The sequence below is a fragment of the Streptomyces akebiae genome (genome assembly GCF_019599145.1).
Taxonomy (GTDB): domain Bacteria; phylum Actinomycetota; class Actinomycetes; order Streptomycetales; family Streptomycetaceae; genus Streptomyces; species Streptomyces akebiae.
The window spans coordinates 3,901,417-4,132,102 of the sequence record NZ_CP080647.1 but is presented as its reverse complement, the minus strand read 5'-3'; the positions used below and the strand labels follow the sequence as shown (position 1 = coordinate 4,132,102).

At 70.3% G+C, this 230,686-nt stretch carries 193 protein-coding genes, 4 tRNA genes, 1 pseudogene and 1 riboswitch (2 of these 199 running past the window's edge); of the genes and pseudogenes, 136 read left to right on the top strand and 62 right to left on the bottom strand.

Annotated features, from left to right (window positions below; translation table 11 throughout):
• A protein-coding gene (locus K1J60_RS17655) for a hypothetical protein (protein WP_220647038.1) crosses the window boundary here: on the top strand, positions 1–317 show its 3' end. 418 nt of this gene lie to the left of the window's left edge; only the last 317 of its 735 coding nucleotides appear in the window; its start codon lies off the left edge, out of view; its stop codon occupies positions 315–317.
• 206 nt (positions 318–523) lie between these two features.
• On the opposite strand, the gene K1J60_RS17650 is transcribed toward K1J60_RS17655, so the two are convergent.
• The 3 genes from K1J60_RS17650 to K1J60_RS17640 form a co-directional block, all read right to left on the bottom strand.
• Positions 524–1,501, bottom strand: coding sequence for a M28 family metallopeptidase (locus K1J60_RS17650; RefSeq protein ID WP_220647037.1), 978 nt, complete (start codon positions 1,499–1,501; stop codon positions 524–526).
• A 120-nt stretch (positions 1,502–1,621) separates the two neighbouring features.
• Positions 1,622–2,581, bottom strand: a complete 960-nt coding sequence (gene rarD, locus K1J60_RS17645) for an EamA family transporter RarD (protein WP_220647036.1) — start codon at positions 2,579–2,581, stop codon at positions 1,622–1,624.
• 195 nt (positions 2,582–2,776) lie between these two features.
• Entirely contained in the window at positions 2,777–3,631 is an 855-nt protein-coding gene (locus K1J60_RS17640; RefSeq protein ID WP_220647035.1) for an SDR family oxidoreductase, read from the bottom strand.
• A gap of 91 nt (positions 3,632–3,722) precedes the next feature.
• Here K1J60_RS17640 and K1J60_RS17635 point away from each other — a divergent pair, with 91 nt between their 5' ends.
• Complete coding sequence (locus K1J60_RS17635; RefSeq protein ID WP_220647034.1) at positions 3,723–4,118, top strand: winged helix-turn-helix transcriptional regulator; 396 nt, start codon at positions 3,723–3,725, stop codon at positions 4,116–4,118.
• Positions 4,119–4,185: 67 nt separating this feature from the next.
• Here the strand turns inward: K1J60_RS17635 and K1J60_RS17630 are convergent, their stop codons facing one another.
• The 5 genes from K1J60_RS17630 to K1J60_RS17610 all read right to left on the bottom strand — a co-directional run bounded on the left by K1J60_RS17630 (position 4,186) and on the right by K1J60_RS17610 (position 11,323).
• A complete protein-coding gene (locus K1J60_RS17630; protein WP_220647033.1) occupies positions 4,186–5,274 on the bottom strand; it encodes a 2-oxoacid:ferredoxin oxidoreductase subunit beta in 1,089 nt (362 codons plus the stop codon).
• Positions 5,267–7,204, bottom strand: coding sequence for a 2-oxoacid:acceptor oxidoreductase subunit alpha (locus K1J60_RS17625; protein ID WP_220647032.1), 1,938 nt, complete (start codon positions 7,202–7,204; stop codon positions 5,267–5,269). The genes K1J60_RS17630 and K1J60_RS17625 overlap by 8 nt, the downstream gene beginning before the upstream one ends.
• 244 nt (positions 7,205–7,448) lie before the next feature.
• Positions 7,449–8,108 (bottom strand): response regulator transcription factor, encoded by a 660-nt coding sequence (locus K1J60_RS17620; RefSeq protein ID WP_317619754.1) that lies wholly within the window; start codon positions 8,106–8,108, stop codon positions 7,449–7,451.
• 367 nt (positions 8,109–8,475) lie between these two features.
• The gene (locus K1J60_RS17615; protein ID WP_220647030.1) at positions 8,476–9,807 is read right to left on the bottom strand and encodes a sensor histidine kinase; all 1,332 of its coding nucleotides are present in this window, start codon (positions 9,805–9,807) and stop codon (positions 8,476–8,478) included.
• 289 nt (positions 9,808–10,096) lie between these two features.
• Positions 10,097–11,323 carry a sensor histidine kinase gene (locus K1J60_RS17610; protein WP_220647029.1) on the bottom strand — a complete coding sequence of 409 codons (1,227 nt, stop codon included), beginning with the start codon at positions 11,321–11,323 and terminating at the stop codon, positions 10,097–10,099.
• Between the two features lie 265 nt (positions 11,324–11,588).
• Between K1J60_RS17610 and K1J60_RS17605 the strand changes: the two genes are divergently transcribed.
• The 12 genes from K1J60_RS17605 to K1J60_RS17550 all read left to right on the top strand — a co-directional run bounded on the left by K1J60_RS17605 (position 11,589) and on the right by K1J60_RS17550 (position 23,497).
• A complete protein-coding gene (locus K1J60_RS17605) occupies positions 11,589–12,008 on the top strand; it encodes an NADH-quinone oxidoreductase subunit A (protein ID WP_220647028.1) in 420 nt (139 codons plus the stop codon).
• Positions 11,999–12,637: an NADH-quinone oxidoreductase subunit B gene (locus K1J60_RS17600; protein ID WP_220647027.1), complete on the top strand. Its 639-nt coding sequence runs from the start codon at positions 11,999–12,001 to the stop codon at positions 12,635–12,637. The genes K1J60_RS17605 and K1J60_RS17600 overlap by 10 nt, the downstream gene beginning before the upstream one ends.
• Positions 12,634–14,178 (top strand): NADH-quinone oxidoreductase subunit C, encoded by a 1,545-nt coding sequence (locus K1J60_RS17595; RefSeq protein WP_220647026.1) that lies wholly within the window; start codon positions 12,634–12,636, stop codon positions 14,176–14,178. Before K1J60_RS17600 ends, K1J60_RS17595 begins: the two co-directional genes overlap by 4 nt.
• Positions 14,175–15,143, top strand: coding sequence for a complex I subunit 1/NuoH family protein (locus K1J60_RS17590; protein WP_220647025.1), 969 nt, complete (start codon positions 14,175–14,177; stop codon positions 15,141–15,143). The genes K1J60_RS17595 and K1J60_RS17590 overlap by 4 nt, the downstream gene beginning before the upstream one ends.
• A gap of 2 nt (positions 15,144–15,145) precedes the next feature.
• Complete coding sequence (locus K1J60_RS17585; RefSeq protein WP_220647024.1) at positions 15,146–15,706, top strand: NuoI/complex I 23 kDa subunit family protein; 561 nt, start codon at positions 15,146–15,148, stop codon at positions 15,704–15,706.
• Positions 15,703–16,470, top strand: coding sequence for an NADH-quinone oxidoreductase subunit J family protein (locus tag K1J60_RS17580; RefSeq protein ID WP_259407768.1), 768 nt, complete (start codon positions 15,703–15,705; stop codon positions 16,468–16,470). The genes K1J60_RS17585 and K1J60_RS17580 overlap by 4 nt, the downstream gene beginning before the upstream one ends.
• Positions 16,470–16,886 carry an NADH-quinone oxidoreductase subunit NuoK gene (gene nuoK, locus K1J60_RS17575; RefSeq protein ID WP_220647023.1) on the top strand — a complete coding sequence of 139 codons (417 nt, stop codon included), beginning with the start codon at positions 16,470–16,472 and terminating at the stop codon, positions 16,884–16,886. The genes K1J60_RS17580 and nuoK overlap by 1 nt, the downstream gene beginning before the upstream one ends.
• On the top strand, positions 16,883–18,889 hold the full coding sequence (locus tag K1J60_RS17570; RefSeq protein WP_220647022.1) for an NADH-quinone oxidoreductase subunit 5 family protein: 2,007 nt from the start codon (positions 16,883–16,885) through the stop codon (positions 18,887–18,889). The genes nuoK and K1J60_RS17570 overlap by 4 nt, the downstream gene beginning before the upstream one ends.
• 6 nt (positions 18,890–18,895) lie before the next feature.
• Positions 18,896–20,479 (top strand): complex I subunit 4 family protein, encoded by a 1,584-nt coding sequence (locus K1J60_RS17565; protein WP_220647021.1) that lies wholly within the window; start codon positions 18,896–18,898, stop codon positions 20,477–20,479.
• Positions 20,480–20,484: 5 nt separating this feature from the next.
• Positions 20,485–22,068 carry an NADH-quinone oxidoreductase subunit N gene (locus K1J60_RS17560; protein WP_220651518.1) on the top strand — a complete coding sequence of 528 codons (1,584 nt, stop codon included), beginning with the start codon at positions 20,485–20,487 and terminating at the stop codon, positions 22,066–22,068.
• Positions 22,069–22,238: 170 nt separating this feature from the next.
• A complete protein-coding gene (htpX, locus tag K1J60_RS17555) occupies positions 22,239–23,102 on the top strand; it encodes a zinc metalloprotease HtpX (protein WP_220647020.1) in 864 nt (287 codons plus the stop codon).
• Entirely contained in the window at positions 23,099–23,497 is a 399-nt protein-coding gene (locus K1J60_RS17550) for a YccF domain-containing protein (RefSeq protein WP_220647019.1), read from the top strand. The genes htpX and K1J60_RS17550 overlap by 4 nt, the downstream gene beginning before the upstream one ends.
• Before the next feature lie 73 nt (positions 23,498–23,570).
• Here the strand turns inward: K1J60_RS17550 and K1J60_RS17545 are convergent, their stop codons facing one another.
• Positions 23,571–24,839: an APC family permease gene (locus K1J60_RS17545; protein ID WP_220647018.1), complete on the bottom strand. Its 1,269-nt coding sequence runs from the start codon at positions 24,837–24,839 to the stop codon at positions 23,571–23,573.
• Positions 24,840–24,993: 154 nt separating this feature from the next.
• On the opposite strand from K1J60_RS17545, the gene K1J60_RS17540 reads away from it, so the two are divergent.
• A complete protein-coding gene (locus K1J60_RS17540) occupies positions 24,994–25,260 on the top strand; it encodes a GlsB/YeaQ/YmgE family stress response membrane protein (protein WP_220647017.1) in 267 nt (88 codons plus the stop codon).
• Positions 25,261–25,347: 87 nt separating this feature from the next.
• Here K1J60_RS17540 and K1J60_RS17535 read toward each other — a convergent pair whose 3' ends face one another.
• Entirely contained in the window at positions 25,348–25,836 is a 489-nt protein-coding gene (locus tag K1J60_RS17535; protein ID WP_033528293.1) for a YajQ family cyclic di-GMP-binding protein, read from the bottom strand.
• A gap of 166 nt (positions 25,837–26,002) precedes the next feature.
• Here K1J60_RS17535 and K1J60_RS17530 point away from each other — a divergent pair.
• Positions 26,003–26,084 (top strand) — tRNA-Tyr (locus K1J60_RS17530).
• 100 nt (positions 26,085–26,184) lie between these two features.
• Entirely contained in the window at positions 26,185–26,391 is a 207-nt protein-coding gene (locus tag K1J60_RS17525) for a hypothetical protein (protein WP_086803756.1), read from the top strand.
• Between the two features lie 52 nt (positions 26,392–26,443).
• On the opposite strand, the gene K1J60_RS17520 is transcribed toward K1J60_RS17525, so the two are convergent.
• Positions 26,444–27,100, bottom strand: coding sequence for an SDR family oxidoreductase (locus tag K1J60_RS17520; RefSeq protein ID WP_220647016.1), 657 nt, complete (start codon positions 27,098–27,100; stop codon positions 26,444–26,446).
• Between the two features lie 133 nt (positions 27,101–27,233).
• On the opposite strand from K1J60_RS17520, the gene K1J60_RS17515 reads away from it, so the two are divergent.
• Positions 27,234–28,310 (top strand): hypothetical protein, encoded by a 1,077-nt coding sequence (locus K1J60_RS17515; RefSeq protein ID WP_259407767.1) that lies wholly within the window; start codon positions 27,234–27,236, stop codon positions 28,308–28,310.
• Between the two features lie 129 nt (positions 28,311–28,439).
• Here K1J60_RS17515 and K1J60_RS17510 read toward each other — a convergent pair whose 3' ends face one another.
• Positions 28,440–29,708, bottom strand: a complete 1,269-nt coding sequence (locus K1J60_RS17510) for an amidohydrolase family protein (protein ID WP_220647015.1) — start codon at positions 29,706–29,708, stop codon at positions 28,440–28,442.
• A gap of 306 nt (positions 29,709–30,014) precedes the next feature.
• Here K1J60_RS17510 and K1J60_RS17505 point away from each other — a divergent pair.
• From K1J60_RS17505 to K1J60_RS17480, 6 genes are all read left to right on the top strand, one after another.
• Positions 30,015–30,087, top strand: a tRNA-Thr gene (locus K1J60_RS17505).
• Positions 30,088–30,133: 46 nt separating this feature from the next.
• Positions 30,134–30,206 (top strand) — tRNA-Met (locus K1J60_RS17500).
• Between the two features lie 91 nt (positions 30,207–30,297).
• On the top strand, positions 30,298–30,462 hold the full coding sequence (rpmG, locus tag K1J60_RS17495; protein ID WP_003948671.1) for a 50S ribosomal protein L33: 165 nt from the start codon (positions 30,298–30,300) through the stop codon (positions 30,460–30,462).
• 114 nt (positions 30,463–30,576) lie between these two features.
• Entirely contained in the window at positions 30,577–31,029 is a 453-nt protein-coding gene (locus K1J60_RS17490; protein WP_033528309.1) for a MaoC family dehydratase N-terminal domain-containing protein, read from the top strand.
• Between the two features lie 7 nt (positions 31,030–31,036).
• A complete protein-coding gene (locus K1J60_RS17485; protein ID WP_033528310.1) occupies positions 31,037–31,465 on the top strand; it encodes a MaoC family dehydratase in 429 nt (142 codons plus the stop codon).
• 74 nt (positions 31,466–31,539) lie between these two features.
• The gene (locus K1J60_RS17480; RefSeq protein ID WP_220647014.1) at positions 31,540–32,595 is read left to right on the top strand and encodes a UDP-N-acetylmuramate dehydrogenase; all 1,056 of its coding nucleotides are present in this window, start codon (positions 31,540–31,542) and stop codon (positions 32,593–32,595) included.
• A 59-nt stretch (positions 32,596–32,654) separates the two neighbouring features.
• Here the strand turns inward: K1J60_RS17480 and K1J60_RS17475 are convergent, their stop codons facing one another.
• Both K1J60_RS17475 and K1J60_RS17470 read right to left on the bottom strand, forming a co-directional pair.
• Positions 32,655–33,707, bottom strand: a complete 1,053-nt coding sequence (locus tag K1J60_RS17475; protein ID WP_220647013.1) for an adenosine deaminase — start codon at positions 33,705–33,707, stop codon at positions 32,655–32,657.
• Between the two features lie 144 nt (positions 33,708–33,851).
• Positions 33,852–35,078, bottom strand: coding sequence for a pyridoxal phosphate-dependent aminotransferase (locus K1J60_RS17470; RefSeq protein WP_220647012.1), 1,227 nt, complete (start codon positions 35,076–35,078; stop codon positions 33,852–33,854).
• 251 nt (positions 35,079–35,329) lie between these two features.
• Here K1J60_RS17470 and K1J60_RS17465 point away from each other — a divergent pair.
• The 11 genes from K1J60_RS17465 (at position 35,330) to K1J60_RS17415 (ending at position 49,641) form a co-directional block, all read left to right on the top strand.
• Positions 35,330–35,402, top strand: a tRNA-Trp gene (locus tag K1J60_RS17465).
• A 114-nt stretch (positions 35,403–35,516) separates the two neighbouring features.
• Positions 35,517–35,804, top strand: coding sequence for a preprotein translocase subunit SecE (secE, locus tag K1J60_RS17460; protein WP_033528314.1), 288 nt, complete (start codon positions 35,517–35,519; stop codon positions 35,802–35,804).
• Positions 35,805–35,880: 76 nt separating this feature from the next.
• A complete protein-coding gene (gene nusG, locus K1J60_RS17455; protein ID WP_220647011.1) occupies positions 35,881–36,750 on the top strand; it encodes a transcription termination/antitermination protein NusG in 870 nt (289 codons plus the stop codon).
• A 175-nt stretch (positions 36,751–36,925) separates the two neighbouring features.
• Positions 36,926–37,360 carry a 50S ribosomal protein L11 gene (gene rplK, locus K1J60_RS17450; RefSeq protein WP_033528316.1) on the top strand — a complete coding sequence of 145 codons (435 nt, stop codon included), beginning with the start codon at positions 36,926–36,928 and terminating at the stop codon, positions 37,358–37,360.
• Positions 37,361–37,459: 99 nt separating this feature from the next.
• Entirely contained in the window at positions 37,460–38,185 is a 726-nt protein-coding gene (rplA, locus tag K1J60_RS17445) for a 50S ribosomal protein L1 (protein WP_033528317.1), read from the top strand.
• 195 nt (positions 38,186–38,380) lie between these two features.
• Entirely contained in the window at positions 38,381–39,250 is an 870-nt protein-coding gene (locus tag K1J60_RS17440; protein WP_220647010.1) for a LolA-like protein, read from the top strand.
• A gap of 81 nt (positions 39,251–39,331) precedes the next feature.
• The gene (locus tag K1J60_RS17435; protein ID WP_220647009.1) at positions 39,332–40,237 is read left to right on the top strand and encodes a hypothetical protein; all 906 of its coding nucleotides are present in this window, start codon (positions 39,332–39,334) and stop codon (positions 40,235–40,237) included.
• 293 nt (positions 40,238–40,530) lie between these two features.
• On the top strand, positions 40,531–41,061 hold the full coding sequence (rplJ, locus tag K1J60_RS17430) for a 50S ribosomal protein L10 (protein WP_033528319.1): 531 nt from the start codon (positions 40,531–40,533) through the stop codon (positions 41,059–41,061).
• A gap of 115 nt (positions 41,062–41,176) precedes the next feature.
• Positions 41,177–41,560, top strand: coding sequence for a 50S ribosomal protein L7/L12 (rplL, locus tag K1J60_RS17425; RefSeq protein WP_030039747.1), 384 nt, complete (start codon positions 41,177–41,179; stop codon positions 41,558–41,560).
• 602 nt (positions 41,561–42,162) lie between these two features.
• Positions 42,163–45,648, top strand: coding sequence for a DNA-directed RNA polymerase subunit beta (rpoB, locus tag K1J60_RS17420; protein ID WP_220647008.1), 3,486 nt, complete (start codon positions 42,163–42,165; stop codon positions 45,646–45,648).
• A 93-nt stretch (positions 45,649–45,741) separates the two neighbouring features.
• A complete protein-coding gene (locus tag K1J60_RS17415) occupies positions 45,742–49,641 on the top strand; it encodes a DNA-directed RNA polymerase subunit beta' (protein WP_220647007.1) in 3,900 nt (1,299 codons plus the stop codon).
• A gap of 88 nt (positions 49,642–49,729) precedes the next feature.
• Here K1J60_RS17415 and K1J60_RS17410 read toward each other — a convergent pair whose 3' ends face one another.
• The 6 genes from K1J60_RS17410 to K1J60_RS17385 all read right to left on the bottom strand — a co-directional run bounded on the left by K1J60_RS17410 (position 49,730) and on the right by K1J60_RS17385 (position 56,011).
• Complete coding sequence (locus tag K1J60_RS17410) at positions 49,730–50,722, bottom strand: M48 family metalloprotease (RefSeq protein WP_220647006.1); 993 nt, start codon at positions 50,720–50,722, stop codon at positions 49,730–49,732.
• A gap of 38 nt (positions 50,723–50,760) precedes the next feature.
• Entirely contained in the window at positions 50,761–51,267 is a 507-nt protein-coding gene (locus K1J60_RS17405; protein ID WP_398683243.1) for a Pycsar system effector family protein, read from the bottom strand.
• On the bottom strand, positions 51,264–52,235 hold the full coding sequence (locus K1J60_RS17400) for a hypothetical protein (protein WP_220647005.1): 972 nt from the start codon (positions 52,233–52,235) through the stop codon (positions 51,264–51,266). The genes K1J60_RS17405 and K1J60_RS17400 overlap by 4 nt, the downstream gene beginning before the upstream one ends.
• 27 nt (positions 52,236–52,262) lie before the next feature.
• Positions 52,263–54,407 carry a hypothetical protein gene (locus K1J60_RS17395; protein ID WP_220647004.1) on the bottom strand — a complete coding sequence of 715 codons (2,145 nt, stop codon included), beginning with the start codon at positions 54,405–54,407 and terminating at the stop codon, positions 52,263–52,265.
• Positions 54,404–55,150, bottom strand: coding sequence for a hypothetical protein (locus K1J60_RS17390; protein ID WP_220647003.1), 747 nt, complete (start codon positions 55,148–55,150; stop codon positions 54,404–54,406). The genes K1J60_RS17395 and K1J60_RS17390 overlap by 4 nt, the downstream gene beginning before the upstream one ends.
• A 144-nt stretch (positions 55,151–55,294) precedes the next feature.
• The gene (locus tag K1J60_RS17385) at positions 55,295–56,011 is read right to left on the bottom strand and encodes a Crp/Fnr family transcriptional regulator (RefSeq protein WP_220647002.1); all 717 of its coding nucleotides are present in this window, start codon (positions 56,009–56,011) and stop codon (positions 55,295–55,297) included.
• Positions 56,012–56,263: 252 nt separating this feature from the next.
• Between K1J60_RS17385 and K1J60_RS17380 the strand changes: the two genes are divergently transcribed.
• The 9 genes from K1J60_RS17380 (at position 56,264) to K1J60_RS17340 (ending at position 67,286) form a co-directional block, all read left to right on the top strand.
• Positions 56,264–56,794, top strand: a complete 531-nt coding sequence (locus tag K1J60_RS17380; protein ID WP_220651515.1) for a DUF1707 and DUF4190 domain-containing protein — start codon at positions 56,264–56,266, stop codon at positions 56,792–56,794.
• A 309-nt stretch (positions 56,795–57,103) separates the two neighbouring features.
• Entirely contained in the window at positions 57,104–57,475 is a 372-nt protein-coding gene (gene rpsL, locus K1J60_RS17375) for a 30S ribosomal protein S12 (RefSeq protein WP_003948652.1), read from the top strand.
• A gap of 2 nt (positions 57,476–57,477) precedes the next feature.
• Positions 57,478–57,948: a 30S ribosomal protein S7 gene (rpsG, locus tag K1J60_RS17370; RefSeq protein ID WP_005481264.1), complete on the top strand. Its 471-nt coding sequence runs from the start codon at positions 57,478–57,480 to the stop codon at positions 57,946–57,948.
• Positions 57,949–57,987: 39 nt separating this feature from the next.
• Positions 57,988–60,114: an elongation factor G gene (fusA, locus tag K1J60_RS17365; RefSeq protein ID WP_220647001.1), complete on the top strand. Its 2,127-nt coding sequence runs from the start codon at positions 57,988–57,990 to the stop codon at positions 60,112–60,114.
• A 169-nt stretch (positions 60,115–60,283) separates the two neighbouring features.
• Positions 60,284–61,477 carry an elongation factor Tu gene (gene tuf / locus K1J60_RS17360; protein WP_033528329.1) on the top strand — a complete coding sequence of 398 codons (1,194 nt, stop codon included), beginning with the start codon at positions 60,284–60,286 and terminating at the stop codon, positions 61,475–61,477.
• 226 nt (positions 61,478–61,703) lie between these two features.
• On the top strand, positions 61,704–62,261 hold the full coding sequence (locus K1J60_RS17355) for an RNA polymerase sigma factor (protein WP_220651514.1): 558 nt from the start codon (positions 61,704–61,706) through the stop codon (positions 62,259–62,261).
• Positions 62,258–62,878, top strand: a complete 621-nt coding sequence (locus K1J60_RS17350; protein WP_220647000.1) for a hypothetical protein — start codon at positions 62,258–62,260, stop codon at positions 62,876–62,878. The genes K1J60_RS17355 and K1J60_RS17350 overlap by 4 nt, the downstream gene beginning before the upstream one ends.
• A 161-nt stretch (positions 62,879–63,039) precedes the next feature.
• Positions 63,040–66,192 carry a glycosyl hydrolase 115 family protein gene (locus tag K1J60_RS17345; protein ID WP_220646999.1) on the top strand — a complete coding sequence of 1,051 codons (3,153 nt, stop codon included), beginning with the start codon at positions 63,040–63,042 and terminating at the stop codon, positions 66,190–66,192.
• 14 nt (positions 66,193–66,206) lie between these two features.
• A complete protein-coding gene (locus K1J60_RS17340) occupies positions 66,207–67,286 on the top strand; it encodes an endo-1,4-beta-xylanase (protein WP_220646998.1) in 1,080 nt (359 codons plus the stop codon).
• Between the two features lie 12 nt (positions 67,287–67,298).
• Here K1J60_RS17340 and K1J60_RS17335 read toward each other — a convergent pair whose 3' ends face one another.
• Both K1J60_RS17335 and K1J60_RS17330 read right to left on the bottom strand, forming a co-directional pair.
• Entirely contained in the window at positions 67,299–67,898 is a 600-nt protein-coding gene (locus K1J60_RS17335; RefSeq protein WP_220646997.1) for a Uma2 family endonuclease, read from the bottom strand.
• 49 nt (positions 67,899–67,947) lie between these two features.
• A complete protein-coding gene (locus tag K1J60_RS17330) occupies positions 67,948–68,847 on the bottom strand; it encodes a helix-turn-helix domain-containing protein (protein ID WP_220646996.1) in 900 nt (299 codons plus the stop codon).
• A gap of 323 nt (positions 68,848–69,170) precedes the next feature.
• Between K1J60_RS17330 and K1J60_RS17325 the strand changes: the two genes are divergently transcribed.
• A complete protein-coding gene (locus K1J60_RS17325; RefSeq protein ID WP_093789479.1) occupies positions 69,171–69,470 on the top strand; it encodes an NIPSNAP family protein in 300 nt (99 codons plus the stop codon).
• A 9-nt stretch (positions 69,471–69,479) separates the two neighbouring features.
• Here the strand turns inward: K1J60_RS17325 and K1J60_RS17320 are convergent, their stop codons facing one another.
• Both K1J60_RS17320 and K1J60_RS17315 read right to left on the bottom strand, forming a co-directional pair.
• The gene (locus K1J60_RS17320; RefSeq protein ID WP_220646995.1) at positions 69,480–73,022 is read right to left on the bottom strand and encodes an nSTAND1 domain-containing NTPase; all 3,543 of its coding nucleotides are present in this window, start codon (positions 73,020–73,022) and stop codon (positions 69,480–69,482) included.
• Between the two features lie 144 nt (positions 73,023–73,166).
• Entirely contained in the window at positions 73,167–73,604 is a 438-nt protein-coding gene (locus K1J60_RS17315; RefSeq protein ID WP_221524330.1) for an ATP-binding protein, read from the bottom strand.
• A gap of 146 nt (positions 73,605–73,750) precedes the next feature.
• Here K1J60_RS17315 and K1J60_RS17310 point away from each other — a divergent pair, with 146 nt between their 5' ends.
• Both K1J60_RS17310 and K1J60_RS17305 read left to right on the top strand, forming a co-directional pair.
• Complete coding sequence (locus K1J60_RS17310; RefSeq protein ID WP_220646994.1) at positions 73,751–74,614, top strand: helix-turn-helix domain-containing protein; 864 nt, start codon at positions 73,751–73,753, stop codon at positions 74,612–74,614.
• Complete coding sequence (locus K1J60_RS17305; protein ID WP_220646993.1) at positions 74,611–74,820, top strand: DUF397 domain-containing protein; 210 nt, start codon at positions 74,611–74,613, stop codon at positions 74,818–74,820. Before K1J60_RS17310 ends, K1J60_RS17305 begins: the two co-directional genes overlap by 4 nt.
• A 31-nt stretch (positions 74,821–74,851) precedes the next feature.
• Here K1J60_RS17305 and K1J60_RS17300 read toward each other — a convergent pair whose 3' ends face one another.
• From K1J60_RS17300 to K1J60_RS17290, 3 genes are all read right to left on the bottom strand, one after another.
• Positions 74,852–75,031 (bottom strand): DUF2191 domain-containing protein, encoded by a 180-nt coding sequence (locus tag K1J60_RS17300; RefSeq protein WP_220646992.1) that lies wholly within the window; start codon positions 75,029–75,031, stop codon positions 74,852–74,854.
• An 85-nt stretch (positions 75,032–75,116) separates the two neighbouring features.
• The gene (locus tag K1J60_RS17295) at positions 75,117–80,024 is read right to left on the bottom strand and encodes a DEAD/DEAH box helicase (RefSeq protein WP_220646991.1); all 4,908 of its coding nucleotides are present in this window, start codon (positions 80,022–80,024) and stop codon (positions 75,117–75,119) included.
• Between the two features lie 254 nt (positions 80,025–80,278).
• Complete coding sequence (locus K1J60_RS17290; RefSeq protein WP_220646990.1) at positions 80,279–82,273, bottom strand: ATP-binding protein; 1,995 nt, start codon at positions 82,271–82,273, stop codon at positions 80,279–80,281.
• A gap of 145 nt (positions 82,274–82,418) precedes the next feature.
• On the opposite strand from K1J60_RS17290, the gene K1J60_RS17285 reads away from it, so the two are divergent.
• On the top strand, positions 82,419–83,249 hold the full coding sequence (locus K1J60_RS17285; RefSeq protein WP_220646989.1) for a hypothetical protein: 831 nt from the start codon (positions 82,419–82,421) through the stop codon (positions 83,247–83,249).
• A 15-nt stretch (positions 83,250–83,264) separates the two neighbouring features.
• On the opposite strand, the gene K1J60_RS17280 is transcribed toward K1J60_RS17285, so the two are convergent.
• Positions 83,265–86,132 carry a poly(A) polymerase gene (locus K1J60_RS17280; protein WP_220646988.1) on the bottom strand — a complete coding sequence of 956 codons (2,868 nt, stop codon included), beginning with the start codon at positions 86,130–86,132 and terminating at the stop codon, positions 83,265–83,267.
• A 19-nt stretch (positions 86,133–86,151) separates the two neighbouring features.
• Positions 86,152–87,825 (bottom strand): RNA ligase family protein, encoded by a 1,674-nt coding sequence (locus K1J60_RS17275; RefSeq protein WP_220646987.1) that lies wholly within the window; start codon positions 87,823–87,825, stop codon positions 86,152–86,154.
• Between the two features lie 96 nt (positions 87,826–87,921).
• Here K1J60_RS17275 and K1J60_RS17270 point away from each other — a divergent pair, with 96 nt between their 5' ends.
• The 32 genes from K1J60_RS17270 (at position 87,922) to truA (ending at position 105,930) form a co-directional block, all read left to right on the top strand.
• Positions 87,922–88,119, top strand: a complete 198-nt coding sequence (locus K1J60_RS17270; RefSeq protein ID WP_220646986.1) for a hypothetical protein — start codon at positions 87,922–87,924, stop codon at positions 88,117–88,119.
• A gap of 408 nt (positions 88,120–88,527) precedes the next feature.
• Positions 88,528–88,836 (top strand): 30S ribosomal protein S10, encoded by a 309-nt coding sequence (gene rpsJ, locus K1J60_RS17265; RefSeq protein WP_003948644.1) that lies wholly within the window; start codon positions 88,528–88,530, stop codon positions 88,834–88,836.
• A 17-nt stretch (positions 88,837–88,853) separates the two neighbouring features.
• Positions 88,854–89,498 carry a 50S ribosomal protein L3 gene (gene rplC, locus K1J60_RS17260; protein ID WP_005481233.1) on the top strand — a complete coding sequence of 215 codons (645 nt, stop codon included), beginning with the start codon at positions 88,854–88,856 and terminating at the stop codon, positions 89,496–89,498.
• A gap of 7 nt (positions 89,499–89,505) precedes the next feature.
• Positions 89,506–90,162, top strand: coding sequence for a 50S ribosomal protein L4 (rplD, locus tag K1J60_RS17255; RefSeq protein ID WP_033528342.1), 657 nt, complete (start codon positions 89,506–89,508; stop codon positions 90,160–90,162).
• On the top strand, positions 90,162–90,581 hold the full coding sequence (rplW, locus tag K1J60_RS17250) for a 50S ribosomal protein L23 (RefSeq protein ID WP_062023384.1): 420 nt from the start codon (positions 90,162–90,164) through the stop codon (positions 90,579–90,581). The genes rplD and rplW overlap by 1 nt, the downstream gene beginning before the upstream one ends.
• A 38-nt stretch (positions 90,582–90,619) precedes the next feature.
• On the top strand, positions 90,620–91,456 hold the full coding sequence (gene rplB / locus K1J60_RS17245; RefSeq protein WP_055517283.1) for a 50S ribosomal protein L2: 837 nt from the start codon (positions 90,620–90,622) through the stop codon (positions 91,454–91,456).
• Positions 91,457–91,468: 12 nt separating this feature from the next.
• A complete protein-coding gene (gene rpsS / locus K1J60_RS17240; protein ID WP_033528345.1) occupies positions 91,469–91,750 on the top strand; it encodes a 30S ribosomal protein S19 in 282 nt (93 codons plus the stop codon).
• A gap of 41 nt (positions 91,751–91,791) precedes the next feature.
• Complete coding sequence (gene rplV, locus K1J60_RS17235; RefSeq protein ID WP_004571827.1) at positions 91,792–92,139, top strand: 50S ribosomal protein L22; 348 nt, start codon at positions 91,792–91,794, stop codon at positions 92,137–92,139.
• On the top strand, positions 92,139–92,963 hold the full coding sequence (rpsC, locus tag K1J60_RS17230) for a 30S ribosomal protein S3 (RefSeq protein ID WP_086560684.1): 825 nt from the start codon (positions 92,139–92,141) through the stop codon (positions 92,961–92,963). The genes rplV and rpsC overlap by 1 nt, the downstream gene beginning before the upstream one ends.
• A 5-nt stretch (positions 92,964–92,968) precedes the next feature.
• Positions 92,969–93,388 (top strand): 50S ribosomal protein L16, encoded by a 420-nt coding sequence (gene rplP, locus K1J60_RS17225; RefSeq protein ID WP_004927269.1) that lies wholly within the window; start codon positions 92,969–92,971, stop codon positions 93,386–93,388.
• Positions 93,388–93,612, top strand: a complete 225-nt coding sequence (rpmC, locus tag K1J60_RS17220) for a 50S ribosomal protein L29 (RefSeq protein WP_030671810.1) — start codon at positions 93,388–93,390, stop codon at positions 93,610–93,612. Before rplP ends, rpmC begins: the two co-directional genes overlap by 1 nt.
• The gene (rpsQ, locus tag K1J60_RS17215; RefSeq protein ID WP_006130775.1) at positions 93,612–93,899 is read left to right on the top strand and encodes a 30S ribosomal protein S17; all 288 of its coding nucleotides are present in this window, start codon (positions 93,612–93,614) and stop codon (positions 93,897–93,899) included. Before rpmC ends, rpsQ begins: the two co-directional genes overlap by 1 nt.
• Positions 93,900–93,994: 95 nt before the next feature.
• Positions 93,995–94,363: a 50S ribosomal protein L14 gene (gene rplN / locus K1J60_RS17210; protein ID WP_003998823.1), complete on the top strand. Its 369-nt coding sequence runs from the start codon at positions 93,995–93,997 to the stop codon at positions 94,361–94,363.
• 2 nt (positions 94,364–94,365) lie between these two features.
• Positions 94,366–94,689: a 50S ribosomal protein L24 gene (gene rplX / locus K1J60_RS17205; protein ID WP_033528346.1), complete on the top strand. Its 324-nt coding sequence runs from the start codon at positions 94,366–94,368 to the stop codon at positions 94,687–94,689.
• Positions 94,689–95,246: a 50S ribosomal protein L5 gene (gene rplE / locus K1J60_RS17200; protein ID WP_020135807.1), complete on the top strand. Its 558-nt coding sequence runs from the start codon at positions 94,689–94,691 to the stop codon at positions 95,244–95,246. Before rplX ends, rplE begins: the two co-directional genes overlap by 1 nt.
• 5 nt (positions 95,247–95,251) lie before the next feature.
• Positions 95,252–95,437 (top strand): type Z 30S ribosomal protein S14, encoded by a 186-nt coding sequence (locus K1J60_RS17195; RefSeq protein WP_003948630.1) that lies wholly within the window; start codon positions 95,252–95,254, stop codon positions 95,435–95,437.
• Between the two features lie 214 nt (positions 95,438–95,651).
• A complete protein-coding gene (gene rpsH / locus K1J60_RS17190; protein ID WP_007384075.1) occupies positions 95,652–96,050 on the top strand; it encodes a 30S ribosomal protein S8 in 399 nt (132 codons plus the stop codon).
• Positions 96,051–96,074: 24 nt separating this feature from the next.
• Positions 96,075–96,614, top strand: coding sequence for a 50S ribosomal protein L6 (gene rplF, locus K1J60_RS17185; RefSeq protein ID WP_033528347.1), 540 nt, complete (start codon positions 96,075–96,077; stop codon positions 96,612–96,614).
• A gap of 3 nt (positions 96,615–96,617) precedes the next feature.
• Positions 96,618–97,001 carry a 50S ribosomal protein L18 gene (rplR, locus tag K1J60_RS17180; RefSeq protein WP_005481210.1) on the top strand — a complete coding sequence of 128 codons (384 nt, stop codon included), beginning with the start codon at positions 96,618–96,620 and terminating at the stop codon, positions 96,999–97,001.
• Between the two features lie 39 nt (positions 97,002–97,040).
• Complete coding sequence (gene rpsE, locus K1J60_RS17175) at positions 97,041–97,646, top strand: 30S ribosomal protein S5 (protein WP_009190144.1); 606 nt, start codon at positions 97,041–97,043, stop codon at positions 97,644–97,646.
• A gap of 2 nt (positions 97,647–97,648) precedes the next feature.
• Entirely contained in the window at positions 97,649–97,831 is a 183-nt protein-coding gene (gene rpmD, locus K1J60_RS17170; RefSeq protein ID WP_003974250.1) for a 50S ribosomal protein L30, read from the top strand.
• A gap of 2 nt (positions 97,832–97,833) precedes the next feature.
• Positions 97,834–98,289 carry a 50S ribosomal protein L15 gene (gene rplO / locus K1J60_RS17165; protein WP_005481206.1) on the top strand — a complete coding sequence of 152 codons (456 nt, stop codon included), beginning with the start codon at positions 97,834–97,836 and terminating at the stop codon, positions 98,287–98,289.
• 242 nt (positions 98,290–98,531) lie between these two features.
• Positions 98,532–99,845 (top strand): preprotein translocase subunit SecY, encoded by a 1,314-nt coding sequence (secY, locus tag K1J60_RS17160; protein WP_220646985.1) that lies wholly within the window; start codon positions 98,532–98,534, stop codon positions 99,843–99,845.
• Positions 99,845–100,507 (top strand): adenylate kinase, encoded by a 663-nt coding sequence (locus K1J60_RS17155; protein WP_033528349.1) that lies wholly within the window; start codon positions 99,845–99,847, stop codon positions 100,505–100,507. The genes secY and K1J60_RS17155 overlap by 1 nt, the downstream gene beginning before the upstream one ends.
• 129 nt (positions 100,508–100,636) lie before the next feature.
• Positions 100,637–101,473 (top strand): type I methionyl aminopeptidase, encoded by an 837-nt coding sequence (map, locus tag K1J60_RS17150; protein ID WP_033528350.1) that lies wholly within the window; start codon positions 100,637–100,639, stop codon positions 101,471–101,473.
• A 194-nt stretch (positions 101,474–101,667) separates the two neighbouring features.
• On the top strand, positions 101,668–101,889 hold the full coding sequence (infA, locus tag K1J60_RS17145; RefSeq protein ID WP_003948620.1) for a translation initiation factor IF-1: 222 nt from the start codon (positions 101,668–101,670) through the stop codon (positions 101,887–101,889).
• Positions 101,890–101,962: 73 nt separating this feature from the next.
• Positions 101,963–102,076, top strand: a complete 114-nt coding sequence (rpmJ, locus tag K1J60_RS17140) for a 50S ribosomal protein L36 (protein WP_003998809.1) — start codon at positions 101,963–101,965, stop codon at positions 102,074–102,076.
• Between the two features lie 197 nt (positions 102,077–102,273).
• Positions 102,274–102,654, top strand: coding sequence for a 30S ribosomal protein S13 (rpsM, locus tag K1J60_RS17135; RefSeq protein WP_005481202.1), 381 nt, complete (start codon positions 102,274–102,276; stop codon positions 102,652–102,654).
• A gap of 70 nt (positions 102,655–102,724) precedes the next feature.
• Complete coding sequence (gene rpsK, locus K1J60_RS17130; RefSeq protein ID WP_003956432.1) at positions 102,725–103,129, top strand: 30S ribosomal protein S11; 405 nt, start codon at positions 102,725–102,727, stop codon at positions 103,127–103,129.
• 158 nt (positions 103,130–103,287) lie between these two features.
• A complete protein-coding gene (locus K1J60_RS17125) occupies positions 103,288–104,310 on the top strand; it encodes a DNA-directed RNA polymerase subunit alpha (RefSeq protein WP_003966937.1) in 1,023 nt (340 codons plus the stop codon).
• 94 nt (positions 104,311–104,404) lie between these two features.
• Positions 104,405–104,899, top strand: coding sequence for a 50S ribosomal protein L17 (gene rplQ / locus K1J60_RS17120; protein ID WP_033528351.1), 495 nt, complete (start codon positions 104,405–104,407; stop codon positions 104,897–104,899).
• Positions 104,900–105,066: 167 nt separating this feature from the next.
• Positions 105,067–105,930, top strand: coding sequence for a tRNA pseudouridine(38-40) synthase TruA (truA, locus tag K1J60_RS17115; RefSeq protein ID WP_220646984.1), 864 nt, complete (start codon positions 105,067–105,069; stop codon positions 105,928–105,930).
• Positions 105,931–105,952: 22 nt separating this feature from the next.
• On the opposite strand, the gene K1J60_RS17110 is transcribed toward truA, so the two are convergent.
• Positions 105,953–106,837: a hypothetical protein gene (locus K1J60_RS17110; RefSeq protein ID WP_220646983.1), complete on the bottom strand. Its 885-nt coding sequence runs from the start codon at positions 106,835–106,837 to the stop codon at positions 105,953–105,955.
• Positions 106,838–107,286: 449 nt separating this feature from the next.
• Between K1J60_RS17110 and rplM the strand changes: the two genes are divergently transcribed.
• The 3 genes from rplM to glmM all read left to right on the top strand — a co-directional run bounded on the left by rplM (position 107,287) and on the right by glmM (position 109,923).
• Entirely contained in the window at positions 107,287–107,730 is a 444-nt protein-coding gene (rplM, locus tag K1J60_RS17105) for a 50S ribosomal protein L13 (RefSeq protein ID WP_033528354.1), read from the top strand.
• A gap of 41 nt (positions 107,731–107,771) precedes the next feature.
• Positions 107,772–108,299, top strand: a complete 528-nt coding sequence (gene rpsI, locus K1J60_RS17100; RefSeq protein ID WP_033528355.1) for a 30S ribosomal protein S9 — start codon at positions 107,772–107,774, stop codon at positions 108,297–108,299.
• Positions 108,300–108,564: 265 nt separating this feature from the next.
• On the top strand, positions 108,565–109,923 hold the full coding sequence (glmM, locus tag K1J60_RS17095; RefSeq protein WP_220646982.1) for a phosphoglucosamine mutase: 1,359 nt from the start codon (positions 108,565–108,567) through the stop codon (positions 109,921–109,923).
• A 101-nt stretch (positions 109,924–110,024) separates the two neighbouring features.
• Here glmM and K1J60_RS17090 read toward each other — a convergent pair whose 3' ends face one another.
• Positions 110,025–110,954, bottom strand: a complete 930-nt coding sequence (locus K1J60_RS17090) for a DUF389 domain-containing protein (RefSeq protein ID WP_220646981.1) — start codon at positions 110,952–110,954, stop codon at positions 110,025–110,027.
• Between the two features lie 31 nt (positions 110,955–110,985).
• Positions 110,986–111,975 carry a type I pantothenate kinase gene (gene coaA / locus K1J60_RS17085; RefSeq protein WP_220646980.1) on the bottom strand — a complete coding sequence of 330 codons (990 nt, stop codon included), beginning with the start codon at positions 111,973–111,975 and terminating at the stop codon, positions 110,986–110,988.
• Between the two features lie 277 nt (positions 111,976–112,252).
• On the opposite strand from coaA, the gene K1J60_RS17080 reads away from it, so the two are divergent.
• Positions 112,253–112,414 carry a hypothetical protein gene (locus tag K1J60_RS17080; RefSeq protein WP_259407765.1) on the top strand — a complete coding sequence of 54 codons (162 nt, stop codon included), beginning with the start codon at positions 112,253–112,255 and terminating at the stop codon, positions 112,412–112,414.
• A gap of 101 nt (positions 112,415–112,515) precedes the next feature.
• On the opposite strand, the gene K1J60_RS17075 is transcribed toward K1J60_RS17080, so the two are convergent.
• Positions 112,516–113,475 (bottom strand): phage baseplate protein, encoded by a 960-nt coding sequence (locus K1J60_RS17075; protein WP_259407764.1) that lies wholly within the window; start codon positions 113,473–113,475, stop codon positions 112,516–112,518.
• 472 nt (positions 113,476–113,947) lie between these two features.
• On the opposite strand from K1J60_RS17075, the gene K1J60_RS17070 reads away from it, so the two are divergent.
• Both K1J60_RS17070 and K1J60_RS17065 read left to right on the top strand, forming a co-directional pair.
• Positions 113,948–120,412: an RHS repeat-associated core domain-containing protein gene (locus K1J60_RS17070; RefSeq protein ID WP_259407763.1), complete on the top strand. Its 6,465-nt coding sequence runs from the start codon at positions 113,948–113,950 to the stop codon at positions 120,410–120,412.
• Between the two features lie 14 nt (positions 120,413–120,426).
• A complete protein-coding gene (locus K1J60_RS17065; RefSeq protein WP_220646976.1) occupies positions 120,427–120,957 on the top strand; it encodes a hypothetical protein in 531 nt (176 codons plus the stop codon).
• Here K1J60_RS17065 and K1J60_RS17060 read toward each other — a convergent pair.
• The 3 genes from K1J60_RS17060 to glmS all read right to left on the bottom strand — a co-directional run bounded on the left by K1J60_RS17060 (position 120,929) and on the right by glmS (position 125,038).
• The gene (locus K1J60_RS17060) at positions 120,929–122,395 is read right to left on the bottom strand and encodes an NAD(P)H-hydrate dehydratase (RefSeq protein WP_220646975.1); all 1,467 of its coding nucleotides are present in this window, start codon (positions 122,393–122,395) and stop codon (positions 120,929–120,931) included. The genes K1J60_RS17065 and K1J60_RS17060 overlap by 29 nt on opposite strands.
• Positions 122,396–122,591: 196 nt before the next feature.
• Positions 122,592–122,963 (bottom strand): holo-ACP synthase, encoded by a 372-nt coding sequence (locus K1J60_RS17055; RefSeq protein ID WP_033528399.1) that lies wholly within the window; start codon positions 122,961–122,963, stop codon positions 122,592–122,594.
• A 227-nt stretch (positions 122,964–123,190) separates the two neighbouring features.
• Positions 123,191–125,038 (bottom strand): glutamine--fructose-6-phosphate transaminase (isomerizing), encoded by a 1,848-nt coding sequence (glmS, locus tag K1J60_RS17050; RefSeq protein WP_220646974.1) that lies wholly within the window; start codon positions 125,036–125,038, stop codon positions 123,191–123,193.
• Between the two features lie 177 nt (positions 125,039–125,215).
• On the opposite strand from glmS, the gene alr reads away from it, so the two are divergent.
• From alr to tsaE, 3 genes are all read left to right on the top strand, one after another.
• Entirely contained in the window at positions 125,216–126,376 is a 1,161-nt protein-coding gene (gene alr, locus K1J60_RS17045; protein ID WP_220646973.1) for an alanine racemase, read from the top strand.
• Positions 126,377–126,520: 144 nt separating this feature from the next.
• Positions 126,521–127,768: an alpha/beta fold hydrolase gene (locus K1J60_RS17040; protein ID WP_220646972.1), complete on the top strand. Its 1,248-nt coding sequence runs from the start codon at positions 126,521–126,523 to the stop codon at positions 127,766–127,768.
• Positions 127,769–127,811: 43 nt separating this feature from the next.
• Positions 127,812–128,336, top strand: a complete 525-nt coding sequence (gene tsaE / locus K1J60_RS17035; RefSeq protein WP_220646971.1) for a tRNA (adenosine(37)-N6)-threonylcarbamoyltransferase complex ATPase subunit type 1 TsaE — start codon at positions 127,812–127,814, stop codon at positions 128,334–128,336.
• A gap of 461 nt (positions 128,337–128,797) precedes the next feature.
• On the opposite strand, the gene K1J60_RS17030 is transcribed toward tsaE, so the two are convergent.
• Positions 128,798–129,358: a hypothetical protein gene (locus tag K1J60_RS17030; protein ID WP_220646970.1), complete on the bottom strand. Its 561-nt coding sequence runs from the start codon at positions 129,356–129,358 to the stop codon at positions 128,798–128,800.
• 124 nt (positions 129,359–129,482) lie between these two features.
• Between K1J60_RS17030 and tsaB the strand changes: the two genes are divergently transcribed.
• From tsaB to K1J60_RS17010, 4 genes are read left to right on the top strand one after another with little or no spacing between them, the layout of a single operon-like run.
• Positions 129,483–130,148, top strand: a complete 666-nt coding sequence (tsaB, locus tag K1J60_RS17025; protein WP_220646969.1) for a tRNA (adenosine(37)-N6)-threonylcarbamoyltransferase complex dimerization subunit type 1 TsaB — start codon at positions 129,483–129,485, stop codon at positions 130,146–130,148.
• Positions 130,145–130,675, top strand: a complete 531-nt coding sequence (rimI, locus tag K1J60_RS17020) for a ribosomal protein S18-alanine N-acetyltransferase (RefSeq protein ID WP_033528366.1) — start codon at positions 130,145–130,147, stop codon at positions 130,673–130,675. The genes tsaB and rimI overlap by 4 nt, the downstream gene beginning before the upstream one ends.
• A 16-nt stretch (positions 130,676–130,691) precedes the next feature.
• Positions 130,692–131,795 (top strand): tRNA (adenosine(37)-N6)-threonylcarbamoyltransferase complex transferase subunit TsaD, encoded by a 1,104-nt coding sequence (gene tsaD / locus K1J60_RS17015; RefSeq protein WP_398683241.1) that lies wholly within the window; start codon positions 130,692–130,694, stop codon positions 131,793–131,795.
• Positions 131,792–132,052: a hypothetical protein gene (locus K1J60_RS17010; RefSeq protein ID WP_220646967.1), complete on the top strand. Its 261-nt coding sequence runs from the start codon at positions 131,792–131,794 to the stop codon at positions 132,050–132,052. Before tsaD ends, K1J60_RS17010 begins: the two co-directional genes overlap by 4 nt.
• On the opposite strand, the gene K1J60_RS17005 is transcribed toward K1J60_RS17010, so the two are convergent.
• The gene (locus tag K1J60_RS17005; RefSeq protein WP_220646966.1) at positions 132,000–132,743 is read right to left on the bottom strand and encodes a PH domain-containing protein; all 744 of its coding nucleotides are present in this window, start codon (positions 132,741–132,743) and stop codon (positions 132,000–132,002) included. The two genes, K1J60_RS17010 and K1J60_RS17005, sit on opposite strands and share 53 nt — an antisense overlap.
• 118 nt (positions 132,744–132,861) lie before the next feature.
• Here K1J60_RS17005 and K1J60_RS17000 point away from each other — a divergent pair, with 118 nt between their 5' ends.
• Both K1J60_RS17000 and K1J60_RS16995 read left to right on the top strand, forming a co-directional pair.
• A complete protein-coding gene (locus K1J60_RS17000; protein WP_220646965.1) occupies positions 132,862–133,710 on the top strand; it encodes a helix-turn-helix domain-containing protein in 849 nt (282 codons plus the stop codon).
• The gene (locus tag K1J60_RS16995; RefSeq protein WP_220646964.1) at positions 133,707–133,958 is read left to right on the top strand and encodes a DUF397 domain-containing protein; all 252 of its coding nucleotides are present in this window, start codon (positions 133,707–133,709) and stop codon (positions 133,956–133,958) included. The genes K1J60_RS17000 and K1J60_RS16995 overlap by 4 nt, the downstream gene beginning before the upstream one ends.
• 11 nt (positions 133,959–133,969) lie before the next feature.
• Here the strand turns inward: K1J60_RS16995 and K1J60_RS16990 are convergent, their stop codons facing one another.
• The 4 genes from K1J60_RS16990 to K1J60_RS16975 are packed head-to-tail and all read right to left on the bottom strand — an operon-like array spanning position 133,970 to position 139,563.
• The gene (locus K1J60_RS16990; protein WP_220646963.1) at positions 133,970–136,285 is read right to left on the bottom strand and encodes a beta-xylosidase/alpha-l-arabinosidase; all 2,316 of its coding nucleotides are present in this window, start codon (positions 136,283–136,285) and stop codon (positions 133,970–133,972) included.
• A gap of 57 nt (positions 136,286–136,342) precedes the next feature.
• A complete protein-coding gene (locus K1J60_RS16985) occupies positions 136,343–137,248 on the bottom strand; it encodes a carbohydrate ABC transporter permease (RefSeq protein ID WP_220646962.1) in 906 nt (301 codons plus the stop codon).
• Positions 137,249–137,257: 9 nt separating this feature from the next.
• Positions 137,258–138,178 carry a carbohydrate ABC transporter permease gene (locus K1J60_RS16980; protein WP_220646961.1) on the bottom strand — a complete coding sequence of 307 codons (921 nt, stop codon included), beginning with the start codon at positions 138,176–138,178 and terminating at the stop codon, positions 137,258–137,260.
• Positions 138,175–139,563, bottom strand: coding sequence for an ABC transporter substrate-binding protein (locus K1J60_RS16975; RefSeq protein ID WP_220646960.1), 1,389 nt, complete (start codon positions 139,561–139,563; stop codon positions 138,175–138,177). The genes K1J60_RS16980 and K1J60_RS16975 overlap by 4 nt, the downstream gene beginning before the upstream one ends.
• A gap of 121 nt (positions 139,564–139,684) precedes the next feature.
• Between K1J60_RS16975 and K1J60_RS16970 the strand changes: the two genes are divergently transcribed.
• From K1J60_RS16970 to K1J60_RS16950, 5 genes are all read left to right on the top strand, one after another.
• Positions 139,685–140,749: a LacI family DNA-binding transcriptional regulator gene (locus K1J60_RS16970; protein ID WP_220646959.1), complete on the top strand. Its 1,065-nt coding sequence runs from the start codon at positions 139,685–139,687 to the stop codon at positions 140,747–140,749.
• A 286-nt stretch (positions 140,750–141,035) separates the two neighbouring features.
• Positions 141,036–142,415 carry an endo-1,4-beta-xylanase gene (locus tag K1J60_RS16965; RefSeq protein WP_220646958.1) on the top strand — a complete coding sequence of 460 codons (1,380 nt, stop codon included), beginning with the start codon at positions 141,036–141,038 and terminating at the stop codon, positions 142,413–142,415.
• 93 nt (positions 142,416–142,508) lie between these two features.
• Positions 142,509–143,570, top strand: coding sequence for an LCP family protein (locus K1J60_RS16960; protein ID WP_220646957.1), 1,062 nt, complete (start codon positions 142,509–142,511; stop codon positions 143,568–143,570).
• 115 nt (positions 143,571–143,685) lie between these two features.
• Positions 143,686–144,042, top strand: coding sequence for a YciI family protein (locus tag K1J60_RS16955; RefSeq protein ID WP_033528377.1), 357 nt, complete (start codon positions 143,686–143,688; stop codon positions 144,040–144,042).
• 57 nt (positions 144,043–144,099) lie between these two features.
• Entirely contained in the window at positions 144,100–145,440 is a 1,341-nt protein-coding gene (locus K1J60_RS16950) for an RNA polymerase sigma factor (RefSeq protein ID WP_259407761.1), read from the top strand.
• A gap of 642 nt (positions 145,441–146,082) precedes the next feature.
• Here K1J60_RS16950 and K1J60_RS16945 read toward each other — a convergent pair.
• Positions 146,083–147,279, bottom strand: coding sequence for a class I SAM-dependent methyltransferase (locus K1J60_RS16945; protein ID WP_220646956.1), 1,197 nt, complete (start codon positions 147,277–147,279; stop codon positions 146,083–146,085).
• A gap of 131 nt (positions 147,280–147,410) precedes the next feature.
• On the opposite strand from K1J60_RS16945, the gene K1J60_RS16940 reads away from it, so the two are divergent.
• From K1J60_RS16940 to groL, 4 genes are all read left to right on the top strand, one after another.
• Positions 147,411–148,454 carry a polysaccharide deacetylase family protein gene (locus tag K1J60_RS16940; RefSeq protein ID WP_220646955.1) on the top strand — a complete coding sequence of 348 codons (1,044 nt, stop codon included), beginning with the start codon at positions 147,411–147,413 and terminating at the stop codon, positions 148,452–148,454.
• Positions 148,455–148,540: 86 nt separating this feature from the next.
• Complete coding sequence (locus tag K1J60_RS16935) at positions 148,541–149,479, top strand: polysaccharide deacetylase family protein (protein WP_259408280.1); 939 nt, start codon at positions 148,541–148,543, stop codon at positions 149,477–149,479.
• A 264-nt stretch (positions 149,480–149,743) separates the two neighbouring features.
• The gene (gene groES / locus K1J60_RS16930; protein WP_033527131.1) at positions 149,744–150,052 is read left to right on the top strand and encodes a co-chaperone GroES; all 309 of its coding nucleotides are present in this window, start codon (positions 149,744–149,746) and stop codon (positions 150,050–150,052) included.
• Between the two features lie 129 nt (positions 150,053–150,181).
• Positions 150,182–151,810: a chaperonin GroEL gene (gene groL / locus K1J60_RS16925; RefSeq protein ID WP_220646953.1), complete on the top strand. Its 1,629-nt coding sequence runs from the start codon at positions 150,182–150,184 to the stop codon at positions 151,808–151,810.
• On the opposite strand, the gene K1J60_RS45870 is transcribed toward groL, so the two are convergent.
• From K1J60_RS45870 to K1J60_RS16910, 4 genes and pseudogenes are all read right to left on the bottom strand, one after another.
• The gene (locus tag K1J60_RS45870; RefSeq protein ID WP_259407760.1) at positions 151,792–151,926 is read right to left on the bottom strand and encodes a hypothetical protein; all 135 of its coding nucleotides are present in this window, start codon (positions 151,924–151,926) and stop codon (positions 151,792–151,794) included. The two genes, groL and K1J60_RS45870, sit on opposite strands and share 19 nt — an antisense overlap.
• A complete protein-coding gene (locus tag K1J60_RS16920) occupies positions 151,923–152,630 on the bottom strand; it encodes an ester cyclase (RefSeq protein ID WP_220646952.1) in 708 nt (235 codons plus the stop codon). Before K1J60_RS16920 ends, K1J60_RS45870 begins: the two co-directional genes overlap by 4 nt.
• 102 nt (positions 152,631–152,732) lie before the next feature.
• The gene (locus K1J60_RS16915; protein ID WP_220646951.1) at positions 152,733–153,509 is read right to left on the bottom strand and encodes an SDR family NAD(P)-dependent oxidoreductase; all 777 of its coding nucleotides are present in this window, start codon (positions 153,507–153,509) and stop codon (positions 152,733–152,735) included.
• 134 nt (positions 153,510–153,643) lie between these two features.
• A pseudogene (locus tag K1J60_RS16910) lies at positions 153,644–153,898 on the bottom strand (MOSC domain-containing protein); the annotation flags it as partial.
• 468 nt (positions 153,899–154,366) lie between these two features.
• Here K1J60_RS16910 and K1J60_RS16905 point away from each other — a divergent pair.
• Positions 154,367–155,269 (top strand): LysR family transcriptional regulator, encoded by a 903-nt coding sequence (locus K1J60_RS16905; protein ID WP_220646950.1) that lies wholly within the window; start codon positions 154,367–154,369, stop codon positions 155,267–155,269.
• Positions 155,270–155,354: 85 nt separating this feature from the next.
• On the opposite strand, the gene K1J60_RS16900 is transcribed toward K1J60_RS16905, so the two are convergent.
• A complete protein-coding gene (locus K1J60_RS16900; protein WP_220646949.1) occupies positions 155,355–155,684 on the bottom strand; it encodes a WhiB family transcriptional regulator in 330 nt (109 codons plus the stop codon).
• A 392-nt stretch (positions 155,685–156,076) separates the two neighbouring features.
• On the opposite strand from K1J60_RS16900, the gene K1J60_RS16895 reads away from it, so the two are divergent.
• From K1J60_RS16895 to K1J60_RS16880, 4 genes are all read left to right on the top strand, one after another.
• Positions 156,077–156,688: a response regulator transcription factor gene (locus K1J60_RS16895; protein WP_003948568.1), complete on the top strand. Its 612-nt coding sequence runs from the start codon at positions 156,077–156,079 to the stop codon at positions 156,686–156,688.
• Between the two features lie 268 nt (positions 156,689–156,956).
• Positions 156,957–157,532, top strand: coding sequence for a sigma-70 family RNA polymerase sigma factor (locus tag K1J60_RS16890; protein WP_005481141.1), 576 nt, complete (start codon positions 156,957–156,959; stop codon positions 157,530–157,532).
• 190 nt (positions 157,533–157,722) lie between these two features.
• On the top strand, positions 157,723–159,228 hold the full coding sequence (guaB, locus tag K1J60_RS16885; protein WP_033527126.1) for an IMP dehydrogenase: 1,506 nt from the start codon (positions 157,723–157,725) through the stop codon (positions 159,226–159,228).
• A 104-nt stretch (positions 159,229–159,332) separates the two neighbouring features.
• Positions 159,333–160,457, top strand: coding sequence for a GuaB3 family IMP dehydrogenase-related protein (locus K1J60_RS16880; RefSeq protein ID WP_033527125.1), 1,125 nt, complete (start codon positions 159,333–159,335; stop codon positions 160,455–160,457).
• A 558-nt stretch (positions 160,458–161,015) separates the two neighbouring features.
• On the opposite strand, the gene K1J60_RS16875 is transcribed toward K1J60_RS16880, so the two are convergent.
• Positions 161,016–162,224: a nucleotide sugar dehydrogenase gene (locus K1J60_RS16875; RefSeq protein ID WP_220646948.1), complete on the bottom strand. Its 1,209-nt coding sequence runs from the start codon at positions 162,222–162,224 to the stop codon at positions 161,016–161,018.
• 293 nt (positions 162,225–162,517) lie between these two features.
• Here K1J60_RS16875 and K1J60_RS16870 point away from each other — a divergent pair, with 293 nt between their 5' ends.
• The 6 genes from K1J60_RS16870 (at position 162,518) to K1J60_RS16845 (ending at position 175,882) form a co-directional block, all read left to right on the top strand.
• Complete coding sequence (locus K1J60_RS16870; RefSeq protein ID WP_220646947.1) at positions 162,518–164,224, top strand: glycerol-3-phosphate dehydrogenase/oxidase; 1,707 nt, start codon at positions 162,518–162,520, stop codon at positions 164,222–164,224.
• A gap of 314 nt (positions 164,225–164,538) precedes the next feature.
• Entirely contained in the window at positions 164,539–166,722 is a 2,184-nt protein-coding gene (locus K1J60_RS16865) for a serine/threonine-protein kinase (RefSeq protein WP_220646946.1), read from the top strand.
• 419 nt (positions 166,723–167,141) lie between these two features.
• Positions 167,142–169,889 carry a protein kinase gene (locus tag K1J60_RS16860; protein ID WP_220646945.1) on the top strand — a complete coding sequence of 916 codons (2,748 nt, stop codon included), beginning with the start codon at positions 167,142–167,144 and terminating at the stop codon, positions 169,887–169,889.
• A 180-nt stretch (positions 169,890–170,069) separates the two neighbouring features.
• Entirely contained in the window at positions 170,070–171,977 is a 1,908-nt protein-coding gene (locus K1J60_RS16855; protein WP_220651512.1) for a serine/threonine-protein kinase, read from the top strand.
• Between the two features lie 171 nt (positions 171,978–172,148).
• A complete protein-coding gene (locus K1J60_RS16850) occupies positions 172,149–174,005 on the top strand; it encodes a serine/threonine-protein kinase (RefSeq protein ID WP_220646944.1) in 1,857 nt (618 codons plus the stop codon).
• Between the two features lie 92 nt (positions 174,006–174,097).
• Complete coding sequence (locus K1J60_RS16845; protein ID WP_220646943.1) at positions 174,098–175,882, top strand: serine/threonine-protein kinase; 1,785 nt, start codon at positions 174,098–174,100, stop codon at positions 175,880–175,882.
• Positions 175,883–175,894: 12 nt separating this feature from the next.
• Here K1J60_RS16845 and K1J60_RS16840 read toward each other — a convergent pair whose 3' ends face one another.
• Together K1J60_RS16840 and K1J60_RS16835 are read right to left on the bottom strand one after the other, a co-directional pair.
• A complete protein-coding gene (locus K1J60_RS16840; RefSeq protein WP_220646942.1) occupies positions 175,895–178,069 on the bottom strand; it encodes a glycosyltransferase in 2,175 nt (724 codons plus the stop codon).
• 5 nt (positions 178,070–178,074) lie between these two features.
• Positions 178,075–178,980 carry an alpha/beta hydrolase gene (locus tag K1J60_RS16835; protein ID WP_220646941.1) on the bottom strand — a complete coding sequence of 302 codons (906 nt, stop codon included), beginning with the start codon at positions 178,978–178,980 and terminating at the stop codon, positions 178,075–178,077.
• A gap of 347 nt (positions 178,981–179,327) precedes the next feature.
• Here K1J60_RS16835 and K1J60_RS16830 point away from each other — a divergent pair, with 347 nt between their 5' ends.
• The 9 genes from K1J60_RS16830 (at position 179,328) to K1J60_RS16790 (ending at position 200,145) form a co-directional block, all read left to right on the top strand.
• Positions 179,328–180,878 (top strand): FG-GAP repeat domain-containing protein, encoded by a 1,551-nt coding sequence (locus tag K1J60_RS16830; protein WP_259407759.1) that lies wholly within the window; start codon positions 179,328–179,330, stop codon positions 180,876–180,878.
• A gap of 68 nt (positions 180,879–180,946) precedes the next feature.
• Complete coding sequence (locus tag K1J60_RS16825) at positions 180,947–184,570, top strand: LamG-like jellyroll fold domain-containing protein (protein WP_259407758.1); 3,624 nt, start codon at positions 180,947–180,949, stop codon at positions 184,568–184,570.
• A 201-nt stretch (positions 184,571–184,771) separates the two neighbouring features.
• A complete protein-coding gene (locus K1J60_RS16820; protein WP_220646939.1) occupies positions 184,772–191,572 on the top strand; it encodes a polymorphic toxin-type HINT domain-containing protein in 6,801 nt (2,266 codons plus the stop codon).
• On the top strand, positions 191,569–192,015 hold the full coding sequence (locus K1J60_RS16815) for a barstar family protein (RefSeq protein ID WP_220646938.1): 447 nt from the start codon (positions 191,569–191,571) through the stop codon (positions 192,013–192,015). The genes K1J60_RS16820 and K1J60_RS16815 overlap by 4 nt, the downstream gene beginning before the upstream one ends.
• A 108-nt stretch (positions 192,016–192,123) precedes the next feature.
• A complete protein-coding gene (locus K1J60_RS16810) occupies positions 192,124–193,515 on the top strand; it encodes a diacylglycerol/lipid kinase family protein (RefSeq protein ID WP_220646937.1) in 1,392 nt (463 codons plus the stop codon).
• Positions 193,516–193,575: 60 nt separating this feature from the next.
• Positions 193,576–195,432, top strand: coding sequence for a serine/threonine-protein kinase (locus K1J60_RS16805; RefSeq protein ID WP_220646936.1), 1,857 nt, complete (start codon positions 193,576–193,578; stop codon positions 195,430–195,432).
• 172 nt (positions 195,433–195,604) lie between these two features.
• On the top strand, positions 195,605–197,260 hold the full coding sequence (locus K1J60_RS16800) for a succinic semialdehyde dehydrogenase (RefSeq protein WP_220646935.1): 1,656 nt from the start codon (positions 195,605–195,607) through the stop codon (positions 197,258–197,260).
• A gap of 100 nt (positions 197,261–197,360) precedes the next feature.
• The gene (locus tag K1J60_RS16795; protein WP_220646934.1) at positions 197,361–199,151 is read left to right on the top strand and encodes a GMC oxidoreductase; all 1,791 of its coding nucleotides are present in this window, start codon (positions 197,361–197,363) and stop codon (positions 199,149–199,151) included.
• Positions 199,152–199,425: 274 nt separating this feature from the next.
• A complete protein-coding gene (locus tag K1J60_RS16790) occupies positions 199,426–200,145 on the top strand; it encodes a hypothetical protein (RefSeq protein WP_259407757.1) in 720 nt (239 codons plus the stop codon).
• A 454-nt stretch (positions 200,146–200,599) separates the two neighbouring features.
• On the opposite strand, the gene K1J60_RS16785 is transcribed toward K1J60_RS16790, so the two are convergent.
• On the bottom strand, positions 200,600–200,887 hold the full coding sequence (locus K1J60_RS16785) for a chorismate mutase (RefSeq protein WP_215448589.1): 288 nt from the start codon (positions 200,885–200,887) through the stop codon (positions 200,600–200,602).
• A 376-nt stretch (positions 200,888–201,263) separates the two neighbouring features.
• On the opposite strand from K1J60_RS16785, the gene guaA reads away from it, so the two are divergent.
• Positions 201,264–202,844, top strand: a complete 1,581-nt coding sequence (gene guaA, locus K1J60_RS16780; RefSeq protein ID WP_033525361.1) for a glutamine-hydrolyzing GMP synthase — start codon at positions 201,264–201,266, stop codon at positions 202,842–202,844.
• 27 nt (positions 202,845–202,871) lie between these two features.
• Here guaA and K1J60_RS16775 read toward each other — a convergent pair whose 3' ends face one another.
• Positions 202,872–203,354 carry a pyridoxamine 5'-phosphate oxidase family protein gene (locus tag K1J60_RS16775; RefSeq protein ID WP_220646933.1) on the bottom strand — a complete coding sequence of 161 codons (483 nt, stop codon included), beginning with the start codon at positions 203,352–203,354 and terminating at the stop codon, positions 202,872–202,874.
• Positions 203,355–203,564: 210 nt separating this feature from the next.
• Here K1J60_RS16775 and K1J60_RS16770 point away from each other — a divergent pair, with 210 nt between their 5' ends.
• On the top strand, positions 203,565–204,359 hold the full coding sequence (locus K1J60_RS16770) for a class II aldolase/adducin family protein (protein ID WP_220646932.1): 795 nt from the start codon (positions 203,565–203,567) through the stop codon (positions 204,357–204,359).
• A gap of 125 nt (positions 204,360–204,484) precedes the next feature.
• Here K1J60_RS16770 and K1J60_RS16765 read toward each other — a convergent pair whose 3' ends face one another.
• On the bottom strand, positions 204,485–205,375 hold the full coding sequence (locus K1J60_RS16765; RefSeq protein WP_220646931.1) for a DUF4429 domain-containing protein: 891 nt from the start codon (positions 205,373–205,375) through the stop codon (positions 204,485–204,487).
• 382 nt (positions 205,376–205,757) lie between these two features.
• Here K1J60_RS16765 and K1J60_RS16760 point away from each other — a divergent pair, with 382 nt between their 5' ends.
• Complete coding sequence (locus K1J60_RS16760) at positions 205,758–207,011, top strand: hypothetical protein (protein WP_220651509.1); 1,254 nt, start codon at positions 205,758–205,760, stop codon at positions 207,009–207,011.
• Between the two features lie 595 nt (positions 207,012–207,606).
• Positions 207,607–208,152, top strand: a complete 546-nt coding sequence (locus K1J60_RS16755; RefSeq protein ID WP_220646930.1) for a DoxX family protein — start codon at positions 207,607–207,609, stop codon at positions 208,150–208,152.
• Between the two features lie 425 nt (positions 208,153–208,577).
• On the opposite strand, the gene K1J60_RS16750 is transcribed toward K1J60_RS16755, so the two are convergent.
• Entirely contained in the window at positions 208,578–210,134 is a 1,557-nt protein-coding gene (locus K1J60_RS16750; RefSeq protein ID WP_220646929.1) for a PspC domain-containing protein, read from the bottom strand.
• A 167-nt stretch (positions 210,135–210,301) separates the two neighbouring features.
• On the opposite strand from K1J60_RS16750, the gene K1J60_RS16745 reads away from it, so the two are divergent.
• Complete coding sequence (locus K1J60_RS16745) at positions 210,302–211,591, top strand: ATP-binding protein (protein WP_192829571.1); 1,290 nt, start codon at positions 210,302–210,304, stop codon at positions 211,589–211,591.
• Positions 211,588–212,463 (top strand): response regulator transcription factor, encoded by an 876-nt coding sequence (locus tag K1J60_RS16740; RefSeq protein WP_317619714.1) that lies wholly within the window; start codon positions 211,588–211,590, stop codon positions 212,461–212,463. Before K1J60_RS16745 ends, K1J60_RS16740 begins: the two co-directional genes overlap by 4 nt.
• Positions 212,464–212,653: 190 nt before the next feature.
• Here the strand turns inward: K1J60_RS16740 and K1J60_RS16735 are convergent, their stop codons facing one another.
• Entirely contained in the window at positions 212,654–213,733 is a 1,080-nt protein-coding gene (locus K1J60_RS16735) for a C40 family peptidase (RefSeq protein ID WP_220646928.1), read from the bottom strand.
• A gap of 469 nt (positions 213,734–214,202) precedes the next feature.
• On the opposite strand from K1J60_RS16735, the gene K1J60_RS16730 reads away from it, so the two are divergent.
• Positions 214,203–214,556 carry a hypothetical protein gene (locus tag K1J60_RS16730; RefSeq protein WP_220646927.1) on the top strand — a complete coding sequence of 118 codons (354 nt, stop codon included), beginning with the start codon at positions 214,203–214,205 and terminating at the stop codon, positions 214,554–214,556.
• 107 nt (positions 214,557–214,663) lie between these two features.
• On the opposite strand, the gene K1J60_RS16725 is transcribed toward K1J60_RS16730, so the two are convergent.
• Positions 214,664–215,863 carry a C40 family peptidase gene (locus K1J60_RS16725; RefSeq protein ID WP_220646926.1) on the bottom strand — a complete coding sequence of 400 codons (1,200 nt, stop codon included), beginning with the start codon at positions 215,861–215,863 and terminating at the stop codon, positions 214,664–214,666.
• Positions 215,864–215,872: 9 nt separating this feature from the next.
• Positions 215,873–216,030, bottom strand: a riboswitch (cyclic di-AMP (ydaO/yuaA leader).
• Positions 216,031–216,285: 255 nt separating this feature from the next.
• Between K1J60_RS16725 and pcrA the strand changes: the two genes are divergently transcribed.
• Positions 216,286–218,802 (top strand): DNA helicase PcrA, encoded by a 2,517-nt coding sequence (gene pcrA, locus K1J60_RS16720; protein ID WP_220646925.1) that lies wholly within the window; start codon positions 216,286–216,288, stop codon positions 218,800–218,802.
• A gap of 98 nt (positions 218,803–218,900) precedes the next feature.
• On the opposite strand, the gene K1J60_RS16715 is transcribed toward pcrA, so the two are convergent.
• The gene (locus K1J60_RS16715) at positions 218,901–220,478 is read right to left on the bottom strand and encodes a M23 family metallopeptidase (protein WP_259407755.1); all 1,578 of its coding nucleotides are present in this window, start codon (positions 220,476–220,478) and stop codon (positions 218,901–218,903) included.
• Between the two features lie 422 nt (positions 220,479–220,900).
• Positions 220,901–221,761, bottom strand: coding sequence for a lipase family alpha/beta hydrolase (locus K1J60_RS16710; protein WP_220646923.1), 861 nt, complete (start codon positions 221,759–221,761; stop codon positions 220,901–220,903).
• Between the two features lie 653 nt (positions 221,762–222,414).
• Between K1J60_RS16710 and K1J60_RS16705 the strand changes: the two genes are divergently transcribed.
• On the top strand, positions 222,415–222,831 hold the full coding sequence (locus K1J60_RS16705; RefSeq protein ID WP_033525346.1) for a cobalamin B12-binding domain-containing protein: 417 nt from the start codon (positions 222,415–222,417) through the stop codon (positions 222,829–222,831).
• A 179-nt stretch (positions 222,832–223,010) separates the two neighbouring features.
• Here K1J60_RS16705 and K1J60_RS16700 read toward each other — a convergent pair whose 3' ends face one another.
• From K1J60_RS16700 to K1J60_RS16690, 3 genes are read right to left on the bottom strand one after another with little or no spacing between them, the layout of a single operon-like run.
• Positions 223,011–224,690: a DUF5691 domain-containing protein gene (locus K1J60_RS16700; RefSeq protein WP_220646922.1), complete on the bottom strand. Its 1,680-nt coding sequence runs from the start codon at positions 224,688–224,690 to the stop codon at positions 223,011–223,013.
• Complete coding sequence (locus tag K1J60_RS16695; protein WP_220646921.1) at positions 224,687–224,911, bottom strand: hypothetical protein; 225 nt, start codon at positions 224,909–224,911, stop codon at positions 224,687–224,689. The genes K1J60_RS16700 and K1J60_RS16695 overlap by 4 nt, the downstream gene beginning before the upstream one ends.
• Positions 224,905–226,281: an SWIM zinc finger family protein gene (locus tag K1J60_RS16690; RefSeq protein ID WP_220646920.1), complete on the bottom strand. Its 1,377-nt coding sequence runs from the start codon at positions 226,279–226,281 to the stop codon at positions 224,905–224,907. The genes K1J60_RS16695 and K1J60_RS16690 overlap by 7 nt, the downstream gene beginning before the upstream one ends.
• 133 nt (positions 226,282–226,414) lie before the next feature.
• Here K1J60_RS16690 and K1J60_RS16685 point away from each other — a divergent pair, with 133 nt between their 5' ends.
• The 3 genes from K1J60_RS16685 to K1J60_RS16675 all read left to right on the top strand — a co-directional run.
• Positions 226,415–227,629 (top strand): ATP-binding protein, encoded by a 1,215-nt coding sequence (locus K1J60_RS16685; RefSeq protein ID WP_220646919.1) that lies wholly within the window; start codon positions 226,415–226,417, stop codon positions 227,627–227,629.
• Positions 227,630–227,733: 104 nt separating this feature from the next.
• Positions 227,734–230,199 (top strand): DUF5682 family protein, encoded by a 2,466-nt coding sequence (locus K1J60_RS16680; protein ID WP_259408278.1) that lies wholly within the window; start codon positions 227,734–227,736, stop codon positions 230,197–230,199.
• A gap of 151 nt (positions 230,200–230,350) precedes the next feature.
• Positions 230,351–230,686: the 5' portion of a VWA domain-containing protein gene (locus K1J60_RS16675; RefSeq protein ID WP_220646918.1), read on the top strand. Its footprint extends 831 nt past the window's final position; the window shows 336 of its 1,167 coding nt (coding positions 1–336); its start codon is at positions 230,351–230,353; its stop codon lies beyond the right edge, outside the window.

The following is a 230,686-nucleotide window of genomic DNA, read 5'->3' as shown; positions in this document are numbered from 1 at the left end:
GCCTCGACCCCTCCCGCGCCCCCGCGAAGGGCGCCGCCCCCATCCCGACGCACCCCGGAGCCGTACGGGCCGCGCTGAGTGCCGACGTAGGAGCGCTCACCCCGGAGCGTGGCAGCAGCCGGCCGGCCCGGCTCGGCGCACTCCGCTCCGCCGTGGCCGCCGACCTCGCCCGCGGCGCCGGCATGCCCACCTCGGTCGCGTCCCGCCTCAGGTCGACGACCGCGACCCCGGCACACACCCACGTCCTCGCGGCCCGCCACACCGCGGCCGTGACCCGCCCTCCGACCCCCGCCCCCACCCACCGCCGGTCGCTCTGACCCGCACCCGCGCACACCCGCACCCGCCCACACCCGCACCCGCGCACACCCACACCCATGCACCCGAGGCCGACCGCGGCGCTCCCCACCGCCGGCCGACCCCGGAACGACAACCAACCACCCGGAGCGTCACCTACCGGGCGTCACCCCTCACTTACGACCTCACTCCGAGGTCACTCCGAGGTCACTGCGACCTCACCCCGACCTCACTCCGACAACTCCCACACCGCGTACGCCAGCGCGTCCCCGTTCCGGTCGAGTGCCGTGTCGTTGATGTTGGCCGTGGTGTCGCAGGACGAGTGGTAGCAGCGGTCGAAGGCCTGGCCGGAGGTCCCGCCCCACTTGGCGACCTGCGCGGCGGTCTTCGTACGGCTCGCTCCCGTGAAGAGCCCGCCGACGGGCACCCCGGCGCTCTTGAACGGCGCGTGGTCGGAGCGGCCGTCGCCCTCGGTCTCGATCTCGGTCGCGACGCCGATCCCCGCGAAGTAGTCCTTGAAGGTCTGTTCGATGACGGGGTTGTCGTCGTAGACGAAGTACCCGGGGTTCGGCGAGCCGATCATGTCGAAGTTGAGGTAGCCGCTGATGCGGGCCCGGTTCGCGGCGGAGAGGTTGTTGACGTAGTAGCGGGAGCCGACGAGGCCCAGCTCCTCGGCGCCCCACCAGGCGAACCGCAGATGCTTCGTGGGCTGGTAGTTCGTGCGCGCCACGGTCAGCGCGGCCTCCAGCACGGCGGCGGACCCGCTCCCGTTGTCGTTGATGCCCGCGCCCGTGGAGACACTGTCCAGGTGTGAACCGGCCATGACAACCTGGTTCGCGTCGCCGCCGGGCCAGTCCGCGATCAGGTTGTAGCCGGTGCGCCCGCCGGACGTGAAGGACTGCACGGTCGTGGTGAAGCCTGCCGCGTCGAGCTTGCCCTTCACGTAGTTCAGTGACGCGAGGTAGCCGGCCCGGCCGTGCGCTCTGTTGCCGCCGTTGGCGGCGGCGATGGACTGGAACTGGGTCAGGTGGGCCTTGACGTTGGCCACGGGCAGGTCCGGTGCCGCGGCGATCGTCGCGGCGGGAGCGGCGGCCGCCCGGTCGGGTGCGGGGGCCGCCCCCGCTATGGAACCGGTGGTGAACAGCGTGGCCACCGTGACGGCGGCGGCGACGGCGGCACGTCCCGTGACTGGAACAGAGAGCTTCATAGTGGGGGGCTCCGAATTCCATGGGTTCGCCCCGGACGACACTGTTGATGTGTCCATGGCAAAACCGGGTGAATGAGGTGCCTGGATGGTGCGGTCGGGACTGACTCTCCGTCAAGGGTGCTATTTGGCCAGCGGGGTTCGCGCCTCGACGGCCTCCGGGACGACGCTCAGCTCCTCCAGTCGCCTCCGTGCCGTCCGGGCCGTCCGCAGCGCGTCCCACGTCAGCAGGGACAGCGCCAGCCACACCAGCGCGAAGCCCGCCCACCGCTCGGGCGGCATGGCCTCACCGAAGTAGAGGACGCCCAGCAGGAACTGGAACACCGGCGCCAGATACTGCAGCAGCCCCAGCGTGGACAGGGGCACGCGGATCGCGGCCGCCCCGAAGCAGACCAGCGGCAGGGCGGTCACCAGTCCGGTCGCGGCGAGCAGCAGCGCGTGCCCCGTCCCCTCCGGGCCGAAGGTGGCCTGCCCGCGCGATCCCAGCCACAACAGATAGGCCAGTGCGGGCAGGAACTGGATCGCGGTCTCGGCGGCGAGCGACTCCACGCCGCCGAGGTTGACCTTCTTCTTCACCAGCCCGTACGTGGCGAAGGAGAAGGCGAGGCAGAGGGAGATCCACGGCGGCCGTCCGTAGCCGATCGTGAGGACGAGCACCGCCGCGAAGCCCACCCCGACCGCCGTCCACTGGACGGGCCGCAGCCGTTCCTTCAGCAGCAGGACGCCGATGGCGATGGTGACGAGCGGGTTGATGAAGTACCCGAGGGAGGCCTCGACGACCTGGTGGGTGTTGACGGCCCAGATGTAGACGCCCCAGTTGACGGTGATCGTGGCCGCCGCGACCGTGATCAGGCCGAGCTTGCGCGGCTGTCGCAGCAGCTCACCGGCCCAGGACCAGCGTCGCAGCACCAGCAGCACCACGGCGACGACCGCGAGGGACCAGACCATGCGGTGGGCGAGGATCTCCAGCGCGCCGGAGGGCTTCAGCAGGGGCCAGAAGAGCGGGACGAGCCCCCACATCCCGTACGCGGCGAAGCCGTTCAGCAGCCCTATCCGGTGTTCGCCCCTCGACTGCGCCGCCACGGCCCCTCCTCCTCGCCCGGCCGCACCGCCGCGACCCCGAACCCTCGGTCTCCCGAAGGTAACGCCGAGCACCCCCGGCTGTCATGCCCGTATCGGGATACGGTCATGACAGCCGGGGGTGGGTGCCCAGAGGGGGAGTCCGGGGTGCCGACCGGGGCGCACGGCCCCGGGGTGCGGAGGCTCAGCCCCGGCCGGTCACGCCTTCAGCGCCGCCGTGATCGACTCCTCGATCGGCGTGGTCGGGCGGCCGATCAGGCGGGAGAGGTCACCGGAGGAGACGACCAGCTCGCCCTTGGCGGCGGCCGCGTCGACGCCCGCGAGGATCTCGGCGAGGAACCCGGGGAGCCCGGCGCCGGTCAGGATGCCGGTGAGCGCCTCGACGGGGACGGGGTTGTTCGCTATCTCCTTGCCGGTCTGCTTGCTCAGCTCGGCCGCGTACTCGGCGAAGCTCCACGCGGTGTCGCCGCCCAGCTCGTAGGTCTGGTTCTCGTGGCCCTCGCCGGTCAGCACGGCGACGGCGGCGGCCGCGTAGTCGGCGCGGGCCGCGGAGGAGACCCGGCCCTCGCCGGCGGCGTGGGTGACGGCGTTGTACTCCAGCACCGGCGCGAGCTGCTCGGTGTAGTTCTCGTTGTACCAGCCGTTGCGCAGCAGGGTGTAGGGCAGCCCGGAGGCGAGCAGCGCCTTCTCGGTGGCCCGGTGGTCGTCGGCGAGCGCGGCCGTCAGGCTGCCCGGAGCGCTGGTGTACGCGAGGAGCGCCACGCCCGCGGCCTTGGCGGCGTCGATCACGGCCTTGTGCTGGCCCACCCGGTCGCCGCCGAGCTCGCTGCCCGAGATCAGCAGCACCTTGTCACCGGCGGCGAACAGGCCGTCGAAGGTCTCGGGGGCGTTGTAGTCGGCCACGGCGATCTTCACGCCGCGCGCCGCGAATCCGGCTGCCTTCTCCTCGCTGCGGACGACGGCCGTGATCTGCTCGGCCGGTACCTTCTCCAGCAGACCCTCGATGACGAACGTGCCGAGGTGTCCGGTGGCTCCGGTGACGACGATGCTCATGGTGAAACTCCTCCAGGGGGGCGGGTGCGCCACTCACCCTAGGGGGTGCACTAACTCTTCGAAAGTACCCACTTTGAAGTAAGCTACTGGCATGGCCGTAAGCAAGGTGTCGCCGCAGCCCGCGAACAGGTACGAGATGAGCCCCGAGGGGATGTGCCCCTACCGCCTCGTCCTGGAGCACGTCACCAGCCGCTGGGGCGTCCTCGTCCTGATCGAGCTGATGGAGCGGCCGTACCGCTTCAGTGAGCTGCGCCGGGCCATCGGCCGGGTCAGCGAGAAGATGCTCACCCAGACCCTGCAGACCCTGGAGCGCGACGGCCTCGTCCATCGCGACGCCAAGCCCGTCATCCCGCCCCGTGTCGACTACTCCCTCACCGACCTCGGCCGCGAGGCCGCCGAACAGGTTCGCGCCCTGGCGGGCTGGACGAAGGACCGCATGGACGAGGTGGAGCGGGCCCGGCGGGCGTACGACGAGGCCCGGGGCTGAACCCTGCCCCGGGCCTCGTCGCTCAGTCGTCGTCCACGGTGGTCGTCCCTCGGCGGTCGGCCGCGGCTCAGCCGACCACGGTCCAGGTGTCCCCGCCGGCCAGCAGCGCCGAGAGGTCGCCCTTGCCGAACCGGTCGACGGCGGAGTCGAGCTGGTCGGCCATCTGCGTGTCGTAGACGGGCCGTTCGACGGACCGCAGGACACCGATCGGGGTGTGGTGCAGGGTGTCCGGATCGGCCAGCCGCGACAGCGCGAACGCGGTGGTGGGCGACTGAGCGTGCGCGTCGTGGACCAGGATCCGGGCCTCGTTCTCCGGGGTCACGGTGACCACCTTCAGATCACCGGTCGCCTCGTCCCGGACGACGCCCCGGCCGCCGGCCGCCCCGAACCGGATCGGCTCGCCGTGCACCAGCCGGATCACGGCCTCCTCGGCCTGCTGCCGGTCCTTGAGGACCTCGAAGGCGCCGTCGTTGAAGATGTTGCAGTTCTGGTAGATCTCGACGAGCGCCGTGCCCGGATGGGCGGCGGCCTGCCGCAGCACCTCCGTCAGGTGCTTGCGGTCGGAGTCCACGGTCCGCGCCACGAACGACGCCTCCGCCCCGAGCGCCAGCGACACCGGGTTGAAGGGCGCGTCCAGCGAGCCCATCGGCGTCGACTTGGTGATCTTGCCGACCTCCGACGTGGGGGAGTACTGCCCCTTCGTCAGACCGTAGATCCGGTTGTTGAAGAGCAGGATCTTCAGATTCACATTGCGTCGCAGGGCATGGATCAGGTGGTTGCCGCCGATGGAGAGCGCGTCCCCGTCCCCGGTCACCACCCAGACGGACAGATCGCGCCGCGAGGTGGCGAGCCCGGTCGCGATCGCCGGCGCACGCCCGTGGATGGAGTGCATCCCGTAGGTGTCCATGTAGTACGGGAAGCGGGACGAGCAGCCGATGCCCGAGACGAAGACGATGTTCTCCCTGGCCAGACCCAGTTCGGGCATGAAGCCCTGGACGGCCGCGAGGACCGCGTAGTCACCGCAGCCGGGGCACCAGCGCACTTCCTGGTCGGACTTGAAGTCCTTCATGGACTGCCGGGCCGTGGCCTTGGGCACGAGGGAGAGCGCCTCGATCGAGCCGCCCGTACCCGCGGTCTCCGTGGACCTCTCAGCCATCGATGGCCTCCTTGAGAGCCGTGGCGAGCTGCTCCGCCTTGAACGGCATGCCGTTCACCTGGTTGTACGAGTGGGCGTCGACCAGGTACTTCGCCCGGACGAGCGTGGCGAGCTGCCCGAGGTTCATCTCGGGGATCACCACCTTGTCGTAACGCCGCAGCACCGCACCGAGATTCCGCGGGAAGGGGTTGAGGTGCCGCAGATGGGCCTGCGCGATGGACTCCCCGGCCGTACGCAACCGCCGTACCGCCGCCGTGATCGGCCCGTACGTCGATCCCCAGCCCAGCACCAGCGTGCGCGCCTCGTGCGGATCGTCGACCTCGACATCGGGCACGTCGATCCCGTCGATCTTCGCCTGCCGGGTGCGCACCATGAAGTCGTGGTTGGCCGGGTCGTAGGAGATGTTGCCCGTGCCGTCCTGCTTCTCGATGCCGCCGATCCGGTGTTCCAGCCCCGGCGTCCCCGGCACGGCCCAGGGCCGGGCCAGGGTCTGCGGGTCGCGCTTGTACGGCCAGAAGACCTCGGTGCCGTCGTCGAGCGTGTGGTTGGGCCCTTGGGTGAACTGCACGGTCAGATCCGGCAGTTCGTCGAGCTCGGGGATGCGCCAGGGCTCGCTGCCGTTGGCCAGGTAGCCGTCCGACAGCAGGAACACGGGCGTGCGGTACGTCAGCGCGATCCGGGCGGCCTCCAGGGCCGCGTCGAAACAGTCGGCCGGGGTGCGCGGCGCGACCACCGGCACCGGGGCCTCGCCGTTGCGCCCGTACATGGCCTGGAGCAGATCGGCCTGCTCGGTCTTGGTCGGCAGCCCGGTGGACGGCCCGCCGCGCTGGATGTCGACGACGAGCAGCGGCAGCTCGAGCGAGACGGCGAGCCCGATGGTCTCCGACTTGAGCGCCACACCGGGCCCGGAGGTCGTCGTGACCGCGAGAGAACCCCCGAAGGCGGCCCCCAGCGCGGCCCCGATGCCCGCGATCTCGTCCTCGGCCTGGAACGTCCGCACACCGAAGTTCTTGTGCCGGCTCAGCTCGTGCAGGATGTCCGAGGCCGGGGTGATCGGGTACGAGCCCAGGTAGAGCGGCAGATCCGCCTGCCGCGAGGCCGCGATCAGCCCGTACGACAGGGCCAGGTTCCCGGAGATGTTCCGGTACGTCCCCACGGGGAAGGCCTGCGTCGCCGGGGCGATCTCGTAACTGACCGCGAAGTCCTCGGTCGTCTCCCCGAAGTTCCAGCCCGCGCGGAAGGCGGCGAGGTTGGCGGCCGCGATGGCCGGCTTCTTGGCGAACTTGGCCGCCAGGAACTTCTCCGTGCCCTCGGTCGGCCGGTGGTACATCCATGACAGGAGGCCGAGCGCGAACATGTTCTTGCTGCGCTCGGCCTCCTTGCGACTGAGGTCGAATTCCTTGAGCGCCTCGACGGTGAGGGTGGTCAGCGGCACCGGATGGAGGCTGTACCCGTCCAGCGAACCGTCCTCCAGCGGGCTGGTCGCGTATCCGACCTTCTGCATCGCCCGTTTGGTGAACTCGTCCGTGTTGACGATGACCTCCGCGCCGCGCGGCACGTCCCCGATGTTCGCCTTGAGAGCGGCCGGGTTCATCGCGACGAGCACATTGGGCGCGTCACCCGGGGTGAGGATGTCGTGGTCGGCGAAGTGCAGCTGGAAGCTGGAGACGCCCGGCAGGGTGCCGGCGGGGGCGCGGATCTCGGCGGGGAAGTTCGGCAGGGTGGAGAGGTCGTTGCCGAAGGTGGCGGTCTCGGAGGTGAAGCGGTCGCCGGTGAGCTGCATACCGTCACCGGAGTCCCCGGCGAACCGAATGATCACCCGATCGAGTCGACGGACGTCCTTCGGTCCCGCCGGATTGCGCTGTTCCCTCAGTTCTCCCAGAGCGGACTCGTCGGCCTGCTCCGCTGGGCTGCTGACCTGGCTGGTCACTGAACTGGACCTCCCTTGAGGCGGCTGTCCGGGAACGGCCGTCCCGCCGGCCCTCCCACCAAGACAACCCTACGTCGGCGAGGCTGGAGGACGGCTCGACTTGTCCACCCGGAGACCGGATGGCGAGGCGGACGGGGAGACGAACGGCGAGGCGGACGCGGAGACGGATGGGGAGACGGATGGGGAGACGGATGGGGAGTGATGGGGAGGGAATCGGGAGCCTGCCTGACACGGTGTCAGATAATCATGAATTCAGATAGGTGAGCACTGCCAGAACCCGGCGGTGGTCCCCGTCGCTCGGGGACAGCCCGAGCTTCAGGAAGATATTGCTGACGTGCTTCTCGACGGCCCCGTCGCTGACGACCAGCTGCCGGGCGATCGCCGAGTTGGTCCGCCCCTCCGCCATCAGCCCCAGCACCTCACGCTCCCGAGGGGTGAGCCCCGCGAGCACGTCCTGCTTCCGGCTCCGCCCGAGCAACTGCGCGACCACCTCCGGGTCCAGCGCCGTACCGCCCCGCGCCACCCGCACCACGGCGTCGACGAACTCCCGAACCTCGGCCACCCGGTCCTTCAGCAGGTACCCGACGCCACGACTGGACCCCGCGAGCAACTCGGTGGCGTACCGCTCCTCCACGTACTGCGACAGCACGAGCACGCCCAGCTCCGGATGCGCCTTCCGCAGCTGTACGGCGGCCCGCACGCCCTCGTCGGTGTGGGTCGGCGGCATCCGCACATCCGCGACGACCACGTCGGGGAGGTCCCCCTGTGCCGCGAACTCGGTGATCGTCTTGATCAGGGCGTTCCCGTCCCCGACCCCCGCGACGACATCGTGCCCCCGGTCGGTCAGCAGGCGCGTCAGCCCCTCTCGCAACAGCACCGAATCCTCGGCGATGACCACCCGCACCTTGTCCTCCACGCCTGATCCCCCCACTGCACCCCGCACTGCGACAGCCCCCAGCATTCCAGCATCCGGGAGCGTTCCCGCACCGACGGGGAAACAGGGGAGGAACAGGGGCGGGAACACCCCCCGAACCGGCCGAATACCGCCGTCACCGACGCCTGCGCACAGCGGGAAACACACGAGCGCGCCCAGGGGGCGGCAACCCCTGGACGCGCTCACCGAGACTCAACCCCGGGCCCTGCACCCGCGCCCCGAAGGGGCGCGGGGAACCGCGCGAGCAACCACAGCGCACCCGCACCCGCACCCGCCTGTGCAGACAAGGCACCCACAGCGAAGGCGCCCCCCGTTCGGGCCGCCCGCAGGGCCTCGCTCAGGCCGCCCGCCAGGGCAGCTCCGCCGTCACCCGGGTCGGGCCGCCGGTCGGCGAGTCGACGACCAGGATGCCGTCGACCGCGCCGATCCGCTCGGCGAGCCCCGCCAGCCCCGAACCGTTCCCCGCGTCGGCGCCGCCGACGCCGTCGTCCATGACCTGGAGCATCAGCCGGTTCTCGACCCTCCAGACGTCCACGGTCGCCCGCGAGGCCCCGGCGTGCTTGCTGACGTTCTGCAGCAGCTCGGACACGGTGAAGTACGCGATGCCCTCGATCGCCGGCACCGGCCGCGCCGGCAGGTCCACCTCCACCACCACCGGCACCACGCACCGCGAGGCGACAGCCGACAGCGCCGCGTCGAGGCCCCGGTCGGTCAGCACCGCCGGATGGATCCCCCGCGCCAGATCCCGCAGCTCCCGCAGCGCCGTCTTGACCTCCCCGTGGGCCGAGTCGACCATCACCGCCGCCGCCCGCGGGTCCTCCGCCAGCTTCTCCTTCGCCATCCCCAGATCCATCGCCAGCGCCACCAGCCGGGCCTGCGCCCCGTCGTGCAGATCCCGCTCGATCCGCCGCAGATCGGCCGCCGCCGTGTCGACCACGACCCCACGGTCCGACTCCAGCTCCACGACCCGCGCCCCCAGCCGTGACGGCCCCAGCAGCGTGACCACCATGCCCCGGTCGACCATGGTCAGACCCCGCACGATCCACGGCGTGGCCATCGTGAAGAGCAGCCCCACCAGCGCGGTCACGGTCACCTCGAACGGGTTGTCCAGATACACCGAGTGCGTCTCGTCCCCGTACAGCTGCAACCCGTCCTGCCCGGCCCACACGGGGAACACCCAGAACCACAGCGGATACGTCAGCAGCGCCCACCCGTACGTCCAGAAGGTCACCGCCACCACGAACGAGAACACCGACCACGGGAACTGCGCGACCGCGTACAGCAACTGCCGCCACGACGACCCGCTGCGCAGTACGGCGCCCATCCACGCCATCGCCCCGCGCCCCCTCGTCCGCAGCGGCTCCGGCGCGGCCACCTCCACCCCGAGCAGCGCCCGCGCCCGCGCCCGCTCCAGCGCGCCGAACCCCCGGCACCCGGCCAGCCCCGCCGCCAGCACCGGCACCCCGAGAAACGTGATCAGCAGCCCGGCACCGACCGACACCATCGTCACGGCGTACGTGAAGAGCAGGATCCCGATCGGCAGCCCCAGCAGCACGTACCCGAACTCCCGCCAGCTGCGCGCCTCGAACGGTGCCCGCAACCCGGCCGGCACCCGACGCCGCCGCTCCTCGCCCCAACTCCCGTACCCGTCCCCGTACTCCGTGGCCATCACCGTCTCCCGCCTCCGCAGATCCCGCACTCCCGATGTCGTACTCCCACCCTCCTCGCCACCGCCCGCCGGAACCATGGAGCGGGTCGGCGTCTCGGTAGGGGGGTTTTCCCCACCCCGGGCCCCGGGCCCCGGAACCGCGGGCCGGAAAACGAAGCGGGGGCGCAGCCCCTGCGTCGCTTTTCAGGGGCGCGGGGAACTCCACCAGAAGCCCCACCGGACCCGCACCCGCACACGCCGAAGGGGCACCCACGACGAGTAGGCGCCCCTCACACCCCGGCAGTCGGACCTACCGCCCCCGCCAAGGCAACTCCGCGGTCACCGTCGTGGGCCCGCCGACCGGCGACTCGATCACGAACAACCCGTCGACCGCGTCGAGCCGTTCCGCCAGCCCGGCGATCCCGCTCCCCCCGTCGAGTCGCGCACCCCCACGCCCGTCGTCCCACACCTGGATCAGCAGCCGGTCGTCGGACCGCCACACATCCACCGACGCGGCCCTCGCCCCACTGTGCTTGCTGACGTTCTGCAGCAGCTCGGAGACCGTGAAGTACGCGATGCCCTCGATCGCCGCGGCGGGCCGCGTGGCCAGATCCACGGTCACCTTCACCGGCGCCGTACAACGCGAGGCGACCGCCGACAGCGCCGCGTCGAGGCCCCGGTCGGTCAGCACCGCCGGATGGATCCCCCGCGCCAGGTCCCGCAGCTCCTGCAGCGCCAGTTTCACCTCGCCGTGCGCCTCCTCCACCATCGTGGCGGCCGCGTCGGGATCCTCCAGCAACTTCTCCTTCGCGAGCCCGAGCCCCATCGCCAGATTCACCAGCCGGGCCTGCGCCCCGTCGTGCAGATCCCGCTCGATCCGCCGCAGATCGGCCGCGGCCGTATCGACGACGACCCCCCGGTCGGACTCCAACTCGGCGATCCGCCGCTCCAGTTCGTCGGACGGCGACAACAGCGACCGCACCATCACCCGGTCCACGTTCGTCAGCCCCCGCACGATGTACGGCAGCACCGGCCACGCCACGAACAGCCCCGTCAGAGTGATGACGAACGTCGCGACGGCCCACGGCATCCGGATCAGCTCGTACAGCATCGAACGCCAGCCGACCGGATCCTTCACGCTCATCCACGCCTGCGCGATGAAGCCCTCGTCGGCCCGCCGCCCGCTCCCACGGAACGGCAGCGGACTCGGCTCGTCCACCCGCACCCGCAGCAACGCCCGCGCCCGCATCCGCTCCAGCCGCCCCAGCTGCCTGGCGCCCATCAGCGCGGCGGCGAGCAGCGGAAAACCGATCACCGTCAACGTCAGGAACGCGCTGGTGAACAGCACCGTCGTCACGTACACGAACCCGAGCAGCGCGACCGGCAGATTCGCCAGCAGATGCGCGATCTCCCGCCAGGTCTGCCCCCCGAACGCGAACCGCGCGGGCGGCAGCGGATCGGAAGGCGTGCGACTGGAGGGCAGCGGACGACCGTACGGCCGTCCGGAGCCGGTCGGGGAGGAGAGGGGTTCGGTCATGCCCACCAGCCTGCCCGCCCGCTCCAGCCCCGCGCCATGAGGCGGACCGCCCCGGCCGCCCTGGGGAAAACCCCACCCCGTTCCATTCCCGCCCCCTCCCGACCCGATCACGGCGGCACTCGGGCATGCCGACCTGTGACGGGCTGCTTACGCTCTCTTTAGCAGGGCCTAGACTCCCGTGCGTACAGATCGTCGAACAGCGACGTACGTATGGCGTCCGCATCCCGTACGTACGTATCGCCAGGCCAGGGAGCGAGGGACGGACGTGCCGGAACCGACCGTCGCCGTAGCGGCAGAACCGAGCGTCGCCGTAGCGGCGGACTACTTCCAGTCCTACTCGGTGGTCGGACTGCTCGCCGCCGTGGGCGTGCTCTTCGTCGCCGTCGCCTTCGGCGCGGGACGCCTGCTGCGCCCCGAGGTCCCCACCCGGGAGAAGCTCCTGACGTACGAGTGCGGCGTCGACCCCGTCGGCGAGGGCTGGGCCCACACCCAGGTCCGCTACTACGTCTACGCCTTCCTCTACGTCATCTTCGCCATCGACTCGATCTTCCTCTTCCCCTGGGCGACGGTCTTCGCCGACCCCGGCTACGGCGCGACCACCCTCGTCGAGATGTTCGTCTTCCTCGGATTCCTCGCCGTGGGCCTGCTCTACGCATACAGGAAGGGCGTCCTGACATGGACGTGACGCCAGAAACGAACGCGCCGGAGCCGGGCGCCCCGGCCTCGCAGCCCGTCCTCCTCCCGGAGCCCAAACGGCTGGGCGCCCTCGCCCGCCTCGCCCCCGAGCCGATGAAGGTGATCCTGAACTGGGGCCGCCGCTACTCGCTCTGGGTCTTCAACTTCGGCCTCGCCTGCTGCGCGATCGAGTTCATCGCCGCGTCCATGGCCCGCCACGACTTCATCCGTCTCGGCGTCATCCCGTTCGCCCCCGGCCCGCGACAGGCGGACCTCATGGTCGTCTCGGGCACGGTGACGGACAAGATGGCCCCGGCCGTGAAGCGCCTGTACGAGCAGATGCCCGAGCCGAAGTACGTCATCTCCTTCGGCGCCTGCTCGAACTGCGGCGGCCCCTACTGGGACTCCTACTCCGTCACCAAGGGCGTCGACCAGATCATCCCGGTCGACGTCTACGTCCCCGGCTGCCCGCCCCGCCCCGAGGCCCTCCTCCAGGGCATCCTGAAGCTGCAGGAGAAGATCGCCAGGGAATCCCTGGGCGAGCGCTACGGCACCGCCCCCCGCCCGTCGACGGCGGCACTGCAGAGCGCGCTGGTGAAGCCACCGACGACGACCGAGGCGCAAGCGGGGGACAAGTGACCGGCTGGCTGCCCACCTCCGTCGAGGAGCTCTTCGGACCCGAGGCCACGGCCGAGGAGTCCTACGACGTCCTCACCGTGGACGTCCCGCCCGCATCCTGGACCGAGGCGCTGCGCACGGCCCGTTCCACCCTGGGCTGCACGTACTTCGACTGGCTGAGCGCGGTGGACGAGCCGGGCACGGGCTTCCGCGTCGCGGCCCACGTGGTGGCCCTGGCCCCGGTCCGGCGCCTCCTGCTGCGCACCACGGTCCCCCACTCCTCCCCGCTCCTGCCGACCGCCGTCGACATCTACGCCGGCGCGGCCTGGCACGAACGCGAGACGCACGAAATGTTCGGCGTCCGCTTCGAGGGCCACCCCGCCCTGGACCACCTCCTCCTCCCGGAGAACTTCGAGGGCCACCCCCTGCGCAAGGACTTCGTCCTGGCCGCCCGGGTGGCCAAGGCCTGGCCCGGGGCGAAGGAGCCGGGGGAGTCCGCGGCAGGTGCGGCCCACGGTGGCCCCAGGCGCCGCCAGATGCTCCCTCCCGGCGTCCCCGACCCCAACGAGTGGGGCCCCCTCAAGGGCCAGCTCCCCCCGGCCCCGGCCCGCCCCACTCGAGGCGCGACCGCCGACCGCCCGGCCCGCCGCACCCGCTCGGCAACATCAGGCTCAGCGAGCCAGCCTGCCTCCGGGCCGGCTTCGGAAGCCCCGGCCGACTCTCCGCCTACGCCGCCGCGCCGGGTTCGTTCGGCGGCGGAGGGTTCGGCGAGCCAGTCGGCGGCCGGGCCGGCTTCGGATGCCTCGGCCGGGTCTGCGCCCACGCCGCCGCGTCGGGCTCGTTCGGCGGCGGAGGGTTCGGCGAGCCAGTCGGCGGCCGGGCCGGCTTCGGATGCCTCGGCCGGGTCTGCGCCCACGCCGCCGCGTCGGGTTCGTTCGGCGGCGGAGGGTTCGGCGAGCCAGTCGGCGGCCGGCGCGACCTCCGCCGCGCCGGACAGTCCCACGCGCCCTCGCCGCGCCCGCACCGCGTCGGAGGGCTCGACGAGCCAGCGCGCCACCCCCGCCCCCTCGCCCCAGCCACGCCGCACCTCGGGCAGCCCGGACGCCCCCTGGCACCACGCCCGCCCGGCTTTCGACGCTCCCACGGCGGAGCCCGAGGCGAGTGCGGGAGCAGGGCCGGAGACGCAGCCGAAGCCCGAGGCCGGGCGGGAGCCGGCGCCGGAGCCGCAGTCCGGGCAGGGGCCGGAGCCGCAGTCCGGGCAGGGGCCGGAGCCGCAGTCCGCGCCCGCGCAGTCCGGAGGGGAGCCGGAGCCGAAGGCCGAGCCCGAGCCGAAGGCCGAGCCCGAGCCGGAGGCCGGGCCGAAGCCCGAGCGGAAGTCAGGTGCGGAGCCGACGCCCGCGCCGTCCCCCGAGCCGAAGACCGTGCCGGAGGCGGGTGCGGAGCCGAAGGCCGAGCCCGCGCCGCAGCCCGCGCCGCCCAGCGACCCCGACCACGACGGAACGCCCGCCGAGCCCACCCCCGCCGAGCCCGACCCCGAACCCCCCACAGGAGGCACGCAGTGAACGACGCTCTGGACGTCGCCCTGCGACTCCTCATCGTCTTCGTCGTCTTCCTGACCTTCCCCTTGATCATCGGCCAGACCGAACACAAGGTGATGGCCCACATGCAGGGCCGCCTCGGCCCCATGTACGCCGGCGGCTTCCACGGCTGGGCCCAACTCGTCGCGGACGGCGTCAAGTTCGCCCAGAAGGAAGACGTCGTCCCGGCCGGCGCGGACCGCCGGGTCTTCCAACTCGCCCCGGCCGTCGCCCTCCTCCCCTACCTCCTCGTCCTCCTCGCCATCCCGATCGGCCCGGGCGAGGGCGCCGTCGGCGAGGTCATCGACGCGGGCGTCTTCTTCGTCCTCGCCGTGATGGGCGTGGGCGTCCTCGGCTCACTGATGGCCGGCTGGGCCTCCGCCAACAAGTTCTCCCTCCTCGGCGGCCTGCGCACCGCCGCCCAGCTGCTCGCCTACGAACTCCCGATGCTGCTCACGGCGGCCTCCGTGGCGATGGCGGCCGGCACGGTCTCCCTCGTCGGCATCGTCGACGCCTTCGAGTGGTGGTGGCTGCCCTGGCAGATCGTCGGCGCGATCGTCTTCTTCGTCGCCGGCCTCGCCGAACTCCAGCGCCCGCCCTTCGACATGCCCGTCGCCGACTCGGAGATCATCTTCGGCGCCTACACCGAGTACACCGGCCTCCGCTTCGCCCTGTTCCTCCTCGCCGAGTACGCCGGCATCGTCGTCCTGTGCGGTCTGACCACCGTCCTCTTCCTCGGTGGCTGGCACGGCCCGTGGGGCGCCGAGGGCCTCGGCTGGGTCTGGACCCTCCTGAAGACCGCCGTCCTCGCCTTCGTCGTCATCTGGCTCCGCGTGACCTACCCCCGCCTGCGCGAGGACCAGCTCCAGAAGCTCTCCTGGACCCTCCTCGTCCCCCTCTCCCTCGCCCAGATCGCCCTCACCGGCATCGTCAAGGTGGTGATCCGGTAACCATGGCCCCCATCCCCGGTCGTGGCCTCGCCAAGGGCCTGGCCGTCACCCTCCGCACGATGACGCGCAAGACCGTCACCGAGCAGTACCCGGACGTCCAGCCGGAGCTTCCGCCCCGCACCCGTGGTGTCATCGGGCTCTTCGAGGAGAACTGCACGGTCTGCATGCTGTGCGCCCGTGAGTGCCCGGACTGGTGCATCTACATCGACTCCCACAAGGAGACGGTCCCGCCCGCCGCCCCCGGCGGCCGCGAGCGCAGCCGCAACGTCCTGGACCGTTTCGCCATCGACTTCTCCCTCTGCATGTACTGCGGTATCTGCATCGAGGTCTGCCCCTTCGACGCCCTCTTCTGGTCCCCGGAGTTCGAGTACGCGGAGACCGACATCCACGAACTCACCCACGAGCGCGACAAGCTCCGCGAGTGGATGTGGACCGTCCCCTCGCCACCGGCCCTCGACCCGGCCGCCGAGGAACCCAAGGAAGTGGCCGCCGCCCGCAAGACAGCCGAGAAGCTCGCGGCCGCCCAGGCCGAGCCGGCCGACACCGAGGGAGAAGCCACATGACCCTCACCCGGGCACCGCAGAGCCTCCTCGCCCAGGCACCGCAGGGCTTCCTGTCCCCGACGGGGGTCGAGATCGCCTTCGTCCTCGTCGGCCTCGTCACCTTCGGCGCCGCGCTCGTCACCGTCACCACCCGGCAACTCGTGCACGCCGCCCTGTGGCTGGTGGTGGCGCTCGGCGGACTCGCCGTCGAGTACCTCCTGCTCACCGCCGAGTTCATCGCCTGGGTGCAGGTCCTCATCTACGTCGGTTCCGTCGTCGTCCTCCTCCTCTTCGGACTGATGCTCACCAAGGCCCCCATCGGCCGCTCCCCGGACGCCGACTCCGGCAACCGGTGGGCCGCCCTCACGGTGGCCGTCGCGTCGGCCGCCGCCCTCGTCTGGGTCGTCGTCGACGCCTTCCGCACCACCTGGATCGACCTGGACGGCCCGGCCGCCGGCTCCACCGAGGCCACCGGCGAGAGCCTCTTCCAGAACTGGGTCCTCCCCTTCGAGGCCCTCTCGGTCCTCCTGCTGGCCGCCCTGGTCGGCGCGATCGTCCTCTCCCGCAAGGCGAAGGCGGACACGCCCCCCACGGACAAGGCTCCCGAGACCCCGAAGATCCCGAAAGCCCCCACCGAGCCGACCACCTCCACCGAGCCGACCACGCCTACCGAGCCGACAGCCACCACCGAGCCGACAGCCACCACCAAGCCGAAGGCACCCGCCGCCCCCACGACACCCACCGACCCCACAGGCCCCGAGTCAGCCAAGGGAGGCGCCCGCTGATGCACCTCGCCTATCCCGTCGTGCTCTCCGCCCTCCTCTTCTGCACGGGCCTGTACGGCGTCCTCGCCCGCCGCAACGCGATCCTCGTCCTGATGTCCGTCGAACTGATGCTCAACGCGGTCAACCTCAACCTCGTCGCCTTCGACGTCTGGCTCAGCAGGACCGCCGAGGAGACCCTGCACTCCGGGCAGGCCCTGACGCTCTTCACCATCACCATCGCCGCCGCCGAGATCGGCATCGGCCTGGCGATCGTCCTCGCGGTCCACCGCAACCGAGGCACCGCGGACATCGACAAGCTCCGCGACACCGCCGAGCACCCCGACGACCCGGACGGCACCCCCGACCCCGACGGCACCCGGAAGCACGGCCTGCCCGGCCACCCCGAGCGGAGCGAGAAGGCTGAGGCCACCGCGTGACCACGACCACCCTCGCCGTCCTCGTCCCCCTCCTCCCGTTCCTCGGCGCCGCCGCCGGCCTGCTCCTCGGCCGCACCGCCCCCGGCTTCGTCCGCCCCCTCGCCGTACTGCCCACCCTGACGGCCTTCGCCCTGGCCGTCCTGGTCGCCGTACGCCAGGGCGGTGACAAGCCCGTCGACGCGGCCACGCAGCTCACCCCGACCGGCTCGGTCCCGATCGACCTCGCCCTGCACATCGACGGTTTCGCCGCCCTTGCGGCCGTCCTGGTCGGCCTGGTCGCCACCTGTGTGCAGATCTACTCGACCGGCTACCTCCGCGACGACCCGCGCTACCCCTCCTACGCCGCCCTCGTCTCCCTCTTCACCTCCGCGATGCTCCTCGTCGTCTACTCCGGCGACCTGATGGTGCTCCTGGTCGGCTGGGAGATCATGGGCATCTGCTCGTACTTCCTGGTCGGCCACTACTGGGAGACCTCGGAGGCCCGCGCCGCCTCCCTGAAGGCCTTCCTGGTCACCAAGCTCGGCGACGTCCCCTTCCTGATCGGTCTCTTCGCCCTCGCCACGGACGCCGGGTCGTTCCGCATCACGCGGATCCTCGCCACCGTCGCCGACGGCGGCCTCGACCACCCCACCCTCGTCGCCCTCCTGCTCCTCGCCGGAGTCGCCGGCAAGTCGGCCCAGTTCCCCCTCCACACCTGGCTCCCCGACGCGATGGCGGGCCCCACGCCGGTCTCCGCGCTGATCCACGCCGCGACGATGGTCGCCGCCGGTGTCTACTTCGTCGCCCGTCTCCTCCCGGTCTTCGCCGCCTCCTCGGCGGCCCTGGTCGTCCTCGCCGTCATGGCCGCGCTCACCATGGCGGGGTCGGGGCTCGCCGCCCTCGCCCAGGACGACATCAAGCGCGTCCTCGCCTACTCGACGATCGGCCAGCTCGGCTACATGACCGGCGCCCTCGCCGTCGGCGACCGCGGCGCGGCCGTCTTCCACCTCCTCTCGCACGGCGCCTTCAAGGCCCTGTTGTTCCTCGCGGCCGGCGTGATCATCCACGCGTCCGGCACCAACTCCCTGGCCGCCATGTCCCGCATGAGCCATCTGCGCGCCCGCGTCCCCGACGCCTTCTGGACGATGACCGTGGCGCTGCTCGCCCTCGCGGCGATCCCGCCCTTCAGCGGCTTCTTCTCCAAGGAGTCCGTCCTCGGAGCCGCCGAGCACGCCGCCACCGGCCACACCCTCACCGGCCCCGTCGAGCACGTCCCGGCCGCCGCCGGCTGGACCGTCCTGGTCGCCGGCGTCCTCACGGCCCTGCTCACCGCCGCGTACGCCGCCCGCCTGTGGCTGCTCGCCTTCCGCGGCCAGGGCACCGAGGCCCCCGACCACGGCCGGCAGCCGCTCACCATGACGGTCGTCCTGTGGGTGCTCGCCGTCCCCTCCCTCGCCCTCGGCGGCCTCGCCTACGGCAGGCTCCCCGACTGGTTCGACGGCGACGACCTGGCCCCCACCCTCACCACGTCCGTCCTCGGCACCGGCGCCGCCCTGATCGGCGCCCTCGTGACGTACGCGGCCTGGCGGTACACCACGGCCGTGGCCCACCCACCGCTGGGCGCCGTCGCGGCCCACCCCGACGCGGACGCCGCCACCGTCGAGGCGGAGGCCATCGCCAGCCACACCCCCGCCTACGGGGACGTCGCCTCGGCACCCGACCCGGCGGACCCGGGCCGCCTCCTGCTCGGCCCGCTGCACCGCCACGCCGCCGCCGGCTTCCACCTGGACGCCGTCTACTCGGTGCTCTTCGTCCGCCCGGTCCGGGCCGGCGCGAGTCTCGTCCGGTTCCTCGACCGCGAGGTCGTCGACACCTACGTGAGCGGCGCGGGCGCCCTGCCCCGCCTGCTGGGCGCGGCCGTACGCAAGGCCCAGACCGGCAACGTCCAGACCTATGTGAGCGCGCTGCTCGCCGGCACCGTCGTCCTGGTGGTCGCCGCCCTCGTCGTCGCCACGGGAGCGTGAGCAGGCGTGATCGATATCAACGAGTCCGTGATGCAGGTCCTTCTGGCGTTGATCGTCGTCGGGCCGCTCCTCGGCGCCGCCGCCGCTCTGCTGCCGGCTCCGCCCGGACTGAAGGGGAAGTCACCGGAGCAGGCCGTGCTGCGCCACGGGACGACCGTGACCGGCGCGGTCCTCATCGCCGCGATCGTCCTCGCGCTCGGCTTCGACCACGACCAGCCGTCGAAGATGCAGGCGAGCACGGACATCAGCTGGATCCCGGCACTCGACGTGCGCATCCACCTCGGCATCGACGGCATCTCCCTCCCCCTCCTGGTCCTGACCGCGCTGCTGACCTTCCTCTGCGCGCTCTACTCCTACTTCAAGATGCCCACGGGGCCCTCCCCGAAGGCCTTCGTCGCGCTCCTGCTCGTCCTGGAGTCCGGCACCCTGGCGACCTTCGCCGTCCTCGATCTGCTGCTGTTCTTCCTCGCGTTCGAGATGGTGCTCATCCCGATGTACTTCCTCATCGCCCGCTGGGGCGGTGAGCAACGCACCCGGGCCGCCTGGAAGTTCATCCTCTACACCCTGCTCGGTTCCGTGGTCATGCTGCTCGGCCTGCTCCTGATCGGACTCAGGGCGGGCACATTCGACATGGTGGCACTCGCCACTGACAATCACCCCGCACTGACCACATCCGTGCAGGTCATCGCCGTTCTGTCGATCGGGATCGGACTCGCGGTCAAGACCCCGATGTGGCCGCTGCACAGCTGGCTGCCGGACGCCCACACCGCCGCCCCGACCGTCGGCTCGGTCCTGCTGGCCGGCGTCCTGCTGAAGATGGGCACGTACGGGTTCGTACGCATCCTGCTGCCGATCACACCCGACGGGTTCCGCACCTTCGCGCCGTACCTCGCCGCCTTCGCGGTCGTCGGCGTCATCTACGGCTCCCTCGCCTGCCTCGCCCTCGCCCGGCAGGGCGCGAAGGGCGACCTCAAGCGCCTGATCGCGTACTCCTCCGTCGGCCACATGGGCTTCGTGCTCCTCGGCATCGCCACGATGACCCCGACCGGCGTGAACGGCGCGCTCTTCGCCAACATCGCCCACGGCCTCATCACCGGCCTGCTGTTCTTCCTGGTCGGCGCGTTGAAGGACCGCACCGGCACCACCGACCTCGACACCCTCGCGCAGGAGACCGGCGCCGCCCTCTACGGCAGGGCCCCCCGCCTCGGCGGCCTGCTGGCCTTCGCAGCCGTCGCCTCCTTGGGCCTCCCCGGACTCGCCGGGTTCTGGGGCGAGATGCTGGCCCTGTTCGGAGCGTTCGAGCCCGCCGAGGGCCTCAGCCGCCCGGCCTTCCTCACCTTCATGACGATCGCCGCGTTCGGCACGCTCCTCACCGCCGCGTACCTGCTGATCGTGGTCCGCCGCGTCTGCATGGGCGCCGTACCGCAGGAACCACAGCAGGGTCCGCGACTCGCGGACGTACAGACGTACGAGTTCGCGGCCTGGACCCCGCTCGTCGCCCTCACCGTCCTCGCCGGCCTCTGGCCCGCGGCCCTCCTCGGTCTGACCGACCCGGCCGTGCAGCAGCTCCTCGCAGGAGGCACCCGTTGAGCCCCTTGGCCCAGCCGCCGGTCCAGGCCCAGACCCAGAACCTGACCCAGAACCTGACCCAGACCCTGGCCGAGTCGGTCGTCCAGTCCGTCGACTGGCTCGCGATCGCGCCGCCCACCGTCGCGGCGGTCGTCGGCCTCGCGGTGCTCGTCGCCGACCTCTTCACGGACGACCGCAGGAAGGCCCTGCTCGGCTGGGCCTCCGTCGCGGGTCTCGCCGTCTCCCTGCTGGCCCTGGTGCCCCTCCTGGACGCCGACCGCGCCACCTTCTGCCTGACCGGCGACCCGGACGTGTGCAGCTACACCGCCGACCGGTTCACCCTCGTCGTCCAGTTCCTCGTCCTCGGCGGCGCCCTCCTCGCCGCCCTGCTGTCCATGACGGCCCTGAAGGACGACCGGAAGAACCTCCCCGAGGGGGAGTTCTGGTTCCTGCTGCTGTCGTCCGCGGCGGGAGCCGCGCTCCTGCCCGCCTCACGCGACCTCGCGACCCTCGTCGTCGCCCTGGAGGTCGCCTCCCTGCCCGCCTTCGCCCTCGTCGGCATCCGACAGGGCGACCGACGGTCCTCCGAGGCGGCCCTGAAGTTCTTCCTGTCGTCCGTGACCGCGACCGCCGTCAGCCTCCTCGGCATCAGCTTCGTCTACGCCACGACAGGCACCCTCTACCTCACCGAGATCGCCGACCGCGTCCAGGACGTCGACGGCCAGCTGCACACCCTCACCCAGGCCGGCGTCGTCCTCACCCTCATCGGCTTCGCCTTCAAGACGGCCGCCGTCCCCTTCCACTTCTGGGTCCCCGACACCTATGTGGGCGCCCCCCTGCCCGTCGCCGCCTACCTCTCCGTGGTCGGCAAGGCGGTCGGGTTCTCCGGCCTCATCCTCGTCACCGTCGTCGCCCTCCCGTCGTACGCCGACGTCTGGGGCCCCGCCGTAGCCGTGCTGGCCGCCCTCACCATGACCGTCGGCAACCTCGGCGCGCTCGCACAGCGCTCCACGCGCGCGTACAGCGCGGTCCGGCTGCTCGCCTGGTCCTCCATCGGCCAGGCCGGGTACCTCCTCGTACCGATCGCGGCGGCCGCGTACGCCGACGACACCGCCGACGCCGAGAAGGCAGTCGGCTCCACCGTCGCCTACGCCCTGATGTACGCCGCCGTGAACCTCGGTGCCTTCGCCGTGGCGGCTCTCGTCGGCCGTACGAAGTCCCTGAACCGGCTCAGCGACTACCGGGGCCTCTACGCGTCGAGCCCGCTGTCCGCCCTGCTCCTGGCCTTCTTCCTGCTCTGCCTCGCCGGACTGCCGCCGGGGATCATCGGCCTGTTCGCCAAGGTCACCGTCTTCTCGGCGGCCGTGGACGCGGGCCTCGGCTGGCTCGCCGTCGTGATGGCCGTCAACGTGGTGATCGCCCTCTTCTACTACCTCCAATGGACGGCCCTGCTGTTCCGCGCCCCGCAGGGCGACACCGTCGGCGCCCCCGAGCCGCACCGCGTCCCCGCCCCGCTCACCCTGGCCATCGCCCTCACCGGAGTCGTCGGCATCGCCCTGTCCGGCGCACCCCAGCTCGTCCTGCGCTTCGCCGACATCGGCCTCTTCTAGCGCACGCGGGCCCCGCCCTCACCCGCACGGCCCACCGGCCGGGCCGGGCGCACCAGGGAACTCGCGCTCCCCACCTGGCGTTGACCAGTACGGGAGGGTCCACTGAGAAGTGGAGTCAACAGCGACAGCGAGCAAAGGGTTCCCCTGCCGCACGACCTGGAGGGCGTACCGTGCACCGCCGGCACAACGGGCTCAGGACCGCCGTACTCCTCGGGGGACTGTCCGCACTCATCATCGTCATCGGAAGCCTCTTCGGCCGTACGGGCCTGATCATCGCGGTCTTCGTCGCCCTCGGCACGAACGCGTACGCGTACTGGAACAGCGACAAGCTGGCTCTACGCGCGATGCGCGCGCGCCCGGTCAGCGAGTTCGAGGCCCCGGCGCTCTACCGCATGGTCCGCGAGCTCTCCATGCAGGCCCGCCAGCCGATGCCGCGCCTGTACATCTCCCCGACGGACGCCCCCAACGCGTTCGCCACCGGCCGCAACCCGCGCAACGCGGCCGTGTGCTGCACCGACGGCATCCTCCGCCTGCTCGACGAGCGCGAACTGCGCGGTGTCATCGGCCACGAGCTGAGCCATGTCTACAACCGCGACATCCTCATCTCGTCGGTCGCCGGCGCCCTCGCCTCCGTGATCATGTTCCTGGTGAACTTCGCCTGGCTGATCCCCATCGGCCGCTCGGACGACGACGACGGCCCCGGCCTCCTCGGCATGCTGCTGATCATGATCCTGGGGCCGCTCGCCGCGTCCCTCATCCAGCTCGCGATCAGCCGCTCCCGGGAGTACGAGGCGGACGCCTCCGGCGCCCAGCTCACCGGTGATCCACTTGCTCTCGCCAGTGCCCTTCGCAAACTGGAAACGGGTACCAAGCAGCTTCCGCTGCCCCCCGAGCCCCGGATCGAGACCGCGAGCCACATGATGATCGCGAACCCCTTCCGGCCGGGCCGGGGATTCTCCAAGATGTTCTCGACCCACCCGCCGATGGCGGAACGCATCGCCCGACTCGAGAAGATGGCAGGTCCCCCGCAGTGAAGACCGTACTGAACATCATCTGGCTGATCCTCAGCGGCTTCTGGCTCTTCCTCGGCTACTTGTTCGCAGGGTTGCTTCTGTGCATCACGATCATCGGCATCCCGTTCGGCATCGCGTCGTTCCGCATCGGTGTCTACGCCCTGTGGCCCTTCGGGTACAGCGCCGTCGAGCGCCGTGACGCGGGAGCGCCCTCCTGCCTGGGCAACGTCCTGTGGCTGATCCTGGCGGGCTGGTGGCTGGCGCTGACCCACATCGTCACCGGCCTCGTCCTGTGCGTCACGATCATCGGCATCCCCTTCGGCATCGCCAACTTCAAGCTCGTCCCGGTCTCGCTGATGCCCCTGGGCCGCGAGATCGTCCGCTCCGACCAGCCGTTCGCCCAGCAGCGCTGGTAGCGCGGCAGGCGTCCCGTACGAACGCGTCGGCAGCGCGGCGCCGCGCACGCGCACCCCGGTCGAGCCCGCCGGCTCAGCCGCTCCCCACCGGCCCCCGCCGCGCCCACCACCGCCGTACGCCGTACACGGCCGCCCCCACACCCAGTACGGCCGCCCCCACGCCCACCGACGACGAGGGCAGCGAGAACGCCAGAACAGCGCACCCGACGAGCCCGACCACGGGCACCACCCGGGCCACCGGCGCCGGACTCAGCGTCCAGGCGGACGCGTTGGCGACCGCGTAGTACGCGAGGACCCCGAAGGACGAGAACCCGATCGCGCCCCGCACGTCGACCGTGGCGGCCAGGACGGCGACCACCGCACCGACGGCCAGCTCGGCCCGGTGCGGCACCTGGAAGCGGGGGTGCACGGCGGCGAGCGCGGCGGGCAGGTGCCGGTCGCGGGCCATCGCGAGGGTCGTGCGGGAGACACCCAGGATGAGCGCCAGCAGCGACCCGAGCGCGGCCACCGCGGCCCCCACCCGCACCACGGGGACCAGCCCCGGCACCCCGGCCGCCCGTACCGCGTCGGCCAGCGGAGCCGAGGCCCGCCCCAACCCACCGGAGCCCAGCACGGCGAGGGCGGCGACCGCCACGGCCGCGTACACGACCAGCGCGATGCCCAGCGCGAGCGGGATCGCGCGCGGGATGGTGCGCGCCGGGTCCCGTACCTCCTCACCCAGGGTCGCGATCCGCGCGTACCCGGCGAACGCGAAGAACAGCAGTCCGGCCGCCTGCAGCACTCCGCCCACGCCGCCCGACGCGCCGATGTCCAGCCGCCCCGCGTCGGCTTCGCCGGACCCCAGGCACACGACCACGACGGCGGCGAGGACGGCCAGCACGACGGCCACGATCGCCCGCGTCAGCCAGGCCGACTTCTGCACGCCGCCGTAATTCACCGCCGTCAGCGCCACCACGGCCGCCACCGCGACGGCGTGCGCCTGCCCCGGCCACACGTACGCCCCCACGGTCAGCGCCATCGCCGCGCACGAGGCCGTCTTGCCGACGACGAACGACCAGCCGGCCAGATACCCCCAGAACTCCCCGAGCCGCTCACGCCCGTACACATAGGTGCCGCCCGACGCCGGATACACGGCCGCCAGCCGCGCCGACGACATCGCGTTGCAGTACGCGACCACCGCCGCGATCCCGAGTCCGAGCAGCAGCCCCGACCCGGTGGCGCGCGCGGCCGGGCCCAGCGCGGCGAAGATCCCCGCGCCGACCATCGCCCCGAGTCCGACGACCACCGCGTCCCCGACGCCGAGCGTGCGGCGCAGTCCGGCGCCCGATCCGGCTTGTGTCATGTGCCGCACCCTACTGATCAGCGCAACCACCAGGTGTCACGGAGGCGTCCTCGCGGACAACAAGGGCAGGACAGACATCAGGCACGGCCGGGCCGCCCGGCCGCTGTGGGGGGAAACACAGCACAGGTACGGCACGAAAGGGCAGGTGCACCGCATGAGCATCATCGGCTGGATCGTTCTGGGACTGTTGGCCGGCGCCATCGCCAAGTTCCTGCTGCCGGGCCGGGACCCGGGCGGCTTCATCGGCACGACCCTCATCGGCGTCGCGGGCGCCTTCATCGGAGGCTGGATCTCCGCCCGCTGGCTGGACCACCCGATCTCCGAGAACTTCTACGACGGCGCCACCTGGGCGGCCGCGATCGGCGGTTCCCTGGTCCTGTTGGTCGCCTACCGCATCCTGTTCGGCCACTCCCGCCGCTGACGGCGCATCACACGCTCGAAAAGGGTGGGCACCACGGCGACACCGTGATGCCCTCCCTTTCGTCGTGCGGGCTCTACCTACCGCTCGTCACCGGTAGTTGACGAACTGCACCGCGAAGTCGAAGTCCTTGCCCTTGAGCAGGGAGATCACGGCCTGCAGGTCGTCGCGGCTCTTGGAGCTGACGCGGAGCTCGTCGCCCTGGACCTGGGCCTTGACGCCCTTGGGACCCTCGTCACGAATGATCTTCGCCACCTTCTTGGCGTTCTCCTGGGAGATGCCCTCCTCGATCGACGCGAAGATCTTGTACTCCTTGCCGGACAGCTGGGGCTCACCCGCGTCCAGCGACTTCAGGGAGATCCCGCGCTTGATCAGCTTGGACTGGAAGACGTCGAGGATGGCCTTCACCCGGTCCTCGGAGTTCGCCTCCATGAGGATCTTCTCGCCGGACCACGAGATCGAGGCGCCGACGCCCTTGAAGTCGTAGCGCTGTGAGATCTCCTTGGCGGCCTGGTTGAGGGCGTTGTCGACCTCCTGCCGCTCGACCTTCGAGACGATGTCGAAACTGGAGTCGGCCATGTCCTGTGGCTCCTTGTATCGGTGTATCAGGGGGCGACAAGCCTAGCCACCCAGCCCCCACGAGTACTGATCAATCAGGTGGCGAAGCACCCCCGAGCATCAGGTATCGTTTACGACGTCGCCACGGAGCACCGCCGAAAAGCGGTTCGAAGTGCGACGAATCCCAGGCGGTGTGCCCGAGTGGCCAATGGGAGCGGACTGTAAATCCGTCGGCTTAGCCTACCCAGGTTCGAATCCTGGCGCCGCCACGTGGAGAGAAGCCCCTTCCGGACTGTGAGAGCAGTCAGGAAGGGGCTTCTTCGTGTACGGCTCCGGTGGTGGACGACGGCGGCCAGGCACACTGACTGCATGTCATCGCGTCGCAGGAACTGCCCCGAGTGCCGTCGTGAGATCGCCGTCGTGGCGGGGCGGTTCGCGCGGCACGATCCGCCGGGGGCGAGCGGGGAACTGGTGTCGTGTCCCGGGTCACGCAGGCCGGCGCAGATCGGGGCGGCCCAGCCCGCGCTCGACGGTTTCGTGGTCCCCGAGTTCCCCGGTCAGCTGCCCCTGTTCTGACCCGAGGCACCACGGGTCCGGAGACCCGGCCGAGGCGCCTCGGGGCGCCCGTTCAGTTGCCTGCCACCGACTTCACCGCCACCGACACCGGCGTCGAACCGCTGATCAGCTCCAGCGTCAGGCCGGCGGTGGCGGGGGTGTCGAGGAGTTCGACGAGCGTCGCGGCCACGTCGTCGCGGGGGACCGGACCGCGTCCGGTGGACGCCTCCAGACGTACGAGGCCGGTGCCGGCGTCGTCGGTCAGCATGCCGGGCCGCAGGATCGTCCAGTCCAGGGCGTCCAGGCCACGCACATAGGCGTCGGCCTCGCCCTTCGCCCGCAGGTACACGTCGAAGACGTCGTCGCCCTCGTGCTCCGGGTCCGCTCCCATGGACGAGACGACCAGATGACGTCGTACGCCCGTCCGCACCGCGGCGTCCGCGAACAGGACCGCCGCCCCGCGGTCGACCGTGTCCTTGCGGGCCGTTCCACTGCCCGGACCGGCGCCCGCCGCGAACACGGCCGCGTCCGCGCCCTGCAGATGCGCGGCGACCTCCTCCACCGACGCCGACTCCAGATCGCACAGCACCGGTTCGGCACCGGCCGCGCGCAGATCGTCCGTCTGTTCGGCGCGGCGGATGATCCCCGCGACCTCGTCACCACGCGCGGCGAGCAACCGCTCCAGCCGCAGCGCGATCTGACCATGACCTCCAGCGATGACAATGCGCATGTTTCCGACCGTACGCCCGACGGGACGCGTTTGCCGCGCAACCATTCGGCCGTCCCGAGTGTCTCAACCATGTTCGCCGTATCGGCGAGCGCCGGAAATCACGGGGGGACTCATCACCGTCATGTCTCATGCCATGCCCACGACCGTCGTACGTACGTCCATGAAGCGCGCATCCGTCGCGGCGGCACCCGCCGCCCGCCGGGCCTTCACCGGGGTCGGCTGTGCCGCGGCCGTACTCGTCACGGTGGCCGCCTGCGGCACCGTGCAGAACCTGACCGCCGGCCAGAAGGTCGACAACGCCGTCGAACAGCTGGGCGAGCAGAAGTCGTTGGCCTTCGGCATACGGCTCGACGCCGACCCGGACGACCTCGTCGCGCTGATGGGCGAGGACAGCGAGGAAGTGCCGCCGGAGATGGCGGAGTTCTTCACCGGACTGCGCGTAGACGTGTCCGTCAGGTCGAAGAAGCCGCTGGCCGAGTCCGGTGAGAAGGACGTCACCGGAATGGGCATGAAGATCTCGGGCGAGGAGGGCGTGTTCGCCGAGTACCGGCTCGTCGGCGACTACACGTACTACCGCGCCGACATGCAGGCCATGGGCGACGCGATGGGCATGCCCTTCCCCACGGCCGACGAGCTCGACGAACTCCCGGAGAGCGAGCAGCACTTGCGGCCGCTCCTGGAGGGCGACTGGGTCAAGGTCAACACAGCCGACCTGCAGGACGCCGCCGAGGACGCGGGCGCCGGCTCCGGCTCGGGCGGCTCCGACGAACTCGGCGCCAAGACCCAGAAGAAGATCCTCGACGCCGTCCGCGGGGTCGTCGCCCGCGAGGTCGACTTCAAGACGAAGAACGGCGAGGACGGCACCGAGGTCATCACCGCCAAGGCGAACTTCCGCGACCTGCTCACCGGGATCGTCGACAAGCTCCAGCCCATCGAGGGCGATCTCCCGCCTGGCGCCGAACTCCCGACGGGCGAGGACATGAAGGACGCCCCGAACAAGAAGGTGGCGGTCGACTTCACCCTCAAGAACGGCGACCTCACCCGTATCGAGACCGACCTCGCGGTGCTCGCCGACGACGCGAAGGGCGCCAAGGCCCCCCTCGTCCTCACCTTCGGCAAGGCCGGCGACATCAGCGCGCCCAAGGGCGCCTCCGAGATCCCGGTCGAGGAGTTCGGCGGCCCGTTCGGCAGCGGCATGTTCAGCGTCTGACCGGCGGCGTCCGCAGGCACGCGCGCGTGGAGACACCAGAACCTCACGCGCGCGTGCCCGCACGCCCCCGCGCGCCTCTCACTCGGGCCCCGCACCGCCACCCCACCCGGCTCCAGCCCACCCCATGCCTCAGGACGGCTCTCCCCGCCCCTGCCGAGGCAGGTCCGGTGCCGGGCTCGTCGCCGAGCCGCAGTACTCGCGTACCGCGCTGGTGCGCGCCACGACGCGCCCCCGGTGCACGACGATCCGGCTGTACGCCAGGGACAGCACGCCCGCGAGCCGCGCCCCTCGCACGGCGAGCAGTTCGGCGGGGAAACCGGCCTCGACACGGACTTCGGGCAGGCCCAGGGCGGCACGCGCGGCCCCGCTGACGGTGTCGTACGCCTCCTCGGGCCGCAGCCCGTACCGGGAGGCCAGCAGAAACGCCGCCTCCAGGGGGTCCCCGCGGCCGACCGGGTTCGACGTGTCCCGCAGCGCCCCGCTGCCCGCCGCGACGCGCACGCCGGCCGCGCGCAGCAGCCGCACGGGCGCTGTGCCCCGGCGGTCCACGCTGCCGCAGCCGCCCTGGGGGAGGCAGACGACGGTCACCCCGGCCGCCGCGAGCTGGTCGGCGGCGCGGCCGGCGGTCTGGGAGGGAAGGCGGGCGAGACCGCCGCATGGGCCGAGCGTCACGCCGGGCCGCAGGCCGCCCGCCATGGCCGCGAGCCGCGCGAGCCGGGCCGGGTCGTCGCCCTCGGTGTGCAGGTCGACCGGGCAGTCGTGCTCGGAGGCGATCTCCAGGACGGCCTCCACGTACCCGGTGGGATCGGGATCCAGGTCCGGGCAGCCGCCGACCACCGAGGCGCCCATCTTCACCGCGTCCCGCAGGATCGCGAGCCCGTCCGCCCCGGCCACCCCGGTCAGCACCCGGGGCATCGCCACCGTCGTCACCTCGACGAGGCCGCGCAGCGCCCGCCGCGCCTGGAGCACCGCCGCCAGCGCCCCCAGCCCCTGCACGCCGCCCACGTGGACGTGCGAGCGCAACGCCGTGGCGCCGTGCCCGAGTTGCAGCAGCGCGGCCTCGGTGGCCCGCCGCTGGACGTCCAGGTCGTCGTACGGGACGGGCCCCTCGAAGTCGGCCGACAGGGCTGTGTCGCCGTGTGCGTGCGGCTCGACGGGGGCCGGCAGCAGCAGATGGCCGCCGAGGTCCACCCGGGTGGCGGACAGCCCGGACGCGGCGGGCCCGGGGCTCAGGCTGCCCGCCGTGCCGACCGCCTCGATCCGCCCGCCGCCCAGTCGTACGTCCACCACCCGGCCGTCGGTCAGTCGCGCCCCGCACAGCAGCAGGGCACCGGCCTCGTCCGGGCCCCACGGCGGGCCGGAGGAGGAGGGGGACGGCTGCGGGCGGCTGTCGGGCATCGCGCTCCTGGGGCTACAAGATCACGCAGAGTGAGTCGAGCCTAGGCGGGCCGCCCGCCCTCGTCGCGGAGGAGCGCAATAGTCGTACCGGTGCGGTTCACCTGCCGGGAGGCGGCGGGGGGGGAGCTGGGAACCGTGGTGTGCGTGAGACCCGCGCGGCCTGCGGAAACGCGGCGGACGACGGCTCCCGGCGGCTCCACGAAGGTCCGTGGACGACCTGTGGGCGGCCCCGGGACGGCCCATGGATGCGGGCCGGGAAACGGATTTGGGCGAACGGCGGTGGGGCGTGTAATGTCTTCATCGCTCGCCCCAATAGCTCAGTCGGCAGAGCGTCTCCATGGTAAGGAGAAGGTCTACGGTTCGATTCCGTATTGGGGCTCTGGTGTGAAAGGTTCCCGTCGCGAGACGGGATCTGCTCGCATCACAGCGGTGTAGCTCAGTCGGTAGAGCAAGCGGCTCATAATCGCTGTGTCACCGGTTCAAGTCCGGTCACCGCTACTGACAGTAGCCGATTGCGGGGTCGGTCCTTCGATCGGCTACTCTTCTGTGCGTTGAACCCTGTCCCATCCGTTCGTCAAGGAGCACTCACGTGGCTGCCACCGACGTCCGCCCGAAGATCACGCTGGCCTGCGTGGAGTGCAAGGAGCGGAACTACATCACCAAGAAGAACCGGCGTAACAACCCGGACCGACTGGAGATGAAGAAGCACTGCCCGCGTTGCAACGCGCACACCGCGCACCGCGAAACGCGATAAAACAGGCTCGTACACGAGGCCGTCCCCGAGTGATCGGGGGCGGCCTCGTGTCGTTAGATCGACCGGTACCGGTCAGTACCGCCGTATCCGCAGCAACCAGGAGGTGCCGAGCCCATGGCGCTCGACCAGTCCTTCGTGGGGCGTTCCTACCCGCCCACCGACCCCTACGAGGTCGGCCGGGAGAAGATCCGCGAGTTCGCGGAGGCCGTGGGGGACACCAATCCCGTGTACACGGACCCCGAGGCGGCCAAGGCGCTCGGGTACGCCGATGTGATCGCCCCGCCGACGTTCGTGTTCTCCATCACCTTCAAGGCGGCGGGACAGGTCGTCCAGGACCCTCAGCTGGGCCTCGACTACAGCCGGGTGGTGCACGGCGACCAGAAGTTCGCCCACAAGCGCCCGGTGCGCGCCGGTGACCGCCTCACCGTCACCTCCACCATCGAGGCGATCAAGTCCCTCGCGGGCAACGACATCCTGGACATCCGCGGCGAGGTCCACGACGAGTCCGGCGAGCACGTCGTGACCGCCTGGACCAAGCTCGTGGCCCGCGCGGCCGAGGAGGCGTGAGAACCCGATGACCGCGAAGATCTCCTACGACGACGTCGAGGTCGGCACCGAACTGCCCGCCCAGACCTTCGACGTGACCCGCGCCACCCTCGTCCGGTACGCGGGCGCCTCCGGTGACTTCAACCCGATCCACTGGAACGAGAAGTTCGCCAAGGAGGTCGGCCTCCCGGACGTCATCGCGCACGGCATGTTCACCATGGCCGAGGCGATCCGCGTCGTCACCGACTGGACCGGCGACCCGGGCGCGGTCCTCGAGTACGGCGTCCGCTTCACCAAGCCCGTCGTCGTCCCCAACGACGACGAGGGCGCCACCATCGAGGTCAGCGCCAAGGTCGGCGCCAAACTCGACGACCACACCGTCCGCGTGGACCTCACGGCCATGAGCGGCGGCCAGAAGGTCCTCGGCATGTCCAGGGCGGTCGTACGACTGGCCTGACGGGCCCCGCGGCGCGGCCGCACCCCACGGTCCCCCGCCCCTCCCGGGTGCGGGGGTCTCGTACTCTTGAGCCCGTGCAGGAACTCCACGACGCCCCCCTCGCCCCGCTGACCACCTTCCGGCTGGGCGGGCCCGCGCGGCGGCTGATCACCGCGACCACCGACGACGAGGTCGTCGCGGCCGTCCGCGAGGCCGACGACACCGGTACGCCGCTGCTGCTCATCGGGGGCGGCTCCAACCTGGTGATCGGGGACCAGGGCTTCGCCGGAACCGCGCTGGTCATCGCCACGAAGGGCTTCGCGCTCGACGGGACGCGGCTGGAGCTGGCCGCCGGCGAGGTGTGGACCGACGCGGTCGCCCGGACCGTCGAGGCCGGGCTCGCCGGGATCGAGTGCCTGGCCGGCATCCCCGGCTCCGCGGGCGCTACACCGATCCAGAACGTCGGGGCGTACGGCCAGGAGGTCGCCTCCACCATCACCGAGGTCGTCGCCTACGACCGCCGCACCCGCGAGACGGTCACCGTCCCGAACACCGAGTGCGCCTTCTCGTACCGGCACAGCCGCTTCAAGGACGAGCCCGAGCGGTACGTCGTCCTGCGGGTCCGGTTCGAACTGGAGGACGCGGGCGGCCTGTCGGGACCGATCAAGTACGCCGAGACGGCACGCACCCTCGGCGTCGAACCCGGCGACCGGGTGCCCCTCGCCGACGCCCGCGAGACCGTGCTGAAGCTGCGCGCGGGGAAGGGCATGGTGCTCGACCCCGAGGACCACGACACCTGGTCCGCCGGATCGTTCTTCACCAACCCGATCCTCACCGCCGAGCAGTTCGCCGCGTTCCACGCGCGCGTGCGCGAGCGCCTCGGGGACGACGTCACCCCGCCCGCCTACGCCGCCGGCGACGGCCACACCAAGACCTCCGCCGCCTGGCTGATCGACAAGGCGGGCTTCACCAAGGGGTACGGCACCGGCCCCGCCCGGATCTCCACCAAGCACACCCTGGCCCTCACCAACCGGGGCGCCGCCACCACCGAGGACCTGCTCGCCCTGGCCCGCGAGGTCGTCACCGGGGTCCGGGACGCCTTCGGGATCACCCTGGTCAACGAGCCGGTGACGGTCGGCGTCCGCCTCTAGGGCGTGTTTCGGAAGTCCCTTCTGCTCTGCGGGCGACGAAGGGACTTCCGAAACACGCTCTAGGACGCCCCGGCCCCGGCCGGCCGGGCGAGCCAGTCGTCCACCCCGGACAGCAGCTTCGTCCGCTCCAGCTCCGGTGCCGCCGACGCCCGGATCGACTGACGGGCCAGCTCCGCCAACTCCTCGTCCGTGAAGCCGTGGTGGTGGCGGGCGATCTCGTACTGGGCCGCGAGGCGCGAGCCGAAGAGCAGCGGGTCGTCCGCGCCGAGCGCCATCGGCACACCGGCCTCGAACAGAGTGCGCAAGGGGACGTCCTGGTGTTTCTCGTAGACGCCGAGCGCGACGTTCGAGGCCGGGCAGACCTCGCAGGTGATCCCCTTCTCGGCGAGCCGCTTCAGCAGGCGCGGGTGCTCCGCGGCCCGTACCCCATGACCCAGCCGGTTCGCGTGCAGGTCGTCCAGGCAGTCCCGCACCGACGACGGTCCGCTCAGCTCACCGCCGTGCGGCGCCGACAGCAGGCCCCCCTCACGGGCGATCGCGAACGCCCGGTCGAAGTCGCGCGCCATGCCCCGGCGTTCGTCGTTGGAGAGCCCGAATCCGACCACGCCCCGGTCCGCGTACCGCACCGCGAGCCGGGCCAGCGTGCGCGCGTCCAGCGGGTGCTTCATCCGGTTCGCCGCCACCAGCACCCGCATCCCCAGCCCGGTCTCCCGCGACGTCCTGTCGACCGCGTCCAGGATGACCTCCAGCGCCGGGATCAGTCCGCCCAGCCGGGGCGCGTACGACGTCGGGTCCACCTGGATCTCCAGCCAGCCCGAACCGTCCCGCACATCCTCCTCCGCGGCCTCCCGCACCAGCCGCTGGATGTCGTCGGGCTCTCTGACGCACGAGCGCGCCGCGTCGTACAGCCGCTGGAACCGGAACCACCCTCGCTCGTCCGTCGCCCGCAGCTTCGGCGGTTCGCCGCTGGTCAGCGCCTCCGTCAGCGCCTCGGGCAGCCGCACCCCGTACTTGTCGGCCAGTTCCAGCACGGTCGTGGGCCGCATCGACCCGGTGAAGTGCAGATGCAGATGGGCCTTGGGCAGTTCAGAGAGATCACGTACACGCTCCATCGCCCGATCCTGCCGCACGTCCACGTCGTCCCGGAAGCGGAATCCTCGAACGTGGTCTTGCTCGCACACGGACTCGCCCACGACAAAGGGCGGGCCACCCCCGAAAATTCGGAGGTGACCCGCCCCGGCGAGCAGCGCGCGACGTCAGTCCGTCGCCTCCGCCAGCAGCTTCTGGATGCGGGAGACACCCTCGACGAGATCCTCGTCACCCAGGGCGTACGACAGACGCAGATAGCCGGGGGTGCCGAAGGCCTCACCGGGGACGACCGCGACCTCGGCCTCCTCCAGGATCAGCGCGGCCAGCTCGACCGTGTTCTGCGGGCGCCTGCCCCGGATCTCCTTGCCGACGAGGCCCTTCACCGACGGGTAGGCGTAGAACGCGCCCTCGGGCTCCGGGCAGAGGACACCGTCGATCTCGTTGAGCATCCGCACGATCGTCCTGCGGCGGCGGTCGAAGGCCTCCTTCATCTTCTCGACGGCCGACAGGTCGCCGGAGACGGCGGCCAGCGCGGCCACCTGCGCCACGTTGGAGACGTTCGACGTGGCGTGCGACTGGAGGTTGGTCGCGGCCTTGACGACGTCCTTGGGGCCGATGACCCAGCCCACGCGCCAGCCCGTCATCGCGTACGTCTTCGCGACACCGTTGACCACGATGGTCTTGTCGGCCAGCTCGGGCACGACCACCGGCAGCGAGTGGAACTCCGCGTCGCCGTAGACCAGGTGCTCGTAGATCTCGTCGGTCAGGACCCACAGGCCCTTCTCGGCGGCCCAGCGGCCGATCTCCTCGACCTGCGCGCGCGTGTAGACGGCGCCGGTCGGGTTGGAGGGGGAGACGAAGAGGAGCACCTTCGTGTTCTCCGTGCGGGCCGCCTCCAGCTGCTCGACGGAGACCCGGTAGCCGGTGGTCTCGTCGGCGACCACCTCGACCGGGACACCGCCGGCGAGACGGATCGACTCCGGATACGTGGTCCAGTACGGCGCCGGGACGATGACCTCGTCGCCCGGGTCGAGGATCGCGGCGAACGCCTCGTAGATGGCCTGCTTGCCGCCGTTGGTGACGAGGACCTGCGAGGCGTCGACCGCGTAGCCGGAGTCGCGCAGGGTCTTCGCGGCGATCGCGGCCTTCAGCTCCGGCAGACCACCCGCCGGCGTGTAGCGGTGGTACTTCGGGTTCTTGCAGGCCTCGACGGCCGCCTCGACGATGTAGTCCGGGGTCGGGAAGTCGGGCTCACCGGCGCCGAAGCCGATCACCGGGCGCCCGGCGGCCTTGAGTGCCTTGGCCTTGGCGTCCACGGCGAGGGTGGCGGACTCGGAGATCGCGCCGATGCGCGCGGAGACCCGGCGCTCGGTGGGAGGGGTTGCAGGGCTCATGGACCCCATCGTTTCAGACAGGAAACGCGCCGGGCACGCGGGTTTCACAGACTGAACAGGCACGGAACAACCGTCCGTATCTGCGGCCGGAAACAGTCGATCTTCGACGAGCAACGCCCCTGCGGGCGCTTTCTGTTCGACGGCAGGCCTCGGACCACGTATGCTCTCTCCTCGTTGGCCTTCACCGGCCGCGCCCGGCAGGTGCACACCGAGCACTCGGTCGGATGCGGTACGTTGGGGGAGAACCGCAAAGGGTCGTAGCTCAATTGGTAGAGCACTGGTCTCCAAAACCAGCGGTTGGGGGTTCAAGTCCCTCCGGCCCTGCTACACACTCCTCACGCCAGGATGTGTGCGCATGTACGTACAGCAATGTTCCGCCGTGCGGCTCAGACCGGGCGCGGCACGGCCACGACCCGGACCGGAATCAGGTGAGGATGAATGACGGACGCCGTGGGCTCCATCGACACGCCTGATGCCCAGGACGAGGTGCCCGAGGACAAGAAGAAGACCCGCAAGGGCGGCAAGCGTGCCAAGAAGGGCCCGCTGAAGCGTCTCGCGCTCTTCTACCGCCAGATCGTCGCGGAGCTGCGGAAGGTCGTCTGGCCGACCCGCTCCCAGCTGACGACCTACACCACGGTGGTCATCGTCTTCGTCGTCATCATGATCGGTCTTGTCACCGTGATTGACTTCGGCCTCGACAAGGCCGCCAAGTACGTCTTCGGCTGAGCCGAGAGCGAAGGGCGCCGTTACCTGGCGCCCCTTTCGCGTGTTCCACCCCCATGATCCAGGAAGAAGCAGCCACGTGTCTGACCCGAACCTGAAGGACGCCATGGAGCCTCGCGGTGAAGGTGCCGAGTCCGTGGACGACGAACTCGACATCGTCGAGGGAGCAGACTCCGAGGACGGCGTCGACGAGTTCGAGGCTGCCGAGGCCGAGGCGGGGGAGCCGGCCGAGGAAGAAGCCCTGCACGTCGAGGACGACTCCGCCGACGCGGACGCCGACGAGGACGAGGACGAGGCGACCGAGGAGGTCGCCGAGGAGGAGCCCGAGCCGGTCGACCCCGTCGAGGCCCTCCGCGAGGAACTGCGGACCCTGCCCGGCGAGTGGTACGTCATCCACACGTACGCCGGTTACGAGAACCGCGTGAAGACCAACCTCGAACAGCGTGCCGTCTCGCTGAACGTCGAGGACTTCATCTTCCAGGCCGAAGTGCCGCAGGAAGAGGTCGCGCAGATCAAGAACGGCGAGCGCAAGACGATCCGCCAGAACAAGCTTCCCGGATACGTCCTGGTCCGCATGGACCTGACGAACGAGTCCTGGGGCGTCGTCCGCAACACCCCCGGCGTCACCGGCTTCGTGGGCAACGCCTACGACCCGTACCCGCTGACCCTGGACGAGATCGTCAAGATGCTCGCCCCGGAGGCCGAGGAGAAGGCCGCCCGCGAGGCCGCCGAGGCCGAGGGCAAGCCGGCGCCCGCCCGCAAGCTCGAGGTCCAGGTGCTGGACTTCGAGGTCGGCGACTCGGTCACCGTCACCGACGGCCCGTTCGCCACGCTGCAGGCGACCATCAACGAGATCAACGCGGACTCGAAGAAGGTCAAGGGCCTCGTGGAGATCTTCGGCCGCGAGACCCCGGTCGAGCTGTCGTTCGACCAGATCCAGAAGAACTGAGTTCTTCGGGGCGATACCACCCACGCTTCCGACCAGGTCGGACAAGCTCTCCGCAGCTTGTCTGACCTGCTCGGTTTTTGGCCGCGCATCTATACCCGCTATCGTTGTGCGGTATGCCTTCATCTGGCCGCGAACCGGATGAGGGCGCACTCGAATCGAAAGGACCCGGAGAGTAATGCCTCCCAAGAAGAAGAAGGTCACGGGGCTCATCAAGCTCCAGATCCAGGCCGGTGCGGCCAACCCGGCTCCGCCGGTCGGCCCGGCCCTGGGTCAGCACGGCGTCAACATCATGGAGTTCTGCAAGGCCTACAACGCCGCGACCGAGTCGCAGCGCGGGTGGGTCATCCCGGTGGAGATCACGGTCTACGAGGACCGCTCCTTCACCTTCGTCACCAAGACGCCCCCGGCCGCCAAGATGATCCTCAAGGCCGCGGGTATCGAGAAGGGCTCCGGCGAGCCGCACAAGACCAAGGTCGCCAAGATCACCGAGGCGCAGGTCCGCGAGATCGCCACGACGAAGATGCCCGACCTCAACGCCAACGACCTGGACGCCGCCGCGAAGATCATCGCCGGTACCGCGCGTTCCATGGGCGTCACGGTCGAGGGCTGAACCCCACCTTCGTAGAACCATGCGGCTCACGGAGCCGCACGTGGTAGGGCCTGCTCGGCCCGTACACCACGACTCCTTTCAGAACACACAGGAGCAGTTGTGAGCAAGCGCAGCAAGGCTCTCCGCGCTGCGGACGCCAAGGTCGACCGGGACAAGCTCTACGCCCCGCTCGAGGCCGTCCGTCTCGCCAAGGAGACCTCCACGTCCAAGTTCGACGGCACCGTCGAGGTCGCCTTCCGTCTGGGTGTCGACCCGCGCAAGGCCGACCAGATGGTTCGTGGCACCGTGAACCTCCCGCACGGCACCGGTAAGACCGCCCGGGTCCTGGTCTTCGCGACCGGTGACCGTGCCGAGGCCGCCACCGCCGCCGGCGCCGACATCGTCGGCTCCGACGAACTGATCGACGAGGTGGCGAAGGGCCGTCTGGACTTCGACGCCGTCGTCGCCACCCCGGACCTCATGGGCAAGGTCGGCCGCCTCGGCCGCGTGCTCGGTCCCCGTGGTCTCATGCCGAACCCCAAGACCGGCACCGTGACCCCGGACGTCGTGAAGGCCGTCAACGACATCAAGGGCGGCAAGATCGAGTTCCGCGTCGACAAGCACTCGAACCTGCACTTCATCATCGGCAAGACGTCGTTCGACGACACCAAGTTGGTGGAGAACTACGCCGCGGCGCTGGAGGAGATCCTCCGTCTGAAGCCGTCGGCCGCCAAGGGTCGTTACATCAAGAAGGCCGCGATCAGCACCACGATCGGCCCCGGCATTCCGATCGACTCCAACCGCACCCGCAACCTCCTCGTCGAGGAGGACCCGGCCGCCGTCTGAGCCTGACGCTCACCGGCAGTCGCGTCGCGGACGCAGAGCCCGAGGACGAGCCCCGCAACCTTTCGAGGTGCGGGGCTCGTCCCTTTCCGGCATACGGGCCCGGTGCGGGTCTTTCGGCGTACGGGTGGGCATACGCGCGCGAATGTGCTGCCCTGTTGTGCGGAGCACGGTGAATCTCCCTGGGGGTGGGGACGGATGACCAGGACGACCACGTGTCGCCGTACGGCTGTGTCGTTCGCGGTGGTGGCCGCGCTGACGGGGGTGGTGGCCTGCGGCTCGCCGGGCTCGGACGAGGACGGCGGGGGCGATCCGTTCGCGGCGCTGAAGCTCGCGGACGAATCCACCCGCGACGCGGACTCGTCGCGGATCGAGTCCACCGGCGACCTGGGCGAGCTGATGTCCATCGAGGCGGACGGCGAGGTCGACTGGGCCGACGGCCTGGACGGCACCATGACCATCACCTACACGGGCGGCCAGGCGGCCGACCAGATGCGCCGGCTGGGCATCACCTCGACCGAGGCCCGCTACCTGCCGGACGCCTACTACGCGGACATGGGCGATCTGTTCGCCGGACAGTACGGCGGCAAGCGGTGGATCAGGTACGCGTACGAGGACATGGACGAGATGATCGGCGGGGCCTCCGGCGCCTATGTGCAGGAGCACTTCAAGAGCGTCACACCGAACCAGTCCGTCCGGCTCCTGCTGGCCTCCGGCGATGTCGAGAAGGTCGGCGAGGAGGACGTACGCGGGCAGCGGACCACGCACTACGCCGGCACCGTGGACGTCGCCGACCTCCAGGAGCGGAACGCGAACCTCGGCGAGGAGACGCGGGCCCGGCTGGAGGAGCAGCTCAAGGCGTCCGGCATCACCACCGTCGACATCGACCTCTGGATCGACGGCGACGACCTGCTGGTCAAGAAGGTCGAGAAGGCCGACACCGCGAACGGCACGGTGAACTCCACGGTCCACTACAGCGACTACGGCGTCGACGTCTCCACCGAAAAGCCATCGGCCGCCGAGACGGTCGACTACAAGGACCTGATGAGCCACCTGCCGACGAGCTGAATTCGCGGGACACACACGACCGGACGGCGCTAGTGTCCCAGCCGTCCCACAGAGGTGGGGCGTGAGGTGACAGGGGGACACATGAGGTTTGCCGCGGGCGGCTCCGTACGCTCCGTACATCGCCGCAGAGCGGTCGGCATCGCCGTCGTGACCGCGCTGCTCGGCGGTGCCACCGCCTGCGGCACAAAGGCGCAGGCCGAGGCGAAGCCGAGGACACCCGCCGAGGCCGTGGCCCGGGCCGCCGAGCGGACCACGGACGTCGCGTCGCTGCGGTACCGGGTGAGCGGCACGGTGCCGGAGCACGGCAAGATGCGGGTCGAGGCGGCGATGACCGTACGGCCGACCGCGATGCGCATGGAAGTGACCGGGCTGGGCGCGAGCGAGGACAAGCCCGTCAACGTGCGGTTCGCCGACGGGGTGCTCTACGCCGAGGGGGACCCGGCCGCCATCGGCGCCCCCGCGGACAAGGAGTGGTTCAGCGTCGGGCCGGCCGTGTGGGGACGTGGCGGCGCGGAGAACAACACGTACCGCGTCCTGCCCAGCGCGTTGGAGGCGAGCCCGCTCGCGCAGTCCACTCTCCTGACCGGTGCGAAGAAGGTCCGCGAGGTCGGTACGGAGACGGTCGACGGCAGCGGGACCACGCACTACCGGGGAACGGTCACCACGAAGAGCCTGCGGGACGCCCAGACGGCCGCCCGTGACAAGGCGACCCGTGAGCTGCGGACGACCAGCCTCGACCAGTTCATGATGCTGGGCATCGAGGAGACGCTCACCATGGACCTGTGGGTCGACGACGACGGCCGGGCCAAGCGGTACCGGCTCCGGGGCGAGACCCACATCCTGAAGGAGGGCCGCATGGTCGACACGGGCCCGCTCGACCTGACCGTCACCCTCCTGGACGTCGACCGGCCGGTGACCGTCGAGACCCCGCCGGCCGAGGACACCGTCGACATCGCCGAGCGCGTGGACGGCGCGGGAGAGGGCTGAGTGGTGGCCTCAGGGAGCGGATTTGCTTGACACGTCGTGTGTCATCTAACCTTCCGGAGAAGCCAAAGACCGCTGGTCGTTGCCGTGTGCTCATGAGAGGGCGCGGTGGCCGAAGGATCCGCTGAACTGCGGACGACCCGCGCAGGTGACTGTGGAAGTTGCTCCTGGTCCGGTTCCGTGAGTGTACGGAATTCGTCCGGTCGAGCTACGCCCCGTGCGCCTGCGCCGGGGCGTTTCGTTGTGTTCAGCCCCTTCTGAGCGGTCCTCATCACCCGGAAGGAGGCCGACGCTCTATGGCAAGGCCCGACAAGGCTGCCGCGGTGGCCGAGCTCACGGAGCAGTTCCGTAGCTCGAACGCCGCCGTGCTGACCGAGTACCGGGGTCTCACTGTGGCGCAGCTCAAGAACCTGCGCCGTTCGCTCGGTGAAGACGCCCAGTACGCCGTGGTGAAGAACACGCTGACCAAGATCGCGGCCAACGAGGCCGGGATCTCGACGCTCGACGACCTGTTCAACGGTCCGACGGCGGTTGCCTTCATCACCGGTGACCCGGTGACGTCGGCGAAGGGTCTTCGTGACTTCGCCAAGGACAACCCGAACCTCGTCATCAAGGGCGGTGTCCTTGACGGCAAGGCGCTGTCCGCCGACGAGATCAAGAAGCTTGCGGACCTCGAGTCCCGCGAGGTTCTGCTCTCCAAGCTGGCGGGTGCCTTCAAGGGCAAGCAGTCCCAGACTGCTCAGCTCTTCCAGGCGCTTCCCTCGAAGCTCGTCCGCACCGTGGACGCTCTTCGCGCCAAGCAGGACGAGCAGGGCGGTGCCGAGTAACTCGGCTCGCGCATTGATCCGCGCCGCCTGACGCGCGGGTCGTAGCGGGCCGTAAGTACGCCCGCCGTTTCGATACAACCGGCACCTGCCGACATTAGTGGAAGGATCGCCCATCATGGCGAAGCTCAGCCAGGAAGACCTGCTCGCGCAGTTCGAGGAGATGACCCTCATCGAGCTCTCCGAGTTCGTGAAGGCGTTCGAGGAGAAGTTCGACGTCACCGCCGCCGCGGCCGTCGCCGTCGCGGGCCCGGCCCAGGGTGGCCCGGCCGCCCCGGTCGAGGAGGAGAAGGACGAGTTCGACGTCATCCTCACCGGTGCCGGCGACAAGAAGATCCAGGTCATCAAGGTCGTGCGTGAGCTGACCTCCCTGGGTCTGAAGGAGGCCAAGGACCTCGTGGACGGCGCCCCGAAGCCCGTTCTCGAGAAGGTCGCCAAGGACGCCGCCGAGAAGGCCGCCGAGTCCCTCAAGGGCGCCGGCGCCTCCGTCGAGGTCAAGTAAGGCCCACGGGTCCCCACGGACCCGCTCGCGCGCCGCTCCGGCAACCGGGGCTGTAACGCGGACGTACTGAAGGGCGATCACCCATGTGGGTGGTCGCCCTTCGGCGTTCGGGGACGTCGAGTGACGGCTGCCTTGCACTGTCGGTGGCGGCGAGTATGGTGATCTTCGTCGTGCCTCCGAGCACCCCTGGTGACCGGCCGCGAGTGACGATCGCAGCATCTGGTTCGGGCATGGGGGGCCTTGACGAACTGCACGCAGCGCGCAATTCTCAGGACGCGTCGTCACACGGATCCGAACTCCGAGGCATGGATCGACGGCGAAGAGGGCAGTATCGATGTGCATCGAGGGCGTGGCTTGCCGCAGGCGTTGAGGAACAACGAGGGTTTCCGAGGGTCCGTAAACCCGCACTGGACATCAGTGGGCCAAGTGGCTACACTGACCCTTTGCGCTGCCTGTTAGCTGCCTCCTGCCCGTCACCAGGGGCATGCCCTCGCTCGAGCACCGACGATTGAACGTCCCTCACCTGGGGCTTTCCATCTCCGCGCCCGGTCGAGGGGGCCGGTACGCGCGTAGTGAGTCCGAGCCCTCGGAAGGACCCCCTCTTGGCCGCCTCGCGCAACGCCTCGACCGCGAATACGAACAACGGCGCCAGCACCGCCCCGCTGCGCATCTCCTTTGCAAAGATCAAGGAGCCCCTCGAGGTTCCCAACCTGCTCGCGCTGCAGACCGAGAGCTTTGACTGGCTGCTCGGCAACACTGCCTGGCAGAGTCGGGTCGAGGAGGCTCTGGAGAACGGACAGGACGTCCCCACCAAGTCCGGTCTGGAGGAGATCTTCGAGGAGATCTCCCCGATCGAGGACTTCTCCGGGTCGATGTCGCTGACGTTCCGCGACCACCGTTTCGAGCCGCCGAAGAACAGCATCGACGAGTGCAAGGACCGCGACTTCACGTACGCGGCCCCGCTCTTCGTCACCGCCGAGTTCACCAACAACGAGACCGGCGAGATCAAGTCCCAGACGGTCTTCATGGGCGACTTCCCGCTCATGACCCACAAGGGCACCTTCGTCATCAACGGCACCGAGCGTGTCGTCGTGTCGCAGCTGGTCCGTTCGCCGGGTGTCTACTTCGACTCCTCCATCGACAAGACGTCCGACAAGGACATCTTCTCCGCCAAGATCATCCCGTCCCGGGGTGCCTGGCTGGAGATGGAGATCGACAAGCGCGACATGGTCGGTGTGCGTATCGACCGCAAGCGCAAGCAGTCCGTGACCGTCCTCCTCAAGGCGCTCGGCTGGACCACCGAGCAGATCCTCGAGGAGTTCGGCGAGTACGAGTCCATGCGCGCCACCCTGGAGAAGGACCACACCCAGGGCCAGGACGACGCGCTGCTCGACATCTACCGCAAGCTGCGTCCGGGCGAGCCCCCCACGCGTGAGGCCGCGCAGACGCTGCTCGAGAACCTCTACTTCAACCCCAAGCGCTACGACCTCGCGAAGGTCGGCCGCTACAAGGTCAACAAGAAGCTGGGTGCGGAGGCTCCGCTCGACGCGGGCGTCCTGACCGTCGAGGACGTCATCTCGACGATCAAGTACCTGGTGAAGCTGCACGCGGGCGAGACCGAGACGGCCGCCGACAACGGCCAGACGATCGTCGTCGAGACCGACGACATCGACCACTTCGGCAACCGTCGTCTGCGCAGCGTCGGCGAGCTCATCCAGAACCAGGTCCGCACGGGTCTGGCGCGTATGGAGCGTGTCGTCCGCGAGCGCATGACGACCCAGGACGTCGAGGCGATCACGCCCCAGACCCTGATCAACATCCGGCCGGTCGTCGCCTCCATCAAGGAGTTCTTCGGCACCAGCCAGCTGTCGCAGTTCATGGACCAGAACAACCCGCTGTCGGGTCTGACGCACAAGCGTCGTCTCTCGGCACTGGGTCCCGGTGGTCTGTCCCGTGAGCGGGCCGGCTTCGAGGTCCGTGACGTGCACCCCTCGCACTACGGCCGCATGTGCCCCATCGAGACGCCCGAAGGCCCGAACATCGGTCTGATCGGTTCGCTCGCCTCCTACGGCCGCGTCAACGCGTTCGGTTTCGTGGAGACGCCCTACCGCCGCGTCACCGACGGTGTCGTCACCGACGAGGTCGACTACCTGACGGCCGACGAGGAGGACCGCTTCGTCATCGCGCAGGCCAACGCCACGCTCGACGACGACATGCGCTTCACCGAGAACCGCGTCCTGGTCCGCCGCCGTGGCGGCGAGGTCGACTACGTCCCCGGTGACGACGTCGACTACATGGACGTCTCGCCGCGCCAGATGGTGTCGGTCGCGACCGCCATGATCCCCTTCCTGGAGCACGACGACGCCAACCGTGCCCTCATGGGCGCGAACATGATGCGTCAGGCCGTGCCGCTCATCAAGAGCGAGTCCCCGCTCGTCGGCACCGGCATGGAGTACCGCTCCGCCGTCGACGCCGGCGACGTGGTCAAGGCCGAGAAGGCGGGTGTGGTCCAGGAGGTCTCCGCCGACTACATCACCACCACCAACGACGACGGCACGTACATCACGTACCGCCTGGCCAAGTTCGCCCGCTCCAACCAGGGCACCTCGGTCAACCAGAAGGTCATCGTCAACGAGGGCGACCGGATCATCGAGGGCCAGGTCCTGGCCGACGGTCCGGCCACCGAGAACGGCGAGATGGCGCTGGGCAAGAACCTGCTCGTGGCGTTCATGCCGTGGGAGGGTCACAACTACGAGGACGCGATCATCCTGTCGCAGCGCCTCGTGCAGGACGACGTCCTCTCCTCGATCCACATCGAGGAGCACGAGGTCGACGCCCGTGACACCAAGCTCGGCCCCGAGGAGATCACCCGGGACATCCCGAACGTCTCCGAGGAGGTCCTCGCCGACCTCGACGAGCGCGGCATCATCCGCATCGGTGCCGAGGTCGTCGCCGGCGACATCCTCGTCGGCAAGGTCACGCCCAAGGGTGAGACCGAGCTGACCCCCGAGGAGCGCCTGCTCCGCGCGATCTTCGGTGAGAAGGCCCGTGAGGTCCGTGACACCTCGCTGAAGGTGCCGCACGGCGAGATCGGCAAGGTCATCGGCGTCCGCGTCTTCGACCGCGAGGAGGGCGACGAGCTGCCGCCCGGCGTCAACCAGCTGGTCCGTGTGTACGTCGCCCAGAAGCGAAAGATCACGGATGGCGACAAGCTCGCCGGCCGGCACGGCAACAAGGGCGTCATCTCGAAGATCCTGCCGATCGAGGACATGCCGTTCCTGGAGGACGGCACCCCGGTCGACATCATCCTCAACCCGCTCGGCGTGCCGTCCCGAATGAACCCGGGACAGGTGCTGGAGATCCACCTCGGCTGGCTCGCCAGCCGCGGCTGGGACGTCTCCGGTCTGGCCGACGACTGGGCGAAGCGTCTGCAGGTCATCGGCGCCGACTCCGTCGCCCCCGGCACCAACGTTGCGACCCCGGTCTTCGACGGTGCCCGCGAGGACGAGCTGGCCGGTCTGCTCCAGCACACCATCCCGAACCGCGACGGCGAGCGCATGGTGCAGCCGACCGGCAAGGCGAGGCTGTTCGACGGCCGCTCCGGTGAGCCGTTCCCGGACCCGATCTCGATCGGGTACATGTACATCCTCAAGCTCCACCACCTGGTCGACGACAAGCTGCACGCCCGGTCGACCGGCCCGTACTCGATGATCACCCAGCAGCCGCTGGGTGGTAAGGCTCAGTTCGGTGGCCAGCGCTTCGGTGAGATGGAGGTGTGGGCGCTGGAGGCTTATGGCGCCGCGTACGCCCTCCAGGAGCTGCTGACCATCAAGTCCGACGACGTCACCGGCCGCGTGAAGGTCTACGAGGCCATCGTCAAGGGCGAGAACATCCCCGAGCCCGGCATCCCCGAGTCCTTCAAGGTGCTCATCAAGGAGATGCAGTCCCTGTGCCTCAACGTGGAGGTGCTGTCCTCGGACGGCATGTCCATCGAGATGCGCGACACCGACGAGGACGTCTTCCGCGCTGCGGAGGAGCTCGGCATCGACCTGTCCCGGCGTGAGCCGAGCAGCGTCGAAGAGGTCTGACGGGAGTTCGGCCGGGCTCGTGAAGAGCCCGGCCGGCCCCAGGACCCCCGTATCAGACCAAAGACTTACAACCCTGAGAGGGATTGACGCATAGTGCTCGACGTCAACTTCTTCGACGAGCTCCGGATCGGTCTGGCCACCGCTGACGACATCCGTCAGTGGAGCCACGGCGAGGTCAAGAAGCCCGAGACGATCAACTACCGCACGCTCAAGCCCGAAAAGGACGGACTCTTCTGCGAGAAGATCTTCGGTCCGACCCGGGACTGGGAGTGCTACTGCGGCAAGTACAAGCGTGTCCGCTTCAAGGGCATCATCTGTGAGCGCTGTGGCGTCGAGGTCACGCGCGCCAAGGTGCGCCGTGAGCGGATGGGCCACATCGAACTGGCCGCTCCCGTCACCCACATCTGGTACTTCAAGGGCGTCCCGTCGCGGCTGGGCTACCTGCTCGACCTCGCCCCGAAGGACCTGGAGAAGGTCATCTACTTCGCGGCGTACATGATCACGTACGTCGACGAGGAGCGCCGCACCCGCGACCTGCCCTCGCTGGAGGCCCACGTCTCCGTCGAGCGCCAGCAGGTCGAGAACCGCCGGGACGCCGACCTGGAGGCCCGCGCCAAGAAGCTCGAGACCGACCTGGCCGAGCTGGAGGCCGAGGGCGCCAAGGCCGACGTGCGCCGCAAGGTGCGCGAGGGCGCCGAGCGTGAGATGAAGCAGCTGCGCGACCGTACGCAGCGCGAGATCGACCGTCTCGACGAGGTGTGGACGCGGTTCAAGAACCTCAAGGTCCAGGACCTGGAGGGCGACGAGCTCCTCTACCGCGAGCTGCGTGACCGCTTCGGCACGTACTTCGACGGCTCGATGGGTGCCGCGGCGCTGCAGAAGCGCCTGGAGTCCTTCGACCTGGACGAGGAGGCCGAGCGCCTCCGCGAGATCATCCGCACCGGCAAGGGCCAGAAGAAGACCCGTGCGCTCAAGCGCCTCAAGGTCGTCTCCGCGTTCCTGCAGACCAGCAACAGCCCCAAGGGCATGGTGCTCGACTGCGTGCCGGTCATCCCGCCGGACCTCCGCCCGATGGTGCAGCTGGACGGTGGCCGCTTCGCGACCTCCGACCTGAACGACCTGTACCGCCGTGTGATCAACCGGAACAACCGACTGAAGCGGCTTCTCGACCTCGGCGCGCCCGAGATCATCGTGAACAACGAGAAGCGCATGCTCCAGGAGGCCGTCGACGCGCTGTTCGACAACGGCCGTCGTGGCCGTCCGGTCACCGGTCCCGGTAACCGCCCCCTGAAGTCCCTCAGCGACATGCTGAAGGGCAAGCAGGGTCGATTCCGTCAGAACCTGCTCGGCAAGCGTGTGGACTACTCCGCGCGTTCCGTGATCGTCGTCGGTCCGCAGCTGAAGCTGCACCAGTGCGGTCTGCCGAAGGCGATGGCGCTGGAGCTCTTCAAGCCGTTCGTGATGAAGCGGCTCGTGGACCTCAACCACGCGCAGAACATCAAGAGCGCCAAGCGCATGGTGGAGCGCGGCCGCACCGTCGTGTACGACGTCCTCGAAGAGGTCATCGCCGAGCACCCGGTGCTGCTGAACCGTGCTCCCACCCTGCACCGCCTCGGCATCCAGGCCTTCGAGCCGCAGCTGGTCGAGGGCAAGGCCATCCAGATCCACCCGCTCGTCTGCACCGCGTTCAACGCGGACTTCGACGGTGACCAGATGGCCGTCCACCTGCCGCTCTCCGCGGAGGCGCAGGCCGAGGCCCGCATCCTGATGCTGTCCTCGAACAACATCCTCAAGCCCGCCGACGGCCGTCCGGTGACGATGCCGACCCAGGACATGGTCCTCGGTCTGTTCTTCCTCACCACCGACGGCGAACTCCGTGACACCAAGGGCGAGGGGCGTTCGTTCGCCTCCACGGCCGAGGCGATCATGGCGTTCGACGCCGGCGAGCTCGCGCTGCAGTCCGCGGTGGACATCCGCTTCCCGGTGGGCACCATCCCGCCGCGCGGCTGGATGCCCCCGGCGCGCGAGGAGGGCGAGCCGGAGTGGCAGCAGGGTGACAGCTTCCGTCTGAAGACCACGCTCGGCCGTGCGCTCTTCAACGAGCTGCTGCCCGAGGACTACCCGTTCGTCGACTACTCGGTGGGCAAGAAGCAGCTCTCCGAGATCGTCAACGACCTCGCCGAGCGCTACCCCAAGGTCATCGTGGCGGCGACGCTCGACAACCTGAAGGCGGCCGGCTTCTACTGGGCGACCCGTTCCGGTGTCACCGTGGCCATCTCCGACGTCGTCGTTCCCGAGGCGAAGAAGGAGATCGTCCGCGGGTACGAGGCGCAGGACGAGAAGGTCCAGAAGCAGTACGAGCGCGGTCTGATCACCAAGGAAGAGCGCACGCAGGAGCTCATCGCGATCTGGACCAAGGCGACCAACGAGGTCGCCGAGGCGATGAACGCGAACTTCCCCAAGACCAACCCCATCTTCATGATGGTCGACTCGGGTGCCCGAGGGAACATGATGCAGATGCGGCAGATCGCGGGTATGCGCGGTCTGGTGTCGAACGCGAAGAACGAGACCATCCCGCGTCCCATCAAGGCCTCGTTCCGTGAGGGCCTGTCGGTGCTGGAGTACTTCATCTCCACGCACGGTGCCCGTAAGGGTCTGGCGGACACCGCCCTGCGTACCGCCGACTCGGGTTACCTGACCCGTCGTCTGGTGGACGTCTCGCAGGACGTCATCATCCGCGAGGAGGACTGCGGCACCGAGCGCGGTCTGAAGCTGCGGATCGCCTCGAAGGACGAGACCGGGGTCCTGCGCAAGGCCGAGGACGTCGAGACCAGCGTCTACGCCCGCATGCTCGCCGAGGACGTCGTCATCGACGGCAAGGTGATCGCGCCGGCCAACGTGGACCTGGGCGACGTGCTCATCGACCAGCTCGTGCACCACGGTGTCGAGGAGGTCAAGACCCGCTCGATCCTGACCTGTGAGTCCAAGGTCGGCACGTGTGCCATGTGCTACGGCCGCTCCCTGGCCACCGGCAAGCTGGTCGACATCGGTGAGGCGGTCGGCATCATCGCCGCCCAGTCCATCGGTGAGCCCGGTACCCAGCTGACGATGCGTACCTTCCACACCGGTGGTGTGGCCGGTGACGACATCACGCAGGGTCTGCCGCGTGTCGTCGAGCTCTTCGAGGCCCGTACGCCCAAGGGTGTCGCGCCGATCTCCGAGGCGGCCGGTCGCGTCCGCATCGAGGAGACGGAGAAGACCAAGAAGATCGTCATCACGCCGGACGACGGCAGCGACGAGACGGCGTTCCCGATCTCGAAGCGCGCCCGTCTGCTGGTGAGCGAGGGCGAGCACGTCGAGGTGGGCCAGAAGCTCACCGTGGGTGCCACCAACCCGCACGACGTGCTGCGCATCCTGGGTCAGCGTGCCGTCCAGGTCCACCTGGTCGGCGAGGTCCAGAAGGTCTACAACTCGCAGGGTGTGTCGATCCACGACAAGCACATCGAGATCATCATCCGGCAGATGCTCCGCCGCGTGACGATCATCGAGTCCGGCGACGCCGAGCTGCTGCCCGGTGAGCTGGTCGAGCGCTCGAAGTTCGAGACCGAGAACCGTCGCGTGGTCCAGGAGGGCGGTCACCCGGCCTCCGGTCGTCCGCAGCTGATGGGTATCACCAAGGCCTCGCTGGCGACGGAATCCTGGCTGTCGGCCGCCTCCTTCCAGGAGACGACCCGAGTCCTGACGGACGCGGCGATCAACGCCAAGTCCGACAGCCTCATCGGCCTCAAGGAGAACGTCATCATCGGTAAGCTCATCCCGGCCGGTACGGGTCTGTCCCGCTACCGCAACATCCGGGTCGAGCCGACCGAGGAGGCCAAGGCCGCGATGTACTCGGCCGTCGGCTACGACGACATCGACTACTCGCCGTTCGGCACGGGCTCCGGCCAGGCCGTCCCGCTGGAGGACTACGACTACGGTCCGTACAACCAGTAGGCGAGCAGTGGTAGTTGCTTGAGTTGAGGGGCGGTCACCTTCGGGTGGCCGCCCTTCGGCGTCCGCGGGGTCCCGTCGGCTCAGGAGATCAGCGCCCGCGCTCCAGATGGGTCCGCAGGTGGTGGAGCCGGGTGTGCGGGTCCGGGTGGGAGGAGAGGAGCCGTGCGATCACTCCCTCCTCCTCAACGCGGACGCCCATGGCCGAGGCGTCGGCGCGTGCGGTCGCCTCGCGGTGGAGATCCGCGCTCAGCACGGTCATCAGATGCTCCGCGAAGCCGAGTTCGGCCGCGTGTTCGTCCGCGCGAAGTTCCGCGCGGCGGGATACGGCAGCCACCAGGCAGGGTGTGACCAAGGGCAGGAGGACCAGGCCGTATGTGGCTGCGGCCAGGGCGAACATGGTGGCGCCGAAGACGCCGATCACCAGGGCGGCGACGCCCACGGAGACACGGTCGACGCGTGCGGCCAGCCAGCGCAGCAGCCGCCACGTGATCCGCGCGGGCAGTGTGTACCAGAAGGTGAGCAGTGAGGCCCAGGCGTGCCCTCCCACGTGATGGCCCAACTCGTGCGCGAGGACGCCGGCGAGCTGGGCGGGGGTGAGCGTCCTGAGCGAATGGCTGGTGACGCCGACGATGTGGCCGGCGGCCGCCATGGCGTTGATCCCGGCGCTGTCCTCGACCCACAACTGGTACGTGTCCCCGTCCACACCGGCTCGGGCGGTCACCTGGCGCCAGACCGACGCCAGCTTCCGGTCCTCCTCGGGCGTGGGGTAGCGCAGCCGGTACAGCCACCGGGCCAGGAGGCGTTCGCAGGGCCGGTGGAAGGCCAGCCCTCCGCTGACCACCCAGCAGCCGAACGGGATCCACCAAGGCGGCCCGAGCAGGACGGCGACGGCGTACGACACCACGAAGACGACGGCCGAACTTGTCAGCACCTGCGGCAGCTGGAGCGTCAGGTGCCCCAGCGTGGTGGCGTCCACACCCCGGTGGCGGGCCGATATGTGGACGCGTCCCGCGCGGGAGCTGAGATCGTCCATGGGGTCCGGAGGCTTTCGGCGGTGCTCGGATTCGTACGGGACGGACATGACGCTCCTTGTCGGGGTCTCGAGAGGAGGGAGGAGACTCAGGCCATGAGTGCGGAGCCGGGGAGCAGTACCGCGGCGCAGCCGAAGGCGATCAGGCCCGTTCTGATCCAGAGGTGTTTGCGGGCCACGATGCGGCTGGTCTCGGCCAGCGCCAGGACAAGGCCGAGGGTGGGGTCGCGCCCTGTCGCCGCCACGGCCGCGGCAAGGCTTCCGGTCCGGGCGGCGCGCCGTACGTCGCCGAAGTAGGTCAGAGGCAGGCCGGGCTCCCAGGTGCTCCTGCGGTAGCGGGGCAGTACCGCGAGCAGCAGCGCGAACAACGCCGTGACCAGCGACGCCACCCCCAGCCACCACACGAGCGCGGCGGTGGGGGAGAGCGCGGCGGGACTCCAGCGGTGTCCGCCGAGCAGACCGGCCATGATGCCCAGAGCCCCGGCAAGGACGGAGGCCTTGGTGTCGGCGCGGGCGATCTCGGTGCGGAGGTCGCCCAGCAGTAGCGTGCCCGCCTGTACCTCCGGGGCGCCCACCGGTGGGGACACGGCACTCACGCCGACGTCTCCGGAGCCTCGTCCTCGGGCGTCGTGCCCGACTTCAGGACGGTCGTCATCCACCTGGCGGTGAGCTCCCGTGGCTCCTGGAGCTGGTAACTCTCCAGCCCTTCCTTGTCGAGCACCCGGTCGATCAGGTGGCGCTGCGTCTCGATGAGTACCTTGCGCTCCTCACCGAGGTGTTGGAGGACGAGCCGGGTGTCGTCGGGATGCTCCGTCAGATGCAGCGCCAGGGCGGCGGCGTCACCCCTGTTCAGGCAGTCCTCGTAGAACTTGATCCTTTCTGCCCTGATGCGAGCCTCAAGCTGCTGCCGCTGGACCGACACCTCGTGCTCCGGCGTGGCGGCCTCCGCCTCGTGTCGTGCGGCACGTAGCCGCTCCTGGTGGGTGCGCTCGGTGGCGTCGAGCCGCAGCCGGACCATGACGGTGGCCCGCAGGCCCTGGTCGCCGCCGATCGGCGCGGCGTCGTCGAGTGCCTGCTGCACTGCCCGCTCGGCCAGCGGGCTCTCGGTGATGCCGTGACGGCGGCTCGCCGCCCGCATGGTCGGGACGAGTTCGCGAGCGAGGAGGCCGGGTACGTCCCGTTCCTGGCTGGTGACGAAGCGGGCCGGGTCCGTGACCCGCCAGGTGATCTCGGCGACGGCTTCGAACTCGAAGCTGTCGACCCGACTGGGCAGCTGTGCCCGTAAGGGGAACGTGTGCGGGTCGGTGTCCACCTCGTAGAGGGCGACGTAACGGCGGACGGAGGTGGGCCGGGCGGGCGGTGGGAAGGTCTCGTAGGCACCCTTGCGGGTGACGCAGACCAGGGTGTGATCGATCCGGCCGACGTGACGGCGGCCGCCGAGGCGCAGACGCGGCAGCTGGCGGACCCTGAGGACTGGGTCGAAGAAGGGGGTGGGCGGCGGAAAAAGTCCCTCCGCCGACCGGTCGGGTTCGTCGGGCTGAGGGCACAGGGCATCGGTGTCCATGGACATGCTCCAGGTGACGGGTGAGGGTCAGACGGTGCGCACGGCCGTGTCCAGCCGGTCGGCCACATCCAGCGCGTTCTCGTCGGCATCGCGCACGGTGTGCAGAAGATGGGTGATGCGCTGGTGGTTGCCCGGCGTCGCCGCGAGCGCCGGGAGCAGCGTGGTGAGCGCGACCTCGGACTTTCGGTCCTCGTCGGCCGTGAGCACCCAGCCGCGCAGGACGCGCAGGGCCCGGGAGGTCAGCTCCTGGTCACCGAGAACCGCGCTCCAGAAGGCGGTCAGGTGCCGGACGTCCACCATCTCGTCGGTGGCCAGGGCGCGGGCGTACCAGTCGAGGACGATCGGGCGGTCGCCCTCCTCCTCGTACTGGCCACAGGCCTGGACGAAGGCGCGCAGCGCGTGGGAGCGGACGGCACGATCATGGCGTGGGCCCTGGGGATCGAGACGCTCGGCCAGAGCGTGGAGCACCGGGCTCTGCACCGTGAGGAGCAGCAGTTCCAGGGCGTCCGCGAACTGCTTGTCCTCCTCCCTCCTGGCCTTCGCCTTCTTCTTCTCCTTCTTCGTCTCGTCTTCGTCGTCGTCCGTGTCCTCCTCGTCCTCGACGGGGCGGCGCACGGCGTCGAGCAGGGCGCGCAGGGTGATCTCGTGGTGAGCGGCGCCCAGCAGGCCGTAGGCGCGGACGGCCGTCCACCGGCGGCTGTGGTGATCGCCCGTGCACCAGTCGTGCAGGACGTCGAAGGCCGGGGGGACCTCCAGCAGTACGGACAGGGTCAGGGCGTTCGCGGCGATCAGCCAGGCGTTGAAGCTGTGCGAGTCGGCCCAGGGCTCGATGAGGTGGGCCATCGCGGACGGGAAGTCGGCCTGCGCGAACAGCGCGGCGGCGCCGGCCGCCCGGGTCCGCACGAGCGGACGTTTGTCCTTGGCGAGCTGCCGGATCCAGCTGACGAGCGCCGGTCGGGCCGAGGGGTGGAGGTTCCACACCTGGTGCAGCAGGAGTGGCGCGATCAGCTCGTCCTGGAAGCGGGCGACGAAGTGGCCGACCACGCCATGATCGGTGAGCTCGGTTTCGATTTCGCCTCGCGCGCGGGCGAGCTGGAGGCGGTCGGCACGGGAGGTGCCGAACACGGGGATGCGCGGGGACTCGTCGGGGTTCTCCGTCCGATGGAAGAGTTTGAAGAGTGGGTCGCTGAGTTCGGCGGCCACCGCGTACGGGGCACCGTCGAAGACGGACAGTGAGACGAGGAACGCCTTGTCGAAGAGGGTCGGAGTCTCTCCGGTGAGCCACCGGTCTATCTGGGTCCGTGCGGCCGCCTCTCCGTGGGCGGCCAGCTCCCGCTCGTCGATCTCGCCCCGGTGCAGCGCGACCACACGCTTCGCGAACTGGGCGGTCTCGTAGGGCGGATGCTCCCGTTCGAGGAACTCCTTGACGTACGGCAGTCCGCTCAACTCGGTCCAGGGTGCCTCGCCCACGGCCCGGGTGACATGGGAGCGCAGTACGTCCGACGTCAGCGGCGGCTCCCACCGTACGGAGGGGATCTCGCTCGGCAACGTGGACGACTCGACGGTGATGACCAGGTGGCCGCCGCCGCGCTCCAGTTGCTCGCGCAGCCCTGACAGGTGCGGGGTCCGCAGCGGGTGGCGGTGGCGGGTGGTCCAGTCGCAGAGGACGTACCCGAGGGGCGAGGCCAGCTCGTCGAGAAGAGCGGAAGGGGAACTGGGCGGCTCCAGTTCCCGAAGCTGCTCGATGCCGAGCCTGGACAGCAACATCAGCGCGGCGGACCGGCGTCCCGTCGTCTGCCCGCCGCTCAGGATGACGACGCGCTCGGCACGCAGCCGGGTGAGCGCGTCGTCGAAGGAGACGCCTTCCCGGAAGACGGCGGTCACCTCGTCGACCTCTGTCGGGGAGACCGGACCGGACGCGTGGCGCGGTGCCTTGCTGAAGCCCCCGGCATGAATGATCGTGTCGCCGAAGTGCGTGCCGCCGGTCTGCCCGAACTGGTCGCCGTCGACCAGGGTCGACGCGAACGTACGGGCCGCGTGCCTGACCAGATCCTGTCGTGCCTCCCAGGCCTTCTGCCGCTGTTCCGGAGCCTGGGAGGACTCCTCCTGTTTCTCCTCCTCCTTCCGTTTCTCCACGGTCTTCGCCGAGCCGAGCGCCGTGTCCTGGCTCATCGCCGCTCACCCCGCCGGCCGGGCAGGCCGAAGTGGAGGTCGCCCTGGACGGTGCCACCGGTCACGCCGTACTGGTCGCCGCCGATGTGCGTGTGGGAAGTCGAAGGGCCGAGGCTCGTGGCCGTCGGCGTTCCCTCACCGGCGGGCCCACCGGTACCCGCGGCCGTCTCCGCACCCGGCTCACCGTGCAGCCAGGCCACCGTCGGCCCCTCCTTCGTCTCCACGGTGACGCGATGGAAGTCGCCGGGGCGCACGCCCAGCGGGCCGTGGCGTACGACCCCTTGATAGACGGCCTCGGACACGCCCAGGACGCTGCCCGCGTCCGACTGCTTGAGGGCGTCGCGCAACGGGTCGGAGTTCAGCAGCCGTACCGCGTGGTTGAGGTCCGAGCCGACCCAGCCGTCGAGCTCGTCCACGGCGACGTAGCCGGAGGAGAGCACGATGCGCAGCCGTATCCGCGCGCTGCTCGCGAGCAGGCGGTTCTTGTTGTGCAGAAGTGCCGGCGTCTCGGTCAGGAGCGTCTTCAACAGCGTCGGCACGGAGACCTTGGCGTCGATGAGTTCCATGACGGAGTCACCGCGGTCGGCGCGCAGCCGGGCGGTCTCGTCGACGCCGGCGTCGACGAACGTGGCGTCGACGATGTCGTACAGGACCCGGCGCAGGAACGCCTGTTCCACGTCGTCGCGGCTGCCGAACTGCTCGATGTCGAAGAGGAGGATCGTGCGGAACACGGGGTCGGCCATGTCTGTCCCTGTCTGTCTCTCGCTTCCGCGAGTCGGTCCGTTGTCGGCACGCAGCACGATGGCGGGCGGACGGCGTGCGGCGGAGGGCCGATGACATGGACGATCTGTGACCGTGTGCACAGAAGGTCAGCCAGGCATGTGCGATCAGGCGGAGCTCTCGCCGATGATGCGGCGCAGGACGTCGGGGCGCAGGACGACGATGCGGCGGCGTCTGGTGACCACCACCTGCCTGGCCCGCAGCTCCTTCAGCAGCCGGGCGACCGCCTCACGGGAGGAGCCGACCGAGCCTGCGAACTCCTGCTGGCTGAGCCCGATGGTGAGTTCGACGCCCTCGTCGGTCCGGCTGCCATGAGTGCGCATCAGTTCGAGCAAGAGGACCGCCAACCGTTCGCGCACGGTAAGGGCGGCCCACTCGAGCCGTCGGCGGTCGGTCGACCGCTGACGGTCGGTGGCCAGGCCGAGCAGTTGGAGGGAGACCTGGGGGCTGCCCGAGAGGAACGCGGTGAACCGGGCCTGGTCGATGGCGACTGCCTCGATGGGGTCCATGGCCGTCACGGTGGCCGCTCGATGCCGCCCGCTGAGCGCGGCGCCCTCGCCGATGATGTCACCGGGGCCACGCAGGGCGAGCAAGGCCTCGTAGCCGTTGGCGGCGAGGGCCGTCACCTTGGTCCAGCCGTGCAGGAGCAGCAGCACATGGGTGGACGGCTCGTTCTGGTGCATGAGCACGGCGCGCGCCCGGAAGCACAGCGGACGACCGGCCGCCAGCAGGGCGACTCGGTCCTCCTTCTCCAGACGGGCCAGGAAGGGCACACGGTCGTCGAACCCGTCGTCGTCCCACGCGCGCGTACGCCCCCCAGCCATCCTGCCCCCTGCCTTCACCTGCGCCGATGTCGTTGATCCGCGACCAGTCAACGTACTTGAGGCGGCCAGGCGGGGAAGGAGCACCAATCAGCCGCTGGCCGACACTCGCTGTCGCGCCGTCCCGCCGAGCGGTAGCAGAACCGGGACAGAAGTGGTGCGGGGAACCGGTGCCGTACGCCGTGCGTTGCCGCATCATGGAGGAACTACCAGTCCGGGGGAGTGTTTCTCGTGTCGAACCCGTCGTGGCAGCCGATGCCGTGGCAGCAGGCGCAGGGCAGTAGCCCGTCCCTGCTCGCCGCCCATGCCGACCGTGAACGTGCCGTCGATGTGCTCAAGGCGGGCTTCAGTGAGGGCCGCCTCCCGCAGGACGAGTACGAGAGGCGCGTCGAGAGGGCCTATCAGGCGCGCACGGTGGGGGAGCTGGCTCTCCTGGTCGCCGACCTGCCTCAGGGGCCCTCAGCGATGCAGCCGAGCGCCATGGCGCCCATGGCGCCGATGGTCCCGAGAACCTTCATGCCGGCGCCCGTGCTGCCCCCGCCGACCAACGGCAAGGCCGTGGGCGCGATGGTGTGTGGTGTGCTCACGACCATGACGGCGGGGCTCACCGGCATTCCGGCCGTCATCCTCGGCCACACCGCCCGCGCCGAGATGAAGCGCACGGGCGAGGGCGGTGAGGGCTTCGCCCTGGCCGGCCTCATCCTCGGCTGGCTCTCCGTGGCCGGCTGGGCCTTCTTCCTCATGATCCTCATGATCGCCGGAGTGTCGTCGAGCAGCGGAAGCTGAGCGCCGACGGGGTTCGGCGGTGCGGATGCGTCCATCCTTGAACCCCGGATGCGTCCACCCTTAAACCACCGCCTGCCCATTTGTTTTGACCATAGCGAATGAGGTAGGTACGCTCAGACCTTGTGCCTGGGGTGTGCCCTGGCTCCCGTGCGTGCCTTCAACCGCACAGGGGGAGCCGTAAGCGGCCGCCGTACTCTGCGCCCTTTCTGCCTTGCGGCGGGAGTCTGCAGTTTCGACACACCCGACCGCGTGGGTCGGCGAATGTTTCAGGTTAGCTTCACCATTCGGCACACAGAAACCGGAGAAGTAGTGCCTACGATCCAGCAGCTGGTCCGGAAGGGCCGGCAGGACAAGGTCGAGAAGAACAAGACGCCCGCACTCGAGGGTTCGCCCCAGCGTCGCGGCGTCTGCACGCGTGTGTTCACGACCACCCCGAAGAAGCCGAACTCGGCCCTGCGTAAGGTCGCGCGTGTGCGTCTGACCAGCGGGATCGAGGTCACCGCTTACATTCCGGGTGAGGGACACAACCTGCAGGAGCACTCCATCGTGCTCGTGCGCGGCGGCCGTGTGAAGGACCTGCCCGGTGTTCGCTACAAGATCATCCGCGGTTCGCTCGACACCCAGGGTGTCAAGAACCGCAAGCAGGCCCGCAGCCGCTACGGCGCCAAGAAGGAGAAGTAAGAATGCCTCGTAAGGGCCCCGCCCCGAAGCGCCCGGTCATCATCGACCCGGTCTACGGTTCTCCTCTTGTCACGTCGCTGATCAACAAGGTGCTGCTGAACGGCAAGCGCTCCACCGCCGAGCGCATCGTGTACGGCGCCATGGAGGGCCTGCGCGAGAAGACCAGCAACGACCCGGTCATCACGCTGAAGCGCGCCCTGGAGAACATCAAGCCGACCCTCGAGGTCAAGTCCCGCCGTGTCGGTGGTGCGACGTACCAGGTTCCGATCGAGGTCAAGCCCGGTCGCGCCAACACGCTCGCGCTGCGCTGGCTGGTCGGTTACTCCCGCGCCCGTCGCGAGAAGACCATGACCGAGCGTCTGCTCAACGAGCTTCTCGACGCCTCCAACGGCCTCGGTGCCGCTGTGAAGAAGCGCGAGGACACGCACAAGATGGCCGAGTCCAACAAGGCCTTCGCGCACTACCGCTGGTAGTCGCAGACCCCATCGAGACCGAGAGAAGACTGAAGCCTTATGGCTACCACTTCGCTTGACCTGGCCAGGGTCCGCAACATCGGGATCATGGCCCACATCGACGCGGGCAAGACGACCACCACCGAGCGGATCCTGTTCTACACCGGCGTTTCGTACAAGATCGGTGAGGTCCACGACGGCGCCGCCACCATGGACTGGATGGAGCAGGAGCAGGAGCGTGGCATCACGATCACCTCTGCTGCCACCACCTGTCACTGGCCGCTCGAGGGCGTCGACCACACCATCAACATCATCGACACCCCGGGTCACGTCGACTTCACCGTCGAGGTGGAGCGTTCGCTCCGCGTCCTCGACGGTGCCGTGACGGTGTTCGACGGCGTTGCCGGCGTGGAGCCGCAGTCGGAGACGGTGTGGCGTCAGGCCGACCGTTACGGCGTGCCCCGCATCTGCTTCGTCAACAAGCTGGACCGTACCGGCGCCGAGTTCCACCGCTGCGTGGACATGATCTCGGACCGCCTGGGCGCCCAGCCGCTCGTCATGCAGCTCCCGATCGGCGCCGAGGCCGACTTCAAGGGCGTCGTCGACCTCGTGACGATGAAGGCCCTGGTCTGGTCGGCCGAGGCCGCCAAGGGTGAGATGTACGACGTCGTCGACATCCCGGCCACGCACACCGAGGCTGCCGAGGAGTACCGCGGCAAGCTCGTCGAGGCGGTCGCCGAGAACGACGAAGAGATCATGGAGCTGTACCTGGAGGGCGAGGAGCCCACCGAGGAGCAGCTGTACGCCGCGATCCGTCGCATCACCATCGCGTCCGGCAAGTCCAAGGACACCACGGTCACCCCGGTGTTCTGTGGCACCGCGTTCAAGAACAAGGGCGTCCAGCCCCTGCTCGACGCGGTCGTGCGCTACCTCCCCACGCCGCTCGACGTCGAGGCCATCGAGGGCCACGCCGTGAACGACCCGGAGGAGGTCGTCAAGCGCAAGCCGTCCGACGACGAGCCGCTGTCCGCGCTGGCGTTCAAGATCATGAGCGACCCGCACCTCGGTAAGCTCACCTTCGTCCGGGTCTACTCGGGCCGCCTGGAGTCCGGCACCGCCGTGCTGAACTCCGTCAAGGGCAAGAAGGAGCGCATCGGCAAGATCTACCGCATGCACGCGAACAAGCGTGAGGAGATCGACTCGGTGGGCGCGGGCGACATCATCGCCGTCATGGGTCTGAAGCAGACCACGACCGGTGAGACGCTGTGCGACGACAAGCAGCCGGTGATCCTGGAGTCCATGGACTTCCCGGCGCCGGTCATCCAGGTCGCCATCGAGCCCAAGTCCAAGGGCGACCAGGAGAAGCTGGGTGTCGCCATCCAGCGTCTCGCGGAGGAGGACCCCTCCTTCCAGGTCCACTCGGACGAGGAGACGGGCCAGACCATCATCGGTGGTATGGGCGAGCTGCACCTCGAGGTGCTGGTCGACCGTATGCGCCGTGAGTTCAAGGTCGAGGCCAACGTCGGCAAGCCGCAGGTCGCCTACCGCGAGACGATCCGCAAGGCCGTCGAGCGCGTGGACTACACGCACAAGAAGCAGACTGGTGGTACCGGCCAGTTCGCCAAGGTGCAGATCGCGATCGAGCCGATCGAGGGCGGCGACGCCTCGTACGAGTTCGTGAACAAGGTCACCGGTGGCCGCATCCCGAAGGAGTACATCCCTTCGGTGGACGCCGGTGCGCAGGAGGCCATGCAGTTCGGCATCCTCGCGGGCTACGAGATGACGGGCGTCCGCGTCACGCTCATCGACGGTGGCTACCACGAGGTCGACTCCTCCGAGCTCGCGTTCAAGATCGCCGGCTCGCAGGCCTTCAAGGAGGCCGCGCGCAAGGCGTCCCCCGTGCTCCTTGAGCCGATGATGGCCGTCGAGGTCACCACGCCCGAGGACTACATGGGTGAGGTCATCGGTGACATCAACTCCCGCCGTGGTCAGATCCAGGCCATGGAGGAGCGGGCCGGTGCCCGCGTCGTGAAGGGCCTCGTGCCCCTCTCGGAGATGTTCGGCTACGTCGGAGACCTCCGCAGCAAGACCTCGGGTCGCGCAAGCTACTCGATGCAGTTCGACTCCTACGCCGAGGTTCCGCGGAACGTCGCCGAGGAGATCATCGCGAAGGCCAAGGGCGAGTAACACACCGCGTTCAACGCACCGCGCGTACACGCTTTAGGCTTGACTCCGGAGCCTCGTGGGGCAAACGGCCGCAAACACGGTTGTTTGCCCCTGGACCCGGACTTTCCAGCAAAGATCACCTGGCGCCGATGAAGCAAGGCGTTCAGAACCACTCCACAGGAGGACCCCAGTGGCGAAGGCGAAGTTCGAGCGGACTAAGCCGCACGTCAACATCGGCACCATCGGTCACATCGACCACGGTAAGACGACCCTCACGGCCGCCATTACCAAGGTGCTGCACGACGCGTTCCCGGACCTGAACGAGGCCTCGGCGTTCGACCAGATCGACAAGGCTCCCGAGGAGCGCCAGCGCGGTATCACCATCTCCATCGCGCACGTCGAGTACCAGACGGAGACCCGTCACTACGCCCACGTCGACTGCCCCGGTCACGCGGACTACATCAAGAACATGATCACGGGTGCGGCGCAGATGGACGGCGCCATCCTCGTTGTCGCCGCCACCGACGGCCCGATGCCGCAGACCAAGGAGCACGTGCTCCTGGCCCGCCAGGTCGGCGTTCCGTACATCGTCGTCGCCCTGAACAAGGCCGACATGGTGGACGACGAGGAGATCCTGGAGCTCGTCGAGCTCGAGGTCCGTGAGCTGCTCTCCGAGTACGAGTTCCCGGGCGACGACCTGCCGGTCGTCAAGGTCTCGGCGCTCAAGGCCCTTGAGGGCGACAAGGAGTGGGGCCAGTCCGTCCTCGACCTGATGAAGGCCGTCGACGAGAACATCCCGCAGCCCGAGCGTGACGTCGACAAGCCGTTCCTGATGCCGATCGAGGACGTCTTCACGATCACCGGTCGTGGCACCGTCGTCACCGGTCGTATCGAGCGTGGTGTCCTCAAGGTCAACGAGACCGTCGACATCGTCGGTATCAAGCAGGACAAGACCACCACCACGGTCACCGGCATCGAGATGTTCCGCAAGCTGCTCGACGAGGGCCAGGCCGGTGAGAACGTCGGTCTGCTCCTCCGTGGCATCAAGCGCGAGGACGTCGAGCGCGGCCAGGTCATCATCAAGCCCGGTTCGGTCACGCCGCACACCGAGTTCGAGGCCCAGGCCTACATCCTGTCCAAGGACGAGGGTGGCCGCCACACGCCGTTCTTCAACAACTACCGCCCGCAGTTCTACTTCCGTACGACGGACGTGACCGGCGTGGTGACCCTCCCCGAGGGCACCGAGATGGTCATGCCCGGAGACAACACGGAGATGAAGGTTGAGCTCATTCAGCCCATCGCCATGGAAGAGGGCCTGAAGTTCGCCATCCGTGAGGGTGGCCGGACCGTGGGCGCCGGCCAGGTCACCAAGATCAACAAGTAGTTCCGTTGGTCTGACCTGGTAGCTCCAGCACCAGCTGAGCTCCTGAAGGGGCCCGTACGACTTCGGTCGTACGGGCCCTTTCGCTTGTCCTGTGACGCTTGCTCATGACGGGCGCCCCGTAACGCTTCTCGCGCGCCGGACCAAGTAGGGGTGACAACACGACCGACGACGAGAGGTGCACACCTTGGCACCGCACGAGAGAAGCAGGGGCGGTCCGCCGGGAGAGATGTACGACCCGGCCGCGTTCGAGATCTTCTACCGCCGCCACGTCGACGCCGTCACGCGCTTCATGGCCCGCCGGGTCACCGATCCGCACACCGTCGCCGACCTGACCGCCGAGACCTTCCTCGCGGTGATCGACTCCGCTCGCGCGTACCGGGCCGACCTCGGGAGCGAGACGGCCTGGCTGTACGGCATCGCGCGCAACGTGGTGGCTGCGGAGGCGCGGCGCAGCGCACGGCAGAGTGCGCTCGGCAGCCGGATCGCCGGGCGGCGGTTGCTGGAGGCCGACGACATCGGCCGGCTGGAGGAGAAGCTCGACGCGGAGGGGGCCGGCCGCCGGGCGCTGGCCGCCCTGGAGGGACTGCCCGACGGGGAGCGTGCGGTGATCGAACTCGTCGCCGTCGACCAGTTGAGCGTCACCGAGGCCGCCCAGGCGCTGGGCATACGCAAGGTCACCGCACGCGTACGGCTGCACCGGGCGCGCAGGGCGCTGCGGTCGGCCGCGGCGGGCGGGGACGGCGGACACGCGGCAGCACTCACGTACGCAGGGGGTAAGGCATGAGCGGGAAGACGGCGAGGACGTTCGAGGACCGGCTGCTGGACGAGCTGCGGCGCGAGATCGCGCTGCGGGGCGAGGACGGGCCGGTGCCGGCGGTGCCGGTGGTGCCGGTGATCCGGCGCAGGATCACCCCGCGCCGTGCGGTGGTCGCCCTCGCGGCGTGTGTCGCGGCGGCGGGGGCCGTGGTCGCGCTTCCGTCGTCGCAGGGCGGGTCCAGTGCGTACGCCGTCGAACGGCACGCGGATGGCAGCGTCACGGTCAGCATGGAGGACATCGTGCTGAGCGGTGACGACAAGCGGGAGCTGGGGGAGCGGCTGCGTGCCGACGGCATCAGCGTGACCGTCGACAAGCCCAGGAGCGGCTATGTCTGCGCGCAGCCTCGTGGTGAGGCCTACCAACCGGCCTGGGTCGTGGGGTCGTCGGGTGACGCCCCGGTGATGCCCGTCCACGCGTTCACTCTGCGTCCTGGTGATTCCCTGGTGTTCGAGGAGCCGCAATGGGGGACTCGGGACCGCGCACCCGCTTCGATCGTGTACGCGTTCAAGGGGCGGGTCGAACCCTGCCAGGAGGTTGTCTGGGACGGGTCCAGTGCCCGTAGGGATTCCTTCGACGAGAAGTAGGCCGAGCGGCCTGTACGGCGCCGGCCGTACGGCCCCTCGGGCTTCGGCTTCGAAACTATTCGGCGCGTTCGACCCGTTGTCCCCTCGCCTCACTCCCTTCACCATTTGTCATGTCGCTGAGCAAATTCCGTTTGCGGGATTGACCGGTCGAGGGGTGTGGCATGTCCGCGGACGTCAGTCGGAGGATCGTTCTGGGGGCGGGTGCGGGGCTCGCCGTGTCGCCCGCTCTGCCGGGGGTCGCGCGGGCGCAGGAGGCGTCGGCGGAGGGCCTGCCGGGGGCGCTGAGGGTCGCCGACCCCGGCGCGTACCTCTCCTTCGCGCCTGTGCCGGGGGCGTTCGCGCTGGTCGGCGCGGCTGTGGTCGTGAGCCCCGAGGACCATCCCGGAGTCGTGAGGGTCGCGGGCGACCTGCGGGACGACATCGAGCGGGTGACGGGGGTACGCCCGGGGAGTGAGGTCGCGCGGGAGGTGGTCCTGGTGGGGACCATCGGGCGCAGTCCGCTGATCGACGGGCTGATCGACGCCGGGAAACTGGACGTCGACGGGGTGCGGGGCAAGTGGGAGACCTCGCTGCACACGGTCGTCGAGCGGCCGATGCCCGGGGTGCGGCGGGCCTTCGTCATCGCGGGCAGCGACCCGCGCGGCACGATCTTCGGGGCTTACGACGTCTCGTACGGGATCGGGGTCTCGCCCTGGTACTGGTGGGACGACGTACCGCCGGTCCGCCGGGAGGCGGTGTACGTGCGGCCGGGCCGCTTCAGCCAGGGGACGCCGGCCGTGAAGTACCGGGGCGTCTTCATCAACGACGAGAACCCGGCGCTCGGGACGTGGGCGCCGGCGTACTTCGGGCCGGGGAAGGCGCCGGGGTACCCCGGGGGCTTCAACGCGGACTTCTGGGCCAAGGTCTTTGAGGTGCTGCTGCGGCTGAAGGGGAACTACGTCTGGCCGGCGGTGTGGGGGCGGGCCTTCGCCGAGGACGATCCGGAGAACCATGCGCGGGCGAAGGCCTACGGGGTTGTCATGGGCACGTCTCATGAGGCGCCCATGATGCGGGGGATCGAGGAGTGGAACCGGCATGCGGTGCCGGCGGTCAGGGACGCGTCCGGGAACGTGGTCACGCCCGGCCGGGACCCCTACGGGGGCACCGGGGAGTGGTCGTACCGGCGCAACGCCGAGGCCATCCGCGCGTACTGGCGGGACGGCATCCGCCGCATGGTCGACGAGGACTTCGAGGGCGTCGTCACGCTGGGGATGCGCGGGAACGGCGACACGAGCCTTCCGGACGGCGACGGCATCGAGCTGATGCAGGAGATCATCGCGGCGCAGCGCGGGATCATCGAGGAGGTGACGGGGCGTCCGGCGTCGGAGACCCCGCAGGTGTGGACCCTCTACAAGGAGGTCCAGCGCTACTGGGACCGGGGCCTGAGGGCGCCGGAGGACGTGACCGTCGTCCTCACGGACGACAACTGGGGGAACATCCGCAAGCATCCGGACCCCGGGGAGCCCGTACGACCCGGGGGTTACGGGCTGTACTACCACTTCGACTACGTCGGGGTCGGGCGCAACTACAAGTGGGTCGACACGGCCAACCTGGCGAACCTCTGGGAACAGCTGCACGAGGCGGACGCCTACGGCAACCACGGCCTGTGGGTGGTGAACGTCGGCGACCTGAAGGGCAACGAGCTGCCGACCGGCTTCTTCCTCGACTACGCCTGGAATCCCCGGCGTTGGGGGCTGGAGAACCTGGAGGAGTGGGAGCGGGGGTTCGCGCGGCAGCACTTCGGGGAGGCGGCCGCCGCGGAGATCGCCGAAGTGCTGAGCGCGTACGGACAGCTTCAGGCGCGCCGCAAGCCCGAGTTGCTGAACCGGCGGATCACCCTCGACGCGACGAAGGACCCCACGAAGGACGAGCGGGCGATCGTCTACGACGACCAGGAGACGCCGTACTACTTCGGCCACCGTGAGCTGGAACGCGTCACCGAGGAGTGGCGGGCGCTGGCGAAGCGGGCCGAGCGGGTGGGGCGGCGGCTTCCGGCGGCCGCGCGGGACGCGTGGTTCGAGCTGGTCGGGTACGAGGTGGAGGCGACCGCGAACCTGTACGGGCTGCGGGAGGCCGAGTTCCACAACCTGCTGTACGCGGGGCAGGGGCGGGCGGCGACGAACCGTATGGCGGACGAGGCGGAGCAGGGTCTGGAGCGGGACTTCGCGCTGGCCGATCGCTTCAACTCCGAGGTGGCGGGCGGGAAGTGGCGGGGCTTCCAGACCCAGCCGCACATCGGGTACGGGGATGTGGAGCGGTACGGGCCCAACGCCGGATGGCAGCAGCCGGAGAAGGACCATGTGGCCCTGCCGGACGAGATCTTTCCCAAGGTGCGGCGGATCGAGGTGCCGGAGGCCGCGGAACTCGGGGTGTCGGTGGACGGTGCCGAGGACTCGGGGGAGTGGTGGCCGGGATCGGCGACGGAGGCCGTCCTTCCGGTGTTCAGCCCGTACCAGACCCGGCCCCAGCAGTACGTGGAGATCTTCAACCGGGGGCGTACCCCCTTCTCGTACCGGATCGAGTCGTCGGTGCCGTGGCTGGTGGTGGAGCGGGCGCGGGGGCGGGTCGAGGAGCAGGTACGGGTGGCGGTGCGGGTGGACTGGGGACGGCTGCCGGACGGTGGGGGCCGCGTGGAGGGGGCGTTGACGGTGAGCGGGGCGGGGGCCTCGGTCACCGTGAAGGCCGTCGCCCAGAGGCCGTCGGCGCGGGTGGAGCGGGGGCTGCGGGGGTTCGTCGAGGCGGGCGGCTATGTGGCGATCGACGCGGAGCACTACGCGCGGGCGACGGGGTCGGCCGACGGGCGCGTGCGCTGGCGCCGGATCGAGCGGATCGGACGTACGGGGGCGGGGGTGACGCCGTGGCCCGTGACGGCGGCTCGCCAGACGCCGGGCGGGGCGGGGCCGCGGCTGGAGTATGAGGTCAGTCTCCTGTCGGCCGTGGACGAGGTGACGGTCCGGGCGTACGTCTCGCCGAGGAATCCGACGCTTCCGACGGGCGGTCTGCGGTACGGGGTGTCGTTCGACGGCGAAGAACCCCAGGTCGTCGACATCAACGCCGCCACCGGGGCCGACGACGGGCTCATGAACAAGCAGTGGGCGCGCAACACCTCGGACAACGTGAACGTGACGGCGACCCGGCACGCGGTCGCCGGGCCCGGGGTGCGTCGGCTGACGTTCTGGATGGTCGATCCGACGGTGGTGCTGCAGCGCTTGGTGATCGACACGGGTGGGTTGACGTCGACGTATCTGGGGCCGCTGGAGAGCCGCCGGATCTGAGAAGGGACCTGTTGATGACGTACCTGAACCGCTTTCGCCTGCCCGTGCTCGGGGTGGTCGCCGGAGCCCTGCTGTCCACGGTGGTGGCCGTGCAGCCGGCCTCGGCGCACGGAGTTCAGCCCGGCCCGTCGTTGAGGGCGCTCGCCGACCGGGCCGGCGTACGCGTCGGCACGGCCGTCGACATGGCCGCCCTCGCGGACGACCGGACGTACCGCAGAACGACGGTCCGTGAGTTCAACTCGGTGACCGCCGAGAACGTCATGAAGTGGGAGTCGGTGGAGCCGCGGCGGGGGGTGTACGACTGGAAGGCCGCCGACGACCTGGTCCGTTTCGCGCGGGCGAACGGGCAGGTGGTGCGCGGCCACACCCTGGTCTGGCACAGCCAGCTGCCGGGCTGGCTGACGGCCGGGGTGGCGGACGGCACGATCGGCGCGGCGGAGCTGCGCGGCATCCTCAGGAACCACATCACCACCGAGGTGAAGCGGTACAAGGGGAAGATCCAGCAGTGGGACGTGGTCAACGAGGTCTTCGAGGAGGACGGCAGTCTGCGGAACTCGATCTGGCTGCGTGAGCTGGGTCCGTCGTACATCGCGGACGCCTTCCGCTGGGCGCACGCCGCCGACCCGAAGGCGAAGCTCTTCCTCAACGACTACAACGTGGAGGGCGTCAACGCGAAGTCCACGGCGTACTACGAACTGGCGAAACGGTTGCGCGCGGAGGGCGTACCGGTGCAGGGCTTCGGCGCGCAGGGGCACCTCGCGATCCAGTACGGCTTCCCGGGGCAGGTCGCCGAAAACCTGGCCCGCTTCGAGGCGCTGGGCATGCGGACGGCGTTCACGGAGGTGGACGTGCGGATGATCCTGCCGGTGGACGAGGCCAAGCAGGCCACCCAGGCGGAGTACTACCGCCGCCTGCTGGACGCCTGTCTGGGCGCCCGCAGCTGCGGGTCCTTCACCGTGTGGGGCTTCACGGACAGGTACTCCTGGGTGCCGGGCGTCTTCGAGGGCCAGGGGGCGGCCACGCCGATGGACGAGGAGTACGGGCGGAAGCCGGCGTACGGGGCGCTGCGGGAGGGGCTGGCGGCGGGGAGGTGACCGGCGTCGCCCTCAGCCCTGGTCCGGGTAGCGGGGCAGGTTCTCCGTGGAGACGGTCCAGTCGGCGATGGTGACGTCCTCGCCGTAGACGAAGTCCTTGCGGGTGGCGTAGCGCGGGCCGTCCGGGGTGGCGTGGATGTCGGTGAGGACGGCGCCCGTGCCGGTGCGGGGGTCGAAGACGGCGTAGACGGGGATGCCGAGCAGGGGGTAGTCGCGCATCTTGCCGACCCAGTCGTTCTCGGGGTTGGAGCGGGACACGACTTCGATCGCGGCGATGAGCGTACGTGGATCGAAGGAGCCCGGGACCTCCATGTCCGACCAGGAGATCACCATGACGTCGGGGTGGCGCATGATGCCCTCGGGTTCTGCCTCTACGTCAGGCGTCCCCGTGTGAGCGACCAGCTCCTCCGGCATGACCTTCTCAAGGCGTTTCCGGAGATGCAGCGTGGTCAGCTCGTGCGGGCCGACGGGCGCCCTCATGTCGTGGACGATCCCTTCCTTGGTGATCTCGAATTTGCCGGGGAGGGTGTCGTCCATCGACTGAACGAAGTCCCGCATGGCTCGGTAGACGTGGGGGGCGCCGTGCTGCGCGTCGTCCGGGGCGATGGTCATGGCGCTCGCTCCTCGTCTGGGCCCGTGGGCAAGGATCGTCACGTTCATGCTAGGTGGCCCCCATGAGGCCGGGCATCAGGCCGGGCATGGGGTCGGGCCCGCAGTCGCGGCAGCGGCTGCCCTTCGGGCCTCGGAAGCCGCGGTCGCAGCCGTCGCAGTTCGTCATCTCGTAGTGAACGGGAGGAGGTGACGCCGGGGCGCGGTACGGCGGCAGGGGTGGCAGCCGTTCCGTGAGCCGGTGGGCCAGGAGGGCGGCCGGGCGGTGCAGCGGCTCGTTCGGGAGATCGTCGGTCAGGGCGTGGCGTACGGCGGTGGGGGTGAGGTCCCGCTCCAGCCAGGCGGCGACGCCCGGGGCGAGGTGCGCGGCGTCGCAGGCGGAGAGCAGCAGCCGGGGGTCCACGCGACGCAGGTCGGCGAGAAGATCGGTGGCGGTCTGGAGGAGGGTGGGGGAGCGGTAGGCGGGCTGGGGGACGGCGGGGAGGGGCTTGCGGGGTGCCTTCTGCTTCTGCCGGGGCGGGTGCGCCGGGCGTGCCACGGGCTTGTTGTCGGCCCTGTTGTGGCCGGGCTGGTTGCAGGAGGTCGTACGGGTGACGATCCGGCCGCCGGGGATACGTACGCGCTCCCGGCGCAGGTAGCCGTGGTCCTGCAACTCGTTCAGCGCTGCGGCGATCCGGGTCGCGCCCTCCTTGAAGCGGGCCGCGAGGCTCTTGATGTCGACGCGGGCGCCCTTCGGCAGCGACTGGATGTGCGTCGCCAGCCCGATCGCGAGGAGCGACAGCTCCGGGTGCTGGGCGAGGTGGTTGCCGATCACCGTGAAGCGGGTCGTGTGGCGGGTGTGCTCGTGGATCAGGCCGCCGCCGGAGCGGGGGGCCGGGCGCCGGTTCGGGTGTTTGTTGTCGGCAAGCCGGGCCTGGGCGCGCGAGGGCGCGCTAGGGTTCTGCGTATCCATCGGGAAGGTCTTCTCTTCCTTGGTGGTCAGGCCCTCGCACTGGGATTGCCGTCCCGGCGGGGGCCGTCGTATATCTGCGGTTGTTGTGCGGTTGCGGTGTCCTGCTGCGCTGAGCGTAAGGGCATCAACCGGCCCGAAATCCAGCCGAGTCGGCGATGTTCACCCGCGAGGGTGAGACCGCCCGCCGGGCGGGAGGAGGGGTGGGGTTTGGTGGGGTTCTTTCTCTCCCGGGTCCTTTGAGGGGTAGCCGCCCGCCGCACCGAAGCGCACATTTCCGGGTTCCGGTAGTACACGCACCTCACGGCTCGGAGAGGATGTCTGCCATGCCGAAGACCACGAAACTGCGCACGTACACCGTCCGGGACGGTCTGCTCGACGAGTGGGTGCAGCGTTGGCGGAGCGAAATCGTGCCGTTGCGACTGGAGTTGGGGTTCACGATCGGTGGAGCTTGGGTGGATCGTGAGAGCAACCGGTTCATCTGGCTCATCTCGTACGACGGTCCGGAGACCTTCGCCGAGCGCAACGCTCTGTACTGGTCGTCGCCCGAGCGCAAGGCCATGGGCCTGAACCCGGACGACTACCTTGTCGGCGACGACGAGCTCACCATCGAACAGGTCTACTGATGCACGACGTCACACGGGGTCGAGCGACAGCAGATGCTGCCGCCGTTCCTCGTGCGTGAGGGTGCGGAAGACCCTTCTCCGGGCGGTCGCCTCCAGCCCGTCGTAGTCCGGCTCCGCCCGCCACACCCGCGCTGTCCCGTCGGCCGATGCTGTGAGCAGGCGTGCACCGTCCGGGGACCAGGACACGGAGGTCACCTTGTCCTGGTGCACGCCGACTACGGCGATTTCCTTGAGGGTGGAGGCGGACCAGACCCGTACGGTGCGGTCGTCGGAGCCCGTGGCGATGTGCCGGCCATCGGGTGACCAGGCGACGGCGCGAAGCCGCCCCTCGTGCCCCTTGAGCACGTCGATGCGCCGTCCGGTGGCGACATCCCACACGGCGGCCGTCCAATCGGCGGAAGCGGTGGCGACCCTCGTCTCGTCCGGTGACCAGGCCACGTCCTCGACGTAGTTCTCGTGGCCGCGCAACACGGTGAACTGACGCCCCTCCTCGATGTCCCAGAGTCGGCACGTACGGTCGTCAGAACTGCTGGCGAGCCGCCGCCCGCTCGGCGACCAGGCCAAGCGCCCCACCCAGTCCTGGTGTTCCGTCAGTTTCAGCAGCTGGGTGCCATCGCGTGCGGACAGGACACACACGGCGCCGTCGTGACCACCGGTGGCGATCCGGCCGCCGTCCGGGGACCATGCGCACCCCTCGACGACCTCGCCCTGTCGTTCGAACAGTGTGCCGCCGTGTCCGTCGACAATCCGGAACAGGCCGTTGTTGGTGCCGAACGCGAGCCGTTCGCCCCGCGGAGCCCAGGCGACGGCCCAGACCCGGTCGGTCACCTCGGTCACCGGTCCGGCCGCGACGCCGGTGTCCGAGTCCCACACCCGCACGGTGCCGTCGTCCGAGGCCGTGGCGAAACGGCTGCCGTCACCGGACCAGGCAGCCTGGTTCACCGGGCGCCGGTGTCCGTCGGCCATGACGGTCTCGGCACCACGCGGACGCAGGTCCCACACCATGCCGGTGCCGTCGCTGGAGCTGGTGGCGAGCGCGGTCCCGCAGGGTGCCCAGGTGACGCCCCACACCGTGTCGGCGTGGCCACGCAGCACGGCCAGGACCTTGGCGTCCGCCGTGTCCACGATGCGCACTGTGCGATCGGAAGAGGCACTGGCCAGCATGCGGCCGTCCGGCGACCAGGCCAGGTTCCAGACGTAGTCGGCGTGTCCGCGCAGCAACAGGCGCAGTTCGCCGGTCCCGGCATCCCAGATGCGGGCGGTGTGGTCCCCGGAGCCGGTGGCGATGTGCCGCCCGTCCGGCGACCAGGCGATGCCCTCGACGAAGTCCGAGTGCCCGGTGAGCGTGGTGACCGCCTCCCCTGTCGCCAGGTCCCAGACGATCGCGCTCTGATCGTGGGAGGCGGAGGCGAGGCGGCTGCCGTCCGGTGACCACGCCACGCCCCAGACGTCTTCGCAGTGCCCACGCAGTTCGTGCGCGAGCCGCCCGGTATCGGCATCCCAGACCCGTACGACCCGGTCCTTGGAACTTGCGGCGACAAGTCTGCCGTCCGGCGACCAGGCCACCTGTCTGCTGACGTCTTCGGCACCGGTGAGCAGCCCGACCGGATCCCCCGAAGCGGCGTCCCAGATACGGACGACTCGGTCACGGCCGACGGTGGCCAGTCTTGCCGAGTCCGGTGACCAGGCGACGGACTCGACCATGACGCCGTCGCACGGCAGAACCAGCAACGGGCGTCCGGAGAGCGCGTCGTAGACGCGGCCGGTGCCGTCCCTGGAGGCCGTGGCCAGCATGCGGCCGTCCGGGGACCAGGCGATGTGCCGAACGGTGTCCGTGTGCCCGTCGAGCCGCGAGCGGAGGTGACTCGCCGCCAGCGCCGCCATCAGCCCACGCCTGGCAGAGGGCGTGGGTGCGCACTCGTCCAGCGCGGCGAGCGAGAGCAGCAGGGAACGCTCCGGTTCGCTCTGGGCGCTGAGCAGAACCTGACGGCCGATGCTGTCGGAGATCCTGCTCAGGAAAGTCAGGTCACGGCGCTGCGAGGACTCGACGAGCGCGCGGGCGGCTGAGGACGCCTGCCCGGATTCCTCCAGCGCTTCGAGCCAGCGCCGGGCCGCGGTGAGACGTTCCCCGGTGAGGAGATAGTCGTCACTTCGTCCGGCCCGCTCCCAGTCGGCCGCCCACCGCTCCAGCTCGGCGCGCTCACGGAGGCGTTCGGCCCGGGCCTCGACCTCCTGCCGCAACGGGGCCCACTGGCGGAACAGCGCCTCGTGGGTGACCTGCGCGAACGGCTCGCCGCCGGTCGCGGAACCGCCGCCCGTGGCATCGGTGCGCAGCAACCGGGCCTCGACGAAGGCATCGACGACATGGCGTTCCCGTTCGTCGAGTTCGGACAACGGCACATGGCGACGGGCCACGTCCTGGCCCTCGACGGTGACGAACTTGAGCAGGACCCGGAGGACGGAGTCGATGCCCAGGCCCGCACCGAGCCCGGTCACGGTGTTGTCCGCCTGGCGCGCGAGCGCGCCGGGCACTCCGCCGAGCCGCTGGTACAGCTCCTCGGTCACCGTCCCGCCGGGGCCAGCGGCGAAGAACAACTCCTGTAGGAGATAGGCGAGCAGCGGAAGCGCGTCGTCCGTCCCGGTCTCGCCGACGATCGAGTCGACGACACCGGACTCGAAGCGGAGCCCGACGAGGGCGCCGGGTCGCTCAACGGCTTCGACGAGCTGGGCCCGGCCCAGAGTTCCGATGGCGATGGGATGTTGGAGCAGCTCTGCTTGCCCCGTGCCGAGGAGCCTGCCGAGCAGATCCACACGGAGGGTGACCAGGACCCGAACCGCCGGGTCCTGGTCCACACAGTTGCGAAGCGCTTCCAGGAACTGGGCTCGTTCCCGCTCGCCCGCCAGGGTGACGACCTCCTCGAACTGGTCGACCACGAGGAGTATCCGCCGGAACCGCCCACCACGCAGCCGCGCCAACTCGGCTCGCAGCGCGTCCGGCCCCAGGCGAAGCCTGCGCAGCACGGCGCTCGCCGGTTCCTGTCCCTCCGAGGCAGCCGCCAGCGCCCCGGCGAGGGCGCCCAGCGGGCCGGCGCCCGGGGCGAAGGCCGGCACGACGGTCCAACGGCGTTGCCGAAGCCGGGGCATCACCCCGGCTCGGACCAGCGAGGACTTTCCGCTTCCGGAGGCCCCGACCAGCACCAGAAACCGTTCCGCCGGGCTGGCGGCAGTGGCATGCAGCCGACGTGTCAGTTCGGCCGCCTGCGCCTCGCGGCCGAAGAAGACGGCCGCCTCGTCCTCGTCGAACGCGTCGAGCCCCGGGTAGGGAACCCTGTCACGCGGCCACTCGATCCGGGGTGGTGCGGGATTCTCCAGCCGGTGGGCGACGACCTGCCCGACCACAAGCGCCAGGATCAGTACGCCGATGGCCGGAACGGAGAAGCGCCGAATGGCCTCCAGCGCCCAGGGAGCGTTGTCGGTACTGGTCGCGTAGTTGGTGGCGATCCCGAGCAAGCAGGCGACCAGCGCCAGCAGGACCTGGAGCACGACCTGCATACGGTTCCTCATCGAGTACCGCCCACCCCCGTCGTACCGGTCTCGAAGGACCGGCATCGCGCCACCCGTTCATGACCATCTTCTGGGGGTCCGCGGCGGTGTTCAACGGCGCGTACGGGTTTCGGCCATCACCAGGCGTTCGACTCAGGGTGCGAGCTTCACCTCGGCCCATACGGTCTTGCGCGGCGGCCGTCCCTCGGTCACTCCCCAGCGGTCGGCGAGAGCCTCGACGAGAAGGAGGCCTCGGCCGGACTCGGCTTCGGGGGAGGGGGGTTCGGGGTGGGGCAGCCGTTCGGGGCGGGTGTCCGTCACCTCGATGCGGAGGGTGACGCCGATGACGTACATCGTCAGATCGAAGTCACGACCCCGGACCCGTCCGTGCGTCGCCGCGTTGGCCGCCAGCTCGGCGACCAGGTGGTCCGCCGGGTGCAAGGGCAGCTCCCACGCGCGCAGTTGCTCGGTGGCGAGGAGGCGGGCGAGGCGGGCTCCGCGAGGTGTGGGTGACAGCCGGACGCTGAAGTTGCGGAGGGGGCTGACGAGTTCGGTGTCGGGGGCGACGGTTTCCGGATTCACGTCACTCAGCGTGGCGGTGCGCGCCTAGTGTGAACAGTGACTACGCCGGTACGTACGGTTACTGTCCAGGGCTTGTCCGGCGCTGTCCAGCCTGTCCGGAACCGGCGTACGGGTAAGGGGCGTTACGTCACGGCGGTACGGCGGAGGGGTGCGCGATGAGTGTGGACGGGCTCAAGGACGCTACGGACGAGCCGGGTTGGGAGGTGGACCCGGACGACGACTGGGGCGTCGCGGTCGTCGAGACCGTGGGGCGTCAGTTGAAGCTGAGGCGTGAGGCCGTCGGCATGCGGGTGGCGGACTTCGCGGTGGCGATCGGGTACGGCGAGGACCTGGTCTACAAGATCGAGGCCGGGAAGCGGATTCCCCGGCAGGAGTATCTGGACAAGTCCGACGAGGTGTTGGAGGCGGGCGGGCTTGTCTCGGCGACGTGGGAGGACGTGAAGAAGGTCCGGTACCCGAAGAAGGTGCGGGAACTGGGGAAGCTGGAGGGGCAGGCGGTTGAGATCGGGGTCTACGAGTGCAACAGCATCAACGGGCTGTTGCAGACGCCGGAGCATGCGAGGGCTGTTATCGGTGCCGCTCAGCCGCCGTACTCACCGGACGACGTGGCACGCATGGTGGCAGCTCGGATGGCCCGGCAATCGGTCTTCGAGCGCTCGCCGGCTCCAGCGGTCAGTTTCGTCCTGGAAGAGGGTGCTCTGAGGCGACCCATCGGAGGCACAATGGTGTGGCGTCAGCAGCTTGAACGACTGCTGGAGGTGGGACGGTTGCACAACGTCGTGCTTCAGGTGATGCCGATGAGTAGTGACACCCACTCCGGTCTAGATGGTCGGATCGAGCTGTTGAAATTCGCGGACGGTACGGCTGTGGGCCGCTCCGACGGCGCGTTCAATGGCCGACCGACCTCTGAGCCTAGGCATCTGCGCATCCTTGAACTGCGGTATGGCACCATCCGGGCTCAGGCGCTCTCTCCGGGGGAGTCGCTGGCCTTCGTCGAGCAACTGCTGGGAGAAACATGATCCGCAAGACCACTGCCGGGGACGCCTCCGAGCTGGCGTGGTTCAAGAGCAGTTACAGCAGCGGCAACGACGGCGAGTCCTGCGTCGAGATTGCCACGGCCCTCGGCACCGTCCACATCCGCGACTCCAAAGACATACGCCTCCCTCAGCTCACCCTCACCCCATCCGCCTGGGCGCACTTCGTGCCGTACGCGGCCGGGAGCTGACGGCGCACGGCTGCGGTGTCGGCGAGGTATGTCACCGCCCTGCCCGCTCCCTGGCTTCGAATACCTCGAAGTCGAGGAAGCCGTCAGCATTGGCCTGAAGCCAGTGCAACGCACGGGCTCGGTTGATGGTGTCTCGCTTGGTCCTGGTGTCCAGCCGCTGCTGGGCGAAGGCCGGCAACGCGTCGTCGATGTCGATCAGAGTGCGGTTCATGGGGGCCTCCACGCGGTGGGCGTAACCGTGTGTCGGAGGCGTCCCGTGCCGGAGCGTTGTCGGCACGGGACGCGTTCTCGTCGAGTCAGGCAGCGTCTTCGATGATGTCGAGCGGCGGGAGGTGCTTGACGATCTCGATGGTCGCGAGGCTCACCGTCACGACGCGCATGAGCAGCTTGACGATGTACTCCGGGTCGTCGGACCAGTCGTTGGGGTCGTTGACGATGCCGGACTTCGGGTCGGTCTTCACCTGGTACCGGTCGATGATCCACTCGATCGCCGAACGGGCGCCGAGCTGGTACTCGTACGCCTCCTCCGGGATGTTCTCCAGCGTGACGTGGTTGTTGTAGACGATCCGCGTCCGGTCCTGGACACCCTTCACCTTCGGGATCTTCATCTTCGTCACCCGCAACAGCTCGTCCTGGGGCATGTCCGGACGGGTGTGGGTGAGCGTCCTCACGATGCCGCCGAAGGGCTTCGCGGACTCGTAGTTGATGTGCAGCTCGGAGAGCTGGCGGCCGGCCTCGGCGAACGCCCGGAAGGCGCGCACCTTCGGGATACGCGGCAGGGACTTCTTCAGGTCGGCGGCGTAGGCCTCGCGGTAGGCGGGGGAGTGGAGGAGGCCGTAGACGTAGAAGAAGATGTCGTCCGTCGTCAGGTCGGGGGCCGTGTCCGCGTACGTCTTGCGATACGCGGCGAGGGTGGCGCTCGTGATGTTGTCGATGCGCTCGTAGGCGGCGCCGCCGCCGTCTTCGTCGCCGAAGTCGAAACCGCCTTCTACGGCGAGCTCGCGGTAGGTGTAGCGGGCGAAGAACTGGCCGGCACTGCCTGCGCCTGTGACGTGCAGGTCGGGGATGCTATCCAGCATGAGCACCGAGAAGGGGACCGCCGATCCATTGCCGACGTTGTAGAAGCCGAAGTTCTCGTGATCCGGTGTCGGGAATAGCTGCGGCATCTTGCCGGGGCGATGGTTGAGGTCCCGGTCGAAATACACTGCCTGGCGGCTGAAGGGGCGATACAGGCCCGTGGTGACGCGTTCCGGGGAGTACTCCACACGTTTGCCCTGCGCCAGCTTCGAGATCAGGCTCGACGACCAGCTGATTCGTTCCGCATCGCGGTCGATGTAGCGATCCGCGTCGGCGACTTGAGGCTGCGTAACGCCTGAAACCTTGCAGTGCTCTTGAAAACCAGTCACCTGCTCGTTGTAGAAGTCCACCATCGACTCAACGTTCTCGCGGAGCCGCTGCTCGGAGAAGTTGTAAACCCAGGGGTCGCGATTGGTCTGGAGCCCGGCTGAGTGAAGCGCGAAGATGGCTCCGCCCCGAGCGGCGGTCTCGCTGATAGGAGCAAACGTCGCGAACCGCTCATCCCTCTGGTTGATCCAGTCACCGTCCGCGTTCGGTGTGATCCGCTCCCACTCCACCGTCTCCAGGCTCTGCCCGGCGATGAGGCCGAGCTTCTCCTCGCGGCTGCGGTAGTCCCCGATGTCCCGGTAGAACAGCCCGCGCGGCGCATCCGTGCGGCCGCCCTTGACCAGGACGATCACGGCGACGGTGTTGCGGCTGCCGGAACCGAAGATCTTGCCGCCCTCCTTGCGGGACAGTTCACCGGCCGTTCGCTGGTTGCCGCGCAGGTTGTAGCAGTACACCGCGTCGAACTCGTCCGTCAGGGACTTGCGGACGCCGTCCGCCGTGTTGCCGTCGATGTAGCCGCCGTTGGAGACGAACGCCACGACGCCCTCGTCCTTGATCCGGTCCGAGGCCCAGCGGAAGGCACGCAGGTAGGAGTCGTAGAGGGAGTTCTTGTTCTTCGCTGTCGACCTGGCCGCGTAGGTCTCCTGGATACGGCCGTCCAGAGCCTCGTACTTGATGTTCTGGTTGTCATCGTTCTGGCTGTCCTGCCCCACCGAGTACGGCGGATTCCCCAGCACGACCCGGATGTCCTGCCCCATCTGCTTCCGCGCCCGCTCGCTGTTCCCCGACAGCACGTCCCCGAAGAGTCGCCCCTCCTCGGACTCCGCGAGTTGGAACGTGTCCGTCAGGACGATGCCCTCGAACGGCACGTACGCGTCGGCCCCGGTGCCAGCCGCGTCCGCCCCGGCCTCCGCGTACAGGTCGTGGAACGCCGCCTCGATGTTGACCGCCGCGATGTAGTACGCCAGCAGCACGATCTCGTTCGCGTGCAGTTCACGCGTGTACTTGCGCAGCAGGTCCGCCTGCTTGATCAGGCCGGACTGGAGGAGCCGTACCACGAACGTGCCCGTGCCCGTGAACGGATCGAGTACGTGTACGTCCTCGTCGGACAGCGACCGGCCGAAATGCCGTCCGAGCGCCTGGTCGGCCGAGCGCAGGATGAAGTCGACGACCTCGGTCGGTGTGTAGACGATGCCGAGCGCGTCCGCGGTCTTGGGCAGCGCCGTCTTGAAGAACTTCTCGTACAGCTCCGTGATGACGCGCTGGCGGCCCTCGTGGTCGGTGATGCCCTCCGCGCGCACCCGTACCGACTCGTAGAACCCCTCAAGGGTCTTGGCCTCCGCCGAGATCGTGTCGTCGTCCAGGACGTCCAGCATCCGTTGCATCGCCTGTGAGACGGGGTTGTGGTCGGCGAACGCGTAGTCCTGGAACAGCGCGTCGAAGACCGGCTTGGTGATGAGGTGCTGGGCGAGCATGTCGATGGCGTCGGAGTCGGTGACACCGGGGTTTATGTTCGAGCGCAGTTCCTCGACGAACTCACTGAAGGCCGCCGCCTTGTGGGGGACCGTCAGGCCCGCCCTGATGCGGGCGACATGCCGCTCCGCGATCAGTGCGATGTCCTTGGCCCACTGCTCCCAGTAGGTACGCTCACCGACCTTGTCGACGATCCGGGCGTAGATGGCCGTGCGCCACGCCTCGTCGAACTCCAGACGGTCCTGGACGTACTGGGCGGACTGCCGCTCCTTGTCCTTCTTGGCCTGGGCGCTCTCCTGGGTGCTGCTGCCGTCCCGGTCGCCGACCGATTCGTCCCCGGCGCCGATCGTGCCGATGCCGATGGTGTTCGGGGCCTTCTTGTTGAGCTCGATCTGGTTGACGGACGCGTTGAAACGGTCGTCGTGGGCGCGCAGGGCCTGGAGGACCTGCCAGACGGTCTTGAAGCGGCGGTTGTCCGCCAGGGCCTCCTCCGGGGACATCCCGGCGGGGACGGCGACGGGCAGGATGATGTAGCCGTAGCGCTTGTCCGGTGCCAGGCGCATCACGCGGCCGACGGACTGCACGACGTCGACGACGGAGTTGCGCGGCTGGAGGAAGAGGACCGCGTCCAGGTTCGGGACGTCGACGCCCTCGGACAGGCAGCGGGCGTTGGACAGGATGCGGGCGTTGTTCGGGCCCGGGTCCTGCTTGAGCCAGTCGAGGAGGTCATTGCGGCGGAGTGTGTTGAACGTGCCGTCGATGTGCTGGACATCGCAGTTCAGCAGCTCGTCGTCCGCGTCCTGGTACGAGGAGACGATCTCGTTGAAGTGGTTGGCGACGGCCTGGGAGTCCTTGATGGAGCGGGCGAAGGCGACCGCCCGGCGCATCGGCTCCTCGCCGGGCTCGAAGTGGGTGCCGTCGCCGAACGTGCCGGTGCGCTTCGCCAGGCCGTTCCAACAGCCGATGATCTTGGCGGCGTCGTCGAGGTTCAGCTCGGGGCCGCCGGCCGCCAGACCCTGCTGGTAGGACTTGGCGACCACGTCCTGGTCGACGGTGAGGATGAGTACCCGATAGTCGGTGAGCAGGCCCTGTTCGACGGCCTTGCCGAAGCCGAGACGGTGGAACTCCGGGCCGTACAGGCTCTCGTCGTCCATCGAGGCCAGGACGGCGGAGGCGTCCTTGGCGTCCGCCTTGGTGTCCTCGTTGTAGATCCTCGGGGTCGCCGTCATGTAGAGGCGGCGGGTGGCACGTACGACGTCGTTGTCATGGACCCGGACGAAGTTCGACTCGTCGTGACCCGCGAGCGTGACGCCCGTGGTCCGGTGCGCCTCGTCGCACAGAATCAGGTCGAAGGCGTCGAGTCCCATCTCCTGCGCCTTGGCGATCGTGCCGATCGACTGGTAGGTGGAGAAGACCACCGTCAGGCCGGGACCGGCGGGTGGCTCGGTCCCATCGCCCTCGACCTGGGCGAGCAGGCGGGCGGGGTCCGTGGTGGCGGGCAGCGCCAGGTCATGCGTGGCCATGTCCAGGTCGTCGGCGTCGACCCGGCCCCGGGAGACCTTGGCGTCAGAGCAGACCGCGAAGGCCCGCAGCGGGGTCTCGGCTTCCGACCTCCACTCCCGCAGGGTCTGCGACAGCAGCGCGATGGAGGGCACGAGGAAGAGGACCCGGGTGTGCTCGCCCAGTCCGCCGGCGGCCCGCTCGGCCGCCAACCGCTCCACGATTTTCAGGCCCGTGAACGTCTTCCCGGTGCCGCAGGCCATGATCAGCTTGCCGCGCTCGTGCTCCGCGAAGCCCTGGAACACCGCGTCGATGGCCTCACGCTGATGCGGGCGGGGAGACTTCTTGCCCCGCAGGGTGAGCTCCACCCCGCCTGCTTCGCCGCTCGCGGGCAGTCGCCACTCCACCCGGCTCGCGGCGATCTCCGACAGACCGAGCCGCTGCACGGGGATCTGCTGGTTGTACATTGCCGCCTCGGCGTTCGGCCCCCATCTGTCCGTGGTCGAGATGATCAGACGGCGGGTGAAGCCGCCCTGTCCGGAGGCGGTGAAGAAGGAGTCGATGTCAGGCTTCTGGACCGTGTGATCCGGTTCGTAGCACTTGCACTGGATCGCCCAGAGGGCGCCGGTCTCCCGCTCCTGGGCCACCAGATCGATACCCAGATCCTTCTGGTTACCGGCCGCGCCTGGCCACTCGCTGTACATCCACACCCGGCTGAACTGCTCGCTCCACACCGGGTCCGTACTGAGAAAGCGCACCATGAGTCGCTCGAAGGCGGTACCGATTTCTCGATTGGTCCTCGACTTCTCGCGAATCACCCGAAGCACGTCATGCACGGTGGTGGACACGGAGGCTCGCTCTCTGCTCAGCCCGGTATGACCCGAAGGCGTCTGGAAGGCCGGCTAGGCCGACTTCCCAGCACAGTAGTCCGGCGCACTGACAAGAGGGGAACGGACGACGGGGGGAACCTCTGTGCTCGGCGTCGCCGACGCCGTTGCCGCGACGATCGTCACAGAGCACCTCGACAACGATATTTTCCCCAGCGTCACCATGCCCTTACTGTTCGTGGCCGGTCAGACCGTCACTGTGTGACCTCGGCGACGCCGGTACTCCGAGGGCCCGGAACTGTCCCGTCGGCAACCAGTTCCGCCACCGCGTCGCCGTGGTTGCGGACCAGGTAGTCCATGGCGTGTTCGGTGGAGGACTGGTACTCCAGTTGTTGCCCGTAGAAGCGGAGCCGAGTCTCGCAGTCCTGGACGAGTTCGCCCCAGGTGCGGACCCAGATCCGGTACGTCGGCTGGTTCAGGGCGCATCCGGGGGGATTGTGGGGCTGGTGGGACAGCTCGCGCAGCGTGTCCGTCATGTCGTTTCCGACCAGCCAGAAGTCCCATGTGGTGCGGGTGTCCCGGAACCGGTCGTCCTTCCGGACGGCCTGTGCGTAGCTGCTGAGCTGCTCGAACTCGCCCGATCCCAGGGTGAGGCCGGGGCGTTTGAGTTCGACCACCAGGTGGTGCCGTTCGTCATGTCGATGCCGGGACGCTCTCGACAGCATGAGGTCGACAATCCCCTGGCGCCCGTCGGGCCGGAGCACGGGAGGGCCCGCCGGCTTCTCGCGGCCCAGCAGGTGGCAGTGCTTCCGCAGAACCTCGGTGAGGCTTCGATCGCTCACATGCAGGCCGTACTCCTCGCCGAAGATCCAGCACTCGTTCTCCAGGATTCGGTGGAGTTCGGAGCGCTCCTTCACGCGGTTCTTGGCGTGGGGGTCGAAGACGAGGTGCTCCAGAGCCGCCAGGAAGTCCAGCCGACTGGTCGCGGCCGTGGAGGCCTTGAGCAGAGCCGACAAGGGAGTGCGGTCGAGGAGTCGATTGAGCTGCTCCCGTTCCTGCTTGGAAAGGCTGAACAGCTCCTCGGCGATGCGCAGGACGTCCGAGGGCTCGTGAGCGAGCACGGACCGAAGCAGGGCGAACGTGGTCCTGCGCGTTCCGGTGGACTTGGGCAGGTGACGGAAGACGGTCGTGGCCACCGCGTCGAACGTCTCGCGCTCGGTGCGTTCGCGTGCGTCGGCGGGTTGCCCCGCGTACGGGTAGATGCCTTCCCTGCGCCATTGCGCGACCTGTTCCCGTCGTCGTTCGTCCACGCGTGCGCGGAAGTGAGCCTTGAGCCGGTCACGGGCCGTCGTGAGGACTTCGGCCAGCGGTCCGTGCGGCGCCCAGTCGGTGAAGGCGAGGTCTTCGGAGTCGATGTCGTCGAAGCCGGACCAGCTGAGATGCGCCGTGAACTCGAAGCCCGGGGCCTGGATGCCCGGCTTGAGCTGCGCTCGCGACATGCCCTCGCCGTCGCACAGGAAGAGCGCGCGGGTGACGGGCTTGCGCCACTCGACCACCTTCAGACGCGCGAGGTCGCCGCTCCGGCCGCTCCGAGCGGCGGGGGAAGGCAGGTCGTAGTCGCTGACGTGCGACTGTTCGGCGGCCGGGTCGAGGTTCTGGCCGTCGTACTCGATCCGGACGTCCGGGTACTTCTCCAGGTACGTGGCGAAGGCCGTGGTGAGCGATGAGTGGGCCCGGTCGTCCGCGAGGATGTCCAACTGTTCGTCCCCGCCGAACGCCTCGAAGAGCGTGCCGGTCGGATCGTCGGTGGGTTCCGGATCGCCGATGTCGAACTCGTCCATCGAGCGCCGGTCCGCCTCTATCACCAGCTGCTGTCGGCCCCCGAGCGCGTCGCTGACGCTGGTCCAGCGCACCTGGGTACCGAGGGCGAAGGCACGCACCCGGCCGCGCCCGTTCTTGCCGTGCAGAGCGCGCTTCTTTACCGGGCTGCCCTGCGCGCGCTTCTTCCAGGAGGCGCCGATCGGCCGGAAGTACTCCTCGCAGTGCTCGGCCGACATCCCGCTGCCGTCGTCCTGGACCCTGACCCGGTCCACGCCACCCAGGTCGTTGCGCTCCAGCGTGACGACCACGTGCCCGGCATCGGCGTCGACGCTATTCCAGATCAGCTCCTCGACCGCGCCGATCGGATCGCGCAGCCGCGCCAGCTCGGCGACGTGTTCCCGACTGGTCTCCAGCCGCACCTTCACCATGACGTCGGTTTCTCCGGTTCTGTCATACCTGCCTGATCGAAGGCAAAGTCTGCCCTCTCCGGTGGGTTTGACGTGTGGAATCGCCGCGCGATCACTCTTGGTACTCTGCCGCCTCTCGTACGGACATCCATTCGAAGAGGTGTGAATGAAGACAGGCAGACGAACCGTCGCGGTGGCCACGCTCGTGGGGGCGCTCGGGCTCTCGGTGCTGAACGCGCCGGCGGCTCAGGCGGCGGACACCGGTATCACCGTGTCGGACATCGTCATCAATCACGGCAAGCCGATCGTGGTCGGCACGTCGAAGGAGGTGGAGCCGCCCATGACGTTCAACCTGGCGCTGCCGGCCGGGTACAGCGTCGAGGGCACGGCGGGCAGCTGGCACGCGTACCCGTTCCTCTACCGGGGCGATTTGAAGAAGGCCGCCGACACCGGGGAGAACTACATCGGACCGGGCGGCTACACCTGCTACGCAAGCGACTCCAGGCACGCTCACTGCGAGGGCAACCTCTACATCGACCCGCACCCGAGCCAGGAGCACGTCGACTCCAACAGCGACGCCACCACGTGGAAGGTCGCCGTCTCGCTCCGTCTGTTCAAGGCCAGCGGGGCTCTCAAGGCCGGGGAGATCGAGAAGCGGTCCAAGACCGTCCAGCTCAAGCGCGCTGCCAAGGCGACCGTCAACGCCACCCCCGAGCCGGTCACCAAGGGCAAGAAGATCACCGTCACGGGCAAGCTGACCCGGGCGAACTGGAGCACGAAGAAGTACGACGGCTACGGCGGCCGTACCGTGAGCCTCCAGTTCAAGGCCAAGGGCACCGACACCTTCAAGACGGTCAAGAAGGCCACCACCAGCAGCACGGGGGCGCTGAAGACCTCGGTCACGGCCTCCGCCGACGGCTCGTACCGCTGGGTGTACTACGGGAACAGCACGACCGGCGTCGCCACCGGCGCGTCGGACTACGTCGACGTGCGCTGACCGCCCGGATCCCCCTCAGTACAGGGTCGGCACCTCGCCGCCCTCGGCCCGGGTGAGCGTGACCCCCGCCAGACCGCGTAGTCGGCGTTCCGCCACGGCGGTCAGCGCGGCGGCGGTCGGCGGGGTCTGCCCCAGGCCGACGGCGTAGCGGGCGGGGGCCGTGGTGAAAGGGCGGGGCCAGGCGTGGCAGTCGGGGGCCAGTTCGGCGAGGTCCGTGATCAGGGCCCGCATCCTGCCCCGGACCCGGCCCTCGTCCGCGCCCTCGTCCCGGCTCCCGTCCCCGCCCGAACCCACCGTCACGATCGCCCAGGCGGCGTGGCGGCGGTGGAGCGGGGGAGGGGCGAGGAGGTCGGGGAACGAGCCGCCCTCCTCCAGCAACTCCCAGGCGCGGAACAGCTCTTGTGCCACGAGGTCGCGCATGCCCTCCGTGACCTGCTCCGTGCAGGAACGGACCGGGGCGGACGGGGTCGCGACCGTGAGGGGCCCGGCGGGAACTCCGTCCAGCTCACCCACCGGCTCTCGCCAGTCCCACGCCGCCCACGTCGCGAAGAAGTTCCGGAGGAGGTCGGCCGGTGGCAGATCGGCCGATCGCGCCGCCGTGCGGGCCGCCAGCACGGACCACGCCAGGCCCGGCAGCCCGCCGAACGGTGCCGAGTCCAGGCCCCTCGCCCTCGCCCATGCCTTGACCTGCCTGGCCAGTCGCGTGAAGGCCGCACCACGGTCGCCCACCGACGCGAGCACGGCCTCCGCGTCGCCCACCGACACGAGCACCGCCTCCGCGTCGCCCACCGACACGAGCACCGCCTCCGCGTCGCTCACCGCGCTGAGCGCGATCGCCGCCGCCTCGCCCAACTCGGCCCGCCGCGCCACCGCCTCGACGGGATCCATCGCGCCGGTCGCCACGACGACCAGGTCCACGTCCAGTCCGTACAGCCGCATCCGGAGGCCGGGCACACGGGCGCCGACCACTTCGCGCATGCCGACCGCCTCGGGCAGGGCCTCGGTCAACTTCTCCTGTACGGAGGCGACTTCGACCGACCCGGGCAGCGCCGCCACCAGGTCCAGATCCGCGCCGGGCAGCGCGCAGCCCATCCGCCGGGAGCCGACGACGTGCACGACACCGTCAGGGAACGCGTCCGCCACGAGGCGCGTGACCCGGTTCGCCACGGCGAGGTCGGCGCCGCTGTCCTCGCCGTCCCCGTCCGCCCCGTACGGCGTCGGCTCCTCCCGCCACCGCACCTCCCCCGTACCCAGGGCCACCGTCCCCCGCACCCGCATCGGCTCGTCCCCACGCCGCGACAGCAGCGCCAGCTCGCCGACCCTGGCCGACAGGGGCGTGAGGCGGGCCGCGCAGGCGGCGGCCAGCGCGTTCGGGTCGGTGGTGCGGCCCAGGCTCAGATGCGGGGTGAAGCCCTCGTGCCGGCCACGACAGCGCGGGAAGCGTCGTACGAGGGTGCTGTGCAGCTCGGCCCAGGGCCCCTCCCCGTCCGCCGCCGGGTCGAGCCACACCGTCGCGTCGTCCCGGTGGCCGAACCAGTGCACGCCCTCCAGCCGGACGTCGAACGGAGCCGTCGTGGCCCCCGCGAGAGCCGAGGCCGCGTCCTCGAAAGCGTGTTCCGGTACGAAGCCGAAGAGGACGTTCACATGCGGGGGCCAGCGGTGGATCTGCGGGTCGTGCTCCCGGCGGATGTCCTGCAGCGGCGGCCACAGCTCCTCGGGAGGCAGCCAGGCCAGTGCCGTACGCGCCGTCGGACGGACGTCGAGGCTCGCGGGGGTGTCCGTGTCCGGGCCGGCCGGGGCCACCTCCGCCCGCACCCCGTAGTGGTCCGAGATGTACAGCCCCTCCGGCGTCGGCGCGTCCCCGTAGAGCTCGGCCCGTGCCACCCGCAGCCCCTCCCCGCGCAGCAGGACCCGGTCCAGGCGGGACGCCCGCCCCGACAGGGACGAGATCGCGGCCAGGGGGTTCGCCCCCGGGTCGAAGGTCGGGGTCGCGTCGGCGGCGCCGTGCGTCTCGCTCCACGCGTCCCGCATGCCCAGGCTCGTCTGCGGGGTGGCACCGCCGTCGTTGAAGTCGCCCAGCAACAGCAGGTCGGCGTCCAGCCCCGCCAACCCCTCGGCGACACGGGCCAGTTCGGTGGCGCGGCGGCCCGCCCCGTCGGTGGAGTGGTCACTGCTCAGATGCGTCGCCGCCACGACGAGGGGGCGTGCGCCCGCTTCCACGACCACGGCGGTCACCGCTTTGTGCGGGCCCAGCGCGTGGAACGCGGCCTCGCGGACCGGCAACCGGCTCAGGAGGAGCAGGCCGCACTCGTCCACGTCCCGCCCGCGCGGATCCGTCCCCAGGGTCCAGCCGTCCCGTACCCAGGGTTCGCGCAACAGCATGGCCAGCAGCTCCGCCTCGACCTCCTGCAACGCGATCACGTCCACGTCGGCCGCACGCAGCGCCCGCAGCAGCAGCGGCCTGCGGCGGGCGCTGTCGATGAGGTCGGCGTCGTAGCGGTCCCAGAGGGTGTTCCAGGTCAGTACGCGTACGGCTCCCGCGGCGGCGCTGCCCGGTGAGCGCGCGGGGGCCCAGTCCTCTCCGTCCCACGCGTACGGCGTGCGCGCCGTGAAGAACGGCGCTCGGAGCAGACGAGCCTCCCGTACGCGCCCCGCGTCCGTCGCGTCGATCCGGTCCGTCCCCGTGGCCCGGTCCCAGACCAGCTCGCCGTCCGCCTCGAAGAACAGCACCCGGTGCCACGGGATCTCGCCGCCGGGCACGAACGCGGGCAGCGGGACCCGCTTGGGGGCGGCGTTCCGCTGGAGCACGCCGAGCACGAAGCGGGCCGGGTCGAAGCGCGCGTCCCAGCGCACCCGGTGGTAGATCTCCTCGCTCGTCCGCACGGTTCCTCGGACCTCTCCCTCAGATCTCGTCCTCTATGGTCCCGCTCGCACCGATGTACCAGGTGCGGTGGGCGTCGCCCGGATACGGCGGGGTGAAGCGGCGCAGCTGTGCCGTGAGCACGTCCGGCGGCACGGGGTGCTCGCGGCGGCCGTTGCGGCGGACCAGCTCGTCCTCGTCGACCAGGACCACGGCGTGGGTGATCAGGGCGTTGCGGCGGTGGGCGACCGCGTGCACCAGTGAGCGCTGCTGGTGTGTGAGGGAGGTGGCGTCCCACACCGTCGTCCCGCCGGCGGCGAGCGCCGCGTCCAGCCGGTCGAGCCCGGCGCGCAGTACATCGGCGTTGGCCCGCTGGTCGGCGCGTGCGCCGCGCGCGGCGCGCAGGTCGTCCAGTGATACATACGTGTCCACGCCCGCGAGCCCCCGCGCGAACGTGCTCTTGCCGCTGCCCGCCGGGCCGACCAGCTGGATCAGCCTCGGGAAGGCCCCCGACCGCCACCGCCAGGTGGCCGCGACGGCCCCCGCCGCGTCTATCACGCGCCCCCGTGCGTACGCCTCCCGCGCCTCGGCCCGGCACCGGACCGCCGCGTCGGCCGGCAGCTCGGCGAACGCCTCCGCCAAGGCCCCCTCGTCGAGGCCCCGCACCTCCTCGGCGTGCAGCGCGGACCACTCCACCTGCTCGCGCGCCTCGTCCGTCGCCGCCGTGGCGCGGGCGACCGCGTGCAGCAGACCGAGATCGGCGGCCAGGGACAGCCGGGCCAGACCGGTCCGGCGGTCCTCGTCGGGATACGGCCGGTGCAGCGCGGTGTGCAGCCCCACGAGGTCGGCCACCCGCCGCGCGAGCGGCATCCCCACCGCCCCGGCCAGTCGGGCGGCGACCCGGGCCCGACGGCCGCCCGGGGCGTGCTCGTGCAACAGCGCGGCCAGGACGCCGACGAGCCGCTCGTCCCCGGTCCGCCCCTCCGGGGCGAAGCGGGCCACGGCTTCCCGGTCCCCCTCGCCGGGCAGGCCGACGGCCTCCGCCAGCGCCTCGGCGTCCGCCGGCGCGCCGGAGCGCACGGCCCACAGGGGCGCCCGCGCCCCCAGCCCGTTCTCCACCACGGCCGCGTGCATCCAGTGGGTGTCCGTTCGCACGTGCCCGGCCCGCACCCACTTGGCGACCCGCGCGCCGAACTCGTCCGCGGCGAAACCGTCCATGACCCGGACGACGTACCCCTCCTGCCGCCCGAGGTCCAGTCGCAGGGCGCGCAGCGCCTTCTCGTCGAACACGCCCCGCCACAGCACGCGCGGCACGGGGACGCCGAGCCCGCGCAGCAGCTCCACCGTGCGGTCCCAGCCCAGGCAGCGCCCGTCCGCGTCCCACACCGAGAAGCCGTAGAACCAGCTGTCCAGGTCGTCGTACGCGAGGGAGTGGCGCGCGAACATGTTCTCGCCGCACACCCGCCAGCCCGCCGGGACGGCGTGGCCGATCCGTGCCTGGAGCGCCTTGACCCAGGTGCGGGAGGGGTGGTGCGCGGAGTCGAGTGAGCGGGCGTGCAGGCCGTCCGCGTACAGCGTGGTGTTCTCGCCGTCGAGTTTCTCGGTCACGACGACCTCCCGGCCGCGCAGGCCCGACAGGTCGGTGACCCGCAGATCGTCGGCGGTCGCGCCGGGGGACCAGGGCAGATGCCTGGTCCGCGGATAGTGCGTGCGCATGATGGGCGTTCCCCCGTGACAGCCGACTTACCTGATCAGCGTAGGAGCGCGGCTCGCGGGCGGGCGAGCGGATTACGCGCGGCTTGGGGTCCGGGTATGCAGCCCAGAGCGGGTGCCGGGCTCACCTCGATCATGGTGGTGCTCACGGTGACGCTGCGGCCGGCACTGGGGCTGGGGTGTCTGGGAGCGATCAGGGGCGGGGCCGGGCTCGTGTTCCCCGACACCGGGGACGACGCCGGTCCGAGCGAGGCCCCCGGCCGCTCTCCGGACGGTGGCCGCGGCACCCGGGTTTGACCTGTGTCACTCTCGGGGTAATCTCTCCGGCTCGATTGGCGGAGGCGCTGCGCCGTATGGCAGACTAGCGGGGTTGCTCGGTCGAGTGTTGATGCTGCGCGCCTCCCGCCGGGAGGACCGGAAGCGAGTCCCACAGTACTCGTCGCCCCAACTGCCTCATGGCAGCGCTGGAGCGGACGTACGGGAATCTTTCGGGAAGTGTCAGTGCGGCGCCGGCCAGGCACCCGGTGGGCCTCCGCCCCCGGCCCGCGGTACCGGAAGGGCCGCGTTTCCCAAGACTGGGATGCTCGAACAAGGGGCATCTGTGTCAGCGGGAGCGCGACACGCCCGACCGCGTGGGTCGGAGGAGCGGGTGACGGAACACCGGGTTCCAGAGCGTTAAACGAGACAAAGGACTACTGAGTAGCCATGGCGGGACAGAAGATCCGCATCCGGCTCAAGGCCTACGACCACGAGGTCATCGACTCCTCGGCGAAGAAGATCGTCGAGACGGTGACCCGCACTGGTGCGTCGGTCGCGGGCCCGGTGCCGCTGCCCACTGAGAAGAACGTGTACTGCGTCATCAAGTCGCCGCACAAGTACAAGGACTCGCGCGAGCACTTCGAGATGCGCACGCACAAGCGCCTGATCGACATCCTCGACCCGACGCCCAAGACCGTTGACTCTCTGATGCGACTCGACCTCCCGGCCGGTGTCGACATCGAGATCAAGCTCTGAGGGTCGGTGATCTGAGAATGGCTAAGCAGATCAAGGGCATCCTGGGCGAGAAGCTCGGCATGACGCAGGTGTGGGACGAGAACAACCGTGTTGTTCCGGTCACCGTCGTCAAGGCCGGCCCCAACGTCGTGACCCAGGTCCGTACGAACGATGTCGACGGCTACGAGTCGGTCCAGATCGCCTTCGGCGAGATCGACCCGCGCAAGGTGAACAAGCCCCTCAAGGGCCACTTCGCCAAGGCCGACGTCACCCCCCGCCGCCACCTCGTCGAGATCCGCACCGCGGACGCCTCCGAGTACACGCTGGGCCAGGAGATCTCCGCCGAGGTCTTCGAGGCCGGCGTCAAGGTGGACGTGACCGGCAAGAGCAAGGGCAAGGGCTTCGCCGGTGTCATGAAGCGTCACAACTTCAAGGGCCTCGGCGCCGGACACGGCACCCAGCGCAAGCACCGCTCTCCCGGCTCCATCGGTGGCTGCGCCACCCCGGGCCGTGTGTTCAAGGGCCTCCGCATGGCGGGTCGCATGGGCAACGAGCGGGTCACCACCCAGAACCTGACCGTCCACGCCGTTGACGCGGAGAAGGGTCTGCTGCTCATCAAGGGCGCGGTTCCCGGTCCGAACGGCGGCCTCGTCCTGGTCCGCACCGCGGCCAAGGGGGCCTGAGGTACCGATGAGCACTGTTGACATCCTTTCGCCTGCCGGCGAGAAGACCGGAAGCGTCGAACTCCCCGCGGAGATCTTCGGCGTGGAGAAGGTCAGCATCCCGCTGATCCACCAGGTCGTCGTCGCGCAGAACGCGGCTGCCCGCCAGGGCACGCACAAGACCAAGACCCGCGGCGAAGTCCGTGGTGGCGGTAAGAAGCCTTACCGGCAGAAGGGCACCGGCCGCGCCCGTCAGGGCTCGACCCGCGCGCCGCAGTTCGCCGGTGGTGGCGTCGTGCACGGTCCCGTGCCGCGTGACTACTCGCAGCGGACCCCGAAGAAGATGAAGGCCGCGGCCCTGCGCCACGCCCTCACCGACCGGGCCCGCCACAACCGCATCCACGTCGTCTCCGGCGTGATCGAGGGCGAGAACCCCTCCACGAAGGCCGCCAAGTCGCTGTTCGGCAAGATCTCGGAGCGCAAGAACCTGCTCCTGGTCGTCGAGCGCGCCGACGAGGCCGCGTGGCTCTCCGCCCGCAACCTGCCCCAGGTCCACATCCTGGAGCCGGGCCAGCTGAACACGTACGACGTGATCGTCTCGGACGACGTGGTCTTCACCCAGGCCGCTCTCGAGTCCTTCGTCGCCGGCCCGCAGGCCAACGACACCGAAGGGAGCGAGGCCTGATGGCTACGCGTCACCCGAGCATTGCCTCCAAGGCTGCCAAGGCCGCCAAGGCCGCGCGCGTCGCCAAGGCGCGTCGCCACGCCGCCGAGGGCAAGAACACCGTCGTCACCGCCCCCAGCAAGGCGTTCACGGACCCCCGTGACGTGCTGCTGAAGCCGGTCGTGTCGGAGAAGAGCTACGCGCTCCTCGACGAGGGCAAGTACACCTTCATCGTGGCCCCCGGCGCCAACAAGACCCAGATCAAGCAGGCCGTCCAGGCGGTCTTCTCGGTCAAGGTCACCGGGGTCAACACGATCAACCGCCAGGGCAAGCGCAAGCGGACCCGCACGGGCTTCGGCAAGCGTGCCGACAGCAAGCGCGCGATCGTGACCCTTGCCGAGGGCGACCGTATCGACATCTTCGGCGGTCCGACCGCGTAAGCGGGTCGGATCGTCCGATATCGGACGAGGACTGAGAAATGGGAATCCGCAAGTACAAGCCGACTACGCCGGGCCGTCGTGGTTCCAGCGTCGCCGACTTCGTCGAGATCACGCGGTCCACGCCGGAGAAGTCGCTGGTCCGCCCCCTGCACAGCAAGGGCGGCCGTAACAACGCCGGTCGTGTGACCGTTCGCCACCAGGGTGGCGGACACAAGCGCGCCTACCGTGTCATCGACTTCCGTCGTCACGACAAGGACGGCGTGCCGGCGAAGGTCGCGCACATCGAGTACGACCCCAACCGCACCGCGCGCATCGCGCTGCTGCACTACGCCGACGGCGAGAAGCGCTACATCCTCGCCCCGCGCAACCTGCAGCAGGGTGACCGTGTGGAGAACGGTCCCGGGGCCGACATCAAGCCGGGCAACAACCTGGCGCTCCGCAACATCCCGGTCGGTACCACGATCCACGCGATCGAGCTCCGTCCCGGTGGCGGCGCCAAGTTCGCCCGCTCCGCCGGTGCCTCCGTGCAGCTGCTCGCGAAGGAGGGCGCCTACGCCCACCTCCGCATGCCGTCCGGTGAGATCCGCCTGGTCGACGTGCGCTGCCGCGCCACCGTCGGCGAGGTCGGCAACGCCGAGCAGAGCAACATCAACTGGGGCAAGGCCGGCCGCAAGCGCTGGCTGGGCGTCCGCCCGACCGTCCGCGGTGTGGCGATGAACCCGGTTGACCACCCCCACGGTGGTGGTGAGGGCAAGACCTCCGGTGGTCGCCACCCGGTCAGCCCCTGGGGTCAGAAGGAAGGTCGTACTCGTTCGCCCAAGAAGGCGTCGAACAAGTACATCGTCCGCCGCCGCAAGACGAACAAGAAGCGCTAGGAGCGGGTTTAGATGCCGCGCAGTCTCAAGAAGGGGCCCTTCGTCGACGACCACCTGATCAAGAAGGTGGACGCCCAGAACGAAGCAGGCACCAAGAACGTCATCAAGACCTGGTCCCGTCGCTCGATGATCATCCCGGCCATGCTCGGCCACACGATCGCGGTGCACAACGGCAAGACCCACATTCCGGTGTTCGTCACCGAGTCGATGGTCGGCCACAAGCTCGGCGAGTTCTCGCCGACGCGCACCTTCCGGGGTCACGTCAAGGACGACCGGAAGTCGAAGCGCCGCTAACGCGGGGTGGAATGACCATGACAGACACTGGAAGGACAACCATGGAAGCCAGGGCCCAGGCGCGGTACATCCGCGTTACGCCCATGAAGGCCCGCCGCGTGGTGGACCTCATCCGTGGCATGGATGCCACGGAGGCTCAGGCGGTCCTGCGTTTCGCCCCGCAGGCCGCGAGCGTGCCGGTCGGCAAGGTGCTGGACAGCGCCATTGCCAACGCCGCGCACAACTACGACCACACGGACGCCTCTTCGCTGGTCATCAGCGAGGCGTACGTGGACGAGGGTCCGACCCTGAAGCGGTTCCGTCCGCGTGCCCAGGGCCGTGCCTACCGGATCCGCAAGCGGACCAGCCACATCACCGTGGTCGTCAGCAGCAAGGAAGGAACCCGGTAATGGGCCAGAAGGTAAACCCGCATGGGTTCCGGCTCGGTGTCACGACCGACTTCAAGTCGCGTTGGTACGCCGACAAGCTGTACAAGGACTACGTCAAGGAAGACGTCGCCATCCGTCGGATGATGACGTCCGGCATGGAGCGCGCCGGCATCTCCAAGGTCGAGATCGAGCGCACCCGTGACCGCGTCCGCGTGGACATCCACACCGCGCGTCCGGGCATCGTCATCGGCCGCCGTGGCGCCGAGGCCGACCGCATCCGCGGTGACCTCGAGAAGCTCACGGGCAAGCAGGTCCAGCTGAACATTCTCGAGGTCAAGAACCCCGAGACGGACGCTCAGCTGGTTGCTCAGGCCGTCGCCGAGCAGCTCTCCTCCCGCGTCTCCTTCCGTCGGGCCATGCGCAAGAGCATGCAGTCCGCCATGAAGGCCGGCGCCAAGGGCATCAAGATCCAGTGCGGTGGCCGCCTCGGTGGCGCCGAGATGTCCCGCTCGGAGTTCTACCGCGAGGGCCGTGTGCCCCTGCACACGCTCCGCGCGAACGTGGACTACGGCTTCTTCGAGGCCAAGACGACCTTCGGCCGCATCGGTGTGAAGGTCTGGATCTACAAGGGCGACGTCAAGAACATCGCCGAGGTCCGCGCCGAGAACGCCGCTGCCCGTGCGGGTAACCGCCCGGCGCGCGGCGGTGCCGACCGCCCGGCCCGTGGTGGCCGCGGTGGCGAGCGGCGCGGTCGCAAGCCGCAGCAGGCTGCCGGCGCCGAGGCCCCCAAGGCCGAGGCTCCCGCGTCCGCCGCTCCGGCTGAGAGCACCGGAACGGAGGCCTGACCGACATGCTGATCCCCCGTAGGGTCAAGCACCGCAAGCAGCACCACCCGAAGCGCCGTGGTCAGGCCAAGGGCGGTACGACGGTCGCGTTCGGCGAGTACGGCATTCAGGCCCTCACGCCGGCGTACGTGACCAACCGCCAGATCGAGGCGGCCCGTATCGCGATGACCCGCCACATCAAGCGTGGTGGCAAGGTCTGGATCAACATCTACCCGGACCGCCCGCTCACGAAGAAGCCCGCCGAGACCCGCATGGGTTCCGGTAAGGGTTCGCCGGAGTGGTGGATCGCGAACGTGCACCCGGGCCGGGTCATGTTCGAGCTGTCCTACCCCAACGAGAAGATCGCCCGTGAGGCCCTGACTCGCGCCGCTCACAAGCTGCCGATGAAGTGCCGGATCGTCAAGCGCGAGGCAGGTGAAGCGTGATGTCGGCCGGTACCAAGGCGTCCGAGCTGCGCGAGCTGGGTGACGAGGAGCTGCTGAACAAGCTCCGCGAAGCCAAGGAAGAACTGTTCAACCTCCGCTTCCAGGCGGCGACCGGACAGCTCGAGAACCATGGCCGTCTGAAGGCGGTCCGCAAGGACATCGCGCGGATCTACACCCTGATGCGCGAGCGTGAGCTGGGCATCGAAACGGTGGAGAACGCCTGATGAGCGAGAACAACGTGACTGAGACGAACACCGAGGCGCGCGGATTCCGCAAGACCCGTGAGGGCATCGTCGTCAGCGACAAGATGGACAAGACCGTCGTCGTCGCCGTCGAGGACCGCAAGAAGCACGCCCTGTACGGCAAGGTCATCCGCAGCACGAGCAAGCTCAAGGCGCACGACGAGCAGAACGCCGCCGGCGTCGGCGACCGTGTCCTCCTCATGGAGACCCGGCCGCTGTCCGCCACGAAGCACTGGCGCGTCGTCGAGATCCTCGAGAAGGCCAAGTAATTTCCTGCGGGCAAACCCGCAGGACAGTTCCGCCAGGCTCCGGGGGCCGTTCCTGAACGGCCCCCGGGGAACCGGCAGACAATCAGGAGATAGACGTGATCCAGCAGGAGTCGCGACTGCGTGTCGCCGACAACACTGGTGCGAAGGAAATCCTTTGCATCCGTGTGCTCGGTGGCTCCGGTCGCCGCTACGCGGGCATCGGTGACGTCATCGTCGCCACCGTCAAGGACGCGATCCCCGGTGGCAACGTGAAGAAGGGTGACGTCGTCAAGGCGGTCATCGTTCGCACCGTCAAGGAGCGCCGCCGTCCGGACGGCTCGTACATCCGCTTCGACGAGAACGCCGCCGTCATTCTGAAGAACGACGGCGACCCTCGCGGCACCCGTATCTTCGGCCCCGTCGGCCGTGAGCTGCGCGAGAAGAAGTTCATGAAGATCATCTCGCTCGCGCCGGAGGTGCTGTAAGCATGAAGATCAAGAAGGGCGACCTGGTCCAGGTCATCACCGGTAAGGACAAGGGCAAGCAGGGCAAGGTCATCGCGGCCTTCCCCCGCGAGGACCGCGTCCTGGTCGAGGGTGTCAACCGGGTCAAGAAGCACACCAAGGCCGGCCCGACCGCTCGCGGTTCGCAGGCCGGTGGCATCGTCACGACCGAGGCCCCGATCCACGTCTCCAACGTCCAGCTGGTCGTGGAGAAGGACGGCAAGAAGGTCGTCACGCGTGTCGGTTACCGCTTCGACGACGAGGGCAACAAGGTTCGCGTTGCCAAGCGGACGGGTGAGGACATCTGATGGCTACCACCACGACTCCGCGTCTCAAGACGAAGTACCGCGAGGAGATCGCGGGCAAGCTGCGTGACGAGTTCAAGTACGAGAACGTCATGCAGATCCCCGGCCTCGTCAAGATCGTGGTCAACATGGGTGTGGGCGACGCCGCCCGCGACTCCAAGCTGATCGAGGGCGCCATCCGCGACCTCACCACGATCACCGGTCAGAAGCCGGCCGTCACCAAGGCCCGTAAGTCCATCGCGCAGTTCAAGCTGCGTGAGGGCCAGCCGATCGGTGCCCACGTCACGCTCCGTGGCGACCGCATGTGGGAGTTCCTGGACCGCACCCTGTCGCTCGCGCTCCCGCGCATCCGCGACTTCCGTGGTCTGTCCCCCAAGCAGTTCGACGGCCGTGGCAACTACACCTTCGGTCTCACCGAGCAGGTCATGTTCCACGAGATCGACCAGGACAAGATCGACCGCACCCGGGGTATGGACATCACCGTGGTGACCACGGCGACCAACGACGCTGAGGGCCGTGCGCTCCTCCGTCACCTCGGCTTCCCCTTCAAGGAGGCGTGAGCGAGATGGCGAAGAAGGCTCTGATCGCGAAGGCTGCTCGCAAGCCCAAGTTCGGTGTGCGTGGTTACACGCGCTGCCAGCGCTGCGGCCGTCCCCACTCCGTGTACCGCAAGTTCGGCCTGTGCCGCGTGTGCCTTCGTGAGATGGCTCACCGTGGCGAGCTGCCGGGCGTGACCAAGAGCTCCTGGTAATCCCGCCTTTTAGGGATTCCCGAAGCTCTCGGTAAGCACTGGGCGTGTCAGGCGCCCGCCCTTCCATGGCTTAGGCTTGGAGGGTTGGGCGCCTGATGGTCGCCCGTACGACTTACTACGCCGTAGGTCCACCGCGCCGCACCCGCCCCGTCTCGGATCGGGGAGAGGGATGGCGCACCAGGAAACCCCGGCGAGAGAGGCCGAAGGCCAATTCATGACCATGACTGATCCGATCGCAGACATGCTTACGCGTCTGCGGAACGCGAACTCGGCATACCACGACTCCGTGACGATGCCGGCATCGAAGATCAAGTCTCACATCGCGGAGATCCTCCAGCAGGAGGGCTTCATCACGGGCTGGAAGGTCGAGGACGCCGAGGTCGGCAAGAACCTCGTCCTGGAGCTGAAGTTCGGCCCCAACCGTGAGCGCTCCATCGCGGGCATCAAGCGGATCTCCAAGCCCGGTCTCCGGGTTTACGCGAAGTCCACCAACCTGCCGAAGGTGCTCGGCGGCCTCGGCGTGGCGATCATCTCCACGTCGCACGGGCTCCTCACCGACAAGCAGGCCGGCAAGAAGGGCGTAGGCGGAGAAGTCCTCGCCTACGTCTGGTAGCGGAAGGGAACGGAGGAAACAGCTATGTCGCGCATTGGCAAGCTCCCCATCACGGTTCCCGCCGGCGTGGACGTCACCATCGACGGCCAGACGGTCTCGGTCAAGGGCCCCAAGGGCACGCTGACCCACACCGTCGTCGCGCCGATCGAGATCGCCAAGGGTGAGGACGGCGTCCTGAACGTCACCCGCCCCAACGACGAGCGTCAGAGCAAGGCCCTGCACGGCCTGTCCCGCACGCTGGTGGCGAACATGATCACCGGCGTGACCCAGGGTTACGTGAAGAAGCTCGAGATCAGCGGTGTCGGTTACCGCGTGCAGGCCAAGGGTTCGAACCTCGAGTTCGCGCTCGGCTACAGCCACCCGATCACCGTCGAGGCGCCCGAGGGCATCACCTTCAAGGTGGAGAACCCCACCCGGTTCTCGGTCGAGGGCATCGACAAGCAGAAGGTCGGCGAGGTTGCGGCCAACATCCGCAAGCTGCGCAAGCCCGACCCGTACAAGGCCAAGGGCGTCAAGTACGAGGGCGAAGTCATCCGCCGCAAGGTCGGAAAGGCGGGTAAGTAAGCCATGGCATACGGTACGAAGATCGCTAAGGGCGACGCTTACAAGCGTGCAGCCATCAAGCGGCGCCACATCCGGATCCGTAAGAAGGTCAACGGTACGGCTGAGCGTCCCCGCCTGGTCGTGACCCGCTCGAACCGCCACATCGTGGCCCAGGTGATCGACGACCTCAAGGGTCACACCCTTGCGTCGGCGTCCACCCTGGACTCGTCGATCCGTGGTGCGTCGGAGGACAAGTCGGCGCAGGCCGGCAAGGTCGGCGCCCTGGTCGCCGAGCGTGCCAAGGCCGCCGGTGTCGAGGCCGTTGTGTTCGACCGAGGTGGTAACCGGTACGCGGGTCGCATCGCGGCCCTGGCCGACGCCGCCCGCGAGGCCGGGCTCAAGTTCTGAGCTCGCTGCGTAGCTAGCGGAAAGAGAGAGGTAAATCCAATGGCTGGACCCCAGCGCCGCGGTGGCGGTGCCGGTGGCGGCGAGCGGCGGGACCGGAAGGGCCGTGACGGCGGCGCAGCTGCCGCCGAGAAGACCGCGTACGTTGAGCGCGTCGTCGCGATCAACCGCGTCGCCAAGGTTGTGAAGGGTGGTCGTCGCTTCAGCTTCACTGCGCTCGTCGTAGTGGGCGACGGTGACGGCACCGTGGGTGTCGGTTACGGCAAGGCCAAGGAGGTGCCGGCCGCCATCGCCAAGGGCGTTGAGGAGGCCAAGAAGCACTTCTTCAAGGTCCCCCGTATCCAGGGCACCATCCCGCACCCCATCCAGGGTGAGAAGGCTGCCGGCGTCGTCCTGCTCAAGCCAGCGTCCCCCGGTACCGGTGTTATCGCCGGTGGTCCGGTGCGCGCCGTGCTCGAGTGCGCCGGTATCCACGACGTGCTGTCGAAGTCGCTCGGCTCCGACAACGCGATCAACATCGTGCACGCGACCGTGGAGGCCCTGAAGGGTCTGCAGCGTCCCGAGGAGATCGCGGCGCGCCGTGGTCTGCCCCTCGAGGACGTCGCTCCCGCGGCTCTTCTCCGTGCGCGTGCCGGGGCGGGTGCGTAATCATGGCGCAGCTCAAGATTACGCAGGTCAAGTCCTACATCGGCAGCAAGCAGAACCACCGTGACACCCTGCGTTCCCTTGGTCTCAAGGGCATCAACACGCAGGTCGTCAAGGAGGACCGCCCCGAGTTCCGCGGCATGGTGCACACCGTCCGCCACCTCGTGACGGTCGAGGAGGTCGACTGATCATGGCGGAGAACAACCCGCTCAAGATCCACAACCTCCGTCCCGCCCCCGGTGCCAAGACCGCGAAGACCCGTGTCGGTCGTGGTGAGGCGTCGAAGGGTAAGACGGCCGGTCGTGGTACCAAGGGTACGAAGGCCCGCTACCAGGTTCCGGAGCGCTTCGAGGGTGGCCAGATGCCCCTCCACATGCGTCTCCCGAAGCTGAAGGGCTTCAAGAACCCCTTCAAGACGGAGTTCCAGGTCGTGAACCTGGACAAGCTCGCCGCCCTCTACCCCGAGGGTGGGGAGGTCACCGTTGCCGACCTGGTCGACAAGGGTGCCGTCCGCAAGAACAGCCTCGTCAAGGTCCTCGGCCAGGGCGAGATCTCCGTGGCGCTGCAGGTGACGGTCGACGCCGTCTCCGGCTCCGCCAAGGAGAAGATCACCGCCGCCGGCGGTACCGTCACCGAGCTCGTCTGAACACACCAGGTGTCTCGATGACTTGAGCGATCCCGACCGGGGATACCCCACAAATGGGGTATCCCCGGTTGGTCGTTCCTAGGGAAGCAGTCTCGCCGGTAAGGTGACCTGCGCTGCCCGTTTTCACAGGGTGCTCCCATCCGGGCACTCGCCGCGGCAGTTAAACGTTACGTAAGTCGTCCTCATCAGAATCTCAAAACCGTCACCCTTGACGCAGTAGCGCGGGGGTCGCAGGAGGCACCGTGCTCACCGCGTTCGCCCGGGCGTTCAAGACGCCCGACCTGCGCAAGAAGCTGCTCTTCACGCTCGGCATCATCGTGATCTACCGGGTCGGTACGCATGTGCCGATCCCCGGTGTCGACTACACCGCTGTCCAGTTCTGTATCGATCAGGCCCAGACCAACACGGGTCTCTTCGGTCTGGTGAACATGTTCAGCGGCGGCGCGCTGCTGCAGATCACGATCTTCGCGCTCGGCATCATGCCGTACATCACGGCGAGCATCATTCTGCAGCTGCTGACCGTGGTGATCCCGCGTCTGGAAGCCCTGAAGAAGGAGGGGCAGGCCGGTACGGCGAAGATCACGCAGTACACCCGTTACCTGACGGTGGCCCTGGCGATCCTTCAGGGCACCGGCCTGGTGGCCACCGCCCGTAGCGGCTCGCTGTTCAGCGGCTGTGCGCAGGCCGGTCTGATCGTCCCCGACCAGTCGATCTACACCACCGTCGTCATGGTCATCACCATGACCGCCGGTACGGCCCTCGTCATGTGGCTCGGTGAGCTCATCACCGACCGCGGCATCGGCAACGGCATGTCGATCCTGATGTTCATCTCGATCGCCGCCACGTTCCCGTCCGCCCTCTGGGCGATCAAGGAGCAGGGCGACCTGGCGGGCGGTTGGATCGAGTTCGGCACCGTCATCGCCGTCGGCCTGGTCATGGTCGCGCTCGTGGTCTTCGTCGAGCAGGCCCAGCGCCGTATTCCGGTTCAGTATGCGAAGCGCATGATCGGCCGCCGTTCCTACGGTGGCACCTCGACCTACATTCCGTTGAAGGTCAACCAGGCGGGCATTATCCCTGTGATTTTCGCCTCGTCGCTGCTCTACATTCCGGCCCTCATCGTGCAGTTCTCCAACTCCACGGCCGGCTGGGCGAGTTGGATCACCGCCAACCTGGCCGACACGGCCGCGCCGGCGCACGTCACGATCTACTTCTTCCTCATCATCTTCTTCGCCTTCTTCTACGTGGCCATCTCGTTCAACCCCGAGGAAGTCGCGGACAACATGAAGAAGTATGGTGGCTTCATCCCGGGAATCCGGGCTGGCCGACCGACCGCTGAGTACCTGAGCTACGTACTCAACCGGATCACCTGGCCGGGTTCGCTGTACCTGGGCCTGATCGCTCTCGTGCCGACAATGGCGTTGGCCGGCTTCGGGGCAAACGCCAACTTCCCGTTCGGTGGAACCAGCATCCTGATCATCGTGGGTGTGGGTCTGGAGACGGTGAAGCAGATCGAGAGCCAGCTCCAGCAGCGCAATTACGAAGGGTTCCTCCGCTGATGCGTATCGTCCTCGTCGGGCCGCCGGGTGCCGGTAAGGGAACGCAGGCCGCGTTCCTGGCCAAGAACCTGTCGATCCCGCACATCTCCACGGGCGACCTGTTCCGGGCCAACATCAGCAAGCAGACGGAACTCGGCAAACTCGCGAAGTCCTACATGGACAAGGGCGAGCTGGTGCCGGACGAGGTCACCATCGCGATGGCCAAGGACCGCATGGAGCAGCCGGACGCCGAGCAGGGCTTCCTGCTCGACGGCTTCCCGCGCAACGTCTCGCAGGCCGAGGCGCTGGACGTGACGCTCCAGGACGAGTCCATGAACCTGGACGCGGTGCTGGACCTGGAGGTCCCCGAGGACGAGGTCGTCAAGCGGATCGCCGGTCGTCGCATCTGCCGCAACGACTCCGCCCACGTCTTCCACGTCACGTACAAGAAGCCGAAGCAGGAGGGCGTCTGCGACGCCTGCGGCGGCGAGCTGTACCAGCGTGACGACGACTCCGAGGAGACGGTGCGCAAGCGCCTGGAGGTCTACCACACCCAGACCGAGCCGATCATCGACTACTACAAGGCCCAGGGCCTCGTGGTGACGATCTCGGCCCTCGGTCCGGTGGAGGAAGTCACCCAGCGCGCCATGGAGGCGCTCAAGCGTGAGGACGACGACAAGTAGGTCGTCGGTCGGTACGTCGGCCGCGGTGCCCGTGAGGGGCGCCGCGGCCGTACTGTTGTGTAGGCAAAAACGCGAGAACGAGATCTCGTGCCTCGTGGACACGAAGGAAGACGGAGAGCGCAGGCCCCCATGGTGCAGATCAAGAGTCCCGAGCAGATCGCCAAGATGCGTGAGGCGGGGCTGGTCGTCGCCGCCATTCACGCGGCCACCCGGGAGGCCGCCGTGCCGGGCGCCTCCACGAAGGACCTCGACGAGGTCGCCCGCAAGGTGCTCGCGGAGCACGGGGCCAAGTCGAACTTCCTCGGATACGGCGGCTTCCCGGCGACGATCTGCACCTCGGTGAACGAGGTCGTGGTCCACGGGATCCCGAGCGACGAGGTCGTCCTGAAGGACGGCGACATCATCTCCATCGACTGCGGTGCGATCGTCGACGGCTGGCACGGTGACGCCGCCTACACCGCGTTCGTGGGGTCCGGTCACGCTCCGGAGCTGCTTGAGCTGTCGCGGGTGACCGAGGAGTCCATGTGGGCCGGGATCGCCGCGATGAAGCTGGGCAACCGGCTCGTGGACGTCTCCCGGGCCATCGAGACGTACATCCGCCGGCAGCCGAAGCCGGGCGGGGGGAAGTACGGGATCGTCGAGGACTACGGCGGCCACGGCATCGGGACCGAGATGCACATGGACCCGCATCTGCTGAACTACGTCGAGCGGCGGCGGGGCAAGGGGCCGAAGCTGGTGCCCGGGTTCTGTCTCGCGATCGAGCCGATGGTGTCGCTGGGTACGCCGAAGACCGAGGTGCTCGCGGACGACTGGACCGTGGTGACGACGGACGGGACGTGGTCGTCGCACTGGGAGCACTCCGTCGCGCTGACCGAGCAGGGTCCCCTTGTGCTGACGGCTCCCGACGGGGGCAAGGCCAAGCTGGCGGAGTTCGGGATCACCGCGGCTCCTGACCCGGTCGGCTGAAGTCCTGCCGCCGGGTGCGGCTGGGTCGCGGCGCTGCCGCGGGCCGGAGTAATGATCTTCCACGGTGGGCAGTCTTACCCGAATTCGTGTTTCTCGGGGGCCTGACGTAGACTGACTCGTCGGCTCTCGTGTTTCCGTATGTCTTCATCCGGCTACGCGGAGTCGATCAAGGTAGTCGATTCGAAGGGCGAAGCGTGGCCAAGAAGCAAGGTGCCATCGAGATCGAGGGCACTGTCGTCGAGTCTCTGCCGAACGCCATGTTCAAGGTCGAGCTCCAGAACGGCCACCAGGTCCTGGCACACATCAGCGGCAAGATGCGTATGCACTACATCCGTATCCTCCCTGACGACCGGGTCGTGGTGGAGCTGTCTCCGTACGACCTGACGCGTGGCCGGATCGTCTACCGCTACAAGTAGATCTTGCCCCCGCTCTCCGTGCCCCGGTTCTCCGGGACGCGGGTGGTGGCACTGACCCGGAGAACCTCACCCCATGAAGGTCAAGCCGAGCGTCAAGAAGATCTGCGACAAGTGCAGGGTGATCCGCCGTCACGGTCGGGTCATGGTCATCTGCGAGAACCCGCGCCACAAGCAGCGCCAGGGCTGACGCACGTTCGACCACACCCTCTGCATCGACATCGCAGGGATTCGCGCGACGCGAGCTGAATTGTTCATACGCAGGACCCAGACGCCGCACGGCGTCTGACACCCCCGGCTCGGAGGCCGGGGACCCGGTTCGTACCTGGTACGGCGGCCGGGAGCCGGTCCTGTGGAAGACCTCCGACAATCACCAGGAGCCATTGAATGGCACGCGTTTCCGGTGTTGACATCCCGCGCGACAAGCGCGTGGAGGTCGCCCTCACCTATGTGTTCGGCATCGGCCGGACCCTCTCCCAGGAGACGCTGGCAGCGACCGGCGTCAACCCCGACACCCGCGTCCGCGACCTCTCCGAGGAGCAGCTCGTCGCGATCCGCGAGTACGTGGACAACAACATCAAGACCGAGGGTGACCTCCGTCGCGAGGTCCAGGCCGACATCCGCCGCAAGGTGGAGATCGGCTGCTACCAGGGCCTCCGTCACCGTCGTGGTCTGCCCGTCCGCGGTCAGCGCACCAGCACCAACGCCCGCACCCGCAAGGGCCCGCGTCGCGCCATCGCCGGCAAGAAGAAGCCGGGCAAGAAGTAGTCCTCAGCGGACAACGCTTCATCAGCGGTCTTCGCTGTAGGACCGACCACCTCCCCGTAGGAGTTTGTAGATGCCCCCCAAGGGTCGTCAGGGCGCTGCCAAGAAGGTGCGCCGCAAGGAAAAGAAGAACGTCGCTCACGGCCACGCGCACATCAAGAGCACGTTCAACAACACGATCGTCTCCATCACGGACCCCTCGGGCAACGTGATCTCCTGGGCCTCCGCCGGTCACGTCGGCTTCAAGGGCTCCCGGAAGTCCACGCCGTTCGCCGCGCAGATGGCAGCCGAGTCGGCCGCCCGTCGCGCGCAGGAGCACGGCATGCGCAAGGTCGACGTGTTCGTCAAGGGCCCGGGCTCGGGTCGTGAGACGGCCATCCGTTCGCTCCAGGCGACCGGTCTCGAGGTCGGCTCCATCCAGGACGTCACGCCCACCCCGCACAACGGCTGCCGTCCCCCCAAGCGCCGCCGCGTCTGACCCCTCGGGTCGGATACGCGACTGCTTGGTCTGAGGTTTTCGGGCGGTATGGCTCTTCGGAGGCATATCGCCCGTACCCTTGTACGTAAACTCCGTCAGGCTCCGCCTGGTGGCTCAGGGCGTCAAATAGCGGGCGCCCCTGACAGAAGGATCACCACATGCTGATCGCTCAGCGTCCCTCGTTGACCGAAGAGGTCGTCGACGAGTTCCGCTCCCGGTTCGTGATCGAGCCGCTGGAGCCGGGCTTCGGTTACACCCTCGGCAACTCCCTGCGTCGCACGCTCCTGTCGTCGATCCCCGGTGCGGCTGTCACCAGCATCCGGATCGACGGTGTCCTGCACGAGTTCACCACCGTGCCGGGCGTCAAGGAGGACGTCACCGACCTGATCCTCAACATCAAGCAGCTGGTCGTCTCCTCGGAGCACGACGAGCCGGTCGTGATGTACCTGCGCAAGCAGGGCCCGGGTCTGGTCACCGCCGCCGACATCGCGCCCCCGGCCGGTGTCGAGGTGCACAACCCCGACCTCGTCCTCGCCACGCTCAACGGCAAGGGCAAGCTGGAGATGGAGCTGACGGTCGAGCGTGGCCGCGGTTACGTCTCCGCCGTGCAGAACAAGCAGGTGGGCCAGGAGATCGGCCGTATCCCGGTCGACTCCATCTACTCGCCGGTTCTCAAGGTCACGTACAAGGTCGAGGCCACGCGTGTCGAGCAGCGCACCGACTTCGACAAGCTGATCGTCGACGTCGAGACCAAGCAGGCGATGCGTCCGCGTGACGCCATGGCCTCCGCCGGTAAGACGCTGGTCGAGCTGTTCGGTCTCGCCCGCGAGCTGAACATCGACGCCGAGGGCATCGACATGGGTCCGTCCCCGACGGACGCCGCGCTCGCCGCCGATCTGGCGCTGCCGATCGAGGAGCTGGAGCTCACCGTTCGGTCGTACAACTGCCTCAAGCGTGAGGGCATCCACTCCGTGGGTGAGCTCGTCGCTCGTTCCGAGGCGGACCTCCTGGACATCCGCAACTTCGGTGCGAAGTCCATCGACGAGGTCAAGGCGAAGCTGGCCGGCATGGGCCTGGCCCTGAAGGACAGCCCGCCCGGATTCGACCCCACGGCCGCCGCCGACGCCTTCGGCGCCGACGACGACGCGGACGCGGGTTTCGTGGAGACCGAGCAGTACTGACCGTACTGACCGGTCGTTGCCGGTGAGCATCCGCTCATCGGGTTCCTGACCCCGGTACCTGATACGGCCGGGGCAGACACACAGGAGAAGAACAATGCCGAAGCCCACCAAGGGTGCCCGTCTGGGCGGCAGTGCCGCGCACGAGAAGCTGCTGCTCGCGAACCTCGCGAAGTCGCTCTTCGAGCACGGTCGGATCACCACCACCGAGGCGAAGGCCCGCCGTCTGCGGCCCTACGCCGAGCGTCTGGTCACCAAGGCGAAGAAGGGCGACCTTCACAACCGCCGCCAGGTGCTCCAGGTCATCACGGACAAGAGCGTCGTGCACACGCTCTTCACCGAGATCGGCCCGCGGTACGAGAACCGTCCGGGTGGCTACACCCGGATCACCAAGATCGGTAACCGTCGTGGCGACAACGCGCCCATGGCTGTCATCGAGCTGGTCGAGGCGCTGACGGTCGCGCAGCAGGCGACGGGTGAGGCCGAGGCCGCCACCAAGCGTGCGGTCAAGGAGTCCGAGGAGGCCAAGGTCGAGGAGACCAAGGCCGACGAGGCGACCGAGGCTCCGGCCGAGGAGTCGAAGGACGCGTAGGCGTTCTGCCGGGGGGCTGTGCGTCTGCGGCTGCGGGTTCGTGGTGGTTGTTCGCGCCCACGCGGCGGAGCCGCACATCGATACAGTCCCGCGCCCCTTCAGGGCGTTGGCGGGCCCGTCCCTTTCGAGGGGCGGGCCCGCTTTTGTGTTGCTGAGAGGATCTCTGAGTGAGTGACGAAGTACAGCCCGGGCATGTCCGGGTGCGCCTCGACCTGTCGTACGACGGTGCCGAGTTCTCCGGGTGGGCCAAGCAGGCCGCAGGGCGGCGGACCGTGCAGGGGGAGATCGAGGACGCCCTGCGGACGGTCACCCGGTCCCGGGAGACCTATGAGCTGACCGTGGCCGGGCGGACCGACGCCGGGGTGCACGCGCGGGGCCAGGTGGCGCACGTGGATCTGCCGGAGGCCGTGTGGCGTGAGCACCACGAGAAGCTGCTGAAGCGGCTCGCGGGGCGGCTGTCGAGGGATGTGCGGGTGTGGGCGCTCAGGGAGGCGCCCAGCGGCTTCAACGCGCGGTTCTCGGCGATCTGGCGGCGGTACGCCTATCGGGTCACCGACAATCCCGGCGGTGTCGATCCGTTGCTGCGCGGTCACGTCCTGTGGCACGACTGGCCGCTGGACGTGGACGCCATGAACGAGGCGGCGCGGCGGCTGCTGGGGGAGCACGACTTCGCCGCGTACTGCAAGCGGCGGGAGGGGGCGACCACCATCCGTACGCTGCAGGAGCTGAGCCTGGTGCGGGGCGACGACGGGATCATCACCGCCACCGTCCGGGCCGACGCCTTCTGCCACAACATGGTGCGCTCGCTGATCGGGGCCCTGCTGTTCGTGGGGGACGGTCACCGGGGGCCCGAGTGGCCCGGGAAGGTGCTGGCCGCCGGGGTGCGGGACTCCGCCGTGCATGTCGTACGGCCGCACGGGCTGACCCTGGAGGAGGTCGGCTACCCGGCGGACGAGCTGCTGGCCGCGCGGAGCAGGGAGGCGCGGAACCGGCGGAGTCTGCCGGGGGTGCCCGGGGGCGGCTGCTGCTGACCCCGGGGCGGCTTCGCTCGGCCTACTGCCCGTTGGCCGCGGCGGCTGCCTGGGTCTCGCCGCGGCGGCGGATCTGTCCGTACGTGGAGCCGCTGAGGTCGTCGCCGGCGGTGAAGACGGCCTTGTCCTTCTCCTTCACGTCCGTGCCGTCGGTGAAGCCGGAGAGCGTGAAGTACGTGTAGCGGCCGTAGGAGTTGGCGGTCGTCCGGCACACCGTCGTACGGCAGAAGACGGGGACGCCCTCACCGGAGAGGGAGACGATGGTGCTCTGCTTGTCCCAGTCGTCCTTGACCTTGGTCGCCTTGGCCTCGGTGTCGAACAGGGCGACGCCGATGGTGGTCGCGACCTTGTCCCGGAAGTAGGTCACGCGCATGAAGCGGGTGCAGTCGTTGTCGGTGAGGAGCTTGTCGAGGGTGCCCTGGACGGCCGAGGCGCAGTCCTTCGTCGAGGCCGTGGCGCCCTTGCGGTAGACGACACCCTCGCGCTTGGTCAGCTGGGAGCCCGGGAAGAGGATGTCCGGGCTGATCGGCGCCTTGTCCTTGCCCGAGCTGGAGATGAAGTCCTTCGGGTTCAGCGGGGGCGGGGCCGACGTCGGTGCGAACGACGGGTCCGTCTTGGCGCTGGCGCTCGGGATGCCCTCCGTGGCCGGCAGGTCGTTCGGGCCGTTCGCCGTGGCGCTGCCGTTGTCGGTGTTGACGACGGCGACCGCCACGGCGACGCCTATGCCGACCGTGGCGAGGGCGCCGCCGACGATCAGCAGGAGTCTGCGGCGCCTGTTGCGTGTTTCGGACTGCTCGGCGAGTGACGCCCAGTCCGGGGTCTGGTTATTGGAGGAACTCCACTGATTGTCCCACGGATTGTGGGAACCCCCGGGGCTCCACTGAGACCCCCCCTGCCCAAAGCTCATGGGCCGCAGTTTAGACGGGCGAGGGGAGGTCTTTGTCAGTTCCAGGTCACGCCCTGGTACCGGGTTACCGCTCGGTACCGGGTGACGCCTCGTCCCCCTCGGACGTGAACTTCACCCGGCCGCCGATTGCGGCCTGCATGGCTGAACCACGCGCCCTCGACGCGCGGGGCCGGGTGGTATCGAACTCGCGGGCGAAGTCGATCGACGGGTGCCGCGGGCGACGGGCCCGGGGCCGTTTTGACCCGTCCGGGGCTGCCCGAGTACTCTTGCGGATTGTTATGCGTATTGGCTTGGTCGCTCTCAGGCGAGAAGCCCTTGCGTAGGTTCCCTGGAGCAGTTACCAGTGGGCGGCATACGGGCAGCGTTCCCGGCACTGTCGTCCCCAGCTGCACGATCGCTTCAGTGATGCCATGTGTCACCACCCATCCACTGAAGAAGAAGGCTGCGAAGTGCGTACGTACAGCCCCAAGCCCGGCGATGTGACTCGCCAGTGGCACGTCATTGACGCACAGGACATCGTCCTGGGCCGTCTGGCTACCACTGCTGCGAACCTCCTCCGCGGCAAGCACAAGCCGACCTATGCCCCTCACATGGACATGGGCGACTTCGTCATCATCATCAACGCCGACAAGGTTCACCTGTCCGGCAACAAGAAGACCCAGAAGCTGGCGTACCGCCACTCCGGCTACCCGGGTGGTCTGCGCTCCGTCCGTTACGACGAGCTGCTGGCGAAGAACCCCGAGAAGGCCGTCGAGAAGGCCATCAAGGGCATGATCCCCAAGAACTCCCTGGGCCGTCAGATGCTCTCGAAGCTGAAGGTCTACTCGGGCGACCAGCACCCCCACGCTGCGCAGCAGCCGGTGCCGTTCGAGATCACCCAGGTCGCGCAGTAGTTCCGGCCACACCCCCAAACAGAAAAGATCTGAGGAGCATCGTGGCCGAGACCACCGCTGAGCAGCCGGTCGAAGAGACCGAGACCGAGCTTGTCGACATCGACAGCTACACCACCGAGTCCGAGGTCCCCGTCGAGGGCGACTACACCTCGGAGTCCCTCGCCGGCCGCTTCGGCGACCCGCAGCCGGCCGCCGGCCTGGGCCGTCGCAAGAACGCCATCGCCCGCGTCCGGATCGTCCCGGGCTCCGGCAAGTGGAAGATCAACGGTCGCACCCTTGAGGACTACTTCCCCAACAAGGTGCACCAGCAGGAAGTCAACGAGCCCTTCAAGGTGCTGGAGCTCGAAGGCCGTTACGACGTCATCGCCCGCATCGCCGGTGGCGGTGTCTCCGGTCAGGCCGGTGCGCTCCGTCTCGGTGTCGCCCGCGCGCTGAACGAGGCCGACGTCGACAACAACCGTGGCGCCCTCAAGAAGGCCGGCTTCCTCCGCCGCGACGACCGTGCGGTCGAGCGCAAGAAGGCCGGTCTGAAGAAGGCCCGCAAGGCTCCGCAGTACAGCAAGCGCTAAATCGCGCTCGCGCCACTGGCGCGATTCGCGTGCGTCGCGCATTGCGCGTATCGCCCCGGTGGCACGTATCCGTGCCGCCGGGGCGGTTTGCTTGGCAGGGCGTACCAGCACGCGTCCGTTCATCGCAGGCTTATCCACAGACTGTCGGTACAACCCCGAACGGGGGAGGACAGTCTCAGGGGATGTACTTGGTCCGGGGATTGCCGGGACACTCGTGACCATCAGTACGAGCCGCACATTCTGAGCAATTTCGGAGGACACCACAGTGGGACGACTCTTCGGCACGGACGGCGTGCGCGGTGTCGCCAACGCGGATCTGACGGCCGAGCTCGCGCTCGGACTCTCCGTCGCGGCGGCACACGTACTCGCCGAGGCGGGAACGTTCGAGGGCCACAAGCCGGTGGCGGTGGTCGGGCGGGATCCGCGAGCGTCCGGGGAGTTCCTGGAGGCGGCCGTGGTGGCCGGCCTCGCCAGCGCGGGTGTCGACGTGCTGCGCGTCGGTGTGCTGCCCACCCCCGCGGTGGCGTTCCTCACCGGTGAGCTGGGCGCCGACCTCGGTGTGATGCTCTCCGCCAGCCACAACGCCATGCCGGACAACGGGATCAAGTTCTTCGCCCGCGGCGGCCACAAGCTCGCCGACGAGCTGGAGGACAGGATCGAGGGCGTCTACGAGGAGCACCGCACCGGGGCTCCCTGGGAGCGGCCCACGGGCGCGGGCGTCGGGCGCGTCCGGTCCTACGACGACGGCTTCGGGCGGTACGTCGAGCACCTGCTCTCCGTCCTCCCCAACCGGCTCGACGGAATCAAGGTCGTCCTCGACGAGGCGCACGGTGCCGCAGCCGGGGTCTCGCCGGAGGCGTTCACCCGCGCCGGCGCCGAGATCGTCACGATCGGGGCCGAGCCGGACGGGCTCAACATCAACGACGGGTGCGGGTCGACGCACCTCGGGCCACTGAAGGCCGCCGTCCTGGAGCACGGGGCGCACCTCGGCATCGCGCACGACGGCGACGCGGACCGGTGCCTCGCGGTGGACCACGAGGGCAACGAGGTCGACGGGGACCAGATTCTCGCGGTGCTCGCGCTGGCGATGCGGGAGCGCTCCGAGCTGCGGGCCGACACGGTCGTGGCGACGGTGATGTCCAACCTCGGCTTCAAGCTGGCGCTGGAGCGGGAGGGGCTGCGGCTGGTGCAGACCGCGGTCGGGGACCGGTACGTGCTGGAGGAGATGAAGGAGCACGGGTACGCGCTCGGGGGCGAGCAGTCCGGGCACGTGATCATCTCCGACCACGCGACGACGGGTGACGGCACGCTGACGGGGCTGCTGCTGGCGGCTCGGGTCGCGCAGACCGGCCGTACGCTGCAGGAGTTGGCCGGGGTCATGGAGCGGTTGCCGCAGGTGCTCATCAACGTGCCGGACGTGGATCGGTCGCGGGTGTCCACGTCCGCGGAGCTGGCGGCTGCGGTCGCCGAGGCCGAGGGTGAACTCGGCTCCACGGGGCGGGTGTTGTTGCGGCCGTCCGGGACCGAGCCGTTGGTGCGGGTGATGGTGGAGGCCGCCGACATCGAGCAGGCCCGGGCGGTTGCCGGGCGGCTGGCTGACGCGGTGAAGTCCGCGCTCGGCTGAAGCGCCGGGTAGGGGCGTGGGGTGCTGTCCGTTGCGGGCCGCGGGGTCGTCGTGGCTTGTCGCGCAGTTCCTCGCGCCCCCTTTTTTTGGTGGGGCCCTGGCTATGAAGCGCTGCGTTGCCTTGACCACAGCCACTTCTGGAGGAGCAGGGTGAGGGTGCCCGCCAGGATGATGCCCAGGAGGTTCAGGAGCAGTTGCTCTGTGGAGCCCACCGTCTGTTTCGTGTCGCCGTAGGCCAGGGCCACCGCCGCGTTCGCGGCGGCCGGGACCGTGGTGACCGAGATGGCCACGCCCACCAGGGCTCCGGACTTGGCCGAGGTCAGGGAAAGGGTGCCCGCGATGCCCGCCAGGACCGCCACGATGAAGGAGAAGGCGTCGGGGGCGTAGACGAAGGCGGTGTTGGGGCGGTCGGCCTCCAGCTTGGCCTCGGTGAAGTAGCCGAGCGCGTCCATGAAGAGGCTGAAGGCGACCGTCGCCGCCATGGCCGCCGCGAAGCCCACGAGGAGGGCGATCAGGGAGCGCAGGGCGAGGCGTGGGTGGCGTTGGACGATGGACGTGCTGATGCCGGCCAGGGGGCCGAACTCGGGGCCGACGGCCATCGCGCCGACGATCAGGACCGCGTTGTCGAGGACCACGCCGCAGGCCGCGATCATCGTGGCGAGGGTGATGAAGGCGACGTAGGTGACGGAGAGCGTCGACTCCTCGTGGGTCGCGTCCGTCAGATGCTCCCAGAGGACCGCGTCCGCGGCCTCGCCCGGCGCGTCCTTCTCGGCCTTGTCGGCGCGTTCGGAGAGCGACAGGTCGATGTTCTCGACGGCGATGGAGCCGGTTCGGTCGAGGTCCAACGCCCGGAGCGCGCCGATCAGTTCGTCGCCCGCCTCGCGTGCCACGTCGCACATGACGACGTCTCCGGCGGGGTTGCGGGCGGCACCCGGCAGGACGACGAGGTGGGCGCACCCGACCGTGCCCTCGATCAGGCGCACCACTTCGTCGGTCCGGTCGGCCGGGGTGATCAGACGCAGATGCAGCATGCCCGCAGGGTAGCCGGGCCGGGTGAAGGGGCTACAGCTTGCGCAGGCTGAGGCGGCGGACCTTGTGGTCGGGGCCCTTGCGGATGATGAGGGTGGCGCGGCCGCGGGTGGGGGCGATGTTCTCGACCAGGTTGGGCTTGTTGATGGTGCGCCAGAGGGTGCGGGCGTAGTCGAGGGCTTCGTCCTCGGAGACCTGGGTGTACTTGCGGAAGTACGAGTCGGGGTTCTGGAACGCGGTCTGGCGGAGCTTCTTGAAGCGGTTGAGGTACCAGCGCTCGATGTCGTCGGCGCCGGCGTCGACGTACACGCTGAAGTCGAAGTAGTCGGCGAGACCGACGCGGGTGCGGCCGTCCTGGCCGGGGAGGGCGGGCTGGAGGACGTTCAGGCCCTCGACGATGAGGATGTCGGGGCGGCGGACCGTGAGCCGCTGGTCGGGGACGATGTCGTAGATGAGGTGGGAGTAGACGGGGGCCGTCACCTCGTCCTTGCCGGCCTTGATGTCGGCGACGAAACGGGTCAGGGCCCGGCGGTCGTACGACTCGGGGAAGCCCTTGCGGGAGACCAGGCCACGTTCCTGGAGGTCCTTCATGGGGAGCAGGAAGCCGTCGGTGGTGACCAGTTCCACGCGCGGGTGTTCGGGCCAGCGGGCCAGGAGGGCCTGGAGGAGGCGGGCGACGGTGGACTTGCCGACGGCCACGGAGCCGGCGACGCCTATGACGAACGGGGTGCCGGACTGGGAGCCCTGCTCGCCCAGGAAGGTGTTCAGGGCGCCGCGCAGGCCGTTGGTGGCGCCCACGTAGAGGTTGAGGAGCCGGGACAGCGGCAGATAGATGTCCCGTACCTCGTCGAGGTCGATGACATCGCCCAGACCGCGCAGCTGTTCGACCTCCTCGGCATTCAGGGGGAGCGGCGTCTTTTCGCGCAGCGCACTCCATTCGGCACGGGTGAGGTCGACGTAGGGAGTCGCCTCCGGCCTGGGCCGGTGGGCGCTCCGCGGCAACGAGGAGACCGGTGAGATCACAGTCCATTGTTAACGGAGTTTGAACGGGGTGGCGGGGTGGGGTCCGTCACGCCGGGCCGGGGCGCGGTAGGGGATTCCCCTTTCCCTGTGCGTGAACTGTGGCGAAGGTATGGACCTTGGGTGTGGGGAGGACTAGCGTCCGGGCGGTCGGGAGGGAGCCGCCTCCCGGTCGACCAGGGGGGAATGGGGGATTGGGATGACTTTCGGTGTGCGTCTTCGCTTACGGGGCGCCGTTCGACGGGGGTCTGCGCGCGGTGACGCGGAGCTCGCCGGGCGGGTGTGCAGCGAGCTGTCGGCGGACCTGCCGGACGAGGACCTCGGCGAGTGCCTCGATGACGCCATTGACATGTACCGGATGGGCAGTAAGCCGCGGTGCGAGGAGGTCGAGTATCTGGGGATGGTGCGGGAGGCCATCGACCGGATCGAGGAGGGGGAGTGAGGCGGCTCCGCCGCGTGCCCGAGTCCGGTCTCCCGCGGGCCTCTTCGGTCGACGGATCCTGAGGCTGGAGGCCAGCAGGTCCTTCAGGCTGGTGGAGGCCTTCAGACCAGCAGGTCCTTGTAGTAGATGCTGGCCTTCTTGCGGCTGTCGGTGGCGGAGGTCACCGAGCCGAAACCGCTGCACAGGCGGGCCGCCTGAGGGTTGGCGGGGTCCGGGACCTGGATGGCCATGCCCTCGGGCTCCCGGTAGGGGAGCGAGTAGCCGGCCCTGGTGAGTTCCTGCTGGACGACGGTGCCGGTGTTCCAGTCGACGGTGGTGATGAAGGTGTTGCCGTCGGGTGAGACCGAGCCGTTGGCGCCGTACTGTGAGCCGGCCAGGAGGTAGAGGTAGCTGCCGAAGGTCGCGAAGCCCTGGAAGACGTCGGTGTAGCCGGGCTGGAGGTCGGCGGGCTGGGCCACGTCGGCGAGGGTCGTCCGGCCGCCGCTCTTGAAGGCGGCGAGGTCGTAGAGCCGGTAGCGGAAGGCGCCGGAGACCCGGCAGCGGACGGTGAGCCGGGAGTGGACCGGGTCCAGGGCCACCGTGGTCCGGTCGACGCCGGACTCCAGGCTGTACTGGGTGAGGGCCGGGGAGTCCGGCGTGAGGATCGTTCCGTTCGCGAACTTGAAGCGGGCGAGGCGGCTGCCCCAGCCGTCGACGGTGCCGTCCGCGTTGGTGACCTGGATAGCTTTTGTCTCCGTCCACAGGAAACTCCCGGAATTCGTGGACTCGACGCCGATCTGTACGCCGTGGCCGAAACCGCGTAGGTACATGACGCCCAGAATCCGTCCGGCGAGGTCGAGTCGGGTCAGGCACAGGTCGCCGTTCGCGTCGCGCTCGGCGCCGGTGTACGTCCGGGTCTCGCCGGGGAGTCGGAGGCCGCCGTCGATGAGTTGCACGGTGAAGAGGTGGCCGCGTGTGTTGTCGAATGCGAAGGACTGGAGGATGCGGGTCCCGGTGAGTCCGACCTCGCGCAGCAGCACGTCCGAGCCGTCGTTCAGATCGAAACGCTTGGTCGTGGTCACGGCGCCTGGGCTCGTGCTTTCCTCGCGGTCGGTTCCCGAGGCGCGGTTGGTCAGTTGGGATGACGCGATCGCAACGGCCGGAACGGCCGCCACGCCGACACCGGCGCCGGTCAGTCTCAGGAGCTGTCTGCGGTTGAGCATGCTGGTGGAGCCCCCCGTGGAATGCGTGTGAACCCGCCGATGGACCGTTGGCGCTCCATGGAGGGTCGCTTCTGGCGCGTCATTAAAGCACCTGGCATTCGGGTCAGGTAGAGCTCCGGTTGGCTTGGACGAGTCGGTTGGGTGAGCGGTTTTTCATTCCCAGAAATTTAGACGGCCTTTACATGGGACTGTCCGCTGTGCGGTCTTTTGTAGGCGTTGGATTTGAGTCACGTGTGAGTTAGCGTCCCGCCCCGAGTCTGTTCGCTCGGTATGCGTGATGTGTTTGCACGGGGGTGTGGTTGTGGGGCGGTCTGCCAGACGTGGCCTTGTCGTGTCCGTGTCCAGTGCGGTGCTGTGCGGTCTTCTGTCCGTACCGGCCTTCGCCGCTGTAGTGGACGTGGCGAAACCGAAGGACAAGACGGTCAGCGTGCCGACGGGTGGAGCCCAGACCGTGCCCCGGCAGAGGGCCGAGCAGACGATGACGAAGGCCCCGAAGACGACGTGGCCCAAGAGGACCGCAGCCTCCGTCGACCTGCGGAAAGCCGCCGCCGGTGACGCCCTGGCCGTATCGACGTCGGGCACGGTGGTCGACGCGGACGGCACGAGCCGGGCGGCGAAGTCCGCCGTGGTGACCGTCGCGAAACCCTCCGCCACGGAGCGCGTGGTGGCAGGCACACCGCCCCAGGCGAAGTTCGCGAAGTGGCAGAAGACCTCGAAGCAGGGAACCCCCGCCGGCGGAGACACCCGACTGGTACGGACCGGAAGTGTCCCCGAGAACGTGGATGTCCGGTTGCTCGACCGCTCTCAGGTGGAGTCGATCGGTGGCATAGGCATGGGGCTTCGCCTCACCCGCGAGGACGGCGTCGAGGACCCCGGCCCGGTGCGGGTGACGCTCGACTACTCCGGTTTCCAATACGCCCACGGCGGTGACTTCGCCGACCGCCTCCGGCTGGTCCAGATGCCGGCCTGCGCGCTCACCACCCCGGAGAAGAAGGGCTGTTCGCCGGATCTGAAGCAGTTCATCGAAGCCGACAACGACGTCGGGACCGGGACTCTCTCGGCGACTGTGTACGCCGACGCCGACCCCGCGGCCGTGGCGATCGACGACGGATCCTCCCAGTTCAGCCGGTCGACCTACGCGAGCGCGTCCGGGGCCACCGTGCTGGCGGTCACCTCTGGGTCCTCGTCCGACGAGGGGGACTACCGGGCATCGACACTGAGCCCCACCGGTTCGTGGGACGTGTCCACCGGATCCGGGGCCTTCACCTACAGCCTGCCGGTCCAACTGCCCAAGGCCCCCTTCGGTACCACGCCATCACTGGCCCTCAGCTACAACTCGCAGTCGGTGGACGGCCGTACGTCGGCCACCAACAACCAGGCGTCGTGGGTCGGCATGGGCTGGGACCTTGAGGTCGGCTACATCGAGCGGCGTTACAAGAACTGTGCCCAGGACGGCCTGTCCACCATCGGCGACATGTGCTGGGAGTCGCCGAACACCGGCACGGAACCCGACGGCGCCGTCTACGTCATCAGCCTCAACGGTGTCACCTCCCAGCTGGTGCAGGACGGCAATGGCACAGGCTCCTATCACCTGCAGGACGACCCCGGCTGGCGGGTCCAGCACCTCTGGAACGGCCACGGCAGCGACGACGAGTACTGGGTGATCTCCACCCCGGACGGCATGCGCTACTACTTCGGCTGGGGCCGCAGCGAGCGCAACGACGCCTCCACGAACTCCGTCTACACGATGCCCGTCGTCGGCAACGACACCAGCGAGCCGTGCCACGCTCAGTACCCCGAGCCGTGCACCCAGGCCTGGCGCTGGAACCTCGACCGGGTCGTCGACCCCAACGAGGTCGAGAACGCCTACTTCTACGACAAGCAGAAGAACCACTACCGTTCGGTCGCGAACACCGACAAGGCGCGTTCGTACGACGCCGGCGGCTATCTCACCCGCATCGAGTACGGCTGGGCCTCCCAGATCAGCGGCGCCCTGCTGCCCGCCAAGGTTGAGCTGAGCCACGTCGGCCGCTGTGTCGAACGCATGGCGGAGGCGGACCCTCTGGGCGACGAACCCGCAGCCTGTCCCGGCATCTCCAGTACCCCGGAGTCGTACCCGGACGTCCCGACCGACCTCATGTGCGATGGCACCGCCGACGACAGCTACTGCGCCGGCATGACGTACTACCCCACGTTCTTCACCACGGACATGCTGTGGGACATCAAGACCTTCGTCAGCAACGACGGCGGTTCCACATGGGACCCGGCCATGCAGTACCAGACCAAGCACGGCCTGCCCAACCCCGACGGCACCGTCGGCAAGACCCTCTGGCTCGACTACGTCCAGCGCCAGGGCTACGGCGATGGCACCGACCTGCGCCTGCCCGTCATCAACTTCAACGGTGAGTGGAAGGACAACCAGGTCGGGTCCTCGCTGCTCAACTTCCGCCGAGTCACCAAGGTGTACGGCGATCTCGGCGCGGCGACGAGCGTGACCTATGGTCAGCCGGACGCCTGTGACATAGACGCCTTGCCGAGCCAGTCCTCCAACACCCAGCTGTGCTTCTGGCAGAAGTGGGCGCCCGAGGGCTCGGCGCAGACGAAGACCGGCTGGTTCAAGAAGTACCTGGTCACCCAGGTGTCCGTGGACCCCGGTGTCGGTCAAGGTGCCGACGGCGACGGCGACCCGAACATGACCACGCGCTACGAGTACAACGGTGGCGGTGGCTGGAGGTTCACCAACGACCCGTTGGTGGCCGACGAGGACGAGACCTGGTCCGACTGGCGGGGCTACCAGCAGGTCGAGGTCTTCACCGGCACCAAGAGCAACGCGGCGTCCACCTACCACTGGCTCTACCGTGGCCTGAGCGGCGACCGCACGTCCAAGACGGACTCGTCCGCGACCCGTACCGTGAAGGTCAAGGACGGTCAGGGCACCGAGTACACGGACTCGGCCTGGCTCGCGGGCAAGACCATCGAGACCAGCAAACGCGATGGCGACGGCGGCTCGCACGAGCGGACGTTCAAGGAGTACTGGACCCACGTCACCGCCGCGTACGAGGGGCTGCCCGACGCCCGCTTCGTCCGCGACAGCAAGACGTCGACACATCAGATGACGTCGCAGGGCTGGCGGGTGCGCACGGTCATGGACGAGTACGACGACACGTCCTCCACCAGCACCACGTACGGTCTGCCGTTGCGGACCAACGACTGGGGCGAGGAGGCGGTCGCCGACAACCGCTGCACCACGTACGGCCGCGCCTACAGCACGGACAACTTCCCCGACTCCGACGTCAAACGCTGGATGATCGTCGAGGACGAGCGCCGCCACTACGCGGCCGACTGTGCGAACCGCGCGGCCGCCAACCAGGACACGTTCACGGCGACGCTGTACGACGGGTCCACGTCGGTGGCGGGCAACGACACGGCGTTGGCCGACGCCAATGTGACGGAACTCCGCACGTACACCAACGCGTCGACATACCGCTCCATCAAGACGGACTACGACGACGCCGGCCGGGTCGTGGCCACTTACGACGGCAAGGCCAGCAAGACGACCACGACCTACTCGCCGAACACGACATGGCCCACCGATGGAGTGAAGGTCACCACCCCGGACCCGGACGGCAGCGGCTCGGGCACCGCGATGTCCACGACCACCTGGTCCTCTCGTCTGTGGGGCACCCCGTACCGGATCCTGGACGCCAACGGCCGGACCACCCGGCTCGTGCACGATTCGGTCGGCCGCTACAGCACCGTCTGGAAGCCGACGGAGATCGGCAACTACCCGGACGGTATCTCGTCGATGAAGTTCACCTATGCCGTGCCGACCGGAACCAACGGCGACGGGGTGCCGGACACGGTGACGGGGGCGCCCAGGGTGTCGACCGGGGTCCTGCAGTCCGGTTCGAACTACATCTACTCATACCTCTACCTGGACGGACTCGGACGCACGCGGGAGACCCAGGCGACCGCTCCGGGCGGGTCCGGCCGTACGGTCGTCTCCACGCGGTACGACACCTCCGGTAACGCAACGGGCACGTCAGCGCCGTTCTACAACTCCTCGGCGGCGGGCTCCGGCATGGTCCTGCCCACGGTGGCCGATCTGCCGTCCTACACCGACCTCCTCATCGACTGGGCGGGACGGACGACGGGGACGCAGATCCTCGTCAACGAGCAGCCCCAGCCCGTGATGAACTCCCGCACCTACTACCACGGTGACCACACGACCGTCGTGCCCGCCGTGGGCGAGCGCTCCGACACCTACACGGACGTCTTCGGCCAGACCACACGGATCGTCGAGTACGGCCCGACCGGAGCGGCGGCCACGGCGTACGAGTACACCCGCAGTGGGGGCCTCAGGAAGATCACCGACCCCAAGGGGAACACCACCGAGTACACATACAACTGGCTGGGGGAGCGGCTGACGTCGGACGATCCGGACACGGGCGCCTCGTCTGTCACCTACGACGAGAATGGCCAGATCTCCACGGCCACCACAGTCGGCAACAGCACGACACTGAGCTACACCTACGACGCCCTCCGACGGCCCACCACGGTGTCACAGGGCACGACGACGCTTTCCCGGCTGGCCTACGACAGTGCGCCGGGCGGCAAGGGCAAGCTGGCGACGGCCACCTCCTACCAGGACGGCAAGGCCTATACGCAGACCGTCACGGGATACGACACCCGTGGCCGGGTCGTCGGCCGGACCACGACGATTCCGGACGACGGTTCGGGACTCGCCGGCACTTACACCTTCGCCTACGGCTACGACTTGGCTGACCACGTCACGTCGGTGAGCTATCCGCAGATCGGTGGGCTGCCCGCGGAGACGGTGACCACCGCCTACACAGCGCAGGGCCTGCCGTCCAGGGTGGCCAGCCCGCTGGGAACGTACCAGTCGTCGATCGGCTTCGACCGGCTCGGCCGGCTCAACGGCCGTGTCTACGGCGAGAGCGGGGGCTCCGACGCCACCGTGAGCCGGGCACTCACGTACGACGACGCCGACGGCACCGGTCTCCTGGCCGGTGCGAAGACCACCGTGACCACGGGGGGTACCACCACCACCGCGCAGGACGACACTTTCACCCGGGATCTCGGCGGGCAGCTCACCGGCGTCACGGACAAGGTCGTCGGACAGAGCGAGTGCTTCACCTACGACGAGCTCAACCGGCTCAGCCGGGCGTGGACGACACAGGAGAGCGACGGCTGCTCCGGCGCCGCGACACCGGACATGAGCAGTTCCCTCGACCCGTACGACACGACTTGGACGTATGACGAACTGGGCAACATCCAGGCTGTGCGGGAGACCACGTCCCTGGGAACCACGGACAAGGACTACACCTACCCGGGTTACAGCGCGGACGAGACCTCGTACACGGCGGAGCAGGCGCGCCCGCACGCGGTCGTCAAGGCTGGTTCCGACTCCTTCGGCTACAACGCCGCCGGGCAGATGACCTCACGCACGGTCGACGGGGTGAGTTCGGCGCTGGAGTGGAACGGCCTGAACCGGATCAGCAAGATCACCCAAGAGAAGTCGACGGGTGACGAGGTGTCGACCTACGTGTACGACACGGACGGAAATGTTCTGCTGCGGGCCTCGCCGACTGAGAAGGTGCTGTACCTCGACGGTCACGAACTGCGCAGGACCGGTTCGGCGAGCGCTTCCGCCACCCGTTACTACTCCGCTGCGGGCACCAACGTCGCGATGCGGGTGGCCGACGGCTCTGCGGCCGGCAAGCTGACCTGGATCCTCGGCGACGCACAGGCCTCGACATCCATGCTGGTCTCCATGGGAGGCGCCGTCCTGCGCCGACGCTACACGGCCTTCGGTAAGCAACGAGGCAGCACGAATCTTCCCTCGTCCACCGACCGGGGATTCCTGGGCCAGTCGGAGGACGACTCCACCGGGCTGTCCATGCTCGGCGCCCGGATGTACGACCCCGATCTGGGCCGGTTCCTGAGCGGGGACGAGCTCAACAAGCCGTACTCGCCCCAGGAGATGAACGCCTACAGCTACGGGGCGAACAACCCCGTCCGGTACAGCGACCCGACCGGCTTCGAGATCGGTTCTCGGCCGAACTCGTGCCAGTACGACCTGAAGTACTGCGATAAGGCCGTGCAGGACGCCGTCGGCTACGACCCGTCGACCGGAACGGTCGACTACACCAAGGGAACCCAGGTGGGTGACGGGTCCATCACCGGAAAGACCGTCACGAAGAAGCTTCCGGATCAGGCCTACGACTGGGTGTCCAAGGACCTCGGCTACCAAGGGACTCCGTGGCTGACGCAGGCCCAGTACGACACCTTCATGCAGAACGCCACCTCTGATGTCAAGAAGGCGAAGATGGCCTACTTCTTCGAGGTGTGCCAGAAGTCCGCGGACGTGAACAAGTGCCTGGGTACGGCGAAGAACATCCAGGTCGCGGAGGAGGAGCCAGATGATCACGCCTTCCTGAGCGATGACACGGCGGACACGCTCGGCATGATCAGTACCGGGCTGGGTATCGCTGCGGTGATGACCGCCGCAACTCCTATCGGTCCCGTCCTCGGCCTGTTGGCGGTGGGTGTGGGCGTCGTCGTCGCCGCCGACGCCTGCTGGGGCAACTGGATGAGTCTGGGATGCGCGGCCGGCGTCGTCGGAATCGCGGGCGGCCTTGTGCCGATGCTCAAGTCGGGTGAGGCCCTGCAGGGGATCGGTACGCTCCGGACCTGGGGGGTGCAGGCGGGACGGTCGGTCGCCGACGGGGCTCGCAGTGCATGGAGCGGTGTCAGAGGCCTCTTCGGTGGTTGACAGAAGGAAGCGCGATGCGACGTGTGAAGCCCTGGCGGGAGCGGCAGGTCATGGGTGCCCTGGTCATCGCCGCCGTGACGGGAGCTGTTCTCGCTGCGTTGCCGGCCTGGAGGGACGCGGCCATCTGGAAGCTCGCGGCTCTCGTCATGCTCCTCTGCATCGGCGCGTTCGCAGGACGGGCGCAGTTGGTTCCGCTGGTGCGCTACGACCAGGACACTCTGGTCGTACGCAACAGTGCCCGCCGGTACGAAATCCCCTGGGCGACGCTGCGGGGTGTGAACTGGGACGACAGGACCGGTCTCAGCCTCACGCTGGAAGGAGACCGCACGGTCGAGGTTCAGGCGTTCAGCCGCTGGCCGTCCTTCGGCCGTCATCGCCGGGTCATTGACGAACTGGAGCGGATGCGACCGCGACAGGCGGAGCCGGGGGCCGGAGACGTCACCGTGACCCCGGCGCCGCCCGTCGTGGAACTGATCTTTTTCGCCTCGACCACCGTCCTGATCGTCGCGTTGCTCGTCAAGGGTGGTACGGCACTGTTCTCGTGATGTCCCGCCAGGCCGCCGGGATCGCCTCCGCCACGTCATGGGCCCCCGTCGGGGCGCCGTCGGCGGCGTAGCGGCCCGCAAGGCCGTGGAGGTAGGCCGCCGTGCTCGCCGCGTCCAGCGGGGGGAGGCCGGCGGCCAGGAGGGAGCCTGCCAGGCCGGAGAGGACGTCGCCGCTGCCGGCGGTGGCGAGCCAGGGGGTGCCGGTGGGGTTGACGCGGACCGGGGTGTCGGGGTCCGGGGTGGCGATGAGGGTGGTGGAGCCCTTGAGGAGGACCGTGGCGTCGTAGGCGCGGGCCAGGTCGCGTACGGCCGTGAGGCGGGCTGCCTCGACCTCCTCACGGGAGACTCCCAGCAGGGCGGCGGCCTCTCCCGCGTGCGGGGTCATCAGGGTGGGGGCCTCGCGGGTGCGGACCGTGTCGCGGTCGGCGAGGCGCAGGCCGTCCGCGTCCAGGAGGACCGGGACGTCGGAGGCGAGGGCCTCCGCGACGGGGGTGGGGTCGTCGCCCGCGCCGGGGCCCGCGACCCAGGCCTGGACCCGGCCCGCCTTCTTCGGGCCCGTGTTCGAGACGAGGGTCTCCGGGTAGCGGGCGAGGACCGCTTCGGTGGCGGCGCCCACATAGCGGACGGCGCCCGCGCCGCCGCGCAGGGCGCCCGCGACCGCGAGGACCGCCGCGCCCGGGTAGCGGGTCGAGCCCGCCGCGACGCCCACGACTCCCCTGCGGTACTTGTCGCTCTCGCCGGTGGGGCGGGGGAGGAGGGCGGCCACGTCGGCGTGCTGGAGGGACTCCAGGGCCGGGGTCGGCGGGAGTGTCTCCGCCAGGCCGATGTCGATCAGGCGGACCGAGCCGGCGTACTCGCGGGCCGGGTCGACGAGCAGGCCCGGTTTGTGGGTGCCGAAGGTGACGGTGAGGTCGGCGCGGACGGCCGCGCCGCGCACCTCACCGGTGTCCGGCTCGACACCGCTCGGGAGGTCCACGGCGACGACCGTGGCGGGAGAGTCGGCGAGGAGGTCGGCGAGGTGGGCGGCGTCGGGGCGGAGGCCGCCCCTGCCGCCGATGCCGACGATGCCGTCCAGGACGAGGTCGGCGCGGGCGAGGGCGGTGGGGGTGGTGGCGGAGTGGGCGGTGGTCGTGGTGCCGCCCGCTCGCAGGAGGGCCCTGAGGGCGTCCGGGTGGGTGCGGTCGGGGGCGAGGAGGACGGCGGTCACGCCCGCGCCGCGCCTGGCCAGGCGGGCGCCGGCGTAGAGGGTGTCGCCGCCGTTGTCGCCGCTGCCGGTGAGGAGGACGACGCGGCTGCCGTAGACGCGGCGGGGGAGCACGTCCGCGCAGGCCGCGGCGAGACCTGCGGCCGCGCGCTGCATCAGGGCGCCTTCGGGGAGGCGGGCCATGAGGGTGCGTTCGGCTGTGCGGACGGTTTCTACACGGTGGGCTGAGCGCATGGGGACGAGTCTGCCTTGGGGAGGGGGTGGGGTGCAGGGCGTGGGGTGCAGGGGGTGGGTGGCGTGGGCTTCGGCGGGGTGGGTCGGTGGTGGGGTTCCGCTGCTCGGCGGTGGCGAGGTGCCGTCTGCGCCCACCCGTGCCGCCCCAGCGGCACGATGGCCCGCAGGGAGAGCAGGGGCGGAGGGCGGCGGCCCCTCAGCCCTCCGCGATCACCACCGCCGACGCCACCCCCGCGTCATGGCTCAACGAGATGTGCCAGGACTGGACGCCCAGTTCGGAGGCGCGGGACGCGACCGTGCCGGTGACACGGAGGCGGGGTTGGCCGGAGGGTTCGACGTAGACCTCGGCGTCGGTCCAGCGCAGGCCGCTCGGGGCGCCCAGGGCCTTGGCGAGGGCCTCCTTCGCGGCGAAGCGGGCCGCGAGGGAGGCGATGCCCCGGCGTTCGCCGCTGGGGAGGAGGAGTTCGCTGGGCAGGAAGAGGCGGTCGGCCATGCTGGGCGTGCGCTCCAGCGAGGCACGGAAACGGTCGATCTCGGCGACGTCGATGCCGACTCCGATGATGGGCATGATCCGCACCCTAGCCCCGGGCGGACGCTGCTCTGGCCGCGGCCAGGCGCCTTCCAGGCTCCCGCTCGTGGGCTTGGCCGGGCGTTTCCAGGCTCCCGCTCGTGGGCTTGGCCGGGCGTTTCCAGGCTCCGCTCGTGGGCCTGGCCGGGTGTTCCAGGCTCCCGCCCGACGCCGCCCTGGCCCCAGGCGGACGCCGCACCCGCCCCAGCGCCGCGAGCCCCGGCCGCTCACTCCACCGTCACCGACTTCGCCAGGTTCCGCGGCTGGTCCACCTCGTTCCCCCGGGCCGTGGCCAGTTCGCAGGCGAAGACCTGGAGCGGGACCGTGGCGACCAGGGGCTGGAGCAGGGTCGGGGTCGCCGGGACGCGGATCAGGTGGTCGGCGTACGGGACCACCGTCTCGTCTCCCTCCTCCGCGATGACGATCGTGCGGGCGCCCCGCGCGCGGATCTCCTGGATGTTGGAGACGATCTTGTCGTGCAGGAGGGAGCGGCCCGCCGGGGAGGGGACCACGACGACCACCGGGAGGTCCTCCTCGATCAGGGCGATCGGGCCGTGCTTCAGCTCGCCCGCCGCGAAGCCCTCGGCGTGCATGTAGGCCAACTCCTTGAGTTTCAGGGCGCCTTCGAGGGCGACCGGATAACCCACATGGCGGCCCAGGAACAGCACCGTGTTCTTGTCGGCGAGGGTGCGGGCCAACTCCCGTACCGGCTCCATCGTTTCGAGGACCCGCTCCACCTCGTGGGAGATACGGGAGAGGTCGCGGATCACCGCCCGGATCTCGTCGCCCCACTTGGTGCCGCGCACCTGGCCGAGATAGAGGGCCACCAGGTAGCAGGCCACCAACTGCGTCAGGAACGCCTTCGTCGAGGCGACCGCCACCTCGGGGCCCGCGTGGGTGTAGAGGACCGCGTCGGACTCGCGGGGGATCGTCGAGCCGTTGGTGTTGCAGATGGCGAGGACCCGGGCGCCCTGTTCACGGGCGTGGCGCAGCGCCATCAGCGTGTCCATGGTCTCGCCGGACTGGGAGATGGCGATGACCAGGGTGTGAGGGCCGAGGATCGGGTCCCGGTAACGGAACTCGCTCGCCAGCTCCACCTCGCACGGGATACGGGTCCAGTGCTCGATGGCGTACTTGGCGATGAGGCCCGCGTGGAACGCCGTGCCGCACGCCACGATGACCACCTTGTCCAGCTCGCGCAGTTCCCGGTCGGGGATGCGGACCTCGTCCAGGGACAGCGAGCCCGCCGCGTCGATGCGGCCGAGGAGCGTGTCGGCGACCGCCTTGGGCTGCTCGGCGATCTCCTTGAGCATGAAGTAGTCGTAGCCGCCCTTCTCCGCCGCCGACGCGTCCCAGTCGACGTGGTACGAGCGGACGTCGGCGGGGCGGCCGTCGAAGGTGGTCACCGTCACGCCGTCGCGGCGCAGTTCGACGACCTGGTCCTGGCCCAGCTCGATCGCGGAGCGCGTGTGGGCGATGAACGCGGCGACGTCGGAGGCGAGGAAGGCCTCGCCCTCGCCGACGCCGACCACCAGGGGCGAGTTGCGGCGGGCACCCACGACCACGTCCGGTGCGTCCGCGTGCACCGCGACCAGCGTGAACGCGCCCTCCAGCCGACGGCACACCAGCCGCATCGCCTCCGCGAGGTCGTCGCAGGAGGAGAACTCCTCGGCGAGGAGGTGGGCGACGACCTCGGTGTCCGTCTCGGAGGACAGGGTGTGGCCCCGCTCGGCCAGTTCGGTGCGCAGCGCGGCGAAGTTCTCAATGATGCCGTTGTGGACGACGGCGACCCGGCCCGCGTTGTCGAGGTGCGGGTGGGCGTTGGTGTCCGTGGGGCCGCCGTGGGTGGCCCAGCGGGTGTGGCCGATGCCGGTCGAACCGGTCGGCAGCGGGCGGCCGACCAGCTCCTTCTCCAGGTTGACCAGTTTCCCGGCCTTCTTCGCGGCGGCGAGGCCCCCGTCGGCCGCCACCGCCACGCCGGCGGAGTCGTACCCGCGGTACTCCAGCCGCTTCAGTCCGGCGAGGACCACGTCGAGGGCGGACTGCGAGCCGACGTATCCCACGATTCCGCACATAGAAACCCCTGTGTTGTGCTGTTCGCGACCTGTCGTGTGTCGAGTGTGACTGTACGTGACAGTTCGGTGTGGGTCAGTGGGGCTGTGGGTCAGGTGGGTCGGGTTCGGCGCTCCTTTGCGAGGCGGGGTGCGCCCGTTCGCCCGGGGGGTCGTGCGCTCTGCGACACTGGGGCTGACATGAGTGAGACAGCACCTGTGCCGCACGCGCCCCTTCGGGCCCGGGCGGAGATCGATCTGGACGCCCTGCGGGCCAATGTGCGCACGCTGCGCGCGTCGGCGCCGGGCGCCGAGCTGATGGCCGTCGTCAAGTCGGACGCCTACGGCCACGGCGCCGTGCGGTGTGCGCGGGCCGCGGTCGAGGCGGGGGCCACCTGGCTCGGGACGGCCACGCCCGAGGAGGCGTTGGCGCTGCGCGCGGCGGGGCTGTCGGGGCGGCTGATGTGCTGGCTCTGGGCGCCGGGCGGGCCCTGGCGCGAGGCGGTCGAGGCGGATCTCGATGTCGCGGTCAGCGGGTTGTGGGCGCTGCGGGAGGTCACCGACGCCGCCCGGCAGGCGGGCCTGCGCGCCCGTGTGCAGCTGAAGGCCGACACCGGGCTCGGGCGCAACGGCTGTCAGCCCGAGGACTGGCCGGAGTTGGTCGCCGAGGCGCTGCGGGCCGAGGCCGAGGGGCTCGTGAAGGTCACCGGACTCTGGTCGCACCTCGCGTGCGCCGACGAGCCGGGTCACCCGTCCATCGACGCCCAGCTCACCCGCTTCCGCGACATGGTCGGGTACGCGGAGGGCCGGGGCGTGCGCCCCGAGGTGCGGCACATCGCCAACTCGCCGGCCACCCTCACCCGTCCCGACGCCCACTTCGACCTCGTACGGGCGGGCATCGCGGTCTACGGCATCTCGCCCAGCCCGGAGCTGGGCAGTTCGGCCGACCTCGGGCTGCGGCCGGTGATGCGGCTCAGCGCCTCGCTCGCACTGGTCAAACACGTCTCCGCGGGTCACGGCGTCAGCTACGGCCACCACTACGTCACGCCCGGCGCCACGACCCTCGGTCTGGTCCCCGTCGGCTACGCGGACGGCATCCCCCGGCACGCCTCCGGCAGCGGGCCCGTCCTGGTCGGCGGCAAATGGCGGACGGTCGCGGGCCGGGTCGCCATGGACCAGTTCGTCGTCGACCTCGGCGGGGACGAACCCGCCGCCGGGGACGAGGTCGTGCTGTTCGGGGTCGGCGACGGCGGTGAACCGACCGCCGAGGACTGGGCGAAGGCGGCCGGGACCATCGCGTACGAGATCGTGACGCGCATCGGAACCCGCGTTCCGCGCGTCTACGTCGACACGGGTGAGTGAGCGGGCGCGGACGACCGGGGGCCGTGAGGATGGGGATCCCGGGCACCTGAACACGAGTAGGTGAAAGACGAACGAGACGGGTAACTCCGTACAGGCGTGCGGAGCGACAGTGGAACCGGACAGGCCGGAGAAGAGGAGCGGGACGTGAGCGAGAGCAGCGCCGAGGCCGTGGAGGCCGTCGCGAGCGCGGCCGCAGCCACGGCCGCGTCCGGCGACGGCATCTGGCGCAGAGCCGGGGTCGCGGGGGCGGCGATAGGCGTCGTCGCGGCGGGCGCGGCGGCCGGCGTCGCCATAGAGCGGCTCACCGTCGGGCGCGGCATGCGCAGGAAGGCCCGCCTGGCGCTCGACTCCACCGGCCCGTACGGGGCGCTGCGCGGCCTCCCCGGCAAGGCGGTCGCCGACGACGGCACCGAGCTGTACTACGAGGTCGACGACGTCGAGCCCGAGGCGGGCCTCTCGCCCCGCAGACGCCGTCTCTTCGGCCGCAAGGCACCGGCCCCCGTCACCGTCGTCTTCAGCCACGGCTACTGCCTCAACCAGGACTCGTGGCACTTCCAGCGGGCCGCGCTGCGCGGTGTCGTCCGGACCGTGCACTGGGACCAGCGCAGCCACGGCCGCTCCGAGCGCGGGGTGTCCGGGGTGCGCGACGGACTGCCGGTCACCATCGACCAGCTGGGCCGCGACCTCAAGGCCGTCATCGACGCGGCGGTGCCCGAGGGGCCCATCGTGCTCGTCGGTCACTCCATGGGCGGCATGACGGTGATGGCGCTGGCCGCGCACTTCCCGGAGCTGATCCGCGAGCGGGTCGTCGCCGTCGCGCTGGTCGGTACGTCGTCGGGGCGGCTCGGCGAGGTCAACTTCGGGCTGCCCGTCGCCGGGGTCAACGCGGTGCGGCGGGTGCTGCCGGGGGTGCTGAGGGCGCTCGGGCAGCAGGCCGCGCTGGTGGAGCGGGGGCGGCGGGCGACCGCCGATCTGTTCGCCGGGATCATCAAGCGGTACTCGTTCGCGTCGCGGGACGTCGACCCGGCGGTCGCGCGGTTCGCCGAACGGATGATCGAGGGTACGCCCATCGACGTCGTCGCCGAGTTCTATCCGGCGTTCACCGAGCACGACAAGACCGAGGCGCTCACGACGTTCACCGAGCTGCCGGTGCTCGTGCTGGCCGGGGTCAAGGACCTGGTCACCCCGAGCGAGCACAGCGAGGCCATCGCCGATCTGCTGCCGGACGCGGAACTGGTGCTCGTGCCGGACGCGGGGCATCTGGTGATGCTGGAGCATCCCGAAGTGGTGACCGACCGACTTGCCGACCTGCTCACCCGCGCGGGGGCCGTACCGGCGGGAGCTACCGTAAGTGGTTATGGAAGCGCCAGCAGCACCGCACGTCCCGGGTGAGTCCGAGGCGTCCCTTCGGATCAGCGGATCGTCCCAGGCCGATATGACCAGCGGATCGTCCCGCGCCTACGAGGCCTCCCCTCGGACCACCGTTCGGATCACCGTCAACGCACCCGACCAGATGCTGGAGCTGGGCCGTCGCCTGGCCAAGCTCCTGCGCGCGGGTGATCTCGTGATGCTCAACGGGGAGTTGGGCGCCGGGAAGACGACACTCACCCGGGGGCTCGGGGAGGGGCTCGGGGTGCGCGGCGCCGTCACCTCGCCGACCTTCGTCATCGCCCGGGTGCATCCGTCGCTCGGGGAGGGGCCGCCGCTCGTGCACGTCGACGCGTATCGCCTGGGTGGCGGGCTGGACGAGATGGAGGACCTCGATCTCGATGTCTCGCTGCCGGATTCGGTGATCGTCGTGGAGTGGGGCGAGGGCAAGGTCGAGGAGCTGACCGACGACCGGCTGAACGTGGTCATCCACCGGGCGGTGGGGGACACGACGGACGAGGTGCGGCACGTGACGGTCACCGGACTGGGTGAACGGTGGGCGGCTGTGGAGCTTGGGGTGCTGTCCGCGTAACGCCTGGTGGACGCCGCGCCGCGTCACCGGGCGTTCGTCCGCCTATCGTCTGTTCCGACAAGCCGTCGGCAAGATGTTGCGCCGGCCGTCCCCGGCGTGGTCACATGGTAACCAGTCCTTGGTTAGGTCTACCTAACTTGGTTCGCCGTGGCACCAGGAGGCGTCCATGTCGACAGCGCAGCGTAAGCCGGTTCCGTCCGGAGTGGCCGGGGTGTCGATGCGGGACCTTCTGGCCTCCTGTGCGGCGGCGAAGGCGGTTTCCACGCCGCCGACGGCTCCGCCCTTGGCTCCGCCGGTGAAGGTGGAGGGGCGGCGGCCTGGGGCTGAACGGTGCCCCAAGGCCGCGTAGACGTTCGCGCCCCGGCCGGGGTGGAGCGGTCGTGGCGCGGCTGCGGGTGGGTGGGGGCTGGTCGTGCGGTTCCCCGCGCCCCTGAGGCAGACCGGCGGCCGGAAGAGCCCCCTTACTCGACCACGACCACCTTCGTGCCGATGCCCGCGAACTCCCACATCGCCTTGCCGTCCTTGCGGGACTCCCGGATGCCGCCCGTCTTGGTGGTGGGGTCGGGGCGCGGGGTCGAGCCGTCGACCGCCGCGCTGAAGCCCACGGAGACGCCGTCCACCGAGGCGAAGCGGACGACGTGCTCGATCGGGGTGCCGTCGGAGCCGGTGACGGCGGCGGAGCGGGACGAGACCGTGTACGTGGCGGGGCTGGGGTCGACCGTGCTCGGGGTGACCTCGAACGTGCGGGTGACCTTCTCGTTGGCGCCGACCAGCCAGACGCGGTCCTCGTCGAGGGAGTAGACGACCCGCTCGCCGGCGCCCGAGTCGTCGGGGAGGACGTCGTCGGTGTCCTTCTTCCCCTTGCCGGGGGTCTTGGACTGCTTGGCCTTCGGGGACTCCGATGCGGACGGTTTCCCCAGGTCGTCCGGCGCTTTCGCCGAGGCCTGGTAGGTGAGGAAACCGACTGCGGCGATGGCCGCCGCGGTGAGCCCGGCCACGAATCCCGAGCTGCTACTGGCCACCTTCTGCGCCCACCTCTCGTACCCACGTACGCCCTTGAAGTACGTCTGTGCTGTGACGGTAGCAGCAGGGGGAGCGTGCACCGGGTCGGCCGTGGCCCGGGCCGAAGCGCCGTAGGCTGTTTGCGTGCTCTTGCTCGCTCTGGATACCGCCACCCCCGCCGTCACCGTCGCGCTGCACGACGGGACGGACGTCGTCGCCTCGTCGAGTCAGGTGGACGCGCGACGCCACGGGGAACTGCTGCTGCCCGCCGTCGACCGGGTCCTCGCCGAGGCGGGCACCCGCCTCGACGCCGTCACCGGCGTCGTCGTGGGCATCGGTCCCGGCCCGTACACCGGGCTGCGCGTCGGCCTCATGACCGCCGACACCTTCGGCCTCGCCCTCGGGGTCCCCGTCCACGGCCTGTGCACCCTCGACGGGCTCGCGTACGCGGCCGGGGCGGAGGGGACGGTCGAGGGACCGTTCGTGGTCGCCACCGACGCCCGGCGCAAGGAGGTGTACTGGGCGCGGTACGAGGACGCGCGGACGAGAGCGACCGAGCCGGCCGTCGACCGGCCCGCCGAGATCGCCGACGCGGTGGCCGGGCTCCCCGCGGTGGGGGCGGGCGCGCTGCTGTACCCCGACACCTTCACCGACGCCCGCGCGCCCGAGCACGTCTCCGCGGCCGCCCTCGCGGCGCTGGCCGCCGAACGGCTCGCGGCGGGCGAGGAGCTGCCGGCGCCCCGGCCGCTGTACCTGCGTCGGCCCGACGCCCAGGTCCCCAAGAACTACAAGGTGGTCACCCCCAAGTGACGACCCCGGTGCTGCGCGAGATGCGCTGGTGGGACATCGAGCCCGTCCTGGAGCTGGAGAGGGACCTCTTCCCCGAGGACGCCTGGTCCCGCGGCATGTTCTGGTCGGACCTCGCCCACGCGCGGGGCCCGAACGCCACCCGGCGCTACGTGGTGGCGGTGGTCCCAGACGAGGGCGCGGACGACGACAGCGGTGGTGAAGGACGGATCATCGGCTACGGCGGCCTGGCCTCCGCCGGGGACACCGCCGACGTCCAGACCATCGCCGTCGCCCGGGAACACTGGGGCACCGGCCTCGGCGCGACGATCCTCACCGAGCTGCTGCGGGCCGCCACCGCCTTCGAGTGCGCCCAGGTGATGCTCGAATGCCGGGTCGACAACGTCCGCGCCCAGAAGCTCTACGAACGCTTCGGCTTCGAGGCGATCGGCTTCCGCCGCGGCTACTACCAGCCGGGCAACGTGGACGCGCTGGTCATGCGCCTCAACGACCCTTCCACATCCGTACAAGGAACCGAGATCAATGGCTAGGGCAATGGCTAGGTCAATGGCTGACGAACCGCTGGTCCTGGGGATCGAGACCTCCTGCGACGAGACCGGCGTCGGCGTCGTGCGCGGGACGACCCTGCTGGCCGACGCGATCGCGTCGAGTGTCGACGAGCACGCCCGGTTCGGCGGCGTGGTGCCCGAGGTCGCCTCCCGCGCACACCTGGAGGCGATGGTCCCGACCATCGAGCGCGCGCTGAAGGAAGCGGGGGTGAGCGCGAAGGACCTCGACGGCATCGCCGTCACCGCCGGGCCGGGGCTCGCGGGTGCGCTCCTGGTGGGCGTCTCGGCGGCCAAGGCGTACGCGTACGCGCTGGGCAAGCCGCTCTACGGGGTGAACCACCTCGCCTCCCACATCTGCGTCGACCAGCTGGAGCACGGGGCGCTGCCCGAGCCGACGATGGCGCTGCTGGTGTCGGGCGGTCACTCGTCGCTGCTGCTGTCGACGGACATCACGTCGGACGTACGGCCGATGGGCGCGACCATCGACGACGCGGCGGGCGAGGCCTTCGACAAGATCGCGCGCGTGCTGAACCTCGGATTCCCGGGCGGGCCGGTCATCGACCGGTACGCGAAGGAGGGGGACCCCGCGGCCATCGCCTTCCCGCGCGGGCTGACCGGGCCCCGCGATCCCGCCTACGACTTCTCCTTCTCCGGGTTGAAGACCGCCGTGGCCCGCTGGATCGAGGCCAAGCGGGCGGCCGGGGAGGACGTTCCGGTGCGGGACGTCGCCGCGTCCTTCCAGGAGGCCGTGGTGGACGTGCTCACCAGGAAGGCCGTACGGGCCTGCCGGGACGAGGGCGTCGACCACCTGATGATCGGTGGCGGTGTCGCCGCCAACTCCCGCCTCCGGGCCCTCGCCCAGGAGCGCTGCGAGGCGGCCGGCATCCGACTCCGGGTGCCCCGGCCCAAGCTGTGCACGGACAACGGGGCGATGGTGGCCGCGCTGGGCGCGGAGATGGTCGCGCGCGGCCGCGCCGCCTCCGACTGGGACCTGTCGGCGGACTCGTCGCTTCCGGTGACGGATCCGCATGTGCCGGGACACTCCCACTCGCACGATCACGATCACGTTCACGAGGTCAGCAAGGAGAACCTGTACTCGTGACCGTCGCGTTGATGTGGGAGGCGCGGGCCGTGGCCGGGCGGGGGGAGGAACTCCTCGCCTGGGCACGGGCCCAGGAGCTTCCCGTACGGCCGCTGCGGCGCGAGACCTTCCGGGCGCCGCAGGACCGGGTGCTGGTCATCACGTGGTGGGACGCGGAGTACGACGCGGAGTTGCCCGAACTGCCTGAGCCGGGCGAGGAGTTGGTCAGTCGGGCGGTGCACCGGTGGCGGTTCGAGGCGCTGGGCGAGGGTGACTGAGGCGACGGTGGCGCTCCTCGCCGAAGCGGTCCGCGACGAGGAAGAAAACAGGGAGGCAGACGAGCGGGACGCCTCCGATCAGCAGGAGTGAGTGCGTCGGCCGGTCGGTGAAGATCAGCCAGGTGTTCAGCGCGAACATGAGGGCCGCGACCACCAGGCTCGCGACGGCCGCCCGCTGCCACGCCTTGCGCCGCCGCGCCCCTCGCGCGATGCGGTCCTCCACCTCGGGCCGCGTCTCCAGGGAGGTGAGCCCCAGTCGCAGGGCGGTGGCGCACAGGTCGGCGACCTCTCCGATCGGATCGCCCAGCTGGTACTCGTCGAGGTGGGGGAGACGGGCCCGGCGCCCGTCGGTGGCGTAGAGATACCCCGACCAGCGCGGGGTGCTCCGCCGGCTCTCCTCGACCCGGATGCCGTAGATCTCCGACCAGGCCCAGCTACGGGTGCGGATCGCTCCGCGTACGGTGACGCCGTCGGCCGTGACGGACGTACGGGCCCTGAACTGCTCCAGCAGCACCCGGCCCGCGACGGCCACCCAGGCCGCGACGGCCAGCATGTCCCAGCCCGAGGGGCCGAGTGACGCCATCGCGTACAGCGCGTTGGCGCTGACGAGAACCGCCGCGACCAGCAGGGTGAGGAATGTGGGCGGTATGCCCCGCCGTCTGCGGTACTCCCGCTGTATGCCGTCGCTCATCGGGCCGTTATAGCCGGTCCTGGTGAACGTGGGGTAAGCCGTGCGGTGGTGCGTACGGGAGGGGGAGTACGCGGCCGTTCGATGGACAGTACGGTGAGCGGGCCGTCACTCTGGGTTGATGGTGCACGGTGTTGAGTGGGCTGCGCAGGGGCCGGGTGGTGAGCCCGAGTCGTCCGACAGCATGCGGGCGTTCGGGGCGGTCGTCCAGGCGCTGCGGGAGCATGCGGGGTTGAGCCGGGAGGAGTTCGGGGCGCGGGTTCATCTGTCCAAACACTCCGTGGCTTCCATCGAGTTGGGGCGACGGTTGGCGGATCAGCGGTTCGTGGAACTGGCGGAGGAGGCCACGGGCAACACGGGTGCGGTGCGGGGTGCGTTCCGGCATATGGCTCGGCAGCCGGGGTTGGCGGCGTGGTTCAGGACGTGGGCGAGGCTGGAGCAGGAAGCCGTCTACCTCGCGACGTACGAGTGCCGGTTGGCTCCTGGGTTGTTGCAGCCCGAGGGGTACGCGCGGGCGGTGTTCGGCAATCGGCTTCCGCCGCTGTCGGACGAGCAGTTGGAGGCGCAGGTCGCCGCACGCATGGAGAGGCAGCGAATGTTCTGGGAGCGCCCCAACACCTCGTTCAGCTTTGTGATGGATGAGCATGTCGTCCGGCGCCGGTTGGGGGGTGTTGACGTCTTGCGGGGGCTCCTCGATCACGTGTTGGAGTGTGCTCAACTCCGCAACGTGGAGATTCAGATCGTTCCGCTGGAGTGCGAGGCGCACGCGGGTCTGGACGGTCCGCTGGCTCTGCTGGAAACCCCGGACGGGCAGCATCTCGCCTATGCGGAGGGCCAGAAGACCGGGCGGCTGGTCGTCGACGCAAAAGAGGCCGCCGTACTGCACCGCCGATATGCGACACTCCGCGCACAGGCCCTCACTCCGCTGGACTCCGTGGGCCTGCTGGAGCGGATCAGAGGAGCGCTATGAGCACCAACGAACTGGCCTGGTTCAAGTCCAGTTACAGCGGTACCGAGGGTGACAACTGTGTTGAAGTCGCCCTCGAATGGCGCAAGTCCACGTACAGCAGCCCGCAGGGCGACGACTGCATAGAGGTCGCCACCACTCCCACCGCCATCCACATCCGCGACTCCAAAGACACCACGCGCCCCCACTTCGACCTCGGCCCCTCCGCCTGGGCCGCGTTCGTCTCGTTCGCGGCGGCCCAGGCGGATTGACCCTCAGGCCGTCAGAACTCCTCGGCCCTGACCTCCGTCTCGCAATGCAGCCGGCGGTCCGGGCCCACCTCCCGTACCGGGCCGTCCAGCGTCAACGTCACCCGGTGGCGGATGTCCGCGCTCGACGCGCCCAAGCGGAGTTCCAGGGCGCCCGGTTCGACCACGCGGCGCCCCGCGCGGTCCGTGAAGGACGAGATGTCGGGGTGGAAGCGGAACGTCACTCGGGAGGCGTCCCCCGGCGCCAACTCCAGCCGCCGGTAGGCGATCAGGCGCAGGTCGGGGCGGGTCACCGAGGCCACCGGGTCGTGCAGGTACAGCTGGACGACCTCCGCCCCCGGCCGGTCGCCCGTGTTGCGCACGGTCACCGACACGTCGTGCCCTTCATCCCCCGCACCCTCGTCCGCGAAGTCCGCCCACGCGAACGTCGTGTACGAGCGGCCGTGGCCGAAGGGGTACAGCGGGGTCGGGTCCAGGTTGCTCGCCGCGCCGACGAGGCCGAGGGGTGGCTGGAGGTACGTCCACGGCTGGCCCCCGGGGCGGTTCGGGACGCTCACCGGGAGGCGGCCGGAGGGGGAGACACGGCCCGACAGGACACCCGCGAGCGCCGGGCCGCCCTCCTCCCCGGGGAAGAACGCCTGCACCACACCCGCCAGCCGCCCGTGCCAGCGGCCCAGCGCGTACGGGCGCCCGGTGAGCAGGAGCGCCACCACCGGCGTACCCGTGGCGATCAGGGCGTCCAGCAGTTCGGACTGGACCCCCGGGAGGCGGAGGTCCTCCGCGTCGCAGCCCTCGCCCGAGGTGCCCCGGCCGAAGAGGCCCGCCCGGTCGCCGAGGACCGCGACGCAGACGTCCGCCTCGGAGGCGCGTGCTACGGCCTCGGGGAAGCCGCCGGTGTCGTCGCCGTCGACGTCGCTTCCCGCCGCGTACGTGATCTTCGCGTCGGGGAGTTCCGTGCGCAGGGAGTCCAGGACCGTGGGGATCTCGATGCCCAGGGGGGTGCCGGGGTGGGCGGGCAGGACGTGGGAGGGGAAGGAGTAGCAGCCGAGCATGGCCAGGGCGTCGTCGGCGCGGGGGCCCACCACCCCGATCCTGATGTCCGGCGCCAACGGCAGGACCGCGTCCGGGTTGTCCAGGAGGACCACCGACTCCTCGGCCAGGCGACGGGCCAGCGCGCGGTTCGCCGTGGAGTCGAGGTCGATGCCGTGGGCCTCGGTCCCGCCGCCCGCAACCTCCGGCGTCCAGTCCTCGTCCAGCAGGCCCAGCTCGCACTTCTGCAGCAGGACCCGGCGGGCGGCGCGGTCGACCAGGGACTCGGGGATCTCGCCCGCGCGGACCGCCTCCAGGAGCGGCTCGCCGTAGCAGCGCAGGGTGGGGAGTTCGACGTCGATGCCGGCGGCCAGGGCCGCGTGTCCCGCCTCCGCGCGGTTTCCGGCCACCCGGTGGCTGGTCTCCAGGAAGCCGACGCCGAAGTAGTCGGAGACGACCGTGCCGGTGAAGCCCCAGGCGTCGCGCAGGAGTTCGGTCAGCAGTCCCGGGTCCGACGAGACCGGGACGCCGTCCGTCTCCGTGTACGCCGCCATCACCGAGCGGGCGCCGCCCTCGCGCAGGGCCATCTCGAAGGGCGGCAGGGTCACGTCCGCGAACTCCCGCACCCCGGCCCGTACGGGCGCGTGGTTGCGGGCGCCGACGGACGCCGCGTACCCGGCGAAGTGCTTCAGCGTGGCCACGATCCCGGCCGACTCCAGGCCGCGCACGTACGCCGTGCCGATGGTGCCCACCAGATACGGGTCCTCGCCGATCGTCTCCTCGACCCGTCCCCAGCGCGGGTCCCGGACCACGTCCAGGACGGGTGACAGGCCCTGGTGGATGCCGACGGAGGCCAGGTCGCGGCCGATGTGGCGGGCCATCTCCTCCACCAGCGGCGGGTCGAAGGTCGCGCCCCAGGCCAGCGGGACCGGGTAGGCGGTCGCGCGCCAGGCGGTGAAGCCGGCCAGGCACTCCTCGTGCGCGACGGCCGGGATGCCGAAGCGGTTCGCGGCCATGATGCGGCGCTGGGCGCGGGCCAGTGCTCGCGCGCCCAGCGCCGGGTCGACGGGGGCCGTGCCGAAGGTGCGGGTGAGCTGGCCGAGGCCCCGGGTGATCAGCTCGTTGAAGTCGAACGCCTCCGACATGCCCTGCTCGTCGGGGGCGATGTCCTCGCCACTCGAATCGCTCTTCACCCACACGCCGTACAACTGCGCGGTCTTCTCCTCCAGGGTCATCCGGGAGAGCAGATCCGCGACCCGGGCCGCTGCGGGCAGGGCCGGGTCACGCCAAGGGGTGGTCATGAAACTCCTTCAGGGGTCGCCGAGTTTCAGAAGGTCGCGGGTGCCGGAGCCGGTGGATCACTTGCCGCCCACGCCCATCAACCCGCCCACCAGCGCCCGTCGCGCCACCAGGTACACGGCGAAGATAGGGATGCCGGAGAGGACGACCGAGGCGAGCACGGCGGGGATGTTGACGCCGAACTGGCTGACGTAGTTGAACAGTCCGAGCGTGAGGACCCGGGGGCCGTCGGACTGGGTGAAGATCAGCGGGAAGAGGAAGCCGTTCCAGGCCTGGAGAGCCGAGAAGATGACGACCGTGCTGATGCCGCCCTTGGCGAGCGGGATCGTCAACTGGAAGAGCACGCGGAGCGGGGACGCGCCGTCCAGGGCCATCGCCTCGTACAGGTCCTCGGAGACGTCCCGGAGGGTGCCCACCAGGACCAGGACCGAGACCGGCATCGCGAAGGCCGCCGTCGGGAGGATGACGGCCAGGAGGGTGTCGTAGAGGTCGAGTTTCGCGATCAGGAGATAGAGGGGGACCACCACGGCCTGGGCCGGGATCGCCACGCCCAGGAGGAACAGGCGGAAGGCCGCGTTCGACCAGCGGTCGCGGGTGCGGACGGCCACGTACGCGAGCGGGATGCACAGGGCCAGCACGATGCCCACGACCGACACCGCGACGATCGCCGTATTGCTCAGGAGATGGCCGAAGCCACTGTTCAGGACGGTGTTGTAGTGGTCGAGGGTCGGGTCCGTGGGCGGCTTGAGGGGGTTGCCCGTCAACGCCTTGTCCGCGCCGGTGAGGGACGCCGACAGCATCGCGTAGATCGGGATCAGGACGATGACCAGCCAGACGAAGGCCCCCAGGCCCGCCACCGGGTTGGCGCGCCTCGTCCAGTGCCTGCGGCGGCGGGGGGAGCGCGTCGCGGGGCTTCCGTCCGGCTGCCGGGTCTTGGCGGGGCGCGCCAGTGTGTCGTGTGACATCTCGTGCCGTCACATCCCTTCGCGGGTACTGCGCATGGCGCCGAAACCCGTCAGCCGGACCAGGACCAGGGAGAGGCCCGTCGCGGCGATGACCAGGAAGGACGCGATGGCGCTGGCGTAGCCGAAGTCGTACGTCTTGAAGCCCGCCTCGTACATCAGGTACGGCAGGATCGCGGTGTCCGTGCCGGGGCCGCCCTTGGTGAGGATCAGCACCGTCTCGAAGTACGTCAGGGAGCCGACGACCATCAGGACCGTGGACGTGGTGATGGTGTGGCGCAGCTGCGGCAACGTGATCGAGAAGAACTGGCGGTAGCGGCCGGCGCCGTCGATGGCCGCCGCCTGGTAGAGGACCTCGGGGATCTGGCGGGCCCCGCCCTGGTAGATCAGGGTGTGGAACGGGATGAACTGCCAGCCGCCGACGAAGACGATCGCGAGGAACGCGCCGCTCTGCGAGCCCAGGGTGTCCTTCTGGATGATGCCGAAGTTCGGGTCGAGGAGGGCGTAGAACAGGATCGCGATGGCGGTGGAGGAGAGCAGGAACGGGACGAAGAAGACCGCGGACAGGATCGCGCGGTTGCGCTGCCGGCCCGCCGCCCAGACGCCGAGGAGGAGGGCGACGACCGTCTGGAAGGCCCAGCTGGCGACGGTGAGGACGACGGTCAGCCACAGGGACTGCGTCATCCGGGGGTCGTCGAGGAGCTTCCGCCAGTTGTCGAGGCCCACCGGCCGCGGGTCTCCCAGGCCGTCCCAGCTGGTGAAGGAGAGATAGAGGGCCAGCGCCATCGGGACGACCGCGAAGAAGGTGAAGAAGAGGACGCCGGGCAGGGCCCAGACGGCGTGCGGGCGGCCGGTGCGGCCCGCGCGGCGGCCCGTCCGGTGTGCCTGCTCCTTCTGCGCCGCCGCCGGGGTCTTCTCGACCGTGACGGTCACTTCAGCCCCTTGCAGGCCGTCACGAACTCGCTCGGCGAGGACTGGCCCGCGAACAGCTTGCCTATCTCCGTGTGCATCTTGGTGCCGAGGCCGTCGCCGAGCGCCTGGTCCCAGGAGAGCGTGAAGGCCGGCGCCTGCTGGACCATGTCGTACTGGAACTTCGCGTACTCGGGGTTGGGGGAGGAGGCGAGCAGCTCGGCCGCGTTCGAGGTGGTCGGCACGTCGCCGTTGTCGATCAGGGCCTGCGCGTACGCCTTCGACGCGCAGTCCTTGAGGAAGCCGACCGCGAGGTCCTTGTTCTTCGTGCGGGCGTTGATCGACCAGTAGTTGGTGGGGTTGCCGACGACGTTGCGGACGTCGCCCGTGCCGCCCTCGACGGTCGGGAAGGCGGCCCAGCCCAGGTTGCTCTTGGCGAAGTCCGGGAACTTGCCGAGCTGCGTGGAGTACTCCCAGGAGCCCATCAGGTGCATGGCCGCCTTGCCGCGCGCGAAGACCGCGGGGGCGCCGCCGTTGACGTACGACACCGAGGTGAACTTGGAGCCGAAGGCGCCGTCGTCGATGAGCTCCTTGACCAGCTCGGCGGCCCGGACGACGGCAGGGTCGCCCCAGCCCTCGGCGTCGCCGTCCTGGATGCGCTTGAAGACCTCGGGGCCGCCGATCCGGTCGACCAGGTACTCCAGCCACATCAGCTCGGGCCAGACGTCGGAGCCACCGAGCGCGAAGGGGGTGATCTTCGCTTTCTTCAACTTGGCGTTGATGTCGAGGAGTTGGTCCCAGGTGGTGGGCGGCTGGAGCTTGTGCTCGGCGAAGACGGACTTGTTGTAGAAGAGGATCACCGGCTGCATGCCGCGCATCGGGATGCCGTAGTGGCGGCCCCCCAGATCGCCGGCCGCGAGGACCGAGGGCAGGAAGCCGTCCTTGAGGACCGGGTCGCCCTCGATGATGTCGGTGAGGTCGACGAGCTTGTCCGCCTCCTCGTACGGCTTGATGGAGCCGCCGCCCCAGTTGAAGAAGATGTCCGGGGCGCTCGGGGAGCCCATGGCCGTGCGGAGCTTCGGGGAGTAGTCGGAGCCGGGGACCTTCTGGAGCTTGATGGTGCCGCCGGCCTTCTTCGCCGCGGCCGACTTGTTGAACCGGTCGACGCCCGCCTGCTGGACCTTCACCGCGTCGTCGCCGTACACGAACGCCGTGAGCGTCTTGCCGTCCCCGCCGCCCGAGCCGCCGCCGGAGCCGCAGGCGGTGAGGCCGGCGCCGAGGCCGGCGGTGAGCATCGAGGCGGAACCCGCGCCGAGGAACCAGCGCCTGCTGAACGGCCGGCCGCCCGCGCCGCTGCCGGTGGACCGGCCCGCGGTCGTCCCGGTGAACTGGCCTCTGCTCGACTCCATGAGAGCACCCTTCGCGAATGTCCGGACGTGCGAATGTTTCGGATGGCACTTCGAATGTTCCGGGAACGTATGGCCGTCGAAAGGGTTCGTCAAGGGGTCGCGCAGGGATACGATCCCGCATATGAAGCCCGCGAAGCCCGAGGAAATCCAGACAAGAACGCGCGCGTCGCACTCCACGCAGACCGCGACGCTCGCCGAGATCGCCCGCCAGGCCGGCGTGTCGGCTCCGACTGTTTCGAAGGTGCTCAACGGCCGCGCGGACGTCGCGCCCGCCACGCGCACCCGTGTCGAGGAACTGCTGCGCGAGTACGGCTACCGTCGCCGACGCGCCGAGGCCACCCGGTCCCCCCTCATCGACCTGGTCTTCCACGAGCTGGAGAGCGCCTGGGCCATGGAGGTCATCCGGGGCGTGGAGAACATCGCGCGGGAGGAGGGCCTGAGCGTCGTCCTCTCCGAGAGCGCGGGGCGGCTCACCCCCGGCCGCACCTGGGCCGACCAGGTCGCCGCGCGCCGCCCGCACGGGGTCGTCCTCGTCCTGTCCGGGCTCGACGAGTCCCAGCGCGCGCTGCTGACCAGCCGATCCATCCCGTTCGTGGTGATGGACCCGGCGGGCGACCCCGGCGACGACGTGCCCTCGATCGGCGCCACCAACTGGCAGGGGGGTCTGGCCGCCACCCGCCACCTCGTCGAACTCGGCCACCGACGGATCGGCGCCATCAGCGGACCCTCGCGGATGATCTGCAGCCGCGCCCGGGTCGACGGCTACCGGGCCGCGCTGGAGACCGCCGGGCTGCCGGTCGCCGCCGACCTGATCAAGGCCGGGGACTTCCACCACGAGACGGGCTACCGGCTGGGGCTGGAACTGCTGCGCCGCCCCGACCGCCCGACCGCCGTCTTCGCCGGCAACGACCTCCAGGCCCTCGGCCTCTACGAGGCGGCCCGCGAACTGGGCCTGCGCATCCCGGAGGACCTCAGTGTCGTCGGCTTCGACGACCTGCCGGTGGCCCGTTGGGTGGGGCCGCCGCTGACGACCGTGCGCCAGCCCCTGATGGAGATGGCCGAGGCGGCGGCCCGACTCGTCCTCGACCTCGGCCGCCAGGAGGGTTCCTCGGCCGCGACCCGGGTGGAACTGGCGACGAGCCTGGTGGTGCGGAGCAGCACGGGAACGCCGCCGACCGCGCCCTGAAAGGCCGGCGGAGCCGCCTTCCAGGGAGCGGGGCCGAGTCGATGAGCGGCTCCGCCGCGTGGGCGCGACGAGCCACGACGGCGCGGTGGTCGGCCACGACGAGCCCATCCCGGCAGACGCGCACCTCGCGTGACCCGCACCTCGCGTGACCCCGCATCCCGCGTGACCCGGCATCCCGCAAGTGACGGCCTGGCCGGAAGTTGATGTATTGACGAGTGAGACAACCCCCTCCACACTCCTCCGCAGTCAATCGGTTGCACAACCGAAACTTTCGGAGGCACCCGCCATGAGAACCTCCAGAACCTCCAGAACCCCCCTGCTCACCCGGTGCGCCGCCCTGTTCACCGGCGCCACCGCACTCGCCGCCCTGCTGCTCGCGGCTCCGGCAGCCCACGCGGCGGACCCGCCCCTGCGCGACCTCGCCGCCACCAAGGGCAAGGCCCTCGGCACGGCGGTGACCGGCTCGAAGCTCACCGGCACCTACGGCGACATCGCGGGCCGCGAGTTCAACTGGCTCACCCCCGGCAACGCCATGAAGTGGGGCTCCGTCGAACCCACACGAGGCAACTACAACTGGGCCGAGGCCGACCAGATCGTCGACTTCGCCGAGGCCCACGACCAGGACGTACGCGGCCACACCCTCGTCTGGCACAGCCAGAACCCGAGCTGGCTGACCAACGGCACCTGGACGTCCGCCCAGCTCGGCCAGCTGATGAACGACCACATCGCCCTGGAGGTCGGCCGCTACAAGGGCCGGCTGGCCGCCTGGGACGTGGTGAACGAACCGTTCAACGAGGACGGCACCTACCGCCAGACCCTCTGGTACAACGGCCTCGGCGCCGACTACATCGCCCAGGCCCTAACCGCCGCCCGCGCCGCCGACCCGGCCGCCAAGCTCTACATCAACGACTACAACGTCGAGGGCGTCAACGCGAAGAGCACGGCCCTCTACAACCTGGTCCGCGACCTCAAGGCACGCGGCGTCCCCATCGACGGGGTCGGCCTCCAGGCCCACCTGATCCTCGGACAGGTCCCGTCCACGCTCCAGCAGAACATCCAGCGCTTCGCCGACCTGGGCGTGGACGTGGCCATCACCGAACTCGACATCCGTATGCAACTGCCCGCCACCGCAGCCAAGTTGGCGCAGCAGCGCACCGAGTACGACGCCGTGGTGAAGGCCTGCGTCGCCGTGACCCGCTGCACCGGCGTGACGGTCTGGGGCTTCACCGACTCCGACTCCTGGATCCCGGACACGTTCCCGGGCGAGGGCGCGGCGACCCCGTACGACGAGAACTACGCACCGAAGCCCGCGTACTACGGCATCGCCACCGGCCTGGGCGGGACGGGCACGACACCCCCGCCGTCGACGGACGGCTGCGCGGCCTCGTACCGCGTCGCGAACCAGTGGAACACCGGCTTCACCGGCGAGGTGACCATCCGCTGCGCCGCCGGATCCTCGCTTCCCTCCTGGCGGGTCGCCTGGACGTTCGGGGCGGGACAGCAGGTCGGCCAGGCCTGGAACGCGAGCTGCGCACAGACCGGTACGGCCGTCAGCTGCTCCAACGCCTCCTGGAACGGGAGCGTACCGAGCGGCGGTTCGGTGACCTTCGGCTTCAACGGCACGTGGAGCGGGAGCAATCCGGTGCCCACGGTGACGCTGGGCTGAAAGTGACTCCGGAGGGATGAGAAGTCTGAGAATTTCCGAAGGAAAGGCGGCATGAGGTTCTGCCCGTAACAATTCGGACGTAAGTTCCTGCGCGTGAAGGGTGAAGAAAGCGCGTTCGGGGACGGCGGCGGGGACCCCGGCAGACGGCGGCGCCGGCTGAAGATCGCCGGTGGCCTCCTCGCCGCGGTCCTCGTGGTCGGTGCGGGCGGAGCGGGCTGGGCGTTCTGGCGGCTCAACGACAACATCGACAGCGTCGACATCGACGCCGCCCTCGGCGACAACCGCCCCGCGAAGATCCGTTCCTCCCCCGAGCCGTCCGCGTCGGCCACCGCCGAGGCCCTGCCGAGCGGCGCCCTGAACATCCTTGTCCTCGGCTCCGACTCCCGCAGCGGCAAGGAGAACGCGGAACTCGGCGGCGGCGACGAGGGCGCGGGGGCGCGCTCCGACACGGCGATGGTCGTCCACATCGACGAGGGACGCACCGGGGCGACGGTCGTCAGCATCCCCCGCGACACCCTCGTCACCCGCCCGTCCTGCCCGACTGAGTCGGGCGGTTCGACGGCGGTGGCGTACAACGTGATGTTCAACAGCGCGTACGCGGTCGGCGGCCCGGTCTGCGCGGTCAAGACCGTCGAGTCGATGACGGACGTCCGCATGGACCACTACATCGAGATCGACTTCTCCGGCTTCGCGAAGCTCGTCGACGCCCTCGGCGGCGTCACGGTCACCACCGACGAGGACATCGACGACGAGGACAGCCATCTGAGCCTGCGCGCCGGCACCCACCACCTGGACGGGGAGCAGGCCCTCGCCCTCGCCCGCACCCGCCACGGCATCGGCGACGGCAGCGACCTCGGCCGCATCGGCCTCCAGCAGAAACTGGTCAAGGCCCTCCTGGACCAGATCTCCTCGACCGACCTGCTGACCAACCCCGCCCGGCTCTACCGGGCCGCCGACGCGATCACCGGAAGCCTGACGACGGACACCGGCCTGGACTCCCTCACCGAACTGACGAGGCTGGGCGAGAGCGTGAAGGGCCTGTCCTCCGCCGACACGAGAACCGTGATGATGCCGGTGGTCACGGCCCCGTACGACCGCAACCGGGTGGTGGCGGACGAGCCGGAGGCGAGCCGGCTGTGGGAGTCGCTGAAGTAGGGCGAGAAAATTCTCCGGGAAAATTTCGGCGGCCGTGTCGATCCCGGGTGCGGGCGTTCGACGCATGGGTGAGAGTCGGGGACGAGCCCCGCTCGCCGATGCCGTAGGAGTCACCATGCCGCGCTATCTGTCGCTGGTTCAGATCGACGAGAAGAACGCCCCCGCCGAGGGGCCCAGCCCCGAGCTGATGCAGCGGATGGGGGAGCTGCTGGAGGAGATCACCAAGGCGGGCGTCATGCTCGACACCGCCGGGCTGACGCCGACCGCGCAGGGGACCCGGGTCCACTGGGAGGGCGGGAAGATCTCCGTCACGGACGGGCCGTTCACCGAGTCCAAGGAGGTCGTCGGCGGCTACGCGCTCATGCAGTGCAAGGACATGGCCGAGGCGGTCGAGTGGACCAAGCGCTTCCTGAAGGTGCACGAGGAGCACTGGACGGTGACGTGCGAGGTGCGCGAGATCATGGAGGGCTGAGCCCGCCTGGCGGGGCCGCTTCTCGGGCGCCGGGGATGTCGTGTCTGATGGTGGGCTGTGACCCCACAGCCCACCATGGACCCCCACCCCGACCCGAACCCGGACGCCCGCCCCGACCCGAACCCGGACGCACGCCCCGACCCGAACCCGGGCCCCAACCCGGACACGGACCTGGAGACCGTCTTCCGCATCGAGTCGCCCCGAGTCATCGCCGGTGTCGCACGGATCGTGAAGGACGTCGGGATCGCGGAGGAGCTGGCGCAGGACGCGCTGGTCGCCGCGCTGGAGCGGTGGCCGAGGGACGGGGTGCCCGACAACCCGGGTGCCTGGCTCATGGCCACGGCCAAGCACCGGGCGATCGACCTCGTACGCCGCCGGGAGCGGTACGCGCGCAAGCTCGCCGAGGTGGGGCGCGACCTGGAGGCGGCGGGGCCGTACCTCGACCAGCCGTCCGACCCGGACGACATCGACGACGACCTGCTCCGCCTGGTCTTCACGGCCTGCCACCCGGTGTTGAACGCCGAGGCCCGCATCGCCCTCACCCTGCGCCTCCTCGGCGGCCTGACCACCGCCGAGATCGCCCGTGCCTTCCTGGCGCCCGAGCCGACGATCGCCCAGCGCATCGTCCGCGCCAAGCGCACGCTGGCCACGAAGAACGTCGCCTTCGAGGTGCCGTACGGCCCCGACCGTGAGGCCCGCCTCGACTCCGTGCTGGAGGTCATCTACCTGATCTTCAACGAGGGGTACGCGGCCACCGCGGGCGACGACCTGCTGCGCCCCGCCCTCTGCGAGGACGCCCTCCGACTGGCGCGCGTCCTGGCCCAGTTGATGCCCAAGGAGCCCGAAGTTCACGGCCTGGCGGCCCTGCTGGAGCTCCAGGCGTCGCGGGCGGCCACCCGCACGGGGCCCTCCGGTGCGCCGGTCCTGCTGCGGGACCAGGACCGCCGCCGCTGGAACCGCCTGCTCATCGCCCGGGGCTTCACCGCCCTCGGCCGCGCCACGGCCGCCGCGCACGGCGCCCCGGGCCCGTACGCCCTCCAGGCGGCCATCGCCGCGTGCCACGCCCAGGCGTACGCCTACGAGGAGACGGACTGGCCGAGGATCGCCACCCTGTACGGCCTGCTGGCCGCCCGCGCCCCGTCCCCCGTGGTCGAACTGAACCGCGCGGTCGCGGTCTCCATGGCCGAGGGCCCCGCCCCCGCCCTGGAGATCGTGGACGCCCTCGCCGCCGAACCCGCCCTGCGCGACTACCACTTGCTGCCGAGCGTGCGCGGGGACCTGCTGCACAGGCTGGGCCGCACGGAGGAGGCCCGCGCCGAGTTCGTACGGGCGGCCGGACTGGCCCGGAACGAGAGGGAGCGCGCACTGCTGCTGGCGCGGGCGGAGGAGGGTGACTGAAGGAGCGGGGAGGGGGAGCGGGACGAGAGGCGGTCGGGCAGCGCGTGGGGCCGAGGGGCCGGGTGGGTGTGCGGCTGCTGGGGCTGCGGTGACGGGGTGTGGTCGGCTGCGGGTGATGCGGTGAGGTGTTGTGTGGCTGGGCGCGGTGCGTCGGTGGGCGCGGTGGGTCGTGGATGTCCGGGGAAGCCGTAGCCGGGCGACGGGGCGGGGGCGCGCTGGATGGTCGGGCGCTGCGTTCGCATGCGTTCGCGCGGCGGGGGGTGGTGGGCTGCGGTGAGTGACGCTGCGAGGAGTTGTGCGCTTGAGCGCGGTGGCCCGCGAGGATGTCCGGGGAGCCGCGCGACGGGCGCGGCGGGCGCGGCGGGCGCGGCGGGCGCGGCGGGTGGCGATGGGCGCGATGGGTGCGACGGGCAGCGGTGGGGCGCGGCGGGGCGCGATCCGCGACGGCCCACCACGGGGCCGCAGCGGGGCACTGAGAGTCGGCAACGGGGCACCGAGAGTCGGCAGCGGGGTGCCAAGGGGCCGGTGACGGGGTGCCAAGGGCCGCGGCGGTGCCGGGAGTCGTGCGACCGGTCACCACGGTGCTGCGGGCGGGCGGGGGTGCCTAGGGTCCCAGCGGCGGCCCCGGCCGAGCCCCGCGAACTACGCCGGGCGGCCGATCAGCATCGTCGGGGCGCCGGCGACCCGGGTCAGGAAGACCGTCGCCGCATTGCGCCCCTGCGGCTTGACCTTCTTGCGCAGTTCCTCCGGCTCCACCGCCGACCCCCGCTTCTTCACGGTGAGGATGCCGACCTCGCGCTCCCGCAGCAGGGCCTTCAACTTCTTCACGTTGAACGGGAGCCGGTCGGTGATCTCGTACGCGGTGGCGTACGGGGTGACATGGTGCTCGTCGGCGGTGACATAGGCGATCGTGGGGTCGATCAGCCCGCCCCGCAGATCCTCGGCGACCTGGGCGACCAGGTGGGCGCGGATCACGGCGCCGTCGGGTTCGTACAGGTACCGGCCCACCGGACGGACCGGGGGGTCGGGCAGCATGGTGTCGGGGGTGGCGCGGATGCCGGCCCCGGCGGGCAGCAGCATCGCCCGCCGCGCCCCCGGTGTCCCGTTCGCACGGAACCAGAGCACGGCCTCCTTCACGTCCCCACCGTCGGAGATCCACTCGGCCTCGGCCTCCGGGGGGATCGCCTCGTGGGGGATGCCGGGCGCGATCTTCAGCGCGCCGAGCGGGGCCTTCAGCGCCGCCGACACCGCCCAGGACAGGGGCGGGGAGTAGGCCTCCGGGTCGAAGATCCGGCCGCGCTTGGAGGAACGCCGGGCGGGGTCGACGAACACGGCTTCGTACCCGGCCGTGTCCACCTCCGTCACATCCGCCTCGCGCACCTCGACCAGCTCGGTGAGCCCGAGCGCCTCGGCGTTGGCGCGGGCCACCGCCACGGTCAGCGGGTCATGGTCGACGGCCAGCACCCGGATCCCGGCGCGCGCGAACGCGATCGCGTCCCCGCCGATCCCGCAGCACAGATCGGCGACGGAGCGCACGCCCAGCGCCCGGAAGCACTCGGCCCGGTACGTCGCCACGCTCGTCCTGGTCGACTGCTCGACCCCGTTCGGCGTGAAGAACATCCGCTCCGCGTCCGCCGCGCCGAACTTCGCCACCGCCCGCTGCCGCAGCCGGGCCTGTGCCAGTGCCGCCGAGACCAGTTCCGCCGGGTGGTCGCGGCGCAGCCGGGTCGCCACGGCCAGCTCCCGTGCCGGCTCGGTGTCGCGCACCTCGTCGAGGAGGGCGCGGCCCTCGGGGGTGAGGAGGGGGGCGAGGAAGGTGGCGGGGTCGAGGTCGTTCACCGGGTCATTGTCGGTCAGGGGGCCGGGGCGGGGGCCAGGGGGAGGGCGGTGTGGGCCAGTCGGTGGATGGTCGGGGGACGGTGGCGGTGTCGGGGCGGTGGAGGCGGGCCGCCCTGCGAGGATGCGGCGCCATGCGATTCGTACGACAAAATGATGTAAAGAACGCGAAGTGGTCGATCGGGAGGGGGAGGTCAGGCGTCCGTGGCGGCATCGCGCTGCTCGCCCTCGCGGCCGTCGTGTCCGGGTGCGGCGGGGGAGGCGCCGAGGAGGCCTCGGAGCGGGGCTCCGCCGGGCGCCGAGGCGCCGCCGAGGCAGGGCCGACCGCCGGGACCGCCGGGCCCGCACACGGCCAGCAGCGCGGGCAGGGCAGGGCGCGGCAGCACGGTGGGCGGCAGCTCGACGCGCCCGCAGCCCGGGCGCTCGACACGTACGCCGGGAAGGTGCGCCGGGCGCACGCCGCGCGGGTCGCCGCCGCGAAGCGCTGGGGGCTCGCGAGGGTGCCGCTGAGCGCGCCCGCGCCGCCGGCGACGAAGCCCGAGCTGAGGACCCGCAAGGGGTTCGAGGTCGACGGTCATGTCGAGGACGGCCTCCCTCCGGTCTTCACCACCGTCCCCACCCGTCAGAAGGTCGTCTTCCTGACCATCGACGACGGCGCCGAGAAGGACCCGGCGTTCCTGCGGATGATGACCGACCTGCGGATCCCGTACACCGCCTTCCTCAGCGACTACCTGATCAAGGAGGACTACGGCTACTTCGAGCGGATGCGGGACCGTGGCGTCGCCCTCCACAACCACACCCTCCGCCACCGCCACCTGCCCACGCTCTCCTACGCCGCGCAGAAGCACGAGATCTGCGGGATGCAGGACGTGATCGAGAAGCGGTACGGGACCCGGCCCACCCTCTTCCGGCCGCCGTACGGCAGCTACGACCGGGACACCCTCCGCGCCGCCAGGACCTGCGGCATCGAGGCCGTCCCCCTGTGGAACGAGGAGGTCTTCGTCGACCGCTGGGACTACCGCGAGGCGAACCGTGAACTCCGCCCCGGCGACATCGTCCTCAGCCACTTCCGGGGCACGTCCGAATGGAAGGGCACCATGCCCGACATGATCCGCCGCTTCCTGAACCTGGTCACCGCAGAGGGGTACGCGGTGGCGAGGTTGGAGGACTACCTGTGAGGGCCGACGGAGGCGGGCGAAGGGCGCACCGGAGGGGGCGCCGGGGGACGCGCGTCCCACCGGCCCGCACGCCCGGCGCCCGCGCCCTGACCGTCCTCTCCGCCCTCACGGCCCTCGCCGCTCTGCTTCTCGCCGGATGCGCGGCCGACGCCACGGGCTCGGGGCCGGGGACCGAAGCGCCGGGGCGGGGCCGAGACCCGGCGCAGGCACCGGCCCCGACGGCCCCCGCGCCCGGCGCGGGCGGACCCGCGAACCACAGCCCCGCACCTCCCCACCCCCGCGCGCACAACCCCGCCCGCACGCACACCCATCCGCGCCCCCACCTCCACCCCCACGCATCACCACCCCCGCACCGCCGCTGGGGCCTCCCCGCCCCCCTCGCCCCCGCGCCCGAGCACCCCGACCGACGGCCCCTGCCCCGCGCTGCCGGGCCGGGCCCGCTGCCCGTCGTCGATCGCGTCCCCACCCGGGACAAGGTCGTCTTCCTCACGTACGACGACGGGGCCGAGAAGGACCCCCGGTTCGTCGACATGGTGCGTGAGCTGCGGCTGCCGGTGAGCATGTTCCTGACGGACAGTGTCGTGGGACCCGGATACGGCCACTTCGCACGGCTGCGGGCGGTCGGCGCGACCGTGCAGAACCACACGCTCGACCACACCGCCCTGCGCGGCCTGCCGTACGCCGGACAGCGCGCCGAGATCTGCGGCCAGCAGAACAAGCTCAAGCAGCGCTTCGGCGTCCGGCCGACCCTCTTCCGCCCGCCCTACGGCGTCTACGACAGCACCACGCTCCGCGCGGCCGCCGACTGCGGCCTCTCCGCGGTCGTCCTGTGGCGCGCGTCCATGCAGATCCACGACCTCCGCTACGCCGTCGGCCACCGCCTCCGCCCCGGCGACATCGTCCTCGCCGGCTTCCGGGGCCCGGACCAGCTGAAGGGCACCACCCTCACGGAGATGACGACCCGGCTGCTGCGCCGCGTCCAGGAGCAGGGCCTGACGGTCGGCCGCCTGGAGGACTACCTCTGAACGCCCCGCCACAACCGGATGGGCGACCCTCCCGCACCCCGCACCGGGACCCTCCCGCACCCCGCCCGACGACCCGCCGCAACCCGCTCGATTAGCAGTCCGCTTGACCGAGTGCTAATCGCGGTCATAGTCTCAGGTCTGGCACTCCCCCCGGGAGAGTGCCAACAACGCGACGGGCAGGTCCGGCACCCGCGACGACGGATCCACCTGGTCGCCACCTCAGACAGTTAACCCCGTGAGATCTCCGAAGGGGGAGGTCGGATCGTGACGACCACCAGCTCCAAGGTTGCCATCAAGCCGCTCGAGGACCGCATTGTGGTCCAGCCGCTCGACGCCGAGCAGACCACCGCCTCTGGCCTGGTCATCCCGGACACCGCGAAGGAGAAGCCCCAGGAGGGCGTCGTCCTCGCCGTGGGTCCGGGCCGCTTCGAGGACGGCCAGCGGCTGCCGCTCGACGTCTCCGTCGGCGACATCGTGCTGTACAGCAAGTACGGCGGCACCGAGGTGAAGTACAACGGCGAGGAGTACCTCGTCCTCTCGGCTCGCGACGTGCTCGCGATCGTCGAGAAGTAGTTCGCCCGCTTCCTCACCGAAGCACCTTGCTTTTGAGCTGCGCCCTTGGCCCCCGCGACCACTAATCAGCCGGGCGTCGGGGGCGCAGTTCGTTTCACCCACGTTTTCCGAGAGGGCTGAACCGCTCCCATGGCGAAGATCCTGAAGTTCGACGAGGACGCCCGTCGCGCCCTCGAGCGCGGCGTCAACAAGCTTGCCGACACGGTCAAGGTGACGATCGGCCCCAAGGGCCGCAACGTCGTCATCGACAAGAAGTTCGGCGCCCCCACCATCACCAACGACGGTGTGACCATCGCCCGCGAGGTCGAGGTCGAGGACCCGTACGAGAACCTCGGTGCCCAGCTGGTGAAGGAGGTGGCGACCAAGACCAACGACATCGCTGGTGACGGCACCACCACCGCCACCGTGCTCGCCCAGGCTCTGGTGCGCGAGGGCCTGAAGAACGTCGCCGCCGGTGCCTCCCCGGCCGCCCTGAAGAAGGGCATCGACGCCGCCGTCGCCGCGGTCTCCGAGGAGCTCCTCGCGACCGCCCGCCCGATCGACGAGAAGTCCGACATCGCCGCCGTCGCCGGTCTGTCCGCCCAGGACACGCAGGTCGGCGAGCTCATCGCCGAGGCGATGGACAAGGTCGGCAAGGACGGTGTCATCACCGTCGAGGAGTCCAACACCTTCGGTCTGGAGCTGGACTTCACCGAGGGCATGGCCTTCGACAAGGGCTACCTGTCGCCGTACTTCGTGACGGACCAGGAGCGTATGGAGGCCGTCCTCGACGACCCGTACATCCTCATCCACCAGGGCAAGATCGGTTCCATCGCCGACCTGCTGCCGCTGCTGGAGAAGGTCATCCAGGCCAACGCCTCCAAGCCGCTGCTGATCATCGCCGAGGACGTCGAGGGCGAGGCCCTGTCGACCCTGGTCGTCAACAAGATCCGCGGCACCTTCAACGCGGTCGCCGTCAAGGCCCCCGGCTTCGGCGACCGTCGCAAGGCGATGCTGCAGGACATGGCGACGCTGACCGGCGCCGAGGTCATCTCCGAGGAGGTCGGCCTCAAGCTCGACCAGGTCGGTCTCGACGTGCTCGGCTCCGCCCGCCGCGTCACCGTCACCAAGGACGACACCACGATCGTCGACGGCGCCGGTGACTCCGGTGCGGTCCAGGGCCGCGTCGCCCAGATCAAGGCCGAGATCGAGAACACGGACTCCGACTGGGACCGCGAGAAGCTCCAGGAGCGCCTCGCCAAGCTGGCCGGCGGCGTGTGCGTCATCAAGGTCGGCGCCGCCACCGAGGTGGAGCTGAAGGAGAAGAAGCACCGTCTGGAGGACGCCATCTCCGCGACCCGCGCCGCGGTCGAGGAGGGCATCGTCTCCGGTGGTGGCTCCGCGCTCGTCCACGCCGTGAAGGTCCTGGAGGGCAACCTCGGCAAGACCGGCGACGAGGCCACGGGTGTCGCGGTCGTCCGCAAGGCCGCCGTCGAGCCGCTGCGCTGGATCGCCGAGAACGCCGGCCTGGAGGGCTACGTCATCACCTCCAAGGTCGCCGAGCTCGACAAGGGCCAGGGCTTCAACGCCGCCACCGGCGAGTACGGCGACCTGGTCAAGCAGGGCGTCATCGACCCGGTCAAGGTCACCCGCTCCGCCCTGGAGAACGCCGCCTCCATCGCCTCCCTCCTCCTCACGACCGAGACCCTGGTCGTCGAGAAGAAGGAAGAGGAGCCGGCCGACGCGGGCCACGGCCACGGTCACGGCCACTCCCACTGACGTACGACGTCGGTGAAGCCGTAGGCGAGGCCCGGCACCCCGCGAGGGGTGCCGGGCCTTCCCGCGTCACCGCCCCGCGTCACCGCCTCCTTCGCCGGGCCGGTCCTCCAGGTCACTTCTCCAGGTCGTCGAGCGCGCCCAACTGACCCATCAGCCCGAGCCGGTCGTACTCCCACCAGCCCTCGGCGATCTTCCCGTCGGACGCGCACCGGTGAATGACCGTCCCCGTCATCCGGACCGTCCGTCCACTGGCCGGAATCCCGACGAAGTCCCCCTTGTGGGTCGCGTCCCAGGTCCACCGGGTGCACACCCGGTCACCCTGCGCGATCTGGTCCTCCACGGTGAACTCGAAGTCGAAGCCGCGCCGCCACTCCTCGCAGGTCCGCCTGAACGCGTCCATCCCGATGGCGTCGGGCTCCCCGGAGGGAACGTGGTCGTGGTAGTCCTCCACGAGCAGATCGTGGAGCGGCGGCAGTTCGCCCTTCGTGGCGATGGTCGCGAGGAACCGCCGCGCGGTGGCCGCGTACAACTGCTCGTCGCGCACCACGTCCAGATCGGTGAACGTGGGCATCTCGTCGCACAGCGCCACCATCTCCTGGAAGATCCGCTCCGTCTCCGGCAGCCCGGAGTTCCGCATCGCCTCCTCGTACGAGGGGAACTCCACGATCTCCACGAGGTGCGACCCGTCCGAGCGGTCCTTGCCGATCACGCTGTGCGTAGCGGTCCGCTTTCCCTTGGTCTGCTCCACCCAGGTGTCCATCAGCCGGTTCATCTCGTCGAACCGGCTGGTCCTGCAGTCGATGAGCTGCACGAATGTCATGACACACCGCCTCCCGACCCCCCTGGGTCCGGATGAACAGCTCCATTGTCGCGCCGGGACGCCGCCCTCTCACCCGCTGGAGCGTTCCCGGGGACCGAACCGCTACTGCTGCGGCCCGTACTTCCGTCCCGTCTTCGAGGTGATCCCGCCCAGCAGCCCGCGAGGCACCACCTTCACCACACCCATCAGGGCCTTGTAGCGGGGGTCCGGGATGGAGACGGACCTGCCGCGGGCGAGGTCGGCGAGGGCGGCGGTGACGAGCTTGTCGGCGTCGAGCCACATCCAGGAGGGGATGTTGTCGGTGCCCATGCCGGCCCGGTCGTGGAACTCGGTACGGACGAAGCCGGGGCAGAGGGCCATCAGCCGCACCCCGGTGCCGGCCAGATCGCGCGCGGCACCCTGGGTGAACTGCACGACCCACGCCTTCGACGCCCCGTACGTGCCGCGCGGCACGAAGGCCGCGACCGACGCCACGTTCACCACACCACCCCGGCCGCGCTCACGCATGGCCTCGGCGGCCGCCGAGGTGAGGCGCAGGACCGCCTCGCAGTGGACCTTGAGCATCCGCAGCTCGTCGGCCATGGCGACATCGAGGTAACGGCCCTTGTTGCCGAAGCCGGCGTTGTTGATCAGCAGGTCGACCGGGTTCTTCCGGTCCGCCAGCCGCCGCGCCACCGTCTCGATGCCGTCGTCCGTCGCGAGGTCCGCCGTCAGCACCTCCGCCTCGATGCCGTGCCGGTCGTGCAACTCGGTCGCCTGCTCCCGCAGCCGCTTGGTGTCACGCGCCACCAGCACCAGGTTGTGCCCGTCCGCCGCCAGGCGCCGCGCGAAGGCGGCACCGATCCCCGCGGTCGATCCCGTAATCAGAGCCGTTGTCATGGCGCAAGCGTAGTGACCTGGAGGGTGCGCGTCCGATTGCTCCACCGCACGTTCACCAGCCAGTTCGCCGGCACCCCGGTGAACACCCGCACCGGCGTGGCGGCTTCACCGGCCCCCTGCCCCCGACCGGCCCGTCACCCCTGCTTCGCCACGTACTTCCGCGCCACCTCCAACAGCTCCGTATGCAGTGCCTCACCCGCCGCCAACAGCCGTGGCAGCAGCTCGTGTTCGTTCATCGTGGCGCGGAAGGCGAGGGCCACGGTGATGTCGTGGTCCGGGCGGTGGACGATCTCGATCGGGTCGCCCGCGCTGATCTCGCCCGGCCGGATCACCCGCAGATACGCGCCGGGCGCGCCCTGGCGCGTGAAGCGCTTGACCTGCTGCCGTTCACGCCCGGGAGGAATCGAACTCCCCGTGGAGCAGGACCCGGAACGGGATTTCGCCTCCAAGGCGAACACCACCCTCGGACGCGGTAGCGTAACCCCCACGGGACTGCGAGCGAGAAGGCACGAACCACACGCCGGTGGGGACACGGTTTCCACGCGAGGACCAGCCCGAACAGACTTGAGACGCCCGGAGGCGGCTCGCGGCGACTCCCTCGTCCTTCGGGACGTGTGGCAGCGGGGCGCAGTCAATCGCCCCAGTGCGGCTTGCCGCACCGGACGCAGGGGACCACGTGGCAGCCAGTCACGCTCCACCTGCAATCAACGCCCTTCGGACCGAGTCGACAAACTCGGTCCTTCGAGGGTCGAGAAGTTGACTGACAGAAGCTTCATACAGGTACGAGTACGCGGCCGTAGTCAAAGCGTCGACGCGATATTCAGTACGCCGTCCAAGCCCCGCTTATGCTCGACGGCGTGATCGAGGCCCGCCATCTCCGTGTCCTGCGCGCCGTCGCCGCCACCGGTTCCTTCTCGGCGGCCGGACGTGAACTCGGCTGCACCCAGCCCGCCGTCAGCCAGCAGATGAAGGCGCTCGAATCCTCCGTGGGCACCCCGCTGCTGGTCCGTACCGGCCGCGAGATGCGGCTGACCCAGGCGGGCGAGGCGCTGGTACGGCACGCGGCCGGCATCCTCGCCGGGCTCACCGCGGCCGAGGAGGAGGTCGCCGCCATCGCCGGGCTGCGCGCCGGCCGGGTCCGCCTGGTCTCCTTCCCCAGCGGCAGCTCCACCCTCGTGCCCACCGCACTGGCGGCCCTGCGCGCGGCCCACCCCGGCACCCGGGTCTCCCTGGAGGAGGCCGAACCGCCGCGCTCGGTCGAGATGCTCCGCGACGGCGACTGCGACATCGCGCTCGCCTTCCGCTACGAGAGCGCGGCCGCAGCCGAGGAGGGGGAGTGGGACGACCTGGTCGTGCGCCCCCTGCTCACGGACCGGCTCGTCGGGCTCGTCCCGCAGGGGCACCGGCTGGCCCGAGCACGCTCCATCGGCATCGGGGAGCTCGCCGAGGAATCCTGGATCGCCGGCTGCCCGCGCTGCCGGGGGCAGCTGGTGCGGGTCTGCGAGAGCGCGGGGTTCACGCCCCGGATCGACTTCGCGACCGACGACTACCCGGCGGTGGTCGGTCTGGTGGGCGCGGGGCTGGGGGTCGCCGTACTGCCGGAGCTGGCCGTGGAGTCCGTACGTCCGAAGGGGGTGCGGACGGTGTCGGTCGAGCCGGTGGTGCACCGGGAGATCGTGGCGCTCACCCTGCCGGATCTGGCCCTGGTACCCACGGTCGCGGCGACGCTGGACCGGCTGGCCGGAGCGGCCGCGCGCTAGCGCCCGCACGGGTTCCGGCGTAGCGCCGGACCGTCCCGACGCACCTGCCGTACGACCGGCGCCGGGATCTTGCAAAAACGTTCCTTCAGGTGTTCGAACCTGCGTCGGATCCGGGCGCGGACGCCGTCACCAGCCGGTGGCGCGCCCTGCCCATGAGCTCCTCGCGCTCGTCCTCGGTCAGCCCGCCCCACACGCCGTACGGCTCGCGCACCGCGAGGGCGTGGGCCGCGCACTGCGCGCGTACCGGGCATCGCATGCAGACCTCTTTGGCCGAGTTCTCACGAGCGCTCCGTGCCGCACCGCGTTCTCCTTCGGGGTGGAAGAAGAGTGAGCTGTCGACCCCGCGGCACGCCGCGAGGAGCTGCCAGTCCCACAGATCAGCGTTCGGTCCGGGAAGGCGGGAGAAATCTGCCATTGCGTGTCCCCTTGTTGCCGTTCTGGGAGGAGATGTTGCCCATGACCGTACATCGACTATCTAAGGAGATGAAAATATGACTCATTGCGAATCTAGCCTCAGACACCAATAAATGGGAACAAAAACGTCTGAATGGGGCATAGGTTGTGATGAAACGTTGAGGGTCCCACGCGCATGTCTGCACCGTGTCCAGCCCCTCACGTAGAGTGCCGAAGGTGGCCAGCCATCCCGTAACTCTTTCGAGTGACCGTCGTTGAGACGGGCGGAGGCGGTTGAAGGAACAAGCGCTCGGGCAGGCGTTCGTGTCCGCTCGTGAGTGTCGACCGCACAGGTGACGATTTCGTACCAGCCTGGAGGCTCAAGGTGACGCGCATCAGCTGCGGAGGACGGTCATGACATCCGTCCTCGTCTGCGACGACTCCCCGCTTGCCCGAGAGGCGCTGCGCCGCGCGGTGGCGACCGTGCCCGGCGTCGAGCGCGTGACCACGGCGGCCAACGGCGAGGAAGTCCTCCGCCGCTGGGGGGCCGACCGCTCGGACCTGATTCTGATGGACGTACGCATGCCCGGTCTGGGCGGCGTCGAGACAGTGCGGCGGCTGCTGTCCGCCGACCCCGGGGCGCGCATCATCATGCTCACCGTCGCCGAGGACCTGGACGGCGTGGCCCTCGCGGTCGCCGCCGGAGCACGGGGCTATCTGCACAAGGACGCCTCCCGCGCGGAGCTGCGCGCCACGGTGACCCAGGCCCTCGCCGACCCGACCTGGCGGCTCGCCCCGCGTCGACTGCGCTCCGCCGAGATGGGCGCCGCGCCGACGCTGACGGCGCGCGAGATCCAGGTCCTGGAGGGCATGAGCCACGGCCGGTCCAACGCCGAGATCGGTCGCGAACTCTTCCTCTCCGAGGACACCGTCAAGACCCATGCCCGGCGCCTGTTCAAGAAGCTCGGCGCCTCGGACCGCGCGCACGCGGTGGCGCTCGGCTTCCGCTGGGGTCTGGTCCGCTGAGTGGACCGTGCCGGGGGCAGTCCCCCACGAGGGAGGAGCCCCGCCTGCCGCACGGCGGGCGGGGGCGACGAGACGATCCGCCGGGTGCCCGCTGCTCGTTTCGCCGCGGATGCCGCATCCTTGAGGTGTGGAGTTCCTAGGGGAGCAGTCGAACGAGCGGGAGGGGAGGGCGCAGGAGATGAGTTCCGGCGCGCCTGCTCATAACGCTTCGGTGCACAACCATGGACGTGGCGCCACGGACCGGGCGGCCGCAAGGCACCATGGACCGATGCGCGACGACGAGACGACAGTGATCGGTGCGCTCGTGCATCGCGCGGTCGACGGGGACGAGCAGGCCACGCACGATCTGCTCGCCCATGTCCACCCCTTGGCGCTGCGCTACTGCCGCACCCGTCTGTCCCGGCTGCCGGGCGACGCGCGGCACTTCGTGGAGGACCTGGCGCAGGAGGTGTGCGTCGCCGTCCTCCTCGCGCTGCCGCGCTACAAGGACACCGGAAGGCCGTTCGAGGCGTTCGTCTTCGCCATCGCCGGCCACAAGGTCGCCGACCTGCAGCGGGCCGCGATGCGCCACCCCGGGTCGACGGCCGTCCCCTCGGACGAGATGCCGGAGCGCCCCGACGACTCCCTCGGCCCCGAGGAGCGCGCCCTGCTCAGCAGCGACGCCGAGTGGGCCAAGAAGCTCCTGGCCAACCTCCCCGAGAACCAGCGGGAGCTGCTGCTGCTGAGGATCGCGGTGGGGCTCACGGCCGAGGAGACCGGACAGATGCTGGGGATGTCACCGGGCGCGGTCCGGGTGGCCCAGCACCGGGCGCTGAGCAGACTCCGGGCGCTGGCGGAGCAGTAGGAGCGGCCTCCGGTGAGCCGGTGGTACCGGCGTTCGGCGACGGTTCGAAGGCGCCCGCGATGAACGCGCGGAGCGCCTTTTCCGTACGAACATACGAAGCCCGGCAGGACTTCGTACCGTGGAATGTGTGCTCCGCACTTCCCGTTAGCATGGACATCCGCACCGATCAAGGCCATTTGGGGAAGGTGTCATGACTGCCAACGTCGACGGAGTGCCCGATAAATTCGCGACGCTCGGGCTGACCTACGACGACGTGCTGCTGCTGCCGGGCGCGTCGGACATGTCACCCGACGAGATCGACACCGCCTCGTACGTCTCCAAGAACGTCCGGGTGAACATCCCGCTGCTCTCGGCCGCGATGGACAAGGTCACCGAGTCCCGCATGGCCATCGCCATGGCCCGTCAGGGCGGCGTCGGCGTGCTGCACCGCAACCTCTCCATCGAGGACCAGGCCAACCAGGTCGACCTGGTGAAGCGCTCCGAGTCCGGCATGGTCGCCGACCCGATCACCGTGCACCCGGACGCCACGCTCGCCGAGGCCGACGCGCTCTGCGCCAAGTTCCGCATCAGCGGCGTCCCGGTGACGGACGGCAACAAGAAGCTGCTCGGCATCGTCACCAACCGCGACATGGCCTTCGAGACCGACCGCTCGCAGCGGGTCCGCGAGGTCATGACGCCGATGCCGCTGGTCACCGGCAAGGTCGGCATCTCCGGCGTCGAGGCCATGGAGCTGCTGCGCAAGCACAAGATCGAGAAGCTTCCGCTGGTCGACGACGCGGGCATCCTCAAGGGCCTCATCACGGTCAAGGACTTCGTCAAGGCCGAGAAGTACCCGCACGCGGCGAAGGACGGCGAGGGCCGCCTCCTCGTCGGCGCGGCCGTCGGTGTCGCCGGCGACGCCTTCGAGCGCGCCCAGGCCCTCATCGAGAACGGCGTCGACTTCATCGTCGTCGACACCGCCCACGGCCACTCCCGCCTGGTCGGCGACATGGTCGCCAAGATCAAGTCGAACTCGTCCGGCGTCGACGTCATCGGCGGCAACATCGCCACACGTGACGGCGCCCAGGCCCTCATCGACTCCGGCGTGGACGGCATCAAGGTCGGCGTAGGCCCCGGTTCCATCTGTACGACCCGCGTCGTCGCCGGCATCGGCGTCCCGCAGGTCACCGCCATCTACGAGGCCTCCCTCGCCGCCAAGGAGGCCGGTATCCCGGTCATCGGCGACGGTGGCCTGCAGTACTCCGGTGACATCGCCAAGGCCCTGGTCGCGGGCGCCGACACCGTGATGCTCGGCTCCCTGCTCGCGGGCTGCGCCGAGTCGCCGGGCGAGCTGCTGTTCATCAACGGCAAGCAGTTCAAGTCGTACCGCGGCATGGGCTCTCTCGGGGCCATGCAGTCCCGCGGCGACCGCAAGTCGTTCTCCAAGGACCGCTACTTCCAGGAGGGCGTCGCCTCCGACGAGCAGCTCGTCCCCGAGGGCATCGAGGGCCAGGTGCCCTACCGCGGCCCGCTCTCCTCGGTCGTCCACCAGCTGGTCGGCGGCCTGCGTCAGTCGATGTTCTACGTCGGCGGCCGTACCGTCCCGGACCTCCAGGCGAACGGCCGGTTCGTCCGGATCACCTCCGCGGGCCTCAAGGAGAGCCACCCGCACGACATCCAGATGACGGTCGAGGCGCCGAACTACAGCCGTAAGTAGACAGCGGACCTGGTGAGGGCGGCCTCGGAGCATCCGGGGCCGCCCTCGTCGTGCCCGTCGGCGATACTGGTAGACGCTGAACGCATCAGGGAAAGGCCACAGACGTGACTGAGATCGAGATCGGGCGCGGCAAGCGCGGCCGCCGGGCGTACGCCTTCGACGACATCGCCGTCGTCCCCAGCCGCCGTACGCGGGACCCGAAGGAGGTCTCGATCGCCTGGCAGATCGACGCCTACCGCTTCGAGCTGCCCTTCCTGGCCGCTCCCATGGACTCGGTCGTCTCCCCGGCCACCGCGATCCGCATCGGTGAGATGGGCGGCCTCGGCGTCCTCAACCTCGAAGGCCTCTGGACGCGGTACGAAGACCCGCAGCCGCTGCTCGACGAGATCACCGGCATGCCCGACGAGGCCGCTACCCGCCGCCTCCAGGAGATCTACGCCGCTCCCATCAAGGAGGAGCTGATCGGGCAGCGCATCAAGGAGGTACGCGACTCCGGTGTCGTGACCGCCGCCGCGCTCTCCCCGCAGCGCACCGCCCAGTTCTCCAAGGCCGTCGTGGACGCGGGCGTCGACATCTTCGTCATCCGTGGCACGACCGTGTCGGCGGAGCACGTCTCCGGCTCGCACGAGCCGCTGAACCTGAAGCAGTTCATCTACGAGCTGGACGTCCCCGTGATCGTCGGCGGCTGTGCCACCTACACGGCCGCCCTGCACCTGATGCGCACCGGCGCGGCCGGCGTCCTCGTCGGCTTCGGCGGCGGCGCGGCCCACACCACGCGCAACGTGCTCGGCATCCGGGTCCCGATGGCCACGGCGGTCGCCGACGTCGCCGCCGCCCGCCGCGACTACATGGACGAGTCCGGCGGCCGGTACGTGCACGTCATCGCGGACGGCGGTGTCGGCTGGTCCGGCGACATCCCGAAGGCGATCGCCTGTGGCGCGGACGCGGTCATGATGGGTTCGCCGCTGGCCCGCGCCACGGACGCGCCCGGCAAGGGCAACCACTGGGGCATGGAGGCGGTGAACGAGGAGCTGCCGCGCGGCAAGAAGGTCGACCTCGGGACCGTGGGCACGATCGAGGAGGTCCTCACCGGTCCCTCGCACACCCCCGACGGCTCCATGAACCTCTTCGGTGCGCTGCGACGGGCGATGGCCACGACCGGGTACAGCGAGCTGAAGGAGTTCCAGCGCGTCGAGGTGACGGTGGCGGACTCGCAGCACATGCGGTGACGTGATGCCGCGCTCGGCTTGAGCGGGGCTCTCGGGGCTCGGTCGCCTTCGGGTGACCGGGCCCTTTTGTGTGCCCAAGTGGGGTGGTGGGGGCTTGAGTTGTGGGGTGGGGGCGCGTGGGGGTGTTGGGGACGAATGTGGGCCGAATGGGCGTAGCCGGGCGATAGCGTTCGTGTCCGGCGCCCCAGTTCGGCTGGGAGCCCCCTTCCAAGGACCTGGTCCGGACCCCGCCTCGGGGCCCGGCCCGATTCCGACGGACCGTCCACCGGGCTGATGGGCGGTGTCGTGGAAGGGGGCGCCCATGGGACGTCACCGCAAGCCCACCCGCTGGGACCGAGTCCGTCTTCGGATGGTGCAGTGCCGGAGGAGGTGGATCTTGCGGATTTTCGGATGGTGAGCGGCCGCCCCCACACCGATTAGGGGCGGACACTCCGTGAACCATCCAGGAGCCTGTCGCAGAAGCCACTGCGGTGGGCTCCACCTGTTTCCGTACGGTACCGGGGCGGGGCGGTGTCTGCCACCAGCCCTGGAGGCCGGGGCTGTGTCGTGCGCCCCCTCTCACAACCTGTGCGCCGCCCCCGTGGGCGTGGCCCCCCGGGTGTCCAGCAGCAGTTGGGCCTTCACCGACAGGCCCTGGAGGTCGTAGGTGCGGTGCTGCTGGAGGAGGATCGTCAGGTCGGCGTCGGCGGTGGCCTCGTAGAGGGAGTCGGCTCGGGGGATGGGGCGGTCGAGGACGCTCCAGGTGGGGATGTGCGGGTCGTGGTAGCTGACGTGCGCGCCGAGTTCGATGAGGCGGCGGGCGATCTCGTCGGCGGGGGTGCCCTGTTGGTCGGGGACGTCGGGCTTGTAGGTGATGCCCAGGAGGAGGACGCGGGCGCCCCGGGCCGACTTGCCGTGCTCGTTGAGGAGGGTGGCGGCGCGCTGGACGACGTACTGGGGCATGCGGTTGTTGACGCGCTGGGCCAGTTCGACCATGCGGAGCGAGCGGGGGGCGTGGCCCGCGAGGTCCTGGGGGAGGGCGTGGCCGCCGACGCCGGGGCCGGGGCGGAAGGCCTGGAAGCCGAAGGGCTTCGTCTCGGCGCAGCGGATGACGTCCCACAGGTCGACGTTCAGGTCGTTGCAGAGGGCGGCCATCTCGTTGACCAGGGCGATGTTGACGTGGCGGTAGTTGGTCTCCAGGAGGTGGACCGTCTCCGCCTCGCGCAGGCCACGCGCGCGTACCACCTTGTCGGTGAGGCGGCCGTAGAAGGCGGCCGCGGATTCCGTGCAGGCGGAGGTGAGGCCGCCGATCACCTTGGGGGTGTTGGCGGGGCCGAAGTCGCGGTTGCCCGGGTCCACGCGCGCGGGGGAGTAGGCGAGGTGGAAGTCGCGGCCGGCCCGTAGGCCGGAGCCCTCTTCGAGGAGGGGGCGCAGGAGTTCCTCGGTGGTGCCCGGGGGGACCGGGGACTCCAGGATGACCGTGGTGTGCGGGCGCAGCCGGGCGGCCAGGGTGCGGGCGGCCTCCTCGACCTGGGTGAGGTCGAGCGAGCCGTCGGCGCCGAGGGGGGTGGGTGCGCAGATGACCGCCGTACGGACGCGGCCGAGTTCGGCGGGGCTGGTGGTGGGCTTGAAGCCGCGGGCCAGCATGCGGCGCAGTTCGCCGGGGGCGAGCGAGCCGGAGTCCGGGCCGGTGCGGTAACCGAGCGTGGCGATGCCGGCGGCGACGGCGGCCTGGGCCAGCGGCAGCCCCAACTGGCCGAGTCCGATCACGGCGAGATCTGCGGGCATGGCGAGGGCCGTCCTTCCCAATAACCGAAGCGGGACAGACGCGCAAGCCCGGTGGTCTGGATGAGCGAGCGCAATGTCACATTAGGCGGAAATATGACCGATATGCGGGATTGGGACGTTGTTTTTCTGTGCGCGTCCTGCGGAGTTATCCACAGGCTGGCGGCCGGTGGTGGCCGAAGTCGGGCAAGGCGGTCAGAATTTCGGGCAGGGGATGCGAGTGGGACGAAAGAGCTGGGTCTCGTCCGACGGGCATGCGGGGATGAGGCCGGCGCGACGGACAGCGGGAGGCAGCGGTGAGGACAGCGGCACTGGGACCGGCGCAGCGCGCCGAGTCACTGGCGGGTATGGCCGAGCGCGAGCTGGACGTGCTGGTCGTGGGTGGTGGCGTGGTCGGCGCGGGCACGGCGTTGGACGCCGTGACCCGCGGTCTGTCCACGGGCCTGGTCGAGGCGCGTGACTGGGCGTCGGGCACCTCCAGTCGGTCCAGCAAACTGATCCACGGTGGTCTGCGTTATCTGGAGATGCTCGACTTCGCCCTCGTCCGCGAGGCCCTGAAGGAGCGTGGGCTGCTGCTGGAACGCCTGGCCCCTCATCTGGTGAAGCCCGTGCCCTTCCTCTATCCCTTGCAGCACAAGGGTTGGGAGCGGTGGTACGCGGGCTCGGGCGTCGCGTTGTACGACGGGATGTCGATGGCGCGCGGGCACGGGCGGGGGCTGCCGGTCCATCGTCATCTGACCCGCCACCACGCCCTGCGCATCGCGCCCTGCTTGAGGAAGGACGCGCTCGTCGGGGCGCTGCAGTACTACGACGCCCAGATGGACGACGCCCGGTATGTGGCCACCATGGTGCGCACGGCCGCGTCGTACGGGGCGAAGGTCGCCAACCGCGCGCGGGTGACCGGTTTCCTGCGGGAGGGCGAGCGGGTCGTCGGGGCCAAGGTGCAGGACGTCGAGGGTGGCGGGGAGTACGAGATCCGCGCCCGGCAGGTCGTCAACGCGACCGGGGTGTGGACCGACGACACCCAGGCGATGGTGGGCGAGCGCGGGCAGTTCCACGTCCGGGCCTCCAAAGGCATCCATCTGGTCGTACCGAAGGACCGGATCCACTCCACGACCGGGCTGATCCTGCGGACCGAGAAGTCCGTGCTGTTCGTCATCCCCTGGGGGCGGCACTGGATCGTGGGCACGACGGACACCGACTGGGACCTCGACAAGGCGCACCCGGCCGCGTCCAGCGCGGACATCGACTATCTGCTGGAGCACGTGAACTCGGTCCTGGCGGTCCCGCTGACGCGGGACGACGTACAGGGGGTGTACGCAGGACTGCGGCCGTTGCTCGCGGGGGAGTCGGACGCCACCAGCAAGCTCTCGCGCGAGCACATCGTGGCGCACCCCGTGCCGGGGCTGGTGGTCGTGGCCGGCGGCAAGTACACGACGTACCGGGTCATGGCCAAGGACGCGGTGGACGCCGCCGTGCACGGGCTCGACCAGCGGGTCGCGGAGTGTGTCACCGAGGATGTGCCGCTGCTGGGCGCGGAGGGGTACCGGGCCCTGTGGAACGCGCGGGCGCGGATCGCGGCGAGCACCGGGCTGCATGTGGTGCGGGTGGAACATCTGCTGAACCGGTACGGGTCGGCGACCGAGGAACTGCTCGATCTGATCGCCTCCGATCCGTCGCTGGGGGAGCCGTTGCACGCGGCCGACGACTATCTGCGGGCCGAGGTGGTGTACGCGGCCTCGCACGAGGGGGCGCGGCATCTCGACGACGTGCTCACTCGGCGGACGCGGATCTCGATCGAGACGTTCGACCGGGGGACGCGCAGTGCGCGGGAGGCGGCGGAGCTGATGGCTCCGGTGCTCGGGTGGGACAAGGACCAGATCGAGCGGGAGGTCCAGCACTATGAGAAGAGGGTGGAGGCGGAGCGGGAGTCGCAGCGGCAGCCGGACGACCTGACGGCGGATGCCGCGCGGTTGGGGGCGCCGGACATCGTGCCGCTGTAGTTCGGGCCGCCCCCGCCGTCCTTGACCGTCCCTCCCGAGGGCGCTGCTCCTCCGCGGCGCCCGGCCGTTCCCGGGGGCCGCGGGCCCCGATCGCCCTGCCGCTCTTCGGGCTCGTCCTGAGCGCCGGACGGGGCTGAGGGGGCGGGCCTGCTTCTGGGGGTCCCTCAGAAATCGGGCACCGGCTGTGAAGTGTGGGTGGGCGCGGTGAGGGGCTTGGAGACCGGGTGGCTGGTTGAGGGGGGCCCAGGGCGTGGGGCGGTTGGCGGGTGGGTGACAATGGAGGCTCTGTCAGGGCGGGTTGTATGAGGGGACGCATGTCGGAGGCGGAGCGGGCTGGGGAATCCCGTCAGGACAAGGACGCACGTCTCCTCGCCGGGCGGTACCGGCTGGGAGGGGTGCTCGGTCGCGGCGGCATGGGCACGGTGTGGCGTGCCATGGACGAGACGTTGGGCCGTACGGTCGCCGTCAAGGAGCTGAGGTTCCCGTCGAGCATCGACGAGGACGAGAAACGGCGGCTGATCACGCGCACGTTGCGCGAGGCCAAGGCGATCGCGCGGATCCGCAACAACGCCGCGGTGACGGTGTTCGACGTCGTCCACGAGGACGACCGGCCGTGGATCGTGATGGAGCTCGTCGAGGGCAAGTCGCTCGCCGAGGTCATCCGTGAGGACGGCGTCCTCGAACCGAGGCGGGCCGCCGAGGTGGGGCTCGCCATCCTCGACGTGCTGCGCGCCGCGCACCGCGAGGGCATCCTGCACCGGGACGTGAAGCCGTCGAACGTGCTCATCGACAAGCACGACGGGCGGGTCGTCCTCACCGACTTCGGTATCGCACAGGTCGAGGGTGACCCCTCCATCACCTCGACCGGCATGCTCGTGGGCGCTCCCTCGTACATCTCGCCGGAGCGGGCGCGCGGGCACAAGCCCGGGCCCGCCGCCGACCTGTGGTCGCTCGGCGGTCTGCTCTACGCGGCGGTCGAGGGGGTGCCGCCCTACGACAAGGGTTCGGCCATAGCGACGCTGACCGCGGTGATGACCGAACCCGTGCCGCAGCCGAAGCGCGCCGGGGCCCTGAAGGACGTCATCTTCGGTCTGCTCACCAAGGACCCCGAGCGGCGCCTCGACGACGCCGGCGCACGGGCCATGCTCAACAGGGTGATCCACGCGCCCGATCCGAAGGACGTCGAGCCGGCGGACGCGACGCGGGTCGTGCCGTTGCCGCCGGTGCCTGAGGAGCGTTCGAAGAAGGGCGGTTCCGGTGGCGGTGGGGCCGGGTCCGGGGCCAAGAACGGCGGTGGCGAGCGGGCTCGCGCGCCACGGTGGTCCATGCGGAAGGGGCCGGCCGGGGCCGCGGCCGGGGCGGCTGCCGGTACCGGCGCCGGTACCGCGCGGGGTGCGTCCGGGGCTTCGGGCGGTGCCGCAGGCGCGGTTTCCGGTGGGGCCGGTGCGAAGTCCGCGGCCTCGACTCCGGCGGCCGTGACGACGCGGTCCGCTTCGGTCGGGGTGTCGTCCGGTGCCGACAGCGCCAAGGCTTCCGGCGGGGGCGCCGCGCAGGCGGCGGGCAAGCCGGCCTCCGGGGTGCCCGGACCGCGTGCCGCGGGTGCCGGTCAGGGCGCGGGCCCGGGGAACTCCGTTTCGGCGGGGCGGACTTCGGGGTGGCCCGAGATGGTGCCGCCGGATCTGCCGCCGCGGCCGGTCCCCAGGGCGCCGATCACGGACGTGGTCTCACGGCGGACGCTGGCCGTCATCGCGGTGGCCGTCGTCCTGGCCGTCCTCGGGACCGTCCTGGCGCTCACCCTCGGTGGTGACGACGGCAGTTCGACCGGCAGCAAGGGGGCCGACACCAAGGCGGCCGCGTCCAGCGGGACGGCGTCGGGGAGCGACGCCGACAGCAAGGACGCGGACAAGAACACGGACGAGGGCGCCGACGAGAACAAGGGGTCCGACCCCAGCCCGGACGGGGAGACGACGGAGGAGGCCGCCGGTTCGAGCGGCGCCGGGGGTTCGCCGAGTCCTTCGGGCGGGTCGAAGGGGTCGGTGAACGGCGACGACTCCGGCTCGGGGGACATCGCGACCGAGACGTACAAGAGCGCGCAGGGGTTCTCGATCGGGCTGCCCGACGGATGGAAGTACCAGTCCACGGACGCCGCGGGAGCCCGGTTCTCCGGCCCCGACGGCCAGCGGCTGCTCGTCGGGTGGACGACCACGCCGAAGAGCGACCCGGTCGCGGACTGGAAGAACCAGGAACGCTTCATGACGCGTTCGCAGTACAAGCGGATCCGAATAGAGGCGGTGGACTACCGGGGCTGGAACGCGGCCGACTGGGAGTTCACCTACGTGGAGAGCGGCACGAAGAACCGGTCGATCGACCGCGGGTTCGTCGTCGACTCGCGGCAGGGATACGCGCTGATGTACACCGCGAAGGCCGCGAAGTGGAGCGGTGCGCTGCGCAAGGACACATGGCGGACGTTCACGAAGACGTTCGAGCCGAAGTCGTGAGGTGCCGGGCGCTGCGCTCTCGGCACCGCCCGCCCCGGTCGCGGCTCCGCCCGTGACGGTGTGCGCAGGGGCGCGTGCGGCGGGGTGTTGTGCGCCGGTGCGTTAGGGGCAGTGGCTCTGTGCGGGCCCGTGCCTCGGTTCGGAGTGCCGTACGGGGGCGTGCGGGTGCGTGGGCGGGGGCGAGTCGCTTCCCTGTGAGCTCGGCTGCGGGAGTTGTGCCCGCCGGGTGAGTTCGGGGGCGGGTGTTCCGGGGAAGATCGGATGCGTTCGAGCGCATTCGAGACGAACGAGATATCGCATCGAGTCAATGAGAGTTGCCTCCGGCACGTATCGTGAAGGGCTGCGGACGTACGCATCCAGAACGGAACGGGTCGCTGGGCGAGCGGAATTGACCAACCGGGCGGCCGGGGGAGGGCATTGTGGACGAATACGCGGGGCGAGTGCTCGCCGACCGCTATCGCCTGCCGCTGCCGCCCTCCGACGAGTACGAACCCGCCGCCGAGATACGGGCCTTCGACACCTACAGCGGTCAGGAAGTCCTGGTACGGCAGGTGCCGCTGCCCGAGGTGGTCGAGGCGGAGGTGCTCGACTCGGACGGTCTGCCCGAGGGGTACGTCGCGCGGGACGCCGGGGCGCGCCGCGGTGCGGCCCGGACCACGCGCGGGTCCGCCGACCCCGCCGTACGGCGGGCCATCGAAGCGGCACAGGCCGCCGCGCAGATCCCCGACCACCCCCGGCTCGACCAGGTCTTCGACGTGTTCGCCGAAGGCGGCTCGTTGTGGATAGTGAGCGAACTGGTGTCCGCCCGGACGCTGGAGGCGCTGCTCGCCGAGCAGCCGCTGACGCCGTACCGCGCGGCGGAGGTCGCCTCCGACGTGCTCACCGCGCTGCGCGCGCTGCACGCGCACGGCTGGGTGCACCGGAACATCACCGCCCGCACGGTGCTGGTCTGCGACGACGGCCGGGTGATGTTGACCGGGCTGGCCGCCGGGGCGGCGGAAGAGGCGCTGTGCGGGTACGACCCGGTGCCCGCGCGGGAGTTCGAGGACAGGCCGCCCGCGGCACCCGGCGGTGGCGCGACGGCGTCTGCCGCGGGGCCGGGCGGAGGCCAGGGCGCACGGCAGGTCCCGGTGCCGCCCGCCGGGATGCGGGACGCTCGGCGTGACCAGGCGCCGCTCGGCGGTGTGCCCGGCGCCCGCGGCGGTGCGCTGCCCGGAGGCGGCGGTACGTTCGGCGGGGCCCGCGGTGGTGGGCCCGGTGGCGCGGTCGAGGATCCCGAGGCCGCTCGGCGGGCCGCGATAGAGGCGCGGGCAGGGAGTGCGGCTCCGGGGGCCGATCCCTCCGGGGGACAGCGCGCGCTGGAGGCCGGCGGGGACGCTCGCGCGGCGCGAGCGGGTGCCATCGCGGCGTACCGGGCGGGTGCGCGGGCCGCGGCCCGCGTGCAGGACGACCAACACGGAGGGCCGGGCACGGGGTTGCCCGCCCAGCGGCCGGCGCCGCAGGACGCGACGCCGGGGACAGGACGGGACAGCGGCCCGACATCCGGTGCGGCGACGCGCCCGGTGCCGCTCCACCAGATCGCCGACCCCTACGGTGTCCTCGCGAACGGCGGCGCCACGAGCGCCTGGCACGGAGCCCTGCCGCGCGGGGGAACGGCCACCCCCGGCGCGAGCGACGACAGTACGACCGACAGTGGCGCCCTCGGTGTCCACGGTGCCCCCGGCGCCCGTGGCGGCGGAGGGCCCGGCGACGCGTCGTACGGCGGCCGGACGCGCGGCGGCGCGTACGCCGACGCCGCGCCCGACGCCTCCGTCCCCGCCGGTGTGACGGACGCCGTCCCCTGGGACGGCGCGGGCGCAGGGGCCGCTCCTCGGAGGGGGCCCGCCACCGCGCTCGCGGCCGAGCGCGCCCGGCAGGCACGGATGGCCGTGGTGGGGCCGGTCACGGAGCGATGGGCGCCGGAGCAGGCCGGACCGGTGCACGAGAACTGGCAGTTGGCCGCGCCGATCGGACCGGCAACGGATCTCTGGGCGCTCGGAGCGCTGCTGTTCAGGGCGGTGCAGGGGCATGCGCCGTACCCGGAGGAGAACACCGCCGAGCTGGTGCAGATGGTGTGCGCGGAGCCGCCCGCGTTCGCCGAGGAGTGCGGGCCGCTGCGGCCGGTCGTGGAGTCGCTGCTGCGTCAGGATCCCACCGAGCGGCTGGACTTCGAGGAACTGCGCGGCTGGCTGCGCTCCCTGGTGCGGTCCGCGCCCGAACCCGAGGCCGGGACGCACGTCGTGCCCGCGCCACCCGTCGACGCGAGCCGGCTGCCGATCGTACGGCGGCGGGGCGAACTCGTCCGCAGGCGACGGGCCGGGCTGCCCGCGACCAGCGCGCACGCCCGCCACAAGCGCACCCGGCAGGACAGGCGGCCCCAGCCCCGCAAGCTGGGCCGGAACCTGCTCCTGCTGATCCTGCTCGCGCTGGCCGCCGCCATCACGTACGCCATGGTGTTCATGCCGAAGGCCGCACCGAGCAGTGAGGGCGGTGACACCGGCAGCCGTACGGACAGTGTCGGGCAGCCGAGTCCGGCGCCGGAGGCGAGCGGCGACTCCCGGCCCGGCCAGAACTCGAACTCGCCCGACGGTGGCGAGGAGGACCAGAGCGGCGCGAGCCCCTCGCCGTCGGGGTCGTCCGGGTCCACGCAGACGCAGACCGGCGATCCCGAGGTGGCCCAGGGTTTCACCCTGCGCAAGGACCCCGAGGGGTTCCAGGTCGCCGTCGCCACCGGCTGGGACCGCAGCGGCAGGAACGGGCGCGGTCAGATCGTCTACTCCCAGGGCGGCTTCGAGCTGATCCTCGTCCCCGGGCGGGACAGCACGGCGACGTACGGCAGCGATCCGCTGAAGTACCAGCGGGAGGACGAGCGCGAGTTGCAGCCCTTCCGCGACTCGTCCTGGGCCACCTCCACGGGCATGCGGCTGATCGAGGTGGGCGGGGTGACCTCGGCCGAGGGGCAGTTCACCTGGCAGGACTCCGAGGGGCGCGGCGTCTTCGTACGGAACCTGGTGATCCTCCTCGACGGGCGGTACCACGTGGTGCAGGTGCGCGGGCCGGAGGCGGAGCGGGACGAGGTCACCCGGCTGTACGAGCAGGCGGCGGCCACGTACAAGGCGACCGGCTGAGCCGCAGGTCGGGCGGCGGTGGTTCGGTGGCTGTTCGGCCCGGCGGCGGAAGGTTGTGCTCCGGTCGCGGAAGCGAGAACCGTCACAGTGCGGTCTCTGTGCGGCCAGCCCGGTTCCCCGGGCTGTGGGCCGCTCCCTACTGTGACCCTGTCAAGAACATTGCGGGGCAACGTGAATCAGATGCAGGGCCAGCTCCTCGCGGAGCGCTACCGACTGGTCGACACGATCGGCAGCGGTGGCATGGGACGGGTCTGGCGTGCGCACGATGAGGTGCTGCACCGGGCGGTCGCGGTCAAGGAGTTGACGGCCGCGCTCTACGTCTCGGAGAACGAGCAGGCCATCCTGTTGCGGCGGACCCGGGCCGAGGCGCGCGCGGCCGCGCGGATCAACCACTCGGCCGTCGTCACCGTGCACGACGTGCTGGAGCACGACAACCGCCCGTGGATCGTCATGGAGTTGGTCGAGGGCGTCTCGCTGGCCGACGCCGTGCGGGACCGGGGGCGGCTGGAGGCGCGCGAGACGGCGCGGATCGGCGTGTGGGTGCTGCGCGCGCTGCGGGCCGCCCACCGGGCCGGTGTCCTGCACCGTGACGTGAAGCCGGGGAACGTGCTGCTCGCCGAGGACGGCCGGGTCATGCTGACCGACTTCGGTATCGCGCAGGTCGAGGGCGACACGACCATCACTCGCACCGGCGAGATCGTCGGTTCCGTCGACTACATCGCCCCCGAGCGGGTGCGCGGGCAAGAGCCCGGGCCCGCCTCCGACCTGTGGTCCCTGGGCGCCACCCTGTACACGGCGGTGGCGGGCAAGTCGCCGTTCCGGCGCACCACTCCGCTCACCACCATGCAGGCCGTGGTGAGCGAGGAGGCCGCGGAACCGGCGGACGCCGGGGCGTTGGGGCCCGTCATCGCCGCGCTGCTGTGCAAGGACCCCGCCGTACGGCCCGGCTCCGACGAGGCCGAGCAGATGCTTGCCGAGGCGGCGGAGGGGCGGCGGCCCCGGGAGGCACAGGCGTATCTGGCGACTCGGGAGCAGTTGGGGAGCGCGGGGGCCGGGTCGGCTGGCTCGGGTGGCTCGGACGGTGCCGGCGGAACGAATGGTGCGGGTGGGGTAGGCGCACACGGCGGCACATACGGCACACCCGGTGAGCAGGGCGCGCAGGACGTGCGCGGTGGACAAGGAGCTCAGGGAGTTCAGGGAATTCAGCAAGTTCACGGAGGCGCGGGCGTCGGCGTGGCGGGGGCACGGCCCTACGGCGTAGAGGTCGCGTCGGGTGCCTACGGGAGCGGGGCGCAGGGGGCGGAGTACTCCACCGGTGCCGTTGTCGGCTGGGGCGACGGGTCCGGTGGCTTCGGTGGTTCGGGGACGCCGGGCGCTCCGGGGGCCGGGGCCTATCCGCCGGGCTCCGCTGTGCCGCCCGCCGCGTCCACGGGCAAGCGGCGCCGACAAGGCCGTACGGTCGCGCTCGTGCTGGCGCTGGCCGTGCTGGTCGGTGGTGGTGGGGCCGTCGCGGCGCACTACGCGGACGGGTGGTGGGCGGGGAGCGGCTCCTCCTCGGCCGGGACGGACGGGACTGACGGGTCGGGCGGGTCGGGCGGGTCGCAGGACGGGGACCGGTCGGCCGACGGGGTGCCCGAGGGGTGGGAGCGGGTCGAGGACCCGGAGGGTTTCAGCCTCGCGTTGCCCAAGGGGTGGAAGCGGCAGGTGGAGGGCTCGCAGATCGACTACACGCCCGACGGCGGTGAGCACTTCCTCCGGGTCGCCGTGGACGACTCGCCGGACTTCGACAGCCCGTACCACCACCAGCTCGACCTGGAGGAGCAGGTGCGGACGCGCTCCCGGTACCAGCGGGTGAGCCTGGAGGAGAACATCTACCGCGACCGGCCCGGCGCGCTGTGGGACTTCACCTGGACCGCGTCGGCCAAGGGCACGGAGTTCCCGGGGCCGCGCCGGGCGATCGAGCAGATGTACCTCTCCCGGGACGGTGTCGAGTACACGATCTACATGTCCGCACCGGCGGCGGACTGGGAGACGGCCGAGGAGCGGTTCTACGCGGTGCTGCGCAGCTGGAGGCCGGCGGAGCGGTGAGCCCCGCCGGTGACGCCCGCCGGCACATCCGAGGTGGGCCTCCCCGCGCGGCGCCCGCACGGCGCTCGAAAGGCGCTCGCAAGGCGCTCGTGAGACGTGTGTGCGGTGCTTGTCGGCCAGCCGGTCGCACGGCACCGGAGGGTTCGGGTCCGGTGCGGCATGATGAGGCGTATGGGGACCGAGGGGGAGAACGTCCGCGTCATAGCCGGGCGGTACCGGCTGGAGGCCAGGATCGGCCGCGGCGGTATGGGGATCGTGTGGCGGGCCACCGACCAGCTCCTCGGCCGGCAGGTGGCGGTCAAGGAACTCGCCCTGGACGACTCGCTCCCGGAGGAGCGTTCCCGGCAACGGCGCGAGCGCACCCTGCGGGAGGCACGGGCGGTCGCCCGGCTCGGCCACCCCCACATCATCGTCGTGCACGACGTCGTCGAGCAGGACGAACGACCGTACATCGTCATGGAGTTGATCGACGGCGACTCGCTCGCGGAGCGGATCGAGGAACGGGGGCCCGTCGACGCGCGGGAGGCCGCGCGGATCGGGATCGATCTGCTGGGCGCGCTGCGGCGGGCGCACGACGCCGGGGTCCTGCACCGCGACCTCAAGCCGGCGAACGTCCTGGTGGAGAACGGCACCGACCGGGTCGTCCTCACCGACTTCGGCATCGCCCAGGTCGCCGGTGCGACCACGCTCACCGAGAGCGGGTCCTTCGTCGGGTCGCCCGAGTACACCGCCCCGGAGCGGATGTCCGGGGTCCGTACCGGGCCGGAGTCCGACCTGTGGTCGCTGGGCGCGCTGCTGTGCGCCGTGCTCAGTGGGGAATCGCCGTTCCGGCGTGACTCGTTGGGCGGGATCCTGCACGCGGTCGTCGTCGACGAGATTCGGCCGCCCGCGCAGGCCGCGCCGCTGCTTCCCGTCGTACGGGGGCTGCTGGAGCGTGATCCGGACCGGCGGCTCGACGCGGAGGAGGCCGAGCGGCTGCTGCGGGCGTTCCGGGAGACCGGCCGGACGCCGCGGACGACGAAGAACCCGAGGACGTCGCACGGTTACACCCCGACCCGGCGGGACGTGCCGCGTCCGGGACGGGACGCGCGGCGCGCGGCCGCCGCCGGGGCCACCGGTGCCGCCGCCGAGGACGCGCCGGAGGCCGGGGGCGGACAGTCACCGTCGGACGCGGGCGGAGCCGGGGTCGCGGCGTTGCGGGAGCAGCCCGAGCAGCGGCGCCCGCCGCACTCCACCCGGAGCGTGCTGGTCGCGGCCGCGCTGGTGGCGGCGATGGCCGGGGCCGGGGTCTCGGCGGCGGCCCTGCTGATGCGGGAGGGGGGCGGTGAGGGCGGCACCCCGGGCACGTCGGGACCGCGGACGCCGGGTGCGTCGAGCACGGCGGGCGAGTCGGGTCAGTCGGGATCGCCGGGCGAGTCGGGACGGTCCGGCACGCCGAGCACCTCGCACACGTCGGGTGAGTCGAGCACCTCGGGCTCGGGCGAGACCGATGGGTCGGGTGGGACCGGCGGGGCCGGTGGCGCCTCCGGTACGTCGGGGAACGCCACGCCCACCGTGACGCGCTCACGGGCGGCCACCGCGCCGACCGTGCCCTCGGGATACCGGCTGGCCGACGACGAGCGGGGCTTCAGCCTCGCCGTGCCCGACGACTTCACACGGCGGCCGCAGGGGGAGCGGGTCTTCTACATGTCGCCGGGGCAGGTGATCCGGATCGGAGTCAAGGTCGGAGAGCCGGAGGAGGGCGGGCCGGCCGGGGTGATGCGGCGCGCCCACGCGAAGGGGCCCTCCACGAACCCCGGTTACCGCGACGGCAGGGTCACCGAGACCACGCACGACGGGCGGACGGCCGCGCTCTGGGAGTTCACCTGGGACGGTTTCAGCGCGGCGGAGGGACCCCGGCACACGTACGACCTCTGCTGGGAGCGGGACGGGCGGCTGTACGACGTGTGGGTGTCGGCGCCGGTCGGAAGGGTGAGCGAGGCGAAGGAGTACTTCGACGTGGCGGTCGACACGTTCGTTCGTCACTAAAGCGGAGATAAGTGGTGTTCCGCGTCACGGGTCTGTGACCGGAATGCGACGGGGCTGGCTGCCGAAGCGCTTGCCGCGATACAGATGAACGTATGAGCAGCAACGGGGGCGCCCCTTACGGATCAGGGCCTGGGCCCGGCTACGGAGCCGACGAGCCGACGAGTTTCGGACTGCAACCGCCGCAGCCGAGTGCGCCGTACCCGGGGAACCCGTACGCGCAGCCGACCCGGGTCGCGGACCAGCCCGCGCCTGCCCCGGCCCCGCAGCCGCAGCCCCCGCAGGCGGCTCGGCCCGCACCGCCCCCGCGGGCGGTACAGCCCGCGCCGTCCTCGCAGGACCCCGGCACCGGGCGGCTGATCGCCGGCCGTTACCGGTTGCTCGCCAAGCTCGGGCACGGCGGTATGGGCACGGTGTGGCGGGCGCAGGACGAGACGGTGGACCGGGAGGTCGCCGTCAAGGAGCCGCGCGTACCCGACCATCTTCCCGAGCGCGAACGGGCCAACGCCTTCGAGCGGATGCGACGTGAGGCGCGCGCGGCGGCCCGGCTCGATCATCCGTCCGTCGTGAACGTGCACGATGTGGCGGTCGTGGACGACCGGCCGTGGATCGTCATGGAGCTGGTGCGGGGGCGTTCCCTGGGCGACGCGCTCCAGGAGGGCACCCTCGGTGTTCGGGAGGCGGCGAGAATCGGCCTCGACGTGCTCGGCGCGCTGGAGGCGGCGCACGCGGCGGGCATCCTGCACCGGGACGTCAAGCCGGACAACGTCCTCCTCGGCCGTCACGACCGGGTCGTCCTCACCGACTTCGGTATCGCCCAGATCGAGGGCGAGACCAATCTGACGGACACCGGCGGCTTCGTCGGCTCCCCCGAGTACATCGCCCCCGAGCGGGTGCTCGGCCAGCGCCCCGGTCCCGCGTCGGACCTCTGGTCGCTCGGCGTCGTCCTCTACGCGGCCACGGAGGGTGTGTCGCCGTTCCGGCGCAGCAACACGCCCGCGACCCTGCAGTCCGTGCTCAACGCCACGCCCGCGGCGCCCGCCTCGGCCACCGGCCCGCTCGCCGAGGCCATCAACGGCCTGCTGCAGAAGGACCCGGCGCGCCGCCCGAGCGCCGCCCGGGTCCGCGAGTTGCTGGAGGCGGCCGCCAACCCGCCGGCCCCCGCGCCCACCCAGGTGGTCCAGACGACCGCCGGGCCCCGGGCGGGGGACTCCAAGGGCATCAGGATCGGCGCCAAGACCCTCGCCGGGGTCGGCGCGGCGGTCGTCGCGGTGGCGGTCGCCGGGCTCGGCGTGCTGGGCGTGGCGGCGGCGGTGACGACCTACGTGGTGGTCGCCGATCCCTTCGCGGGGCCGCTCCCGGACGGCTGGAAGCAGCGGGACCTCGGTACGAAGGTCGCCGCGAGCGTGGGCGTGCCCGGCGACTTCGTGAAGGACCGGTTCGAGCCGGACGAGACCGACGGTACGTTCGCGCAGTACAGCGACCCGAGCGGGCTGATCCGGATCAACGTCGACCGGGACATCAAGAAGGACGACACGGAGAACGAGATCCCGGGGGTCGCGCTGGACAAGGCGTACGCCGACTGGGAGTTGGTGAAGGACGGCGAGTACTCGCTGGACGTCGCCGACGAGCCCGCGCCGAAGGGGCGGCCGCAGGAGGCGAGGTTCCGGGACCAGGAGGCCGCCGAGAACACGATCAGGTACACGACCACGGACACCCAGGCCCCGCGCCTGCGTGAGGCGCGGGTCCTGTACTACAGGGCGGGCAACGGTGACATGTACCGGCTCTGGATCGACTATCCGGGCAAGGGCCACTTCACCGAGCAGGGCCGGGAGATCGCCCGTACGGTCATCGCGAACCTGAAGATCGACAAGATGTAGCAGTCGTTCGTCTCAGGAGAGGGCCACGGCCAGGTCGTTGGTGACGGTGAAGAAGAAGCGGGCCTGCGGCAAGGCGCCGCCCGGTGTGGCCAGGGTGACCGCCGGGTACTTGTCGGTGTCCTTGCGGTCCACGATGTCGTCGAACAGCCGGCCGAGTCGGAGGGGTTCGGCGTCGGGGGCGGGACGCAGGAACAGGTCCCAGATCACCTTGTCCGGGCCGGCGGGGTCCGGCAGGGACGTCAGCCGTGCGCGGAATCCGGGTCGTCCGGTCGCGCGCCCTGCCTCGACACGTGTCGCCGGTGCCTCGAAGTCCGCCGCGTCCTCGCCCCGGGCGACACCCAGCAGTGTCGCGCCCTCGCCGAGCACGGCCCCGTGCAGGACGCCCTCCACGGCGATCGAGCCGTCGCCGACGGGAAGCGCGGTGACCTCGGCGTGCGCGGTGCGGTGGAAGGTGCGCAGCGCCAGGTAGCCGTCCTTGGTGGCGTACGGGATCCACCAGGCGACCGGCGACCGGTCCGGGAGCTCGGCGGTCAACAGACCCCGCTGCTCGACCAGTTGGGCCCGCACCCGACGGCGAGCCCCGTCCTCGCCCCGCTCGACGTGCAGGTCCCAGCGGCCCTCCGCGAGGTCCGGTCCGTCGTGGTCCAGCGTGGCGGTCCACGGGCTCCTGGCGTCGCCCGGCGTGTCCTGCCGCAGGGGGACGCGCACCTCGTCGTCGGCGTGGCGGCGGCGCAGCACCAGCGTCAGGTCCGCCCCCGACACGCCGGACGCGGCCACGGAGACCCGCACCTCGCCGCGCCCGCCGACGCGACAGCCGGCCTTCGGACGTAACGGCTTCGGCGCGGCGTTCTCGGCGGCGGCGCGCGGGGGAACGGCCTGTGCGGGCTTCGCGTTCGGGGCGGTCGACCCGGCCGCCGCTTTGGGCTTCGCGTCCGCCGGGGAGGGGAGCCACCCCAGCGTCCGGCGTAAGCGTCGTCCCAGCTTCACCGTCGCCGGGGTGCGGGCTTCCTGGAGGTCGGCGATCAGGTGCTCGTACTCCGCGGCGATCGCGCGGGGCGCGTACCGCTGGACGGTCGTGCGGCCGGCGCTGCCGACGCGCTGCCGTAGTTCCGGGTCGTCGATGAGCCGGAGCAGGCCCGTGGCCAGGGCGTTCGGGTCGTCCGGGGTGACGAGGAGGCCGTCGGTGCCGTCGGTGACGATCTCACCGGGGCCGTGCGGGCAGTCGGTGGCGACCACGGGGACGCCGGCGTGCATGGCCTCCAGGATGGTCATGCCGAAGGACTCCCACTCGGAGCTGACCGCGGCGACGGAGGCCTTCGCCCACTCGGTCTCCAGCGTGGCGTGGGCGCCCATGAGGAAGACGTGGTCGCCCAGTCCGAGCCTGTCGATCGCGGCGCGCAGGTTCGCGCGCTCCGGGCCCTTGCCGTAGATCCGCAGCCGCCACTCCGGGTGTTCGGCGACGACCTTGGCGAAGGCCTCGACGAGCAGGTCGTACCGCTTGACCGGGAACAGGCGCCCGGCGGCGACCACCAACGGGGCGCGCAGGTCGGAGGGTTCGGCCCGGGGGCGGGGCGCGGCGTTGGCGATGTTCGTGATGCGGGTGCGCAGGCCCGGCAGATGCCGGCGATGGTCGGCGGCGTCCCGCGCGGAGACGGTGACGAAGGCGTCCAGGCGCCCGATCGCCGCGTTCTGTGCCTCGCGCACGCCGGGCACGTGGTTGTCGTACGACAGATGCTCCTGCCCGATGAGCAGCGGGCCCCGGCGAGTCGCGCGGGACGCGCCGGGCGGGCGGCGCGAGCCGACGGAGCCGTGGCCGGCCAGGGCGACCACGAGCGCCGGGCGGGTCGCGACGACGACATCGGTGTCGGTGGTGTCGAGGAAGGCACGCAGGCGTTCGTCGGTGAGCGCGGTGTAGCGGTGGGCGAGCACCTCGGTGGGCGGGACCACGGTGGAGGGCCGTGACATCAGCTCGTGGTCGCCGTCGTAGGTGGCGGCGTCGGGGCGTTCGTCGACGAGCGGGACCAGGCGGACCTTGCCGCTCACGCCGAGCAGGGGGCGTTCCTCGGTGCGGAACACCGAGACGACCTGCACGTCGTGACGGGCCGCCAGGGCTCCGGCGAGGTTCAGTGTCGAGCGGACGGTGCCGCCGATGGCGTACGCGTTGTGGAGCAGGAAGGTGATCTTCATGGCGCTCAGTGCGTCCTCTCGGCGATCCAGCCCAGGACCCGGTCGGCCACTCCCGGCTCCTTCAACAGTGCTCCGCCGTGCGCGGAACCGGCCACCGTCTCGACCGTGACGCCGTTGGCGGGCATGTTGTGGGCGCCCTCCTCGGCGGCTTCGAGGTCGAGCGAGTGCCGGACGGGCACGAAGTCGTTCTCGGAGTGGAGCAGGAACATCGGGGCGTCGTCGCCGCCGGAGGCGCGGTTCCTGACGACCATGTCCGTCCAGGTGTCCCGGCAACCCGGGTGCGCGGACGCGGAGTCGTCCGCCGGGCCGGGGTGACAGCGGGCCAGGAGGGTGGCGTTGTCGCGCAGTTTGCGCTGCCGGTCGGTCGCGTCGCCGGCGTTGCCGTCGCGCCAGGCGCGGTACGGGTCGTTGACGGGGGAGAGGGCCACCACGCCGTCGACGCGGAACGCGCCGGAGCCGTAGGTGGCGACGGCCGTGGCGATCTGGCCGCCCGAGGAGGAGCCCAGCAGGACCAGCCGGCCGGGGTCGACGTCGAAGTCGGCGGCGTGGTCGCGGATCCAGTCCAGCGCGGACAGCGCGTCGGTCCGCTGGGCCGGCCAGGGAGCGTCGAAATTCAGCCGGTGGTCGACGGCGAAGACGGCGTACCCGGCGTCCGCGAAGGTGCGCGACCAGGTGGCCCAGCCGGTGTCCTCGTACCAGTGGCCGCCGTGCAGGATCACGAGGCCCGGCTGCTTCCCGCCACGCTCCTCACCGGCGGCGTTCCAGTAGGCGTCGAGGGTCTGCCGGGGGTGCGAACCATAGGCGTGGGAGCTCTCGTTGCGGTCGGCCGCCGCGCTGTCGCGGGTGTCGTGGACGAGTAACGCGGCAACGGTAGCAACGCAAAGAATGAGACAACCCCAGAGCCGACGCACGGCTACCTGCCCTTCGAGTGACCTGACGGCAGGCGACGTCGTCCCCGGGCACGGGATCCGACCGAAACGTCCACGGCATGGGGGCGCCCACGCGGCCTGCTTGCGTGAGCAACCGGACTATAGGCGGCCTGGACGAACAACCGTCAATCGGGGTAGGCGAGTTGGCCGGAAATTTCCGGCCTGAACGGCTTGGCGGGGGTCGAGGGTGACATATGCAAACATCTCCATTGCCGTGAGGGGCCCATGGAGAAAGGGGGGTTGACATGTAGACGACGTGGACCTTTAGCTTCCCCTTACGTGGCCAGGGGTGTGGATGTGGTCACTCAACGGGGATATAGGGGTGAGTTGTGCGAATACGCACACGCACAGCGGGGTGGGCCCTGCTGGCTTCCGTCGTCATGTCATCGGGGCTGTTGCCCTCCAGCGTCGCCGGGGTGGCAGCGGCGGCCACCTGCACGGCGGGAACATCTACCGACTTCAACGGCGACAGTGTCGTCGACACGGTCGTCGCGGACCCGAACGCCACGGTGAGCGGCGTCAAGGGCGCCGGTCTGGTGCGGGTGATCCTCGGCGGCGGCAAGGGGGTCTTCGAGATCTCGCAGGCCACCACCGGCATGAACGCCGCTCCCGAGCCCGGTGACGGCTTCGGCACCTCCCGCACGACCTACGACGCCGACGGCGACGGCTGCACCGACCTCGTCGTCGGGGTGCCGTACGAGGACATCACCAAGGACGGGGTGAAGCTCGTCGACGCCGGGGCGATCTACATCGTCCACGGCACGCCCACGGGCATCGGCGAGGGCTCCGTGATCGAGGGCTACAGCCAGTCGGGGCTGGACGCCGACACCACCACCGAGGCGTACGACTGGTTCGGACAGTCCGTCAAGGGCGGCGAGACCGCGAGCGGTGCGCCCTACCTGGTCGTCGGCGTGCCCGGCGAGAACGTCGTCAGCGGCGGCACCGACTACGCGGACGCCGGCTGTGTCCACTACATCCAGGGCAGCACCAGGACGACCGTCAACCAGAACGACCCGGGGGTACCCGGAACCGTCGAGGCCCACGACCGCTTCGGCTACTCCGTGGCCGGGACCAACCGCTACTTCGGCGTCGGCATCCCGGGCGAGGCCATCGGAGACGAGACCTTCGCCGGAGGTGTCGCGGTCTTCAACCACACCCTCGCGAGCGGCGTCCCCACCGCCCTGGCCGGATTCGACCAGGACGCCACCGGAGTGACCGGCACGGCCGAGGCCGACGACGGCTTCGGCACCTCGATCTCCATGACCGGCTACCGGCCGAGCGACCAGACGTACAACTCCGACGTCCTGCTGGCCGTCGGCACGCCCGGCGAGGACATCGGCACGGTCACCGAGGCGGGCGGCGCGGCGGTCTTCCGGATCCAGCCCTCCGGCGCGTACACCGAGACGGCGGCCATCGACGCCGCCGTGGCGGACGTCGAGGGCGACCCCGTGGCGGGCGACTTCCTGGGTCAGCGCGTGGCCATCTCCAACACCGACACGAGTGTCGTCACCACGGCCGGCACCGTGCGGCTGGCCGTCGGCATCCCCGGCAAGGACGTCGGCGCCGCCACCGACGCGGGCGCCGTCCAGGTCTTCCGGCCGCTGGGCACGATCGGCGCGGCCGACCGGCTGGTCACCCGCGGCTCGGGCCTGCCGGGTACCGCCACCAGGCGGGACCACCTGGGCATGTCGCTGACCGGTGGCGCGAGCAACCTCTATGTCGGGGTGCCCTTCAGCAAGGCGTCCGGCACCACCAAGGGGGTCCTCCACGTCGTGACGTGGGCCGACCTCGACGGCACCACCAGTACGGGTGTCACCACGTACCAGCCGGGGTCGGGCGGACTGCCCGACAACGGCGTCTCGTTCGGCGTGGTCGGGTGACGGACGGCATGGAGAGAAGGAAGTACACCGCGATGACGTCCCGTTCGAACAGAAGTGCGGATGAAGGGGTGGGCGGACGACGTCCGGTCCGCTCGCTCACCGTCGCCACCGCGCTGACGGCCCTGCTGGTGACGGCACTCGGCGGCACCCCCGCCCCGGAGCCCACGGCCGCGACCGCCGTCACGGGCAAGGCCGCCGAGAAGGCGGGCAAGGGTTCCGTCACGGCCCTCACCGAGGACGCCGCCCAGGACAGGGCCGCGAAGACCGGGAAGAAGGTCGAGATCACCAGCCTGCGCGACGAGCGCAGCACGACGGTCGCCAACCCGGACGGCACCTTCACCGTCACCGAGTACGTGCAGCCGGTCCGCACCCGCAAGAACGGCGTCTGGACCGAGATCGACACCACACTGGTCAAGCGGGACAACGGGACGTACGCGCCCAGGGCCGCCGTCACCGCGATGGCCTTCTCCGGAGGCGGCGACCGCACCTTCGCCGAGATCGAGAAGGACGGCCGCGCCCTCTCCCTCGACTGGCCCGGCCAACTGCCCGAGCCCAGGATCGACGGTTCCACCGCGACCTACCGCGAAGTCCTGCCCGGCGTCGACCTCAAGGTCACCGCGAACGCGGAGGGCTTCTCCCACGTCCTCGTGGTCAAGAACGCCGAGGCCGCCGCGCACCCCGACCTCGCCACCCTCGAACTCCCCGTCGACACCACCTCGGTGGAGCTGACGGAGAGCGCCGGCGGCGGTCTGACCGCCACCGACAGCGGTTCCGGCGGCGCGGTCTTCGAGGCGCCGAAGCCGTTGATGTGGGACTCCAGCGAGGGCACGGGCGAACCGGCCGAGGCCCCCGAGGCCCCCGGCGAGGACATCACGCCGCCCGACGGCGCCACCGTCGAGGACGTGCAGGTGGCCGTCGACTCCGACAGCGTCACCCTCACCCCCGACGCGGACCTGCTCACCGGCGACGACACGGTGTACCCGGTCTACATCGACCCCGTGTTCCGCACCGCCAACCGCACCGGCTGGACCATGGTGTCGTCCGACTCCCCGTCCGACTCCTTCTGGAAGTTCGGCGACGACGAGGGCGTGGGCCTCTGCCCGTCCAACGTCTCGTTCCGCTGCTCCAGCAGCAGCGACAAGAAGCGGCAGTTCTTCGCCGTCCCGACCGGGACGTTCGAGGGCAAGGACATCGTCGAGGCGCAGTTCGCCGTGACGCTGGTCCACTCCTACAGCGACTCCGCGCGCGAGGTGCAGCTGGCCCGCGTCAACAGCACCGGCGCCAGCGCCATCAGCTCGAAGACGAACTGGTCCAACCAGCCCTCCTCGAAGGACACGATCGCCTCCAAGTCACCCACCGACACGGCCGGTTCGTGCACCTCGACCAACCAGAACGTGCGCTTCGGCGTGACGGGCACCATCCGGACGGCGGCCGACAAGGGCTGGGACACCACCACGTTCCGCCTCAAGGCCGCCAGCGAGTCGGACGTCTCGTACTGGAAGCGTTTCTGCGGCAACGCCCACCTCGAAGTGACCTACAACCGGCCGCCGTTGCAGCCGGACCAGGACGCCCTGCAGATGAAGCCGGGCGGTGCCTGCGAGTACGGCGCGGCCACCGAGCACTACGTCACCGAGGCGCCCCGCGTCAGCGTCGTGCTCAAGGACTACGACCACAACGACACCGGCTCCAACTCCGAGAAGCTGCAGGCCCAGTTCAAGGTCTTCTGGGAGAAGGACGGCCAGACGGTCACGCACTACGCCACGACGGGTCAGCGCGCCACCACCAACGTCAGCAAGAAGATCACCCAGACCGGTCAGGCGACGTTCTTCTACACCATCGGCAGCGACGTCAAGGACGACGGCGAGGCCGGCTTCACCCTCCCGAAGAACACCGTCATCGGCTGGGCCGTGCGCGGCCACGACCAGGAGGCCTACGGCGCCTGGTCCTCCGACGGCGCACAGACCCGCTGCGAGTTCATCTACGACACCACGCAGCCCAAGTCGGCGACCGTCACCTCCGCCGCGTACCCGGACGACGAGGCCTGGCACGTCGGCACCGGCGACTACGGCAGTTTCACCATGGACTCGCCCTCCGCCGACGTCACCAAGTACACGTACCGCTTCACCGGCCCGCACGCGGTGAACACCCCGAAGACGGTGGCCGCCGAGTCCACCGGCGGCCCGGCGACCATCCGCTGGATGCCTCCCAGCGAGGGCACGTACGCACTGCAGGTCACGGCCGTCGACGGGGCGGGCAACGCGCAGAAGACCCCGACGGTGCACGTCTTCCTGGTCAGCGACGGCCGGGCACCGGTCGCGGCCTGGGCCCTCGGCGACGCCCGCGGCTCCACGAAGGCCGCCGGCAGCGGTGACGCGCCCGACGCCACCGCCGGCTCCGGGGTGACCTTCGGCGCCGGTGGACCGCTCGGCTCCACCGATACCGCCGTCTCCCTCGACGGCACCGAGAACGCCTGGCTCGACGCGGGCGAGCCCGCCGTCGACACCGGCAGAACCTTCTCGGTCGGCGCCTGGGTGATGCTGCCCTCGCTGCCGAAGGAGAACATGACCGTCGTCAGCCAGGACGGCACCGCCCAGCCCGGCTTCGAGCTCGGCTACGACGTGGACTCCGCGTCGTGGACCTTCCGTATCCCGTACGGAGACATCGAGTCGCTCGGCACCTGGAAGGTCTCGGGCGCCGCCGCCGTCCCCGGCAGCTGGACGCATCTCATCGGGGTCTACGACGCCGAGCAGCGCAAGATGATGCTGTACGTCAACGGTGTCCTGGTCGCCGACGACGTCCAGGCCCGCCGCACCACCTGGAACGCGGGCGGCGCCGTACAGATCGGCCGCAAGCTGGCCCTCGACGGCTACCTCGGGCACCTCAAGGGCACGGTCTCCGACGTCAAGATCCACGACCGGGTGATCCCGCCCGCCGAGGGGCAGGAGCTGGGCGGTATCCAGCCCCACCAGCTCGCCTACTGGCCGCTCGACGCCTCCGCGTCCGGCCTCTCCCCGGAGGTCGACGGCGGCACCGGTCTGACCCTGGGCGGCGGCGCCTCCGTCTACCTGCCCGACGACTCCTGCGACCCCGAGGCCGACCCGGAGTGCGTACCCCCGGCCGAGCCGCTGTGGGGCGACGGGCACCTGGCGCTGAACGGCACGAACGCCTACGCGACCCGGCCCGCCGGCGTGCTCTCCGCGGAGGACAGCTTCACCCTCACCGCCCGCGCCCGGCTCGCCTCGACCGGCTCCACCGCGGACCAGACGGTGCTCTCGCTGTCCGGCGCCAGGGGCAGCGCGATCACGGTCAAGTACCTGGCCGCGAGCAACCGCTGGCAGCTGAGGGTGACCGACGCCGACGCGGCGGCCCCGGTGGTCACCACGGTCCTCGACAACGGCGACCTGCCGAGCGCGGAGGGCGACGGCGACCATCTGGCGCTCGTCCACAACGCGGTCTTCGGGGACGTGCTGCTCTACGTCAACGGCGTCGCCGTGGCGGAGGCCCCCTGGGACAACACGTGGGACTTCACGACCACGAGCCTCCAGGTCGGCCGCACGCTCACCGGTACGGCCGGGAGCGAGTACTTCTCCGGGGCGGTCGACGAAGTCCGCATGTACCAGGGGCCGTTGGACGCGTCCCTGGTGACGCTGGTGGCGGTCATGCCATCGGGTTCCAGCATCAGTGAAGGGTGACCAGGTCGTTCTTCGTCCGCGGACCGTCCGCGGCTGATCGCGCGGTTCCCCGAGCCCCTGCTTCTCCGGGGCGCGGGGGAACCGCGCGAGCGCCCCCACCGGCCGGTGGCCGCGCAACCGACCGAACACCCCTGCCCGTAGCGCCCCGGCCCCACCCACTCCACCTCTTCTCTTCCCGATCCCCTCCTGACGGGAGACGTCATGTCCTCGCCCCCTTGGTACCGGTCCCCGAGACCGGCCTGGCGCACCGGCCGTCGCCGCGCCGCGCTCGTGCTCGGCCTCGCGCTGTCGATCGGCCTGCTGCCCCAGTACTCCCCCCAGGCCCTGGCCGCGGACGACGGCCTCACCAAGCCCGGGACCCAGACCGACCTCGACGACCCGGTCCGTGGCAAGAACGCCAAGCCCGAGAAGTTCAAGCAGAGCGACGAAGCCGCGAAGGCCGCGGTCAAGGACGCCGAGAAGACCGCCTGGCCCAAGGCGGCCACCGCAGAAGTCGCCCTCACGAGCGACAAGGCCACCCAGGCCAGGGGCCTCCCCCTGACCGCCAGGGCCACCGGCGGCAAGAACGCCGCCGACTCCCTCCGCGTCGAGGTCCTCGGCCGCAAGGCCACCACCGCCGCCGGAGTCGACGGCGTCCTCTTCACGGTCGCCCGCGCCGACGGCGAGGACACCAAGGGCCCTGCCCGAATCGCCCTGGACTACTCGGCCTTCGCGGACGCGTACGGCGGTGGCTACGGCTCCCGGCTGCGCCTCGCGCAGTACCCGGAGTGCGTGCTGACCACGCCGGAGAAGAAGAACTGCTCCACCCCGACGTATCTGAGAAGCGTCAACGACGCGGAGGAGCAGACGCTCACCGCGAAGGTCACCGCGGCCGGCGACACCGCGGGCACCGGGACCCAACTGCTGCGGACCGCGTCCGCGAGCACCTCCTCGGTGACCGTCCTCGCGGCCACCGCCGGCGCGGAGGGCGACGGCGGCGACTACAAGGCGACGAGTCTGAAGGCGTCCTCCGAGTGGGGCGTCGACACCTCGTCCGGTGCCTTCACCTGGTCGTACCCGCTCTCCACCCCGCCCGTCCCCGGTGGTTCGCAGCCCGCGCTGGGCCTCGGCTACAACTCCCAGGAGATCGACGGTCAGACGGCGGCCACCAACAACCAGGGCTCGTGGATCGGCCAGGGTTTCACGTACGAGCCCGGGTTCATCGAGCGCAACTACAAGGCCTGCGCCGACGACGGCCAGGAGGACAAGTACGGCGACCAGTGCTGGGCCCACGACAACGCCACGCTCTCCCTCGCGGGTGGCACCTCCGGTGAGATCGTCAAGGACGACACCACCGGCGAGTGGCGGATCAGCGGTGACGACAACTCCAAGGTCGAGAAGCTGACCGACGCCACCAACGGCGACAACAACGGCGAGCACTGGAAGGTCACCACGCCCGACGGCACCCAGTACTTCTTCGGTCTGAACCGGCTCCCCGGCTTCACCAGCGGCGAGGAGGAGACCGACTCCACCTGGACCGTCCCCGTGTACGGCGACGACTCGGGCGAGCCCTGCTACGACGCGACCTTCGCCAACGCCCACTGCACGCAGGCCTGGCGCTGGAACCTCGACCACGTCATCGACCCGCGCGGCAACGTCATGTCGTACTACTACGGCAAGGAGACGAACCACTACACGCAGGGCCTGAAGACCGGCGAGAACGGCAAGGCGTACGTCCGCGGCGGCTACCTGAAGCGGATCGACTACGGTCAGCGCGCCGACAAGGTCTACTCGACCGAGCCGTCCGCCCGTGTCGTCTTCACCACCGCCGAGCGCTGCATCGGAGACCTCACCGACTGCGAGGTCTCCGACCTCACGGACGCCACGGCCGCCGACTGGCCGGACGTGCCCTGGGACCAGAACTGCAAGGCCGACACCAAGTGCGTGGGCCAGAACTCGCCGACGTTCTGGACCCGCAAGAAGCTCACGAAGATCACCACCCAGGTCCGCACCGGCGCCACCTCCTTCAGCGCGGTCGACGAGTGGACGCTGTCCCACGACTTCACCGACAACGGAGACGGTTCCAAGGCGCTGTGGCTGAAGGCCGTCGACCACACCGGCAAGGTCGGCACCGACGTCACCATGCCGTCCGTCGAAATCCAGGGCCAGCAGCTCGCCAGCCGCGTCGACGTGGCCGGTGACAACATCCAGCCCTTCTACCGCTTCCGGCTCTCGGCGGTGAAGAACGAGACCGGCGGCGTCCTCAGCGTCAACTACGCCGACACCCAGTGCACATCGAGCACCCTGCCCGCCGAGGACTCCTCCACCAAGCGCTGCTTCCCGGTGAAGTGGAATCCGCCGGGCGCTCAGGAGCCGATCGTCGACTGGTTCCACAAGTACGTCGTCGACTCCGTCGTGGAGCAGGACCTCACCGGCGGCAACGCCGAGAAGGTCACCTCGTACACCTATCTCGGCGACGCCGGCTGGCGGAAGGTGAAGGCCGACGGCATCACCACCGCCGAGTACCGGACCTGGGGCGACTGGCGCGGCTACGGCAGGGTCCGCGTCGAGACCTCCGCCGGCACGAACTCCGCCTCCAACACGAGGTCCGAGCACATCTACTTCCGCGGTCTCGACGGCGACGTCGACAAGGACGGCGACTCCCGCTCGGCGTCGGTCGCGACCTCCGACGGAACCTCCCACGTGGACTCCGACTGGAAGGTCGGCCAGGAGCTGGAGACGCTCACCTACAACGGCTCCGACATCACCCAGCGCTCGGTCACCGTCCCCTGGACCCACGTCACCGCCACCCGCGTCGAGGACTGGGGCACCCGCCGGGCCCGCTACGTGAACCAGGGGTCCGTCGACACCTATGTCTCGCTCGGCGCCGGGAAGTGGCGGCACACCAAGTCCACCAGCACGTACGACGACAAGACCGGCCGCGTGGTGCGCGTCGACGACGACGGCGAGGTCGGCGTCAGCGACAACGAGTGCACACGGACCGAGTACGCGGACAACGCCACCCGGCACATGTACGCGTACATCGCCCGGGTGGAGAAGGTCGGCGTCGACTGCTCCACCACCCCGAACCGCAAGACCCAGGTCATCTCCGACGAGCTGACGCACTACGACGGTTCGACCACCCTGGGCGGGGCCCCCACGAAGGGCGACCCGACCATGACCAGGCGGCTGTCCGCACACGACGGCACCACGGCCACGTACCAGACGGTCACGGCGTCGACGTACGACGACTACGGGCGCCCGCTCACGGTGAAGGACGCGGCCTCCCGCACCACGACCACCGGCTACGTCGACAACGCCTACGGCCTGGCCACGAAGTCCACGGTCACCAACGCGCTCGGCTGGACGACCTCCACCGAGTACGCCACCCAGCGGGGCGTGCCGACCGCGAAGGTCGACGAGAACGGCAAGCGCACCGAACTGGCCTACGACGGACTGGGCCGCCTGACCTCGGTCTGGTTCCCCGACCGTATCGGCCTGACCCCGTCCATCAAGTACGCGTACGTGGTCCGCGGCGACGCCGGTCCGACCGCCGTCCACACCCAGAAGATCGAGAACGACGGCACGTCGTACGGCAGCGAGTGGACCCTGTACGACGGTCTGCTCAGGCCTCGCCAGGAGCAGACGGAGGGCGAGGGCGGCCGGATGATCGCCGACACCCTCTACGACGGTTCCGGCCGCATCGTCAAGGTCAACGACACCTACTACACCACCGGTTCCCCGTCCTCGACGCTCTTCGAGCCGGTCAACGAGGACCTGAACGCGCAGCAGGTCACCGTGTACGACGGAGCCGGCCGCGAGACGGCCACGATCTTCCAGGTCGGGGGCCACGAGCGGTACCGCACCACCTACACCCACGCCGGTGACCGGTTCACCACGACCCCGCCCTCCGGCGGGGTCAGGACCACGATCGTGACCGACGCCCGCGACCGCACGACCACCCGGATCCAGTACCCCACGGGCGGCGACCCGGTCACGACCTCCTACGCCTACACCGACGCCGGACTGCTGTCGAAGGTCACGGACGACGCCGGCAACGAGTGGACGTACCAGTACGACCAGATGGGCCGTCAGATCGAGGCCGTCGACCCCGACACGGGCAGGTCGACGTACACCTACGACGCGATGGACCGCCAGACGTCCGTCACCGACGCGCGGCTGAACAAGACGTCGACGAAGTACGACGAGCTCGGCCGCCCGGTCTCCACCTGGCAGGGCGAGGCGGACACCGGCACGCGGCTGTCGCTGACGCGCTACGACACCGTCCACAAGGGCGAGTTGTACGGGGTCTACTCCTACAAGGACGGCGCCGTCCACTCATCGGTGATCTACCCGGTGCTGGACCCGGAGAACGACTACAAGCCGACCACGACCAGGTACTTCCTGTCGAAGACGGCCGAGCCCCAGCTGGGCGGCACCTACGAGTTCACCAACCAGTACAACGACGACGGCACCCTGCAGGGCGAGGGTCTGCCGGCCGTCGGCGACCTGCCGGCGGAGTCGCTGTCGCACACCTACGACGAACTGCAGCGGCCGACCGCCCTCAACACCTCGCTGGGCGGCCTGAGCTACGTCACGGACGCCGGCTACTCGCCCACCTCGCAACTGGAGTCGCTGGAGCTGACCACGGGCCAGGCGAACGCGCCGAAGACCTGGCTGACCAACTTCTACGAGGAGGGCACCGGCCGCCTCACCAGGTCGCACATGCGGGTCGAGAACGGGGCACCCTTCGCCTACGACGCCCGCTACACCTACGACGACACCGGCAACATCCTCTCCATCGCCGACACCCCGAGCGACGGCACGAACGACGTCCAGTGCTTCACCTACGACGGACTGCGCCGACTGACCGACGCCTGGACCTCGTCGGTGACGCCGAACGACGCCTCGGGCACCGGCGCCTCGGAGGCGGCCTGCGCGTCCGGCGCGTCGTCGTCGACGGTCGGCGGCGTGAACCCGTTCTGGACCGAGTACGGCTACGACTCGGTGGGCAACCGCACCGACGAGGTGCGGCACGGCCTCGGCGGAGCGGGCACCACCACCCGCGGCTACACCTACGGCGAGACCGGCGGCCCGCACACCGTCTCGAAGGTGACCCGCGGGACGGCGGCCACCGGCACCACTCCGGCCGTCACCGCGGAGGACACGTACACCTACGACGCGGAGGGCAACACCAGGACACGGGTCCTCGACGGCGACACCCAGACGCTGGAGTGGGACCCGCAGGGCGAGCTGACCAAGGTCACCGGCGCCGACGGAGCCGTGACGTCGTACACCTACGACGCCTCGGGCGAACGCCTCCTGCGGGACACCCCAGAGGAGAAGACCTACTACCTGCCGGGCACCGAACTCCACCTGGACAAGGCCACCTCCAAGGTCACGGCGACCCGCTACTACTCGTTCTCCCAGCAGACGGTGGCCATGCGGGACGCGAGCGGGGTGCACTTCCTGCTCGCCGACCACCAGGGCACCGCCGAGCTCGCGGTGGACGCGGGGACAGGTCAGACGACCCGCCGACGCACCGACCCGTTCGGCAACGCGCGTGACGAGTCGAGCTCGACGGCCACGGGATGGGTCAACGACAAGGGCTTCGTCGGCGGCACCCTCCAGGAGTCCACGGGGCTGACGACCGTGGGGGCCCGGGAGTACGACTCGGACACGGGCCGCTTCCTGTCCGCCGACCCGATCATCGACTACAACGACCCGCAGCAGATCAACGGCTACGCCTACGCCAACAACAGCCCGGTCACCTACAGCGACGCCACGGGCCTCAGGCTCGCGGACTGCGAGGGCGGCTGGCAGCAGTGCGGGCCATGGCCGCACAACTACAACAAGCCGTCCTCCGGTTCGGGCGACGGCGGCGGCAGCACAGGCGACAGCGCGATCTACACACCGGCCAAGGAGAAGGCCGACGCCGCGCGCGCCGAGAAGGAGGCGGCCGAGAGGCGTGCCATCGCCATCGCCAAGGAGCTCGGCGCGATCCTCGCCGCCGAACTCGGCATCACCGACGCGCTGGACTGCTTCACCACCGGTGCGCTCGGTTCCTGCGGCAAGACCGCACTGAACGTCGTCACCTCGCTGATCAGCGGCGGCCCCGCGGGCCGGCTGATCGTGAAGTACGGCTGGCGGCTCGACAAGGCCGCCGCCGTCGGCAAGCGGATCGGTGGGCTCGCCCTCAAGCTCTGGGACAAGTTCAAGGACTGGAACAACAAGCGCAAGGAGGCCAACCGGCTCGCCAACCGGCTGGAATCCTGTGAGGGCAACAGCTTCGCCCCGGACACCAGGGTTCTCATGGCCGACGGGAGTACCAAGGCCATAGCCGACGTCGACATCGGCGACGAGGTCCTGGCCACCGACCCCGAGACCGGGAAGACCAGGACCGAGAAGGTCACCGCCGAGATCGAGGGCACCGGGACGAAGCACCTCGTCCGGGTCACCGTCGACCTCGACGGCGAGCGGGGCACGCGGACCGCCTCGGTCACCGCGACCGACGGTCACCCGTTCTGGGTGCCGGAACTCGACGAGTGGCTCGACGCCACCGACCTCGCGGCCGGCGACCGGCTGAGCACCGACGCCGGGACCGAGGTCCGGATCACCGAGGTCGCCCGCTGGACGACCCCGCGGACGACGGTCCACAACCTCACCGTCAGCGACCTGCACACGTACTACGTGGTGGCGGGCGGGACCCCGGTCCTCGTCCACAACGCGAAGACCAGCTGTCTCACGCCGCTCGGCGCGCAGATCTGGAAGGTCGTCAACTACTACGACAAGACGGGGCGCACTCCGCCCGGCGTCATGAAGGGCCAGGCACGCGGCCAGGCGAGGGGCGTCTTCACCAACAACAAGGGCCTCTTGCCCAAGAAGGGGAAGGGGTACTATCGCGAATCGGACGTGTGGCCGACCGGTGGAGCCCATCGCGGCGTGCACCGTCTGATCTTCGGAAAGAAGGGTGAAGTGTATTTCACCGCTGACCACTACAAGACGTTTGTGCGGGTGCGATGACGACGGATGATCTCCAGGATTCCTGGGTGGACCCCCGGGACGTCCTTCCGTGGCTGCCGTCGGAGCCGTACTTCGCGCCGCAGACCCGTCGCGACGAGGTGGTCGAAGAACTGGGCACGGCCGGATTCACCGTCGTCGAGGCCGATCTGGCGGACGTGACGACGGAGTCGGACCTGCTGACGGTTCTGGGACGCGCGCTGTCGGCGCCGGACCACTACGGCGAGAACTGGGACGCCCTGACGGACATCCTCCGGGACCGGGGGGCGGACACACCGTTCAGGATCGCCCTGGTCCTCTCGTCGAGTGCCGCGTTCCTCGCTGCCGACGTCCACGGGTTCGTCCGTTCCGTGGCGCTCCTGCACACCACGGCGCAGGACCTCTCGGACGTGGACGACGAGTACGGTCAGCTGGAACTCTTCTATCTGGCCGACTGGAAGAGCTGAGTCACGACGACCCCGGGGAGCCCGACTCCCCGGGGTCGTCGCCTGTCCGCGCCCCTTGCCCCTAACATGCCGTGTCAAGTGCATGATCGGCGCGAAGGGCGAACGAGCGTGGGCATCGAACACCTGGACGTACGGGCACACGCGAGACAACGCTGGGCGGCCAGGGCCGCCCTGGGCTGCGCGGTCCTCGCCGTGCTGCTGCCCCTCGGCTACGCGCGCGGGGCGAGCCTCCTGCTCGTCGCCGGTGTCGTGCTGGGCGCCGGTCTCACCGTGGCCGCGCTCTGGTGGGTACTGACCCGGCGCGGCGCCGCCCGGATCGCGGCGGGAACGCTGGCCGTGGCCGCGCCGGTCGGCGTCGTCTGGTGGTTCGCCGTCGTCAACCTGCTCTGGGTCGTGATCGTCTCCGCCGCCCTGTGGGGCGTCGCCGTCTGGTCCGGCAAGTTCGCCCTCAGCAGCACCAAGTCCCACCAGAGGCATGTCCCCGAGCACCGCGTCCCCGCCCCCACCCGCCCCTTCCTCATCATGAACCCCAAGTCCGGTGGCGGAAAGGTCGAACGCTTCCGGCTGAAGGAGCGCGCCGAACGGCTCGGCGCCACCGTCCACCTGCTCGACCCCGCGCGCCACGAGGACGTCGCCGTCCTGGCCCGCGACGCCGTCAGGAACGGCGCCGACCTCCTCGGCGTCGCCGGCGGCGACGGCACCCAGGCCCAGGTCGCCGCCATCGCCGCCGCGTACGACGTCCCGCTGCTCGTCATCTCCGCCGGCACCCGCAACCACTTCGCCATGGACCTCGGCCTCGACCGCGACAACCCCGCCGCCTGCCTCGACGCCCTCACCGACAAGGGCGTCGAACTCCACGTCGACCTCGGCTACGCCAGCGGCCACCCCTTCGTCAACAACGCCTCGTTCGGCGCGTACGCGGCCGTCGTGCAGAGCCCCGCCTACCGCGACGACAAGGTCCGCACCACCCTGGAACTGCTGCCCGAACTGCTCACGCACCAGCGGGGTCCACGGCTCACGGCCCGCATCGGGGACGCCGTCATCGACGCGCCCCAGGCCGTCCTCGTCAGCAACAACGTCTACCGCAGCGACGACCTCGTCGGCCTCGGCCGCCGCGAACGGCTGGACGCCGGCGTGCTCGGTGTCGTCGGCGTCCGCGTCGACAGTGCCGCCGAGGCCGCCGGCCTGGTCCTCGGCCCGAACGCCCCCGGCCTCAGCCTCCTCGTCGCCGACGAGATCGTCGTCGAGGCCGACCGGCCGGAGATCGAGGTCGGCGTCGACGGCGAGGCCCTCGTCCTGCCGACCCCCGTCCACTGCCGGGTCTCGCCGAAGGCCCTGCGCGTCCGCGTGCCCCGCGACCGCCCCGGCGTTCCCGAGCCCAAACCGCCCCTGGACTGGCGCCGGTTGCGCAAACTCGCTGCCGCGGTCGGCCGCACCGCCCTGCCCAAGCACCGTGAACGGTACGGCTGGGCACATGAGTTGTGGAACCGGCGGCGTTAGCACCGCCGGTCCGCCGGACCCGCGTCGACAAGCTCCGCCCCCGCACGGTACTGATGGGGTATGAGCGACGAGGGCGAGCATCCGCGCGACGAACTCCCGTCCGGTGTCAGGACGTACCGGGCCACCGGGCGTCAGGCCACCGGGCGTCTGGTCGGCGGCCGTTACCGTCTCGCGGAACGCGTCGGATCGGGCGGCATGGGCACCGTGTGGAGGGCGGTCGACGAACTCGTCGACCGCGAGGTCGCCGTCAAGCAGCCCAGGCTGCCCGGTGACCCGCACGCGCTGAACAGCCCTGACGGCCCTGACGGCCCCGACAGGTCGGACGACCCGGACGGGGGGCCCGACGGCCCGGAGCACGACGCCCGTCGGCGGGCTGCCAACCGGCTCTACCGCGAGGCCCGCGCCGCCGCCCGCGTCGACCACCCGTCCGCCGTCACCATCCACGACGTCGTGGTCGAGGACGGGGCCCCGTGGATCGTCATGGAGCTGGTCCGGGGCGAGTCGCTCCACGAGGTGCTCAAGCGAGGCGCCCTGACCCCCGTCGAGTCCGCCCGCATCGGCCTCGCCGTCGTCGGCGCGCTGCACGCGGCGCACGGCGTCGGCATCGTGCACCGGGACGTCAAACCCGCCAACGTCCTCCTCGGGCCGCACGGCCAGGTCGTCCTCACCGACTTCGGCATCGCCCACGTCCAGGGCGAGGAATCGCTCACCGTGACAGGGGAGTTCGTCGGATCGCTCGAATTCGTCGCCCCCGAGCGGATGGCCGGGCCCGGAGCCGCCGGCCCGCCCTCCGACCTCTGGTCGCTCGGCGTCCTCCTCTACGCCGCCGTCGAGGGCTGGTCGCCCTTCCGCCGCACCACCCTGGAGTCCACGCTCGCCGCGATCCTCGCCGCCGAGCCCCCCGAGCCGGAGCGGGCGGGACCCCTCGGCCCCCTGCTCGTACGGCTGCTGGCCAAGGACCCGGCGCTACGCCCGGACGCCGAGGAGACCGCCCGGTTCCTGCGGGACGTGGCGGAGGACCGGACACCCGACACCCAGACCCCGTCCGGGCTGCGTGAGTTGGGCGAGGACGCGGGGACGTTACGGCTCGGCGGAAAGCCGCACGGTGCCGCCGTGGCGGAGAAAGAGCCCGCGAGCGTACGGGATGAGGAACGCGAGGACGTACGGGGCGAGGGGCGCGAGGACGTACGGCGTGTGGAACGCGAGGACGTACGGGGTGAGGAGACCCAGGGCGCTCAGGACACCGAGGTCGTGCGGTCCGGGGCCGCGCGCCCCCGGGGCAGGGCGCGTGCCGGCCGCCTCGCCGCCGCGACCGCCGCCGGGCTCCTGCTGGCCGGTGGGGGAGCCTGGGCCGGGGTCGCGTTCGACACGGGCGACGGTGTCACCGAGGTCGCCGAGCCCAAAGTCGGGTGGGTGGACGCCCGTGTCGCGTCCCCCAGCCCCACCCCCGACGCCACCTCCGGCACCCGCTGGGTGACCCACCGCGAGGGGGCCATGGACGCCGTCCTCGCCCTCCCCGGGTCCTATGAACGGATCCGCGCGGAGGGCGGCGACGACGAGCAGCCCCGTGCGGTCACCTACGAGGGCGAGGAGGTCGTCCGGGTGCGGCTGACACAGTGGGACGAGGCGCCCGCCTCACCCATGGAACAGGCCAAGGACTCCACGGACATCGTGGCGGGCGACGTGAAGTCGACCGCCAACTACACCACCACGAGCTTCCACGACCAGGAGGCCGTCCTCGCCGACACCACCCACTACCTGGACGGCACCCCCACCCGCGTCCTGGAACTGATCGTCCGCACCGACGACGACCGGATGTACGAACTGCGGGTGGACATGCCGAAGGGCACGGCGGACGAGAAGAAGGGCACGGCCGTCTTCAAGGGCGCGCGGGAGCGACTGGGGATCGGGCCGTAGGCCGTCGTCGGGCACATGAGTGATCGACGCCGCATTCGCGACCGCACGGTACCGCCCGCCGCCCTGATCAGCCACTTCGTTGCCAGCGATCACTGGCGTGGTGTGTGCGCCCGGTGAAAGCCTGTTACCGCCGGGTACCCAAAGTCGTACGGTCCGGAATACCCTGCGCGTCATGACGGACTCGCAGGCCCCCGAAAAGACCGGCACGACCACCACGGAAACGACCGGCACGGCACGGACGACCGGCACCAACCCCCTCGCGGCAGCCCCGCAGGGCGCCCGTACGGCCGCCGACGTGGTCACTCCCGAACTGGTCGCCCAGCTCACCAAGGGCGTGGTCGGCTCCGGCCGCACCGCCAACCACACGCCGTTCACCGGCGAGAAGCTCGCCGACCTGCCGGAGTCCACCCCCGAGGACGTGGAGCAGGCCTACGCGACGGCCCGTGCCGCCCAGGCCGTGTGGGCCCAGCGGCCCGTGCGCGAGCGTGCCGCCGTCCTCCTCCGCTTCCACGACCTGGTCCTCGAACGCCAGGCCGAGGTGCTCGACCTCATCCAGCTGGAGACCGGCAAGGCCCGCCTCCACGCCCACGAGGAGGTGCAGGCCGTCGCGGTCGCCGCCCGTCACTACGGCCGCAAGGCCCCCTTCTACCTCAAGCCGAAGCGGCACACCGGCGCCGTCCCGACCCTCACCAAGGTCACCGAACTCCGCCACCCGCGCGGCGTGATCGGCCAGATCGCCCCCTGGAACTACCCCCTCGAACTCTCAGTCGGCGACGCGATCCCCGCCTTCGTCGCGGGCAACGCCGTCGTGATGAAGCCCGACACGGAGACCTGCCTGACCGCCCTGTGGGCCCGTGACCTCCTCATCGAGGCCGGCCTGCCCGCCGAGGTCTTCCAGGTCGTCCTCGGCGAGGGCCCCGTCATAGGCCCCGAGGTCGTCAAGCACGCCGACTACGTCTCCTTCACCGGCTCCACCCGCACCGGGCGCGAGGTCGCGCAGGGCGCCGCCGCCCGGCTCGTCGGCGTCTCCCTCGAACTCGGCGGCAAGAACGCGATGCTCGTTCTGGAGGACGCCGACATAGAGAAGGCGGCGGCGGGCGCCGTCCGCGCCTGCTTCTCCTCCGCCGGCCAACTCTGCATCTCCATCGAGCGGTTGTACGTCCACGAGTCCATCGCCGACGCCTTCCTGGAGCGCTTCGCCGCCCGCACGAAGGCCATGCGTCTCGGCAAGTCCCTCGCGTACGGCGCCGAGATGGGCTCCCTCGTCGGCGAACGCCAGCTGGAGACCGTCACCCGGCACGTCGACGAGGCCGTGGAGAAGGGCGCGAAGGTCGTCGCGGGCGGCGTGGCCCGCCCCGACATCGGCCCCTACTTCTACGAGCCGACCATCCTCGACGGCGTCACGGAACCCATGTCCGTGTGCACGGAGGAGACCTTCGGCCCGGTCGTCTCCGTCTACCGCTTCACGGACGAGGACGAGGCCATAGCGGAGGCCAACTCCACCGCGTACGGCCTCAACGCCTCCGTCTGGACCAAGGACGGCCGCCGCGGCCGCGAGGTCGCCTCCCGCGTCCGCGCCGGCACGGTCAACGTCAACGAGGGCTACGCCTCCGCCTATGGCTCCGTCCAGTCGCCGATGGGCGGCATGAAGGACTCCGGCCTCGGCCGCCGCCACGGCTCCGAGGGCATCCTCAAGTACACGGAGGCCCAGACGGTGGCCCATCAGCGCCTCCTGCCCATGGCCCCGTCCTTCGGCATGGACGACGAGAAGTACGCCCAGTTCATGAGCCGCAGCCTGAGGGCGATGAAGGCACTCCGGCTCAGGTGAGCGCCCTGTAAGCAGCGCGGGGCTGTATCGATATGCGGCTCCGCCGCGTGGGCGCGAGCAACCACATACGGCCCGCACGGACACTCAACGAGGAGCAAACGTGCCTCAAGACGCTTACGACTACGACGTCATCGTCGTGGGCTCCGGCTTCGGCGGCAGCGTGACCGCCCTGCGCCTGACCGAGAAGGGCTACCGGGTCGGAGTCCTGGAGGCGGGCCGCCGCTTCACGCGCGAAACCCTTCCCAAGAACTCCTGGGACCTCAAGAACTACCTCTGGGCCCCCGCCCTCGGCATGTACGGGATCCAGCGCATCCACCTCCTCGGCAACGTCATGGTGCTGGCCGGGGCCGGCGTGGGAGGCGGCTCCCTCAACTACGCCAACACCCTCTACGTACCGCCGAAACCGTTCTTCGAGGACCCGCAGTGGAAGGACATCACCGACTGGCAGGAGGAGCTGAAGCCGTACTACGACCAGGCCCGCCGCATGCTCGGCGTACGGCTCAACCCGACGATGACCCCGTCGGACGTGCACCTGAAGGCCGCCGCCGAGCGGATGGGCGTCGGCGACAGCTTCCACCTCGCCCCGGTGGGCGTCTTCTTCGGTGACGGTGAGGACGCCGACGGCAAGGCGAAGGCCGCGCCGGGCGACCAGGTGGCGGACCCCTACTTCGGCGGTGCGGGTCCCGCCCGCACGGCCTGCACCGAGTGCGGCGAGTGCATGACCGGCTGCCACCACGGCGCGAAGAACACCCTCAACGAGAACTATCTCCACCTGGCCGAGAAGGCGGGCGCGGTGGTCCACCCGATGACGACGGTGGTGGCCGTGACAGAGGACTCGCGGGGCGGCTACGCCGTGACGACCCTCCCGACCGACAACCGCAGGAAGGGCGAGAGCCGGGTGCTCAGGGCCCGCCGCGTCGTCCTCGCGGCCGGCACCTACGGCACCCAGACCCTCCTGCACCGGATGAAGGCGAACGGCCAACTCCCGCACCTCTCGGACCGCCTGGGCATGCTGACCCGCACCAACTCCGAAGCGCTGGTCGGCGCCCAGACCGACAACCGCCGCTACCGCAAGGCGCACGGCGTGCCCGAGGTCGACTTCACCCGGGGCGTGGCGATCACCTCCTCCATCCACCCCGACGAGAACACCCACATCGAGCCGGTCCGCTACGGCAAGGGCTCCAACGCGATGGGCGGCCTGTCGATCCTCCAGGTCCCGTACGCGGGTCGCACCGCGTCGGGCGCCACCCGCGTCCTCGGCTGGCTCGGGTACGCGGCCAGACACCCGCTGCTGGTGGCCCGATCGCTCTCCAACCGCCGCTGGTCGGAGCGGACCATCATCGGCCTGGTGATGCAGTCCCTGGACAACTCGTTGTCGACGCATCTGAAGCCGAAGGGGCCGGGCAAGGGCCTGTTGACGGCTCGTCAGGGCCATGGCGCGCCGAACCCCAAGCAGATCGAGGCCGCTTCGAAGGCCGCCTCCACCATCGCCGCCGAGATCAACGGCTTCGCCGGCAGCAACGTGGGCGAGCTGATGGGCACCCCGCTCACCGCGCACTTCCTCGGCGGTTGTCCCATCGGCGCCACGGCGGACGACGGCGTGATCGACCCGTACCACCGCCTCCACGGCCACCCCGGCATCTCCGTCGTCGACGGTGCCGCCGTCTCCGCGAACCTGGGCGTCAACCCGTCCCTGACCATCACGGCGCAGGCCGAGCGGGCGATGTCGTACTGGCCCAACAACGGCGAGCCGGACCGACGCCCGGCTCCCGGCGAGGCCTACGAGCGCCTCGCCCCCGTGGAGCCCCGGCACCCGGCGGTCCCGGCGGACGCGTTCGGCGCGCTGCGGCTGCCGCTGGTGCCGGTACCGACGGTGCCGCCGAAGAAGTAGTCACGGCGGACGAAGCCGTCACGCGACGGAAGTATGACGGAGAAGGACCCGCACCCCCCTCCGAGCGCGGGTTCTTCTCTCGTGTGCCAGGTGTGACAGGTGAGGGGTGGGAAGGGTTGCCCTCGCGATGACAGTTTTTTCATGTGACGCGAGTCACATGTGAAGGGGGTGGGAGTGGCACAACCGATTGGCGCACCTCGCGGTCACATACATGTTCGATGGGGCCTGTGGGGCCTCTGTGATGCATGAAACGAAAGTCGTGAGGGTGGGGGACATGAAGTCGACGATGTCGCGGGTGGCGGTGGCCGTCTCGGTCGTGGTCACGCTGGGATTGACCGCGGCGTGCGGTGGCGGCGGCGAGGACAAGGCGGACACGAAGCCGTCGGCCGCCGAGGACGCGAAGAACGGGGAGGGCGGCGCCGGGAAGGCCGCGCTGACCGAGGCGCAGCTGAAGGAGGCGGCCCTCGCGAAGGGGGACGTGAAGGGGTACAAGATCGCCGACATGCCCGCGGACGACATGCCGGCCGAGACCGTACCCGCGCAGCCGGCCGCCTGCCAGCCCCTCGCGAACATGTTCTTCTTCACCTCCGACCCGCAGGCGAAGGCCCGCGCCGGACGCACGGTCACCTCGGAGGACGCCCTCTCCGCCAGCGTCATCTCCCTCGCCCTCGCCGCGCACGAGCAGGGCGACGCCGAGAAGGTCATGGCCGATCTGCGCAAGGCGACGGAGAGCTGTGACGGGTACGAGCACGTCGGCAACAAGTACAGCGGCATCGAGGCCCTCACCGCTCCCGAGCAGGGCGACGAGGCCGTCGCGTACAAGATGAAGGGCGACATCGAGGGCGCCGAGATCCCGATGTCCTTCACGGTGGTGCGCAGCGGCTCGACACTCATCGGGTTCTACTCGATGAACATGCTCGACGCGGACAAGGCCGAGGTGCCGGACGCGATCCTGGACGCACAGGTCGCGAAGTTGGAGAAGGTCGCCGGCTGAGCGCTCCCGGCGTGACGAAGGGCCCCGCGGGACGGCTCGGCCGCCGCGGGGCCCTTCTGCGTCGGCGCGGACGTCAGGGCGGCGTCCGGACCCGGGGCTCGGGGTGGGGGGCGGGTGATCTGCTCCATGTCGTGAAGGGGGCGACGGGCTCCGTATCCGTCACGTCCACCTCGGAACAGTTCCGCCGGTCGGCCCCGGGCGTCCCCGGAGCCGGCCGTTCTCTTGAGTGACCGGGCTGCTGTCCCCTGCCGTCCGGTCACCACCCTGGAGCGAGGTCCCACGGCGCACGGCACGATCCGGACGCCTCATCGCTCCAGCGGAGCCACGCGTGGTTCTTTCGGGCCCGCACCTGGCTGGCACGGACACCGACACCAACGAAGCGTGCCGTACGGCGGTCACGCGCCGTACGGGTGAGAGGGCAGCCGTACGTACGTGCGCCGTCGGTGCGCGCCGGTCAGATGCGGCCCCGGCACAGCTCCAGCAGGGTCATGGCCAGCGCGGTGCCCGGCTTGCCGAGGGCGTCCCTGTAGTGCGCCAGGATCTCCATCTCCCGCGACAGGTTCACGCGCCTGCCGCCGGACTCGATCCGTGCCTCCTGGATCACGGCGGAGACCGCCACGCGCTCCTGGATCAGGCCGATGATCCGGTCGTCCAGGGCGTCGATCCGTTCCCGGGCGCCGGTGATCACACCCGCCGCCTCGGAGGTACGGGCGCCGGTCTTCTCGGTGGAGGTGATGGTCATCTCTGGGCTCCTCGTCGGAAGTCGAAAGGACTCCCCGGAGCGGCAAGACCCGGAAAACGCCAGACGCCCCGGACCTTGTCGGCCCGGGGCGCCTGGGGAAGTCGCTTGTCAGTGGCTCAAGCAGCACGACCATGGCAGCCGGTGGGCCCGGTGCCATAGATAAAGACGAAGGTCGAGTGCGCAAGCATGCGCCCCAGTATGCCACGCCCCACCACGTCCCCGTCCGGCCGCCCGCGACCCTCCGCGCCGCAGTTCGGGGGCCGGAGGCCGGGGCCGGAGGTCGGGGGGCAAAGCCCCCGGTGGGCCCACTTCACGAGCGCGCACCCCGGTAGACTCGGACCACACAGACCCCCGCCCGACCGCCGGAAGGCACCCCGTGTCATCAGCGAACCCCGCTGCCGCCGCTCCCGACACCGTTCTGGTCGTCGACTTCGGCGCCCAGTACGCCCAGCTCATCGCCCGACGGGTCCGCGAGGCCCGGGTCTACAGCGAGATCGTGCCGAGCACCATGCCGGTCGCGGAGATGCTCGCCAAGAACCCGGCGGCGATCATCCTCTCCGGCGGCCCCTCCTCGGTCTACGCCGAGGGCGCCCCCCGCCTCGACCGCGCGCTCTTCGAGGCCGGCGTCCCCGTCTTCGGCATGTGCTACGGCTTCCAGCTGATGGCCACCACCCTCGGCGGCACCGTCGACAACACGGGCGCGCGTGAGTACGGCCGTACGCCCCTGCACGTCGCCAAGTCCGGCAGCACCCTCTTCGAGGGCACCCCCGACGAGCAGTCCGTCTGGATGTCCCACGGAGACGCCTGCTCCGCCGCCCCCGAGGGCTTCACCGTCACGGCCTCCACCGACGTCGTCCCGGTCGCCGCCTTCGAGAACGACGAGAAGAAGCTGTACGGCGTCCAGTACCACCCGGAGGTCATGCACTCCACCCACGGCCAGCAGGTCCTGGAGCACTTCCTCTACCGCGGCGCGGGCATCACCCCCAGCTGGACCACCGGCAACGTCATCGAGGAGCAGGTCGAGGCCATCCGCGAGCTGGTCGGCGACAAGCGCGCGATCTGCGGCCTCTCCGGCGGCGTGGACTCCGCGGTCGCCGCGGCCCTCGTCCAGAAGGCCATCGGCTCCCAGCTGACCTGCGTCTATGTCGACCACGGCCTCATGCGCAAGAACGAGACCGAGCAGGTCGAGAAGGACTTCGTCGCCGCGACCGGCGTACAGCTGAAGGTCGTCGACGCGGAGGAGCGCTTCCTCAAGGCGCTGGCCGGGGTCTCCGACCCCGAGCAGAAGCGGAAGATCATCGGCCGCGAGTTCATCCGCGTCTTCGAGCAGGCCCAGGCGGAGATCATCGCCGACGAGGGCCCCGAGGTCGCGTTCCTCGTCCAGGGCACCCTCTACCCGGACGTGGTCGAGTCCGGCGGCGGCACCGGCACGGCCAACATCAAGTCCCACCACAACGTCGGCGGCCTGCCGGAAGACCTCGAGTTCAAGCTGATCGAGCCGCTGCGCAAGCTCTTCAAGGACGAGGTCCGGATGGTCGGGCAGGAGCTGGGGCTCCCGGAGGAGATCGTCCAGCGCCAGCCGTTCCCGGGCCCCGGCCTGGGCATCCGGATCGTCGGCGAGGTCACCAAGGAACGCCTCGACCTGCTCCGCGAGGCCGACGCCATCGCCCGCGAGGAGCTGACGGCGGCCGGCCTCGACCGCGACATCTGGCAGTGCCCGGTGGTGCTGCTGGCGGACGTCCGTTCCGTCGGCGTCCAGGGCGACGGCCGCACCTACGGCCACCCGATCGTCCTCCGCCCGGTGTCCAGCGAGGACGCCATGACGGCCGACTGGTCCCGGCTCCCGTACGACGTCCTCGCGAAGATCTCCACCCGCATCACCAACGAGGTCGCCGACGTCAACCGAGTCGTCCTCGACGTGACGAGCAAGCCCCCGGGCACCATCGAGTGGGAGTGAGTCCCGCCGCGTACGGCGTGAAGGGGCTCAGGTCCGTTTGAGGGTCCGCACCGGCTCTCCGGGCTTCCAGACCTGGACGACCAGGTACTTGTCGTCCTCGACGTAGGTCCGCACGACCTCCGTCAGCTCGGTGCGGAAGAGGTGGAACGGCTCCGGCGGTTCCACCTCTTCGCCGTACGCGGCCTTCACCGCGGGGTCGTCGACCTCGATCGCCCGGCCGCTCACCCGTACGTCACCGCCGCCCATCTCCGTGCCCGGCCCCGGATTGGCCTGCAACGCGAAGCGAGGGTCGCCGCGCAGATTGAGCGCCTTGCGCGAGTCCGGCATCATCCCCAGCCACAGCTCCCCGTTCACGAACCGGACCTCCAGCCCGGTCGTACGCGGCGAGCCGTCCCTGCGGAGGGTGGCGAGGACGTGATGGGTGAAGGCGCCGAAGCGCGCCTCGACCGTCTGCGCGAGCTCGGGTTCGGCGGCGACGAAGGCGCCCCAGTTCGAAAGATTCTCCGGCATACGTCGAGTCTCACGCGGATACCCGACAAGCACTGTCTGGTTACCCCGAGCGACGTACGACGGCGGTTCGACACGAGCGAACGGTGTGCCGTGTGGTGCGCTTCCGTGACTTGCGTAACGGTTGCGCACTCTCTTCACTGGACGCACCTGTTCTCCGTGGGGGACCGACGGTAACTTCCGCTTCGTAAAGGAAGTCACTCTGGAGGACACATGCACGGGCCCACACCGCCCCTGCCCCTACCCACCGACCAGCTCCGGTTCGCCATGCCGCCGATGCACGAGTCGGCGGAGGACGAGCGGCGGCACCGCAAGGAACGGCTGGCCGGGGCTCTGCGGATCTTCGGGCGCATGGGGTTCGAGGAGGGGGTCTCGGGACACATCACCGCGCGCGACCCGGAGTTCAGCGACTGCTTCTGGGTCAATCCGTTCGGAATGCCCTTCAAGCACGTCACGGTGAGTGACCTGGTCCTCGCCAACCAGGACGGTCAGGTGATCGAGGGCCGCTACCACGTGAACCAGGCCGCGTTCACCGTCCACGCCCAGGTGCACGCCGCCCGCCCCGACGTCGTCGCCGTCGCCCACTGTCACTCCGTGCACGGCCGCGCCCTGTCCGCCCTCGGCGAGCTGCTCGACCCGATCAGCCAGGAGTCCTGTGCCTTCTACGAGGACCAGGCGCTCTACGACCACTACACGGGCGTCGCCGTGGACGCGGACGAGGGCCGCCGCATCGCCGCGGTCCTCGGCAGCCGCAAGGCCCTGGTGCTGCGCAACCACGGTCTGCTGACGGTCGGAGACTCGGTCGACGCGGCTGCCTGGTGGTTCCTGTCCATGGAACGCTCGGCACAGGTGCAGCTCACCGCCAAGGCGGCGGGACGGCCCCTGCTCATCGAACACCGGCTGGCCGTCGCGACACGGGAACAGGCGGGCGGCGACCTGGTGGCGTGGATCAACTACCAGCCGCTGTGGCAGGACATCAGCCGCAGCGAGCCGGACCTCCTGAGTTGAGGACCCCCCGCCCGGACAAGCCCGGGGCCGTGCCGATCTGTGGCTCCGCCGCGTGGGCGCGACCGGCCGCGGCTCACCTGCGGACTCCGGACGCCGGTGGCGGGACGGCGCCCACGCGAGAGCTGTCAGAAGTCGCGCAGCACCGCCGCCTTCGTGGCCGCGAACTCCTCGTCCGTGAGGACGCCGTCGCGGTGCAGTTCACCGAGTTCGCGGAGCCGGCGCAGGAGGATGTCGTGGTGGTCGGGGGCCGGAGGCCGGGCCGTGACGGTCCCGGTCGGACCCGACCGGTCCGCATGGTCCTTCGCCCGCGTCGACGGATGGGGGAGCCGCGCCGTGACCGCCGTCGCGACGAGGGCTGTGAGCAGGTCGCGCCGCGTACTGCCCCACAGGTCGAGGGCGAACGGGTCCCGCTCCGGCGGGAGCTTCGAGAACACGGTCTCGCGTGTCACGAACCGCAGGAAACCGTCCTCGTAACCGGAGTTGGGCAGCCACTCGACCTGCGCCAGTTCACCGACGTCGATGATCCGCGGCCCGGTCGCGCGCTTGACCCGGTCGGAGGTGTCGTTCCAGTCGATCCGGACCCGCGTCCCGTCGAACGACACCGTGCCGTCACTGGAGCGCACCGACACCGGCACGGGCGGACCGGGCAGGAGATAGGCGCTCGCGGGCTCCTTCGGCGTCTGCTCCAGCAGCATCGACTGCCGTATCTCCTCGGCCACGTACTCGGCGATCCCCGACCGGTCGAGATCGACCGTCAGCCGGTACGGGTCGGCCGTGTCCGGCAGTCGTCCGCCCGTGGCCTGCAGCAGCGGATCGCTGCCATCGCGAAGCCGCAACCGCAGCCGCCCGCGCTTGCGTTCGGGCTCGTAGACGACACCGGCCACCGCCTCCAGGGGCACCGCGATCTCCCCGTACGTCTGCCGGAACAGCGCCACGGAACGGTGCAGGCCCGGCGTGATCCGGACCGTGCTGCCGTCGAAGGCCCAGACGCCGTCGCGCTGGATGATCTCGGCCATAGGAGGATTCTCCCAGCCGGGTCAACACGAGCACCCGCACTTCACCCCGCGCCTCCCACGCGCGGAGTGGCCCTGCCGAATGCGGGCCGTGTTCCATACGGCACAATTCGCTGTCATCGCAGGGCAGTTGTACGGCCGCACGGCTGTGGTAGGGAGCGGACGTACGTACGACACCGCGCGACGGCCGTAACGACTCGGCAGGAACAGCAGCGCAAGGGCGGCCGTGGTCGCTCTCGCGGCTGATGCGGTGACAGCGGTGCTGGCAGATGGCAATGACGGTGGCGGCGAATGCCGAAGTGTGCGGACGTGGGCGCGAGGCGCACACGGACGTCGGCGCGGGAAGGCGGGCTCGGGCGTGGCGGTGCAGGAGGCGAGAGGGGGCATGGGCGTGGGCGCCCATGAAGGCGGGTGCACGTGCGGGGACTGCCCGCACGGGGCGCGCGCGGGACACCGGCGCGCGGTCGCCGAGTTCCTGTCGAAGCGGGAGGAGTTCGCGTCGGGGCAGGGACTGCCGGCGGCCGTCGCGCACTCCGCGTCCGCCTCCCGCCAGTGGGTCTCCGACGAACTCACCCAGTCCGCGGCCCTCGTCGCCGAACGCGGCCGGGTCGAGGGCGAGGCCTGGCTGGCCCGTCTGTGGCTGCGCACGGCGATCGTGGTCTGGGTCGCCGTCGTCACCCTCCTTCTCGTCCAGTCCCTCACCGCGATCGGCGCGGGCTGGACGGTGGCCCGCACCGCCGGTCTGCTCGCCGCCCTGCTGGTGGCCGCGGCACTGACGGGTGCCGGATATCTGCACCGGGCGCGCGGCGGTGCCCTCGCACCGGTCATCGGCGAGGACAACCGTCTCTCCACCTCCCGCGCGATCGCGGCCGGTTGGGTCCTCTTCGTCGTCTTCGCGGTCCTCGTCCTCGTCGGCCGCCTCGCCGCGGCCTCCGACCACCGCGAACGCGACGCCCTCATCGCCGGCCTCGACCTTGCCCGCGGCGCCGGCATCGTGACCGTCCTCGCCGTCGTCTGCGGCATCGCCGTCCTGGTCCGCCGAGTGGTAGGCCTCCGTGTCCTCGCCCAACGCCTCCAGAAGGTCCGCGCCCACCGCCCCCGCGCCGCCGACCTCCTCACCGACGACTCCGGCCGCGGCAGCTTCACCGACATCCAGTACGTGATCATCTGCACCGTCGCCCTCGCCTTCGCGGCGGTCCGCCTCGCCCGCCGCCCCGACCAACTCCCGGACCTCCCCTGGGGCCTGGCCCTCCTCGTCCTGGTCTCGGCGGCCACCTACGTCGCCGGCAAATACGCCGAGGGCGGCCGCCCCGTCATCCTCTCCGTCGTCCGCGCCCGCGAGGCCGGCGACCTCGACGCCCCCATCCGCAACGGCGACGACATCGAGATCCGCGGCTCCGGTTTCGTCCCACCGGGCGCCCAGACCGCCGACCACCTCTCCCGCATGGTCGTTTGCATCGGCCCCGTCCACGTCCACGTCCCCCTCGTCCCCGTGGCGGGCGGCTTCAGCAACCCCACCGACGCCGTCCTCACCGCCCCCGTCCCCGCCGACGTCGAACCCGGCAAGGTCGAAGTCCAGGTCGTGACAGCGGCCGGCGTGGAAACCAACCGCTACACCATCGAGGTCTCGGCGGACTGACCAACTGTCGGTTGGTGGGGGTTCGGGAGTGCGGACCGACCAACTGCCGGCTGGTGGGGTGCGGGGAGTGGGGCGACTGTCGGCTGGTGGGGCTCGCTCGGGGGGGGGGCGAGGTGGGGCTCGCTCGGGGGGCCGGGGCGATCATCGGCTGGTCGCAGCTCGGGGACCTGTCTCTGCCGGCTGGTCCAGCACGGGAAACGGGACGACCGCGACAGGTGACGGTGCGGCATCGCGGGGCAGCCGTCGGACGGCTGCGGTCCAGAGGGCACCGTGCCCCCGGCCCGCCTCGGAGCCCGACACCGTCAGGATGCGGCGGACGCGCGCGCACCCGCGGGCGGGCCGAAGGCGTGGCCGATGCCGCCGTCTCGGGGCCCGGTGGCGCACACGCGGGCGGGTTGAAGGGGCGCAGCCCCTGGGACGGGACGGGACGGGTAAGGGTGGCGAGGGCGAGAAAGACACCCGGGACCACACCCCGCTGCCTGACAAGGCACCCCGACCCGGAAAAACACGCCCGAACCATTGAGCACCCCCACCCCTCTGACCGTATCGTCTGTTGAGGGGTCAACGGCACGGCGGACAAGAGGCGGCGCAGACCATGACTCACGACATTCGCTCGGACTCCCACACTCCCCATTTCGACGGCAGCCCCGACTGGCGGGACACCGCCACCCGCTACGCCCTACTGCCCCTACGCCTCTTCCTCGCCGTCACCTTCATCTACGCCGGCCTGGACAAACTCACCGACAGCGCGTTCATGGCGGACTCCGGTTCCGGCTCCATCGGCGACATGATGAGCGCCGCCCGAGACTCCTCCGCCATCCCAGCCATGATCGACATGGCCCTGAAGAACCCCGTCGGCTTCGGCTACGCCATCGCCATCGGCGAACTCGCCGTCGGTATCGGCACCCTCCTCGGCCTCTTCACCCGCCTAGCCGCCTTCGGCGGAGCCCTGATCTCCCTCAGCCTCTGGCTCACGGTCAGCTGGTCGGCATCCCCGTACTACTACGGCAACGACCTCCCCTATCTCATGGCCTGGATCCCGCTGATCCTCGCCGGTGCGCCGGCCCTCTCCGTGGACGCCGCCATCCGTTCCCGCCGCCGGGGCGGCGCCAGCAGGCACCGAGCGGGCGCCTACCACTGAGCCCCCTTGAGGGCCCGCCACAACAGGCCCGCACGCCTCGCTCACCATCGCGGCTCAGCCGGCCCACATGCTCCCTCCCCTCAACCCATCACAGCTCAGCCAGTGCGCCTGCCACGACCAGGCGACCGAGCTGACCCCGGCCGCTCTCACCCGCACCCACCGGTTCTCAGCCGTGCCCGTCCCTATTCGCCGCTCCCGTGGGCCCCGCCGGGCCTCCCGGCCCCGGTACCACCGTCCGCCCGGCGCCCCGCCGCCCTCGTATCGCATGGTCCAGAGAAGCCACCGCCCCCGCGAGACACAGCCCTCCGACCACGAGCGGTATCACCACGAACCAGGGGGTCTGCCAGGCGTCTCCCGCATCGCCGAGGTACACGACACCGGCGGCGGTGACGAAGAGGCCGGCGACGAGCTTCCCCGGCCGGAACTCATGCCGCAGCACGGGCCACCTCCGCCTGTCCCAGACCGACTTCGAGGTCGATGACGAGCGTCCCCCCGCTGCCCGAGCCCTTCTCCGGGGCCAGCGTCAGCCGGTCGCTCTTGTCCGGTGCCACGTCCACGTCCTCCTTGTCGTCACCCGGCAACTGGATGTCACCCAGGCCCACTTCGACGTCGAGCCGCACCGTGACGTCCGGTGGAACCACCACCTTCACCTTGCCCGCGCCCACCTCCACGCTCGTGGTCAGCGACTCTCCCTTCGGTATGTCCACCTCGGACAAGTCGAGCGTGCCCACGCCGGTCCCCAACTCGTACCGGGCCGCCACGCTCTCCGCGCTCCGTGGTGTCCACTCCGTACGGGCCCAGTCGGTGGTGATGTTCGACGGAAGCGCCGCCGTGCCCGCCAGCAGCCCTGCCGTGACCACGGCCAGGAAGACCGAACCCGCTCCCGTCCGGCCGAGGAAGGCGCTCAGGGCTATGCCCAGACCGAACACGGTCAGCGCACAGGCCAGACCGGTCTGCAGGCCGGCGGCCACGGTGCGGTCCCCCCAGGTGGTGCCGGTACCGACGCCGCCGGCCAGCAGCGCGAGCAGGAAGATCCAGCCGCCGATCCAGCGTGGCCCCCGCGGCCTCGGCGGACGCGCGATGCGTATGTCCTGGCGGGTGGGCCTCATGCCCTGGGCGATGTTGATCGCCGCGGCTACGTCCCGGTCGCGGGTCTCCCACGGGCCCCACAGATAGCCTGTGCCGCCGACGTGGCTTCCGTCCTTGACTATGGGGTCGCGCCACCACGAGGGGTAGGCGGATGCCACGGGGGGTGCCTGAGCCTCCGGCGGGGCATCGGCCACCGCCTGGGCGGCCAGCGGATCGGGGTCGGGGGCGCCGCGGTGCTGCGACCAGTACCCCGCGCCGGCCAGGAGCAGGGAGACGACCACCGAGAAGGCCAGGACGGTGGTGTTGCTCAGCATGGTGAGGAAGACGCCGCAGCCGACCAGCGCGAAGAGCACGGCCGTGAGGGCCTGGCCGTCGACCCGGCCGGTCAGCAGCTTGCGTACCTCGTTCTCCTCCTCGTCGTCGTACGGCACGAACAACCAGGCGAAGCCGTAGAAGATGAGGCCGAGGCCCCCGGTGAGGGAGAGCACCGCCAGCACCACGCGGAAGATCACCGGATCCATGTCGCACTGCCGCCCGAGGCCGGCACAGACACCGCCCAGCATCTTGTACCGCCGGTCGCGGCGGAACCTGTGCGGGGCGGCGGGGGCACCGGCCGGATCTTCGGGGTCGGTGGCGTGTGATCTATCCGCGCGTGCTCCCGCGTCCGCCTGCGGGCCCACGCCCGCGTCCGCGCCCGCGTCCGTGTGCGAACGCGTGCCCGTCCGTGACCGCGCGTCTCTGCGTGGGTCTGCCCCCGCGCCCCCGTGCGCGCGCGGCTCCTTTGACCCCGTGCCCGGTGGAGGCAGGGCGTCCTGCGGCTCGGTGGCGGGCCGCGGGGAGTCCGGACCCGAGCCGGGGCCCGGCTCCGCTGCCGCGTGCTGGTGATCCGTCATGCGTCCATCGTGACCGCAGGGCCGGTCCGATGGCAGTCGGGATGACCCTGGTCGAACCCTGATATCCACCCGGGGGAAGTGTTCGATCATGCTTGCGTCGAAGATCAGGGGCGTCTCGGGGGTCGACCCTGATGCCTCGCTCCGCCATGCGTGTGAACATCGATGGCATGCCGGAAGCCGCAGCACTGCCAGTCGACACTCCGCGGCCCCCGCGCAAGCTCTACCGCAGCAGCGACGGACGCTGGCTCGGAGGCGTGGCGCGAGGGCTCGCCGGACATCTCGGCCTGCCTGTGACGTGGGTGCGGCTCGTGTTCGCCGGCCTCTTCCTGGCCGACGGCCTCGGCGCCCTCGTCTACGCGGCGTTCTGGTTCTTCGTCCCGCTCGGCGTGGGGGGCGTCGACAACCAGCGGCCTCCGGCCATCGCCACCGAGCCCTCACCCGACGGCCGCCGCAGACTCGTGGCCCGCAAACCCGACCGCGGGCAGATAGTGGCCCTCCTCCTCATGGTCGTCGTGGCCATGGTCTTCGTCGGCAATGTGAACCTCGGGGAGGGCGCCAGGGCGTATCTCTGGCCGACCGTGCTCGTCGCCGCCGGCGTCGCCCTGGTCTGGCGCCAGGCGGACAACGCGCGTCGGGCCCGCTGGGCCGAGGTCGGCCGTCGTCGGCGCACGATCACGCTGCTGCGCTCCGTCGCCGGCGTCCTGCTGGTCACCGCGGGAGTCTCGGGGATATTCGTCCTGCAAGGCTCGGCCGCCCACCTCGGCTCGGTCCTGCAGGCAGCGCTCGCGGTGCTCGTGGGCATAGCCCTGCTGGCCGGACCGTACCTCGTCCGTATGACCCAGGACCTCTCCGAGGAGCGCCTGATGCGCATCCGCGCCCAGGAGCGCGCGGAGGTCGCGGCCCACGTGCACGACTCGGTGCTGCACACACTGACGCTGATACAGCGGAACGCTGACAACCCGAACGAGGTCCGCCGTCTCGCCCGCGCGCAGGAGCGCGACCTGCGGAACTGGCTGTACAAGCCCGAGGGCACGGGAAAGGACGAGGACGACGAGCCCGACACCCTCGCCGAGGCCGTCCGGCGCAACGCGGCGGAGGTCGAGGACAAGCACGGCGTCCCCATAGAGGTGGTGGTCGTCGGCGACTGCCCCCTCGACGACGGACTGACCGCGCAGATGCAGGCCGCGCGCGAGGCGATGGTGAACGCCGCCAAGTACGGTGGCGAGGGCGGCGCCGTACAGGTCTTCGCCGAGGTCGAGGGAAGGACGGTCTTCGTGTCCGTCCGCGACCGCGGCCCAGGCTTCGACCTCGACGCGATACCCGCCGACCGCATGGGCGTCAGAGAATCGATCATCGGCCGCATGGAGCGCAACGGAGGCACGGCACGGCTCCGCGCCGTACCGGGTGGTGGCACGGAGGTCGAGCTGGAGATGGAGAGGGCGGAGACGACGTCATGAGTGACGCGAACGGGGCGAACGACCAGGCCGCACAGGGCGGTTCGGGCACGGCGCCGAGCGGGGGCCCGGAAGGTCCGGCCGCGCGGGGCACCGGTTCGGCCGAGGGCCTGTCCGGCGAGCCCGGTCGGCAGAACACGCCCGACCAGCCCCACACGCCGGACGGCACCGCCGCATCCGGCGCACCCGCCGCACCCGCACCGTCCGGGCCCGGACGGCATGTCCGGGTGGTGCTGGTGGACGACCACCGAATGTTCCGCACGGGAGTGCGGGCCGAGATCGGGCAGACGGACCGTACGGGCGTGGAGGTGGTCGGGGAGGCCCCCGACGTCGATCAGGCGGTCTCGGTGATCACGAGTACGCGGCCCGAGGTGGTGCTCCTCGATGTGCATCTGCCCGGCGGCGGTGGGGTCGAAGTCCTGCGCCGCTGTTCGGCGTTGATGGCGGACGCCGAGCAGCCCGTCCGCTTCCTCGCCCTGTCCGTGTCGGACGCGGCGGAGGACGTGATCGGGGTCATCCGGGGCGGCGCGCGCGGCTATGTCACCAAGACGATCACCGGCTCGGACCTGGTCGACTCCATCTTCCGGGTTCAGGAAGGCGACGCGGTCTTCTCTCCCCGTCTGGCCGGCTTCGTCCTCGACGCCTTCGCCTCGACCGACGCGCCACCTGTCGACGAGGACCTCGACCGCCTGACCCAGCGTGAGCGCGAGGTGCTGCGGCTCATCGCCCGCGGCTATGCGTACAAGGAGATCGCCAAGCAGCTCTACATCTCCGTGAAGACGGTGGAGTCCCACGTCTCCGCCGTCCTGCGGAAGCTGCAGCTCTCCAACCGCCACGAACTGACGAGGTGGGCGACGGCACGCCGGCTGGTGTGAGGTCGCAGGCACCGGCGCCGATGTGCCGGCCGTGCGGCTGCCGGTGACGTGGGCGAGCGCGGGTGGCCGGGGCGGCCGGGTGGGTCCGGCCGCGCCCGGCGTGCCTCCCGGCACAGGGACACCGCCGATCCGCCGCGCTCAGGGCCCCAGGGCCGGGCCCCGCTCAGGCCACCCGGCTCCGGGACCCCGCTCAGGCCACCCGTGTCGCCCCCGCGTACGGCATCTCGTCCAGAGGTGCCACGCGTACCGGGGCCGAGGGGTTGGGGGCGTGGATCATCTGGCCGTTGCCGATGTAGATGCCCACGTGGCTGATGCCGGAGTAGAAGAAGACCAGGTCTCCGGGGCGGAGTTCGGAGCGGGCGACGCGAGGGCCTGCGTTGATCTGGGAGTAGGTGGTGCGGGGGAGGGAGACGCCGGCGGCGCGGTAGGCGGCCAGGGTGAGGCCGGAGCAGTCGAAGGCGTTGGGGCCGGTGGCGCCCCAGACGTAGGGGCTGCCGATCTTGGAGTAGGCGTACGAGACGGCCGCGGCGGCGCGGGAGTTGGGGGCTTCGGTCGTTGCGGAGACGGGGGAGACCGGACCGGTGAGGCTGCGCTGGGCCGCGGTGGAGGAGCGCGTGGCGTGTCCCGTGGTGCTGACCCGGGTGTCGAAGCGCGTGCGGTCCTCGGTGGTGATCCGGCCGAGCAGCTGACGGGCGTCGGTCAGCTTCGAGGTGACGGTCTTCTTGTGCCGTTTCAGTTCTGTCTGCCGGGTCTTGAGCGTGCCCAGTTCGACGCGGGCGGCTCCGCGCAGTCGTTCGATCTCCAGCAACTGTTTCCGTACGCTCGCCACGTCCGCCGAGTGCCGGGTGCCGACGCGCTCGGCGAGGGCGGCCCCGTCCAGGTACTGGTCGGGATCGGCGGAGAGTGCGAGCTGCCAGGAGGGGTCGATGCCGCCACCCCGGTACTGCGCCGCTGCCAGCGAACCGAGTTCGTCCCGGGCCGAGTTGAGCCGTTCGGTGCGGCGGGCAGCCTGGTCGCGCAGCTCTTCGAGGTTCTCCTGCGCCTTGTCGGCCTTCTCCTTCGCGCCGTTGTACTTCTCGGTGGCGACCTCGGCCTCTTGGTACAGCTTGGCCACCTTCGCCTTGACCTGCTCAGGGGTGAGCTGGGGGTCGGCGTGCCCGGTGCCGTCGAAGCCGGTCGCGCTCGCGGCGCCAGCGAGGGCGATCGTCGCGGCCGTGCGGGCCGTATGGCCGCCGAGCGAGCGCTGTCTGGGCTTGCGGTGCGCTGCCACGTGGAGTCCACGTCCTCTCCGTACGACCGCCGTCCGCAGTACGAACATCGTCTGTCCGTACGGACCGCCTGGGGGGAGCGGTTACGCGTCCGGCGGCGGCCCGCACAGGGGGAGCGGGACGCCGCCGGACCTTTCTCGGCGGTGGTGGCCGACTGCCGCCCCTGGCCCGGGCGGCGGTGGGGAGCCGGTCACCTGAGGGAGGACGCTAAACCTGGCTGTGATGGCTCGGTAACGCGTTGTACGGAAGTGGCGCGCACCGACAATGAGGTGACCGTATGTGACCGAGATCCTGGCCTGGCGTCGCCGACTTCACGCTGTGCGATGACCGATGCGGCGATTTCGGACCGGGCGGAGGAGGGGCGGTGCTATGGAGCGCATATATGCAAGATCATCAGGGGGCCGTTCGCCGGTCCCGTCCCGCCCGCACCCGGTGCCCCACGACCTTCGGGCGCCTCATTAGGCTCCGCGCATGGACGTACTCATCCACATCCTCGTCGCCCTCCACATCATCGGCATCGCCTCCCTCCTGGGTGGTTTCCTCACCCAGATGAAGGCCATGGGCCAGGGCACCGCCCGCTTCGTCCCCGCGATGCTGCACGGTGCCCTCACCATGCTCGTCACCGGCGTCCTCCTCGTCGGTCTCAACCAGGCGGACGACCAGCCCGTCAACAACATCAAGATCGGCGTCAAGCTCGCCCTGCTGATCGTGATCCTCGGCCTGGTCTACGTGAAACGCGACGAGGAGACGGTGGAGAAGCCGATCTTCGCCCTGGTGGGCGCGCTGACCACCGCGAACGTCTTCATCGCGGTGCTCTGGACCTGAGTGCCCCCGTGTGAGCCCGTCCTGCCCGCGATGGCATCGGGACGGCTGAGCCGGGATCCCCGGGATGGCGCCGACCGTGCGGACCGGCGCCCCCTGTCCTGCCCCGGTTACGCCGGGCGCACCACGCTGTGGATCGAGGACTCCCCGTCGTAGAAGATCGACTCCTCGCGGACGTACGTGCCCGGCTTGGGGGCGTGGATCATCATGCCGTTGCCGATGTAGAGGCCGACGTGGCCGATGTTGTCGTAGAAGAAGACGAGGTCGCCCGGCTTGGCGTCGGCCAGGGAGACGGTGGTGCCAGCCTCGACCTGGTCGTAGGTGGTGCGCGGGAGGTCGACCCCGGCGGCCTTCCAGGCGGCCTGCGTGAGGCCGGAGCAGTCGTAGGAGCCGGGGCCGGTGGCGCCCCAGACATACGGCTTGCCGATCTGCGCGCGGGCGAAGGCGAGGGCCTTGGTGGCCTTCGAGGCGTATGTGGAGTCCTCGACCGGGGCTGTGGTCCCGGTGGTGCCCGGCGATGTCTCCGTGCCGGTGGCGGTCCCTCCCTGGACCTCCTGGGCCTCCTGGGTCTCCTGGGCGCTCTGCGTCTCCTGGCGCGCCTGTGCCGCCTGCTGCCGCGCGAGCTCTTCCGCCTTGCGGTCGGCCTCCTCCTGCTCGCGCTGTTCGATCGCGGCGAGCCGGGCCTTCTCCTCGGCGGTGAGGGTGGAGAGCAGTTCGCGGGCCTCGGCGAGCTTCGCCTGGACCTTGGCCTTGCTGGTCTTGAGGGCGTTCTGCGACTCGGTGAGCTTTTCGAGGCTGTCGCTCGCCGTCCGGCGCTGCTCCGCCGCGTCGGCCTGCTGGGTGACGTACGCGTCGACGGCTACCTTCTGACGGTCCGTCAACCGGTCCATGAGCTGGTTCTGGTCGAAGTAGTCCTGCGGGTTGTCCGCCAGGAGCAGTGAGGCCTGGTCGGGGGTGGCCGCGCCGGTGCGGTACTGGGCCGCCGCGAACGAGCCCAGCTCCTCCCGCGCCTCGTTGAGCTTCTCCGCGCGCTTGGCGACGTCGTCGAGGAGGGTGTCGACCTTCTTCTTCTGCTTGGTCGTCCTCTCCTTGGCCGCGTTGTAGTTCTCGGTCGCCGACCCGGCCTGGCGGTAGAGGTCGTCGACCTTCTTCTCGACCTCCTCCAGGCTCGGCCTGTCGTCGGCGGAGGGTGCGGCGGTGGCCGTCTGGGAGAGCAGAGCCACGGAGGTCAGTGCGGCCGTGGCGAGAGCGGGGGTGCGTATGCCCGCGCGCGTCCGGCCGGTCGGACGCGGCTTGCGGTGCGGCGCCATGGTGCGGCGTCTCCTTCCGTTGTCCGCCTACCGGGTTAGCTGTCGGGTTCGGGCGCAAGCTTCGGAAGGTTTGCCCTACGGCCCTTGCCGCGTACGGCGGTCGGGTCGATTCACCCCAGAGGTCGGTGGGTCCCCGGCTCCGGCGCCGCAAGCGGCGTACCGGATTCGGCGGAGGCCGTGCGGCCCGGCGACGTTCGCCGGTTGTGTCGTACGGCCCAAGAGAAGAAGCTAGCCAACTCGTGTGGCCCGTGTGAAGGTTGATGTTCGATATGCCCGATACGTTTTCGTGACCTTAGCCTCTTCCGCGCGATGGGCGGTACGCTCGATCGCTCACCGTCGTGAGGTGTACGCGGTGAGTGGTGCGTGCGGACTTCCCGGGGCGGCCCCTGGCTGTCAGTGGGGGCGCCTAGACTCGGAGAGCGATGAGCAGCCTCTTTGACGACAGCTTCCTGGCGGACCTCCAGGCCCCCCGCGGCCACGCGGAGGAGCCCCCGCCGCCGCCCGAGGACGATCACGTACCGGAGCCGCTTCCGGACGATCTGTTCGGCGGGAAGTTCGACGTGCCACCGGACCGGGACGCCTACTACCGGGGCGGTGCCCCCCGCCCGGCTCTCGACGCGGCGGCCCTCCTGGACGGGCTGAACGAGAACCAGCGCGCGGCCGTGGTGCACGCCGGGTCACCTCTGCTCATCGTCGCCGGCGCCGGTTCCGGCAAGACCCGGGTGCTCACCCACCGCATCGCCCACCTGCTCGGCGAGCGCCATGTCCACCCGGGCCAGATCCTCGCGATCACCTTCACCAACAAGGCCGCCGGTGAGATGAAGGAGCGCGTCGAGCAGCTCGTCGGCCCGCGCGCGAACGCGATGTGGGTCATGACCTTCCACAGCGCGTGCGTCCGGATCCTGCGGCGCGAGTCGAAGAAGCTCGGCTTCACGTCCTCCTTCTCGATCTACGACGCCGCCGACAGCAAGCGGCTGATGGCGCTCGTCTGCCGTGATCTGGACCTCGACCCGAAGCGCTTCCCGCCCAAGTCCTTCAGCGCCAAGATCTCGAACCTGAAGAACGAGCTGATCGACGAGGAGGACTTCGCCGCCCAGGCCGCCGACGGCTTCGAGAAGACCCTCGCCCAGGCCTACGCGCTCTACCAGTCCCGCCTCCGCGAGGCGAACGCACTCGACTTCGACGACCTGATCATGACGACGGTCAATCTGCTGCGCGCCTTCCCGGACGTCGCCGAGCACTACCGCCGTCGCTTCCGTCATGTCCTCGTCGACGAGTACCAGGACACCAATCACGCCCAGTACGCCCTGGTCAGAGAGCTGGTCGGCACCTCCGAGCACCCGGTGGACGTGCCGCCGGCCGAGTGGGACGTACCTCCGGCCGAGCTCTGCGTCGTGGGTGACGCGGACCAGTCGATCTACGCCTTCCGCGGCGCGACCATCCGCAACATCCTCCAGTTCGAGGAGGACTACCCGAACGCGACCACGATCCTGCTGGAGCAGAACTACCGCTCCACGCAGACCATCCTGAGCGCGGCCAACGCGGTCATCGAGCGCAACGAGTCCCGCCGCCCGAAGAACCTGTGGACCAACGCCGGCGCGGGCGCGCAGATCACCGGTTACGTCGCCGACACCGAGCACGACGAGGCCCAGTTCGTCGCCGACGAGATAGACCGCCTGACGGACGCGGGCGACGCGAAAGCCGGCGACGTCGCCGTCTTCTACCGGACGAACGCCCAGTCCCGAGTCTTCGAAGAGGTGTTCATCCGCGTCGGCCTGCCCTACAAGGTCGTCGGCGGCGTCCGCTTCTACGAGCGCAAGGAGGTCCGGGACGTCCTCGCGTATCTGCGGGTCCTCGCCAACCCGGAGGACTCCGTCCCGCTGCGCCGCATCCTCAACGTGCCCAAGCGCGGCATCGGCGACCGCGCCGAGGCGATGATCGACGCCCTCTCCCAGCGCGAGAAGATCAGCTTCCCCCAGGCGCTGAAGCGCGTGGACGAGGCGTACGGCATGGCGGCCCGGTCGACCAACGCGGTCAAGCGGTTCAACACGCTGATGGAGGACCTGCGGACCGTCGTCGAGTCCGGCGCCGGACCGGCCACCGTCCTGGAAGCGGTCCTCGAACGGACGGGCTATCTGGCCGAATTGCAGGCCTCCACCGACCCGCAGGACGAGACCCGCATCGAGAACCTCCAGGAACTCGCCGCCGTCGCCCTGGAGTTCGAGCAGGAGGCCGGTGCCGGAGAGGGAGAGACCGAGGGCGAGGCGGCGGGTACGACATCCGCCGGGCTCTCCGACTTCCTGGAGCGGGTGGCGCTGGTCGCCGACTCCGACCAGATCCCCGACGAGGAGGAGGACGGCTCGGGCGTGATCACGCTCATGACCCTCCACACCGCCAAGGGCCTGGAGTTCCCGGTGGTCTTCCTCACCGGCATGGAGGACGGCGTCTTCCCGCACATGCGCGCCCTGGGCCAGACCAAGGAGTTGGAGGAGGAGCGTCGCCTCGCGTACGTGGGCATCACCCGCGCACGTGAACGGCTCTACCTCACCCGGTCGTCGCTGCGCAGCGCCTGGGGTCAGCCTTCGTACAACCCGCCGTCCCGGTTCCTGGAGGAGATCCCGGCCTCCCATCTGGAGTGGAAGCGCACGGGCGCCTCCGCGCCGGTGTCCTCGGGCCCGGCCGGCGGGATCGCGGCCTCACTGTCGTCCTCCCGCTCCCGGTCCTCGGCCTCCGGCGCGTCCGGCTTCGCGACCCGCCGCGGCAACGAGAAGCCGGTGGTCTCCCTCGCCGTGGGCGACCGCGTCACCCACGACCAGTTCGGCCTCGGCACGGTCGTCGGCGTCGGGGGTTCGGGAGCGAACGCGGAGGCGACGATCGACTTCGGCGACACCAAGCCGAAGCGCCTGCTGCTGCGGTACGCGCCGGTGGAGAAGCTGTAGCGGACGAGCCGCACGTCGCGCACATGACACGGGCCCCCGCTGCTGAGCAGGGGCCCGGTCTTCGTGCCTGTGCGCGCTGTGCCTGTGACAGCTGACGGTTACGTCGGGTCCAGCCCGTGGCTGCGCAGCCACGGCAGCGGGTCGATGGCGGAGCCGCCCGCCGGGTGGACCTCGAAGTGCAGGTGCGGGCCGGTCGAGTTGCCCGAGTTGCCCGAGTAGGCGATGGTGTCGCCGGCCTTGACGGTCGTACCGGAGGCGACCTTGTACGTGGAGAGGTGGCAGTACCAGGTCTCGGTGCCGTCCTTGGCGGTCACGATGACCATGTTGCCGTAGGCGCTGTTCCACTGGGTGCGCACGGTGCCGTCGGTCGCGGCCATCACCGGGGTGCCGTACGAGACGGGGAAGTCGATGCCGGTGTGCAGGGACATCCAGTTGACGCCGGACTGTCCGTAGTACGCGCTGAGCCCGTGCTTGGCGACGGGCAGCGCGAACTTCGGCCGCAGTCGCTCCTTGCGGGCCGCCTCGGCGGCGGCCTTCTTCTGCTCCAGCTCCTGCTGCGCCTTGAGGTCGATACGCTCCTGCGTCCGGCTGGCCCGGTCGGCGAAGTCGTCGGCCTCGGCGGAGAGGCTCTCCAGCTGGGTGTCGAGCTGGTTGTTGGCGGTGGACGGTTTCACGGCGGTGGCGTCGGACTTGACCGACGCCGTCGTCTCCGTGTCGTCCGAGGTGGCACCGACCGAGGCCGCAGCGATACCCGCGACCCCCATGACGCAGGCCGAGGGAACGGCCACGGTCAGCAGGGCGGAACGTTTGGCCGGAGCCTTCCGGCGCGACCGTGAGGCCGCGCGGGTGGCCGCCCGGCCGGGGCCCGCGCTCCTGCCGGCCGCCGTGGTGACCTCCTCCTCGCCGTCGAGGAGCACCGGGCGGTCCGCGCCGTCCGTCTCGAACTCGCCGTCCGTCGACAGGTGTTCGTCCTGGTCGTACGGCGCGATCTGCTCGAAGGTGGCGGTCGCCTGCTCGTGGAAGTCCGTGGCCTCGGCCGAGAGGTCGACCATGACGGTCTTCGGGTGGTCGTGCGCGTCGTACGACTCGGGGGCGCTGCCGCCGTGCTCGTCGCCGACGGGTGTGCCGTCGCTGTTCCACTGGGTGGCGTCGAAGGCGCCCGTGTCGAAGTGCTGGGTACCGATCCACTGCTGGGTCTGGTCGGCCTGCCCCAACTGGTCCGCGTCATCGGACTGTTCGGGCCGCAACCAGTCGCCGGCGTCCCACTGGCCGCTCACGTCGGGGCTGGTCGCCTGCGTCGGAACCTGGGAGAGGTGTTCGTAACCGGACGACCAGGACGTGGTGTCGTAACTGCCCGTGTCGTACGCGGCCTGGTGCTGAGCGGCGTACGGGTCGTAGTTCAGGGTCTGGTGGCTGCCCGTCGACCACTGGGTGGCGTCGTAGGAGCCGGAGCCGCTGTCGTTGCCCGGCATGTCGCCGAAGAGGGGGTCCACCGCGAAGGTGCCCGTGGCGCTCGCGGTGGAGCCGGCTTCAAAACCGGTGGCGGGGTAATCGCCGTACGTGGTGAAGTCGCCGTAGCCGGCTTCCTGGTGGCCGTACGACGCGTAGTGCGCCGGGTCGGCTTCAGAAGCCGGGGTCGGGGGTGTTGCGGTCCCCGACGGGTGACGATCGTTCACCAACTTCTCTTTCGCCTCGACGACAGGGGCTGGCAGAGCAGTGCGGTGACTGTACCCGGCGGTATGCGGGCGCGACAATCTTCAACGGGTTTCACGCGCGCAGGAAACGGGCATTCGAGCGTCTTTCGGCGGTCTGTGGGCACGACTTTGGCCTGGCGTTCGAAGTTTGTTCGATAGTCGACCGCCGTGTGCGGCCAGTGGGACGCCGGTGGTGATGGGGGCGAGACGTTTCACCGGGTGGTCGCGGGCCGACCTCGGGGCGCGAAGTTGGCGTCGGGAGGGATGTCGTGAGTCGGGCGCGCGGCGGGGGCGCGTGGGTGTGTGCCGCGTTTACCGCCTTACGTCCCGGTATTTCCTCGCTGTGGCGTGCATCGCTGCCTCCCTCGTCGGGGGGTTCCTGCGCCGTGGCCGTGGCCGCGGGCTCACGCCACCGTCAGGCCGCCGGGGCGGGCGGTGGCGCGGGCGCCCGTCCGTGAGTTGTCGAGGGCCTCCCGGATTCCGGTGGCGACGGCGGGGTGCACGGGCAGGGCGAGATGGCCGATCCCGGTGACCCGGATGTTCTGCGCCATCAGGTCGGGATGGTCGACGCAGGCGCTCTCCAGCGGGGCCATCACATGGTCGAAATCGCTCCAGAACGCCACGAAATGCGTACGGCAGCCCGGTGCCGGCTCCCGTAGTTCCTCCAGCACCTCCGAACCCGGCCGCATCTGCCGGACGATCGGGTGCGCGTCCGCCAGAGGCACGGCCCGGGTGCCACCGTGCGGTGTCCCGAGCGTGACGAGCGTACGGACGCGGTGATCACCGCCGAGCCGCTGCACGTAGTACCGGGCTATCAACCCACCGAGACTGTGACCGACGACGTCCACGCGCTCCTGGCCCGTGCGCTCGCAGATGTCCTCGATGTGCCGGCCGAGCAACTCGGCGGCCGCGCGGATGTCGCAGGTGAGGGGCGAGTAGTTGAGCGACTCGAGGTGCCGGCCCCCGTGCTGGGCCAGGGAGCGGCGTAGCAGGACGAAGACCGAGCGGTTGTCGATGAAGCCGTGCAGCAGGACGACCGGGGGCTTCTCCTCGGTCGGGAGTCGGGGCGTGTCGGACGGGGGGAGCGTGGGCGCGGCCCTCCGCTCCTGCGTCATCCCGGACGGATAGAGCAGCAGATGCCCCGCGAGGATCGCCAATTCCAGTGCGGTCGCCTTGAGAAGAGCCACGGAGAGGCCCGTCAGCCGGGTCGGCAAGAACCGCTCACAGAGCGGAACAAGGGGCGCTACCGCCCTGGTGACCTTCATGCCCGACCTCCCGTCGGCAGACGGGTGGACGGCTCTGTCCCCCGTGTGCCCTAGTGGAGAGACCGGCGGTGCGGGCGGCGGACGGCGGGTGCGATGCGACGTGACGCGGTGCGCGTGGCGTGCGTGACGTGCGGTGCGTGTACGACGTGTGAGGCGCCGATCACGCGACGAGGGGCCCAGTCCTCCTGACTCCCCGCTGCCCTGCCCTCTGCCGTCTGCGGTGCCGATCCGTCCCGCAACCGTGGCCTCCCGCGGGCGGTGGGTCGGTGCGGCCCCTTCCGACGACTCTCCTTGCGCACGCCTCCCCATGGCGCGCACGCCACGGGAGCCTCCGGCGGGCGGCCCGGAAACGGTCCGGATGCCGCGATCACCTCCGTGATCACCTCGGTCCCCGCGACGCGTGAGCCGCGGAATCCGGGAGCAGTGCGCGGCGAACGTGTCCCACCGTGTGATTTCCCCCTCGCTCACCACCGCGAAACTGCCGGGTGCGGGATCCTGGAGATAACGTCCGTTCACTTCCCCGGTGCGCGGTGTGGGTAGGTGTTCCATGGACCTGAGGCCGCGATGTGCGCGGTTCGCCAGGTTCGTGCGGCGATTTCGGCCGTGTTCCGTCAGGGTTGGTGTATTGGTGTAGTCGTTTCATGGAGGCAGTGATGGGTGTGGCAGCCGGTCCGATCCGCGTGGTGGTGGCCAAGCCGGGACTCGACGGCCACGATCGCGGGGCCAAGGTGATCGCGCGGGCGCTGCGCGACGCCGGTATGGAGGTCATCTACACCGGCCTCCACCAGACTCCCGAGCAGATCGTCGGCACCGCGATCCAGGAGGACGCCGACGCGATCGGCCTCTCCATCCTCTCCGGCGCCCACAACACGCTCTTCGCGGCTGTCATCGAACTTCTCAAGGAGCGAGACGCCGAGGACATCCTCGTCTTCGGCGGCGGCATCATCCCCGAGGCCGACATCGCGCCGTTGAAGGCCAAGGGGGTTGCCGAGATCTTCACGCCGGGAGCGACGACGGCGTCGATCGTGGAGTGGGTGCGGGCGAACGTGCGCCAGCCTGCGGAGGCCTGAGCCGCGGAGGGCTCCCCGGGGCTCCCGGGGCTCCTGGGGCTCCTGGGGGTTTCGGGCTGCGGGCTGTGGGCGTGTGAAGCGCCGAGGGGGGCGCGGGTGCGTTGTCGGGTGCGGGTCCGGTGGGGCTTCTCGCGCAGTTCCCCGCGCCCCTGAAAAGCAGGGGCTGCGCCCCTTGCTTTTCATCCCTGCGGAACCGTCGCCTTCCAGGCACCCTCCGGCGGCGCCAACTCCGTCCTCATCGTCGCTCGCAATCGCAAGGTCGTCGTCAGCCGCTGGAACGCCTCGGCCCAGTACCCACCGGCCCCCGGGGCCGTGTCCTCCGTGTCCTCCGGCGTGGCCGTCAGCGGTTCGAGACGCACGCTCTCCGCAGGGTCCAGGCACCGCTCGGCCAGCCCCATCACTCCGCTGAAGCTCCAGGGATAACTCCCGGCGTCCCGCGCGATGTCGAGCGCGTCCACCACGGCCCGCCCCAGCGGCGGGGCCCACGGCACCGCACACACCCCGAGCAGCTGGAACGCCTCCGACAAGCCATGGGTGGCGATGAACCCCGCCACCCACGCGGCCCGCTCCCCGCTCTCCAAGGTCGCCAGCAGCTTCGCCCGCTCGGCCAGCGACACCGCTCCCGGCCCGCCGGCCTCCGGTGTGGACGGCGCCCCCAGCAACGCCCGCGACCAGCCGGGATCCCGCTGCCGCACGGCCGCCCGGCACCACGCCCCGTGCAGCTCGCCCTGCCAGTCGTCCGCGACCGGCAACGCCACGATCTCTTCCGGCGTGCGCCCGCCGAACCGCCGCGACCAGGCCCCGAGCGGCGCCGCCTCCACCAGCTGGCCCAGCCACCACGACCGTTCGCCCCGGCCGGCCGGGGCCTTGGGCAGCACACCGTCGCGCTCCATGCCGGGGTCGCATTCGTGCGGCGCCTCGACCACGATCGTGGGCGTCCCCAAGACCGTGGACGTGCTGCCGGTGTGCTCGACGGCCACACAAGCGGTCGCCCGCCTCGCCATCCGCCGCGCGAGCGCCGAGTCCGGCAGCGCGGACAGCAACTCCGCCGCCGTGGCCCGCACGTTCCGGCTGCGGTCGGTCAACGCGGCCTCCAGGAAGGGTTCGTCCGCCGACTCCAGTCCCGTACGGAGCGTGTCGAGGAACATGAGCCGGTCCTCGGCCCGCTCCGTCGACCACGTGGACGAGAGCAACTCCCGTGCCGAGGAGGCGTTCCGGGCGCGTATCACGGTGAGCAGGGCGACGCGCTCCGCGAACAGGCCTTCCTGCCAGAGCAGTCGGGCCCGCTCGGGCTCGTCCGGACCGGGGAGCGCCGCGCCACCGCCGGGGGCCGCGCGCAGAGCGAAGCGCCAGTCGGGGTTCAGCCGGGCCAGCCACAGGGCCCGCGCGCCCGCGAAGGCCAGCACGGCGGGACGCAGATCCGTACGGCCGCGTGCCGCGTCCAGCAGGGCGGGCAGGACCTCCGGAGGTGCCGCGTAACCGTGTGCGTTGGCCAGCGCCAGCCATTGGGGGAGCAGTTCCATCAGGTCGGGTGCCGCGCCCCGGCGGCCACCGCCGGTGCCGGGCCGGTCGGCCAGCAACGTCGTCAGCCGCCGCGTCGCGGCCGGTGGCAGCGGGGGACGCGGGTCCGGCGCCACCGGTGCGGGCCGCTTCGCCGCCCGCACCGGCCGTATCCCCGCCCTCCGCCGGACGGTCGCCACGGCCGCCGCGTCCAACAGCGCGACCGGCGCCTCCCGGCCCGACACAGCCCCCGGCGGCGTACGCCGGTCCGTCCCGAGCAACGCGGTGGTGACCAAGTCCTCCCAGGAGAGCGCCGGCGCGGCCGCCGTGGGCGAGGGAGCACCTGTGGTGCCGGTCATGTGAGGTCCTTCCGTGCGACGACGGCCGGGTGGAACCGAAGGGGTGTGAAGGGGCCGAGGAAGAGGGGAGGCCGCTGACCGGCGAGGCCGGACGCGGCGGCGGCAGCCGTCCGTGACGGACCGCTGACCTCGCCGCAGCCGCAGCCGCAGCCGCAGCCGCAGCCGCCGTTGCCGTGTGCCGTCGTGGTGTCGTTCAGCCGGTCGTCGTCTCGTCTCAGCACAGCGCCACCGCCTGCCCGGTGGGTGCATGGGCGCCCTCGCGCTCGGCCGCCCATGCCGTCAGTGGTGTGAAGCCGTGGTGGCCGCACTCGCCGAAGACCGTGAGGGGTTCCCCGCCGGAGAGAGCGACGAGGCGCCAGAGGCCGGGGCGGGAGCGGGCGGAAGAGGTGAGAGGAAGGGCGAGATCACTGTCGGCGTCGATCAGTTGCCAGCAGTCGCCGTCCGGGGCGGGTATGACGCGGGTGAGCGTGACCGGGTACGAGTCGAGCCAGGGGTCGTCCTGGAGCGCCGTGCCGTACCGGGCCGCCGCTTCGGACGGGGTGATGCCCCCTGGACGTACGGACGACGGCTCGGGAGCGGTGAAACGCTCGCCGAGCGCCCCGCGCAGCTGTCCCGCGCCCGGATACGCCGCGACCTCCGCCTCGAAGGCCAGCCCGACCGGGAGCGACAGCTCGGGCGCGCGGCCGGCGGCTCCATAGGAGAGGAGCAGTGCCGTACGGCCCGACCCGGTGCCGTACAGCCAGATGCGGCGGGTGGTGAGGCGGGAGTCGGAGGTGTCGTACTGGGCGAGAGTGAGCCAGCGGTCACGGACCGGTGGGCCGTCCGGGGAGCCGGACAGTCCGATCCGGGAGCGGACCGTGGCCGCGAGGCCCTCCGGGAGGTCCTCGCGGCGCAGCCAGCCCTGGTCCAGCAGATGGAGGAGGGCGCACTCCTCCAGGAGGCGGACCGGCCAGCCCGGGCCGGAGCCCGGTATCGCACCCAACTCCCGCACCCGAGCCGCCAGTCCGGGTGCCTGGGCGTCGACCATGCGGGCCGCCGTCTCCTCCCAGAGCGCGTATCCCGCCTGTTCCGCGGCGGCCAGGCCGCCGCGGAACAGGTCGGTCAGGCGCTGTTCGAGCTCCGCCGCGCCCGCGGTGATCCGATCGGCGCGCCGCTCGGCCCGGCGACGCGCTGCCTCGGGGTCAGCGAACGTGGCCCCAGATGCCGCGTCCGTCCTCGTCGTCCTCTCCGCTGCGCGCGAGCGGCGGCCGGCAAGCCACTGCTGCGCCCAGTCCGGTGCCTGCCCAGGAGGCACCGCGGTGTCGTCGCCCGCCCAGAGCAGGAGCAGCCCCAGCGCATGCTTGCACGGGAACTTCCTGCTCGGACAACTGCACTTGTAGGCGGGCCCGGTGGAGTCCGCGACGTCGATCACTGTCTGATACGGCTTGCTTCCACTGCCTTTGCATAGTCCCCACACCGTCCCCTCGTCCGAAGTACCCGCCGCCGACCAAGGTCCGGCCACGGCGAGTTTGCTTCCGGCTTTGCGCGACGCTGCGTCAGGTGCCAATGCCAGCACCTGCTCAGCCGTCCAGCGCACCCCCTGCTGAGTCATGTTCTGAAGGTAGATCCCACCACTGACAATTGGCTTGCGCGATCCAATTTCCCCAGGTCAGACTGGATTGTCAGTGGCGTGGTGCAGTGTGGTCAGCAGATCCGAACCGGCCGAGCTGGAGGGGGACTCAGCCATGCCTGCGTCTGCTGGAACGACCACTGTCGACCCGAGCCACAACCAGTCCGCGCCCGCGAACACACGCACGAGCGCGCACCCGGACCCGCGTGGGGACGCGCACCCGGACACCCGCCCGGACACCCGCCCGGACGGCGAGGTGCTGCGGGCGCACGCCGAGCACGCCTACGCCCATGAACTCGCCGCGCTGGCCGACCAGGACGACCGGCCCAGGCCGGCCCGCTGGAAGCTCTCGCCGTGGGCCGTCGCCACCTATCTGCTCGGCGGCACGCTGCCGGACGGCACGGTGATCACACCGAAGTACGTCGGACCGCGCCGCATCGTCGAGGTGGCCGTCACCACGCTCGCCACCGACCGCGCGCTGCTCCTGCTGGGCGTGCCCGGCACCGCCAAGACCTGGGTGTCCGAACACCTGGCGGCGGCCGTCAGCGGCGACTCCACGCTGCTCGTGCAGGGCACGGCGGGCACACCGGAGGAGGCGATCCGGTACGGCTGGAACTACGCGCAACTGCTCGCCCACGGCCCGAGCCGCGACGCCCTCGTGCCCAGCCCCGTCATGCGGGCCATGGCGGAGGGCATGACGGCACGCGTCGAGGAGCTGACCCGGATCCCGGCCGACGTCCAGGACACACTGATCACGATCCTGTCCGAGAAGACGCTGCCGATACCGGAGTTGGGTCAGGAAGTGCAGGCCGTCCGCGGCTTCAACCTCATCGCCACGGCCAACGACCGCGACCGCGGCGTGAACGACCTGTCGAGCGCCCTGCGCCGCCGATTCAACACCGTGGTGCTGCCGTTGCCGGAGAGCGCCGACGCCGAGGTCGACATCGTCTCGCGCCGCGTCGACCAGATCGGCCGGTCGCTCGACCTGCCGGCCGTGCCCGACGGCGTCGACGAGATCCGCCGTGTCGTCACGGTCTTCCGTGAGCTGCGCGACGGCGTCACGACGGACGGCCGGACGAAGCTGAAGTCGCCCAGCGGCACGCTGTCCACCGCCGAGGCGATCTCCGTCGTCACGGGCGGGCTCGCTCTGGCCGCGCACTTCGGCGACGGCGTCCTGCGCCCCTCCGACGTCGCCGCCGGAATCCTCGGCGCCGTCGTCCGCGACCCCGCCGCCGACCGCGTCATCTGGCAGGAGTACCTGGAGGCCGTCGTCCGCGAACGTGACGGTTGGACCGACTTCTACCGCGCCTGCCGGGAGGTGAGCGTGTGAGCGGGCGGGGGGAGGGAGCGGCTGTCGGCGCGAGCGTCCCGGCCGACGGGGCGGACAGGGCGAAGGGGGCGGACCGGGCAACCGGGGCGGAGGCGGGTGGTCACATGGGGGACGGGGGCCGAAGCGGGGCACGGGTGGAGGCCGAACGACGGGCGGGCGAGGTCCGGGCGCGCGGTGGTGGCCCGCTGTTGCTGGGAGTGCGGCATCACGGGCCGGGGTCGGCCCGGGCGGTGCGAGCCGTGCTGGACGTGGCGCGGCCCCGGGTGGTGCTGATCGAGGGGCCGCCGGAGGCGGACGGGCTGATTCCGCTGGCGGCCGACGAGGACATGCGGCCCCCGGTCGCGCTCCTCGCCCACGCGGTCGACGAGCCCGGCCGGTCCTCCTTCTGGCCCTTCGCCGAGTTCTCCCCGGAGTGGGTGGCCCTTCGCTGGGCCCTGGCCCACGGCGTCCCGGCCCGCTTCATCGACCTGCCGGCCGCGCACTCGCTGGTCCGGGAGCGCGAGGAGGACGCCGAGCCGGAGGGGTCGGCCCCGCCGCCGGAGGAGGAACCGCTCCGGGGCGACCCGCTCGCGGCGCTCGCCGAGGCCGCCGGGTACGACGACGCCGAGCGGTGGTGGGAGGACGTGGTCGAGCACCGGGGGACGGGCGGGGACGTCTTCGCGCCGTTCACGGTGCTGGAGGAAGCCATGGGGGCGCTCCGGGAGGCGTACGGCACCGGTGGGCGCGATCGGGACCTGGTGCGCGAGGCGTACATGCGGTTGCAGATCCGGGCCGCGCAGAAGGACTTCGGGGACGACGGTGTGGCAGTCGTGTGCGGGGCCTGGCATGTGCCGGCGCTACGGCAGAAGCGGACCGTGGCCGCCGACCGGGCGCTGCTGAAGGGGCTGCCCAAGGTCAAGGCCGACATGACCTGGGTGCCGTGGACGAACCGGCGGCTGGCCCGGGCCGGCGGTTACGGCGCGGGCATCGACTCGCCGGGCTGGTACGGGCACCTGTTCGGCGCGCCCGACCGTCCCGTGGAGCGTTGGCTCACCAAGGTGGCCGGGCTGCTGCGGGAGGAGGACCGGATCGTCTCCTCCGCGCATGTCATCGAGGCGGTACGGCTGGCCGAGACGCTCGCCGTGATGCGCGGGCGCCCACTGCCCGGCCTGACGGAGACCACTGACGCCGTACGGGCGGTGATGTGCGACGGCTCGGACGTACCGCTGTCGCTGGTGCGGGACCGGCTGGTGGTCGGAGACGTCCTGGGCGAGGTGCCGGAGTCCGCGCCGGCGGTGCCGTTGCAGCGGGACCTCACGCGGCTCCAGCGGCGGCTGAGGCTCAAGCCGGAGGCCCTGGAGCGGGAGTTGGAGCTCGACCTGCGGAAGGAGAACGACGCGGAGCGCAGCCGGCTGCTGCACCGACTGCGGCTGCTCGGCGTCTCCTGGGGCGAGCCGACGACCTCGCGTGGCAGCACGGGCACGTTCCGGGAGACCTGGCGGCTGCGCTGGGAGCCCGAACTGTCCGTGCGCGTCGCCGAAGCCGGGGTGTGGGGGACCACCGTGCTCGCCGCGGCGACCGCGAAGGCCGAGGCGGACGCCGTCACGGCCGGCTCCCTCGCCGACGTCACCGGCCTCGCCGAGCGATGCCTCCTCGCCGAACTCCCGGACGCCCTGCCCGTGGTGATGCGCGTCCTCGCCGACCGTGCCGCCCTCGACGCCGACGTCGGCCACCTCGCCCAGGCGCTCCCGGCACTCGTCCGCTCCCTCCGCTACGGCGACGTCCGCGCGACCGACACCCGGGCGCTGGCCGAGGTCGCCGCGGGACTCGCGGAGCGCGTCTTCGTCGGACTGCCGCCCGCGTGCGCCGCGCTCGACGCGGAGGCGGCCCAGGAGATGCGCCGCCATGTCGACGCCGTGCACGGTGCCGTGGGACTCCTGGGCGACACCGTGCCGGGGCAGCAGGCCGCACGGGACGACGGTCTACGGCCCCGCTGGCACTCGGTGCTCCACGTCCTGTCCGTGCGGGACACAGTGCCCGGTGTCCTTCGAGGGCGGGCCGTACGACTCCTCCTGGACGAAGGAGCGTTGGCGCGGGACGAGGCGGCCCGGCTCATGGGCCTCGTGCTCTCGCCGGGTACGGCACCCGCCGACGCGGCGGCCTGGATCGAGGGCTTCGTCGGCGGAGGCTCCGGCGGCGGAATGCTGCTCGTCCACGACGAACGGCTCCTTGGCCTGGTGGACGCCTGGCTCACCGGCGTGCCGGGGGACGCCTTCACGGACGTACTGCCGTTGCTGCGCCGGACGTTCTCGGCGTACGAGCCGGGGGTGCGACGCACACTCGGCGAGCTGGTCCGGCGCGGGCCGGGCCGGCGACCGAGCGCGACGGCCGGCGGCGCGGGCATACCGGGTTTCGCCGACGAACTCGACAGCGACCGCGCCGACGCCGTGCTGCCGGTGGTCCGGCTGCTGCTGGGCCTGGACGACCGCGACAGCACTCGGGGAGATCACGTCGACCGGCTGAACGTCGACCGGGAGAACGCCGAGCAGGAGCGGACCGATGACAACGACCTTGTGGGGGTGGCGCGATGACGAGTGACGGACTGCGCGAGCCGAGGCCGGCAGCCGGATCGATGGGCGGCGGGGACGGGCTCGGTCACGGAGAAGGGCCACACTCGGGCGACCGTCCGACGACCGTCACGGTGATGCCTCTCTGGGTCCGGTTCCGCACGGGGGTGCGCCGGTGACGGCGGGGTCCGAGGTGGATGTGGCCGCAGAGCGGTTGCGGCGTTGGCGGCTCGTGCTGGGTGGGGCGGCGGCGGACGGCACCGGGTGCGCGCTCGGGGGACGGGACGCGGCGATGGACCAGGCGTTGGCCGCCCTGTACGGAAAGGGCGAGAAGTCCGGGGCGGGGCAGAACCGTTCGGCGGGGCTCGGGGCGTCGGCGCCGTCCGTGGCGCGGTGGTTGGGGGACATCCGGACGTACTTCCCCTCCTCCGTCGTCCAGGTGATGCAGCGGGACGCCATCGACCGGCTCGGGCTGTCCGCGCTGCTGCTGGAGCCGGAGATGCTGGAGGCG

What these genes read in the sequence shown, in the direction of transcription:
- K1J60_RS17650 (WP_220647037.1), bottom strand. Translation starts at nt 1,501, where the DNA reads ATGAAGCTCTCTGTTCCAGTCACGGGACGTGCCGCCGTCGCCGCCGCC.
- K1J60_RS17640 (WP_220647035.1), bottom strand. Translation starts at nt 3,631, where the DNA reads ATGAGCATCGTCGTCACCGGAGCCACCGGACACCTCGGCACGTTCGTC.
- K1J60_RS17635 (WP_220647034.1), top strand. Translation starts at nt 3,723, where the DNA reads ATGGCCGTAAGCAAGGTGTCGCCGCAGCCCGCGAACAGGTACGAGATG.
- K1J60_RS17630 (WP_220647033.1), bottom strand. Translation starts at nt 5,274, where the DNA reads ATGGCTGAGAGGTCCACGGAGACCGCGGGTACGGGCGGCTCGATCGAG.
- K1J60_RS17615 (WP_220647030.1), bottom strand. Translation starts at nt 9,807, where the DNA reads ATGGCCACGGAGTACGGGGACGGGTACGGGAGTTGGGGCGAGGAGCGG.
- K1J60_RS17610 (WP_220647029.1), bottom strand. Translation starts at nt 11,323, where the DNA reads ATGACCGAACCCCTCTCCTCCCCGACCGGCTCCGGACGGCCGTACGGT.
- K1J60_RS17600 (WP_220647027.1), top strand. Translation starts at nt 11,999, where the DNA reads ATGGACGTGACGCCAGAAACGAACGCGCCGGAGCCGGGCGCCCCGGCC.
- K1J60_RS17585 (WP_220647024.1), top strand. Translation starts at nt 15,146, where the DNA reads ATGGCCCCCATCCCCGGTCGTGGCCTCGCCAAGGGCCTGGCCGTCACC.
- K1J60_RS17580 (WP_259407768.1), top strand. Translation starts at nt 15,703, where the DNA reads ATGACCCTCACCCGGGCACCGCAGAGCCTCCTCGCCCAGGCACCGCAG.
- nuoK (WP_220647023.1), top strand. Translation starts at nt 16,470, where the DNA reads ATGCACCTCGCCTATCCCGTCGTGCTCTCCGCCCTCCTCTTCTGCACG.
- K1J60_RS17545 (WP_220647018.1), bottom strand. Translation starts at nt 24,839, where the DNA reads ATGACACAAGCCGGATCGGGCGCCGGACTGCGCCGCACGCTCGGCGTC.
- K1J60_RS17540 (WP_220647017.1), top strand. Translation starts at nt 24,994, where the DNA reads ATGAGCATCATCGGCTGGATCGTTCTGGGACTGTTGGCCGGCGCCATC.
- K1J60_RS17535 (WP_033528293.1), bottom strand. Translation starts at nt 25,836, where the DNA reads ATGGCCGACTCCAGTTTCGACATCGTCTCGAAGGTCGAGCGGCAGGAG.
- K1J60_RS17525 (WP_086803756.1), top strand. Translation starts at nt 26,185, where the DNA reads ATGTCATCGCGTCGCAGGAACTGCCCCGAGTGCCGTCGTGAGATCGCC.
- K1J60_RS17520 (WP_220647016.1), bottom strand. Translation starts at nt 27,100, where the DNA reads ATGCGCATTGTCATCGCTGGAGGTCATGGTCAGATCGCGCTGCGGCTG.
- K1J60_RS17515 (WP_259407767.1), top strand. Translation starts at nt 27,234, where the DNA reads ATGCCCACGACCGTCGTACGTACGTCCATGAAGCGCGCATCCGTCGCG.
- K1J60_RS17510 (WP_220647015.1), bottom strand. Translation starts at nt 29,708, where the DNA reads ATGCCCGACAGCCGCCCGCAGCCGTCCCCCTCCTCCTCCGGCCCGCCG.
- K1J60_RS17490 (WP_033528309.1), top strand. Translation starts at nt 30,577, where the DNA reads ATGGCGCTCGACCAGTCCTTCGTGGGGCGTTCCTACCCGCCCACCGAC.
- K1J60_RS17485 (WP_033528310.1), top strand. Translation starts at nt 31,037, where the DNA reads ATGACCGCGAAGATCTCCTACGACGACGTCGAGGTCGGCACCGAACTG.
- K1J60_RS17475 (WP_220647013.1), bottom strand. Translation starts at nt 33,707, where the DNA reads ATGGAGCGTGTACGTGATCTCTCTGAACTGCCCAAGGCCCATCTGCAT.
- K1J60_RS17470 (WP_220647012.1), bottom strand. Translation starts at nt 35,078, where the DNA reads ATGAGCCCTGCAACCCCTCCCACCGAGCGCCGGGTCTCCGCGCGCATC.
- secE (WP_033528314.1), top strand. Translation starts at nt 35,517, where the DNA reads ATGACGGACGCCGTGGGCTCCATCGACACGCCTGATGCCCAGGACGAG.
- rplK (WP_033528316.1), top strand. Translation starts at nt 36,926, where the DNA reads ATGCCTCCCAAGAAGAAGAAGGTCACGGGGCTCATCAAGCTCCAGATC.
- K1J60_RS17440 (WP_220647010.1), top strand. Translation starts at nt 38,381, where the DNA reads ATGACCAGGACGACCACGTGTCGCCGTACGGCTGTGTCGTTCGCGGTG.
- K1J60_RS17435 (WP_220647009.1), top strand. Translation starts at nt 39,332, where the DNA reads ATGAGGTTTGCCGCGGGCGGCTCCGTACGCTCCGTACATCGCCGCAGA.
- rplJ (WP_033528319.1), top strand. Translation starts at nt 40,531, where the DNA reads ATGGCAAGGCCCGACAAGGCTGCCGCGGTGGCCGAGCTCACGGAGCAG.
- rplL (WP_030039747.1), top strand. Translation starts at nt 41,177, where the DNA reads ATGGCGAAGCTCAGCCAGGAAGACCTGCTCGCGCAGTTCGAGGAGATG.
- K1J60_RS17410 (WP_220647006.1), bottom strand. Translation starts at nt 50,722, where the DNA reads ATGTCCGTCCCGTACGAATCCGAGCACCGCCGAAAGCCTCCGGACCCC.
- K1J60_RS17400 (WP_220647005.1), bottom strand. Translation starts at nt 52,235, where the DNA reads ATGGACACCGATGCCCTGTGCCCTCAGCCCGACGAACCCGACCGGTCG.
- K1J60_RS17395 (WP_220647004.1), bottom strand. Translation starts at nt 54,407, where the DNA reads ATGAGCCAGGACACGGCGCTCGGCTCGGCGAAGACCGTGGAGAAACGG.
- K1J60_RS17390 (WP_220647003.1), bottom strand. Translation starts at nt 55,150, where the DNA reads ATGGCCGACCCCGTGTTCCGCACGATCCTCCTCTTCGACATCGAGCAG.
- K1J60_RS17385 (WP_220647002.1), bottom strand. Translation starts at nt 56,011, where the DNA reads ATGGCTGGGGGGCGTACGCGCGCGTGGGACGACGACGGGTTCGACGAC.
- K1J60_RS17380 (WP_220651515.1), top strand. Translation starts at nt 56,264, where the DNA reads ATGCCGTGGCAGCAGGCGCAGGGCAGTAGCCCGTCCCTGCTCGCCGCC.
- rpsG (WP_005481264.1), top strand. Translation starts at nt 57,478, where the DNA reads ATGCCTCGTAAGGGCCCCGCCCCGAAGCGCCCGGTCATCATCGACCCG.
- fusA (WP_220647001.1), top strand. Translation starts at nt 57,988, where the DNA reads ATGGCTACCACTTCGCTTGACCTGGCCAGGGTCCGCAACATCGGGATC.
- K1J60_RS17355 (WP_220651514.1), top strand. Translation starts at nt 61,704, where the DNA reads ATGTACGACCCGGCCGCGTTCGAGATCTTCTACCGCCGCCACGTCGAC.
- K1J60_RS17350 (WP_220647000.1), top strand. Translation starts at nt 62,258, where the DNA reads ATGAGCGGGAAGACGGCGAGGACGTTCGAGGACCGGCTGCTGGACGAG.
- K1J60_RS17345 (WP_220646999.1), top strand. Translation starts at nt 63,040, where the DNA reads ATGTCCGCGGACGTCAGTCGGAGGATCGTTCTGGGGGCGGGTGCGGGG.
- K1J60_RS17340 (WP_220646998.1), top strand. Translation starts at nt 66,207, where the DNA reads ATGACGTACCTGAACCGCTTTCGCCTGCCCGTGCTCGGGGTGGTCGCC.
- K1J60_RS17335 (WP_220646997.1), bottom strand. Translation starts at nt 67,898, where the DNA reads ATGACCATCGCCCCGGACGACGCGCAGCACGGCGCCCCCCACGTCTAC.
- K1J60_RS17330 (WP_220646996.1), bottom strand. Translation starts at nt 68,847, where the DNA reads ATGGATACGCAGAACCCTAGCGCGCCCTCGCGCGCCCAGGCCCGGCTT.
- K1J60_RS17325 (WP_093789479.1), top strand. Translation starts at nt 69,171, where the DNA reads ATGCCGAAGACCACGAAACTGCGCACGTACACCGTCCGGGACGGTCTG.
- K1J60_RS17320 (WP_220646995.1), bottom strand. Translation starts at nt 73,022, where the DNA reads ATGCAGGTCGTGCTCCAGGTCCTGCTGGCGCTGGTCGCCTGCTTGCTC.
- K1J60_RS17310 (WP_220646994.1), top strand. Translation starts at nt 73,751, where the DNA reads ATGAGTGTGGACGGGCTCAAGGACGCTACGGACGAGCCGGGTTGGGAG.
- K1J60_RS17305 (WP_220646993.1), top strand. Translation starts at nt 74,611, where the DNA reads ATGATCCGCAAGACCACTGCCGGGGACGCCTCCGAGCTGGCGTGGTTC.
- K1J60_RS17300 (WP_220646992.1), bottom strand. Translation starts at nt 75,031, where the DNA reads ATGAACCGCACTCTGATCGACATCGACGACGCGTTGCCGGCCTTCGCC.
- K1J60_RS17290 (WP_220646990.1), bottom strand. Translation starts at nt 82,273, where the DNA reads ATGGTGAAGGTGCGGCTGGAGACCAGTCGGGAACACGTCGCCGAGCTG.
- K1J60_RS17285 (WP_220646989.1), top strand. Translation starts at nt 82,419, where the DNA reads ATGAAGACAGGCAGACGAACCGTCGCGGTGGCCACGCTCGTGGGGGCG.
- K1J60_RS17275 (WP_220646987.1), bottom strand. Translation starts at nt 87,825, where the DNA reads ATGCGCACGCACTATCCGCGGACCAGGCATCTGCCCTGGTCCCCCGGC.
- K1J60_RS17270 (WP_220646986.1), top strand. Translation starts at nt 87,922, where the DNA reads ATGCAGCCCAGAGCGGGTGCCGGGCTCACCTCGATCATGGTGGTGCTC.
- rpsJ (WP_003948644.1), top strand. Translation starts at nt 88,528, where the DNA reads ATGGCGGGACAGAAGATCCGCATCCGGCTCAAGGCCTACGACCACGAG.
- rplC (WP_005481233.1), top strand. Translation starts at nt 88,854, where the DNA reads ATGGCTAAGCAGATCAAGGGCATCCTGGGCGAGAAGCTCGGCATGACG.
- rplD (WP_033528342.1), top strand. Translation starts at nt 89,506, where the DNA reads ATGAGCACTGTTGACATCCTTTCGCCTGCCGGCGAGAAGACCGGAAGC.
- rplW (WP_062023384.1), top strand. Translation starts at nt 90,162, where the DNA reads ATGGCTACGCGTCACCCGAGCATTGCCTCCAAGGCTGCCAAGGCCGCC.
- rplB (WP_055517283.1), top strand. Translation starts at nt 90,620, where the DNA reads ATGGGAATCCGCAAGTACAAGCCGACTACGCCGGGCCGTCGTGGTTCC.
- rpsS (WP_033528345.1), top strand. Translation starts at nt 91,469, where the DNA reads ATGCCGCGCAGTCTCAAGAAGGGGCCCTTCGTCGACGACCACCTGATC.
- rplV (WP_004571827.1), top strand. Translation starts at nt 91,792, where the DNA reads ATGGAAGCCAGGGCCCAGGCGCGGTACATCCGCGTTACGCCCATGAAG.
- rpsC (WP_086560684.1), top strand. Translation starts at nt 92,139, where the DNA reads ATGGGCCAGAAGGTAAACCCGCATGGGTTCCGGCTCGGTGTCACGACC.
- rplP (WP_004927269.1), top strand. Translation starts at nt 92,969, where the DNA reads ATGCTGATCCCCCGTAGGGTCAAGCACCGCAAGCAGCACCACCCGAAG.
- rpmC (WP_030671810.1), top strand. Translation starts at nt 93,388, where the DNA reads ATGTCGGCCGGTACCAAGGCGTCCGAGCTGCGCGAGCTGGGTGACGAG.
- rpsQ (WP_006130775.1), top strand. Translation starts at nt 93,612, where the DNA reads ATGAGCGAGAACAACGTGACTGAGACGAACACCGAGGCGCGCGGATTC.
- rplX (WP_033528346.1), top strand. Translation starts at nt 94,366, where the DNA reads ATGAAGATCAAGAAGGGCGACCTGGTCCAGGTCATCACCGGTAAGGAC.
- rplE (WP_020135807.1), top strand. Translation starts at nt 94,689, where the DNA reads ATGGCTACCACCACGACTCCGCGTCTCAAGACGAAGTACCGCGAGGAG.
- K1J60_RS17195 (WP_003948630.1), top strand. Translation starts at nt 95,252, where the DNA reads ATGGCGAAGAAGGCTCTGATCGCGAAGGCTGCTCGCAAGCCCAAGTTC.
- rpsH (WP_007384075.1), top strand. Translation starts at nt 95,652, where the DNA reads ATGACCATGACTGATCCGATCGCAGACATGCTTACGCGTCTGCGGAAC.
- rplF (WP_033528347.1), top strand. Translation starts at nt 96,075, where the DNA reads ATGTCGCGCATTGGCAAGCTCCCCATCACGGTTCCCGCCGGCGTGGAC.
- rplR (WP_005481210.1), top strand. Translation starts at nt 96,618, where the DNA reads ATGGCATACGGTACGAAGATCGCTAAGGGCGACGCTTACAAGCGTGCA.
- rpsE (WP_009190144.1), top strand. Translation starts at nt 97,041, where the DNA reads ATGGCTGGACCCCAGCGCCGCGGTGGCGGTGCCGGTGGCGGCGAGCGG.
- rpmD (WP_003974250.1), top strand. Translation starts at nt 97,649, where the DNA reads ATGGCGCAGCTCAAGATTACGCAGGTCAAGTCCTACATCGGCAGCAAG.
- rplO (WP_005481206.1), top strand. Translation starts at nt 97,834, where the DNA reads ATGGCGGAGAACAACCCGCTCAAGATCCACAACCTCCGTCCCGCCCCC.
- K1J60_RS17155 (WP_033528349.1), top strand. Translation starts at nt 99,845, where the DNA reads ATGCGTATCGTCCTCGTCGGGCCGCCGGGTGCCGGTAAGGGAACGCAG.
- map (WP_033528350.1), top strand. Translation starts at nt 100,637, where the DNA reads ATGGTGCAGATCAAGAGTCCCGAGCAGATCGCCAAGATGCGTGAGGCG.
- rpmJ (WP_003998809.1), top strand. Translation starts at nt 101,963, where the DNA reads ATGAAGGTCAAGCCGAGCGTCAAGAAGATCTGCGACAAGTGCAGGGTG.
- rpsM (WP_005481202.1), top strand. Translation starts at nt 102,274, where the DNA reads ATGGCACGCGTTTCCGGTGTTGACATCCCGCGCGACAAGCGCGTGGAG.
- rpsK (WP_003956432.1), top strand. Translation starts at nt 102,725, where the DNA reads ATGCCCCCCAAGGGTCGTCAGGGCGCTGCCAAGAAGGTGCGCCGCAAG.
- K1J60_RS17125 (WP_003966937.1), top strand. Translation starts at nt 103,288, where the DNA reads ATGCTGATCGCTCAGCGTCCCTCGTTGACCGAAGAGGTCGTCGACGAG.
- rplQ (WP_033528351.1), top strand. Translation starts at nt 104,405, where the DNA reads ATGCCGAAGCCCACCAAGGGTGCCCGTCTGGGCGGCAGTGCCGCGCAC.
- K1J60_RS17110 (WP_220646983.1), bottom strand. Translation starts at nt 106,837, where the DNA reads ATGAGCTTTGGGCAGGGGGGGTCTCAGTGGAGCCCCGGGGGTTCCCAC.
- K1J60_RS17090 (WP_220646981.1), bottom strand. Translation starts at nt 110,954, where the DNA reads ATGCTGCATCTGCGTCTGATCACCCCGGCCGACCGGACCGACGAAGTG.
- K1J60_RS17065 (WP_220646976.1), top strand. Translation starts at nt 120,427, where the DNA reads ATGCGACGTGTGAAGCCCTGGCGGGAGCGGCAGGTCATGGGTGCCCTG.
- K1J60_RS17060 (WP_220646975.1), bottom strand. Translation starts at nt 122,395, where the DNA reads ATGCGCTCAGCCCACCGTGTAGAAACCGTCCGCACAGCCGAACGCACC.
- K1J60_RS17055 (WP_033528399.1), bottom strand. Translation starts at nt 122,963, where the DNA reads ATGCCCATCATCGGAGTCGGCATCGACGTCGCCGAGATCGACCGTTTC.
- glmS (WP_220646974.1), bottom strand. Translation starts at nt 125,038, where the DNA reads ATGTGCGGAATCGTGGGATACGTCGGCTCGCAGTCCGCCCTCGACGTG.
- alr (WP_220646973.1), top strand. Translation starts at nt 125,216, where the DNA reads ATGAGTGAGACAGCACCTGTGCCGCACGCGCCCCTTCGGGCCCGGGCG.
- tsaE (WP_220646971.1), top strand. Translation starts at nt 127,812, where the DNA reads ATGACCAGCGGATCGTCCCGCGCCTACGAGGCCTCCCCTCGGACCACC.
- tsaD (WP_398683241.1), top strand. Translation starts at nt 130,692, where the DNA reads ATGGCTGACGAACCGCTGGTCCTGGGGATCGAGACCTCCTGCGACGAG.
- K1J60_RS17005 (WP_220646966.1), bottom strand. Translation starts at nt 132,743, where the DNA reads ATGAGCGACGGCATACAGCGGGAGTACCGCAGACGGCGGGGCATACCG.
- K1J60_RS17000 (WP_220646965.1), top strand. Translation starts at nt 132,862, where the DNA reads ATGGTGCACGGTGTTGAGTGGGCTGCGCAGGGGCCGGGTGGTGAGCCC.
- K1J60_RS16995 (WP_220646964.1), top strand. Translation starts at nt 133,707, where the DNA reads ATGAGCACCAACGAACTGGCCTGGTTCAAGTCCAGTTACAGCGGTACC.
- K1J60_RS16990 (WP_220646963.1), bottom strand. Translation starts at nt 136,285, where the DNA reads ATGACCACCCCTTGGCGTGACCCGGCCCTGCCCGCAGCGGCCCGGGTC.
- K1J60_RS16985 (WP_220646962.1), bottom strand. Translation starts at nt 137,248, where the DNA reads ATGTCACACGACACACTGGCGCGCCCCGCCAAGACCCGGCAGCCGGAC.
- K1J60_RS16975 (WP_220646960.1), bottom strand. Translation starts at nt 139,563, where the DNA reads ATGGAGTCGAGCAGAGGCCAGTTCACCGGGACGACCGCGGGCCGGTCC.
- K1J60_RS16970 (WP_220646959.1), top strand. Translation starts at nt 139,685, where the DNA reads ATGAAGCCCGCGAAGCCCGAGGAAATCCAGACAAGAACGCGCGCGTCG.
- K1J60_RS16965 (WP_220646958.1), top strand. Translation starts at nt 141,036, where the DNA reads ATGAGAACCTCCAGAACCTCCAGAACCCCCCTGCTCACCCGGTGCGCC.
- K1J60_RS16955 (WP_033528377.1), top strand. Translation starts at nt 143,686, where the DNA reads ATGCCGCGCTATCTGTCGCTGGTTCAGATCGACGAGAAGAACGCCCCC.
- K1J60_RS16940 (WP_220646955.1), top strand. Translation starts at nt 147,411, where the DNA reads ATGCGATTCGTACGACAAAATGATGTAAAGAACGCGAAGTGGTCGATC.
- groL (WP_220646953.1), top strand. Translation starts at nt 150,182, where the DNA reads ATGGCGAAGATCCTGAAGTTCGACGAGGACGCCCGTCGCGCCCTCGAG.
- K1J60_RS16920 (WP_220646952.1), bottom strand. Translation starts at nt 152,630, where the DNA reads ATGACATTCGTGCAGCTCATCGACTGCAGGACCAGCCGGTTCGACGAG.
- K1J60_RS16915 (WP_220646951.1), bottom strand. Translation starts at nt 153,509, where the DNA reads ATGACAACGGCTCTGATTACGGGATCGACCGCGGGGATCGGTGCCGCC.
- K1J60_RS16900 (WP_220646949.1), bottom strand. Translation starts at nt 155,684, where the DNA reads ATGGCAGATTTCTCCCGCCTTCCCGGACCGAACGCTGATCTGTGGGAC.
- K1J60_RS16895 (WP_003948568.1), top strand. Translation starts at nt 156,077, where the DNA reads ATGACATCCGTCCTCGTCTGCGACGACTCCCCGCTTGCCCGAGAGGCG.
- K1J60_RS16890 (WP_005481141.1), top strand. Translation starts at nt 156,957, where the DNA reads ATGCGCGACGACGAGACGACAGTGATCGGTGCGCTCGTGCATCGCGCG.
- guaB (WP_033527126.1), top strand. Translation starts at nt 157,723, where the DNA reads ATGACTGCCAACGTCGACGGAGTGCCCGATAAATTCGCGACGCTCGGG.
- K1J60_RS16875 (WP_220646948.1), bottom strand. Translation starts at nt 162,224, where the DNA reads ATGCCCGCAGATCTCGCCGTGATCGGACTCGGCCAGTTGGGGCTGCCG.
- K1J60_RS16865 (WP_220646946.1), top strand. Translation starts at nt 164,539, where the DNA reads ATGTCGGAGGCGGAGCGGGCTGGGGAATCCCGTCAGGACAAGGACGCA.
- K1J60_RS16855 (WP_220651512.1), top strand. Translation starts at nt 170,070, where the DNA reads ATGCAGGGCCAGCTCCTCGCGGAGCGCTACCGACTGGTCGACACGATC.
- K1J60_RS16850 (WP_220646944.1), top strand. Translation starts at nt 172,149, where the DNA reads ATGGGGACCGAGGGGGAGAACGTCCGCGTCATAGCCGGGCGGTACCGG.
- K1J60_RS16845 (WP_220646943.1), top strand. Translation starts at nt 174,098, where the DNA reads ATGAGCAGCAACGGGGGCGCCCCTTACGGATCAGGGCCTGGGCCCGGC.
- K1J60_RS16840 (WP_220646942.1), bottom strand. Translation starts at nt 178,069, where the DNA reads ATGAAGATCACCTTCCTGCTCCACAACGCGTACGCCATCGGCGGCACC.
- K1J60_RS16820 (WP_220646939.1), top strand. Translation starts at nt 184,772, where the DNA reads ATGTCCTCGCCCCCTTGGTACCGGTCCCCGAGACCGGCCTGGCGCACC.
- K1J60_RS16815 (WP_220646938.1), top strand. Translation starts at nt 191,569, where the DNA reads ATGACGACGGATGATCTCCAGGATTCCTGGGTGGACCCCCGGGACGTC.
- K1J60_RS16805 (WP_220646936.1), top strand. Translation starts at nt 193,576, where the DNA reads ATGAGCGACGAGGGCGAGCATCCGCGCGACGAACTCCCGTCCGGTGTC.
- K1J60_RS16800 (WP_220646935.1), top strand. Translation starts at nt 195,605, where the DNA reads ATGACGGACTCGCAGGCCCCCGAAAAGACCGGCACGACCACCACGGAA.
- K1J60_RS16790 (WP_259407757.1), top strand. Translation starts at nt 199,426, where the DNA reads ATGAAGTCGACGATGTCGCGGGTGGCGGTGGCCGTCTCGGTCGTGGTC.
- K1J60_RS16785 (WP_215448589.1), bottom strand. Translation starts at nt 200,887, where the DNA reads ATGACCATCACCTCCACCGAGAAGACCGGCGCCCGTACCTCCGAGGCG.
- K1J60_RS16775 (WP_220646933.1), bottom strand. Translation starts at nt 203,354, where the DNA reads ATGCCGGAGAATCTTTCGAACTGGGGCGCCTTCGTCGCCGCCGAACCC.
- K1J60_RS16770 (WP_220646932.1), top strand. Translation starts at nt 203,565, where the DNA reads ATGCACGGGCCCACACCGCCCCTGCCCCTACCCACCGACCAGCTCCGG.
- K1J60_RS16765 (WP_220646931.1), bottom strand. Translation starts at nt 205,375, where the DNA reads ATGGCCGAGATCATCCAGCGCGACGGCGTCTGGGCCTTCGACGGCAGC.
- K1J60_RS16760 (WP_220651509.1), top strand. Translation starts at nt 205,758, where the DNA reads ATGGGCGTGGGCGCCCATGAAGGCGGGTGCACGTGCGGGGACTGCCCG.
- K1J60_RS16755 (WP_220646930.1), top strand. Translation starts at nt 207,607, where the DNA reads ATGACTCACGACATTCGCTCGGACTCCCACACTCCCCATTTCGACGGC.
- K1J60_RS16750 (WP_220646929.1), bottom strand. Translation starts at nt 210,134, where the DNA reads ATGACGGATCACCAGCACGCGGCAGCGGAGCCGGGCCCCGGCTCGGGT.
- K1J60_RS16745 (WP_192829571.1), top strand. Translation starts at nt 210,302, where the DNA reads ATGCCGGAAGCCGCAGCACTGCCAGTCGACACTCCGCGGCCCCCGCGC.
- K1J60_RS16740 (WP_317619714.1), top strand. Translation starts at nt 211,588, where the DNA reads ATGAGTGACGCGAACGGGGCGAACGACCAGGCCGCACAGGGCGGTTCG.
- K1J60_RS16730 (WP_220646927.1), top strand. Translation starts at nt 214,203, where the DNA reads ATGGACGTACTCATCCACATCCTCGTCGCCCTCCACATCATCGGCATC.
- K1J60_RS16725 (WP_220646926.1), bottom strand. Translation starts at nt 215,863, where the DNA reads ATGGCGCCGCACCGCAAGCCGCGTCCGACCGGCCGGACGCGCGCGGGC.
- pcrA (WP_220646925.1), top strand. Translation starts at nt 216,286, where the DNA reads ATGAGCAGCCTCTTTGACGACAGCTTCCTGGCGGACCTCCAGGCCCCC.
- K1J60_RS16710 (WP_220646923.1), bottom strand. Translation starts at nt 221,761, where the DNA reads ATGAAGGTCACCAGGGCGGTAGCGCCCCTTGTTCCGCTCTGTGAGCGG.
- K1J60_RS16705 (WP_033525346.1), top strand. Translation starts at nt 222,415, where the DNA reads ATGGGTGTGGCAGCCGGTCCGATCCGCGTGGTGGTGGCCAAGCCGGGA.
- K1J60_RS16700 (WP_220646922.1), bottom strand. Translation starts at nt 224,690, where the DNA reads ATGACCGGCACCACAGGTGCTCCCTCGCCCACGGCGGCCGCGCCGGCG.
- K1J60_RS16690 (WP_220646920.1), bottom strand. Translation starts at nt 226,281, where the DNA reads ATGACTCAGCAGGGGGTGCGCTGGACGGCTGAGCAGGTGCTGGCATTG.
- K1J60_RS16685 (WP_220646919.1), top strand. Translation starts at nt 226,415, where the DNA reads ATGCCTGCGTCTGCTGGAACGACCACTGTCGACCCGAGCCACAACCAG.
- K1J60_RS16680 (WP_259408278.1), top strand. Translation starts at nt 227,734, where the DNA reads ATGGGGGACGGGGGCCGAAGCGGGGCACGGGTGGAGGCCGAACGACGG.